Origin of the sequence: Devosia sp. XK-2 (assembly GCF_037113415.1) — a bacterium.
Classification (GTDB): Bacteria; Pseudomonadota; Alphaproteobacteria; order Rhizobiales; family Devosiaceae; genus Devosia.
The window spans coordinates 111901-342586 of sequence record NZ_CP146608.1 but is presented as its reverse complement, the minus strand read 5'-3'; the positions used below and the strand labels follow the sequence as shown (position 1 = coordinate 342586).

The following is a 230686-nucleotide window of genomic DNA, read 5'->3' as shown; positions in this document are numbered from 1 at the left end:
CAAAGAGCCCGATCGGCAAAGGCATGAATTCGGTCTTGGAGTTGAAGGTCAGCGCGAAGATGAATTGCTGGGCGTAGGCGCCGATAAAGGTCATGATGGCAACGACCACGATGCCCGGCATGGCCAGCGGCAGGATGACCCGGCGCAGGGTATAAAGACGGCTGGCGCCATCGACCCAGGCGGCCTCGTCGAGCTCGCGGGGAATGCGCATCATATAGGTGCGCAACAGCCACACGGAGGACGGGATGAGGAAAGCGGCGCCCGGCACGATCATGGCCCAATAGGTATTGAGCAGGCCAAGGGTACGCATCAGCCGGAACAGCGGGATGAGCAGCACGGCGCCCGAGAACATGTTGACCGCGAGGAACGCGCCCAGCATCAGCCCGGCGCCGGTGAAGTTGAAGCGGGCAAAGGCATAGGCGGCGGGCACGACAATGACGACGACAATGAGCGTCACCACGGTCGAGATGAAGAAGGAATTGAAGATGTGCATGCCCAGGGCCGGCACCGAGACCCACATATTGACATAGGCATCGAAGGACCAGTTTTTGGGGATGAAGCTATAGGGCGTGGAAAAGAGCTGCGCCAAAGGCTTCAATGACACCAGGAAGCCTTCGATGAACGGCGCCAGGACGAAGAACAGGAAGATCGCGATACCGACATAGAGCCCGACCACCTCGAGCAGACTATAGCGGTCGATCATCGGTCGGGCGGCGGACCAGAGCCCGCGGCGGGGCTTGACGCTGGCCTTGCTGTCGGCGGCAGCCACTTCGGTGGAACGGGCGACGTCGCTCATTTGGCTTCTCCCTGCTGGAGCTTGCGGACCGCGCGGAAGTAGACGATGCAGAAAGCCGTCACGAAGAGCGAGATGACCACGGCGCGCGCGGCGCCTTCGCCATATTTCCGGGAGCCCATGGCGGTCTTGTAGGTGTCGATAATCATGGTGGTGGTCGAGCCGGACGGGCCGCCCTGGGTCAGGATCCAGATGATATCGAAAGAATTGAAGGTGGCGATGAGCGAGAGCAGGCTCATGGTGATGATGGCGGGCACCATCAAAGGCACGGTGATGCGGCGGAAGCGATAGAAGCGGCCTGCACCATCGGTCCAGGCGGCTTCATGCAGATCGCGCGGGATCGATTGCATGGCGGCCAGGAAATAGATGGTGACCATGGGCACGCCGATCCACACATCGGTGACAATGGTGGCCCAGAAGGCGGTATTGCCATAGGCCAGCCAGGCAATGGGGCCATCGGTGATGCCGAAATTCTGCAACAGGCCCGAGATCATGCCGAACTGGCCATTATACATCCAGCCCCACATGAAAATGCCGATGGCCATGGGCACGATCCAGGGCGGCATGGTGAGAATGCGGAACAGCGCCTGGCCGGGAATTGCCGCATTGAGCAGGACTGCGCCGCACATGCCGATGACCATTTTCATGGAGACCGAAAAGAAGGTCCAGATGAAGGTGCGGATGATGACTTCGGTGAAATTGCCGGCACCGAAAATGCGCTGGTAATTGGCCCAGCCGACAAAATCGTAATCCTGACGCAGCGACGCATTGGTGAAGCTGAGCACGATCGTGTCGAACAGCGGGTAAGCCACGATCGTCAGGATATAGATCAATGCCGGTGCCAGCAGGGCGAGGGCGAAGAGGGTGGCGCTTCTGGTGCTGGTCATCGGCGTGTCTCCTCAGCGTCCCTTGCCCAGGGCAGCATCGAAGCGCTGCCAGATGGGGGTCATGTCGATCACCGACTTGGTGCGCATGGCCTCGTCCATCGAGAGAGCCAGGAGCCCCGCCTCCAGCGCGTCGGTCACCGAGACCGGCAGAGGCACACCATCGATCATATGCTTGAGGATGTCCTCGGCCATCTGCTCGTCAGCGCCGTAATGCTGGCTGAGCTCGGAGACCTGATAGGTCTTGTCCTCAAGCCGCTCGGAGGTGCGGCTGTCGGTGACCTTGAAATAATTACGGATGAAATCGCCTTCCGCCATGCCCTTAGCGCCGATCACCGCGAAACGACGGAAGTCGTCAGGCACGTTCATATTGGTGTGGAAGGTCAGCGCCGCGCCGTTCTCATATTGCACGAGGGCGGACTGAAAATCGATGATATCGCCGTCGCTGTCGAAGACCTTGTCCGAGCCCATCCAACCCGAAGGCTTGCGGTGATAGACAGTGAGATCGTTGGCGCCGGCATCCTGGGGAGCATTTTCCGGAGTGAAGCTCTTGCGGCCGCCAAAGCTGGCCACGAAGCGCGGGCGGCAACCCATGACGCCATTGTAAAGGTCGAGATCGTGGCAGCATTTTTCGAGCATGAAACTGCCCGAATATTGCTGGTAGCGCCGCCAGTCGCGCATGAAAAAGGCGCCGTGATAGGGCGGGATGGTCTCTGAGGCCTCGATGGAGGCAATATCGCCCAACCGACCCTCGGCCTGAGCCTTGCGCAGATCGACATAAAGCGGGGCATAGCGCAGGACCAGCCCAACCATGACATTGTCCGAGCCGTATTTGCCGATCAGTTCGGCCAGCGCCATGGTGTCCTCTACCGAGGTCACAACCGGCTTTTCGGCAAAGATCTTCATGCCGCGTTCAAGGCCAATGCGAATATGCTCGAGATGCAGGTGATTGGGCGAGCCGACCATGAGCAGATCGAGGTTCCCTTCGTCGATCATCTGCTCGAGGCTGTCATATTGAGAACCGACGGAAACGCCATGCTCGGCAGTATAGGGCAAACCGGCCGGTGCCGGGTCGACATAGCCCACAATCTCGAAATCGTCGCGCGCCGCGGAAAAGACCCGCGCCAGATATCCCAGACGATAGCCGAGGCCGATAATGCCTACCCGCATACCTTGACGTTCCCTTTTTTATCAACCCGCCGATCTCTTGCGGATCGGTGCCGTTTGTGTAAACGATTTTCAAGACTAGGCGCCTTGCCAACACAATGTCAACACACATTCGACGCCAATACAATACCAATTTAAGCCACCCACGCGCTTTGCCCAAACCAGCACCGTATTGCTGCATTTCTAGGCATCTCAGGCGTCAAAATGCGCGTCATGGGTGTGGACAAATGGCAAGGGAACGCGCACCATGTCGCAATTGGTATCCATGTGGCCTCTTTCATGAGACTGCATGTGTATGTCGTGCGTGAAAATTTGAAACAGAAATGGCGGACGTGCGTCAGCGCGCCGGCAGCCAGCAAGAGACCGAGATGAGCCTTTCGACCAATCCCTTTCCCAATGATGCCGACCGCTCGGCAATCTGGACCATGCTGGTGCCGCGCGACATCAAGGCCTTTGTCAATGCCGACTGGTCGATGGTGGAAGAGGATTTCGTCGCCGATGACTTCATGGGCATCAATGGCAATAAGGACGACAATCCCGATGGCTGGACGATCAGCTTCCCTACCCTCGCAGACTATCGCGATGAGTGGCTGCGCCAGGCCCATGAGGGGCAGAAGGTGGTTTATGCCGAAGATCAAGAGGCCGGCATTCACCGCGCGACGAGCCTGACCGAAATCGAGATCACTGGCGAACGCGCCATTGCCCACAAGAAGTTCAATGGCGAGATTGCCCTGGCCGATGGCGGCAAGGATGTCCTCAATTGGCAGACGCTCTATTTCTGCCGCAAGGTTTCCGGGCAATGGAAGCTGACGGGGTTCGTGGGATATTTGCCTTATCCGATGCCCAAGCAGGACTAATTTCTAAACCACCGTGCCGCCCTCGGACCTGATCCGAGGGTCATTGGCGACGCGGTGGATGTCTCAACTGGTCCTCGGGTCAGGCCCGAGGACGGAAGGGTGGGAGTGGAAGTCACGCTGGCCTGTCTCCTTCTCCTCAGAGGAAGGAATTGGAGGACCGCCAAGGATTGCGCCTCTGAAGCACCCCACCCCAACCCTCCCCATCAAGGGGAGGGAGCCGCGTCGTGCCGCCGGGTAGGCCGGTGGCCATCACAATCGAGCAGTTTCATGTCTCTCCTTTCCCCCCAACGCCTCGTGATGCTGGTCTTCTTTCTACAGCCAGTGGCTTTCGGTTCGTGGTTGCCGCGCATTCCGGAAATTCAGGCTGCCATGGGCCTTGGCCCGGCGGGGTTAGCCATTGCGCTGCTTGGTCTGCCGGTCGGCACACTGCTGACCCTGCCCTTCGCCGGGCCGCTGGTGGGGCGGATCGGCGCGCGCACGGCCATTCTCACCGGCTTTGTGTTTTACTCCATCGCTGCCAGCCTGCCGGTTCTGGCGCCCGATCCGGTGCTGCTCTTCATCGCGCTGATGCTGGCGGGTTCGGCCATTTCCTTTGTGGAGCTGGGGCTGAATGTGGAGGCAGATCTGGTGGAGAAATCCACCGGACGGCTGATCATGAACACCTCGCATGGCTGCTGGTCGCTCGGCATTATGGCGGGCAGCCTGATCGGCTCGGGATTTGCCGCGGCCGGCGTGGCGCCGGGCGTTGCCGTGCCACTCCTGGCTTTTATCGTCTTGCCGGTCGCGCTCGCCGCCGCCTGGGCGCTGCCCGCGCTCAACGACCATGAGCAAGCCGACAATGGGCAGGCCAAACGTTCAGCCTGGTCGCTGCCCGGCCCGGCGCTGATCGGGGTGTGCCTGTTCGTCTTCGGCATCACCATGACCGAGGGCGCCATGGCAGACTGGTCGGCCATTTTCCTGCGCGACGCACTCGGCGCCGAAGGCGGGCTGGTCGGGCTGGGCTATTCCGTCTTTGCCTTCATGGTGGCCGCCGGTCGGTTCGGCGGCGACTTTCTCAAGCAGCGGCTGGGCAGCGTCAACACGGCGCGGCTCTGTGGCACGCTGGCCGTGGCCGGCGCGGTGCTGCTGTTCATTGCCCCCAGCGTCGAGATGGCCCTTATCGGCTTTGGCACCATTGGTATTGGCGTTTCCGTGGGCTTCCCGCTGGCGGTGACGGCCGCAGCCGGGATCGGCGACCGCGCTGCCTCGGCCAATGTGGCCGTACTCTCCTTCGTGGCGCTGACGGGCTTTCTCATCGGGCCGCCGCTGATCGGCTTTGTGGCCGAGCATAGCGATATCCGGCTCGGGGTCGCCTGCGTCATCCCCATGCTGGTGGTCAGCCTGTTCCTCACCGGAAGGCTCACGCCGCGGCCGGTGCGCACCAATCACAATATCGAAGCCGAAGTCCCTGGAGTTCTCTAGTGAAAATCGCCGTTGCCGGACTGCACACCGAATGCAGCACCTATAATCCCGTCCTCGCCCGCGAAGCCGATTTTCGCGTGCTGCGCGGCCCCTCCATGCTCAAGGATCAATATTTCGATTTCCTGACGCATTTTCCGGCCGAGTTCGTGACCATTCTGCATGCCCGCGCCATTGCCGGCGGGCCGGTGGAACGGGCTCTTTATGAACGCTGGAAGAGCGAAATTCTCGATGGGCTCAAGGCGGCAATGCCGCTCGACGGGGTTTATCTGGCCATGCATGGCGCCATGCATGTCGAAGGCATGTTCGATGCCGAGGGCGATTTCATCAGCGCGGTGCGCGAGGTGGTTGGCCCCGACGTGCTGATTTCAGCAAGCTATGACCTTCATGGCAATATTTCCCAGCGCATTATCGACGTGCTGGACATGTTCTCCACCTATCGCACCGCGCCCCATATCGATGTGCCCGACACCATGCGCCGGGCCGTGACCATGCTGGTGCGGGCGCTCAAGACCGGCGTGAAGCCGGTTCTGGCCTGGGCGCCGGTGCCGGTGCTGCTGCCGGGCGAGCGCACCTCGACGCAGGATGAGCCAGCCAGGAGCTTTTATGCGCAGATCCATAAAGTCGAAGAACCGAGCGGCATCTGGGATGCCAGCTTCCAGGTTGGCTATGTCTGGGCCGACGAGCCGCGCGCCACAGCTTGTGCGGTGGTGACGGGTACGGACCGGGTTGCCATAGAGAAAGCCGCCGCGCATCTGGCGCAAAATTATTGGGACATTCGGGACGGCTTCGTTTTCGGCATGGAGACCGGCTCGATTGCCGAATGCGTGGATCGGGCCGTTGCCAGCACAACCCACCCGGTGGTGCTCGCCGAATCGGGGGACAACCCCACCGGTGGCGGCGTGGGCGACCGCGCTGAGGTCTTGGCCGAATTGATCGCCAAGGGGGCGACGGGCGTCGTTTTTGCGGGTATCGCCGACAAGGCGGCGACCGATGCGACCTATGCAGCTGGCGTGGGCGCGCGGGTGAAGCTGCATATCGGGGCGAATCTTGATCCGTCGAGCATACCGGTCGATGCGGAGGCCGAGGTGATGTTCTTGCTCGCAACAGACGATGTGCGCTTGCGTGAGGCGGTGGTGCGCATTGGCGGCATTGACCTGGTGCTGACGGCGCGGCGGCGTCCCTTCCACAATATCGCGGATTTTACCAAGCTCGGGCTCGACCCGAAAGCCGCAAAGATCATCGCGGTGAAATCGGGCTATCTCTCGCCCGAACTGGGACCCATCGCCAATCCGGGCATCATGGCACTTTCTCCTGGCGTGGTGGACCAGTTCGTGGAGCGGACCGAGCGCAAGCACACGCCGCGGCCAAGCTATCCGTTCGATCGGGATTTTGCGTTTGTGCCGCAGGTGAAGTGGTCGAAACGGGCGGGGTAAATCTGCCGAACGCCTTTTGCCTTGCGTTAGGCAAGCCAGCCCTTAGCGTTTGCCGCAACCGCATCGCCCCATTAGTCCTAAATTCGAGCTTTGGCGAAGGGGGCGACGATGTGGGGAAGCCTGGTCTTTTTGATCCTTGGTACGATCGGCCTGTTTCTAGCAGCTCAGGGTCTCCTGTCTGGTCACGTACGGGAGCTCGGCCGTCACGCGTCTGGCTATATAAGCCAGACGGCCCAACCCTTCGTGTTCTTTTTGACCGTTACTGCGTGCTTGATTTTCGGCCTTTTTTTCTTTGCCCTATCAGTTTTCATGTATTGGGCCGGCAAAAAGACAAAAGAGGCTGAACGGCGTTTCTTCCGGCAAAGGGCGCTACTGGAAGTCAAAAAGGACTGAGCTGAAACCACCCTTCCCACCCGCCACCCTTTCGTTTAAGCACCAAACGAAAGGGAGAGCGCATATATGACCCCCACAATGCGGCAGGCGAAGATTGTCGAGTTGGCACGCCAGCAGGGGGAGGTCAGCGTCGAAGAGCTGGTATTGGCCTTTGACGTCACGCCGCAAACCATTCGCAAGGACCTCAACATTCTGTGCGACCGGGGCGCGCTCAAGCGCACCCATGGCGGGGCCATGCACCCCTCGGGCGTGGAAAATGTCGAATATGAAGCGCGGCGGCAGATCGCACCGACCGAAAAGCGCGCAATCGGCCGGGCGGCAGCGGCACTAATTCCCGACAATGCGTCGCTCTTTATCAATATCGGCACCACCACCGAGGCGGTGAGCCAGGCGCTGGCCGACCATCGCGGGCTCATGGTCATTACCAACAATATCAATGTCGCCAATCACCTGCGTGTCGTGCCCTCGGTGGAGGTGGTGATTGCCGGCGGCGTCGTGCGGCCCAGCGACGGGGGCATTGTGGGCGAGGCCGCGGTCGATTTCATCCGGCAGTTCAAGGTGGATTTTGCCGTGATCGGGGTTTCCGCCATCGACCCGGACGGGGCGCTGCTCGATTTTGATTATCGCGAGGTGAAGGTGGCGCAGGCGATCATGGCCAATGCGCGCCATGTCATTCTGGTAGCGGACCAGACCAAGTTCACCCGCACCGCCCCGGTGCGGATCGGGCATGTGAGCCAGGCCCATAGCTTTATCACCGATGCCTGCCCGCTCGATTCCATCCGGCAGGTCTGCGCGGAAAGCGGCACTCGCCTCATCGAGACGAGCGCCAGCTAATCAGCCGCGGAACGTGTTCTCTGCGATGGAGGCGGGTTTCATCTCGATGGAAAAGCCCGGGCTTTCCGGCGGCATATAGGCGGCGCCCTGGATGACGCAGGGATCGAGGAAGTGCTCGTGCAAGTGGTCGACAAATTCGATCACCCTGCCCTCTTTCTCCCCCGAGACCGCCAGATAGTCGATCATAGAAAGGTGCTGCACATATTCGCAAAGGCCCACGCCGCCAGCATGGGGCCAAACCGGCTTGCCATATTTGGCGGCCATCAGCAGCACGGAAAGCACCTCGTTCAGGCCGCCAATGCGGCAGGCGTCGATCTGCACCACGTCAATGGCGTCGCGGGTGATGAACTGCTTGAAGAGAATACGGTTCTGGCACATTTCGCCGGTGGCAACCTTGACCGGGGCGATGGCCTCGCGGATTTTCCGGTGGCCTTCGACGTCGTCGGGGCTGGTCGGCTCCTCGATGAAATAGGGGTTGAAGCGCTTGAGCTGGTTCACCCAATCAATGGCCTGATCGACCTCCCAGACCTGGTTGGCATCGATCATCAGATAGCGGTCGGGGCCCATGATGGCGCGGACGATTTCGAGGCGGCGAATATCGTCGTCGAGGTCGCGCCCCACCTTCATCTTGATATGGGTAAAGCCGCTTTCCACCGCCTCTTTGGCCAGGCGCGTCAGCTTCTCATTGGAATAGCCCAGCCAGCCTGCCGAGGTGGTGTAGCAGGGATAGCCTTCGGCGCGCAGCTTGGCGATGCGCTCGGCTTTGCCTGCCTCGGCCTTGCGGAAGATGGCCAGCGCCTCGGCGGGGGTAATGGCGTCGGTCAGATAACGGAAATCGATGATCGAAACGAGCTGTTCGGGGCTCATTTCGCTGACATAGAGCCAGACAGGCTTATTGGCTCGCTTGGCCAGGAGGTCCCAGACCGCATTGACCACGGCGCCGGTCGCCAGGTGCATGGCGCCCTTGTCCGGACCGATCCAGCGGAGCTGGCTATCGCCGGTCATGTGGCGCCAGAAGCGGCCGGGATCGGCTTCGATCCAGTCAAGATCGAGGCCGGTGACGCGATCTGTCAGGGCCTTGATTGCGGCCACGACCACTTCATTGCCGCGACCAATGGTGAAGGTCAGGCCATGCCCCTCCAGCGCGCTGTCGGTGCCCAGCACCACATAGGCGGCCGAATAATCGGGATCGGGGTTCATGGCATCCGACCCATCGAGCGACTGGGAGGTTGGGAAGCGGAGGTCGTGGGTGGTGAGAGAGATGATTTTTGTCATTTTCTGCATCTGATTTGGCAATTGCACAGGCACGTATCGGCTCCAGCGCCCCCTCGCCCCTCAGGGGAGAGGGTTGGGGTGAGGGGTGAAAGCCCATCGCATTGAACGCGGCGCTGAACCCCTCATCCGGCCCTGCGGGCCACCTTCTCCCCTCAGGGGAGAAGAAAAGCAGGCCGGCCTCAGCGGAAGGGCGACATGACCTAAGCCGTCCAGCCGCCGTCGATGATGTGAACCTGGCCAGTGGTGTAGGTGGCGCCGGCCAGATAGACGGCCAGGTCCGCCACCTCTTCGGGGCGGGCAATACGGCCGATAGGCTGGCGGGCAATAAAGGCTTTGCGGGCGCCCTCAAAATCCCCCGTGGCCTTCCAGCGCTCGTGGAGGCTGGGGCTATCAACGGTTCCGGGGCAAATGGCGTTCACGCGAATATTGGACGTGGTGTAGTCGGCAGCGATGGATTTGGTGAGGCCCACCACGGCGGCCTTGGAAATGGTATAGGCGGCACGGTTGGGCACGCCTTTTATGGATGAGGCAACCGTGGCCATATTGATGATGGCGCCGTCTTTGCGCTCCAGCATTTGCGGGAGAACCGCGCGTATGGTGCGGATCTGCGCCCTGACATTGAGATCGAGCGCGAAGTCGAGATCACTGTCGCTCATTTCGAGCAGGGTGCCATTATGGACGACACCGGCGCAGTTAAAGAGCACGTCGATTTGACCGATCTCGGCCACCGCCTCCCGGACGGCAGGGTCGGAAAGCACATCAAGGCGCCGCGTCGTGACATTGGGTGTGCCATCAAGCTCTGAAAGCAGCGCCTCATTAATGTCAGTGGCGATCACGCGAGCGCCGGCCCGAGCAAAAGCTTCGGCCGAAGCGCGGCCGATGCCTTGGGCAGCGGCGGTGATAAGCACAATCTTTCCGGAAAGGTCAGTCATGGTTGGTCCTGAACAAAGTTGGGCCGGGCGGCCGTTGGGAGAACCGCCCGACCCGGAGGAAATCAATCGTAAAGGACAGCGGCGATCTTGGGATCGTCCATATTGTCCTTGTTGTAATAGTAGAAGCCGGTGTCGATGATCGGGGGCAGTTCTTCGCCCTTGAGCGCGCTCACAGCCGCCTGCACGGTCTGGTAGCCGATGCCCACCGGATTCTGGGTGATGGCGCCGGCGATCACACCGCTTTCGATGAAGGCCTTCTGAGCGGCGCCGGAGTCATAGCCAATGACCACGATATCGCTACCCAGTTCCTGCTTGCCATTGGCAACGCCCAGGACCGAGCCCTCATTGGCACCGAAAATGCCCTTGAGATCGGGATTGGCCAAGAGGATCGACTTGGTGATTTCGGTCGACTGCAATTGGTCGCCGCCACCATATTGGACCGAAACGATCTCAATATTGGGATAGGCTTCCTTGACGCGGTTGGAGAAACCTTCCACCCGATCGATGCCGGTGCGGCTGGTCTGGTCGTGGGCCACAATGGCCACTTTGCCTTCGCCGCCGATCAGTTCGGCCATGACGTCGGCCGCCAGCGCGGCAGCAGCCACGTTGTCGGTGGTGGCGGTGGTGAGCGGAATGTCGCTATCAACGCCACTATCGAAGGCGATGACCGGAATGCCGGCATCCTGGGCCTGCTGGAGCAATGGCGTCGCAGCCTGGCTGTCAAGGGCGGCAAAGCCGATGGCATCGGGCTTGCGGGACAGGGCCGCGGCCAGCATGTCCATCTGGCGGTCGACCTGGCTTTCGGTTTCCGGACCTTCGAAGGTGACGGTTACGCCCAGATCGGCGGCGGCCTGATCGGCACCTGCCTTCACGGCCTGCCAGAACTGGTGCTGGAAGCCCTTGGAGATCAGTGCGATATCATATTGTTCCTGAGCCATGACGGGGCCGCTGGCGGCCAACATGGCCATGGCGCTGAGCGCGCCGAGCAGGGTACGGCGATTGAGCATGGTAATCCTCCCACATGCTACTGAGATCGTTGCGGGCATTTGGACGTGCCTCTTATTGGCGCGGATGCGCGGTGGATGATCGGCGCCTAAAGTTTGCGGCGCCGCAGTATATCGGCATAGACGGCCAGGATGATGATGGTGCCGGTGACAACCGTCTGCCATTCCTGAGCCACTGAAAGAATGCGCAGGCCATTGGCCAGCACGGAAATGATGAGCGCGCCGATCAAGGTGCCAAGCACGGTGCCGCGTCCGCCCGAAAGCGAGGTGCCGCCGATAACCACGGCCGCGATGGCGTCGAGCTCATAGCCCTGGCCGAGGGCGGGCTGGGCCGAATTGAGCCGGCTGGCAATGAGCAGGCCCGCGACCCCACAAATGGAGCCGGCAGTGGCATAGACGGCGATCTTCCAGCGATCGACATTGACGCCGGAGAGGCGCACCGCCTCTTCGTTGGAACCGAGCGCGAAAGTGTAGCGGCCCAGCGCGGTCTTCCCCAAAATGAAGGCGGCAAGGATTGCCACGGCAAACAGGATCAACACGCCATTGGGAATGGGCAGGCCCGGCACGATTGTGCCCAGAACCGAGCCCAGGGAAATCTGGCTGAAGCCGGGGGTGTCGTTGAAATAGATGGGCCGGGTGCCCGAGATGACCAGCGACAGACCCTTGAGGATCAGCATCATGCCCAAAGTGGCAATGAAGGGCGGCACTTTGAGTTTGGCAATGACAGTGCCCGAGATGAGGCCACTGGTGGTGCCGGCCAGAATGGCGCCGAGAATACCCAGCGGCAGGGGCAGCCCCCAATAGGTCAGGACCACACCGGCGATCACCGCGCAGAAAGTCATGAGCGTGCCCACGCTGAGGTCGATACCGCCGGTAATGATGACCAGTGTTGCGGCGATGGCGAGCACGCCATTGACCGACGTGGCCTGCAGGATGGCCAGGATATTCTGGGTCTGCATAAAGTTGGGCGAGGCCAGAGAGAACACAACGACCAGCGCCATCAACCCCGAAAAGGCGAGCAGGCGATGGAATGCGCCGGTGATGCGAATACCGGATTTTTGCGCGGGCGCGGCAGTATCAGTCATTGGTGTCCTCCGGTCGTGGGCGCGGTGTCCGCCCATTCTTGGCCTCTGCCCTCTGCGGGGCATGGCATGCGATAAATGTTGGCGTCTGAATCTTGGCCAGAATGGTCTTAGCCGGCATGGCGCAACTCCTCATCGGGCACCATGGCCGCCTCACGCATGGTGGCCAGGTGCATGATTTCTTCCTGGCTGGCGCCACCGGGCAGAACGCCGGTCAAGCGCCCCTCGCACATCACCGCGATGCGGTGCGAGAGCCTGAGGATTTCAGGCAGTTCCGAGGAGATGACGATGATGGCCTTGCCCTGAGCCGCCAGATTGTTGAGGAGCTTGTAGATTTCCGATTTGGCGCCCACGTCGATGCCGCGGGTCGGCTCGTCGAAGATCAGGATATCGCAATCGCGCAGCAGCCATTTGGCGATGACCACCTTTTGCTGGTTGCCGCCTGAGAGCAGGCGCGCTTCCTGGGTATCGCTCGGGGTCTTGATGGTGAGCTGGCGGATATAGTCCTTGGCCGCCGTTTCCATGCCCGCTTCATTGAGTACACCAACAGGACCGGTGAAGCGATCAAGGCTGGCCAGGGCGATATTGTTGCGGACATCGAGACCAGTGGCGAGGCCGAAAAGTTTGCGATCTTCGGAGAGATAGCCAATGCCCTTGGCTACGGCGTCGCGGGGAGTGGCGATATCGACGCGCTGGCCATGCACCCAGACCTCGCCGCTATCGCGGCGATCGGCCCCGAAAATGGCGCGCGCCACTTCGGTGCGCCCCGCGCCCATCAGGCCGGCAAAGCCGAGAATTTCACCCTGGCGCACCGAAAAGCTCACATCCCGGATTTCCCGGCCGCGATTGAGACCCTTGACCTCAAGCGCCAGGGGCTGGTTGCTGGTATCGGGAATGACCAGGGTGTCATTTGTCAGGGTACGCCCCACCATCATGGAAATGATGGTCTCGATAGGCGTGTCGGCTGCCGGAACGGTGCCGACATATTCGCCATCGCGCATGATGGTGACACGATCCGAGATCCGTTTGATCTCATCCATCTTGTGGGAAATGTAGACAATGCCGACACCCTCGGCCTTGAGCCGATTGATGATGGCAAAGAGCTCGGCAATCTCAGCGTCGTTCAAGGCCGCCGTCGGCTCGTCCATGATCAGGACCTTGGAGCGGTAGGACAGGGCCTTGGCGATTTCGACCATTTGCTGTTTGGCAATGGTCAGGCTCTCGACCGGCACGGTGGGTTCGAGATTGAGGTTCATCGAGGCGAAGATGGCCGCCGCATCGCGATTGAGCTGACCTTCATCGAGAAGGCCGAAGCGGCGCGGCTCGCGGCCGATAAAGATGTTTTGCGCAGCGGTCAGGTCCCGCATCAGGGCCAGTTCCTGATGAATGATGGAAATGCCGGCGTCCTGGGCCTCGCGTGGTGAGGTGATCTCCACCGGGCGTCCGTCCAGCTTCACCTCGCCGCCATCGCGGGCATAAACGCCGGACAGCACCTTCATCAGGGTGGACTTGCCCGCGCCATTCTCGCCCATCAGGGCATGTACTTCGCCGGGCAGCAATTCGAACTGCGCCTGGCTGAGCGCGCGGACGCCGGGAAACGACTTGTCGATATTGCGCATCTCGACCAGCGGCACGGTCCTTGTCACCGCTTCGGGCGTCGATCCCAGCATATATGCAACCTCCCTGAGCCTGGCCCGGCTTGCTTGCGGGCTCTTGGCATGAGTAGAGCTAATGGCAAGCCAGTCAAGCTGTCAAGTGGTCAGACCAGTAGACAGGCAATGCCAGTGTGGTTATGAGTGGGCGAGGGGAAAATCATGAAGCTACAGGCCGTATCCAACCGCAAACTTTATATCCAGATCGCCGACCAGATCCGTGAGCAGATCGAAGCCGGGGCGGCCAAGCCGGGCCGGCAGTTGCCGTCCGAGCGGGATCTGGCCTTGAGCCTTGGCGTGTCGCGCCCCACGGTGCGGGAGGCCTTGATCGCGCTCGAAGTGGCGGGCCTGGTGGAAGTGCGCGTGGGTGTGGGCGCCTTTGTGCGCCAACGCGACGGGTCTGCTTTGGGGTTGCCCGAACTCAGCGCCTCGCCGCTTGAAGTCATGGCCGTGCGTCGCTTGCTCGAACCGGAAGCAGCGGCTCTGGCCAGCCAGCACATTTCCCCTGAAGGCACGGCCCGGCTTCGCGAAACGCTCAAGACGATGCGGGCTGAAACCGTGCACGACAAATGGTCATCGGAGAGCGATCAAGTCATGCATATGACATTGGCCGATGCCTGCCAGAATACGGTATTGCGCGAAACCATCGAGGCCTTGTGGAACGCCCGCAGCGACGAAGTCGACAGGCGTTTCCACCAGCATCTGGCCGATCTCAGGCAGGTCCGGGACCACATTCTGGCAGATCATGAGGCGATCGTCGCTTCGGTGGTCAGCGGCAATGCAGAGGGTGCCCGCAAGGCCATGGCACAGCATCTCGAATTTGTCGCCAATGCCATGCTGGAGACATGGGAATAAAACGCTGATGGCGAAGGCGATTTCGCAATCGCTACAGAACTGCCTTCAGGGCAATTACACGGTCGCGACTGGTTCGGCGACGCGTCGGGCTGACAAAGCCGAGCCGGGCCGCAGGCGCAGAATCGATATGAATTGGTTCCCCGCAGGCGCCGTGGAGCGCCGCCAAGGGCGCTGCCGCGAGGACTGCTGGCGCTGTTTCCGCTGTAACCCCAGAGCCCGCCATGATGGTGATCCGACCATCGGCCAAATCATGCGCCAGAGCGAGATCGGCAATACCTTCGGGCGCCGTGCGGGCCCGCCCGGCGGTGAGGATGGTATCAAAGCCCAGCGCAATGGCCTGGTCGATAGCTTCGGCGAGGTCGGGCACCAGGTCAAAGGCGCGGTGCAAGGTTTTTGGCATCTCGCCAGCCGCGTCGACCAACCGCTCCAGCATGGCAAGATCGAGCCGCCCATCGGGGAGGCTGGCGCCGAGAACCACGCCTTCGAGCCCGGACTGACGCACGGCATCAATGTCCCCCAACATGGCCTCGAGATCACGCGGGCCAAAGACGAAGTCGCCCCCGCGCGGACGGATCATGGCCCGCACCGGCACTGGGACACCGGCAGCCAGCGCCATCAGCCCGGGCATGGGCGTGAGCCCGCCCAGTTCGAGCACCGAACATAGTTCGACGCGGTCGGCTCCACCCTCAATGGCAGCAGCGAGGCCATCAGCATCGTCCACGCAGATTTCCAACAGGGTCATGCCACGCCCTCCGACCAGGCCAGGCCCGCCGCGCCGATCAGGCCCGCATCCACCGTCAGATGCGCCGGGACGACAAGCGGCCGGTCAATCTTGCGCAGGATACGCTTGCGCACCGCACTATCAAGCCGGGCGACGAGGTCATGCGCATTGCCCAGCCCACCGCCGACCGGAATGATGTCGGGGCCGATGATATTGACGGTCAATGCCAGAGGTATGCTCACCAGTTCCACATAGATATCCACGGTTTGCGTAGCGGCGGGATCGCCCGCCTGCCAAGCGGTAACGATGTCGGTGCTGGGCCGGTCGAGACCGTGCAGCAGCTTATGCAGGCGCTCGATGCCACGGGCGCCGCCTATCGTGTCGACACAGCCCGCTTGGCCGCAGCCACAGGGGAAATGGGGGATATCGAAGGGCGGCACGCTGACCTTTGTGGCGACGGCTGTGCCATGGCCCCATTCGCCCGAGAGCCCGCCCCCGCCCCGGAACAGCCGGCCATCGGCGACGATGCCGCCACCCACGCCGGTTCCCAGAATGGCGCCAAAGACCACGCGATGGCCGCGCCCGGCGCCGGCAAAGGCTTCGGCCAGCGCAAAGCAATCGGCATCATTGGCGACCAAGACCTTGCGCCCCAGAATGGCGCCGAGATCGCCCGCGAGGTCGCGGCCATCGATGCAGGGAATATTGGCAACCGTGGTCCGGCCGGTTTCAGGATCGACCACACCGGTCACGGAAATGGCGATCGGGCTGCCCGCGGAGGCGCCTCCCTTGTCGATCAGCCCGGCAATGGCATTGGCGAAGGCCTCGAAATCGTCGCGCGGGGTGGGCACGCGCCCCAGCGCCTCTATCGCGTCAGGGCCTGACGCGATGGCGCCCTTGATGGTGGTTCCGCCGATATCGAAACAGGTGATCATATGCCGGGCCCTTTTTGCCCGGCATTTAGTCCGGTTGCGCCGGCGCGATCAAGCACCGGCACCACTCTCTTTGCGGATCGGGCAGGTCTAGAGTTCGGGCGCCACCAGGTCCGCGATAGTATCGGGCAGGACCAGTTCGGCGCCGGTCACAGCCTGCAATTCGGCGACACTCATCGTGGGCAGCTTTTCGCGCAGCACGAAGCGTTCATTCTCGATGTCGAGAACCGCCAGGCTGGTATAGACGCGGGTGACGCAGCCAACCCCGGTCAGCGGCAAGGTGCAGCGCTTGACCAGTTTGGGCTTGCCTTCCTTGGTGACGTGATCGGTAATGACGGCGACGCGCTTGGCGCCATGCACCAGGTCCATGGCCCCGCCAACAGCCGGCACGCCCTTGGGGCCGGTCGACCAATTGGCCAGATCGCCATTTTCGGCCACTTCATAAGTGCCCAGGATCGCCACATCCAGATGCCCACCGCGCACCATGGCAAAGCTGTCGGCATGATGGAAGAAGGCCGCGCCGGGGCGCAGGGTAATCGCCTTCTTGCCGGCATTGATGAGGTCCCAATCCTCCTCACCCTCGGCGGGTGCCTCGCCAAAATTGAGGACACCGTTTTCGGTGTGGAAGATGGCCTGTTTGCCCGGCGGCTGGAACTTGGCCACCATTTCGGGAAAGCCGATGCCCAGATTGACATAGGCACCATCCTCGATGTCCTGCGCGGCGCGCCAGGCGATCTGGGCGTTGGAAAGCTTGCTGGTCATGCGTAGGCCACTCCCTGGCGCATCAGCGCTTCTTCCTGTTTGGGGTCGCTGACCTCGACAAGGACATCGACGAAGATGCCGGGGGTCACCACATGTTCAGGATCGATCTCGCCGGGCTGAACGATTTTGGTCGCCTGCACGATGGTCCTGGCCGCCGCGGCGGCCATGAGCGGCGAGAAGTTTCGCGCCGCCTTGCGAAAAGTGAGATTGCCCAGCGTATCGGCCAGTTCGGCCTTGAGAAGCGCCACATCGGCCTTGAGCCAGCGCTCCTGCACATAATGCTTGCCATCGAATTCGGCGACCGGCTTGCCCTTGGCGACATCGGTGCCATAGCTGGCCGGGGTATAGAAGGCGGGGATACCGGCGCCACCGGCGCGGATGCGTTCGGCCAGGGTGCCCTGCGGCACCAGTTCCAGGCCGATTTCGCCGGCCAGGTATTTCTCGGTAAAGGCGCGCGGATCGGCGGAGCGCGGAAACGAGCAGATCATCTTGGCGACCATGCCGGCATCGATCATCGCCGCAATGCCGATGCGGCCATTGCCGGCATTATTGTTGACGACTGTCAGATTCTTCGGGCTGCCACTGGCCTTGTAGCGGTCGATCAGCGCATGAATGAGCTCAATCGGCGCGCCCGAGCCGCCAAAGCCGCCCACCATCACCACCATGCCATCGTCAATGCCGGCCACGGCCGTGGCGAGATCGGGCAACGTCTTGTCCATTTGGCTATTCCCTTCCCGAGACTGGGGCACGGGCCTCTAATGACATTGTGCGGTCCGCAACGGAAATGAAATGCAGAGCTCGCTCCATATCCCACAGGTTATTGTGTGAGTGCATATTGGGGCCAAGGGACCAGTATTTCGGTCTTTTCAATAACCGGATGCACTAGTCGAACCGCAATTGCCCGAGCAAATCATCGGCCAGGCGCAGGCTCGCGCCGGCCGCGACCAGCATGGGCGGAAGGCTCAACCATTCCAGCGTCCAGGCGGCGCCGGAGCGTTCGTTCTCATGCACCAGGGCCTGAGCCAGAGTGCCGGACAAGCCAGCATTGTAGCGCGCCAGGGCCACCAGAACCTCGGCATTGACCGGGTTGGACTTGTGGGCCATGGCAGAGGAACCGCCGCCACCCGCGAGCCGGACGGCGCCAACTTCATTTTGCGCCAGAAGCGCCACATCCGTGCCGATCTTGCCAATAGAGCCGGTGATCAGGGCCAGGAGGTTGCCAAGAGCCACAATGGGATCGCGCTGGGCCTGCCAGGGCGTCGCCAGCCCCAGGTCCAGACGCTTGGCCATGGCCGCGGCAATGGCATCGCCGTGCCCCTCGAAACTGCCGCGATCGCCCACCGGCCCGCCGAGCTGAATGACCAGCAGGCTCCGCCGCATGGCGCTGAGGGCGCGCAGGTGGCGCTGCAGCGGCTCGGCCCAAGAGGTAAATTTCGCGCCCCATGTGGTGGGCAGCGCCACCTGCATGCGGGTATGCGCCATGAGCTCGTCGTTCCCGTGGGCGGCGCCGAGCGACGTGAGGCTGTCGATTAGCGCCGCCAGGCGGGTCTCGTAAATATCGAAGATACGAGCAAGTTGCAGCATCAGTGCTGTGTCGATGACATCCTGGCTGGTGGCGCCTTTGTGTAGGGCCGTGCGGTGGGGCTCAGCGACCCGGCCGCGCAATTGTTTCACCAATGCCGGCACGACGACGCCGTCCCGCGCCATGCCGGCTTCGAGCCCGCGCCAGTCTGGCTCATAGCCATCCAGCGCCAATGCGACCGCGTTCGCCGCCGCCTCAGTAATGAAACCGGTTTCGGCGCTGGCCTCGGCCAATGCCCGCTCGAAAGCCAGCATGGCCGTGAGCTGGGCCGCGTCGGACAGCAGGGCTTCGACTTCCGGATCACCGGCGAGGGCGGAAAGGAGGGTCATGGGTTTAGATTAGCCTTGCTGCGTTGCGCTTCGCCACCCCCATCGGCCTCCTCCTGAAGAAAGGGGCGCAGGCGCACGGCGTTCGAGTTCATCGTCACCCTCCCCCTTGAGGGGAGGGCAAGCAGAGCTTAGGTCCGAAAGGACCTTAGCGGCGCTGGGGTGGAGGTGTCGCGGCTGCGATACGCATCGGCACCTGTCCGAAGCGCTGACACCCCCACCCTAGTTTCGCTAGCGTGCTGCGCACCCAGCTTCACTACCCTCCCCTCAAGGGGGAGGGTGATAAGGAGCCGAGCGTCCAGGAAGTCAGGGCGTCCCCTCACATATCGAAAAACACGGTTTCCTTGTCGCCCTGCAGATGGATGTCGAGCCTATAGGTCGACCCGTCACGCCGGGCGATCAGCGTCTCGCGGCGGCGCTTGTCCATGATTTTGTTGAGCACGAAATCGGTGGCATTGGCCTCGGCTTCGTCCTCGAAATAGAGCCGGGTCTGCAGGCCGATATTAATGCCGCGAGCCACGATCCAGAGCGCGATATGCGGCGCCATGGGCTTGCCATCGGGGCCGGGCACGGGGCCGGGTTTGATGGTTTCAAACACGGCCTCGCCGGCTTCGCTCAGCGCCTGGCGCCCCCAGCCGGTAAAGGCCGGGACAGCATTGGAACCGGGGGCGGTGGCAACGGCGAAATTGCCGCCGGCATCGGCCTGCCAGATTTCCACCACGCCGTCGGCAAGGGGGACGCCAGCGCCATCGAAAACGCGGATCACGACATCGATCCGCTCGCCTTGGACCGCGCCATTGATCATGGTCTTACCCAGATCGGCCTGGATCACCCCGGTAATGCCGCAGAAATTGGGCGTCATGCCGATATGGACATAGGGCCCAGCAGTCTGGGACGGCGTTTCCTTCAGGGTCGGGGTGGGATGCAGCATCAGTTCCCCTCCAGCTTGTTTTCAAACATGGTCGAGCGGCGCCCGCGCAGCACGATATCGAAGCGATAGCACAGGGCATCCATGGGGGTGGTATTGAGGCGGTCGAGCCGGGCAATGAGCTGGTCGATGGCGGCCTTGTCGGGAATGGTCGAGACGATAGGACACTGCCAGATCATCGGGTCGCCCTCGAAATACATCTGGGTGATCAGGCGCTGCGCAAAGGCATGGCCGAAGACCGAGAAATGAATATGGGCCGGACGCCAGTCATTGCCATTATTGGGCCAGGGATAGGCGCCGGGCTTGATGGTGCGGAAGTGGTAAAAGCCGTTTTCATCGGTAATCGAGCGCCCAAAGCCACCAAAATTGGGATCGAGCGCCGCCAGATAGCCTTCCTTTTTGTGACGATAGCGGCCGCCGGCATTGGCCTGCCAATATTCGACCAGCGTATTGGGCACGGGGCGGGCATTTTCGTCCAGCACCTGACCATAAACAATCATCCGCTGGCCGATGGCGTCGGTGCCATCCTGGCTGAAATTGCGGATCAGATCATTATCGAGCGGGCCCAGCTTTTCGTGGCCGAAGGTGGGGCCGGTCATTTCCGACCTGGTGGGCCCCAGAGCCAGCAGGCTATGCCTGGGCGCGCGGAAGGTAGTGGATTTATATCCGGGCGTATCAGCGGGTGGATGCCAGTCGCGGTCGCGCTGGAACAACATGCCGTCGGCGCCGGGCAGAATGATACCGCTCATTGCGCTGCCTCCTGGCGTTTGGCCAATTCGTGTTTGGCAATCTTATAGGCGCTGTTGGCCGCCGGCACACCGGCATAGACCGCCACATGGAGCAACAGTTCCCTGATATCCTCTTGGCTGGCACCGGTATTGACCGTAGCGCGAACATGCATGGCGAATTCCTCCTCATGCCCCAGCCCGGCCAGCAGGGCCAGGGTGATCATCGACCGTTCCCGCTTGCTCAGCCCCGGCCGTGACCAGACCGAGCCCCAGGCGCCCTCCGTAATGAAGGTCTGGAAAGCGTCATCGAACCCGGTCGTTGACGCATTGGCCTTGTCGACATGACCGTCACCCAGTACCGCGCGTCGGGTCGCCATGCCGCGATCGAACAATGACGTCTCAGCCATGGTCGGCCTCCTTAAGAAAATTCTGGATCAATCCGGCCAATTGGCCCGGCTGTTCAATGGACGGGATGTGGCCGGCGCCATGTAGAATTTCGAGATGAGAGCCGGGAATGGCGGTGCAATTGCGCACCAGCTCGACCGGCGCGGCCTGATCGGCGTCTCCGGCAACGACCAGGGTCGGCGCGCGAATCTGGCCGATTTCGGCGCTAAGATCGGTGTCGCGCAAGGTCGCGCAGGTTCGCGCATAGCCCTGGGGATCGGTGCGCAGGAAGAGGTTGCGCCAGCCGGCCAGTTCGTCCGGGCGAGCAGCGCGGAATGCGGGGCTGAACCAGCGCTCCATGACGGGATCGGCCAGGGGAACCATGCCCCTGCTGCCCACCACAGCGATCCGGTCGGCCCACATGGCGGCATCCCCCATGCGCGGGGCAGTGCAGCACAGCACCAGGCCGGCGACCCGCTCAGGTGCGCGCAGCGCCAAACCCTGGGCGATCAGCCCACCTATGGAGACGCCGACAAAAACCGCCCGGGCGATACCGGCGTGATCGAGCAGGCCGGCCAGGTCTGCCATATGGTCGTCGAGGCCATAATCGCCCTCCGGCGCATCGCTGAGCCCATGCCCGCGCTTGTCATAGGAGAGGCAAAGATAGCGGGTGCTGAAGGCCTCGATCACCGCATCCCAGATACGCGCATCGGTGCCGAGGGAATTGATGAAGACCAAGGCCGGCGCGCCGGCCGGCCCCGCCAGACGGTAATGCAGCAAGGTTCCGTTGATACGAACAAAAGACATGGCTTCCTCTTGGCGCTGATTTAAGGGACTGCCAAGACGCCTGTAAAATGATATGTCCGTCTCAACCCATAACTTCAGGATTATCGCTCAGGAAAGATAGCCCGACATTTTGGGATCAAAACCGCAATTGGCATAACCGGGAATGTAATGTCACAGCGCATCATCGACCCTCGAATCCGCCTCCGGCACATTGCCTGCTTTCTGGAAGTGGCCCGGCTCCGCTCCATGGCCGGCGCAGCCGATGCGCTCAATATCAGCCAGCCGGCAGCCACCAAGACCATTCAGGAGCTGGAGGCTCTGCTGGGCGGGCAATTGTTCGACCGCAGCCGGCGTCGCCTGGTGCTGACCGCCTTCGGCGAGGTGTTTTTCCGCTATGCCTCGACCAGCATTGCCGCGCTGCGCCAGGGAATAGACGCCGCCCGCGGCACCCATGACACCGCCATGGTCCGGGTGGGGGCGCTGCCGACCGTATCGGCCCGCATGCTGCCCCATGCGGTGCAGGCCTTTACCAGGGAGAATGCGGGCATCACCACGCGCATCATTACCGGCCCAAACGGTTTTTTGCTGTCCCTGCTTCGCACGGGCGATGTGGACCTGGTCATTGGCCGCATGGCCGAGCCAAATGCCATGGTGGGGCTGAGCTTTGAACATCTCTATTCCGAGCGCGTGGTGCTGGCCGTGCGCCCCGGGCACCCGGTTCTGAACGAACCCGAATTCAACCTGCGGCTGATCGAAGATTATCAAACGCTGATGCCGACCCCCGATTCGGTGATCAGGCCCGTGGTCGAGCGCATTCTGCTCGCCCATGGCGTCACCCGCCTGCGCGACGAGATCGAGACGGTTTCCAACGCCTTTGGCCGCTCTTATGTGCGCCAGACCGACGCCATCTGGATCATTTCCGAAGGCGTGGTCGCCGACGATATGGCCGATGGTTCGCTGACGACATTGCCGGTGGATATGGATGAAACATTGGGACCGGTGGGCTTTACCACCCGCACCGACACCCCCACATCGCTGGCCACTGCCGGCCTGATGCAGTCGGTGCGCAAGGTGGCCGAAGGCCTCCGATTGGCCGGCCACTAAGGCATTTGGAGCGAAAGCGGCAAGGATTTTGCGGCTCAAAAGCGCGGCAAAAAGGCCCTAGCGCTGCCGCATGCGCTCGCGCAGCCGAGCGGGCGGCAAGCCGAACATGCGGCTGATAAAGCGCGAAAAATAGCCCGGATCGTCATAGCCGAGTTCGGCGCCGATCTGCTTGATCGAGAGCGTCGAAAACAAGAGGTGGCGCCGCGCCTCATTGGCCAGGCGTTGTTCGATCACCGCCAGTGCCGAACATCCCAACCGTTCGCGACACAGGCGGTTGAGATGGGTATGGCTGATGCCCACGGCATCTGCATATTCGGTCACGCGCCGGGACTGCCGATAGCGTTGTTCGACTAGGTCGCGAAAACGCGTCATCAATTGCGCGCCGCGCCCGCTGTCTCCGGCCGGGGCGGCGTCGGGCCCCGCGCGTCGCAAGGCAATCATCAACAGCGTCAGGTGCGCGCGCATGGCCACATCGTGCCCCGGCCCGGGCCGGTCCGCCTCGGCGATCAGCCGGCCGAGCGCAGCGGCAACCTCCTCGCTATCGCGCGGCATCACCCCGGCATCGGGCCTGGGCAGGCCCAGCCCGACAATATCGCGCTCCATCAATGTCACCACGACCCCGCGCACATCGGTGCTGAAGACGTAGCCATGCACCGCGCCCGCCGGCACCAGCACCACATTGCCGGGCAGAAGCTCATGGACATCCCCGTCCAGGGTCATCTCGGCCAGCCCATCGGTGAGATGGAGCAGTTGAAAGAACTGCTCATGGCGATGCGGCGCTATGCGATAATCGTGCAGACGGCTGCGGGCCTGAATGGTTTCCCAATGCAGCCAGTCCTGCCGGGCCTCACCGTCGGTTTCGCCATAAAGAGCGTAAGTGGGGATCGAGTTCACGTTCAGATAGTACAACAGTTTGCCTTCTCTGTCCATTCACACGGCGGGCCACCGGGCGCAAGATGGCGGTAAATGGAGGAGCTAATGCGCACGCAAATCGCCATTATCGGCGCGGGGCCGGCTGGCCTGATGCTGGGCCGCCTGCTGGATCTGGCGGGAATCGACAACGTCATTCTCGAACGCAAGAGCGCCGATTATGTGCTCGGGCGCATTCGCGCGGGCGTGCTCGAACAGGGCTCGGTGGACCTGATGGAACGGGCCCAGGTGGCTGAGCGGTTGAAGGCGGAAGGCCTGGTCCATCACGGCACCGACTTGTCATTCGACGGGGACAGGTTGCGGATCGACTTTACCGGCCTTGTGGGCCGCCAGGTCACCGTCTACGGGCAGACCGAGGTGACGCGCGACCTGATGGCGGCCCGGCAGGGCCAGGTCATCTATGAGGCCGAGGATGTGGCGCTGCACGATTTCGACGGCAAGCCCTGGGTCAGCTGGGTCAAGAACGGCACGACCCATCGGCTCGACTGCGACTACATTGCCGGTTGCGACGGCTATCACGGGATCAGCCGGGCCAGCGTGCCGGCCGATGCGCTGACCACGTTCGAACGCATCTATCCCTTTGGCTGGCTTGGCGTTCTCGTCGACAAGCCGCCGGTAGCGCATGAATTGATCTATGCCCATCACGAGCGCGGTTTCGCCCTGTGCTCGCAACGCTCGATGACGCGCAGCCGATATTATGTGCAGGTGCCGACCGAGGAGAAGGTCGAGAACTGGAGCGATGAGCGCTTCTGGGACGAGTTGCGCCAGCGGCTCAATGCGGAAACTGCCGAGGCGCTGCAGACCGGCCCCTCGATCGAAAAATCCATCGCGCCGCTCAGAAGTTTCGTGGCCGAGCCCTTGCGTTTCGACCGGCTGTTCCTGGCAGGCGACGCGGCCCATATTGTGCCGCCGACAGGGGCAAAGGGGCTGAACCTGGCTATGAGCGATGTGGGCATGCTGGCCGATGCCTTTATCGAGCTTTATGCCGAAAAATCGGTGGCAGGCATCGACAATTATTCCCTGCGCGCACTCTCCCGCATCTGGAAGGCCGAGCGGTTTAGCTGGTGGATGACCAGCCTCTTGCACACCTTCCCTGAAACGGGCCCGTTCGGACGGCGCATTCAGCGCGCGGAATTTGACTATCTGGGCAGTTCGCGCGCCGCCCAGCAGGTGCTTGCCGAAAATTATGTGGGGCTGCCGAGCTAGAGCGTGTCCGATTTGATCGGAATCGGCGTTTCCTGCGCCTCCCTCCCCCTTGAGGGGAGGGAAAGAGGGTGGGGGTGGCCTTGCGGGCGACGATGGACCCTACCCCCAGCCCCTCCCTTCAAGGGCGAGGGGAGCCGCCAGCCTCTCGTTTCGATCAGAAACTGACAGAGCTCAGGAGCATCCCGCCCTCTCCCCAAAAACAGCAAGGGCCCGGCCAGCAAGCTGGCCGGGCCCTTGTTTATGTTCAGATCGTCTAATTTACATCTCGGCGGCGACAGCGGCCTTGGCGGCATCATATAGCGCGCGGCCATCGATGCCCTGGGCTTCCATGTCGGCGAACCACTTTTCGATGGTCGGCTGGGCCGCATCGATCCAGCGCTGGGTTTCGGTTTCGTCGAGCTGGACGACATTGTTGCCGGCATTGACCGCGATGGAGAGGCCGGTGGCATCGCCATTGTCCATGACGCGACCGAACTGACGGGAAATCTCGAGGCCGGAATTGGCATCGATGATGGCCTTCAGATCGTCGGGCAGGTTGTTATAGCTGTCCATGTTCATCACGAAGCCGAAGGTCTGGGTATAAAGACCGTTCTGGCTGGTAAAGCCGGTATGGTTCTTGACCAGTTCAGCCACGCGCAGCGATGGTGTCACTTCCCAGGGAATGGTAGTGGCGTCGATCACGCCTTTGGACAGGGCCTCAGTCACCTGCGGCACGGGCATGCCGACCGGCTCGGCGCCGAGATTGGCCAACATGTCCGAAATGATGCGCGAGCCGCCACGCACCTTCATGCCCTTGAGGTCTTCCAGGCTGGTGATCGGGTTCTTGGAATGGAACAGACCCGGACCATGGGTGTGCAGGGCAATGACGTGAACACCGGCAAACTCTTCGGCGGAATTGGCCATGACGTAATTGTAGAAAGCAGCCGAGCCGGCTTCGCCATTCGGGGTCATGAAGGGCAGCTCGAACACTTCCGATTTAGGGAAGCGGCCGGGTGTGTAGCCGAGCACGGTCCAGATAATGTCGACCACGCCGTCCTTGGCCTGGTCATAGAGCTCCGGCGGCGCGCCGCCCAGCTGCATGGCCGGATAAAGTTCGAATTTGATGCGACCGTCGGACTCCTCGGAGACCTTCTGCGCCCAGGGCTCGATGGCCTGGGCAGGAATGGTGGCCTGGGCCGGCAGCATCTGGTGAATACGCAGGGTCACTTCCTGCGCCAAGGCGCTTGTCGACATGGCGGCCGCCGCCAGCGCGGTTGCCAGTACCAAACTGAGCTTCATTTTAGTCCTCCCTAAGCGACATAATTGTCGTATTTGAATCCATCGTGCAGGACCCGCAATTGCCGCGCTAGGCCATCATGGCCGATAGCCCACGTCAATCACGGCACGACCACCGTTGAGGCGTGACACGCAGGAGCACATTTTGTGCCCTTCTGCCTTTTCCTCTGCACCCAGAAAAACGTCACGATGGTCAATTTCCGAACCAGCTTCCAGCACCGAGACGGCGCAGAGGCCGCACTCGCCGCGCTGGCAGTCATAGATCATGTCGACGCCGGCCCCGACCAGCGCCTCGAGCAGGGTCTGATCGGGGGGCACCGAGACCGAGATATCGCGATTGAGCACGTCTACGGTGAAGGTCTGCTCGGCGAACAGGCCACTGTCACCAAAAACCTCATAGCGCAGGCGGCTGATCGGCCGGCCGGCTGCAGCCCAGGCGGCCTTGGCCGCTTCGAGCATGCCGATCGGGCCGCAAAGATAGCATTCGGCATCGGCCGGAAGCGCCGCGAATTCAGCATCGAGATCGATATGCTGGCCTTGCGAATTGTCGCACAGGGTCAGCCGGTCGCCCAGATGGTCGTGCAATTCATCGACAAAGGCCATAAGCCCACGGGACCGGGCGGCATAGACCATGCGCAGCGAGGCGCCACGCGCGGCCAGGGCGCGCGCCATGCCGTAAATGGGGGTAATGCCTATGCCACCGGCCAGCAGCAGATAATGGCCGGCCCGCCAATTCAGCTCGAACCGGTTTTCGGGCAATGTCAGGCGAACCGCCTGGCCCTGCTCCAACCCCCACATGAAGCGCGAGCCGCCGCGGCTCTGGGGATGCAGCTTGACCGCCACCGCGATATGGCCGGACGCCGCCGGCAAGACGGTATAGGTCCGGTTCGTGGTTCCGCCATTGATCGACACCCGGAAATTGCTGTGCGACCCCGGATCAAAGGACGGCACCTGCCCCTCCACTGCGAAGTCGATGCGCCGCACATCCTCGGCGACCTGTCTGATCGCGGCAACCTTGGCATCGCGCCATTCCACTCGGTTCCGCATGGCCTAGCCCACCACCAGAGAGAGCGCCGGAACGCGGCCGATCAGGCTGCGGTCGTGATCCAGAACATGTTCGAGATTTTGCCGCGCCAGCCTGGCATGTTCCCGCGCCAGCGCCTCGGCGCGGGACCCTTCACGTTGCTCGATGGCATCTACCATGGCGTGGTGTTGCGCCTGGGCGCCGTAAAGCGAACGGCGAAAGGCGGGCACATCGGACTGTTTCTCAAGAAAAGCGCTGGGCGAGGCGAAGGGCATGCTGGTGATCCGTTCGATCTCGCGCCGGATGGTGCGGCTTGCCAGGCCCCATAGCACTTCGTGAAAGCGGGCATTGAGTTCGACATAGCGGTCAAAATCCATGTCCCCGACATTGCCCCGCAGAGCCAGGTCGAGGGCCTGGAGCAGGCCGTGCAGTTCCCGCATATCCGAGGCGTCGACCCCGCGTTCGGCGGCAAGACGCAGCGCTGTGCCCTCCAGAACACCGCGCAATTCTATCGCATCGATGACATCTTCGCGGCCGAAGCTGCGCACGGCATAGCCGCCCGAGGGGATGACCTCGACCAGGCCTTCCTGGCCCAATTGCGCGAGCGCGGCCCGCAGGGGCGTGCGCGAAATGCCCAGCCGCTCGGACAACGTCACCTCCGAAAGGCGCACGCCCGCCCCGATTTCGCCCGAGACGATCAGGTCACGCACGCCCATCAGGGCACGCTGGGATTGCCGGGCGCGTTCCGAGGTCCCGATCATTCTGCGGCCTCCAGCATGGCGGTTTCCTCGGCGACCATGCGGTCGATCAGGCGCCGTGCCCACATCGAGCCGGCATCTATGTTCAGATTGTAGATGACATGGTCTGGATTGGCGTCGATGGCCTTCTGCTGGGCTTCCAGAATGCGCTCATCTTCGCGGAAGATGGACGAAACGCCTTCGCGCAGATCGTGGGTGCGGGCCTGTTCGTCGATCTTGTAATTGCGGGCAAAGGCCCAGAAATAGTGGCAGGTCTTGTCCGTCTCGGGCGTCATGGTGTTAAGCACGAAGCCATTGACACCCTGGCTCCGGTCGCCCTGGGGGGCGCCGGTGCCGGTCAGGGCCACGCCCACATCGATGGCAATGGTGGAGGGCGCCTGGAAATTGATGATCTGCCAGCGATCCACATTGCCGGGCTTTCCAAGCTGACCGCGCCAGAAAGGCGGCGCATCGATATCGATCATCCAACGGGTAATGGTGGCCGTGGTGTCGCTGTGGGTGGCTTCAAAGGGTGCTTCGGCCACCGCGCGATTGCCGATGGAAGAGCCATGGACATAGGTTTCGTGCGTCAGATCCATAAGGTTGTCGACGACGAGCCGATAGTCGCAATTGGCGTGGATATATTTGCCATCCGCGGCCCATTGCGGATCATCATTCCAATGCAGATCGGGGACCAGTGCCGGATCGGCCAATGCAGGATCGCCCATCCAGACCCAGATGAAACGGTGACGCTCGACCAGCGGATAGGATTTCACGCAAGCCGATGGATTGATGGTGTCTTGCGACGGCATGTATACACAACGGCCGGAATCGTCGAATTCCAGACCGTGATAACCGCAGATCACATTGTCCCCATGGAGCTCGCCCATGGACAGCGGCAGGAGCCGGTGCCAGCAGGCATCGGCCAGAGCCACGGCCGTTCCATCCTGCTTTCTATACAGGACAACCGGCTTGTTGCAGATGGTGCGCGGGAAAAGCGCACGCTTGACCTCCACATCCCAGGCAGCGGCGTACCAGGCATTCATGGGAAAGGCTGGCGCAGACATCGTTCTCTCCTCCTCCGTCCTTTGATGCACCAGAATGAACCACGTTGTATACAATTTGCAAGCACCAATTGCGGCGCTCGATACTTGTACGGGCCGGCGAACCGGCCCGTTTGACGCTAATAGAGCATCCAGACCAGCCATAGCGTGATGGGCGGAAAGGCGACCAGGATGGCGGTGCGGATCATGTCGCTGGCCACGAATGGCAGGACCCCGCGATAGGTTTGCGACAGGCGCGTGTCGCGCGCCATGGAATTGATGATGAACAGGTTCATCCCCACCGGTGGAGTGATCAGACCAACCTCGACCACGATCAGCACGATAATGCCGAACCAGATGCCGAACTCGTCCGGGGTCAGGCCGAAATCGAGCGCCGACATCATGGGATAGATGATCGGCACGGTCAGCAGGATCATGGACAGGGAGTCCATGACGCAGCCCATGACCAGATAGAAGATCAGGACCAGCACCATGACCACCCATGGGTTAAAGCCCTGCTCACCCACCCAGGCGGCCATGACCTGCGGCACCTGTGACAACGCCAGGAAGCCATTGAGCGCCGCCGCGCCCAGCACGATCAGAAAGATCATGGCGGTGGATGCGGCCGTGGCCAGGCAGGCATCCAGCACCGCCTTGCGATTGAGGCTGCGCGCTGCCAGGGCAATGGCGAAAGTGCCCGCCGCGCCCACTGCCGCCGCCTCGGTGGGGGTGAATATGCCGGCATAGATGCCACCGATGACCAGGAGGAAAACCACCAGCACCGGCCAGGTCTTGGCCAGTTCACGGAAACGCTCGCTATAGGGCAGGCGCTCGCGAACGCCACCCGAGCCGGGCACCATGCGCACATAGAGCATGATGACGATAATGTATCCAATTGCCGCCAGGATGCCGGGCACAAAGGCGCCCATGAACAATTTGGCGATGTTCTGCTCGGTCAGGACGGCAAAAAGCACCAGAATAATCGACGGCGGGATCAGAATACCCAGCGTACCGCCGGCCGCCACCGTGCCGGTGGAGAGGGCGCCGGAATAGCCGTACTTTTTCAGTTCGGGCAGAGCCACCTGCCCCATTGTGGCGGCTGTTGCCAGCGAGGAGCCGCAAATGGCGCCAAAGCCGGCGCTGGCGCCGATGGCAGCCATGGCCACCCCGCCCTTGCGATGCCCCAGCCAGGCCGCCGCGGCATTGAACAAGCCCGCCGACAAGCCGCCCAGGGTGGCGAACTGTCCCATGAGCAGGAAAAGCGGCACCACCGAGAGCGAATAGGAGGCATAGGTCGAATAGGTCAGGTTCTTGAACTGGGCGGAGACGGGATTGAAGCTGCCCGTGACCAGCCAACTGCCGAAAATGCCGACACCGAGCATGGCGATGCCGATGGGCACGCGGAGAAAGATGAGAATAAGAACGGCCGGCAGGCCGAGAAAGCCGAGCGTCAGGGCGGTCATATTTCAGCCCCCGCCTGCCGGGCTTCGGATTCGCCCCGAACAGCATGGCCCAGGGAGCGCCCCAGCACATAGACCGCCACGATGACCAGAACCACCGCGCCGATGAAACCCAGGACATAGGCCCAGCTCAGCGGAAAGCGCAGCAGAAGCGTGGTTTCCTTATAGGCGAATTTGTCCATCATGCCGAAATAGAGACGCCAGGCGATAAACGCTGCGGCCGCCAGCATCATGATGTCGGTAATGACCAGGATCCATCTGTTGACGGCGGCGCCGAAGCTGTCGGTCACCAGGGAGACCAGCGCATGACTGCGGGTCAGATGCGCCCATGGCATGAAGGCGAAGACCGCAAAACCCATGCCGATCGACACCAATTCGTAATCGCCCGTTATGGGCCGCAGGCCCGCTGACAGCAAGGCGCGGCCAATAACGCTGATCACGATCATGCCGACCATGGCCATCAGAACCAGACCGCCGGCGATGGCCAGTGACCTTGCCAGCCCCACCACAAAGCGTCCCAATAAGGACTCGTCTCTAAACACGCAGGCCTCCCCTACCTATAGCGGCGATTTAAGGCGTAGAGCCATTGCAAGTAAAATGACAAATGCCGGTCGCCTCATAACTTCCAAATTATACAATTCCGCGATTTGCCCGCAAAAACCAGCCGAAATCCCCCGTGACCAATAACCGTAACGCATGAATCGGGACGCATGGGAGCGTCCGGCGCCATCTTTGCACGGCCAGAGAGCCCCTATATGAACAGCCTGCTTGTCTTCCCCACCAATGCCGGTAGGCTTGCATAGTGATGACACCACGCAAGACAGATATGGCCGAACCATCAAACGCCGACATGCGCACAGACGCCACGACATCGATTGTCGGCTATCGGCTGCGTCGCGCGCAGCTCCGGGTTTTTCAGAAGTTTCTTGCGGTTTTCGAGGCCCTGAAATTGCGGCCGGCCGAATATTCCGTGCTGGTGCTGATCGATGACAATCCGGGCCGCAAGCAGACCGAGATTGCCGAAGTGCTAGGCATCAAGCGCGCCAATTTCGTCACCCTGGTGCACGGGCTGGAGGAGCGGGGCCTGGTGGAGCGCATTCCCTCGCTTGAGGACAAGCGGGCCAATGCCCTGCATTTGACGACAGCGGGGCAGCGGTTTCTGGCAGATGCCCAGGCCCGGCATGCGGCTTTGGAGGCAGAGATTGTCGACCGCCTTGGCGGGACAGAGGCCCGTGCACAATTGCTGGCGCTGCTCGACCGGCTCATCTAGGGCGTTTCATCGTTTCGATGAAGCGCCGAAACGGCTCTTGCCGCCTAGGTTCTCGCATTTCCGGCCCTCGGGTCGAGGCCCGAGGCGCAGAACCGTGGCCGCTTTCGCTGGAAACGCTTACAGCGGCGGCGCGCCCAACCTGACCGAACCGGCATCGCAGGGGCTGCGCTGGCAAACCCCAGCGCAGCCCCTGCCCCCATGGCCCGCCGCTCTTGTTATTCTATTGTCACGTTTCCAGACCTCAGGCCGGCGCCCGAGGCGCAGGACCATTGCCGTCCGTGCCAGAAACGATTTAGCAACTGATCTGCACCTCGCCATAGCCGGCCAGCCAGGCCGCATTGGCCGAGCGAACGGTCAGCGTACAATTGGTGCCGTCCAGATTGACGGATCGGCCGACATAGGCCGAGTCCCCGTTCGCAAAAGAAATCTTTTGCTGACCAACCTCTGTCACAGCCACCCAGCTACTGGTGCCGCAAACCGGAAAGATATCGCCGGCCGCCACCAGGAAGGGGCTGTTCTGCGACACACAATTGTCCGGGGTCTTGGAGGTCGTGGGCTGCGGCGCCGGCGCGGGCGCAGGCTCCGGCTCAGGGGCCACAACGACGGCCGGCCCAACCAGGCCATTGAGCTGATATTCTTCCAATCTCGATAGCCGCTGCTCGAGCGCGTCGACGGTGCGTTCGGGCGTGGCCGACAGGTCGGCCAGGTCCTTTGCCAGCTTTTCCTCCAGGCCGACCAGACGGGTTTCGAGCGCCTTGAGCGTGGCATTGACCTCCGTCATGGACGTCGCGGTGGTCATATATTGCCGGCCATAGAGCTCCAGGCTCAATTTCAGCTGCGCGATTTCGGCGGCCGATTTCTGTTGGCTGTCTTGCGTTTCAACATAGAGCCATGCCGCCGCGCCAATGGCGACAATGGCGAGCAGGCTGGTCGCAAGCAAAGGGAGGGGGGAACGCCCTGATTCTTGCACGGCTAAGCCTCCGAGCAAGGCTTTGGTCCGCCTTGCGCGGGCGCGACAGGCGAGAGTTCGAGATTATGGTCCCGGCGCCGTTCGGCAGCTCGCATTTGCATTTCTTCCCTTTCTTGGGAGGTCCTGGCGTTGTGTGTGGACGACATCCGGTCGCCCCCGCGCCGTTGCTGGCGCGAGGGCGATCCTCGCTGGGAGGTATTAATAAACGTAGATCGTCACGCGGTTGAAGCTGCTCGCGACCGCAAAGGCATTGCGCGGGCTATAGCCGGCCCGGCTCAGAGCCGAGGAGATGGCAGGCGCGGTCATGAGCGAGGTCTGCAGGACACCCAGCTTGGGATGGCTGGACAGGGTCGCTGCCAACTGGCGCCGCTGGGGATCGCACAGCTTGATCGGGAACACCTGTACGTCGCCGGCACCATGCCAGTTCGACACTTCCCTGCTGGTCACCGGCGTGCGGTTGAACAGGGCGAGCGCCGCCTGAGGATCGGCACCAACGCAGCGCAGGGCGCCGGCATTGGCGGCAGAAGACGAGCCGCCGGAGCCGCCACCGCCGCCGGGAGCGCCTGGGCCACCAGGACCGCCCGGACCACCGGGGCCGCCAGGACCACCCGGGCCACCCGGTCCGCCGGGGCCGCCCGGACCACCATTGGTGCCGCAATTGAGAAGGCAGACGTCTGCATCGATCAGGCCCGAACTGCCACCGACGCCGACGCTGGCGGTGGCAGTGCCGCCGAGCAGGCTAGCGTTCGCATCGACCAGGCCCGAGCTGCCGCCGACACCGACGCTGGCATTGGCGGTGTCACCGAGCAGGCCGGCATCAACGCCAAGCAGCCCGCTGTCGCCGCCGCTGCTGACATTGGCATTGGCCAGGCCGCCGACATTGGCATCAAGCACATTGCCGCCGCCGCCGCCCAGACCAACATTGACAAGACCGCTGTCGCCGGCATCGCCCGAGCCGACCGTTATCAATGCGCCGCTGTCGCTTCCTCCTATGAGCCCCAAAAGAGATTGCGCCGACGCGGGGGGCGCCAACATCAAGGCAGTGACCAAAGCCCCTGCGAGTATTGGGAGAGTCGGTTTCATTGTCTGGCCTCCAGTTGACCTTTTACTTTTACGCGGAGGCACATCCATTGATTAAAGCCGGCAATTGGCTTTGAGAATCTGCGCCACCGAAAACAAGGCTAGGTGTCGATGGCAGCGGGTCACCAGTAACAAACGGTATCGTCGGGGTTCACAGCGGCCGTAGGGGGGATGGCCGGAGGCCGTTTCGGGCACCATCCCCCCAGGCTGCAAGCGACCTGGACGCTTGGCCTGGATGTCGGATTGCCGGGCGCGCTATTGGGCCCTCAAAGGGTGGCCTCACCGTCCTCGCGATCAAGCCAATAGGAGCGGAGCTTGTTCCGGACCGTGCGCAGCGACACGCCAAGCATCCTGGCCGTTCGGGTCCTGTTTCCACCGCAGTGCCGCAGGGTCTGCAGGATAACGTGCCGCTCGATATCCTGCAGGGTCTGGCCGACCAGGCTTTTGGCTGCGTTACTCGCCCTGACCGGCATGTCTGCCTGAGCCTGGCCGCTGAAATGGCCCATGATATGGTCAATGAGCCGGTCGTCGCTGGCCGTGATAATGGTTGTATCGCAGGCGCCCGCGGTCTCGATAAAAACAAGCTGCCCGGTTTGTTCGTCCACGGCCACCATGGCCTTGCCGCCAATCAGCAAGCGCGGCGTATTATCGGCTTCAACAAGGACAAAATCGGGCGCATCGCCAGGAAAAGCGGGATCTTCAAACAGATGCACCAGCTCGGAGCGGAGCTGGGAAAGCCGGACACGTTGCAGCGACAGGGGCGGCGCCGGGCTACGTATCTGCTTGCCGAAAGTGGGCGCCCGCTGCCTGAATGCCGGAGCCGCATTGGCCGGGCGACGCCCAAAGACACGTGCTTCAGGATGTGGCCCATAGGAGCCGAATAGGGACAGCTTTTCAGCCACGGGCAAATGCCTCCTTGCAGTTGTCGAGCCCGCGCCATCCAATGCCAGAACGGCATGGAAGCGGCGCAGGTGTACTGCAGGGTGCAGACTAAATAGCCCTCAGCATACGTTACAGCCGGTTATGAACGGGCGTCATGACGTTTCAGCGGCGCTTAAATCGCGCGCATCCAAATCATTCCGGACAGTTCGACTGCAGAATATGAACAATAGCGGCGACGACACTCCACAGGCGTCCTATCGCACTCTATTTTAACGATTTTCCTGTGCATCCAGGGCCAGATGTAACGGTAACGCACTCGACGCAACGCCCGCATCCTGACAGTTCTTTAGGTATGTTTCCACAATCGATGCGCCCGAATTCAGGTGCGAAAGCACCGGAAAATGCCTGCATATCGGCCGTTTTCGACCGCTTTTTTACTATGGAAGCAATTTTCTTATTATTAATATGGAATTCTCATGAATTTGAGAACGCGCGATACACGGGGGAGAACCGATCTATTTACCGCGTAGCAAACACTTTTTTGATACAGCACTGCCAAAGAAAACGTGCAACCCGGAGCGTCTACACCAAATGTTCTGACATACGCCGAAGCGGCGGACGCGGCAACACACCCTGAATCGATCGCGGTGTACGATAAGGGGCGAGAATGAAATATTCGAAACATAAGACAGAATTTCGAGACGACATTCTTGAGGCCCTCGATAGAATTTGTGCTTCGGAGTACTTTTCCGAGGCAGAGCAGATCAAACGGTTCCTGCGCTATGTCGTGGATGAAGCGCTGGCCGGTCGCGCCGAACGAATCAAGTCCTATTCGGTGGCGGTAGAGGCGCTGGGGAAAGATACCGATTTCGATCCCACCCAGGATCCGATCGTGCGCATTACGGCCAATCGTTTGCGCAGCGCGCTGGCCAAATATTACAACGAATCAAAAGACCCGCATCGGGTCGTGATCCGGTTGCCCAAAGGGCATTACTATCCTGAATTCGACTTTAGCGAGCCGCATGACGAATTGCCGGCAGCCGCTCCCCCGGCCGCGCCGCTAGTGCCAGTAGCGGCCGAACCGCTGCGCCGATGGCGCCTGCCCACGGCCGTTCTGGCTGGCGTCATTCTCACCATCGCCATGCTCGCCTTATGGTCCCGGCTCTCGGCAGCGGATGCAAAGGCCGGCATTGGACAGGTATGGATCGTCGTTCAGGAACTGGAGACCGGCGCCAGCACCGATAGCGATTTCGCGCGCATATTAGGCGACCAGATCATCGCGCAGATGACGCGCTATGATGGTGTGCGCATCATCGATGCGGGCCGCGCACCCAATCAGCAGCGATCCGTCGACCAGACATCGGGCGATGGCTGGACCGATCAGCACGTGTTCTCGCTGGCGACCTATGTCCGCCTGGACGATGGCTGGGCTTCGGTCAGATGGTATCTGACCGATATGCAGACCAATCAGGTCATGTGGGCATCGGACCGCACGGTCGGCCTCGAATCAGGCGATGGCGCGGCCGCGATCGTGCAAGCCATTGCCGCCGATCTGCTGGGGCTGGAAGGCGCCATACCGGTCATATTGGACCGAACGCAGCAGGGCGGCCTCGAGGAGGACAGCACCTGCATTGCCAGAGCGCAGCGCAATGCGTTTTCGGACGATATCATGCTGCTCAACGACGTTGCCGGTTGCCTGGAGCGGGTGGTGCGCAACCACCCCAAGAATGGACATGCCTGGGCGTTGATGAGCCTGGCGCTCCAAAGGCAAGCGCGTTTCGCCGCCTCGAAGGGCGAGGATTCCGAGATCTTCCGGCAGCGACTGCAGCAGGCCGCGCAGACGGCGAGCCTGCTTTCGCCCGAAACATTCTTTCCACATCTGGCGCAAATGGCGGCCGCCTATGATGCGGGACAGGTCACGGCGCTGGAAAATCTCGCGGACAGAATGCTGCTGCGCTATAGCGGCGACGCCCGCCTGAAAGTGCTGATCGGCAAGGCCTTTGTCTCCCTGGGACGTCCGGAGCGTGGCCTGCCGTTAATCGAAACGGGATTGCAGCAAATCCCCTCGCTCGGTTCCCAAGGCTATATCATGCTGGCATTGGAGCGCTATGCCGCCGGCGACCTGGAAGCGGCCCTGGCCTATCTCAATAGCCAATCGCTGCCCAAGGACTATCGCTACTGGCTGATGAAGGCCGTAATCTATGCCGGTGCGAACCAGAGGGAGCCGGCCTTGCAGGCCTGGAATGCGCTTCTAGCGGTCAAGCCGGGCTACGACAAGAACGTGTGCAACGATCTGCGCCAAGCCAATATCCACTACACCTATTTCAACCGGATTGTTGCCGATCTGGGCAAGATCGTGGACGATCTTCCCGAGACAGCCTGCCGGGTGATGGCCCCGCAATCGGCCCTGCTGCAGCCCGATGCCGAGCAGCCGGCCGCCGCGACGCTGAACTAGTAGGGCGCCCGGCTTAGCCCACCTGCTCGCGGTCGAGGGCCCTGCAGCGCTCCATAATTGCCTCGGCCTGGTCGGGCACGCCCTGCTCGATGGCGGCGGTCAGGGTGATGAACAGGGCCGTGGAGCGCTGCCGATAGTCCGTGCCGGTCATGGCCGCATCGCGGGTGAGCGCCAGAGCCAGGGTCAACTCGACAACGCCGATGACCGAACGGAGCAGCGGGTCGCGGGCGCTTTCGGCGATCACGCCATGCACTTCGAGGCAAGCCAGGCCGAACTGTTCCAGGCTGTCGTCGGCCGTTTCCATCTGGTGGCACCAATATTTGAGCAGGCGGACATGCTCGGCCGTGCGCTGGCTGGCGGCGAGCCGAACCATCGGCCCTTCCAGGGCATGGCGGACGCGGAACAGGCTCGCATAAAGATCGGGGTCGGGCGGCGCGTTGAAATGCCAGGCCAGGACCAGCGGGTCGAAGAAGTTCCAGCGGCTGCGGGGCGAAACGCGGGTTCCGACCTTTGGGCGCGCCTCGACCAGGCCCTTGGCCTCCAACGTCTTGAGCGCCTCGCGCAGCACGGTGCGCGACACACCATAGGTTTCCATCATCGCCGCGTCGCTGGCCAGAACCGAGCCGACGGCGAACTCACCGGTGACGATTGCGTGACCGATCTCGTTAATGACGAAGGTGTGGAAATTGCGCGCCGCCCGGCGGCCGGAGAGCGAGCGGATCAGGCCGCCAGTTTCGATCATGACAGCGCTTTCCGAGCTCCCTCGGCCAGGCGATCAGCTTTGGGCGCCGGATTTACGCAGCACATCTATGACGCTTTCTCTCCTTGGGCCGAGGCCGCGAAAATCAGCCTCTGGAGCACGATGAACAGGAACAGCAATGCACCGATGACGATCTTGGTCCACCAGCTCGAGAGCGTCCCGTCGAAGATGATATAGGTCTGCACCAGACCCAGAAGCATCACCCCGATAAACGTGCCCAGCACAAAACCATAACCGCCGGTGAGCAGCGTGCCCCCGATGACTACCGCACTGATCGCGTCGAGTTCGACCCCCACAGCGGCGAGTGGATAACCCGCGGAAGTATAAAGGGAGAAGACGATTCCCGCCAAGGCGGCAAGCACGGAGGACAGCATATAGACGCCAATTGTGGTACGGGCGACAGGAACGCCCATCAGCGAGGCCGAGGTCTGGTTGCCGCCCAGAGCATAGACATAGGAGCCGAAACGGGTGCGGTGGGCCACCAGCGCGCCAATAATGAACACGGCGACCATCAGCAGGCCGATGAAGCTGAGCCTGCCGCCACCGGGCAGGCGGATGATGAGATCGGAAATCCAGTCGTAGAAATCGTGGTCGATGGGCACCGAATCCTGGGTGAGGACGGAAGCGCCGCCCCGGGCCAGGAACATGCCGGCCAGGGTAACGATGAAGGCGGGCACCTGCAGATAGTGGATGGCCAGGCCCATAATGCCGCCAAAGCTGGCAGCGATGGCCAGGGCCAGAGCGAAGGCGGCCAGCGGATGCCAGCCGGCCCAGGTGATGAGCACGGCAATCAGCACACCGGTAAAGCCGATGACGGCGCCGACCGAGAGATCGATGCCGCCGGAAATGATGACAAAGGTCATGCCGACGGCGGTAATGCCGAGAAAGGCATTGTCGGTGAGGAAATTGCCCAGCACCCGCGTCGAGAACATGGAGGGGAACTGCATGACCGCCAGCGCATAGGCAATGGCGAAGATAACCGCAGTGGCGACCAGGGGGCGAAGGCTACGGCTCATTTCCTGGCCTCCCGGGCCGGACGGCGCAAGGGGACGATGTGCGTTGCCAGCGGCGATTGGATGATGAGCACGATGAAGATCAGCGCGGCCTTGACGATGAGATTGAACTCGGGCGGGAAGCCGGAGACCAGAATGCCGGTATTCATGGCCTGGATGATAATGGCGCCGACCACGGCCAGGGGCACCGAGAAGCGTCCGCCGAGCAGGGAGGTACCGCCGATGACCACGGCGAGAATGGCGTCGAGCTCCAGCCAGAGCCCGGCATTATTGACATCGGCGCCCCGGATATCGCCGGCCACGATGATGCCGGCAATGGCGGCGCAGAGCCCGGACAGGCCATAGACATAGAGCAGCAGCATGCGGCTGCGGATACCGGCCAGGCTCGCGGCGGCGCGATTGACCCCGACTGCCTCGATAAACAGACCCAGCGCCGTCTTGCGCACCAGAAGCGTCACCACAATGAGCAGCGCTATGGCGATGACCGCGGCCATGGGCAGACCCAGGAACGAGCCGGTGCCGATAAAGATCAGCACGGGGTCGGTGAAGGTCACGATGAAGCCTTCGGTGATAAGCTGGGCAATGCCGCGCCCGGCCACCATCAGCACCAGCGTTGCCACGATGGGCTGGATGTCGAGCACAGCGACGAGAAAACCGTTCCAGAGGCCACAGGCTATGCCCACCGCAAGGGCGGCCACAACCGCCACCGGCGCGGGATAACCGGCGACTACCAGGGTCGCGGCAACCGCGCCGGCCATGGCCATGACCGCGCCCACGGACAGGTCAACGCCCTTGGTGGCGATGACGCCCACCATGCCAATGGCGAGGATAGCAACCGGGGCGCCGCGATTGAGCACATCGATCAGGCTGCCGAACAAGCGCCCGTCCTGCCAGGTGACGCGGAAGAAATTAGGGAATAGCAGCCAGTTGATCAGCAGCACACCGGCCAGCGCGATCAATTGCGGGTTGGCCAGACGGGAAAGGAAACGCCGCATCATGCCGGCTCCTCGTCACGATGATTGGCGATCGCCTGCACGATGACGCCCGGATTGATGTTTTCGCCATTGAGTTCGGCCACCATTTCCCGGTCGCGCATGACCACGATGCGCGAGGAATAGGCGACGACTTCGTCCAGTTCGGATGAGATGACCACCAGCGCCAGCCCTTCGTCGCGCAGCCGGTTGATGGTGCGCACGATTTCGGCATGGGCGCCGACATCGATGCCCCGCGTCGGCTCGTCCAGAATGAGAAAGGCCGGATCGGTGGCCAGCCAGCGCGAGAGGATGACCTTTTGCTGGTTGCCGCCCGACAAAAGCTTGATCGGCATGTCGAGCGAGGCCGCGCGGATATCCATGGACTCACCGAACCGGCCGGCGATTTCCAATTGTTCGTCGCGGTTGAGCGCGCTGAACCAGCCGAGCTTGCCCTGCAGGGCGATAATGATGTTTTCGCGCACCGAAAGATCGCCGAAAATGCCCTCGGCCTTGCGATCTTCGGGGCAGAAGCCGAAACCATGGGCGATGGCATCGGTGGGTCGAGCAATGGATGTCTTGTTGCCGGCGAGCGCAACGTCCCCCTCGTCGGCCGCATCGGCACCGAACATGATCCGGGCCATTTCCGTTCGTCCCGAGCCGAGCAGGCCGGCCACGCCAATGACCTCGCCCTTATGGATGGTCAGATTGAACGGATGCACGCTGCGTTTGCGGCCATAACCGGCAAAATCGAGCAGAACTTCGCCCTTGGGGCGGGCATCCTCGACGCCCGTGGCGCCGGAAAAGGCGATGTCCTTGCCCAGCATCAACCGCACAACATCGGTGCGGGACATGTCGTTAAGCGAACGGGTTTCGACCAGCTTGCCATTGCGCAGAATGGTCACGCGATCGGCCAGGGCGAAAACCTGATCGAGAAAATGGGTGATGAAGACCACGGCAAGGCCGCGCGCCTTGAGATCGCGAATGATCTCGAACAGGCGTTCAACTTCATTGCGGTCGAGGCTCGCCGTGGGCTCGTCGAGAATGAGCACCTTGCCCGAGAGCTGCACGGCGCGGGCGATGGCCACGATCTGCTGAACCGCGACCGAATAGGCGCCCAATTCGCTCGAAGGATCGATGTCGAGCCCGTAGCGCTTGAGAATATCGCGCGATTCCCGCTCCATGCGGCGACGATCGACCAGGCCGAAACGGGTCGGCTGGTGACCGAGAAACAGATTTTCGGCGACGGAGCGATTGGGCAGGAGATTGACCTCCTGATAGACCGTGCCGATGCCGTGGGACTGGGCCTGCTGGGGATTGTCCAGATGAACCGGCATCCCCTCGACCAGCACTTCGCCGCCATCGGGCCGATAGGCGCCGGTCAGGATTTTGATCAGGGTGGATTTGCCGGCGCCGTTTTCGCCCAGCAATGCATGCACTTCGCCGGCCCGCAGGCCAAAATCGACCGCATCCAGCGCCACGTGATTGCCGAATATCTTGACGATGCCGCGCGCTTCGAGCGCGTAGTCGGTTTCGGTCATAGCGTCCCCCAAGCCCTACGGAGATCATTTGTACGGCTCCCAATCACAAAATGTCACCCCGGCGAAAGCCGGGGCCCATCTTGAGATTTCAGGATGGATCCCGGCTCAAGGCCGGGATGACACCGTGGTTGACTATGGGGCTTAATAGCCTAGGCCCTTGCGGCGTTCGTATTCACCTTCCGGATCGTCAGCGGCGGTATAGAGCTTGGATTCGGTGATGATGAACTTTTCCGGCATGGTGCCATCGGCCCAATAGGCGGCCAGGGCGTCGAAGGCGGGGCCGGCCATGTTGGGGGTCAACTCGACCGTGGCATTGGCTTCGCCGGCCGCAATGGCGGTGAAGATATCGGGCACGGCGTCGATGGAGACGACAAGGATATCCTCGCCGGGGCTCAGGCCCGCATCCTTGATCGCCTGGATGGCGCCCACGGCCATGTCGTCATTATGGGCATAGACCGCGCAGATATCGGCGCCGCCATTGGACGATTTGAGGAAGGCTTCCATCACCTCCTTGCCCTTGGAGCGGGTGAAGTCACCGGTCTGGCTCTGGGTGATGGTGATATTGGATGCCGAGGCAATGCCTTCTTCAAAGCCCTGCTTGCGGTTGATGGCCGGGCTCGATCCGACCGTGCCCTGCAATTCAACGACATTGCAGTCTTCGCCGGCCACCTCGTTGACCAGCCATTCACCGGCCACGCGGCCCTCGAGCACCTGATCGGAGGCCACCGAGGTGAGATACAGGTCCTCGGGCGCATCAATGCCGCGGTCGAGCAGGATGACCGGAATTTCGGCTTCCTTGGCTTCGGTCAGCACGTCTTCCCAGCCGGTGGCAACCACGGGCGCGACCAGGATCGCGTCCACGCCCTGGGCGATGAAGCCGCGAATAGCCTTGATCTGGTTTTCCTGCTTTTGCTGGGCGTCAGCGAATTTGAGATCGACACCGCGTTCTTCGGCCTGCTGCTTGGTCACGGACGTTTCGGCCGCGCGCCAGCCCGATTCCGAACCGATCTGCGAGAAACCGATGACCTTGCCGGAGATATCCTGCGCCAGGGCGGTCGAAGACAAGGCGGTAGCGAGGCCTGCCGCAAGGGCAAGCTTGGTTATGATGCTCACAATGAAATCCTCCCAATGTCCGCCCGGCGTCTTGGCTTCGAGCGGTGAGGCCACGCTACATAAAGTACTATTATATGTAAAGTGCCTGCGAGGTGGAGATGCTCAAGCCGCGGTTCAGCACCGGTCGGCAGCGCGCGCTCGCAGACAGAAACGGCGCTTTGCCGGCTTGAATCCGCAGCTCCTGCGCACGGATGGTAGCTTCACCAGGCGCGAGCGGATCGGCCGTCAGTGGGGAATAGCGCGGATTGACCAGCGCCGGATTGTCGAGCCGCCGGGCGCCTATTGCTCCAGAAGCAGTTCGGAGGCGTCGAGGACGGCGGCCACGGCGGGATCGTCGTCGCCCAGCATGGCGGCGACACGCTCCAGCGACGCGATGAGCATGGATTGCTCCCAATCCTGGAGCGCGGAGAACTGCTCATGAAAATGGGCATGGGCACCCTCGGGCGCGATGGCGAGCACCTTGTGTCCGGCGGCCGTCAGCGACAGCAATACCTGCCGCCTGTCCTTTTCACCACGCCGCCTCTGGATCATGCCCAGGCTTTCGAGCTTTTGCAGCAGGGCCGAGGTCGTCGCCTGGGAAATGCCCATCTTGCCGGCCACATAGCCGGCCGTCTGTTCCTGCCCATTGTCGAGCATCTGCATGAATATGAGCTGAGACGGGGTAAGCCCGGTCTCGCGCATGAGCTGTTTTGAATTGAGTTCGGTCCGGCGCAGAATCTTGCGCATCGCAGTCAGCGCCAGCTTGGTTCGATCTTCCACGGCCACATCCTAGAACAGATCAGCTCATACTACATCCCGGCGTCCCGGAACCCAAGTTTGGAATGTGACAGCATATTGACATTAATTCGTGATATCGAAACGATTCCGCTCGAAGCTACCGGCATTGTGGATATTGCGACTGCGGACTTATAGGAAATTTTGCGTCGCAACACTCTGAAAAACAATGACAATGTCGGCAATCTGGTCAGCAGTCCGGAACACGCCAGCAATTCAAGGGTTGTGCATTTAGTTTTTACGAACTAAGTAATTGCGCATGATTTATGGCAATACAGTGCTCCACGACGCCGACGCCCTCCGTCGGAGCGCCGTTCGGACCCCTAAGGCCAGCATTCGCGCACCGCGCGGCACCGACGGCGCGGCAATCTGGGCCCTGATCCGGGCGCAACCTTCGCTCGATGACAATTCGCTCTACTGCAACCTGCTGCAGGCGACCCATTTTGCTCCAACCTGCGCCCTGGCGGAGCAGGATGACAAAGTTGTCGGTTGGGTCTCGGCCTATATCCCGCCCGAGCAGCCGGACACGCTGTTTGTCTGGCAGGTTTGCGTGGATCGGGCCGCCCGGGGCCAGGGGCTGGGGCGCAGGCTGATTGCCGATGTGCTGTCGCGCCCTGCCTGCCGCCATGTGAGCATGCTGGAATGCACCATCACCGATGACAACGAGCCGTCCTGGTCTTTGTTCAGGTCGATTGCCCGGCGTCTGGGCGCGCAATTGCAGCAGGCCGAACACTTCCTGCGCGATGCGCATTTCGCCGGCCAGCACGACAGCGAATTCGCCGTTCGCATCGGCCCTTTCGATCCCGGTCGGTTCACCCGCCTGACCGGCCAATGATCGCCTAGCTCTTTTTTCGACCGCAGCTCTTCAGGAGACATTCCGTGACCATTCAAGCCTCGATCACGCCCCTCAATACGTTTGAGCGCGTCGAAAGCCGCGTGCGCTCCTATTCGCGCAGCTTTCCCAAAGTGTTCGACCGTGCCCTTGGCGCGACCATTTACGACACCCAGGACCGCGCTTTCATCGACTTTCTGGCAGGCTGCTCGACGCTCAATTACGGGCATAACGACCCGGACCTGAAATCGGCGCTGATCGAATATATCTCCAATGACGGCATCGCGCATGGCCTGGACATGTTCACCGATGCCAAGGAACATTTTCTCTCGACTTTCGAGCGGCTGATCCTGCGCCCGCGCGGCATGACGCATCAGCTCCAGTTTACGGGCCCGACCGGCGCCAATGCCGTGGAAGCAGCGATGAAGCTGGCCCGCAAGGTGACCGGCCGCACCAATGTCATCGCCTTTACCAATGGCTTTCATGGCGTAACGCTGGGTGCCCTGGCGGCAACGGGCAATGGCAAGCATCGCGGTGGCGCGTCCATACCGCTCGCCGGCGTCACCCGCGCCGCCTATGATGGCTATCACGGGCCGGACATCGACACGGCCGACCTGCTCGACCGTCAGCTTAGCGATCCGTCGAGCGGCGTGGATGCGCCCGCGGCGATCATCGTGGAAACTGTGCAGGGCGAAGGTGGGCTCAATGCTGCCTCCCCCGAATGGCTGCGCCGGATCGAGGCCATTGCCAAAAAGCATGGCGCCCTGTTCATCGTTGACGACATCCAGGCCGGTTGCGGCCGCACCGGTGGCTTCTTCTCCTTCGATGGCCTGGGGCTCTCGCCCGATATCGTCACCATGGCCAAGTCGCTTTCCGGTATGGGCCTGCCGCTTGCCGTTACCCTGATCAAGCCCGAGCACGACATCTGGAAGCCGGCCGAGCATAACGGCACCTTCCGCGGCAATAATCATGCCTTCGTCACCGCCGCTGCGGCCCTCGAGAAATTCTGGTCCGACGATACGTTCATCAACGGGGTCCAGGAGAAGGCCCGCTATCTCGGCGAGCGCCTCGCCGCCATTGCCGACACGCATGGCCTGGTCACCAAGGGCCGCGGCATGATGGTCGGCATCGATGCCGGTTCGGGCGAAAATGCGGCCGCCATCTGCAAGGCCTGCTTTGCCAAGGGCCTGATCATCGAGACCTCGGGCAGCTTTGACGAGGTTGTTAAAGTCCTGTGCCCACTCACTATTTCCCTCGACCAGCTCACCGCCGGCCTCGACATCATGGAATCCGCCTTCGACGCGGTCCTGGGCACGCGCCGCGCGGCCGCCGAATAAGGACTTTCAGCAATGATCGTACGCGACCTCGAATCCGCCCGCCTGGGCGACCGCCTCGTCAATTCCAATGGCTGGGATAGCACCCGCCTGCTGCTGGCCGGCGACGGGATGGGCTTTTCCTTCCACATTACCCGCATCCATGCGGGCACCAGCCATGTGTTTCATTACAAACACCATTTTGAGAGCGTCTATTGCATCTCGGGTGAAGGCTCGATCGAGGAATTGGACACCGGCACGGTGCACCAGATCCGTCCGGGCGTGATGTATGGGCTCAACCTCAATGACAAGCATCGCCTGACCGCCAGGAGCGAGATGGTGATGGCGTGCTGCTTCAACCCGCCGGTAACCGGCCAGGAAGTGCACCGCGAGGACGGCTCCTACGCTCCGGCTCCCGAAGACGCCTGAGCGTCTTCACAACATACCAACTGAAAGGCGACACCCTGTGACCCAGTCAGCTTTCGACACCGCCAATCACGACGACTACCCGACGCGTCTGCCCGCTGAAAAGTGGCAGGCGCGCAAGGACCCCGTGGTCTGGGGCAAGTGGAGCCCGGAAGCGCCGCTGACGCGCGCGCAAACCGAGAGCTTCGAGAAAAACGGCTATCTGATCCTCAAGGATGTCTTTTCGCCGGCCGAAGTGGCCGCGCTGCAGAAGGAATCCGCCCATATGCGCTCGGGCGAGGCAAAAATCGCCGAGGATAATGTCATTACCGAACCGGGTTCGGACGAGGTGCGCACGGTCTTCCGCCTCGATGAGGAAAATGCGCTTTTTGCGCGCCTCGCCAGCGACCGCCGCATTGCCGGCGCCGTCAGCTTCCTGCTTGATGACGAGGTCTATCTCCATCAGTCGCGCCTGAACTATAAGCCGGGCTTCACAGGTAAGGAATTCTATTGGCACTCGGATTTCGAGACCTGGCACGCCGAGGACGGCATGCCGCGCATGCGTGCCATTTCGGCCTCAATCCTGCTCACCGACAATGATGCGCTCAACGGCCCGCTGATGCTGATGCCGGGCACGCACAAGAACTTCATCGCCTGTGCCGGCGAGACCCCCGAGGACAACCACAAGACCTCGCTCAAGAAGCAGGAAATCGGTGTGCCCTCGCACGAGGCGCTGACCAAGATGGCCAGGGAACACGGCATCGACTATGCCTCGGGCAAGGCCGGGACCGTGGTGCTGTTCGACTGCAATACGATGCATGGCTCGAACGGCAATATTACGCCCTTCCCGCGCTCGAACGCGTTCTTCGTCTACAATGCCTGGTCCAACCGGGTGGTGCAGCCCTTCGCTGCCAAGAACCCTCGCCCGGCGTTCCTGAGCTCGCGCGCCCCCAAGGGCCCGATCAACATCGAGACCGGCAAGATCGGCTGAGGCCGGTTTTGAAACCCTCACAACCAAAACAATGGCTCCGCTCCCTGACCAGGGAGCGGTCGGAGACTTCATGACTATCGAAAGCCCGCGCCATACCGTCGAGAAGATCGGCGGCACCTCGATGTCCCGCACCAAGGAACTGCTCGAAACCGTGTTGATCGGCGATCGAAGCGGTGCCGAGCTCTACAACCGCATCTTCGTGGTTTCGGCCTATGCGGGGATGACCGATGACCTGCTCGAACACAAGAAATCGGGCAAGCCGGGGGTCTATGCCCTGTTTGCCAGCGCCGAGAGCGGTTGGGGCTGGGGTGACGAGCTCAGCGCCGTGGCCGAGAAGATGTTTTCCCATAATGAGCGCATCTTTGCCGACGAAGGTGCGCGGCAATCGGCCAATCGCTTTGCGCGCGAGCGCATCGAAGGCGTCCGCTCCTGTCTCATCGACCTGCAACGCCTCTGCTCGTTCGGTCACTTTCAGCTTGGGCAGCACCTTCTTACGGTACGCGAAATGCTGGCCTCACTGGGCGAGGCGCATTCGGCCTTCAACACCGCCCTGCTGCTCAATCTCAATGGCGTCAGGGCACGGATGATCGATCTCACCGGCTGGCGCGACGAGGGGCAGTACACGCTAGACGAAGCCATTGAGCGCGCGCTGGCCGATGTCGATCTCAGCACCGAATTGCCGATCGTGACCGGCTACGCCCAGTGCAGCGAAGCGCTGATGGGCACCTATGACCGGGGCTATTCGGAGGTGACACTGTCGCGGCTGACGGTCGTGACCAGAGCGCGCGAGGCGATCATCCACAAGGAGTTCCACCTCTCGAGCGCCGATCCGCGGCTGGTATCGCCCGAGGCCGTGCGTGTCATCGGCGAGACCAATTACGACGTGGCCGACCAGCTCTCCAATATGGGAATGGAAGCCATCCATCCTCGGGCCGCCAAGAGCCTCCGGCAAGCTGGCATTCCGCTGCGGGTGAAGAACGCGTTCGAGCCCGAGCATCCCGGCACGGTCATCCGCTCCGACCTGGCGGCGCAGTCGCCACAGGTCGAGATCGTGACCGGTCTCAGACAAGTCTATGCCTTCGAGTTCTACGACCAGGACATGGTCGGGGTGAAGGGCTATGACGCCGAGATCTTGGAGGCGCTGAAACGCCACAAGGTCTGGATCATCGCCAAGACCTCCAATGCCAATACCATCACCCATTATCTCAAGGGCTCGATGAAGGCGATCAAGCGGGTCGAGGCGGACCTGTCCACGGCCTTCCCTACCGCCGACATTTCGCTTCGCAAGATCGCGCTGGTTTCGGCCATTGGCCGGGACCTCCGATCCCCCAAAGTGCTGACTCAGGCCATTCAGGCCCTTTCGGCCGCGGGCATCGAACCGCTGGGCATGCACGACCTGTTGCGCAAGGTCGACCTGCAGGTCCTGGTCGAACCCGATCAATTCGAAGCCACTATCGCGGCCCTGCACAAGGGCCTGATCGAAGACTGGGCAACCGCGCCGCAGCAAAAACTGCACGCGGCCGCCTGATCCACGGCCGGCTGCGGGATGGGCAGCAGCCGGTTTCAAACGCCCCAAGACACAGAAATGAGGAGAACACACATGACCAAATTCGGAAAAGCCGCAGTCATGGCGCTGTCCGCCATCGCTGCTTCGGCTCTGGCTTCCACCGCCGTCAGCGCTGCCACGCTAGAAGAGATCCAGGAAAGCGGGTCGATCCGCATCGCCGTGGCCAATGAAATTCCTTACGGCTATGTCGATCCCAGCGGCGAGGCCAAGGGTGCCGGCCCGGATGTGGCCAAGGCCATTATGGACAAGCTGGGCGTTGAGAATATCGAGTGGGTCACCACCAATTTCTCCTCGCTGATCCCGGGATTGCAGGCCGACCGCTTCGACATGGTGGCCGCCGAAATGGCGATCCTGCCTGACCGCTGCCAGCAGGTGCTCTTTTCCGAGCCGAACACCTCCTATGGCGAGGGCCTTCTGGTGGCCGCCGGCAATCCCAAGGATATCCATGCCTATTCGGATTTTGCCGACAATCCCGACCTCAAGGTCGCCATCATGGCAGGCGCCGACCAGCTCGAAATGATGCAGAAGCTGGGCGTGGACGAAGCCAATCTCGTCACTATCGCGGCCAATGCCGATGCCATTTCGACCGTTTCGACCGGCCGGGCCGACGCCTATGCGGCCACCAGCCTCACCGCCAGCGGCCTTGCCGATCAGAATGACGGCGTGGAAGTGGCCGGTGAGTTCACCGACCCGGTGATCGACGGCGAGGAAGTGCGCAGCTGGGGCGGTTTCACCTTTGCCTCGGGCAATGAGGACCTGCGCGACGCCGTGAACGAGGCCCTTGCCGAATACAAGCAGACCGAGGACTGGTCCGAGACCCTTCTGGGTTACGGCTTCACCCAGTCCGATGTCGACGGATCGGGCCAGCGCACCACCGAAGAGCTCTGCGCCGCCGAATAAACCGGCGTCACAGGCCGATTTCTGGGCGGGTGCTGCAGCGCCCGCCCTCGGCGCGTTTCAACCATTGCACGGAAGCTGACACATGCACTGGACCGAATATCTCCCGCCCCTGATGCAGGGGGCCTGGGTGACAATACAGCTAACGGTCTATTCGACCGTCCTGGGGGCCATACTGGCCTTCGCGTTCGGCATCGGCAAGATTTCGTCCAACTGGGCCATCAAGGGGGTTTCGGTCGCCTATATCGAGGTGTTTCGCGGAACGTCCCTGCTGGTGCAGTTGTTCTGGCTCTATTTCGCCCTGCCCATTGCCGGCATGGCCATCGGGATTGACCTGAGGCTGCCGCCCGTGGTTGCCGGCGTCCTGGCGCTGGGGCTCAATATCGGCGCCTATGGCGCCGAGGTCGTGCGCGGCGCCATTGAGGCGGTGCACAAGGACCAGCACGAGGCAGCGCGGGCGCTGAACTTCACGCCGCGCCAGACCCTTTGGACTGTGACCATTCCGCAGGCCGTGCCGGAAATGATGCCATCCTTCGGCAATCTGGCAGTGCAGAACCTGAAGGACACCGCGCTGGTGTCGCTGATCAGCCTGGGAGACCTGACCTTCCGCGCCGAGCAGATCCGCAATTTCACCCAGGACAGCACGACGATCTATTCGATGCTGCTCTTGACCTATTTCGGCATGGCGCTGGTGCTGACCGTCATCATGCGGGGCCTGGAGGCCTATGTGAGCCGCTGGCGCACGGCAGGGAGCTGACCCATGCTATTTGGATATGAATGGGACCTTTCCAGTCCCCTCGCCTTTGCCCTGTCCATCCTGCCGATCCTGCTGACCGGCATGGTAGTGACCATCCAGGCCACGGTGCTGGGCTTCTGCGTCGCCCTGGTGCTGGGGCTGATCTGGGCCGTCCTGAAATCGGCACCCTCGCGCCTCATCGCCTGGCCGGCGCGGGTGGTGACCGAATTCATCCGCGACACGCCTCTGCTGGTACAGCTTTTCTTTCTCTACTACGTGCTGCCCGAATACGGCATTGTCCTGCCGGCCTTTTTGACCGGCGCCCTGGCGCTGGGCATCCAGTACAGCGCCTATACCTCAGAGGTCTATCGGGCCGGGCTCGAGGCCGTCGGGACCGATCAACGCGAAGCGGCACGCGCGCTGAACTTTTCGGCCACCCATACCTTTACCCATGTGGTGGTGCCGCAGGCGATCCCGCGCATCATCCCCGCCATGGGCAATTATCTCGTCTCGATCATGAAGGACGTGCCGGTGCTCTCGGTCGTGACCGTGCTCGAAATGCTCAATGTCGCCAAGATCGTGGGCGACCGGACCTTCGATTATCTCGTGCCGCTCTCCATGGTCGGCGCGCTCTATCTGATCATGACATTGGTGGCCTCGGCCGGCGTGCGCCTGCTCGACACCTGGCTGCCCAAGCAGGGGATTCCCTTGAAATGAGTGACGAACCGATCATCAAATTCGATAAGGTGGTGAAGCGCTTCGGCGATCTCACCGTGCTCAACGAGCTCGATTTCGAGGTCAGGAAGGGCGAGAAAGTGTCGATCATCGGGCCCTCGGGCTCGGGCAAGTCGACCGTGCTGCGCATTCTGATGACGCTTGAAGGCATTAATGGCGGGGTTGTGACCGTGAACGGCGAGCCCCTCTGGCACGAAAAGGGCCCGGATGGCTCGCTCAAGCCGGCCAGCGAGGCGCATCTGCACAAGATGCGCGCCCAGCTCGGCATGGTGTTCCAGCAGTTCAACCTGTTCCCGCATATGACGGTGCTGCGCAATATTACCGAGGCGCCGGTTAAGGTGCTGGGCCTGTCCAAACAGGAAGCCCGGGCGCGTGCGGAAGACCTGCTCGAACTGGTGGGCCTCGCCGATCAGGCGCAGAAATATCCGCACCAGCTCTCGGGCGGCCAGCAACAGCGTGTAGGCATTGCCCGGGCCCTGGCCATGCGGCCCAATATCCTGCTCTTTGACGAGCCGACCTCGGCGCTCGACCCCGAGCTTGTGGGGGAAGTGCTCAACGTGATCGGCAAGCTGGCCCATGAGCATGACTTGACCATGTTGCTGGTAACTCACGAAATGCGCTTTGCCCGCGAAATCTCGGACCGTGTCTGCTTTTTCGATCAGGGCCGGATTCGCGAGGAAGGCGCGCCCGAAGAGCTGTTCACCGATCCCAGCGAGGAGCGCACCCGCGAATTCCTGCAGGCGGTGCTCGATTAGCCCGGCACCCCAGTCGGGCAGTGTGTGTGGGAGGTAAAGGCCGATTTTACGCTTTCGCCTCTTCACACCTCCATAGGACAGGAGCCAATCGCCGTGAACGCCATTGCCAAGCCAGCGCCGATATTGGCCGCGTTCTCGATCCTGTTGAGCGTGGCCTTCCTGATCATGGGCAATGGCCTGCAATTGATGCTGCTACCGATCCGCGGCGGCATCGAAGGTTTCAGCGCCTTTCAGCTCGGCCTGCTCGGTTCAGGCTATTTCTTCGGCTTTGTGCTCGGCTGCACCTTCACCCCCTCGATGATCATGCGGGTTGGCCATATCCGCACCTTTGCCGCCCTGGTTGCGATCGCCTCGGCGTCGGCGCTTGGCTATCCCATGGCCGTCGATGCCAGCGTATGGGTCATCTTGCGCATGATTACCGGTTTCTGCCTGGCGGGGCTCTACCTGGTGGTCGAAAGCTGGCTCAATGACCAGGCAACCAATGAAACGCGCGGCGCCCTGATCTCGACCTATGTGACGGTGAACTTTACCGTCATCACCATTGGCCAGATGATGGTCACGCTGTTCCAGCCCTCCTCCTTCATCCTGTTTTCCATCGCCTCGGTTCTGGTCTCGCTTGCCGCCGTTCCGATCGCCCTGACCCGCTCGAGCCAGCCACCGCCGATTACCGTTGTCCGTTTCCGACCGATGCGGATGTTTCGCCTCTCGCCGACGGGCACAATAGCGATCTTCCTCATCGGTCTGGCGACCGGTTCGTTCTGGGCCCTGGCGCCTGCCTATGCCAATATTGTGAGCGGCAATATCGGGGATGCGGCCTGGTTCATGAGCGCCGCCGTCATTGGCGGTGCGCTGGCGCAGGTGCCGGCCGGCAGGCTTTCCGACCGGATAGACCGACGCAAGGTTCTTATCGGTCTGGCATTGATTTGCGCCGCGGTGGGCGCCGCGCTTTGGCTGACGGCCGAGACCAGTCTTGTCTGGTTTGCCCTGGGCGGTGCTTTCGGGGCAGGCCTGCTGCCTGCCTATGCCATTGCCGCCGCGCATGTCTTCGACTTTGCCGATCGCGCCGACTATGTCGAAATCTCTGCCGGCCTGCTGCTCCTCAACGGGATCGGATCGACCATAGGGCCGATTCTGTCCTCGGCCACCATCGAACTATTGGGCCAGCCTGGCTTCTTCCTGGCCAATGCCCTGATCCAGATCGCGCTGATCGGCTATGTCAGCTTCCGGCTCAGCCGCCGCGAAGGCCTACCCACCGAGGAAAAACAGACCTTCGACCTTGGCACCAGCGCCCCCGTGGCAGTCGTCGGCGACGAAAACGCGGTTCAGCTCAGCGATCTGGTCGTCACCGAGCCAAACTGAATGGGCCCGGCTTTTCCGCACAGAAGCGAGACAAATCTGTCTTTTCCGGGCCAGCACAAATGATAGACGTCAGCGTTCGCGCCATGCCTTGGTAGGCGTCGCGTCCCGGTCCTGCGCGCCGATATGGATGACCCGGGCCTTGCGATGCACGCAATTCAGGCCCGGGCCACCACTATTGATCGGGCATCAACCGCCCTTTTGCCTTGGCGCGGCCTGCCGCCTAGAGCATTTCACCGCTTCGTTGAAACGCTCTAGAAGTGGAACGCTGCACCGATTGTCGCGCGGGCGGCATTGAAGAGCCGGGTGCCCCCGAAATTGCCTTCGCCGGTAAGCTGGCCACGGACCGTCAGTTGATCAGCAACGGCGAACTCCACGCCACCGCCGAACTGATAAAGGTTCACGCTATTGCCACCGCTGGTATACGAGCCGACACCGGCCAGCGCATAGACCAGCACCGGGTCCGTCACCAGCCAGCCGGCGCGCGCATTGGCAAAAAGATCGACGCCGTTTCCGGCATTGTTCCAGGTGTAATCGGCGGTGGCTTCGACACCGAGGAGCAGCGAATCCGTGGCCAGGTAGTTAAAACCCACCACCCCGCCGAGTACGGCGAATGAAGCCAGGCGATACTGCTCCCCGCCGGCATGCACGCCGATGTAAAAGCCATTCCAGTCAAAGCCTCCGGCTTCGTAGATTGGCTGGGGCGTCACTGGCACGTAGAGGTCAGCAGCAATCGACGAGATGCTAGACAGCAGCAAGGCAGTTGTAACGGTAACGGCGCGGATCATGATATTCCCCCAACTCAAAATGAATGCGCCATAAAGAAATTATTAGCCTTAACGCCCGGTGAATTTCTTCGCCGAGAGACAGAAAATCTCGTGATATGACAAACATTCACGAGGCTAAGACACATCTGTCGCGACTTGTGCATCAGGCGACCAGGTTAATCCATGGACCATAGCCAGGGCAGGTAAGCCGTTGCCGACCGGCACTGGGAGCATGCGACACAACAAATTCGGTACTGGCGAAATCGCGTCGGGTAGCGTTTCAGAACCGGGCCGTAACCGATAGCTGCAGCTTCCAGTCCCCGGTCTTGGTTGTGTCAGTGTCCATCAGCGCTACGCCGGTAAAAGCATTGGCCGAGAAGGTCTCACCGATTGACAGATCGAGACCCGCCCCCAGGCTGCCTAGCGTCGTGCTGTTCTTGCTGGCCTGGTCAATACCCGTTCCGATATCCGCAAAGATGTAAGGAGAGATGTTGCTTGCAGGTAGGTCTTGCAAATCACCTGTAAGCGGGATGGTCGGCAAGCGCAATTCATTGCGCCAGAGCACGCCGCTGTCGACGCTGGCATCGTCGTGGTCGTAGCCACGAACGGCAAAGCGTCCACCTAGAGACAGCCGTTCTGTATCCGGCAGGGCTTGACCGGCCAGCGTTCCGGACAAAGTGCTGATCCAGGCCAATCTCCCCGGCAGTGGCGTTGTCCTGCTGATATCGAATGCAAGATAGGCATAGCTCGCGTCATTGACCCGCCCGTTCGAGAACGATTGCCAGCTGGCGTTATTATTGCCCTGGAGCACGCCGCCGGGATTGGCCTTGAGGCGCAAGTCGAGAACGGTTTGCCCCCAGGGATCGGCAAGGCGATGATTCCAGCCCAGGACCAGCTGGAACAGATCCGCGTCGCCCTTGGCGACCGGAATATTGCTGAAGTAGGTCGCGCGCTGGAGATGCTTGAATTCAACGCCGCCATAGATATCGCCCCAATACCGGCCCGGAAGCAGGTTCGAAACCGCCGAGCGATAGATGACGGGCAGTTCAAGCGTGGTGTTTTCAAAAGCGATGAACGCGTTGGGCTCGCTGCGCGTCATCACGATCGTGGGCGCAATCTCCAGGCTTTGCCGCGGCAATGTGGGGATCGTCAGTCGCCCGGCATGGCTGACATAGAGGGGAAACTCTCCCGCCTGCGGCACGATGATGCCTGGATTGCGCCAGATGTCATCGCTTGTGGTCAATTGATAGGAGCCCCAGGGGCCGTCCGGCACCGGCAGCCCGGCAGCCAAACCCAGGAAAAAGCGATCGCGGCCCGTATCCTCAGAGCCGGAATTGGACCAACCAGCGGAGACCTGCCAGGGCCTGCTGGTGACGATATTGACATTGAGATCGCTGAGCGCCGTGGTCTCGCCGGGGCGGAACACGCCTTCTGCCTGCAGATAGGGCGAGCGGCTCAACCAGTTCAGGTCTTCTTCGAGAGCCCGCGCATCGATGCGCTCGCCCCTGGCGATCCTGAGGGCGGAAACGACATCCAGCGCATGGTCCGGATCGACCCCTGAAACCGCCACATCGCCGGCGCTAAACTCGATGACGCGGATCTGCAAAACGCCGCCGGTCACCTCTTGCGGTGGCAGTGTCACGGAAACGAAGGGATAGCCCGCCTGCCTGTAAACCCGCGCAATGGCCGCCTGGGCCTCACCCGCCAACGCCAATGATAATGGTTGGTCCAGCAGGGGCAACAAGGCGGCCTGAAGCGTTGGCGCATCAATTCCACGTGGCGAACCGCTAATGCCCCTGGGGGGCGCCGCCGCTACAGCCTCGTCGAGCCCGATCAGATGGATTCCCACCAGATCGACCCCGAGCGGGGTGTCGTCGGCCGCGCCAAACGTTTGCGCCTCGATATCCAGAGAGACCGGATCGGCGGCGTCGCGCGCGGGTAAATTGCGCTCAAGAGCTGTCTGCGCACTGATCTCGGCCGGCGCGATCAATGCGCCAGCGAGGACAACGGCAGCAATAGCCCGGCTTGGGACGAGCCTGCTCATTCGGCCTCCGCGCGCAGATACTCTCCGTAGCGGACATTGCAGGGATAGGTGGCGGGCATCTGCTCGTCGCCGATGACGCCAGGATCGCATTCCGGCGATCCATCTCCCGACGTGGCCGCGTCCATGAGCCGGTTCCGCTCAAGATCAACATTGGGTGGACTGACTGGTGACACAATCATCAGCGTGCCGGGGGCGAATGAAATGTCATAGCCGAACTGGTTCGAATAGAGCCCGTCCAGGGTTAGATCGGCACCGCTATAGCGGCCGATTTCGGCACCGGATGCGCGATAGAGGGGTGAACCGAAGATCAGTGAGGAATCGAGACCTGCAGGATCATAGATCAGCGTGCCGACATCGGTGCTCGTCGCACTGCCGTCATAGATCTTGGCAACATCCCCTCCCGTTATCGTCAGGCCGGTCATGAAGCTGCGCAGCAGCGGCGCTGTATAACCCTCGTAAATGCGCCAGATCGCGCCCGTGCCGCCCTTGTCATCGACATCGAAGCCGTGGCCGGTAAAGATCGAGAGCTGCTTCATCTCGGCGCTGGTCGCGCCATCGACATTGCTGATGGTACCCAGGCCGGCATTGCCGACAGCGCTCGCCTGGCCGCTTGTTTCGACATCCCAGACGCTGTTGGTGATGCTCGTGGTCGCCGCCTGCATGGCGCCGACAAGGCCGCCTGCGGTGGCGCCGGTCACCGCGCCGGTGGCGTAGGTGGTCTGAATATCTACAAATCGATCAGCATAGCCGACGACGCCCCCGGCATAGCCGCTGCCTCCCGTGGCGGTCACGGTGCCGGACGAATAGGCGTCGGCAATCCCGACGCTGGAAGCGCCCATGCCAACCAGGCCGCCAGCCGATGTTCCCCGCACATTTCCGGCGTTGAAGGCGTTGGATATTTCAAGGCCGCCTGACGCGTAGCCCACCAGCCCGCCGGCCAAGTCGTTGCTGGTGACCGCTACGGTGGAATAGCTGTCCCTGATCGTCACATCGTCATACGTGGAGCCGACGAGGCCGCCTGCATAGGAACCACCATCGACGGTTCCCGTCGCGCTTGAATTGACGATCGTGAGATGTTCGTTGGCGTCGCCGAACAGTCCGCCAGTCCGTCCGAATGCTCCCCCAGAAACCGCCACATCGGCATGAACATTGCTGACCGTGGATTGGCCGCGGACACCGTCGAAATTGCCCGCGGCCGATCCGGCGACGCCGCCCGCCGTGGTTCCGGTCACCGAGCCGCTGACACGTATATTGGTAAGATTGTGTGCTGCCTGGGTGCCCCAGCTTTGCTCCGCAAACAGAATTCCGGCGGTGCTCCCGGTCACATCGGCATTGGTGACATTCAGGTCCTTGATTTCCACGTCCGGTGCGTCACTGACAGCCCTGTCGCTCCAATAAGAGATAAGGCCGGCAGAACTGCCCGGGCGGTCGATGAAGAGGCCGTCAATGGTGTGTCCGTTTCCGTCCAGACTTCCGCCCAGGTTTACGGGCGCGAACCCGGCGCCGCCATTCCAGTTGACGGTCGCCGAGGCATCGATATCGCTGACAAGCTGATAATTCACGCCGTAGTCGGCTGAATCATTGCTTCGTGCATCCCGAACCGTCATGCCTTGCAGGCCATAGAGATCGAAGAGCTGATAGGCGTTTGCAATCGTCCCGTCGCCCGCGCGCGCGCGGATGAAGGTGGCATTGGCGGAACTTGCCAGGTTGAAATCATCGGCCGAGAAGGCCGGCAGGGTCGTTCCGACCTGCTCCCAGGTGCCCCTGTTCAGTCTGAAGCTGCCGATATCGACGGTGCCCGCAGTACCCGTCGATATCGTGCCGACATCGTCGCTGCTGCCATTGCCCCATGCCGCAAGCGTCATCGCGCCATTCTTGCCGTCGATGGCGGCGTTGAGCGCGATATCGTCGTCGGAGGTCAGCGTCAGCGTGCCGGTGCCATTCCAGATAATGCCGCTGTTGAGCAGGATCGAACCGGCATTGGTCGACCTCAATGCACGGTCGGCATCGATCGAGAAGGCGCCACCGCTGGTCAGCGACAAGTCTCCGCCCGACGTCAGGTCCTGATCCAGCAGGTAATCCGTCGCCGCCTCGACATAGAGCCCGTAGCCATTGGTCGTAAGTTGCGTCGCGCTTGCGTCGATGAAGTCGAGATCGGTATCACTATAGCTGCCCAGCGTTGTGGAAAGGTCCGCCACGGTACCCGACAGGGATGCCGAGCCAGTGACGAGGTTGAGCGACGTGCCATACATATCGAGCCCGGCAATCCCCGTGCCCGAGACGCTGTCACCAAAGGCTGCCGCTTGCGTGCTTTCGCCGTCGAGAAAAGCCAGCGCGCCGGACGGATCGATGGAGCCGGACGGGGTCAGGATGTAATAATAGCCATTCGCCCCCGTGCTTGCGGTTCCAAGCAGATTGCCGCCAGAGATCGCGCCGATACCTGCGCCAGACCAGGCCGTGTTGCCCGCATCGGTATAGACCGTGCCGGAAATCGCCTCAGGCGCTGTTGCATATTCCCAGTTGAAATAGGGATAGAGTCCGCTGCCAGTTCCCCAAATGCCGCTATCCAGAGAGACGCCGTCCAAGGCCAGCGTGCCCTGCATTTCCGATGTCGCCAGGCCGTTCGTATTGGTCACCGTCGGCGTAGAGAAACCCGAATAGCCAATCGCCTCACTTTGCCCGGTCGTATCCGTGTCCCAGGTCGAGTCGGTTATGGATACGCTGTTATCAGCGGCTTGGCCGACCAGCGCACCCACGTCGCCTTCGGCCTCCACCAGCCCGGTCACAAAGGCGTTCTCAATGACCGTGTTTCTGTCGGCCTGACCCACAAGACCGCCAGCGGAAGCACCATTGGTGCCGAGTACCTGCCCGGCGAAATAGGAATTGCTGATCGCAATGTCCTCGGCTTCACCAACCAGTCCGCCGGCCTCTCTGAAGGCGCCATCAGCGATAACTGTCGCCGTCGAATAGGAGTTTTCTATCCTGTTATTGTCGTCGTCGACGGTTCCCACCAATCCGCCGACGTTCCCTCCGCTAATGGTCCCTTTTGAGCTGGAATTCGATATAGTCAGGCCTTCTCTCATGATGCTGACCAGACCGCCAGCGGCACCGCCTCCATTCGTTGTCGTAACGGATACATCGGCATGCACATTGGTCATGATCGACTGATCAATGCCACCGTGATACCTGGCCACTACGCCTGAACCCCAGCTATTCGCCTGGACGGTGCCACTGACAGCGACATTCGACATATTGTGAGCCTCGGCACCACCTGTGTCGCCGACCAGGATCGCTACCTGGCTGTCGCCAGTGACGGTCGCATTGGTGATTGTGAGATCCTTTATTTCCAGCGCTCGTCCGGAGGTAAAATAGTTGTCTTCCCAGTAGCTTACGAGGGCAACATTGCTTTGGGACGGCCGGTTGATATAAAGCCCGTCAATCCCATGTCCGTTTCCATCCAGGCTTCCGCGCAGACCGACAGGCGCGAAACCGGCGCCACCATTCCAGGACGACGTCGCTGATGCGTCGATGTCGTTGGCGAGTTCATAGTAAAGACTGACATCGCCAGACCTGCGGCCGCGCCAGTCATTGGTGGTGATCCCTTGCAAGCCATAGATGTCAAACAGCGCATAGGGATCTGTATAGGTACCATCTCCGCCCAAGGCGCGGATGAAGGTGCCGAATCTAACATCCATACCGTTTGCGGAAAAATCTGGCAGGCCGGCACCGACCTGCTCCCAGACACCCCGGTTGAGCGTAAAATTGCCGACATCGACCGCACCGCCAGCGCCCGTCGAGATCGTGCCGACCGCGTCTGTGCTGCTGTTACCGTAGGCGAGAAGCGTCAATCCGCCGTTCTGACCATTGATGGCCGCGTTGATGGCGATGTTGTTATAGGCGTTGAGAGTCAGCGTATTGGCGCTGGTCCAGCTTATGCCTGAATCGATGATAATGTCGCCGTCGCCCGCACTCTGATTGCCTGGCCCACTGGCCGTGGAGTCGGTCGTCTGAAGCGAGACATTGGTGCTGGCCAGATTAGTCGAGATCGTCGCTGCAGCAGCAGCATCCACCGTCAGGGTGATGGGGTCGATCAGCCATTCGCCCGCCATGCCGCCCACAGAGGACGTGTCCACCGAGATCCCAGCATAGTTGATGGTGCCGGCAGAGGAGGTCTCGACAAATCCGCCCACGCCGCCCGCGCCGCCGCGTGCCCCGAATGTACCACCGACATCGGCCGTCTCATCGGCATAAAGCACGATATTGCCGCCGGCCCCGTCAGCTCCCACCGCCGAGGCATCGAAGCGGCCGTTGGCGTTGATCGTGCCGCCAGTCAACAGGATGTCGCCGCCATCTGACACTGCATCTGCGGGTGTCTCGCGGCGCGCTTCAAACGTGCCTGTCGCCTCGACGTGACCATCCGCGCCGGCTGTCAGGAATATCCGCCCGCCGGAGGTGCTGGCGCCTGTCGCTTTGACCACATCGTCCGTGTTTCCCGCCAAGGCATAGACATTGCCGCCATTGGCGCGGATTTCGGCGCTGGCAGCCGTTATCGTGCCGGCATTGGTCGCGGAGGTATCGGAGCCGCCGATTTCCACCGACAGGAGGCCGTCGGCATCGGCCGTATCCTTGAGCAAAATCTGATAGCCTGCGGCCAGACCAGCCATGCCGTTGGGGGCATCGAGCGTGCCGATATTGGCCACTTCGCGAGCGATAAGGGCAATATCGCCCTGTGCGGAGCGGATGGTTCCGGCATTGACCACGCCAGCGGTGCTGGTGCCCGAGAACGTCATGCTGCCGCCATCGAGGAAGTCGGCATCCGAAAGGTCGTGGGTCGAGGCAACAAAGGAACCGCCGGTTTCGACCACGCCGTCTGTCCCAACGACCACGCCGGATGGATTGACCAGAAAAACGCTACCTGTAGCGCTCAGGCCGCCATTGATCAGGCTGGGGATGTTGCCGGTCACGCGGTTAAGCGTTCCGCCGGACCCATTGTTGAAATGGACCTGGTTGCCTGCGCCGATGGAAAATTCACCCCAGTTTATGATGCCTGCTTGCGAGATCTGGTTGATCTCCATCGTTTGGCTATCGGCAGTGATTGTGCCGCTACCGGCAACGAATTGACCGTCTGAGGGGAGAATGTCCTGCGCCCAGGCCAACGGCACCAGCGCCGTGCTCATCAACAGAGATGCGGCAAGCAGGCGAGACGTACGCATGGTCCTGTGCGTCATCTCCCTGTCTCTGCCCATCTGCAATCGGCCGGGCTTCAAGCCTGCTACCAGCATCCTCACACGTCTCCCAAGCGCGCGGCTCGACATGCACGCATGTCGTCCTGGCCCTCGGGATACAGTCGGTTTTGAGGGCGTTCCACCTACCAATTCTGACCGATTCTGACGAAAACTGACGAAGCACTGCCTTCGGACCAATATTACCAGCGCAAATTCACCTGCCGCCGAAAGCAACGGTGCTGCCAAGGCTTGCACAGACCGTCAGGCTGGGCGATCACTGAGGCATGCTCGATCTCAAGACGCTGCTGGTGCTGGAATTCTGCATAACCGCCTTATTGGCGATTGCCTGGATTCTGATCTGGATGGCCTGGCGGCATCTCTACCAGCTCAAGTTCCTCGCGGCCGGATTCACCGCCATCGCCCTTGGTTTGCTGCTGCTGCTAGAGCGCGGGCCCGACCCGGCCTTGTGGCGGATCGTGACCGACAACCTTGTTCTCAAGATCGGCCTGGTCCTGCTGGCTGACGGCGTTGCACGCTTCCTCGGCCGGCCCAGTTTCATTAAAATTGGGATCGTGTTTCTTGCCTTGCACATCCTCTTCTGGACACTGGCGGTCGTCTATGTGCCGGCCGATCTCGCCTTGCGCATTCACCTGTCCACAGCATTCACCGTGGTCATGATGGGGCTTCTGGCGCGCTCGGTTTATCTCAGCCACACGCAGTCGCGGTTCCTGCGCTGGATCACCATTGGTCTTTTGGCCGAATATGCCGGGGCCAGCCTGCTCCAGAGCTTGTTTGTCTATTGGGTGCCGGCGACTGTCGAAAACGGTCCGATCCTGAGCAACGTGAACGCCTGGTACTTCTTCCAAGGCACTTTGTTCATCACCGCGCTTTTCATCTGCCTGTTGTGCATGGTCAGCATGCGTCTTTTTGCCGATCTGCAGGACCGCAATACAGCTCTTGCCAATGAGGTTGCCGAGCGGCGGAGGCTGGAAGTCGAGCTCTCTGCCAGCCTCGATGCGGAGCGCGCTGCCCGCGAGGAGCAGAACCTGCTCATGCATATGGTCAGCCATGAATTCCGCACCCCGCTGGCGGCGATCCGCTACGCGCGGGACATGATCGAGGCCGTCCTTGAGCGGCCGCCCCAAACGGTCGCAAAACGCCTGGTCGGGATCGATCAGTCTATCGAACGCATGACCATGTTGATCGATCGTTTCCTGGCCGGGCAGAAGCAGGAGGAGGGCATCCTCGAATCCGAAGAGCTCGATATCGCCAAGCTGATGGAGAGTGTCACGCAGCCGTTCATCTTGACCGGCCAGGAGGGGCAGTTACGTTTTGGCAATGTCGAACAGGTGCGTGGCTATTGGGGCGATCCGGAAATGCTCGGGACTGTGCTGATCAACCTTATCGACAACGCTCTGAAATATTCCTTCGATGATTCACCGGTCGAGATTGCCGTCTTTGAACGCAAGAATATCCTTGTTTTTCAAGTCTCTGACCGGGGCATTGGCGTGCCCGAGGCAGATCGCGGACATCTCGGCCGCCGCTATTTCAGAGCGTCCAATGCCCGCGGCAGGACAGGCACAGGGCTGGGTCTGCACGCCTGCCGCAAACTTCTGGGCTATCACAACGGAACCCTATCCCTCTCGCCGCGACCCGGCGGGGGCACCGTCGCCATCGCCCGACTGCCCTTTCCCGGACCACGGCCTGGGGAAATGGTGGGCCACCAGATGGAGGAACAGGTTTGAGCCGCATCTACATCGTGGAAGACGAGGATAGTCTGCGCGTTGACCTGGTGGACTATATGAACTTGCAGGGCCTTGACGCGCTCGGGCTGGCCAGCGCTTCCGAGTTGCGCGAGGCGCTCGACGGTGGCACGGCCCCTGACGTCGTCATCCTGGATGTGTCATTGCCTGACGGGAACGGCTTCGCGCTTGCCGAGGAAATTCGCGCGCAGAACGGCTGCGGCATTATCATGCTGACCGCGCACGGCGGCGCGGAAAACCGCGTCCGCGGCTTCGAAAGCGGCGCTGACATCTATCTGGTCAAGCATACCAGTCTGCGAGAAATAGCGGCTGCCATTCACAGCCTCTTGCGTAGACTGAAAACGGTGCCTGCCCCTGACGAGGCGTCGGCGGAGGAGTGGATTTTTGACAGTGTCTCCTGGAAACTGATTGCGCCAACCGGTCAGACGATCCGGCTAACGGCGACGGAAAACGCATTTATCGGCGCGCTCGTCACCAATTTCGGCAAGCCGTGCACGCGCGAGGCACTCACGCGCATTCTCTCCAAACGGCAAACCCAGTTTGACAACCGCCACCTGGATGCGGTTGTCAGCAGGCTGCGCCGGAAGCTGGAAGAGAAGGCCAGTCTGGTTTCACCGATCCGGGCCGTTTACGGCGTCGGATATACCTTTAGCGGCCCTGTCCGAATGAAAGAGAACCTTTCGCCCTGATCAGATACCGAACCGTATTCCCGGTCTTCGTATGGCCAAGAAGGATCGGCGCGGAGGCCACCGGTCGCCTTGTAGATGGGCGAGGCCTTGGTACGCGGACACGCGAAGGGTAACCCTTGTCCCCCGTCTGTTGCTGCCCATATCGCCGATTGAAGGCGCGGACTCGCCTCAAGTTTCGGTCACAAGGCCAGCCATCCGCCTATCCCTCAAGGCTAAGAAGGCGCATGGCCCGGGCCAGCAGGTCCTTGCTGGGGCCAAGGGGGATGGCTTCGATCCCGACAAAGCCGGTATATCCGGCTTGGACAAGCCAATTCAGCTCGATTACCCAATCGACCGTTCCCGTGCCGAATTCGTGCCGACCCGGCACGTCTGCGACCTGCACATGGCCGACCAGATCCATATTGGTTGCAACTGCCCAACCCAGCGGCTCGGCATTGAGGATGGCGTGATAGCGATCATAAAGGAAGGCAACGTCCGGGCGACCGAGCTGGCGGAGCAGATCAAGCGCGGTTTTTGAATCCCGGACCAAGGCATTGGGTCCCTCGACCTGCCGGTTTACGACTTCGAGCAGCAGCGTCAAACCCGAGCCTGCAATCGCTGTCGCCGCTGCCTCCAGGGTCTCCATCAGGCAATCGCGCTGGATGGCCTCGTCAACGTCCGCGAGCCGGTCGCCTGGCAGCGCCACCAGATTGGGCGTACCCAATGTGATGGCGGCCTCGGCAGCACGTTGCACCCGATCAATGAATTGGCCGCGCGCTGCCGTATCGCCAAGCTGGCATTTGTCCCGCCAATCCTCCACGCAGAGGGTATGCAGCGTCGTCCCGGTGTCGCGCAGGGCGTCGCGCAGGTCCGGCAGCGGCTTGGTCCACCAGTCCCAGATTTCGACGGCCCTGAAACCGCTTGCCGCAGCGGCGCGAACCCTTGCAGGAAAATCCGCATGGTCTTCGGTGAAGGCGGTTTCGATGCAGGCACTGAACGCGATCATGCGCGGTAGCGCGATACGACGGCCAGGCCCTCGCGCAGTGCCGCGACGGGATCGGCCGCGACATCAAGTTCGATCAAGGCGATATCTCTGCCTGGCGTGCATGCATTGGCAGCGGCCCAGCCGGCCCAGTCAATCACGCCCTTGCCGAAGTCGGCCATGTAGCGCTGCTGCTGCTCATAAATGGTTGCGTCGATGACCAGGTGCCCCTCGATGGGACCAAGCGCGTCTTTCCAATGCGCCAGGGCGATGCGTTGGCGGTGACGTTCGGCGACCTGCACCGGATCGCCGCCGCCCAAGGCGATGTGGCAGGAATCCGGACAGAGCCAGACATAGCGCGGGTCGGTCAGCGCCATGAGCAGGTCGATGTCGCGTTCATACCAGAGCGTGCTGTTGGACTCGGTGTGCAGCGCGAGCTTAATCCCCTTCTGGCCGATCGCGTCGCCCACAGCATGGGCAATGTCGGCCATGGCCTGCATATAGCGACCGTCGATAAAGACAGATGGCTGTTCGCCGAAGGTCTTGCGCATTGGCAGGCCGCAGACGAGGATTTCGGCGCCGAGTTCGGCAAGAAAATCGGCACGGCGTTCTGCATCGGCGACGATGGCGGGCAGGTCTGCGTCGCCATCCCATTTCGGACCATCGGCGACAAAGGCGCTGACGACGCTGACGCCTGACGCATCCAGCGCCGACTTGAAGGCAGCCACGCTGCCAAAGGCGCGAAGGGCGTTGTCGATGCTGCCCGGTCCAAATGTCAGTTCAAGTCCGGTGACCCCTGTGCCGGATAGTGTTGCCAGCACTTTGTCCCAGAACGGGCGGGGGTTCGCCGCTCCCCAGGCGAGCACATCGTCAAAGGTGCTCAGACCCCAGAATGCCGGATCGTAGAAGGTGATGATGTCGGTTGCGACCGTGAACGGCATGAGAAATCCTTGCTGAGCCCAAGGCTCGGTATGACGGGGCTATTTGATGCCGGTGCCGGCAATGCCCTGGACGAAATATTTCTGCAGGAAAAGGAAGAGGATCAGCACCGGCAGGAGAACGACGATCGCCCCGGCGAGCAGCAATCCGTAATCGGTGGATCTGGCGCCCTGCGAGGCGACGGCAAGGCCGACCGGCAGGGTATAGGTGTCCTGGTTCTGAGCCACGATCAGGGGCCAGAGGAAATAGTTCCAGGAATTGAGAAAGGTAATGATCGCGACGGTCGCGATGGCGGGCCCGACCAGAGGCAGGAAGATGCGAAAGAAGATGGTGATTTCACCGGCTCCGTCGAGCCGTGCGGCTTCAAGCAATTCGTCGGGTACGGAGTCGGCGAACTGGCGCATTATGAAGACACCGATGGGCATGACCGCGATCGGCAGCACCACGGCCACCAATGTGTTGACCAGCCCCATCTGCACGATGATGAAGAACTGGGGCACGAACAGCGCGATATAGGGCACCATCATTGCCGCCAGCACGCAGCCGAAAACCAGCTTGTGGCCGGGGAATTCGAGCTTGGCCATGGCATAGCCTGCCATTGTGGCAAACAGCACGTTGGTCAGTACGGTGGCCGCAGACACGATCAGCGAATTGACCATATAGCGGCCGAACATACGTTCAGCGAACAGGGTCACGAAATTGCTGACATTGGTGAAGCTCTGCGGCAACCAGGCGCCCGGCGCAGCCAAGATCTCCGCCTGGGACTTGAAGGCACCGAACAGCACCCAGACGAAAGGCAGCAACGCGACGATCGCCCCCAGGGTCAGAAGTCCATAGAGGAAAGTGGTCAGAACGGGATGAGGCTTGTTGATCATCGTGCCCTCAGCCAGCGCAGTTGCACAATGCCCAGAACCACAACAATAGCCAGCATGACATAGGACCCGGCCATGGCCGGCGCGATATTGCCCTGGCCGAACTGCTCATAGACCCAGAGTGCGACCGATTTGGTGGAACTGAGCGGCCCGCCCTTGGTGAGCAGGTAGGGTTCATCGAAAATATTCATGAATGACACGGTCATCAGGACGGTGACGAGCAGTGTTGCCGGCTTGAGCAATGGCAGGGTTATGGCGGTAAACCGCCGCCAGGTGGACGCGCCATCGATCATGGCGGCTTCGTAGACGTCTTCCGGGATAGCCTGCAGGCCGGCCAGAAACAGCACCATGCAAGTGCCCACATTACGCCATACCGCCAGCATGATCACGGTAGGCATGGCCATTTTCGGATCACCCAGCCAGTTGATCCCGGTGACACCGAGCGAGCCAAGCATGGAATTGACCGGACCGCTGAGGGTGAAGGCATATTGCCAGATCACGGCGGCGGCCACGATATTGGTGATCACGGGCAGGTAAAAGGCCGCGCGATAGGTGGACCGCAGCTTGGTAATGCCATTGTTGAGCCCGATGGCCAGAGCCAGGCCAATCGCCATTGTCAAAGGCACGCCGACAATTACGAAGAGCGCAGTCGTCCAGACCGACTTAAGAAATCCAGCATTGGTCAATACCCGGACAAAGGTGTCGAGGAAGACAAAATCGACCTCGAGCGGACGCCTGATATCGGCAACGCCGATATCGGTGAAACTGTAGATCAGAGCCAGTATCGCCGGCACTGCGGTGAAAACGACGAAGATCGTCATGAATGGCGCGATGAAGAGCCATGCGGTCGTCGCCCGCATGTGGCGGGGCTCGGACATCAGGGATGCGATCCGGGACAAGGCTAAGCTCCAGGCTGGGCGGACGGCCAGATTTGGCCCCAGGCTCAAAGAGCCCGGGGCCGGGGGGACATCAGTTGCCCAGGCCGACGCCTTCGGCAAACATCTGCACGTCGTCGAGCACATCCTGGGCGCTGGCCTGACCACGGGCCACCAGTTCCATCTGCTGACCGAGATAGGTGCCAACCTGCGGCCAGGTAGAAACCTGCGGGATATCCACTGCCGTCAGCAGGGCCTCGCGCTCAGCATCGAGCAAGGGGTTGGAGGCGATTGCCGGATCGTCCCAGGCGGCCTTAACGGCGGGGAGCGAGCCGAAGTACTTGTACCAGGCGATCTGGGTTTCCGGCTGCGTCATATAGCTGATCAGTTTCCAGGCGGCGTCCGGATTGCCGGCATCTTCGAGCACGGCAAGGCTACCCGAACCCAGGGCCGAGAAACTGCCCGCAGGACCTGCAGGGACCAATGCGGTGGCCAGATGGTCCTTGATCCATTCAGCGCCATTGGCATCCACCAGGAACTGCTCCAGCCAGGGGCCATTGTCCTTGGCCGCGATCTGACCTGAGGTAAACCAAGGCACGGTATCGAGGAATTTCGGACCATCGGCAGAGGCGTACCCTTCCGCAATCAGCGATCCCCAGTATTCGAGCGCAGCGACATTTTCAGGGCTATTGATAGTCCAGGCTGAACCATCCGCGCTGATGAAGGCGCCGCCATTCTGGTGGACGAATTCATTCAGACTTTGGGCATTGTAAATGTCGTAGCCAACATCGAGCGAAATCGGCCATTCAACGCCCTGCTCCTTCATGGCTGCAGCGAATGTCTTGAGCTCGTCCCAGGTCTTGGGCGCCTCAAGGCCAGCGGCTTCCGCAAGGTCCTTCCGGTATTGGAACATGGTGGCGTAGGCATCCATCGGGACACCGTAGGCCACCCCATCCTTGACGGTGGATTTGTAGACATTGATGAAGAAGTCTTCGGGGTCGAACAGGCCTTCAGGCACTTCGGCAAAAGCGCCCGTGGCCAGAAGCCCTGCCTGACTCTGGGAGTAGAGGCGCACTACGTCCGGCACAGTGCCCGCGGCAATGGCCGTGAGCAGCTTGGTATCAAACTGGTCGGACGGAATCTGCGTGACCTCGATTTTGAGCTCGGGGTTAGCAGCTTCGAAGTCTGCGAGGAAAGCTGGCAATTTCTCGGCTTCGGCACCGCCGATCCAGATCTGCAGGGTGCCGGTCGCTGGCGTGTCCATCGCGCTTTGGCCATTCGCCTGAGCGGTTAGGGCTGTGGCAGCCAACAGAACAGCTGCTGGAAGAAGATGTTTCATAGCGGTCGGTCCTCCGGGATTGACCAGTGAATGACAACATTCTGGGCCCTTCCGAACGCGGCTTCCCTCCAGCACCGGTCGGACCATTTTTGTTTGGCAATCGATTGCCAACGCGATAGTCATGGCATATGCTGATTTGGTGCGCAAGAGTGATCACTGCCTCAAAATTGGGCGAATCGGAAATGTCGTGAAGGCGCAGGGGGATAGCATGGCCAAAAATGATGAGCGTTCACCCGGGCCATCAATTGCCGATGTTGCCCGGGAAGCAGGTGTCGCCACCTCGACCGTAAGCCGGGCCCTGACCAAACCGGGGCGCATTGCCGAGCCGACGCGCCTCAAGGTAGAGGCGGCCGCCCGCAAGCTTGGCTATACCGTCAACCAGACGGCGCGGAGCCTGCGGATGGGGCAGACCCGCACCGTCATGATCGTCCTGCCCGAAGCTCTCTATATCGGCGCTTCTCAGACGGTGATGGAGGGCCTTGAATCGGTGGCCAAGACATTGACCGAGCGCGGCTATCATCTGCTGATCGCCAATGTGTCGCGCGAAGCATGGACCGACGAACACATCATCACAACGGCTCTGGGAGGCACCATATGCGGGGTGATCCTGATGGCCTCACTGCCGCCCAGGGCCGCCGCATTGACATTGGCTGATGCCGGCCTGCCCGTGGTTTCATTGCATTTCGACCAGAGCGACGACGGCATTCCCAGCGTCGTCAGCAATGACTACGCGGCCATCTCCGAGGCGGTTCGGACCCTGCTGGCAATGGGGCATCGCCGCTTTGCCTATATTGGCGGCCGGGCTGGCAATTATCACGAAGGGCAGCGCTCGAGGGGTGTATCGGAAACGCTCACCCTTGCTGGCGTGCCCGCTGAAAGTCTGCAGATCTTTCCCGGCGACTTCAACTTTGGCGGTGGCGCAAAGGCAGCTCAGGACTATCTGGAGATCGCTCCCGATCGTCGCGCCAGTGCTGTGATCTGCGCCAATGACGACACAGCGATCGGCTTTATCAAGACGGTGCGCGATGCCGGCCTGGATGTGCCTTCTGATGTGTCTGTCATCGGCTTCGACGACGCGCCGGTGGGCGCCTATATGGTCCCGAGTCTCTCCACCATCCAGCAATCCACGACCGGTCTGGGCCAGCAGGCCGCCGACCTTCTGATCCGCATGGTCGAGGGTGAGGCCGTGGCGGCCGATGAGCGTATCGAGGTGGCCTGCCAATTGATCCTGCGCCAGAGCGTGCGAAAGATCGAACCATGAGCCTGACGGAAAAACCAAGCCTGCGGGGCCGCGCAATTGTAGGCGATTTCTTTCATGCGCCGACGCGCGACCGCCTTGAGGTCTTGACCGACACGCTGATCGCGGTGGACGAGGCTGGAACGATAACGGCAGTTTTGGGTCCTGATGCCGCGGGTCGTGCCGCTGCGGAAGCCGATCTGGGTAGCAATATCCTGCGATTGCCGCGGGGCAACTACGGCCTGCCCGGCATGGTGGATTTGCACGTGCACGCACCACAATATCCGCAACTGGGGCTGGCGCTCGACGCGCCGCTGGCCGAATGGCTCGACACCTACACATTCCCGCTCGAGGCGCGCTATGCCGATCTCGACTTTGCCGCCCCGCGCTACCGGGCGCTGGTCGAGGACCTCTTGGCCCAGGGCACCACGACCGTTGTCTATTTTGCCACCCAGCATGTAGATGCCACCAAGCTATTGGCCGATCTTTGCCTCGAACTTGGGCAGCGCGCGCTGGTGGGCAAGGTAGCCATGGACGACCCTGCCACCTGTCCGGAGGACTATCGGGATGCCGATGCCGTGGCGGCCGTGTCCGGCACACGCGCGGTGATCGACTATATCCGGGCCCACCCTGACAATGCCGAGGCACGCGTTCTGCCCGTTGTGACACCGCGGTTCACGCCGTCCTGCACGCCCGAGGCTCTATCCGGGCTTGGCGCATTGGCTGCCGAGCATGCGTGCCATATCCAGACCCATTGCTCGGAAAGCGACTGGGCGCATGGTCATGCCCTCAATCGTTTCGGCAAAAGCGATGCGGAGGCTCTAGACGACTTCGGCCTTCTGACGCGCCATACAGTCCTCGCTCATTCGAACTTTCTGTCCGGCGACGACATGGATCGTGTCGCCGGGCGCGGCGCGGGCGTCGCCCATTGCGCACTCTCCAACATCTACTTTGCCAACAGCGTCTTTCCGCTGCGCAAGGCGCTTGAGCGGCAGGTGCGGGTCGGGCTGGGCACCGATATTTCGGGCGGGCCGTCCGCTTCCATGTTCGAGGCCTGCCTGACGACCGTGCGCGCGTCGCGTCTGTTGGAAGATGGTGTGGATCCAGACCTGCCGGCAGAGCGCCGTGGCAGAGCCGGTTCAGCCATTGATTTGGTCACGGCCTTTCACCTGGCCACGGCGGGCGGGGCTGACGTGCTCGACCTGCCGGTCGGTCGACTGCAACCAGGCTGCCGCTTCGATCTGGTTCAGATCGATACGAGGGCGCGGAATGGCGGCATTCGCCTGTTCGATATCACCAGACCCGAGGCGATCTTTGAAAAGATCATCCATGGTACGACGCGGGCCAATATCGCCGCGGTCTGGGTGGATGGACACCAGGTCGTCGCGCCCCCACCAGACGATCTCGGACGGCACTAGCCCGGTCCCCGGACACATCCTCAGCAACGAACCCTTGGAGCCATTATGTCGGACACAATTTACGATGCCTTGATCGTTGGGTCAGGTGCGTCCGGCATGTTCGCAGCCCAGGAGCTGACCGCGCGGGGCCTTCGTGTGTTGCAGCTCGAGGCCGGTCCGAAAATCGGTGTGGACGACTTTAATCCGTCCTCGGTGCCCCGTCAGAGTGACATTAATCTCTGGCAGCGCGCCAAGGCCTTTATGGGCGGCCAGGGCATTCAGGCACGGGCAGCCTTTTTCGACGCGCGGCAACGCCACCTCTTCGTCAATGACCGGCAATCGCCCTATACGACACCCCCCGACGCCCCCTTTGTGTGGATCCGCAGCCGCCAGGCCGGCGGTCGCACCCATGTGTTCGGCCGCATGCTTCTGCGCTGGACCGATGATGATTTCAAGGTTCACAGCCGCACCGGCCGGGGCGTGGATTGGCCAATCGGCTATGACGAGCTCGTGCCCTATTACGAAGAAGTGGAGCGCACACTCGGTCTCTATGGCGAGGACGACCATGTCCCCACCTTGCCCGACAGCGTCTATGCACACCGCGCGCAGATGACGGCGGCAGAACGGCAATTCAAGCAGGACGTCGAGGGCCAGTGGCCCGATCGCAAGATCGTCACCTGGCGCTATATCGGGCCGGAACCAACGCGCGTGCTTCGTCCCATGCGCGAGGCCCTGGCCAGCGGCCGCCTCGAGCTTCGCTACAACAGCATTGTGAGCCGGGTCCTCACCGACGAAGCCGGGCGACAGGCTACGGGCGTTGAAGTCATCGATCGCCTCACACGCCAGAAGAGCACCATTCATGCCCGTTCCGTGGTGCTTTGCGCCTCGCCGATCGAAACGATCCGTTTGATGCTCAATTCGGCCACGCCGCAGCATCCGGCAGGTCTGGGCAACCGCTCGGGCACGCTGGGGCGCTATTTCGTTGATCAATTGCCCTGCGTGGTGGCCGGAACCTATGAGCGGGCCAAGGGCTGGGGCACGGCAGACAGCGCGCCGGCCGATCCCTTCTACGGCCCCTCGGGGGGGATCTATATGCCACGCTTCCTCGGCCCGGACGGGCAGAAGGCGGGTTCGGACTTTGCCTTCCAGGGCAGTATCGGCCGCTACGCCGCCCCGCCGGATGCCGATGCCCGCTTCAGTTTTTTCGGCTATGGCGCCATGGATGCGGACCCGGACAACCGCATTAGTCTCGATCCCAAACGGCGCGACGCCTGGGGCATTCCGGTACCGCATATCCGCTGCAAGATCGGCGCGCATGACACCGAGAGGCTCAAGGCGCAGATCAGCGCCATCGTCGAGACCATTGAGGGCGCAGGCGGTCACATTGACTATGTCGGCTCACCCCTGGGCCTTGAGGAAAAGGGGCGCGGCGCCTATCCGGACGCGGACCCGTTCAGCCGCTTTGTTTTTCGAAAAATGTTCCCGCGCACCATGGTCATGGGGGCTGCCATCCACGAGGCTGGCGGCGCACGCATGGGTGACGATGCCAGCACGTCAGTTCTCAATGGGTGGAACCAGAGCTGGGACCTGCCTAACCTATTGGTGACCGATGCCAGCGCGTTTGCCGGCAGCGGCGTCTCCGGAACCACACTGACCATCATGGCCATGACGGTAAGGGCCTGTCGTCGTCTGGCGTCACGACTGAAAAGCGAACCGGCATAGGGCCTCTCCGGACCGCTAGCGTGCGGCGCGGGCTTATTTGCTTCCCTGACGGACTTGCGTTCTAGCCTGTCTTGGGGAGCAATGCCGGCTGGCAACGCTCTTGAAATTACCGTCGCGTCCGAATCTCGCGGAGTGGGCCTGGCGCGGCTTGCACTTCTGCGCCAGGCCTGAAGGTCAGGGCTACTTGCCCAGCGATGTCATCAGGGTGTCGACAATGTCATTGCCGGCACGCTCGCGCACCATATCGACTACGCCGGTGGTCTTTTCCTGGAACTGGGCCAGTTCTTCGGACGACAGGTCAACAATGGTCATATGGGTTTCCAGTTCGGCGCGCTGGCTGTCCTGCAATTCGGCCTGGACGTCCCACTGGAATTTAGTGGCAATGTCGAAGCTTTCGTCGACGGCCTGCTGCAGGTCCTGCGGCAGCCCATTGTACCATTCCAGACTTACGGCGTTCACGTTGGCGAGCAGGATGTGGTTGGTGTTGATCAGGTATTTCTGCACTTCATAGAAGCGCTGGCTCAGAATGTGCCCATAGGGGTTCTCCTGCGCGTCCACCACGCCCTGCTGCAGGGCACCATAGAGTTCGGTGAAGGCGATCGGCGTAGGCGATGCCCCCAGGTCGCGCCAGATGGCGATGTGGATAGGGTTTTCCTGCACACGGACGCGCAGCCCGGCGGCGGCGATGTCGGCGGGGCTATGCACCTCGGTGTCTTTGGTGGTCAAATTGCGGAAGCCACCATCCATGATGCCCATGAATTTGAGGCCCTTGGCCTCCATGGCCGCACTGATTGCCTCGGCCAGCGGACCTTCGTTCAACAGTGTGTAGCGAGCGTCCTTGTCGGCCGGCATGACATAGGGAATGTCAAACACCGCCAGCTCGGGCACGAACTGCACAGCGGCCGAGCTCGACATCGGGGCGAACTGGATGTCACCGAAGATCGCGGCCTCCATGGTTTCGCGGTCGCCACCCAGCGCACCACCACCCTGGTCGACCACGTCGATGCGCCCATTGCTGCGCTGCTCGATCTCGGTCTCCAGTCGGTTGAACGCCTGATAGATCGGGTGCTTGGTGTCCGACAGCGTGTGCGCCATGATCATGGTGTAGTCCTGCGCCATGGACGGCGTCGTGACCATGAGTGCCGACAGCAGGCCGGCGCTGGTCAGGATAGTGGAAATACGCAAGGTCTCTCTCCCCTTTTTGGTTTGCTTTTGAGTTGGATGTGTCGGGCTAGAACATCGAGGGCAGCCACAGCGCGACGGCTGGGATGTAGGTGACGATGGCCAGACCAATGATCAGCAAGGTCAGCGGGATCGGCAGCCCCTTGCAGATTTCGACCAGACCCAGCCTGGTCAGCTGGGTGGCAATGAAGATATTTGCGCCCACCGGTGGGGTGACGAAGCCAATGGCCAGGTTAACGGTCATGACGATGCCAAAGTGGATCGGGTCGACGCCGTAGAGCAGCATGACCGGCAGCAGGATCGGCGTTAGCACGATAATGGCCGCGAGTGTCTCCATGACCATGCCGACCAGCAGCAGGATCGCATTGACCAGCAGCAACAGCATCAGTGGTTCGTGCACGATGGTGGAGACGAAATCGCCCAGCATGACAGGCACGCCCAGCAAGTTGAGCACGCGCCCGAGCGCCGCCCCAGTGCCGGTGATGATCAGAATGGGGGCGATGGTCAGGGCCGTACGACCCACGACGCGGATAAGCTCGGGAAAGGTCAGTTCCCGAAAGACAAAGAGCGACACGAAGGCGCTATAGGCCACCGCAATCGCCGCGGCCTCGGTGGGCGTGAACACGCCGCTATAGATGCCACCCAGCACCACCACCGGCGCCAACAAGGCCCAGAAACTGCTGCGAATGGCCTGGCCGAACGGCACATCGCCAGCCGTGGTGCGGATGCGGTCCTTGTGGCGGGTGCCATACCAGAAGGCGTAGGCCATCAGCAGACCGCCAATGGCCATGGCCGGACCGATGCCGGCCAGGAAGAGCTCGCTGACCGAGACATTGGCGGCCATGCCATAGATGATCATGGGAATGGACGGGGGCACGATCACCCCCAGGGTGCCTGAGGTGACAACCAGCACCGTCGAGAAGCGCTTGTCATAGCCGTTGGCGGTCAGAAGCGGGATGGCCATGGCGCCGATGGCCGCCACCGTTGCCGGTGACGATCCCGAGATCGCGCCAAACAACATGCAGGCCGCCACGGTCGAAATAGCGAGGCCGCCGTTCAGGCGCCCCAGAAGCGCATCGGCGAAGTTGAACAACCGGCGGGCCAGCCCGCCTGCGGTCATGATGTCACCGGCGACCATGAACAGCGGCACCGCCAGCAACGGGAAGGAATCGAGTGCCGTAACGATGGTCCGGACTACCTGACTAGGATTGACCGGCGCGCCCAGCCAACCGGGCACAAAAGAGGCCAGGCCGATGGCAATGGCGATCGGGATCGTCAGGAACAGCAGGATAATGAAGGAACCCAGGGCAAGCGCGGGATACATCAGCGGCCAGCCTCTTTTTGCAGTTCAGACGGGACGGGAGCGATCTCGGCCGTTTCAGGTTCGGGCGGGACAAGTCCGTAGCGCAATTGCAGGTAAATCTGCTGGATAGCCCGCAGGATTGAAGCCGCGGCTCCGACCGGTAGCGCCAGATAGACCCACCAGATCGGGATTTCGAGCGATGGCGAGAGCTGGTTCATCTGCTGCACGCGCTGCACGAAGGGCAGTGAATAGACGATGATGACGACGCCGAACACGATAATGCCGGTCATCGAGATCAGCCGAAACAGGCCGACAGAACGCGGCCCGAACAGGATCGGAGCGAAGTCCACGACGATATGCCGGGACTCACGAACGGCCAGGCTGGTACCGATCATCGTGCACCATACCAGGAGGTACCGCGCCAGCTCTTCGGCCCAGACCAGTGGGCTATTGATGACGTAGCGCATGAAAACCTGCAGCACCAACACCACCGAAATGGTGACCAGGATGGCGGTGAGCAGATATTTTTCGCTCTTTTGGTCGATGAATGTCAGAACCGGCATGGTTGGGCCTCGATCGCTCAGAGCAGGTTGCGGGGTGTGCGCCCGTCAAGCGCATCGATCACGGCTTGGGCCGTGAGCACACCGATGCCGGTATAGGTTTCATAGGTCTCTGCCGCCGTATGGGGCGTGGTGACAATGCCGGCCGTGTGGAACAGCGGATTGGTCGGGTCGCTCGGCTCGCGCTCGTAAACATCGATTGCCGCGCCACGCAGCTTGCCGCTATCCAGCGCTGCCTTGAGAGCGACCTCATCCACGAGTGCCCCGCGGGCTGTATTGATGAAATAGGCGCCGTCCTTCATGCGGGCGAAGCTGGCGCTGTTCATGAAATGACGCGTCTCGGGCAGGCTTGGCAGCATGGTGCAGACTATGTCCGACCGTGCCAGCAAGCGCTCGGCATTCACCAGCTCCACATTCAGCGCTGCCGCGGCTTCCGCATTGGGGAACTTGTCATAGGCAATCACGGTGACGTCGAAGCCGCTGAGCTTTTTGGCGATTTTCTGGGCGATATTGCCAAAACCCAGAATCCCGACGGTGCGCCCTACCAGCTCCTCGCCGACGAAACGATCCCAGCCCCCTTGGCGGGTCGAAGTGTGCAGATCGGGGATACCGCGCATGGCGGCGATGATCAGCCCGATGGTCAATTCCGCCACGGCATTGGCATTGCCGCCCGCCGCATTGGTGACCTTGATCCCCCGGGCCCGAGCCGCCTCGATGTCGATATTGTCCACGCCCACCCCGAAGCGTGAAATCACCTTGAGTTGCGGCGCCAGCGCGAACACAGCCTCGTTCCAGCTGTCAACACCGGCCACGACCGCATCCACCGCTCCGACGCGCTCCGAGAGTTCTTCAAAAGTCATCGGGCGGCCAAAATCGTTCTCGATCACCTGGCAGTCATGCGCTTCGAGAAGCGCTTTGCCCTCGCGGCAGAGGCGCGAATAGTTCGTGGCGGTTACCAATACGGTGCGGGTCAACGTGATGTCCTCAAGCGGTTTGGGGCAAGCCGGATGCCGGTCCGGCCTGCTCGAGTTCAATCGAGACCGATCAGCTGCTTGCAGCGCGCGGCCAGGCTTTGCATCTGCGTCACCGTGGTGGGAAAGTGCAGGGCGTCATAGCCGCCGATGGGTCGGCTGCGGCAGATGCGGCTCTCAAAGGTGCCGATCTGTTTGTGGTAGTCCTTGGCGTTGACCGGATAGTCGAGATATTCCGACAGCGCGCCCAGCGTCAGGATTTCCGAGAGCACGGCCGCCTTGTCCGGAGCCTTGCTCCAATTCTCGACCAGCCAGACATAGAGCGCTGGATGGAAATTGGCCATCACGCCCGAATAGCCATGTCCGCCGGCCTTGAGCGTATCGAGCAGGGTTTGGGCATTGGCATTGAGCAGGTGCAGGCGGCTGCCTTCGATAAGCTTGATGCGGCGCCGGATGGTCTCGATATTGCAGCAGGTATCCTTGATGAAAGTGAAGCGGTCCGATTTTGCGCACCACTCTACCGCCGCGTCGGACAGCAAGCGCTTGTATGGGTAAGGGCATTCATAGACGCCCATGGTGGTTGGGGCCGGCACCGCCTCCGTCAGGCGCTTGAGCCAGTCGAGTGCCATCTCGTCGGATTGATCGGCGGTCGCCAGCCGATTGGAAATCAGGATGACGCTGTCCACGCCGGTATCGGCAATGGCGGCGACCTGTTCGACCTGGCGGGTAAAAGTGTCGGCCGTGTGGCCCGATGCCACAACGGGGACACGTCCATCGGCATAGTCAACGATGAAGCGGGTCAGCTCCACCGACTCCGTGTCGGACAGAAAGAACATCTCACTCGATTGGCAATTGGCGAACAAGCCGTGCACGCCATTGGCGATGTACCAGTCGATCAGTCGCTCCAGCGACCGCCAGTCGATTTCCAGATTGTCCCGGAAGGGCGTCAGCATCACCGGCCAGATGCCGGAGTGACGGTCGAGTTCAGCAGCAGTAGCGGTCAACAGGTCATACCTTCTTTGCGTCAAAACCGGCGCGGAGACCATCACGACCGCTCTCACCGGAGCGTGGTTCACTCAGAGCCGAGGGCGTGCGCAATCGCGCCCGGAAATGAGCCCTGATGTCGAGATTTCTCCTCACCTGCTAAACCTGCTCACACAAGTTAGCAAAGGACCTTTAGCGAAATTGAGGCCTCAGGACAAGGGGGTGCGGGTCTGGTCCCGCCTGCGGTGGAAATCCGCCGTTCCGGACCCGCCACATCTGTTGCCAAGGACTTGTCTGGCCAATACAAATTTGTCCGGATGCGCTCGGTGCGAGGCCGGTGATCCTGGCAGCCACCAATGGAGAAAACCGCCGTTTCATGGCCAAGACGATCAAGGAAATTGCGCGCGATACCGGTTATTCACGCACCACCGTCACGCTGGTGATCAATGGCAAGGCCGATGACTACCGCATCAGTCCCAAGGCCCGCGCAATCATCGAGGCCTATATCGCCGAACACGGCTATCGCTACAATCAGGCGGCACGCAGCCTCAAACTGGCCCGTAGCCACACAGTGGGGCTCATCGTTCCCGACATCGCCAATGCCTTCTTTGCCCGTCTGGCCGCAGCGCTTGAACGGCATTGCCGGGAACGAGGTTTTGTCCTGGTCACCACGTCCACCGGTGAAAGCCCCGAAGCCGAGCGCATGGCGCTAGAGAATTTCCTCGCGCGTGGCGTCGACGGCGTCATTCTCACTCCTTGCGAGCCGCGGCGCAGCTTGCCGGCGCTCGGGCGCAAGACAGAAATGCCGATTGTCCAGATCGACCGAAGGTTTGAGGGCGATGACGGTTTCGTCGTCACCAGCAACCATTTTGCCAGTGCCGAGACACTGACCCAACAGATCATCGCCGCTGGCGCCAGCGAGATCACCTTCCTCACGGGCAGTCCCGCCAATCCAACCACGCTGCAGCGTATCCGCGGTTTCGAGAGCACGACGGCCCAACTGCCAAACGCTGCCGCCCGCTTCACAGTGCGCTCCTCGGATCAGGACACTGAGGAGGGTGGCCATGCTCTCGTGGAGGGCCTGTTCGATGCGCGCGACACCCTGCCGGATGGCATGATTTTTGGCTCGCTGCTGATCTTCCACGGAGCCATGCGCGCCATCCGCGGCCGCCTCGGTGCCATACCTGCAGACCTCATCGCAGGCACCTTTGCTCATTCCGCCATCATAGAATATCTGCCCAATCGGGTATTCGTCGTCCAACAGGATGAGCCCTTGTTGGCCCAAAAGGCCTTTGAGGCCCTTGCTCAACTCATGCGCAAGGAAAGGCCGAACAGGCAGGTCATCTATGTTGAGACCAATCTGGTCGCTTACCGAGCTTCAGGCGCCTAAAAATATCCCTGCGACCATCGCGCCAAAAGACTGGTTGCCCTTGACCTTGCGAAAGCACCGAAACGGAAGCCGGCAGCATCACCGGGGTTGCCCGGTCTTCTTACTCTCAGCAGCTCTCGCCTCCCCCGCCCCGTTGCCGTCGCCTGGACCAACTCAGTAGACTGGCAACTTTCAGGAAAGCGCGATTGCCACCTGGGTCGCGGGAACGGGGGCACGCAGAGCTTAGGAATGGCGGAAAGAATGGGATTCTCACCCTTTTTTTTGCCTTAAGCCATTGTCCCGTCGAGATTAGCCGTGGTCGCGAGCCCAAAGCTGCAATTTGGCGAAGAAGTCGGAGAAGGTGAGGCGATTGTCGATCTGCGTATAGACGCGGATCGGCGGCAATCTCGTCTCAACCATGCCATAGCTGCCGTCATCACGAATGACGGGCCGGGGCTGCAAGACATAGAAGCTCGATGCAGGGTCAGCCTCAAACGCCGATTGCAGCGCGGTCAGCGTCACCAGAGGGCTGTCGCCCATGGCATAGGTTTCTCCGATATTGAACCCGATCTTGCCGGTCCGCTCCATAACTGCCTCGATCGACTTCTGCAGGTATGCTCCTAGCGTTCCCTGCGTGCCAACAGACGCGATCAGCTCGGCATAGCTCAGAAGCACCTGCCGATAGGCATTTCGCGGCACCTGCCAGATGGCCATGCCAGAGGCAAAAACGACCTGAGCCGCGGCAATGTCGATGCGTAGATTATATTCCGGCCCATTCGCGCCGGGCGGTGGCGGAGCCAGTTCGGGATATTCCGGTCCGCCGATCCAAACCAAAGTCATGCGCTCGGCAATTGTGGGATCGATGAGAAGGGCCGAAGCGAGATCGGTCAGCCCGGCACCCGCCGCATAAAAGAGCGGTAGGTCCGTATCGGTGCGCCGCGCCTCGGCGATGATGGCGCGCGCTGCCGGCGTATCTCGCGGCGTCGCGCGATCCACGATCGCCTTTTCGGCGCCGCGATGGATAGTGAAATGTTCTTCTACCCCCATCGTGGCGAGCAACTTGCGCAGTACTTTTTCGGCATTGCTCGCCTGGTGCTCAGTAGCATCCCAGGGGTCGCCCACGGACAAGTGGGAGGGGACAAAGAAGGATATCTCGACCGTGGGCGATAGCAGGTGATGCGCCGTCTGAACCAGATCATCCGGGTCACCGGAATAATCATTGTCGATGATGACGCGAGCGCGAGGCTTGACGAGTGGCCAGTTGAGCAGATTGGCCATGGTCAGCTTTGCGCCGGGCGAATGCGAATGGCCAGGTGCGAACGGCCTGGCAGTTCTACGGCAAAGGCGGCATCCGGCTTGCGCGGACGAATATGGGCCCCGTGACGGGTCGGGTGGTTTTCCGGCGCGGGCACGATCTTTGCCGGTTCGACAGTCATGGCCCAGGTGTCGATCAGGTCGGCCTCATAGGCAAGATCATCCTGCGGCAGGCCGCTGGCCCAGATCACGGGCTGATGTTCGCCGAAATAGATGATGGTCGTAGCGCCATCCTTGGCACCGGAAATGCGGTTCCAAGGGAAGCGCATTTCCGGGTCGATGGGTTCAAATCCGGTGCGAACGCTTTCCTCCATGATCTGCCGGAGGAAGCCGATGCGCTTCCAGGCCTCGCCATGCAGCTCGCCGCCCTTGGCCCACCAGATCAGGTCATCGGGGTTGCTATAGGTCTCGCCGTGGCCGGCATAGCCACCGCGCATGGTCGTGATCCAGAAGCGGTGCACCAGTTCTTCGGCCGAGATATTGCCCCAGGACTGGATGATGTTGCCCTCATATTCGGGCTCGTCATTGACCACGGGCTTGCCATAGGCGTCGCGCCATTCGGTGGTGCGCTTCACATCCCAGTTCTGGATGCAGGCATGGGTGACCCAGGCTTTCCGGTGATCGTAATTGGCTTCCGGATCGCCATTGTGGATCGAGCGCAAATGCCCATAGGGATCGTTTTCCTCGATGATGTGGAAGTAGCGATCCCATTGATGCATCGGCTTGGTGTCGAGCAGGAAGTCATATTCATTGGCCAGCGACCACCAGACATTGTGATAGGCCGCGAGGCGTGCCGTGAGATACGCGAAGAAACGATAGTCCTGCGCCTCGCTCATCTCGCAATAGCCCCATCGGTCATAGGGGTGCAGCATGATGATGTCGGCCTGGATGCCGATATCGCCCAGCGCCTTCACCTGATTTTCGAAATGCCGGAAACTTTCGGGATTGGGGCGGTCAAAATCGAGATTGCCATCCGCGTCGCGCTGATAGACGTCGTGCAGCGGCTCGTTGATGTTGTAGGGATAGTCCTTGGGAAAAACGCCCATACGCAGCTTGTTGAACCGCGCCTTTTTAAGCGTCTGCAGCGTTTTGTCCTGCTCACCCAGCGGTTGATGCGTCCAAGCGTAACAGGTGGTACCAAAACTGAGGAAAGGCGTTCCATCAGCATGGGCGAAGTGGTAGCGGTTGGCGACCTGCACCGGCCCGTGATTGCCGGGCCGTGGAGCGGTCACCGCCAGGCGGCCGCTCTGACCGTTGAGATCAGAAGAGTTTGAGCGCGTCTCATAGGTCCACTCACCCTGGTTGTCAGGCATGAAGCGGAGCTTGTACGTCCCTTCCCCGTCATAAAATCCTGGGATGCGAACGGCGCGGCCATTCTGCCTGAAGGTTGCCTCCAGCGTTACGTCGAGGAAGGGATTACCCTCTGCGGGCCCCCGCAACGAGACCTCGAACATGTCCCATTGTGCAATCACGGTCACGGTCAATCTCCTCAGCCCTCGACGCGCTTGAACAGCATGGCCAGGTAGGGCTTGGGTTCAAAATGCAGCACATCACCGCGCTGCACGCTGTCGGACAGTTTTGTCTCTGTCATGTTCCAGGTGTCGATCAGAGTGGCGGAATAGCGCTCATCGGGCGGCACGGCGACGGTCAGTTCGCGGGGCTGATTTTCGCCCATATAGGTGAGGTAATAGCGATGCGGCTGTCCCGCGGTAGCCCACCAGGCTTGAACGCGCGACCAACCCTCTTCACCTTGAGGGCTCGCGAATAGTTGCTGGAGCACGACATGGTCGAGCCCGCCAGCCATCTGGATACGATAGGCACCAGTCGACTTGACCGGATCCAGACCCTCGTCCGGCCCGTCTTCGAGAATGCGTCTGAGGAAGGCGATGCGCTCAACGCTCTCGCCGATCAGCTTGCCACCCTTGGCCCACCACAGGGTCTCGCTGTCATTGTAGTAGGTCTCGCCATGGGTGACGTAGCCGCCATTGACGGTACCGTCCCAGAAACGGCGGACCATTTTTTGCGGCGTGATATTGCCCCATAGCTCGGAAATATCGCCCTCGTAGCAACATTCATCGATCGAGACGGGCTTGCCGTATTTCTCACGCCACAGAGCCGAATTGCTCGCCGCAGAGCGCTGGATACTCGAATGGGTAATGCGCGGGTGGTTGTGGTCGTAGAACGCAAAGCAGTTGTGAACACTCAGCAGGTGACCAAAGGGATCATTGTCCGAAACGATGTGGATGAACCGATCCCAGTCGGCCAGTGTCTTGCTCGGCATGAGGTCATATTCATTGGCCATCGACCACCACACATTGGGCAGCGCCGACAGCCGGGCGGTCAGATATTTGAGATAGGCGTCATCCTGAGCCGGGGACATGCGGGAAAAGCCCCAACGGTCATAGGGATGGAAAATGATCAGATCGGCCTCGACGCCGATTTCGGCGAGCTGGTTGATCCGCATTTCGAGATGCCGGAAATAGTCGGGTTCGAAGCGCTCGAAATCGAACTCCCAGCCACCATTGCCACCGTTGAAGCTGCCGTCCCAAGCGCTGGTGCCCTGCTTGATCAGGGGGAAGGGATAGCGGTCCGGCTCGTTCTGGTTGTAGCGGTAGTGCTTGGGAAAGACACACATGCGGATTTTGGTGAAGGGCGCTTCGGCCAGCGTCGCCAAAGTCTGCTGCTCGACCGCTTCGCCTTGCAGGTTCCAGACATAGGCCGTGGTGCCAATATTGATGTAGCGTGTGCCGTCAGCATAGCGGAAATGATGGCGGTTGGAGACCCGCACCGGCCCGTGATGACCCGGCTTTGCCGCGCCCACCTCAAAGCTGCCCTGGGCGCCATCCAGTTCTGGAGCGTTGCTGATCGTGACATAGCTCCACGTGCCCGCCTCGTCGGGCAAGAGGCGGAACTTGTATTGTCCGTTGCCATCGTAAAAGCCATTAACCCGGACTTCGCGCTCGCCGTGCCGAAAGATGGCGCGCAGCTGGACATCGTGGAACGGATTGCCACTGCTTGGTCCCTCAAGGGTGAGTTCATAGGTGGCCCAAACAGAGGCCGCACCCGTGGCGTGTGCTGACTTGGTCATCGCTCAAATTCCGCTTTTGAAAAGGTTTAGCTGGCAGCGCGCAGACGCGGACGCCAGCGGCTGGTGGTCGTTGGAATGGAGCCGAGCAGCAGGCGGGTATAGTCGTGCTGCGGATCGGACATGACTTTGCGCGCCGGGCCGAACTCGACCACGCGGCCTTTGTTCATCACCGCCACATAGTCGGAAATGTAATAGGCCGTGGCCAGGTCATGGGTGATATAGACAAAGCTTCGTCCGGCATCGTCGCGCAGGCGCTTGAACAGGTTGATGATGATCATGCGGCGCGACGCATCGATCATGCTGACCGGTTCGTCGGCAATGATCAGCTTGGGATCGGGAATGAGGGCCCGCGCCACCGAGATGCGCTGCAATTCGCCGCCCGAGAATTGGGCGCTATATTTACCGCTGACCTCTTCATAGTTGAGCCCAACATTTTTGAGCGCCGCAGCCACCGCATTTTCGGCCCGGATGGTGTCCATGCCGGCAACACGGCGCGCCGTTTCATGCAGATAGACATCAACCGGACGATAGCGGCTGAAGGCTTCGAACGGGTTCTGGAAGATGGGTTGGACCAACCCCAGAAAGTCCTTGCGCGAGGGGATGGCGCCTTGCCCCGCCACAACCTCGTCATAGACGATGGCGCGTCCGCTGGTTGGTGTTTCGAGCCGCAGCAGCGTCTTGGCGAGCGTGGTCTTGCCCGAGCCGGATTCGCCAACAACGGCAATAACCACTGGCTTGTCGCTTTCCACCGTGATGTTGACGTCGTTGAGGGCCCGAACCGACTTGGAACGCATGAAGCCGCCGAGGCGGTAAACCTTGTTCAGGCTCTCGGTCTTGAGAATGAAGGTCATGCTGAAGCTCCCTCGTTCTGGCGGGCGGGCTGGGCCACGAAATGTCCCGGCTTAACCTCGATGAGGGTTGGTTCAACCCGATAGGCACGATCGCCGCTGGCCCCGGCCTGGCTTGCCAGAACCCCGCGCATGCTGTCGTCACCAATGGTGGGCAGGCTATCAATCAGCATCTTGGTGTAAGGGTGCTGGGGGTCGGCAAAGACGCTGTCGGTATCGCCATATTCGACGACACGGCCGGCATACATAATCAGCATTTTGTGGGTGACCTGATAATGCACGCCCATGTCATGCGAGACCACCAGAATGGTGTTGCCCATTTCCTCCTGCAGCTCCATGAGCAGCATGAGGATGTCTTTCTGCACCACCACATCGAGCGCCGTAGTCGGCTCGTCGGCAATGATCAGCTCAGGCTGGAAAAAGGTGGCAAGCGCGATCATCATGCGCTGGCGCATGCCGCCTGACAGCTGGTGCGGATAGGAATCCATGGCTTCCTGCGGCAGGCCGAGCTTGCCAATGTAGGCCCGCGCTTGTTCCAGCACGCGGCTCTTGTTGCTGTCGGTTCCAGGAAAGTCGATGAACTGTTCACGGATCTTGATGACCGGATTGAGCGAGTTCATCGAGGATTGCGGCACGTAGGAAATGGACTTGAACCATTCCTTGCGGACATTGTCGGCCGTCACCGGTTTCCCGTCGCCTCCCTTGAGGCCATATTCGATACTACCGCGCGAAATGTGCATGGGCGACTGGATATCCCCATAGATCGCCTTCATCAGGGTGGACTTTCCGGAACCGGACTCGCCGGCAATGCCGACGACGCAATTGTCGGGAATGGTCAATGAGACCCCATCGACGGCGTCGATAGTCCGCGTGCCAATACGATAGCTGATCTTGAGATCATTGAGCCGGATCATGCGACACCCCGCTTGCTGGCAAAGGCCTGATTGAAGCCGGTTGAGGTCAGGAACAGGCCCAGGAACAGGGCAACGGTGGCAATGATCGGGGCCACGATCCACACGTAGTTGCCGGTAAAGAGCGCGTTGTAATTGAGTGCCCAGAAGATGATGGAGCCTAGCGTCGGCACTTCCACCTTGGACAATCCGATCACCGCCAGCGTGGCCTCGGTATTGATGGCGAAGAGCACGGTGTTGATGAAGGCCACCAGCATATAGCTGGTCACATAGGGGAAGACCTCGCGCAGCAGCACATCAAACGTATTGGCGCCCGAGAACTTGGCCATATTGATGAATTCGCGTTCGCGCAGGGTCAGCGCCATGGACCGCACAGTGCGCGCACCCCAGGCCCAGCCAAAAATCATGATGATCACGCCCACTGTCAGAAAGTTCGAATTGCCGCGAATGACGGCCCCGAGGATGATCAGGATGGGCAGCAGCGGAATGGTGATGAAACTATCGACGAACAGCATGACCACCCGCTCGAAATTACCGCCGATATAGCCCGCGCTAAGCCCAATTGTCGTGGCAATAACGGTGACGCCGAGCCCCACCAGAATGCCCAGGGTCAGCGAATTGCGTACCGCAAAGACCAGGAACCAGAAAATATCCTGTCCGATCGCATTGGTGCCCAGCGGATGTTCGAAAGACATGGGCAGGTTCTTGAGATAAGTCGCCTGCACGGAGGGGTCGACAGTGTTGAAAAGCGGCAGGACGAAACTGCCAACACCCATGATCAGGATGATTGCCAGGCCAATCGCCAGTCGCGGATTGAGGAGCCACAACAGAGCGTCACGGCGACGCGCTGCGGTTGGAGTGGATGTCGCAGCCTCGGGGGCCGTAGCAGTGCTCGCGCTCATTTGTGACGGATCCGGGGGTCGATAAGGGGATAGATGAGGTCGATGATGAGGCCGGCGGTGGCGACGGCGATAATCGAGATGGTGATGGCGCCATAGAGCACGTTGTAGTCGCCGCTCGACGCGGCCGTGCGCATGATCAGGCCTACGCCGGGATAGGAGAACAGCATCTCGGTCAGCAGCGCGCCATTGAAGATCGTGCCCAGCGACAGCGCCAGCGCGGTCACCTGCGGCAGCATGGCATTGCGGAACACATAGCGCAGCATGCGCGTGCCATTCGATGTACCCTTGAGGCGGGCATAGGTGACATAGGGCTCCTCTGTGGTGGAGACGGCCAGCGCCTTCATCGAGAGGATGTTCCAGCCAAACCCGGCCAGGATCAGGGTGATGGCGGGTAGTAGCGAATTGTAGATGATCATGCCGAATTTTTGCGGCGTCATCTCCCCCACCGGGAAGCTAGGCGATAACGGGAAGATGGGGATCACATAGCTCAGCATCAGGATCACCGTCACCGCCAGGATGTAATAGGGGATCGGATAGAGCAGGATGCCGACAATCTCGAGCACGCTGGCGGCGCGCTTGGTGTGAAAATACCCCGCCACCAGGCCCACCAGATTGCCCAGAATCCACGCGATAGTGGTGGAGCAGAGCAGCAGGCCCAAAGTGTAGGGTACCGCGCCAAAGATGATCTGCGAGACCGGTTGTGGATAGAAGGAGAAGGACGGGCCAAAGTCGAAGCGCAAGACGACGCGTTCGAGATAGGACACATACTGGGTGAACAGATCCCCCTTCAGGCCATAGAGCACCTCAAGATTTTCGCGCAGACTGGCAATGGCCTCCGCGGTGAGCGCACCAGAAGCGCGCGCCTGGATCTGCCCGATATATCCGTCGATCGGATTGGTCGGCATTAGTCGAGGCAGGAAGAACGTGATGGTCAGGCCGATAAACAGCACCACGAGGTAGAGGCCGACGCGTTTGGCCACATACTGCAGCACACCGATCATCGCATTTCACCCTTGAAGTTGGAGTGTGCGGGGCGGCACGTGGGCGCCGCCCCAACTGGACTTTGGCTCGAGCTTATTCCTTGCCGGTCGGCTCGATGTTCAGCAGTGTCTTCTTGAACGAGCTCCACCAGGTGTAGGGCGCGGCGTAGAAGTTGGACTGCTTGGGGAAGTTGGTCCAATAGGTATTGTTGGTCGGGATCGTGGTCGGAATATTCATCAGATTGATGAGCTGCATGCCTTCCGTCAGCTTCATCGCGATCTCCCGACCATTCTCCACGAAGGGCTCGGAACCGATCTCCATGGTCTTGCTGTCCGCAACGATCTTGAAGATTTCTGGATCGGTGACGCGGATATAGTTGCCCTGGATCGCGGTGTTGGAGTCCGCCGGCTGGTTATAGGCCTCGGCATCGGAGAACGAGGCCCAGCTATTGAACCAGTTGGAGTTGTAGGTACACGAGCTTGACCAGTTCACCATCAGGTCGAGGCGGGCATTGGTGTTCTGCACCGTAGCAAACTCACCATTGTCGACCTGACGCGCATTGACGTTGAACCCGGCCTTGCGCCAGCTATCGGCGATCGAAAAACCGGTCCGCTGCATGACCTTGTTCCAGTCACCCGGAATGACAAAGTCGAGCATCCATGGCGAACCATCGGGCTTGGTATAGAAGCCGTCCGAACCCTTGGTGATCCCCACCGAAGCCAGCAGGCTCTCGGCTTCGACCGGATCATATTTCCACCAGCCTGCACCAAAGCTTTGCTTGACCGCATCCCCGGTCGGAATCTCGGATTCAGGCGTACCCTGGGCCTGCAGCTTTTCGATCAGTTCCGCGCCAAAATTCGGATTGAACGGCTTGTAGCCGTCTTCAAGCGTCAGATTGTTGAGGAAGTCATCCAGCGGCTCGTAGAAGACCGGCGAGGTGATCGGTGTGTCGGCCATGGGCAGGGCCGATGCCTTGAACTGGCCACTGACCGCACTGATGCCGACGGTCTGCATGTCGATGCTCAAGGCCAGCGCCCAGCGCACCGCCGCCTCGTCATACGGCGCCTTCAACTGATTGAAATAGATGCCGTAGGAGCAGGCATCATTCATATCGTGATAGGGCAAAGTCGGCGAAAAGGTCTCGATGGCCGGGTTACGCGACTTGGCAGCAGCGATCGAATCCGGGCTCATGAACGTATCGACGTCATACTGGTTCTGAACGAAGGCCAGGGCGCGGGTCTCTTCGGCGCCAAAGTCCTTGTAGAGAACGTATTTCGCCTTGGGTTCGCCGGAATTGCCCCAACCAGAGCGCTCCCAGTCCTCGCGCAGTTCCCAAAGCTGCCAGAAGCCGTTGGGATCGAATTCCTTGATCTTGTAGGGCCCGAGGGTAACGGCGGGTGCGTTCTTGAAGGTGACGACGTCGTCGCCAAGCGGTTCAAAGACGTGCTTGGGCACCGGCACGAAGAGCGAGCCCCAGGTATAAACGCCCATCACAGTCTGGAAGTCATAGGCAGGCGACTGCGTCTCGATATCGAGCGTATAGTCGTCGACCTTTTTCCAGCTGCCTTCCTTGATGTAGTTCACGGTACGGGCGACGAAGGTCAGCTTGTCCTTGTATTTGAAGGACGTGTCGAGCGTATAGATCAGGTCGTCGACGGTGAACTCGACACCGTCACTCCAATAGACGCCCGGACGAATCTTGATGCGGAACTGAGTGTGCTCGTCATTGAGCACTTCGACCGGACCGGCGGCCAGCTCGGGATAGGATTCACCGGTTGCGGTATCCATTTCCCAAAGGAAGCTCCAACCCAATTCGCGGAAACCACGCCAGATGGCGTATTGATTGAGCGGGTTCTGCGCATCAGGGTTTGACGCCTTGCCGTCAAAGGTCTGCACGATCAGTGTTTCGTTTCGTGGCGTGCCCACGTCGGTCATAGTCTGCGCGAAGGCAGTCGTTGTTATCAAGGCACCCAACATGGACGCCATCAAAGTACGGCCAAACCGAACCATTTTTCCCTCCTACACCGGTCGCCGCGCAATGGCCGGCCGACCCTCGATAGACGAGGCAAATGGGAAAAATGGGCGTGCTTTCAGGCTCACGCCCAAGCCCACGCTCAGGCACGACTTAAGCAATTCACAAACGTCCAAATCCTCCCAACTGCTCTCGCAGCGGTCGCAAGCTCGTATTGCTACTTTCGATTTCTTGCGATTTCTAACGATTAGGTGTGAGTGGAATTGTTGTCAATGCACTTTTCAACGACAATGAGAGGCAGGTGACTAAATTCGCGCAAGCTAGCGCGCCACAATCACGTCAACACCGCGCCTTTCAAATTCCGCTCGATCCTTGTCCGATATCCCCTCATCGGTAATCAGCGTGTGGACCATCTCCACCCCGCCCAGCGCAGAGAAGGATACCCGCCCAATCTTGGTGGAATCTGCGAGCAGATAGACATGTGACGCCGCCTTCACCATGGCGCGCTTGACATAAATGTCCCCGATAGCGGGATAAGTCAGCCCGACATCGAACGAGACGCCGGCCGTCGCCAGGAAGAGCTTTTGGGCATAGATGCCGACAAAGAACTCGACCGACTTTTCTCCGCTCAACGAGAGAGTTGGCGCTTTGAACTGCCCGGCCGGCATATGTACCGTATTGGTCGGACTCGCGCCCAGTATGAGCGCGATATTCAGGGCATTGGTGATTATATTAAGCTCTTGCCGAGACTTAATATTTTCCGCGAATTGCGTGGTCGTGGTGCCAGAATCGATAATCAGCGTGTCATGGTCGGACACCAATGCAGCCGCGGCCTCACCTATGGCGCGCTTCTTGTCCATATTCTGCACATGCTGCAGCGACATGGACTGCACCTGCTGCGGAATCGAGCGCAGATAGGCGCCACCATGCTCGCGGGTAATATAGCCGTCCGCGTCCAGACGCTCGAGATCCTGCCGGATAGTCGCCTCCGAGACCGCGAAGGCACTGGAGAGGTCGCGCACCCGCGCACTCCCCTCTTCCTGTAGCCATTCCAGGATGCGCATACGCCTCGGCTCCGCCAGCAATTGCGGCTGACCAGCAGCACCCTCAATCGCCCCACGACGCCGTGAACCCCTCGTCTTCTGCATATTTGCTCCACTCAGCACAGCTGTCGGTCAACCCAATCCGCGGCCAACCCAGACCAAAGACATAGTGCCTCCCCAAAGGATTGTCGTCAAAAAATGCGCCACACCCGAAACCTGTCAGCGCAGCAAAACGCAGAAATCGCAAATTTTCCTTATTGCACGAAAGCAAATCGCACTGTAGCACTGCATACGATAAGGGAGGCGGCTCACCTGCATTGGGAACCAGCACCCCTGTGAACCGGCTCGCCAGGACCGCGAAAACGCGGCCTGACAGTATAAACGCGGCCTGGGAGGTAGAATTGTCTTCGCCCGCATCGAATTTGCGCAATGACCTTGTCGCAGAAATCCGGACACGCGCCCTCTGGATTCGGCGGCGCAGCTTTCAGATGGTCTATGAGGCTCAACAGGGCCATCCCGGCGGCGATTTTAGCGCCGCCGACATTCTGGCCACGCTCTATTTCGGCGTTATGCGCTACGATCCGGCGAATGCGCGCGACCCTGGCCGGGATCGCTTCGTGATGAGCAAAGGCCATTGCACAGGCGCCTTCTACGCGGTTCTCGCCGCCGCAGGATATTTCCCTGAGGCGGACCTCAAGACCTATATGAAGCCGCAATCCCTGCTCAATGGCCACCCCAACAGGAATTATCTGCCAGGCGTGGAGACCAATACCGGGCCGCTCGGCCACGGCCTGCCGGTTGCGACCGGCATTGCCATTGCCGGGCAGATCGATAACGCGGATTTCCGTACCTTTGTTCTTACCGGCGACGGCGAACTCCAGGAAGGCAGCAATTGGGAAGCAGCGCTGACGGCAGGCCATCGTAAGCTCGAAAACCTGACCCTCATCATCGATCGCAACCGCCTGCAGCAAGGCGCGCGCACTGAAGACACCGCCTCGCTCGACCCGCTCGATGACAAATGGCGCGCCTTCGGCTGGCACGTTGAAGTCGTCGATGGTCATGACCACCAGCAATTGCTTGATGTGCTGACGACTTCGCCCAAAGGTCGTGGCAAGCCGCTTTGCATTGTCGCCAACACCTTCAAGGGCAAGGGCGTCAGCTTCATGCATGACAATGTCGCCTGGCATCATGGCGTGCCCAACAAGGAGCAATATGAACAAGCCATGCGGGAATTGGTCTGATGAGCGCTGCCGCCCCTTCCAAAAGCGGACTGTTTGACTGCCGAGACAGCTTTGCCACCACCATTGAGGCCCTGGCCGAAGCCGATCCGCGCATTGTCACAGTTGTCAGCGACAGCGTCGGCTCGTCCAAGCTCGGCGGCTTCCGCACTAAATTTCCTGACCGCATGGTCAATGTGGGCATTGCCGAACAGACCCTGGTCGCCGTTGGCGCAGGTCTGGCCAATGGTGGCAAAGTGCCCTTTGTCTCGGCGGCCTCGTGCTTTATCACCGGCAGGGCGCTGGAGCAGGTCAAGGCCGACATCGCCTATTCCAATGTCAATGTGAAACTGATTGGCCAATCCTCCGGCGTCGCCTATGGCGAACTGGGACCGACCCATCACTCCATTGAAGATCTCGCATGGCTCCGGCTTTTCAATAATATGAAGCTGATTGTTCCGGCCGATCCCTGGCAAACCGCCGAGGCTATCAAGGCTGCGGCGGTCTATGAGGGTCCGGTTTTTGTCCGCGTCAGCCGCATGGCCGTCCCTGTCCTTGAGCGCCCTGAAGGGGCCGTCTTCGAAATCGGCAAGGCCGAGACCCTGATTCAGGGCACCGACGCGACGATCATCGCCAATGGCACAATGGTGCATCGCGCCATCGCTGCTGCCAAAGCGCTGTCCGCCGAAGGCGTTGCTGCGCGCGTCGTCAATATGGCCACCGTCAATCCGCTTGACGAGGCCGCCATTGCCGCCGCCGCGGAGACTGGCGCCATTGTCACCGTGGAGGAACATTCCGTGCGCGGCGGGTTGGGCGGCGCTGTCGCCGAAATGGTGTCCACCACCAATCCAGTTCCGATGCGCATACTTGGGTTTCCCGGCTTTGTGCCAACCGGCTCGGCTGAATGGCTGTTTGATCACTTTGGGCTTAACGAGACCGGCATTGCCGAGGCCGTCCGCCAGACCATCGCGCGCAAAAAATGACCAGCGAGCTGATTCTCGCCATCGATCAGGGCACCACCAACACCAAGGCTCTCCTGGTGGACGCCTCAGGCCGCGTATGTCATCAGGCTTCCGTGCCCAATGTCGTCACCTATCCCCAACCCGGATGGGCTGAGCAATCTGCAACCGCGCTGATCGACGGGGTCAAAACGGTCATTGCTGAGGTCGTCGCCAAGGCCGGCGACGCCCGGGTCGCCGGTATCGGCATTTCCAACCAGCGCGAGTCGATCCTTGTCTGGGACGCAGCATCGGGTGAACCCATCGGCCCCGTTGTCATCTGGCAATGTCGCCGTTCCGCCCCCAAATGCGACGCCCTGCGCAATGATGGTCACGCCGACACGATCGAGGCCAAGACGGGCCTGGCGCTCGACCCTCTCTTTCCCGCCGCCAAAATCGCCTGGTTGCTCGACAATGTCCCCGGCGCCCGCATGCGGGCCCAAAAGGGCGAACTCCGCGCTGGCACAGTCGACAGCTGGCTGCTCTGGAGCCTGACCGGCGGAGGCGTTCACGCCACGGACCACTCAAATGCCTCACGCACTCAGCTCTTCAATACCGAGACGCTGAGTTGGGATGCCGATCTCTGCGCCCTGTTCGACGTGCCCCAAACCATGCTGGCTGAGGTTAAGTCCTCCGATACACGGTTTGGCGTTACGGCAGCCGGCGCTACGTCCCTCCCTGCTGGCACACCGATCCTCGCCATGATCGGGGATTCTCACGCCGCGCTTTTCGGCCATGGCGTCCGCACGCCCGGTACGGTCAAGGCCACCTACGGCACCGGCACGTCGCTCTTGGCGCTGACGCCAGAGCGTGTGCGCTCGACCCATGGCCTGTCTTCGACCATCGCCTGGAGCCAACAGGGCATGGTGCAACACGCGCTTGAAGGCAATATTTCTGTCTCAGGTCAAACGGCAGCCTTCGCCGCCGAGTTGTTGGGATTGTCCGACGCAGCCGCCCTTTCGGCGCTCGCTGAAACTGTTACGGACAGCAATGGTGTTGCTTTCGTACCTGCCCTTGTCGGCCTGGGCGCCCCCTATTGGCGAGCCGATGCTCGCGGCACAATCACTGGCCTCTCGCTCGGCACCAAGCCAGCCCATCTGGCGCGCGCTGCGCTCGAAGCCATCGCCTTTCAGGTGAGCGATGTCTATGCCGCCATGGAGGCGGACATGGCTTCGCCGCTCGGTGAATTACGGGCCGATGGTGGTGCCTCGAGAAATCCGTTCATCATGGGGTTCCAGGCTGGCATTCTGGGCCGCCCGGTCGTCACCGCAGCAGCCGCCGAGGTCAGCGCTCTGGGTGCCGCCGCGCTCGCATTTTCCTCGCTCGGCATCACTATGCCGGGCGTCCCCGCCGCCGACCACTTTACGCCGACAATGCCTGAATCCATGCGCAAAACGCATCTCCAGCGCTGGCAGTCCGCTGTGACCCAGACGCTCGCAACAGATCAATAGACTTCTGGAGGAACCCCATGACAACCCCACGCTTCGGTGCTGGCATCTGGCACTTTGCCACCTATCTCGACCGCTACGCGACCGACGGCTACGGCACGCCGCGCAACATCATCGAAGCCATCGATCTGGCCGGTCAGGTTAAGGACCTCTCCGTCGTCGATCTCAACTGGCCCTATTTCGGCGGCGAGTTCTCGGATATTCAGATCAAGGAAGCGTTGGATCGCAACAAGCTTGGCGTCATCGGCATTACGCCCGAAATCTACACCCGCGATTTCATCAAGGGCGCCTTCACCAATCCCGATGCCGGCATTCGCCGCAAGGCCCATGAACTGATCACTGCGGCCTGCGACGTTGTCCGCTTCCATGGGGCCGATTACGTTAAGCTTTGGCCCGGCCAGGACGGATGGGACTATCCCTTCCAGGTTGACTATTCGACGCAGTGGCAGCGTTCGCTCGATGGCGTCGGCCAGCTCGCGAGCGAAAACCCCGACCTCAAATTTGTCATCGAATACAAGCCGCGTGAGCCGCGGGTGCGCATGAGCTTTGGCTCGGTTGCCCGCACCATTCTGGGCATAGAAAAGATCGGCCTGCCCAATGTCGGCATCCTGCTCGATTTTGGCCACGCCATCATGGGTGGCGAGTCCGCCGCTGACTCGGCCCAGCTCGCCATCGACCACGGCCGCCTCTTCGGCATGGACGTCAATGACAACTATCGCTCCTGGGACGATGATCTCGTCGCGGGCAGCCTCCATCCAATTGAACTCTTCGAGTTCTTCTATGTGCTCAAGAAGAACAAGTGGGAGGGCGTGTGGCAGCTCGACCAGTTCCCCTTCCGCGAAGACTCCGTTGCCACGGCCACCCACGCCATCGACTTCCTCAAGGCCGCTGCCAAGGGCCTTGATGCGCTAGACATCGATGCCCTCCAGGAGGCTCAGAGCCGCCACGACGCCATCGGCGCCCTCAAGATCGCCCAGAAGGCCCTCTTCGGAGCCATGTAGGCGAACACTCGGGCGGGTTCGACAGTGAATCCGCCTGATCCCATCCAGGCCTTCCCCGGCCGAGTTTCACCCAAGATCGCTAGCGGCTGGTACTGCGACGCGTCACAAGGCGCGGCGGGACGACGAAATGTTCGACCTCGCTGCGCCCCTTGATCCGCTCAATAAGAAGTCGTGTGGCTTGCAAGCCTAGCAGCTCTCCCGACTGATCAATGCTCGACAAGCTGTTCTGCGCAAAATCGCAATACATCGTGTTGTCATAGCCAGCGATCCCGACATCCTCGGGGATGCGGAGCCCGAGTTCCGTAGCGACGCTGATGACCTCAAGGGCGATAAAGTCCGTCCAACAGAAAATCGCGTCCGGGGGATTGGCGGATTGCAGCAGGCGCCGCGCCATGATCTGCACGTCGCGCAAGGTCTGGGGCGCATGAATGATGTTGATGGCACCACCCAAACCGGCCTCCACCATGCCACGTCGATAGCCCAATTCGCGCTCGGCCAGAATAGTTGAGGTGGTGCTCAGCAGGCTGATCATGGCGATACGCCTGTAGCCCGCGGCCACCATCTGCCGGACGACAAGCAGCCCACCTTGCTGATCATTGTTATTGACCGTGTCGAAACTGGTTACCTCGGGCTCGTGGTGCCCAACGGTCACCAGAGGCTTTCGTTGCGCGATGGCGCCCAGATTCGACCGGTCCTCGGTGGCTCCGATCAGAATGATTCCGTCCATCTGGCGGTCGATGAGCGACTCCACCATGGCCATTTCGCCGGCCGGATTGCCCTGGCTAATACCGATCATCGCGCGGTACTGGGTGCGCTCCAACGCATTGTTCACTCCGGTCATGACATCGGCGAAAAAGGGATTGCGGATATCGGGCAGGACGAGGCCGATCGTATAGGTCTGCCCCCTCATACCTCTGGCGGCCGCCAGAGGGCGGTAACCCAGCTTGTCCATCGAGGCGCGAACCTTGGCCCTGAGTGTTTCCGAGACGCCATAAGCGTCACGCAGCACCTTGGACACGGCGGCGACGGAAACGCCAGCGTCTTCGGCCACTTCGCGGATCGTTACGCGGCCGCTGCGAGTTTCTCCGTTCTTCTGCGCCATGATTTTTCTTCCCCATGCAAGGCCCTGATATCCCGAGCAGAATTGCCCTTGCTCGGGCTTCGAGCCATTGGCGCGCACCCTAACGCAAGAAACCCTATTGCCAAATGATGAAAAACGTAGAACGATACACGTAGAACATTCTACAAGATCGCGACAGCGACAGATTTGCGGGAGGATCGGCGTGAACGACGCAGTGGCACTTCATATCCAGGATTCGAAGCCGGCCCGGCTCAACTGGACCGCGTCAATGGTGCGTCCGCTGGCCGATCAGGGTGTGGGCACACCGGCGAGCTTTGTGGCCAAGTCCTTTTCGCTCACGTCAGTAGGCGGCAGCGAGGTGCTGCATATCAGCGCCCTGGGTCTCTATCGCGCCTTCATCAATGGCCAGCGCGTCGGCAATGACCTGTTGACGCCCGGTTGGACCTGTTACGACCAGCGCCTCAGCTACCAGAGCTACCATGTCGGCTCCCTGCTGCGCGGCGGCGAGAACCGTATCGAAATCTGGCTGGCCGATGGCTGGCTGCGCTCGCAGATGATGTGGGGTGAAGCGCCGATCTTCAACGCCTGGGGCGACAAGATTGCCGCCATTGCCGAACTCCGCGCTGCGCCCGGCAGCGACGCGACGCTGCTGGTCACCGATGCCAGCTGGGAAAGCGGCGAACTGCCGGTGCGCAAGTCCGGCATCTATTTCGGCGAAGTGTTCGACGCGCGCATTCCCCCGGTGGTCAGTGCCGGTACCGAAGTCCTGCCCTTCGACATCGACGTGCTGGTGCCACACGAAACCACGCCGCCGCGAGAGCTCGAGCCGCTCTCCGTGCAAAAGTCGTGGACCGACTTCGAGGGCCGAACGGTCTACGATTTCGGCCAGAATGCCGGGGGGAATGTCGCCCTGACTGTTGAGGGCGAGGCCGGCGCGCGCATCGTGGTCGAGCATGGCGAAGTGCTCGATCAGGACGGCCAGTTCTACAATGGCAACTACCGCACCGCGGCCGCGCGCATTGAATACGTGCTCTCGGGCCAGGGCGAGGAGCGCTACCGCCCGTATTTCACCTTCCAAGGCTATCGCTATGTCCGCGTGACCATCGAGGGCAAGGCGAGGCTCATCGACATCGTCTCGGTGCCGATATCCTCGGTCACCGAGGTCAAGGCCAGCTTCACCTCCGCCAATCCGCTGGTGGACAGGCTGTTCCTCAATACGCTCTGGAGCCAGCGGGCCAATTTCATCGAAGTGCCGACCGATTGCCCGCAGCGCGACGAGCGCCTGGGCTGGACCGGCGATGCGCAGGTCTTTGCCGGCACCGCCTGCTACCTTGCCGATGCGCAAGGCTTTTTCCGCAAATGGGTGCGCGATCTTATGGTCGATCAACGCGAGGATGGGGCCGTTCCTCATGTCTGCCCCGACCCGACACGGCTCAATCCCAAGGACTATCCAGGCTTTTACGGTTCGACCGGCTGGGGCGATGCCATCTGGATGGTACCCTGGCAGATGTATCTGCACTATGGCGACACGGCCATCCTCAAGGAAGTCCTGCCCTCCATGGTCAAGTGGGTCGACTTCGTCTGGTCGATCAGCAATGGCCCGATTGTCAAACCACCCCGCGCCTGGGGAGGCCGCGGCTTCTCCTTTGGCGACTGGCTGCAGCCGGGCGGGCCGAGCGCCAAGCCATTGCCGACCATCGGCGACGACGCCGCGGCAACGCTTTATCTCTACATCGCCTCCAACCAGGTCGCGGAGATTGCCCGCATCGTGGGCGAAGCAGAAACTGCCAGACGGCTTGCCGACATGGCCGCACAGGTGAAAACCGCCTTCGGGCACGAATTCATCACCCCGTCCGGGCGCCTCGCCTATGACGACCAGACCTCCTATGCGCTGGCCTTCCTGCACGACCTCATTCCCGAGAACAAGCGGGAGGCGGCCAAGGGCTATTTCAAGAACGCCATAAGGCGCACTGACGGGCGCATCGGCACCGGCTTCATCGGCACCCCTGCCCTGCTTCCGGCGCTGGTCAAGATCGGCGAGGCAGGGCTTGCCGCCGAGGTCTTCCTGCAGGAAGAGGTTCCCGGCTGGCTCTACCAGGTCAAGATGGGCGCCACCACCATCTGGGAACGCTGGGACGCGATTCAGCCCGATGGCTCGATCTACAATCCGCAGATGAATTCCTACAATCACTATGCCTATGGCGCCGTCTGCCAATGGCTGCTGGAAGGCGTCGCCGGCTTCCGCCCTGACGCCAAAGACCCGAGCTTTGCCACGGTGATCTTCGAACCGGTCATCGTCCCCGATCTGTCGCCGGTCAAGGCGCATCACGACAGCCCGAAGGGCCGCATCGAGGCCGCGTGGACGGTCGATGGCGACGTCGTGCGCTATAGCTTCACCATTCCGGCATCCGCCAAGGGGCGCCTGGTTCTCAAGTCAGACTATCGCAATCCCGAACTCGACGGAAAGCCGGTTTCGGACACGCTCGATGGCATCGCCCCTGGCGAGCACATCCTGACATTTATCTATTCGGCGCCCGCCCGCACCTTCGAGCGCGGCCCGAGCATCAATGCCCGCACGCCCTAGGGGAGAGGGTGTCGTGCACAACCGGCCTGCATGGTGCAGGCCCTTTGGGAGGAAGACCATGACCAAGACTACTCGCAGGACCGCATTGGGCGCGTTTAGCGCCACCCTGCTGACTTTGACCGCCCTGTCCGGCACCGCCTTTGCACAACAGACCACGCTGACACTGCTGATTGACAACGCACCCAACACCGTTGCCAGCGCGGAAGCCGTGGTCGCGGACTTCGAAGCCGCCAATCCCGACATCAATATCGAGATTGAGACCCGTCCCGGTGGCGGCGAAGGCGACAATATCGTCAAGACGCGTCTCGCCACGCAGACCATGGCCGACGTCTTCCTCTACAATTCCGGCTCGCTGTTCCAGGCCATCAACCCGGCCCAGTTCCTGGTCGACCTCACCAACGAGCCCTGGCAGGACGATGTCCAGAACAGCTTCAAGCAGGTGGTGACGGCGCCCGACGGCACCGTTCGCGGCGCGCCGTTCGGCGCGGCCATGGGCGGCGGCATATTCTACAACAAGCCCATCTATGAAGAGCTCGGCCTGTCCGCTCCGAAGACCTGGGACGAGTTCATGGCCAATAACGAGGCCATCAAGGCTGCTGGCAAGGTCGCCGTGATCCAGACCTATGGCGCCACCTGGACCAGCCAGCTCTTCGTGCTGGCCGACTTCTACAATGTCTCGGCGAAGGACTCGAGCTTTGCCAGCCGCTATACGGCCGGCGAAGCCAAGTTCGCCACCGATCCCGCGGCCCTGCGCGGCTTCGAAAAGCTGCAGTCTGTCTATGAAGGCGGCTACCTGAACGAGGACTTTGGCGCCGCCACTTATGAAGACGGCGTGCGCATGATCGCCACCGGCGAAGGCGCACACTATCCGATGCTGACCTTTGCCACCGGCGCCATGGCAGAAGGCTTTCCGGACAATATCGAAGATGTCGGTTTCTTCGCCCAGCCCGGCGACGATGCCGCGCTCAATGGCCTGACCGTGTGGATGCCGGCCGGCATTTACATCCCGCAGACAACCTCCAACCTCGATGCTGCCAAGAAGTTCGTGGCCTTCGTGGCGAGCACTGCCGGCTGTGATGCCCAGACCCGCGCCGGTGGTGCAACAGGACCCTACCTCATCAATGGCTGCAGCCTGCCAGAGGATGTGCCGCCTGCCGTGTCCGATCTCCTGCCCTACTTCGCCGAGGGCGGCCAGAACGGCCCGGCGCTTGAGTTCCTCTCCCCCATCAAGGGTCCGGCGCTCGAGCAGATCACGGTGGAAGTCGGCTCGGGCATTCGTTCTGCTGCCGACGGCGCAGCGCTCTATGACGAAGACGTGCGCAAGCAGGCCCAGCAGCTTGGTCTTCCCGGCTGGTAACCGATAGGCGCATGATGCAGTCTCGGGCGCCGACTGCGCCCGGGACTGCTCTTGGCAAGATCGAGGAGGATTGGCCAATGGCCGCAATTTCCGAGGCGGGCGTCGCGACGGCGCCGCGGCCAGTAGCTGCGCGCAAGCGCCGCTCACCCTATCCGATGTGGTTCTTCATGCCCGCGGCAGTGATCTATGCCGGGCTGTTCCTGTTCCCGACCTTCTCGTCGGCCTGGTTCAGCCTGACGCGATGGAACCTCTTCAGCTCCTCCTTCATCGGGCTCGACAATTTCGCGCAGTTCTTCCGCGAACCCTTCCTCATTCAGGGTCTCACCAATACGGTGATCTTCGCCGTCACCACGTCCGGCCTCAAGGTCGTGCTCGGCCTGGCCCTCGCCGTGCTGCTCACCTCGCCGCGCGTCTGGCGCGACTGGCTGCGCTCGGTGGTGTTCTTCCCGGTCCTCGTCTCGACCGTAGGCGTCGGCATCACCTTCACCGTCTTCATGCATCCCACCCAGGGCCTCATCAACGAGGCCCTGGCGCTGATCGGCATCAAGGGGCCGGGCTGGCTCACCGATCCGAAACTAGCACTTCTATCGGTCGCCTTCGTCGATGTCTGGCGTGGCGTAGGTCTCGCCACTGTCATCTACATTGCCGGCATCGTCTCCATCCCCAGGGACTATTACGAGGCCGCGCGCATCGACGGATCGACGCCCTGGCAGAGCTTCCTCTATGTCACGTTGCCGCTCTGTCGTCCGGCTACCGTGACCGTCATTACCCTCAGTTTCATCGGCGGGTTGCGGACCTTTGACCTCGTCTGGGCCATGACGCGCGGCGGACCGGGCTTTTCGTCCGACACGATCGCCTCGGTCATCTACAAGCAGTACCAGGCCGGCTTCTATGGCCTTTCCACGGCCGGCAATGTGGTACTGTTCATCCTCATCGCGGTGCTGGTCATCCCGCTGACCATGTTCCTCAATCGCCGGGAGGGTCACGAATGAGCATCCTGCGCCGCCATTGGCTCAACGCCGTCGCCCTCGTGGTCTCCACTTTGGTGTTCCTGGTCCCCTTCGCCTTCATCATCCTGACCTCGGTCAAGTCCAAGCAGGAGGCTGCCCTTCTCGATTTCACCTGGCCCACGAGCTTTCATCTCTGGGACAACATGGTCGAGGTCGTCACCACGCGGAACTGGATGCTGGTGACTGCCTTCATCAACTCGACCATCCTGACTGTGGCCAGCGTCACCTTGCTTGTGATCTTCTCGGCAATGGTCGGTTTCGTGCTGCAACGCCGCAAGACGCGCTGGAACGGTGTGATCAATTTCCTCATCCTGGCCGGACTGATGATGCCGCCCGCCGTCGTTCCCACTATCTGGCTGCTGCAGTCCATCGGGCTCTTCGCCAAGCTGCATGGGCTGGTGCTGATCGAGGTGGCCTATGGCCTCTCCTTCTCGATCCTGCTCTACCGCGCCTTCATCGCCACCATTCCGCGCGAGCTCGATGAAGCGGCGATCATCGATGGCGCGCGGCCGCTCGACATCTTCTTCCGGGTCATCCTGCCACTGCTCTGGCCCGTCACCGTCACCAATATCGTGGTGCAATCGGTGGCGATCTTCAACGACTTCACCAACCCGCTCTACTATCTGCCGGGCAATGCCAATGCGACCGTGCAGCTGACGCTCTACAATTTCCAGAGCCAGTACAACACGTCCTACAATCTCTTGTTCACCAACATCCTGCTCATCACCATCCCGCCGTTGCTCGTCTTCCTGTTCTTCAACCGGCAGATCGTGGCCGGCATGACGGCCGGCGCTGTGAAGGGCTGAGCAATGACCAATTCCAGGGAGACCCATCATGGCCGGTCTTGAACTCAAAAAGCTCCGCAAGAGCTATGGCAATGTCGAGGTCATCAAGGGCGTCGACCTGTCGGTCGACCATGGCGAATTCGTAGTCTTCGTCGGCCCCTCGGGCTGCGGCAAGTCCACGCTGCTGCGCATGATCGCGGGCCTCGAAGAGATCAGCAGCGGTGACCTCGTCATCGGCGACCGGGTCGTCAACGACGTCGAGCCGCGCGATCGCGGCATCGCCATGGTATTCCAGTCCTATGCGCTTTACCCGCATATGAGCGTCTATGACAATGTCGGCTTTGGCCTTAAACTGGCGCGAACGCCCAAGGAAGAGCGCGACCGCAAGATCCGCGAAGCCGCACGCATCCTGCAGATGGAACATCTGCTCGAGCGCAAGCCGAGCCAGCTCTCGGGCGGCCAGCGCCAGCGCGTCGCCATTGGCCGCGCCATAGTCCGTCAACCTGAAGTCTTCCTCTTCGACGAGCCGCTTTCCAATCTCGACGCGGCGCTGCGGGTCGACATGCGCATGGAAATTGCCAAGCTGCACAATGATCTTGGCGCCACCATGATCTATGTGACCCATGACCAAGTCGAAGCCATGACCCTGGCCGACAAAATCGTCGTGCTCGATGGCGGCGTGGTGCAGCAGGTGGGCTCGCCCATCGAACTCTACCAGCGCCCGGCCAATCTCTTCGTGGCAGGCTTTATCGGCTCGCCAAAAATGAACTTCGTCGATGTCAGTGTCGATAAGGTAGCCGACGACACGATCACGGTCAGCGGCGCTGACGTTGTCAGCGTGCCAGTCTTCATGCCCGGTGGCCAGCTCCGTCCTGGCGACAAGTTGACTTTGGGCGTTCGGCCCCACGATCTGACCGTGGCAACCTCGGGCGCCATTGTCGGGCGCGTGCTCATGGTTGAACGCCTTGGCAACGAAACTATCGTCAACCTCGAACTGCCCTCCGGCGCCACCTGGCTGGCTGTTCTCGATGGCGATCAGGACCTCAAGCGCGGCGAAAGCCTCGCTCTCAAGGTAGAGCCTGCCAGGGCCTTGTTGTTTGACACCGCGGGCCAGGCGCTGATGACCCACACCTCTGGCAAGCAGCCAGTCACCCTCACACCCCACTAACCTCGGCCATTTCGGGACCTCTCTTTATGTCAGTTGGGCCAGCGTACAGCTCAACCTAGTCGTGGAGGAATTGGCACGCGATGCAGCCACGGTGAGCCCACGCAGCGCTGCACACCGTAGTCCCTCTGGCGGCACTTGAGGCTGAGCGGAGGCCGGCAGGCTCGTAATGAGCGAAGCGGACAAGGCCATTAACAACGGCAATTTCATGAGTACTTCCTCCCTCCGAGCAGGTCAGCAACCTGCGGTCAGGGAAATACTCCCCGTGCGGAGGACGACGGTCTAATGAAAAGGTCAGCGACAGCCATAATGGGTGGGTTATGTTGCGTATGCCGACTAAGGGCAAATGGGCATACTGTCATTGCGCTTGCGTCAAAGCTTCGCTGCCAAGCGATTGTCTGCTGAATGGCCAACGAGGCCGGCATAGACCTCACCAAGCGCCATAAGTTCATCGTGACGCCCAGTTTCTACCACCCTACCATTTTCCAGCACCACGATCCGGTCGGCACTGCGCACGGTCGAAAGGCGATGAGCGATCGAGATGATCGTTCGTCCTTTCACCGAAGATAGCGCCTTGGTCATCGCCTGCTCGGTCCTAGCGTCGAGCGCACTCGTCGCCTCGTCGAGCAGCAGCACCGGTGTTTTGCGAAGGAAGGTGCGTGCAAGCGCCAGCCGCTGCTTCTCCCCGCCTGAAAAGCGGAATCCCCGCTCTCCGACAATGGTCGCATAGCCATCCGGCAAAGACGCAATAAGATCATGGATCTGGGCAGCACGCGCCGCGGCTTCCAGATCGTCCTGTGACGCATCAGGTTTGGCAAACCGAAGATTGTCGGCGACGGACGCATGCAGCAGGAAGGGTTCTTGGGAGACGACGCCAAGCACATCCGCCAATTGCTGGAATGTCAGATCGCGCACGTCGATGCCGTCAAAACAGATCGCTCCTTCGTCCACGTCGATCAGACGCGCTAGCAGATAGCCAAGCGTCGTCTTGCCGGCGCCAGTTGCGCCCACGATTGCGACGCGCGAGCCTGCAGGAATATCGACCGAAACGTCGCTCAGGGTGGGTTCGGCATCCTTGTCGTATGAATAGCTGACACCCGTGATCTGGACGGCACCAGTGAAGACATTGTTGTGCAAGGTTGCGGGCCTGACCGGCTCGGTCAATTCGACCGGTGTGTCCAGATATTGGAAGATCCTTGTGAACAGGGCGCGGGTCGAGCGGATCCGGACACCGGCATCGAGAAGCTCCTCGAGCGGCCAGAGCAGCTGCTCCTGCAGCGCGATCAGGGCGACGAGGGTGCCAATGGTGACGGGCACCCCGCCGTTGATCAGCAGCCCCCCTAGCAACAGTGTCAGGGCAGGCATCACCCCCAGAAACACCAGGATCAACGACCATTGCCATTCGCCCGCGGTGTGCGCTTTTTCCTCCAGATGCGCCAATTCCCGCGAGTCTTTCCTGAACCTGTGCCCAAGATAGCCCGTCCGACCCATGGTTCGAGCAAGGATGATCCCCGGCACGGACAGCATTTCCAGCACAGAGGAGGAAAGCTCGCTCGTTCGGGTCTGTTGTTCGTGGGTCGCCTCCTCGCGCTTTTGTCCAACCCTGTGGCTGACCCAAAGGGCGAAAGGCACCAGCACGAAGGAGAAGAGCGCCAGCCGCCAGTCTAGCAGGATCATGGCAATCGTTGTCATCGCGACGGTGCCGATATTGCGCGCCAGTTCCGTGGCTGTGGCGGTGACGATCGATTGCAGCCCGCCAATATCGTTCGCTATACGCGATTGGATGTCGCCGGACCGTGTTCGGACGAAAAAGCCAATCGAAAGCGCCTGCAGATGGCTGTAAATTCTGACCCGCAAGTCATGCAGAATGGCGTGACCAATCCGCGATGACAGCAGGGTCTGGCCTACATTGATAATCGCTACGACGACTGCGGCCGCAATCATGCCGCCGGCAAGCCAGGCCAAAAGCGCCAAATTGCCGGTCGGCAACGCGTCGTCGATGACCGCGCGCAGCAGGAAAGGCGCAACCAGCCCGACCCCTGAGCCTACAACAATGAGCAGCAGGGTTGCGGCAAACTGTAGGCGATACGGTTGGAAGAGGGCCAACACTCGGCTGACGGACACGTGCTTTCCGGCAAGCGTTTCGTAGTCGTCCTCGTGGTCCGGGCTATTTGCAGTCATCGGTCGCTCTTGGTCTGGCTGGTCGCGTGGATCGCGGACGTTCCACCGGGATGTGCAGAACCAATCGAGATTGTGTGGAGATCGCGTGCAGGGGCTACAGCCCCGCGGTCATCGGTGAGGTGCCAAGCACGCGGAACAGCTGTACTTCGTTCAGCAACTGCTCAAGCCTTACGGCGGTGATGGCTGCCTGGGCGCTGCGCCGGCGTTCCTGCGCGTCCAGCCAGATGCGCAGGGCGATTTCGCCTGCACGGTAGCGTCTCTCGGTGAGGGCCTCCGCCTCCTGAGCGGCAGCCAGAGACTGACCAACCAAAGCCATCTTCTCACTTAGTCTGGTGCGAGCCGACAGGGCGATCCCGACATCGTTGAAGGCAGATAGAAGTGTGCGTCGGAAGCTGAGCACCGCCTCCTCATATTGCAGCTCAGACACACGCACCGCGAGCTGGCCCTCGCGGAAATTCAGGAAGGGAAGCAGCAGGCCGCTGCCTAAGGTCGCAATCGGGTTGCTCAGCAGGTTCGAGAGATCGGCGCTGCTGCTGCCGAGTTTCCCGGTGAGTGTCAGTTGCGGATAAAGGCTGGACCGAGCTGCATCGACGCCCTTGAGCGTGCCACGCAATCGCAACTCCGCCGCTCTCAAATCCGGTCTATTGGCGAGCAGATCCGCGGGCAGGCCCGTGGCAACCCTTATCGGTGTGCGGGACGGTAGCGCGGTCGGCTCCGCTACCGGGCTCGGTTGGCCGTCGAGAAGCACAGCAAGCGTGCCACGCAGGGCGTCGCGCGCTTGCAGCAGATCAGAAAGGCTGGCCTGCTGGGCGGCAAGAGTTTGTGCGATCTCGTTCGTGTCCAACCGTGATACGTCACCAAGCTTGGCTTGGCTGATCACCAGCTCCTGCATCTGCTTCACGCTCGCCAGGCTCTTCCGGGCTTGGACAATCTGCTGGTTGGCCGCGCCCAAGCGCCAGTACGTCTCGATGACCGAGGCGACAACTGTCATTCTCGCGGCCTCGACATCATCCTTGCTGGCGAGCGCCTCAAGTTTGCCTGCCGCTTGTTGGACGGAAAGCCGGCCCCAGAGATCGACCTCATAGGAGGCTCCTACCGCGACCGAATGAGACTGCGTCAAGAAGCCCTCGGTGGCGGATGTCGAAGTGCTGATCGATCCTGATAGCTTGGGCCAGAGGACCGAACCCGCCTGCTCGGCTTGTAGCGCGGCCCGCTTGGCGCGGAGTGCGGCGCTGGCTATGTCGGTATTGGCGGTAAGCGCGGTTGCAACCACGATATTGATCTCGGCACTTCCGAAGGCGGTCCACCAATCCTGTTGGGCGACGCGCGGCTGTGTTGCGGCCGTTTGCCAGCCTGGCGCGGGCGGAAGTGCCGGCCGGACATATGGTGTGCCGAGCGCGGTGCATCCGCAAAGGATGATCAAGGACGCAGCGGCAAGGGCGGAATGACGAAGGAACATGTCAGTCTCTAGAAAGGGCATCGACGGGGTCGAGGCGCGCTGCGTTGCGGGCGGGAAAGAAGCCGAACGTCAGGCCAACCAGCGTTGCCGCTGCACAGGCCAGCACGATCGACTGGATAGAAAAGACCATGGGAAAGTCACCACCCTGATGGCCGAACAATAGGCCGGCCGTTAGGGCCAGGCCGACACCGGCGGCCGCACCCGCCATGCAGATCACAGTTGCCTCCACCAGAAACTGCAGCATGATGTCCGACTGCCGGGCACCTACGGCCATGCGCAGGCCGATTTCCTTGGTGCGCTCGGTGACCGAGACCAGCATGATATTCATCACCCCAATACCGCCGACCAGTAGAGCAATGGCAGCGACAGCAGTGATCAGCGATGTCATGGTCCGAGAGGTCTTCTCGATGGCCTTCCGCATCTGGTCGTTGTTGAAGATAAAGAAGTCCTTGGTGCCGTGCCGCTCTTGCAACATGCGGTCGATGGCCCGTTCGGCCTGCGCAGAGTCCACCTTGTCGGCGAGCTTGACAATAAGCTGGTCAAGGCGGTTGGAGCCGGAAATCCTCGCCGCGACGCTGGTATAGGGCATGAATATCTCGAGGTTCTGGCCGCCTCCTGGGGTTTGCGCCGCAATGCCGATAATTGTTACCGGCACGCGACCGACCATAATGCTCTGCCCAAGCGGGTTCTCGGAGCCGAAAAGCCGCCGGGCCGTGTTGCGGTCGATCACCGCATCGGTGGCGAGCTGCTCCACAGCGGCCACATCGAACATGCGGCCCTCTTCCAGTTTGCGACCGCGAACGGCAAGGTGGTCGGCGCCCACGCCATTGACGCTGACGTTCACCGCCTTGTTGAGGTAACGGGCGCGTGCCGATGATGCGACCATAGGCGAAACGGCGCTGACATAAGGCTGGGCCATGAGTGCCTGGGCGTCGCCGACACTGAGCGATCGGATAGTCGCAGACGCCTCGTCGCCCCAGTCACGACCCGGATAGATCTCGATCGTGCTGGCGCCCAGTTCCTCCATCTGCGTCAGGACCCGCTGTTGCGAACCGTCGCCCAGCGCGACCACCGCCACGACCGCGGCAATACCAATGACTATTCCAAGCATGGTCAGCGCGGCGCGGAGGGGCTGTGCCGCCATGGAGCGGAGAGCCATCGCTGCGGCATTGGCTACCGACTGCCGCAGACTGGCCATTGACGTCACATGCGACACCTCGTCGTCGCGTTGGTAGGGTTGGGGCGATGCGAAAGCATTGGTTCTGCGGTCCGCAACGATCCGCCCCTGACGGATTTCGATCACCCTGCCCGCCTGCTCGGCGACCGCCATGTCATGGGTGACGATGATAACCGTATGGCCGTCCGCGTGGAGCTCCTTGAGGATCTCCATCACCGCTTCGCCACTCCGGGCATCGAGGGCTCCCGTGGGTTCATCCGCCAGGATGATCTCACCGCCATTCATCAGGGCGCGGGCAATGGAGACGCGCTGCTGCTGGCCGCCAGAGAGCTTGTTGGGCTGATAGTTCAGGCGCTCCTTAAGGCCCAGGCGGGACAGGAGCACCTCCGAGCGCTTGCGCCGCGCCGAGGACTGGGTACCAGCATAGATGGCGGGAACTTCGACATTGCCCGCGGCCGTGAGGTTGCTCATCAGGTGATAGCGCTGGAAGATGAAACCAAAACGCCGACGCCTAAGACGGGCCAGTTCGTCCTGGGAAAGGGTCGACACCTCCTGTCCAGCCAGGCGAAATACACCGCCGTCGGGACGATCGAGGCAACCTAGAATGTTCATTAGCGTCGATTTGCCTGAACCGCTGGCGCCTACAATGGCAATCATTTCGCCGGCCTCTATCGACAGATCGACGCCATCAAGCGCGGTGACGGTTTCTCCGCCCAAATGAAAGGTCCGGGTCAGTCCGACGATCTCAATCAGGGGCGCGGTCATGCCGGCTCTCCCATAAACGTTGGATCGGCGGTGGGAGCAGCCTCGCCCAAGGGCAAAATGACCTGATCCCCTAAATTGAGCCCATCGATCACCTGGGCATTGGTCTTGTCGTTGAGACCGATCCTGACCAGGGTTTCGCGCGGCCCCTCGTCGGTCAGCACCTCGACGCGGTATTGCCCGTCGGCCTCGCTGGTGCCGAGCGCCGAGGACAGCACTGCGGGCACATCGCTCGCCCGCCCGGTGACCAGATGGACTTGTGCGGTCATCAAGGGCCGTAACCTGCCCTCGACATTGTCCACCTTGAACAAGCCGTTGAAATAGACGGCGGCTCCCTGGGCCGCGTCGGACTGGCTCAACAGCGTTTGCGGTGCTGGGTTGATGACATCGAGTTGGGCCGAGTAGCGGGTGCGCTCGTCGCCCAGAAGCGTAAACCAGACTTCCTGGCCCACTTTGACCTTGCCAATCTCGGCCTCCGAAATCTGAACCTTGACGGACATGACATCGAGTTGGGCGACGACAACGACCGTCGGTGCGGCCTGGCTGGAATTGAGGGTTTGACCCTGTTTGGTCGCGATAGCGATGATTGTCCCGTCGATAGGGGCCACGACCTTGGTATAGGCCAGATTGGTTTGGGCGATTTCTACCTCGATCTTGCTGCGCTCGATTTGCGCATCCAGCGCCGCCACATCGGCGACGGCTGTTCGAAAGGCCGCTTCGGCCGCTTCAAATTTGGCCCGGGATGTCGCATTGGCGTCAAGCAGCGCCTGTTGTCGATCATAGTCTGACTGTACCTGCTTCAAACCGGCGGCGCGCGCGTCCCGCTGCGCCCTGGCAAGCGCCAGGTTGGCCTCGGCCAGTCGCAAGGCGCTCTGCTGGGGCAGCGAGTCGATTTCAGCGACGAGTTGGCCTGCTTTGACCTGCTGGCCAAGGACGACGTGCAGAGCCTTTATCTGGCCCGATACCTGCGCCCCCACATTGACCATCTGGGCCGGTTCCAGAACCCCATTGACGACAATGGCTTCTTCGATATCCCGCGCCACCACCTCGGTGGTCAGGGGAACGGCCTCGTCTGCGCCTGGCCAATAAGGGGCCCCCAAAGCAACGTAGCTCCCCGCCAGAACCGTGGCGCCCAGCGCCCCGAATAAGAGCTTGCGCCAACTGGTGGCACGTCCACGCTCAGTCATATGTGCCTCTTGAGTTATTTGTAGCGGCGTGCGAGGCGGCCTCGCCCGAACCATTTCGGCAGCATCAGGTGCGATGGATGGGTCCAGACTGGATGCAGACTTCGTGCAGATTTGGTGGACGTGAAGCTGCCGGTGTTGACGCCGGGGCTTTCCATTTGGTCTCGTGAAGGCCTGAACCAGGTGAGGCAATGGACAATCAGCTCGTACTACTGATCGAGGACGATCCCGAGATCGTGCGTATCCTGCAGGCCTATTTCGAGCGAGACGGATTCCGCACGATTGCCGCGGGGGATGCCGAAACAGGACTGGCGCACCACCAGCGTCTGCGACCTGACCTGGTCGTACTCGACATCAAGCTGCCCAGGATGGACGGCTACGACGTGCTTGCCGCCATCCGTAGAGTCGCCGATACGCCGGTCATCATGGTCACCGCTTTGGCCGAGGATCTCGACAAGCTCCAGGCCTTGCGCCTGGGGGCGGACGACTATGTCGTCAAGCCATTCAACCCGCTTGAAGTGGTCGCAAGGGCCAGGGCGATCCTACGGCGCAGCCTGGGACACCAGAACCCGGCGGTCACGCGGATTGGGCCCCTGACGATCGATGCCGACGCGCATATTGCTACGGTGGATAGTGGCGCCGGCGCGCAAGTGCTCGCACTGACGCGCACGGAGTTTCGCCTGCTCAGCCATATGGCACGGGCACCCAATAGGGTCTTCGACCGCGGCGAATTGGTGGATGCCTGCCTGCCCGAGGGTGAGGCCCTCGATCGCACCGTGGACAGCCATGTCAGCAACCTACGGCGCAAACTGGCCAAGGCCGGCGCAGAAGGTCTGCTTTCCGGGGTCAGAGGTGTGGGCTATCGGCTGGGACTGCCGCATGAGTAGGCTGTCCAGTGCCGGGTGGCCGGTCATCGTCGCGGCAAGCCTATTGGCCGTTGCTGTTGCAACGCTGTCCATAATGGGCTTGTCACCTTACTACGATGTCATCTTCACCCTCTGGCCGAACCTGCCTGATGCAGAAGGCAGCTTGACTTGGCTCGATCTGGGCTATCTGGCGCTGGCCATGATACTGGCCGTGCCCGCAGCAGCGGCTTTCGGCTGGTGGCTCTCCAGCCGCATGGTGCGACCGCTGCTGGATGTGGCGCGCGCGGCTCGGGCCATTGCCGACGGCGACCTGACGGCCCGCGCCAATACCAAGGCGGGCGGGTTTTGGGAAACCCAACACCTGATCGGCGACTTCAATTCCATGGCCGAACGACTAGAGCGGGGCGAGGCTGATCGCACTTATTCGAACTCGGCCATTGCCCACGAGCTGCGAACCCCGCTGACGATTTTGAAGGGACGCCTGCAGGGCATCTCGGACGGCGTCTTCAGCTTGACGCCTGAGATGCTCGACACGCTGATCGCACAAGTCGACGGTCTTGCACTGATCGTTGAAGACCTGCGCACAATCGGTCTCTTCAACGCTGATCGGCTGCGTCTCAATTGCGTTGAGTTCGATCTGGCGGAGATTGTGCGGGGCGCTGTAGGTGTGGTTTCGGTGGAACTGGAGGATGCCGGGATGCTGTTGGACCTGCACCTCCACCCTATAGTGGTCAACGCCGATCCCGATCGCATCCGCCAGGCCGTAATTGCGCTTCTGAACAATGCGATGCGCTACGCTCCTGGCACACGTCTTGCCATCGAAATCGTGGCGGACGGCGATATGGCGGTGCTCCGCTGCACGGACCATGGACCGGGACTCCCGGCCGGGGCCGATGAGCGCGTATTCGATCCCTTCTGGCGCGCCGACGAGTCTCGCGGACGTGTGGCTGGCGGCAGTGGGCTGGGTCTCGCCGTGGTCAAGGCGATCGCAGTCTCGCATGGCGGATCCGTATCGGCCTCCAATTGCGCGGACGGCGGAGCCAGCTTCACGCTTCTGCTTCCCAGGTAGCACCTGCGCGCCAGACTTGGCTACCGTCACCGCACGGCTTGAGAGACGGCCGCATAGAGCATAACGACCCGCATATGATCGGCTCGGCCCCGACGACGGTGAAGCGTAGGGGCTCTTCACAGACGACATGCAGATCATGCTCAAGCGCTGCCCTGCAAATAGCGAAGTGCGTGTTGTTGGGCGTAGCGGAAGATGCCCGGTCGGCAACATTGAGCCCCGTGCGGCCATAACCGCCCATCAGGCCAAGCGCGAAATTGTCGGTGACCTTGGTATCAGCACCCATGACGAAACCGCCGATGGAGCGCTCCAGCGCAGCGGCATTGCCGTCGCCGTTGAGGTGACCCCAGGCGCCGAAACCCTGCGCCCACACGGCATTTGCCTCCTGCGCCTCTTGGGTAGCCTTATCAACATCCCTGCAACAAGCTGGACAAGAGGCCTTTGCAGAATGGCAAGCGGCGATTGTTGGCCATGTTTTGTCAATTGTCGCGCAAAAGGCGGCCCATACCGCGCGGCAGCTTTCCGGGAGATCGCCAATTTGGCCCATGGGCCGTATCTCCCTTGAATTAACGCTGTATAGGTAAAGGCGTGAATCTCTCCCAAGAGAGCATCATAGCTCCGGCACACCATATCCTCGCATTGGCGCGACACAAGGTGCCGTCAATCGCTCAGAAGCTTATCCCGAACGTCGTCCCTACCGCATGGCGCTGGCCGCTGCTGCTGAACTGGCCGTCATAGTGGAGCGACAGATTAGCGCTCTCCGAGAAGTCGAGGGTCAATCCGGCCTCGAGCAGCAGCGCATCCGAGGATGGGGCATTGCCGGCGACCGTAAACGGCGTGCCGCCGGCAAAGCTGTTGCTGGTGGTGGGCGTGCCGCCAAAGCCATGCCGCCAGCCGATGCCGCCCGAAAGGGTGGCCAGCGTGGTGTCGAGCGCGATCCGGTGTTCGGCGCGGATGCCCAGTTCGGTGACGGCGACACCGTGACTGGTCGGGACGACGGTTAGGGCTGCGCTGCCGCCGGTTTCGGTGAAGCCCTGGGTCATGGCGTGGGCCATGCCCAGCCGTGCGTAGGGGGTGACGGCGCTGGCGCCCATATCGAATGTGGTGTTGATCTCGGCAAAGGCCGAGAGCGTGTCGGCGCCATAATCGGCAGTCAGCGTCTGGTTGAGCGCCCCAACGGCGATGTCGCGGGTCGAGGAGACGAGGCTATGGGTCCATGCCGTGCCAAAGGCCAGTCCGATGTGGTCGCCATTCCAGCCGCCATAGGCGCCGAGGGACAGATCGGTGCTTAAGAGACGCGTCTCACGATCGGGAATGGAGGTCCATGTTCGGCCCATTCCGGCAAAGCCGCCGACCAGCCACTCGTCATAAAACAAATCCCCGCCCAGCAGCAGGCCGCCGCTGGCGGCATCGAAGCCGGCGGCATTGCCGTTGCTTTCGTAGCGGGCATGGCTGCTGAAGGGCGCGGCCCAGGCATTGCCGGTATTCGGTTCGGCATCGTCCGGCACCGGTGCATAACCGAGCGCCCCGGCCCGCCCCAGGGCGGCAAAGGCCTGCTCTACCCGGTCGAGCACATGCATGCCGGTGGCGATACTATTGCCCGACATCTGCCCCAGCCCAGTGGCAAAGCCCTCCCCGGACAGATCGTCCAGCCCTGGTCCGGCCTGGGCGTTGGAAAGGTTGAGGACAGCGTCATAAACATCATTGCCCGCGCCGAGCCCGAAGGCGGCATTGCCGGTGGCGCATTGGTTGATGCTCATGCCGGAAAGGCAGAAGCTGTCGCCGGCAGACGTAGCAAGGCCGGAGACGAGATAGTAGTTGGTCGCGTCGAAATCGCGGATGAAGTCGAGATAGGCGAAATCGTCGGTGATGGTCTGGTCGCCGTTGACCGTCAGCCCCCCGGCAGCGACGAGGACGGTATAGCGCTTGCCAGCCTCGTAACCGGACGAGCCGTCCTCGCCCGGTGTTTCCGGCTTCACATGGATCAATGCGCCATTCTCGAAGGTGGCGGTGCCGCCGCCAAGCACGTCGACAACATCGTTATGCGTGCCGGGAGTGTCGCCACCCCCCTTGATTTCCACTTCATAGGCCGCCCCGGCATTGAGCCTCCAATCGCCGGTGACCGTCAGCATGCCGATGGAATTGCCGGGCGCCACCGTGCTGCCCGATTGCGCAGTCACGCCGCCCACCGTGCCGCTACCACCCAGCGTGCCGCCAGTCAGAGCCACATGGGAATTGGCAATCGAGCCGTTCACCACCAGCAGTCCATCGCTGATCGTGGTGTTCCCGCCATAGGTATGCGCACCTAAAAGCGTGGTGGTGCCGCTGCCGCGCTGATTGACCGAAAGCAAAGAATTGCCCTCGATCGGCACCGAGAGGGTAAAATGGTCGGTCTGGTTGAAATTGACAGCGCCGCCGTTTCCTGGATACCCGAAAAGCTCAATGCTGCCAGCATTCAACGTGCCTGCCAGGGTCGGAGCGGAAAGGTCATATGCGCCGAAGTTCAGCGTGCCGGTGCTGAGTGGCCCCTCGCCCAGCATCACTGTGCCGATGCCGCCGAGCACCGCGACCGTGCCGCCATTGCTCAGCGTCATGGAACCGTCCCCCCCGCCGCCGACGAATATCTGCCCAGCGTCAAGCCTGGAGCCGGCGCCGTCCACGATGAGGCTTCCCGAAGCACCGAGGATATTCCCGATAAAGACGCTATCGACGACGTTCATCCGGCCGCCCGCGTCGATGCTCAATTCGCCCTGCGTCGTGTCACCAACAAGCAGATGGTGGGTTACCGACCATCTGGCATTCGTGCCGCCGACATTGACCACGCCTGTGCCGCCATAACCGATACGAGACAGATGGCTCGTCACGCTGCTGTCCGCGCCGATGGACAGAGTTCCTGTCTGCCCCGAAACGGTGCCAACCTTCATCTCGCTCAGGGCGTGAGAGATGCTGCCACCGTCCACCTCGAGAACGCCATTCTCGACAATTGTGCCCCCAGAATAGCTATTGTCGCCCGCCAGACTCAGTGTGCCGGTACCGAACTTGGTCAGGCTGCCGGTGCCGGACAACCCGGCAATGGCACGAACATCATAGCCGTTGCTGTCGATGAAGGCGCCGCCTGCCTCAATGGTGAGATAGAGTCCAGGAGCAGCGGACAAAAAATTGGAGATGCTGGACCTCGCCCGCAAGATGCCGCCATCAAAGGTGAGCATGCTGCCCGATCGTTGCACAGAAACTCTAATTGCTTCCAATACGCCGCGCGCGCCTGCGGTGCCACCAATGACAATCTGGCCCGATGCGCCGGGATCAAGGCCTAAAATGGTTGCCCGGCCCCTAACCAATCCGCCATCGCTAATCGCCAGGGTGCCGTTGCTCCCACCCCCAACAACGATGGCCTGACCGCTTTGTAAACGTGACCCGTTGCCTGTAACGACAACGTCTCCCTCGTCATTGTAGCCCACCCAGATCTCTGAAGTCGTCTCGACGCTACCCCCTTCCTCGATCCTCAAAGTGCCCGGGCCAGAACGACCAATATATAGAACGTTGTCGGTGGACCACGCCGATGATGGGGAGAGATCAGGGAGAACGTCACCGGTAATCGTCACCGACTGGGCGAGGGCCGTTTGGGACAGGCAGGGCAGAACCAGGCTTGTGCCCAAGGCCGTACCAGCGGCGCAAAGAGCGATCCTCCGCTTCCAGGCTGGGATCGAATTACTTGCCGCGCGCAGGAATCGTCGCATTTACACTGCCGCCTCGCCGCCGGCGCGTAGAATAAAAAAGTCGGCAAATCATATGGATAGGACACGCGCTGTCGATTGGCGCAGCGTGCCAATTCATTGTCGCAGCGTGTCTTGCGCGATAGGGTTTCGAAAATATCAGCGCGGACGCGCACGCTCCGCCACTTCACCCGGGCTGATGCCGAAGCGGGCGCGGAAAGCCCTATGGAAGTTGGACGGATCGGTGAACCCGCAGCGTAGAGCCAACCGCGCGGTGGCCGTACGCCCGCCATCGCTGGAAATAAGCTGCATCACCCGGCGCAGCCGCTCTTCCCTGATCACCGGCTCGATGGCCAGTTCCCGCTCCCGAAACACCCGGTAAAGCGTCGAGCGTGAACAATTCACTGCCCGCGCTATTGAAGTCGGATCGAGGCCCGGATCGCCGATATGCTGCCGGATATGGCTCATGGCGGCGGCGAACAGAGCGGCATGGCTGCCGGGATGCGCCTGCCCGACCCCACTGCCCAGTATGTGCCCGACCAGGTCGATGGTCTGTCCCAGCATAAAGGCCCGTGAAGGCAGGTCCAGCACCGGCAGGCTGGTGGCCATAAGGGCAAGTTGACTATGCAGCGCCCCCGCCAGCGGCGACCCATTCAGCAGGCGCGCAATCTCGGCCCCGGATAGCTGTGTGCCGTCAAGCTGATCGCGCTGCAGCGACAGGTGCAGCCCCTCATGCTCAGACCAGTCGAATGCAAAGGGCCTGGCGGCATCCGCCACAAAGATCGCCCCGGCGTCGGCATTGGTGCGCACATCCTCGTCGTCCAGGCCACGCCGCTGTCCCCTCAGCACCAGACCGATATCGAGTGTCTCGTCACCGTCGGCGCCGATATGTTGACGAGCTCTGGCACCCGACACTCCACCCGAACGATAAGCGGTAAAGCGCGCCGTTGGGCTGAAGACAGTAAATCCCTTCGCCGCAAAGCCCGCTGCCTCGGGCATGCTGTCCACGTCGAAGCCGTAATAGGCATATTCACGCCAGAAGGCGAAACGGTCGCTTTCCGGAAGTCCCGCCGTCGACATCTCGACAAGCAGCGCCGCCGGCGCAGCGCCATGTTCTGGGGCCCAGCGCTCACGGTCCGGCGCCCAGGCCCACAGGTCGCTCGTCCAATCGAAGCGCACTGGGACGGTCTCGTCTGTGGGGTCGAATGGCACGGCCGCAACACCAATAGAGTATCTTTGATTCCGCACGCCGAAGCGCGCAGCGCCATCTTGGGGGCCATCAGGGCGATACAGCAAGGGCGAAGTGCCCGGGGGCTCACGTCTTCGACAGAGGCCAATCAATTAATGCCGGTGACAAGCGAGGGGCTGTCGATCCACCACCTGACCGTCGCCATCCGGCCGGGCCTCTCCTCGCGGGACTGCGTCCTCAATCTGCGCCGCATGGCAAACGCCCGCCAGAAGCCCGACGAAGCCAATACGACTGTGCCTCTCGAACACCTGGCATTGACTGAATTGGTCTCGGCCTGGGCTTTCGAGACGCTGGCGAACCCGAGCGATCCAGGACGTTCATGACATTGTCGATCACCGCGCTCAATGTGTCGCGGGCACCGGCGGGAGCCCCGCGCCACGCAGTACCGCAAATGCATCCTCGAGAACGAATATCAAAGCCCAGGCCCGCTGTCGGGCCACCCGCATATTGCCTATGCGCAACGATCTGCGGATGTCCGAGTGTCCGAGGCGATCGGTCAAGTCCGTCGGCACCGGCTTGCGGAACCAATAGACCGGACCTCGCCGGTGAACCAAGGATGCGATGGACTTATGCAAGGAACAAGCACTCCCGTCGGATGTGACGGGATGCTGCGACAGAATCCGTACTTTGAATCGGACTCTACTCCAGCAATTTCAATGGCTTGGGAATGGCGGAGAGAAAGGGATTCGAACCCTTGAGACGGTTCCCCGCCTACACACTTTCCAGGCGTGCGCCTTCGACCACTCGGCCACCTCTCCGCATCGCTTGTTGCCCGGTCTGGAAAGGCCGGGATAGCGGGTCCCTGGGGGCCGCTGCGAGCGAGGCGCAATATACTCATCATCTTTTGCGGCGCAAGGGATCACTTTGGCGCCTCCCCGATTGTTTTTTTGCCCACCAATAGCCAGGTAAGGCTCGAGCGCCCATCTTGTGGGTTGGGGCGCTGCGTGGCACAAGACAATTGTGCCTGGCCATGGAAGGAACCTGGGCCGGTTCGGTTCGAACAAGCCAGGCGCGAGGAATGTGGATGCGGCTTGTCTTGAGAGTGTTGGGCACCTGGCTGATTGGCCTGGCGCTGATTTTTCTTGTCGTGGATGGCACCAAGTCATTGGCCGCCAATGCCCTGGTTTTTACCAGCCTGGGTGATGCCTGGACGCAATTGCATTCGCCAAGTCTGGATGCCGTCAGCGGCTTTTTCGCAAGCCGCTTCTTTGCCGATCTGCTTGATGCGGCCATGCGGGCCGTGCTGACCTATCCGGCCTTTGCCGTTCTGGGCGTGCCCGGCATCGTTCTGGCGCTGATGGGGCGCCGTCCGCGCCGGGAACGCTTCGTGCATCAGGAGCAGATCTGATCGGGCGTAACCATAACAGGGTCGCCACCGAATAGAGGGCTGAAAGGAGCAAGTCATGTTCTTCCGTCAAAAGCCGACCACCATTCCAAGCGCTAATGAAGCGCTGCCGGGCCGCAGCGAGCAGATGCCCGTGGCGCCCGACCACTTCGTCAATGGCACAGCGCTCAAGGGGCCCTATCCCGAAGGCGCCGAAACCGTTTATTTCGGCCTTGGCTGTTTCTGGGGCGCCGAACGCCTGTTCTGGCAATTGCCTGGCGTCATCGTGACAGCGGTGGGCTATCAGGGCGGGCATACACCCAATCCCAGCTATGAGGAGGTCTGCTCGGGCCGTACCGGCCATACCGAGGCGGTCAAGGTGGTCTATGACCCGGCAAAGATCAGCCTTGAAACCCTGCTCAAGACGTTCTGGGAGGAGCACGACCCCACCCAGGGCATGCGACAGGGCAATGATGTGGGCACGCAATATCGTTCGGCCATCTATACGACCACGCCGGAACAGGCGGAGATCGTTGCGAAGAGTCGGGTCGCGTACCAGCAGGCGCTCGATGCGCGCGGACTGGGTCCCATCACTACCGAAATCGCAAAAGCGGGGCCGTTCTACTTTGCCGAGACCTATCACCAGCAATATCTGGCCAAAAATCCCAATGGCTATTGCGGGCTGGCAGGGACGGGCGTGAGCTGCCCGATCGGCACGGGGGTTGCCGCGGCATAGCGCCAGTGCCTTTGGCAAAGAATTGAGGCGCCCCGTCCCGACGGGGCGCTTTTTTGTTGGCCGCGAACACTAGAGCATGACGGCATAGATTTTGAGCGGACCGTCGAGCGACACATCCTTTAGCCAGCCGGGCGGGGTCCCGGCCGCCAGCAGGCTCAGCAGACTGTCCGGTTCATTGAGCCCCTGCCCGCGCATTTCGGGCATTTCAGGGCAGGTAACCAGCAAACCCAGCCCGCGTTCGGTGGCAATATCGCGCGCCTCGGCCGCCGGCCGGTTGAAGAACCGGAACGTGTCCAGAATACCCGCCTCATTGCGGTGATAGGGCGCGGACACCACGGCATGGGGTGTTTCGAGCAGGATATGCGATCCCAGATCGATCGGACTCATCACCCGCTCAGGCGGCATAGCGCGCAGATCGGCAAAGGCCGTGCTGGCCAGGCAGGACATTTTACTGGCCCGCGCCTGGCTGATGGCCTGCGCCTGTCCCCCGGGCAGCAGGTTGACAGTGCTGACCACCAACAGGTTCAGAACAATGCCGGAAAAGACCAGCCACGCGCCAATCAGGCCGATGGCCGGCATCAGGCTCCGGCGCGCCAGATAGGCTTGCCGGGCCTTTACGATCAGCCAGGCAGCGGCGGGAATGGTGGGCAGTATGGCGAGCCGGGCCCCGCGTATCTGGGCGAGCATGATCAGCGTGGTGCAGGCCAGAAAAACCAGAAGGGTCAGCCAGGCCAGGCGCCTATGCGGCTCCCGCCAGAGAGCCAGCGCTGCGGCGGCCAGCCCCAGAAAGACCGGGGCGCCGACCGTTACGGCATAGGCGGGCAGATCGACCAGGGACAGATGCCAGGGTTTGGCCTCGACAATGGCGGCAATCCAGTTTTCCTGCAGCCAGGGATCGAGCTCTCCATAGGGGCCGCCAAGGCATTGCGGATAGACCAACGCGACAATGGTGGCGCAGAGGCATGCCAGGCCACCGAGCAACGCCAGGCGCCAGAGGGCATGGCGCGGTGGCGGCAATAGCGAAACGCCGACAAAGGCCAGCCCCACCAAAAGGCCTGCGAGCACATAGGCGGGCGAAATCATGTCGCAGGCCGCTTCCAGCCAGCGCGCCGGCTGTCGTGTGAGCATCAGCATCAGGACAAGGCCGCCGCCCAGGGCCAGGCCAAAGCGTGCCAGGTTGCGGGCACGGCCGGGATTGACGACATAGCTGAGGCCAAAAGCCAGGCTTGCGGCAATCAATACTGGCGCGGCTTCCAGCGCGATCGACAACGCTGCGGCGGCGCAAAGTCCCGCTATCCAGGCGGCAATGGGTCGACGCAGGGCGACCAGGCTGGCCAGCAGGGTCGCCATGGTCAAAAGGATGATGACATTGTGGTGGTCGACACGCCCCGGGGCGAATTCGGCCAGCACAGCCGGACTGAGAATGGGCAGGACCAGTCCGGGCAGCAGACCGGCGCGTCCGACCAGTTCGAGCGTCGTTCGGGTGCTGAGCCAGAGCAGCACGGCCAGCAGCAGCAGGGGCCAGGCCGTGCCGGTGATCAATTGCGCAATGGCCGGATCGGCGAAGCGGCCGGCGAACCAAAGCAGCGCGGCCAGCGGCAGGTCGACAAGCCGCGACCAGTGCAGTTCCGCCCCGAAAGGGGTATTGAGCCGATGCTGCACATGGTCGTACCAACCCTGACCGTTCAGAAAATCGGACACGACCACCATGCGCATGGCATCGTCGGTATCGAGAAACAGGGGTACGTCCGGGCCCTGGGTCAGGCTGCGCCAGGCCAGCGTGGCAGCGACAAGCGCCCAGATGCCGATAAGCCAAAGCCAGTCCCGGCGACCCAATGCAAATGTCGGCTGGTCTGGCATTTGTCTTTCTCACGCTATGGCCCGGGCCAGAGCATGACTGACCAGGCGTTAATGGCCGGTGCAGCTAGAATGCGCGCGGAACAGAAAAGGGGGTATCGTGTACCAATTAGAGGAGGAGATGCCCCATGAATGACGGTTCCAAACTCGGCGCCATCGGCCAGATTGCCCGCACCGTCCGCGACGTCGCGGCAGCCAAGCACTGGTATGGCGATGTGCTCGGTCTGCCGCTGCTGCTCGAGGCCGAGGGCATGGCCTTTTTCGATGTCGGCGGGGTTCGGCTCTATCTGCAGCAAAGCGAGCCGGCCGGCGCCGAATCGATCCTTTATTTTCGCGTGCCCGACATTGCGGCCGCGCATTTGGCCCTCATGGATCGGGGCGTACATTTCCTTCAGCCACCCCATCGGGTGCATCAGCACGCCGATGGCACCGAGGAATGGATCGCCTTTTTTGCCGATCCAGAGGATCGCCCTCTGGCGCTCATCGCGCAGGTGCGGCCCAGCTAAGCGGCGCCGAAAAGGCATTGTCCGCTAACCTCTTGCCAACCATTGCCGGGTCAGAATGGCGATGGACGCAGGGTCTGCTTGTTGGACACACAAACGAATACGATCTGGACTTTGCCGGAGATCGATCCGGTCAAGGCACTGGCGCCTATCCGGCGCCTGGTGTGGCTTGCCTGTTTATGCGCACTTGTCGCCGGCGGTGTTCTGGTCCTGTCTGCTCTGCATATCATGGAAACCACCGACGAGCTGTCCCTGGCCAGGGAGCGGGCGCGGGTCGCACAGATCGCGGACATTGTCGTGTCTCTGCAGGCAAGCGAGGCGGATGCCGAACTTGCGCGCCTCGGTGCCATGGCGGGCCTGCGGGACCTGGCCCTGTCATCGCGTCCGCTTTCGGGCGAGGGCCGGCAATCGATGCCGCTTTTATCCGGGCCATTGGGCGGTCAGTTTCTGACATGGACCGCAGATCGGCCCGGCGTGCTCCTGTTCCAGCGCCATGCGCCGCTCCGGGTGCCCTTGATGCTTGTGCTGATCGGCAGCGTTCTGGGTTGCCTGGTGGCCATGCTGCGTCATGTGCGCCGAATCGAGCAGCAGCGCGCCGCGGCGCAGCGCCAGGCGTTGCGCGATCATTTGACCGGCCTGCCCAATCGCCTGGCACTGGACAAGGTCATGACCCAGCTGGCCGCCGAGCAGCGGCATTTCTCGGTTCTGGCGCTCGATCTCGACCGGTTCAAACCGATCAACGACCTGTTCGGGCACCATGCCGGTGACCAGGCCCTGGTTGAAATGGCTGCGCGTTTATCGGCGCAATTGCGCGCGGGCGAGTTTCTCGCGCGTGTCGGCGGCGATGAATTCGTAGCCATTGTGCATCGCGGACAGCAGCATGCGGACCTCGCCGCCTTCGCCGAGGACTGCATCGCCGCAAGCGCCGCGCCATTGGCCTCGGTGGGGTTCAACGTTACGGTCGGCATGAGCCTGGGCATTGTCGTGGACGGGCTCGAACATCCCGCGCCAACCCTGCTCAAACAGGCCGACAGGGCCCTTTATGAAGCCAAGCGCCGACAGGGCAGCACCTTCTGTTTTGCCGGTGGCAGCCGGCCGGCCGAACAATCGGGCGACAAGCCAGAGGGGTGGGCGCCGGCTCTGCCCCCTGCCCCCGTGGCATGGGTCGAAACGGCCTGATCTCCCGCGCTAGCTCTTAGGCGATCCGTTCGGCCTGGGCCTGGGCGTCAGGCCGTGCATGAAAAGCTGTTCGAGATAGCGCGCCGCGTCTTCAAAGCGCCCTTCGCCATTGCGACCCTTGCCCAAAACGGCCCGCACCTGCACATCGAAATCGGCATAGTGCTGGGTGGTTGCCCAGATCGAAAAGATCAGGTGATAAGGGTCGGTCCGGGCCAGCCGCCCCTGATCCATCCAGCTCGTGAGTATCTTGGCCTTCTCATCGACCAGCGCCTTGAGGTCCACCTCGATCATCTCGTTGATGCGCGGCGCGCCCTGCAGCATCTCATTGGCAAATAGCCGGCTCTCGCGCGGAAAATCGCGCGCCATTTCCAGCTTGCGGCGAATATAGGAGCGTATTTCGGCGAAAGGATCGCCGTCCTCGTTCATTTCGCGCAAAGGCGCCAGCCAGGTGTCGAGCAGTTCGGCGATCAGCCGGCGGTGAATCTCTTCCTTGCGTGGGAAATAATAGAGCAGGTTGGGTTTACTCATCCCCGCCACTTCGGCGATCTGGTCGATGGTGGAGCCGCGAAATCCGTGCACCGAAAACACTTCCAGCGCCGCCTCCAGGATGATGTCCTGCTTTTCCTTCTGGATGCGGGTCAGCGGACGCGGGCGCGTGGGCGGATGGGTTGCAGCTGCCTTGGCGTCGGCCTTGTGCTGGCGCTTCGCGCTCACCTGCCGTTGCTCGGCGGCTTTCACTTTTTTTGCTGCCATTTTCGCCTTGCGGGAATGTGTAGGGATGCTAACATTTTTCCAACTGGTCAAAATTTCCGGGGTTCGGGCGTCCACGTCAAGACCCAAATGAAGACCAGGCCAGTTTCAATGGGAGCGGGAATTCGTGTCCACTTCGTCCAATGTTGCGCCGAACGACCTCAGCGCGTTCTGGATGCCCTTTACGGCAAACCGCCAGTTCAAGAAATCGCCGCGCATGTTCGTGGCAGCCAAGGATATGCACTATACCACGGCTGATGGCCGTCAGGTACTTGATGGCACGGCTGGGCTCTGGTGCGTCAATGCCGGCCATGCCCGTCCCAAAATCGTCGAGGCCATCGCCAAGCAGGCCGCCGAGCTCGACTATGCACCGGCCTTCCAGATGGGTCATCCCAAGGCGTTCGAGCTGGCCAACCGACTGGTCGATCTTGCTCCTGATGGGCTTGATCATGTGCTGTTCACCAATTCGGGCTCTGAATCGGTTGAAACCGCGCTCAAAGTGGCCCTGGCCTATCACCGGGTGAAGGGCGAGGGCTCGCGCACCCGCCTGATCGGTCGCGAGCGCGCCTATCATGGCGTCAATTTTGGTGGCATTTCCGTGGGTGGCATCGTCACCAACCGCAAGATGTTCGGCACCCTGCTGACAGGCGTCGACCACATGCCGCACACCCATAATCTCAAGCAGAATGCCTTTTCGCGCGGTCTGCCCGAACATGGGGCGGACCTTGCTGATGAATTGGAACGGATCGTGACCCTCCACGATGCCTCCACCATTGCGGCCGTCATTGTCGAGCCGGTGGCCGGCTCCACCGGCGTGCTCATTCCGCCGCCGGGCTATCTCAAGCGCCTGCGCGAGATCACCAGGAAGCACGGCATTCTGCTGATATTCGATGAGGTCATCACCGGCTATGGACGCCTCGGCACGCCCTTTGGCGCCGACTACTTCGACGTGGTGCCCGATATCATGGTCACCGCCAAGGGCCTGACCAATGGTGTCATCCCTATGGGTGCGGTCATGGTGTCGGCTGAAATCCACGACACGTTCATGCAGGGCCCGGAACATCTGATCGAGTTCTTCCACGGCTATACCTATTCGGGCAATCCGGTCGCCTCGGCGGCGGCGCTGGCAACGCTCGAAACCTATAAGGAAGAAGGCCTGCTGACGCGCGGGGCGGAGCTGGCGAAAGTCTGGGAGGATGGCCTGCACTCCCTCAAGGGCCTGCCCCATGTCATCGACATCCGCAATATCGGCCTGGTCGGCGCCATCGAGCTCGAGCCAATTGCCGGGCAGCCGACCAAGCGCGCGTTTTCGGCCTTCCTCAAGGCCTATGAACAGGGCCTTCTGATCCGCACCACAGGCGACATCATTGCGCTCTCCCCGCCCCTGATCATTTCGGAGAGCCAGATCGGCGAAATCGTCTCCACCCTTTCGGGCATCCTCAAAACGCTTGAGTAGAATGGAACAGGAATTCTATACCCGCAGATATAGAATGAGTGTTCCCAAACTGGAGGGGAAACCCTGATGCACGTCATCGAAAATGCCGTTGCCGGCAAGCGCTATGTCTCGTCCTCGACCCGCCGTGTCCCGGTCTTCAATCCGGCCACCGGCGAGCAGAGCGCCGAGCTGCCGCTGTCGACCATGGCCGAGCTCAATGCCGCGGTTGAAAACGCCAGGCAAGCGCAGGTCGCCTGGGGCAATACCACGCCCATGAAGCGCGCCCGCGTCATGTTCAAGTTCAAGGCGCTGCTCGATCAATATGCCGACGATCTGGCCCGTGAGATTTCGCGCGAACATGGCAAGGTGCATGACGATGCCCTGGGCGAAGTGGCCCGCGGCATTGACTGCGTCGACTTTGCCTGCGGCATTCCACAGCTTCTGAAGGGCGAATTCTCACGCAATGTGGGCCCGAGCATCGACAGCTATTCGGACCGGCAGCCGCTCGGCGTGGTTGCCGGCATTACCCCGTTCAACTTCCCGGCCATGGTGCCGATGTGGATGTATCCGGCGGCCATTGCCTGCGGCAATGCCTTCATCCTCAAGCCTTCCGAGCGCGATCCCTCCGCCTCCATGCTGGCCTGGAACCTCTTTATGGAAGCCGGCCTTCCCGAGGGCATTCTCAATGTCGTTCATGGCGACAAGGAAATGGTCGACGGCATTCTCGACCATCCCGACATCAAGGCGGTCAGCTTTGTTGGCTCCACCCCGATCGCTGAATATGTCTATCAGCGCGGCGTCAACGCCGGTAAGCGCATGCAGGCCCTTGGCGGCGCCAAGAACCACATGGTCATCATGCCTGATGCCGATCTGGACCAGGCTGCCGATGCGTTGATGGGCGCCGGTTATGGCTCAGCCGGCGAACGCTGCATGGCGATTTCCGTGGCTGTTCCGGTGGGCAAGGAAACAGCCGATGCGCTGGTTGCCAAATTGAAGCCGCGCGTCGAAGCGCTCAAGATCGGCCCGGCCACCGACAGGGATGCCGAAATGGGTCCGGTGGTCACCAAGATGCACCGTGACAAGGTCCTGGGCTATATCGACTCTGGTGTCGAAGAAGGCGCAGACCTCGTCGTGGATGGCCGCGGTTTCTCGCTCCAGGGTTATGAGAACGGCTATTTCGTCGGCGGGACCCTGTTCGACAATGTCGAGCCCAATATGAAAATCTACAAGGAAGAGATTTTCGGGCCCGTCCTGTCGGTCGTCCGCCGCGACAGCTTCAAGGATGCGGTCGATCTCATCCATGGCCATGAATATGCCAATGGCACGGCCATCTTCACCCGCGACGGCGATGCCGCGCGCGAATTTGCTGACAAGATCGAAGTGGGCATGGTGGGCATCAATGTGCCGATCCCGGTGCCGGTGGCCTACCATTCCTTCGGCGGCTGGAAGCGCTCGCTGTTCGGCGATCATTCCATCTATGGACCTGAAGGCGTGCATTTCTACACTCGCCTCAAAACGGTGACGACCCGCTGGCCAGCAGGCATCAAGGGCGGCGCCGAATTCAGCTTCCCGAGCGTGAAATAGATGCGGCTCTCGCTCGAGATCAGCCCGCCCGGAGCGGAACCAGACAGCAATGGCGACACCGATAGCACTCTTGTGGAAATTTATCTGGACGCCGCCGGACGGGACGAACTTGTGCGCGAGCTTCTCGCTATGAACTGGGTCGACGGTGCCCAAAGCAACGAGCACTTTCACCTCTACTCTGAAAAGTGGGGCGGATACGGTTTGACGGAGGAACGGCGTGTGCCGGGAAATCTGATCTGTCGTGGCCTCAAAGTCTACTTGCGGCCAGACGACGAACCGCTCTGGTCGCCCGACCAAACGTAGGAAAACATCATGACCTCTCCCGGCGAAAACCTTCGGATCAATGGCGACCGGCTCTGGGAGAGCCTGATGGAAATGGCCAAGATTGGCCCCGGCATTGCCGGCGGCAATAATCGCCAGACCCTCACTGACAGCGACAAGCAGGGCCGCGAACTCTTCGCCAAATGGTGCGAAGATGCGGGCATGACCCTTGGCGTGGATGAAATGGGCACCATGTTCGCCCGTCGCGAGGGTGAGGACCCGAGCCTTGATCCGGTCTATGTCGGCAGCCATCTCGATACCCAGCCCACGGGCGGTAAATATGATGGCGTGTTAGGCGTTTTGGGTGGGCTCGAGCTGATCCGCACGCTCAACGACCTTGGCATCAAGACCCGACGCCCTATCGTTGTCACCAATTGGACCAATGAGGAGGGCACCCGCTTTGCTCCGGCCATGCTGGCCTCGGGCGTCTTTGCCGGCATGCATACCCAGGACTGGGCCTATGATCGTCTCGATGCGGAGGGCAAGCGCTTTGGCGACGAGCTTGAGCGTATTGGCTGGAAAGGTCCGGAAAAGGTTGGTGCGCGCAAAATTCACGCCATGTTCGAACTCCATATCGAGCAGGGTCCGATCCTTGAAGCCGAAGGCAAGGATATCGGTGTCGTCACTCATGGGCAGGGCCTGTGGTGGCTTGAAGTGACCCTGACCGGCAAGGAGGCCCATACCGGCTCGACGCCGATGAATATGCGCGTCAATGCCGGGCTCGGCATGGCGCGCGTGACCGAGGCGGTGCATCGCATCGCCATGGCCCATCAGCCCAATGCCGTGGGAGCGATTGGTCAGGCCAATGTCTACCCCAATTCGCGCAATGTCATTCCGGGCAAAGCGGTCTTCACCATCGACATCCGCTCGCCCGAACTCGACAAGCTCACCTCCATGCGCGAGCAGATCGAGGCCGAAGCAGCAAAAATCGCCGAGGAACTGGGCCTGGGTCTCACCATCGAGCCCACCGGCCATTTCGATCCCGTCACCTTCGACGAAAACTGCGTCAAGGCCGTCCGCGACGCCGCCGAACGGCTGGGCTACAGCCACCGCAACATCGTCTCGGGCGCCGGCCACGACGCCTGCTGGATCAACCGCGTCGCACCAACCGCCATGGTCATGTGCCCATGCGTCGATGGCCTCAGCCACAACGAGGCTGAGGACATTTCCAAGGAATGGGCAACGGCAGGGGCCGATGTTCTGTTCCACGCTGTGGTCGAGACGGCGGGGGTGGTGGAGTGATAAAGCGGGCAGCTGAAGTCGCGCAGCGACACCTCTCCCTTTGGGGGAGAGGTCGGCCCGAAGGGGCGGGTGAGGGGGCCTAATGAGCACACTCAAAACCCGGTTTGCGGCGCAGGCGGCCAAGATCCTGCGATCCAATATGTCGGACGCGGAGCGAAAGCTTTGGCGCTTGCTGCGCAATCGGCAGTTTCGTGGGCTCAAATTCGTCCGACAGCTGCCGGTTGGACCCTACATCGCTGATTTTGCCTGTCGCGAAGCAGATCTGATCATCGAGGTCGATGGCGGGCAACATGCGCAGAACAAGCGTGACGCCGTTCGCACGATCGAACTTGAAAGTTATGGTTTCGCTGTGATCCGCTTTTGGAACAGGGATGTCCTGACCAATATCGATGGCGTCTTTGCCGTCCTATCCGAGCACATAGAAAAGGCCCCCTCACCCGGACTTCGCTTCGCGAAGCCCGACCTCTCCCCCAAAGGGAGAGGTGAAGAGCGGCCGGGGAAACAAGGGAACGCATCATGAGCACAGTCATCAAGAACGGCACTATTGTGACCGCCGATCTCAGCTACGAAGCCGACGTCAAGATCGAAGGCGATGTCATCGCCGAGATCGGCAAGAATCTTTCCGGCGACGAGGTGCTGGACGCCAGCGGATGTCTCATCATGCCCGGCGGCATCGACCCGCATACCCATCTCGAAATGCCCTTTATGGGCACCTATTCGGCCGACGACTTTGAAAGCGGCACGCGCGCGGCGCTGGCTGGCGGCACCACCATGGTGGTTGATTTCTGCCTGCCCAATCCGAACCAGAGCCTGCTTGAGGCGCTCCAGATGTGGGACAACAAGTCCGGCAAGGCCTCGACCGACTATTCCTTCCACATGGCCATTACCTGGTGGGGCGAGCAGGTCTTCAATGAAATGGCCCAGGTGGTTGATCGGGGCATCACCTCGTTCAAGCATTTCATGGCCTATAAGGGCGCGCTCATGGTCAATGACGATGAGATGTTCGCCTCGTTCCAGCGCTGCGCCGCGCTCGGCGCCCTGCCGCTGGTCCATGCCGAAAATGGCGATGTCGTCGCCGCCATGACCGCCAAACTCCTGGCCGAGGGCAATAATGGCCCGGAGGCTCACGCCTATTCCCGCCCGCCCGAAGTCGAGGGCGAAGCGACCAATCGGGCCATCATGCTGGCCGATATGGCCGGCGTGCCGCTTTATGTCGTCCACACCTCCTGCGAACAGGCGCATGAAGCCATTCGCCGCGCCCGCCAGAAGGGCATGCGCGTTTATGGCGAGCCGCTGGTGCAACATCTGACGCTGGATGAAAGCGAATATTTCAATCCCGATTGGGACCATGCCGCCCGCCGCGTCATGTCCCCGCCCTTCCGCAACAAGCAGCATCAGGATTCGCTCTGGGCGGGCCTACAGTCTGGCTCGCTCTCCTGCGTGGCGACGGACCATTGTGCCTTCACCACCGAGCAGAAGCGTTTCGGCATCGGCAATTTCGCGAAAATCCCCAATGGGACGGGCGGCCTCGAAGATCGTCTCCCGGTGCTCTGGACCGCCGGGGTCAATACGGGTCGCCTGACGCCCAATGAGTTCGTCGCCGTCACCTCAACCAATATTGCCAAGATCCTCAACATGTACCCCAAAAAGGGTGCGGTCATGGTCGGCGCCGATGCCGATCTCGTGGTCTGGGACCCGAAGCGGAAAAAGACCATTTCGGCCAAAAGCCAGCAATCGGTCATCGACTACAACGTGTTCGAAGGGTTCGAGGTCACGGGCCTGCCGCGTTTCGTTCTGAGCCGCGGCAAGGTCTCCATCGTTGAAAGCGAAGTGAAGGCCGAGCCGGGCCATGGCAAGTTCGTCGCCCGCGAGGCGAAAAACCCTGTGAACCGTGCGCTTAGCCAGTGGAAGGACATCGTCGCGCCCCGCAAAGTGGAGCGGACGGGTATTCCGGCGACGGGGGTTTGATGGACTTGGTTCGGTTGATGCAGAGGCTCCCCTCCCCATGAGTGTCGTCTCCGCCCAAAATCTCGGTCTGACCTTCCCTACCGGCGATGGTGATGTTGTCGCCCTCAGCGACGTCAATCTCACCATCGAGAAGGGTGATTTTGTCTCCTTCATTGGCCCTTCGGGCTGCGGCAAGACCACGTTCCTGCGCACCATTGCCGATCTCGAAAGACCGACTTCAGGGACGCTCAGCGTCAACGGCATGAGCCCGGAAGAGGCGCGCAAGGCGCGGGCCTATGGCTATGTGTTCCAGGCGGCCGCGCTCTATCCCTGGCGCACCATCGAAAAGAACATCGCCCTGCCGCTTGAGATCATGGGACATTCGGCCCGCGAGCAGGCCGAGCGCATCCAGCGCACCATGGAGCTGGTGAACCTTTCCGGCTTTGAAAAGAAATATCCATGGCAGCTGTCCGGCGGCATGCAGCAGCGCGCCTCCATCGCGCGGGCGCTCAGCTTCGATGCCGATCTATTGCTGATGGACGAGCCCTTTGGGGCACTGGACGAAATCGTCCGCGACCACCTCAATTCCGAGCTTTTGAAACTCTGGGACAGAACGCAGAAGACGATTTGCTTCGTCACCCATTCCATTCCCGAGGCGGTCTATCTCTCGACCAAAATCGTGGTCATGTCGCCGCGCCCTGGCCGGGTTACCGATATTATTGAATCGACCCTACCCAGGGAGCGCCCCCTCGATATCCGCGAAACGCCGGAATTTCTGGCCATAGCCGCACGCGTCCGCGAGGGCCTGCGGGCCGGGCATAGCTATGACGAGGGGGCGGTTTAGTGATGGTGTGGGATGCCGGTATCACCTCTCCCCTGAGGGGAGAGGACGCCGCGCAGCGGCGGGTGAGGAGTTCAGTGCCGCCGGGGAGCAAGGGTGATTTGACACACTCTGAACCCCTCACCCCAACCCCCTCCCCTCAGGGGAGAGCGGGCGTATCGTACTCGAGGACAGCAAGATGACCCGCATCCTCCCCGTCCTCATCGCTATGCTGACGCTCCTTACCGCACCTGTTCGCGCGCAACAGGCCGATAGCGGCCTCGACAAGCAGAGCGATGGCCGGTTCACCGGCCTGGTCGTCGTTACCGATGATCTGAACTGGTACGAAATGTTCTCGCGGCCAGAGGTCCCGCAGTTCTCCGGAAAATCCCATTTTGCTCCCGGTGACTGGGGTTCGATAGCGATCATCTTCAGCAATGCCGAACCGCAAGATGGGCACGCCGAAATTCGCTGCAATATCGAGGCCTTTGATCCGTCCGGCACAAAGCAGGTAGCGATGAATGAGGTCTGCTACGCCGGCCCCTATCGCGGACCGAATATCCTGCACCCGGCCCTTATTGACCTTCGTTTCGGCATAACGGCCGAGGATCCGCCTGGCCCAGCTGGCTTCAGAGTCACTCTACGCGATGCCCATTCCGATAGAGAAGTGGCGCTTGAAGTGGGATTCACCCAAGGCGCCAAGCCATGACCCGCATCCTCCCCGTCCTCACCATTCTCCTCGCCATCATCGCCATCTGGTATGCGGCTGCCATTGTCATGAACGCGCCCTGGCAGGAACGACTCAATGCCCGGGCCGATCTGGTCGATGTGCCCTTTACTGAGTTTGCCCAACAGACCTGGGCGCAGGACAAGCCAGTCCTGCCCGCGCCGCATCAGGTCATTTCCGAAATCTGGAACGCCACGGTGGCGCTCGACATCAACTCCAAGCGTTCGCTCGCCTATCACGGCTGGATCACTCTTTCGGCGACGCTGCTGGGCTTTGCCTTCGGCACCACGCTGGGCGTGCTGCTGGCGGTGGCCATCATCCATAATGACGCCTCAGACCGCTCGCTCATGCCCTGGATCGTCGCCAGCCAGACCATTCCCATTCTCGCCGTTGCGCCCATGGTGGTGGTGGGTCTGGGTTCGGTCGGCATGACCGGCCTTGTTCCCAAGGCGCTGATCTCGATGTATCTGAGCTTCTTCCCGGTCGTGGTCGGCATGGTCAAGGGCCTGCGCTCGCCCGAGGGCATTCAGCTCGACCTGATGCGCACCTATGACGCCAACCCCTGGCAGGTGTTCTGGAAATTGCGCTGGCCTGCCGCCATGCCATTTCTGTTCGCGTCCATGAAGGTGGGCATTGCCATTTCGCTGATCGGGGCGGTCGTAGCCGAACTCTCCAACGCCTCGGGCGGAGGCCTCGGCGTGCGGCTGCTCACGGGCTCCTATAATGGTCAGACCGTCCAAATCTGGGCGGCCCTCTTTATCGCGGCGGGCCTTGCTGCGGTTCTGGTCGCCATTGTCGGCAGCGCCGAAAAATGGGTCAATGCGCGCATGGGGGCCAGGGCATGAGCCGGACGCTTTCAAGCCTGCAGCTCTATCTTGCCCTCATTGCCGGTGGCGCCGGCATGATTGGTTTCATCGCCTGTCTGCCGACGCTGGACTCCTCGCCGATCATGGCGAGCTATTTTGTCCTGGCAGGCCTCTCACTCCTCCGTCTGGCTATGCCGTTCAGCCTTTGGCTCGATGGCCTGTTGGCCGCTTTTGGCGCTGCTGCGCTATTAATGTCGCTGACGCCGGATGCGACCCTGCCCTTGCATTTCTGGCTGGCCCTGTTTGCGGCCTGGGCCTTCGCCTGGCTCTTTGTGGAGCGGCTTTCAAGTGCAATTCGGGCCGGGGATTTGCCGGAAACCGGCACGGGTCTGGTGATCCCGGTGGTTTTTGGCCTCGCCCTTCTGGTCATGTGGGAGGTGGTGACCCGCGGCGCCAATGTGCCACCGGTCCTGTTGCCACCACCCTCGGCCATCTGGGCGCGCCTCACCAGCGAAGTGCCCACGCTCTGGGCCGATTTCGTCCAGACCTTCATCAAATCGGTGTTGCCGGGCTATGCCATTGGCTGTCTCGCCGGGCTCATCGTCGCCATCGCGGTCGACCGCTCCCCATTCCTCAAGGCCGGGGTCATGCCCATCGGCAATTTCATGTCTGCCTTGCCCATTATCGGCATCGCCCCGATCATGGTCATGTGGTTTGGCTTCGACTGGCAAAGCAAGGCCGCGGTCGTTGTCGCCATGACCTTCTTTCCCATGCTGGTCAACACGGTGGCGGGGCTCAATGCCGCCTCGACCATCGAGCGCGACCTCATGCACACCTATGCCGCCTCCTATTGGCAAACCCTTATGAAGCTCAGGCTCCCCGCTGCGGGCCCCTTCATATTCAACGCCCTCAAGATCAACTCGACTCTGGCCTTGATCGGCGCAATCGTAGCGGAATTCTTCGGAACGCCCGTAGTGGGAATGGGCTTCCGGATTTCGACCGGGGTGGGGCGTCTCGCCATCGACCTGGTCTGGGCGGAGATCGCTGTTGCTGCGGTCGCGGGGTCCGCCTTCTATGCAGGTGTAGCCCTCATCGAGAGGGGCGTCACCTTCTGGCATCCGTCTGTCCGTGGTGGACGGGCGTAACAGGGAAAAGGGAACGAGAATGAAGAAGATTATTACCGGCATGCTGGCTGGCGCTCTGGCGCTCTCGGCCGCGCCGGCCGCCATGGCCGCCGATGCGCTGACCCTACAGTTGAAGTGGGTCACCCAGGCGCAGTTCGCTGGCTATCTGGTTGCCGAAAGCAAGGGTTTTTACGACGAGGAAGACCTGGACGTCACCATCCTGCCCGGTGGCCCCAATATTGCCCCGGAACAGGTGATTGCCGGCGGTGGCGCCGATATCATCGTCACCTGGATGGCTGCCGGCATGGCTGCCCGTGAATCGGGTGTGCCATTGGTCAATATTGCCCAGCCCTTCAAGCGTTCGGGCCTGATGATGATCTGCCCGGAAGAGACCGGCATCAAGGAAGTTGCCGACTTCCCCGGTCACACGCTGGGCGTCTGGTTCTTCGGCAATGAATATCCATTCTTTGCCTGGATGAACAAGGAAGGCATTCCGACCGATGGATCGGAAGGCGGCGTCACCGTTCTGCAGCAGAGCTTTGACATTCAGCCCATGATCCAGGGCCAGGCCGACTGCATCTCGGTCATGACCTATAATGAATATGGTCAGGCACTCGATGCCGGTTACGGCCCGGATAATCTGACCATTTTCAACTATACCGATATGGGCAATGACCTGCTCGAGGACGGTCTCTATGTCATGGAGGATACCTTGTCCGATCCGGCCAAGGTCGACGCTTATACCCGCTTTGTGAAGGCCTCGATGAAGGGCTGGGCCTATGCCCTGGAAAACCCGGAAGAAGCCGCCGAAATCGTGGTCGAAATGGACGATACCGGTGCCGCCGAATATGAGCACCAGCTCTATATGGTGGGCGAGGTTTCCAAGCTGGTCGACGCCACTGACCCGGCCCTCAACATGGACACTTACGATCGTACCGTGCAGGCCCTACTCGACCAGGAGATCATCAAAGCAACGCCGGAAGGCGCTTACACCTCGGTGGTCACCGACGCGCTGAAGTAAGCGGCATCAACCCGCTGACGGAACGGGCGGTGCGCAGGCGCCGCCCGTTTGCTTTGCGCTTTGGTGGTGCTGGCCCGGCCTAGCGAAAGACTGGTGGGCGTTTTTCGAGAAAGGCCCGCAGCCCCTCTTCGGCATCCGGGCCCGTCTGGCTCAATGCCGCGGTCAGGCTTTCAGCATAAAGCCCGGCTTCGGGCGGCATCGTGCCGATCTGGGCGATGGCCTGAATGATGAAGCCATTGATGGTCGGCGAATTCTTGGCAATGCGCTCGGCCAGCTCAAACGCTTTTTCGAGCGCCTGGCCCTCGGGCACCACGTGATGGGCAAGCCCCAGCCGCTCGCCCTCAATGCCGGAATAGGTTCGGCCCGTCAGCATCATTTCGGTCAGGCGATCGGGACCGATCAGGCGGGAGATGCGCACAGAGCCGCCGCCACCGACAAAGATGCCGCGCAGTCCTTCGGGCATCTGGAAGCGCACCGTCTCTTCGGCGACACGCACATGGCAGGCGGCGCCGAATTCGAGCCCACCGCCCATGACCGCGCCGCTCATGGCGGCAATCACCGGCACCTGCGATTGAGCAATCCGCGCCATGACCCGGTGCCAATTGCGCGAATGGGCCATCACTTCCAGGGGTTCACGCGCCACATGTTGCGAAAGGTCCAGACCAGAGGAGAAATGCCCGCCATTGCCCGAAACCACAATGGCGCGCGTCTCGGACGGCACCGCTGAGAAAAAGTCATCAAGCGCCGCCACGAGGTCATCGTTAAGGGCATTGCGCTTATCGGGACGGTTGAGCGTCAAATGGCTGATGGCGCCTTTCTGCTCGACGATCAGCACCTGATCCTGGCTCATGGATTTTTCCTTTTTTCGATTCAGGTGTTCTGGCCCAGAAGCGCACGGACCTCGTCCGGCAACGGCGCCGAACGGATGGAACCATCCTCGCCGCGCACAACCCAGACGCGCTTTTCATGGGCCTCGATGGCAAGCTCGCCGTGCTTGAAGAGGCTGTGTTTCACCGCAAAGCTCGAGCGGCCGAGGTCGGTGATTTCGCTTCTGATCTCGACCACGTCGCCAAAGCTCGACGGGCGGATGAAGCGGGCGCCGGTATCGACCATAGGGATGCCGGCAATGCCGTAATGGGCCAGCCAGTTGCGCTTATGCATGGCAAAGGCCGCCGAGAGCATGGCCGCCGTGGCATTGTCGAAGAAGCGGAAATAATTGGGATAATAGACAATGCCGGCCGGATCGCAGTCACCGAACTGGATCTCCACCCGCGTGATATTGGTGAACATCGCGGCTCCTATTTGGGCTGCATGCGCAGCGCACCGTCCAGCCGCACCACTTCGCCATTGAGATAGTCATTGCCGACCATGGCCATGACCAGATCGGCGAATTCGGATGGTTTGCCCAGGCGCGGTGGGTTGGGAATGGCAGCGGCCAGCCCGTCCTGGGTTTCCTGTGGCAGGCCTTCGAGCAGGGGCGTCAGGAACAGGCCGGGCGCAATGGCGAGGACGCGAATGCCGAAACGCGCAAATTCGCGCGCCGCCGGCAGGGTCAGCGACACGATCCCACCCTTGGATGCAGCATAGGCGGCCTGGCCGATCTGGCCTTCGAAAGCGGCCACCGATGCCGTCGAAATGATGACGCCGCGCTGTCCATTGTCATCGGCTTCGGCCAGCGACATGGCATGGGCGCAAAGCCGCATCATGTTGAAGCTGCCGACGAGATTGACATTGATGACCTTGGAAAAGGCGTCGAGTGCCATCGGGCCATCGCGGCCGACAATGCGTCCGGCAGTACCGATGCCGGCGCAATTAACGAGCACGGAGGGCGCTCCCAGCGCGGTCACCGCCGCCGACACGGCAGCTTCGGCGCTGGCTGCATCGGCCACATCGAGGGCGAAGAACCGGCCGCCAAGCTCGGCGGCAATGACCTCGCCCTTGGCCGCGTCGCGGTCAAAAATGCCGAGTTTGGCACCGGACGCCGCCAGCGCCCGTGCCGTGGCGGCACCAAGCCCGGAGGCACCACCGGTAACGAAGGCTGTCCTGCCTGCAATATCCATCACACGGCCTCCGGATTTTCGATGAGGAGGGCAATGCCCTGCCCGCCGCCGATACAGGCCGAGGCAATGCCATAGCGGGTGCCGGAACGCCTCAGTTCATTGGCCAAGGTCAGCCCGAGACGAATGCCGGTAACACCGAGCGGATGGCCGATGGCAATGGCGCCGCCATTGACGTTGAGCTTGTCTTCATCAAGCCCCAATTCATCCACGCAGGCCAGAATTTGCGCGCCGAAGGCTTCGTTGATCTCGATGCGATCGATCTGGTCGAACTTCATGCCTGCCACTTCGAGCACGGCGCGAATGGCGGGGGCTGGACCGATGCCCATGATCTGGGGCGGCACGCCGACAGCGGCACTGGCAAGAATGCGGGCCAGTGGCTTATGGCCATTGGCCTTGGCATAGGCGCCCGACGCCACGAGGACGGCCCCTGCCCCATCGACAATGGCCGACGAATTGCCGCCGGTCTGCACACCACCAAAAGCCGGACGAAGCTTAGCCAGCACCTCATAGGGCGAGGGACGGATATGGCTATCGGTGTCGACGCTCTCGACGCCGCGCGGCAGCTTGATACCACGCTTGTCGAGCGTGTCGATCTCGAAGGTCTCGCTGATCACCGGCACGATTTCCTCGGCCAAAATGCCAGCATCCCGCGCGGCAATGGCGCGGTTGAAGCTGCGCTCGGCGAACCGGTCCACCCGCTCGCGGGGGATGTTGTACTGTTTGGCCAGGTTCTCGGCGGTGTCGCCCATATTGACACAACCGGCCGGGTCATAGAGCGCTTCCCAGAGGAAGTCCTTGAACTCCACCTGGCCCATGGCAAAGCCATTGCGATGGGTATAGGCGGCGATGGGATTGCGGCTCATGGATTCGCAGCCAGCGGCCAGGGTCAGATCGACCCGTCCGAGCGAGACCGAATCCGCCGCCTGGGCGATGACCTCGATACCAGTGCCGCAGATGCGCTGCACCAGATGCGCCGGCGCCTCGATGGGTGCACCGGCATAAAGGCCGATATGGCGCGGCGTGACATAGGCATCGAACGAGGCCTGGGCCATGGAGCCGGCTATGGTGTGGCCGATATCGGCGGCCTTGACGCCTGTCTTTTCAATCGCCGCGCGCGCCGCCTTGATGCCCAGGTCAATCGGTGAAATCGCGCTGAGCGCCCCGCGATAATCCACGAAGGGGGTCCGGGCGCCGCCCAGCAGCCAGGCGTCATCGAAGGTGAGGCGAAGGCCTTTGCTCATGTTCAGGCGCCTTTCCGGGGCAGAATGAAAATTTCGGGGCCGGGCTCGTCCGCGTAAAGGCTCGCCGCCAGGTCGGCGCGGTGGGCGCGCACGGCGCGCTGGTTGATCGAGCCCTTGTCGGTGACCTCGCCCTTGTCGATATCGGGCAAGTCGGCCATGACCAATGCCCGCGCCACATGGTTGGAACTGCCGGTGGACCTTTGCGCCAGATCGTTCAGGCTCTCGGCGAAAAGCTGGCGAACCGAGGGGTGGCTAATGATGGTGCTGGCATCGGCATCTGCCGGCAGGCCGGCATGCCGCGCACAAGCCACCAGATCGGGGAAAATCATGGCGCCGATGAAATTGTCGTCGGCGCCGGTGAGTACCACGTCGCGGATCAGTGGCGCGCAAGCGCCAATCACGGCGGCCCGCACCGAGGCAAAATTGACCCAGGTCCCGGTCGAGAGTTTGAAATCCTCGGTCACGCGTCCGTCAAACACGAAACCCTTGCCCAGATCATCCGGGTCAGCCTGACGCACCGCGTCGCCAATGCAGTAAAAGCCCTCCTCGTCAAAAGCGGCGGCGGTCTTTTCGGCATCGCGCCAATAGCCCGGCGTGACATTGGGGCCCTTCATGCGCAATTCAGTCTTGTCGCCATTGGGCACGAGCTTGATGCTCATGCCCGCCGCGGGCAGGCCGATATGCCCGGCCTCTTCGACCGGCCATGTCGTGGTGAAGGCAAAAGGCGCCGTTTCGGTCGAACCATAGCCGGTGATGATCATGACGCGTTGACCGAGCTCGGTCTTGGCGGCTCGATCCAGCCCATCAAAGACATGCTGGGACAAGGAGGCCCCCGCATATTGAAGAATTTTTACGCGGGCAAAGAGATTGCGGCGGATTTCGGGGTGCTCGTCAAAGGCCGCGACGAGAAATTCATAGGCCTTGGGCACATTGGTGAAAAAGGTCGGCTGCACCATGCCGAGATTTTCCAGCGTGCGCCCGAAACGCGCTGGGGTCGGCTGGCCATCGTCGATATAGAAGCTGCCGCCGTTGTAGATGGCGATGCCGGTATTATGGCTGCCTCCGGCCACGTGGTTCCATGGCATCCAGTCGAGCAGAACCGGCGGCTCATCGGCGAGAAAGGCCAACGCCTGACGGATCATCTGCTGGTTGCAGGCCATCATGCGATTGGTGGTGATGACGCCCTTGGGCAGGCCGGTCGAGCCCGAGGTGAACAGCACTTTGGCAATCGTGTCGGGCGTGATGGCGTCATGCGCCTGGGCCACGGCCGGCGTGACCGGGGTCTGCAGCAGATCGTCGAACAGGCCGACCTTGCGTCCGGCAATGGGATTGGTCCGAACGACAAGCGGGATGTCGCCGGCAAAGACAGCATCGATGGCCGGGGCAAAGCGGGCACCATCGCTGGCATAGATCATGCCCGGGGTGAGAAGGCCGGCAATGTGCCGCAGCTTGCCGAAATCGGTCGAGATCAGGGAATAGGCCGGCGAAATCGGGGCATAGGGGATGCCCACCCAAATCGCCGCCATGCCGAGCAGGAAATGTTCGATCTCATTGCCCGAAAGCACGATCAGCGGCCGCTCAGCCGACAGGCCGGCATCGAGCAGCGCCTGCGCCAGCGGCGGGATGCGGGCCATGACCTGGGCGTAGCTCAATTCCCGCCAGCCGGCGTCTTCCCGGTCGGCGATCAGAATGGCGTCCGGCGTCTTTTGCGCCCAGCTCTCCAGCGCATCGACAATGGCGCGCGGATAGGAGCCCAGGGCCTCTACCGAGCGAATAATGGTGGTGCCATCGGCGCGCGGCTCGGCCGTCGCTGCCATGCTTCCCAGCCGCACCGGGCGGATCGGGATCGACTGATAACCCATGAGACTCCTCCTCACGGATTTAGTTATGTAGCATAATTAAATTCGATGCAAGGGGGCATGGCCATGGCTCCGCTTTGGCGATCGGACGCATGGCAGCCCGCGCTGCCCCATTAGGGAACGGCGCGGGGCTGACCTCGGGGGCTCGCCCGATCCTATTGTTCGTGAAAGGCGCGGGCCATGCTGTCAAGAACCGGCTTGATCAGATAATCGAGGAAGGTGCGCTCGCGGGTGCGCACCAGCACCTCGGCGGGCATGCCAGGGGTGGGCGAAAAGCCGGGAATGCGGGCGATCTGGTCCGAAGGAATGGTCACCCGCGCCAGATAGACGTCGCGATGCATGCCCTGGGCGTCCGATATCGTGTCGGCCGAGATATATTGCACCTCGCCATCCAGGACGGGCGTCGTGCGCTGGTTGAGGGCGGTCAGCCGGATATTGGCAGCCTGGCCCTCCTTGACCTCGTCGATTTGCATACGCGGAATTTTGACCTCGACGATAAGCGGCACATCGGCCGGCAGGATCTCGAAAATGGGCAGGCCGCTTTCCACCACACCGCCGGTGGTGTGGTAATACATGCGCACAATAGTTCCCGCTACGGGCGAGGAAATCGTGGTGCGATTGAGAATGTTCTGGGCCTGACGCGTCTGCTCCCTGAGTGCTTCGAGCTCTGCCTCGACAGTCTGCATTTCATCGAGCGCTGCCTGCCGTGCGGCGTCGCGGGCCTGGATGATTTCACCAGAAAATTTTTCGAGTTGGGTATTGGCCTCCTGCACCTCGGACTCGAGCCGCGAAATATCGCCCTCGGCATCGAAAACGGCACGCTCGGCCGTGCGGACCGAGGACTGGGCCACCACGCCCTTTTCGCTCAATTCGCGCATGGCGGCGAGATCCTCGCGCAACAGGGCCAATTGGCTATGCATGGATTCGATCTGCGCCTGGCGGCCACTGATGCGGAATTGCAGGGCCGCCACATTCTGCTCGATCAGCCGGGTCTCGTTGAGCAGTTTGTCCCGCGCGGCCTTGAAATTGGTGCGCTGGCTTTCGACCACCGCGGCAATATCGGGATTGGCCATATGGTCCTTGACCGTATCGGGCGGCACATATTCGTCCAGCTCCAGCGCTTCGGCATTCAGCCGGGCGCGGATCGCCTCGAGACGAATGACGCGCAATTGCAATTGCTTGGTGGAGGCATTGGCTGCGGTTTCATCGAGCAGCAACAGGCTTTGCCCGGCAATCACCTTGTCGCCCTCGCGCACCAGCAGGTCCTTGATGATGCCACCTTCGAGATGCTGCACGATCTTGTTTTCGCCGGTGGCGACAAAGCTGCCCTGGGCGATGACCGCCGCCGACAAAGGCGCGGTCGCCGACCAGGTGCCGAAGCCCCCGAAGGCCAGGGCAACGAGCAGGACGCCGAGCCAGACCTGCTTGCCGATCGATCGCGGCACGCCGCTATACCATTCCAGGCTGTGCAGTTCTCCGGCTGCCGACATGGTCTAGTTCCCCCCACCAGGCTTTGGCGCGTTGATCCCGGCGGGATTGGTTCCCGCCTTTGCGGTCAGCGCGGCCATGACTTCGGAGCGCGTGCCGAACATGGAGACCGAGCCATTGTTGAGCACCAATATCTTGTCGACCACATTGAGCAGGGCCGGTCGCTGGGTAATGGTCACCACCGTGATCTTCTGCTTTTTGGCATGTTCGAGCGCCCGGGCCAGGGCCGCTTCCCCTTGCGAATCCAGATTGGAATTAGGTTCGTCCAGCACCACCAGCTTGGGATTGCCGAAAAAGGCGCGCGCCAGTGCAATGCGCTGTTTCTGGCCGCCCGAAAGCGGGGCGCCATCGCCCGCGACATAGGTTTCATAGCCCTGCGACAGGCTGGCAATCAGCTCGTGCACATCGGCCAGAACCGCTGCCTCGTAGATGTCCCGGTCGCTGACATCTTCGCGCATGCGCGCAATATTGGCCTTGATGGTGCCGGGAAAGAGCTGCACGTCCTGAGGCAGATAGCCGATATTTTCGCCGAACTGGCGCTGGTCCCAATTGCGCAGATCCATCAGGTCCAGCCGCACTGAGCCCGATGTGGGCAGGATGGATCCAACCAGCATCTTGCCCAGCGTGGTCTTGCCCGAGCCCGAATTGCCGATGACGGCCAGCGATTCCCCGGGCTGCAGCGAGAAGGAGATGCCGTTGAGCAGCACCTTCTTGTTGGGCGGCGGCACGAATAATATCCGTTCGACATCCAGTCGCCCCTTGGGTTCGGGCAGGAGCAGCCGTTCGAAATTGAAGGGCGAAGATTGCAGCAGCCCCTTGATGCGGCCATAGGAAGCGCGGAATTGCGAAAACCCGCTCCAGCCCTCAATGGCCCCCTCGATCGGGGTCAGCGCCCGGGCCGCGATGATGGAGCCGGCAATGACCATGCCGCCGGTAATTTCACCCTGGATGGCCAGATAGGCCCCCCAGCCCAGCATGGTGATCTGGGTCAAGAGGCGCACGCCCTTGGATATGCTGGACATGATGATATTGCGGTCCTGGGCCTTGACCTGGGCCTTGAGCGAACCGGCCGTGTCCCGTCCCCAGATGCGCACCACTTCCGGTATCATGGCCAGGGCGTTGATGATCTGGGAATTGCGGGACATGAAGTCGAGATGCAGCGTGGCCCGGCTCAGGAAATTATTGGCGTCGGTGAAGGATCGCGCGGTCAGCCGCTGGTTGATCATGGCAATCGCGATAAGGCAGATCGCCGCGCCAATCACCACCAGGCCCAATTGCGGATGGATCAGAAACACCGCAACGACAAAGAGCGGCGCCATGGGTGCATCGAGAAAGGACAATAGCGTCCCCGATACGATGAAACTGCGCAATTGCTGCAGGTCGCCAAGAACCTGATAGTCCCGGCCATTGCTGTGCAGCGATGCGCGGGCCGCGGCGCTGAGAATGGGCGATCCCAGTTGCACGGCCACCTCCACGGCGGTCCGCATGAGAATGAAGCGCCGGACGGCGTCCAGGATCGCCTGCAACAGCACCGCCCCGACAACGGCGGCGGTCAACATGATCAGGGTATCCATCGAGCGGCTGGTCAGCACCCGATCCGAAATCTGGAAAAGGTAGATGGGAATGGCCAGGACCAGGATATTGATGAAGACGGTGAAGGCCATGACGATGGACAGGTTGGCGCGCACCGCCGCCATGCCGCTGGCCAGGCTCTGTGTGAAATTGGGCTGCGCGGCACGTTTGTGAAATCCGCCGCTACCGCCACCGCCACCACCATTGCCGGAACCGCGCGAGCCCTCGCCCCCGCCATGGCCCGAGCCCGACCTGGCGGTCGATTTGAGCGGCCCGCGATCCCCTTCAAGAACCGGCGGTATGCGATCGCGGGGCTTGTCGGCGTCCGGCTCGCGGAATTGACGCTGCGGCTGTTCGGCATGCGTAGCGGCATCCCCTTCCGGCCGCCCAAAATGCTGTGGCTCGGGGTCGGGCGCTTGCGAGGGCGGTGCCTGCTGGGGCGCCGGTCCCGGCGTCTCGGGCGCATCGTCCGCCCCCGGCCGCAGGGCCGATTGCGGCGCGGACGGGGCCGCAGGGCGCGGTTCGGCGGGTACCGACTCCACGGCCCACTGTGCCTTGTTGTCTTCCCCCGATTGGGTCGAGGGGGTGTAGCCACGAGCCAATTCGTCCAGCTCGGCGGCAGCCAGATGGATGTCGTCCATGATCCGATCCATCCGGTCGGTGCGCGTCTGATTGGCGCTGCGCAATTGACGCCCCAGCGCCTCATGATCAGTGCGGCTCTGGTGCTCGAAAGTCATGTGCTGGATCCGGGGAATGATTTAAGCGAGGACAGACTGCATGAGGTCGACCGGCGCTGCATCATGGGTGAGATCGCCATGAGCATAGTCGGGCGCGTCGGCCAGGATTTCGGCATGGTCCAGGAAGGCCACGACTTCGGTAACCAGTGCGTCGTCTTCGTCCTGGTCCTGGGCCTGGAGAATTTCGGCCTGGATCAGGACGGCATCGGAATAGTGGTTGCCGCCCACTTCGATCGTGTCACCGAAAGTGTCGTAGTCCTTGATGGCCGCGATATTGACCAAGGCGTTCGAGCCGGTGTCGATATCCCATTCCGTTGCCGGCTGCCCGTCGAGAAAGGCCTTTTTCTGCAAGGCGACGAAGTCGGCATCGCCCAGAACATTGGTCTGCTCGATATAGCGCAGATCATAGATGCTGCCCGAGACGTAAAGGACGCGCGGAATGGCTATACCCTCGAAATCCTCGGCAGCGTAAAGGCTCGACGGCATGTTCTTGTTGCCATTGGCCAGGCTGTCCATCGCGCCTTTATAATGATCGGAAATGCCCTGCTGCACGTCGGTCGCGCCAACATTGTGGATCGAGGCCTGGTTCCAGAGCAGGTTATTGCCGGTATTCAGGCTTCCCGGGGCGCCATGACCGTCGCCACCGCCGCCGAGCATGGCGATGGTGTCATTGTCGTAAAGGATGTTGGTCTGAACAATGATGTTGGCGTCATAGACATTGCCGCCGACCAGGATCAGATCATAGAGCGAGCCGATATTGGCAAAGCTGACGCCATTAAAGCCGACATTCTCGCCGCTGGTTACCACCGCATTGGTGCCGGCCGCGGTCAATACCCCCACATCCTGGTCGGACATGAAGGTGAGCTGCTTCATCCATTCAAGAAAGACGATGTCGCCGGCAATACAGGTAATCTGCCAGTTCTCAGGCATGACCCCGGGATTGGCCTGGGCGGCATCCCCGGCCGCATCGAACGTTTCCTGGACGAAGCTTGCGACATTGACGGCATTGGTGCCACCGGACAGGGCCAGAAGCGGAAAGTCCGGGCTGATATCGTCCATATCGCAATAGGCATTGGTCTGGATGATGGCGTCGAGCTGGTGGAAATCTCCACCGACGACGAAATGCGTGCCGACCAGGCCGCCATTGAGCACTGAGGCCTGGTTGAGAAGAAAATTGCCGCCGCTGTTATAGGTCACCGATCCGTCGATATCGTCGCCCAGGATTTCGATATGCGCCTCATGCCCGCCGGAGACCTTGGTGGTGCCGGCCGGCAATGGGTCCTCCGCCTCTTCCTGCAGGTGCTTGGGCAGGGCCTGGGAGAGATCGGGGGCCTCCTCGACCATCTGGCCGTTCGCATAGGTCCCGGTCAGGGTCTCGAGTGTTTCAAACTGGGTGTCCGGATTGGTCTGATACGCCAGGGTGGTGGCGTCGACCGCATCCATGACCAGGGGTGCATCGCTATAGCTTGCAATTGCAGGGCCTGAATGCATCGGGCCGAGGACAGCACTGCTGGCGGCCTGGAGGCCGATCAGGCCCGAACCGGCGCCCGAATGATAAACGAGCGGCGCGTCCAGCGTGCCCATGACGAAAACGTCGTCGTCGGAGAGGCTGATGGTCTGCCAGAGCACAGCAATAACAGAACCGGGCTCGGTGCCGATCAGGGGCAGCACGACATCGCCGGGTGCGGCGGGCCATTGCGCCAGGGGTTTGTCGATATCGGGGTGGGCGAAGGCGGGCGGTGCAGCCAAGGCGACATGGGCAGGACCAAAAGGGGCTTCGCCGCGGATGGGAAAATCGGGGGGCGCATAAAAGACGCCGGGCTCATAGGCTCCCAGGGCATAGGCCTGGAGCATGTCGACCGATTTCTGCTGCATTGCCGGCGCCTCGGGCGCGGCTTGCGCTGCGTGATCCACCTGCTCGAGCTCGAGGCGGATTTTCATATCCTCCACCGCGATCTCGAAATAGCCGAGAAAGTGAACGACGATTTCTGAAATTGGGTCGCTTGGAAAAAACACTGGGGATACCTCCTACTCGCCAATCCGCATCCCGACGAACCAGCGGAAGTAAGATGATCTGCGCGGCGGGGCGCTGCCGCGCAGATCCACTACAAGCGTTGGGGGCGCTCGTTATGCGTCGTCGTTGCCGGCGTCGTTGTACATGTGGTTGTTGCCACCAACGACCGTCGCATCGACAGCGTTTTGCTGCAGGTTGGCACCGAGCACGACTTCCATGTTGAAGGCGGTACCCGTGACATGGGCGCTGCCGTCAGCGTGGTTGCTGCTCGAGGAATCGTCGCCAGCGCTGGAGCTCAGGCTGTTGCCATTGGCATCGGCATCGTCCGCGTAGGCATAGGCATTGAAGATGCCGCCGCCGTTGTTTTGCTGGACATTGTCGAGGTGGTCGTTGTCGACGATATCGGCCACCTGGCTGATAGCGAAGCCGGTGTCACCACCACCGCCCGAGAAGGCGCCATTGAAGACGTTCTCGAAGTTGACGTCATCACCGGGGTCGAATTCGAGCGAACCGCTATTGATGAACAGGTTGTCCATGGTGGCGGTGCCGATATCGAGGTCGGCAAAGTCGTCATCGGAGTTGAACGATCCCGTAGCATCGTCGTCCGAGCTGTTGAACGAATCCTCGATGTCCACATCCACGTCCACATCGGCGTCAATGTCGGTGGAGGCGTCGGTATTGGTCGAGTTGTCGTTCATCGACCCGTTGACCGAATTGTTCGAGTTGTCGTTCTGCGAACCATTGATCGACTTGTCGTTGGCGACATCCTCGATATCGGCGTCCACGTCCACATCGGTCGAATTGTCGTTGTAGGAATTGGTGTTGCCAGTGTCCTCAACGTCCACTTCGATGTCATCGATCGTGGTGGAATTGTCGGTCGAGTTGTCGTTCATCGATCCGTTGACTGAATTGTCGTTCAACGAATCGTCCATGGCGAAGGCCAGGGATTGGTCACGATTGTCAGAATTGTCGTTGTAGGAATTGGTGTTGCCAGTGTCCTCAACGTCAATATCGGCATCCACATCGGTGGAATTATCGTTATAGGAGTTGGAGTTGGCCGAATCTTCCACATCCACATCAACGTCGGCATCCACATCGGTGGAATTGTCGTTGTAAGAGTTGGAATTTCCGGAGTCTTCGACGTCCACCTCGATGTCATCAACCGTGGTCGAATTGTCGGTTGAGTTGTCGTTGAAGGAATCTTCGGGTTCGAAGTCGTCGAAGTTGACGGAGTTGTCGGTGGCTCCGCCATTATTGTTGAAGTCGTCAGCCATAATTACTCTCCTCAGTGACATAAATGGCTGAGCAGACCAGGACCCCCTCTCATCTCGGTTGGAGGCATATCTGGCAGCTCATGACTGGAAGGGCATACGCGAGATACGCGGACCACCGGTGCCGGACGCAAAAACTGATCAGCACGCTCAAAGCCCAGGACTCAATTACCCAACGCGAAACACGCAAATGTGCATCGCGGAGCCAAGTATTGCTTGAAGAGACAGGAAGTATAGCGACCACTTCAGGCTAGGCGGAACGGGTCGGTCTTAATCTTATCGATTTAGAACAACTTTGAGGGGCGCTTTGGGACTAGATCGTTTCCAATCCCCTCTTAGGGGGAGAAAACGCGCGTGCGGCTCAATCGAATGATCGGTTTCTGCCTGACAGAGGGGCTTGCGGCTCAATCTTTTGAATTAATCTTGCCGCGGAATGAATCACGATAGAGTCACGCCCCGGGTGTTAACGTTTTATCAACCTTGGGAGCGGTCGTGCCAGGCCCATTCATCGGCATGATGGACAGTAATCGCCAGGGAGGGGAGTGGTAAAGTGCGTGAAAACCTCTATGACGGTCTGCGCAGTCCGCGCCAGGCCAAAGATCGGTCTTCGAATTCCGACAAAGTTCGGCTGGTGTTTGTTGCCCCACAGCAGGCCATATACCAATGTCTGTGCAGCGCCCTGCAGGACCATTTCTGGGACGCGGACGTTTTTCTTGTCGATCGCATAGACGAGGGCGGCGAACCCGACAACGATGTGGGGCTGGTGTTGCTCGGCGCGGGCGCCCGTTCGATCGATCCGGTCCTGATTGATCGATGCAGAAGGCGATTTCCGCGGGCGGCCATTGCCGTGGCGGTCGACAATGGCCTGCCGGTTGTCGACCAGCAATTGATCGTTCAGCGCGAGATTCAGGGCGTTTTGCCCACCACCCTGCCTTTGGATGTCTGGTTTGCGCTGATGCGGCTGGTCATGGCCGGGGGAGAATATCTGCCCCCTGCAGTGCCGCTGGCCAACCAGCCGCCCGAACCGGTCCACCAACAGGACGTGACGGCCGGCCGTGCGCCGCCGCCCGGCGTGCAGCCCCTGGTGACCAGCACGCTCCCGCGTCGCGGCGAGAGCAACGGGGATGAGGCGGGACACGGCCTGGATGCATTGACGACCCGCGAGCGCGAGATCCTGACCCTGGTTTCAGAGGGCTACCAGAACAAGCTGATTGCCGACCGCATGGCGCTGTCCGAGCATACGGTCAAAGCGCATGTGCATAATCTGATCGCCAAGCTGCGCGTCACCAACCGCACACAGGCTGCCGCCTATTTGCACGAGCACCAGTTGGACAGAAGCGCCATGGACAATGGGCAGGGCGAGCGACGACGAGCCGCTTCCCCGGGCTGAAGCCAATGCCGAGCCTGGACAAAGTGCTCCAGCAGGTCGGGCAGTTGAACTATGTCTGGACCAATACGGAAAGCCTGTTCATCTACCTGATCGCGCATCTGGCCGGGACGTCGAAAGACGCCGCCATCATCATCTTTCTCACGCTCAACACGACCCGGGCGCGGCTGGACCTGCTCGACAGGCTGGCCAAATTGCCGGCAACGCCGCCGGCCACCCGCGCGGCGGTTCTGGATTTGACCGAACGGCTGAAAAAAGAAGCCAAAGTCCGGAACAAATATAATCATTGCATCTATTCATTCGACTCCAATGGCGAATTGAGCGGGACCCAATTGATGCGCATTGTCGAGTTTGACGACGCGTTGAAATATGGAAAAGTAGAAGCGCTCGATGAGGCGGAGTTCAAAAGGGTCCAGGATGCGATCAGCGCCATAACGGCGGTCAACAAGGATATGTGGGCCTTTTTCGCGGCCAGCGGCATCGAGCCATGAGGGTCTAGGGCGCCAACACATATCCGTGAGCGCATCTGGTCAGAGCAATATCTTCTATAACCCAATATCCGATTAGGGTAGCGTAAGTAGTTCCAGTATAATCATTTTGAGTAACAAAGGGACGGAGGGCGCAGATGGGTACTCAAGCGCCGCACCATGTAACCATCAAACTGCTCGGAACCTGTTGTCTGCTCGTTGATGGCGACCTGGTCCGGGGTGTACCCGCGAGCTTTTTTCGTCTCGCCGCTTATCTGATCCTGTCCACCCCCGAGCAAGTACAGCCGCGCAGCCGCCTGGCCGCCCTATTGTGGCCCAATGCGGAGGATGGCAAGGCCGCGGCCAATCTGCGCCAGTCCGTGGCTCGCATCCGGCATATCCAGGAAGAGCATGGCTTTCGCCTGATCCAGGCCAATATTTCGACCCTGCACCTGGCACCCGGCGCCGACATTTACTGCGACCTGATCGAAATGGCCCGCCACATGGCCGGGGAGATCAGGCTGACGCCGCTGCAATTGTGCAAGATCTATGGTGGCGAGCTGCTCGCCGATCAGGATACCAGCAGCGAGGAATTCGAAGACTGGCTCTCCTCGCGCCGCGACGAGCTGCTCACCCAGGCCGTCGATGGCATTGCCGATGGAATCCGGCCTGACATAGACCTGACCCAGGCGGAACGCTCCACCTGCGCGCGCCGCCTGCTCGAGCTCGATCCATATCGGGAAGATGCCCTTTGCGTGCTGATGGAAGAGGCGGCAGAGCGGCGCCACTATGTCCGGGTCAGCGAACTTTATGCCTCGATGCGCTCGGTGCTCGCCGATGATCTGGGGGTCGAGCCGAGCCCGGAAACCCGGGCGCTCTACAATAGCCTGATGGAGCCGGTCCGCTAGAGCGCACCCCTTAAGGCTGACATTGCATCGCTCTGTCCCCCTTGAGGGTTAGAATGGCCCGGCGATCAGGCAAAGGCGGTCAGGATGGCGCCATGCATGGGCTTGGCCCGCCAGTCCCGATCATAGGGCAGACCGCGATTGGCCGCGCTCCGCTGGGTGCGCAGCCAGGAATGGCTGTCGTTCAGCCCCCAGGTGCTGACGCCCAGCACATTGTTGAACTGCAGGACAATATCGAGATAACGACGGGTTTCGTCGGCCACCAGGGAGTCGCGCCGCTCGATGGAGAGGCCGGTATTGGCCTCGGCGACGTCGAGTTCGGTAATGGCCACTTTGAGCCCCATATTGCCGATATCGCGCATGAGGCCATAAATGCCATCGGCATAGACCTTGCCCTTGCGCAGGTCGAGATGCGCCTGCAGGCCCACGGTGTCGACCGGCACGCCGCGCGAGCGCAAGCGTTCGAGCAGGCGCAGGAGCGTCAGGCGGCGCTGCCCCTCATAGCTGCTGTTATATTCCAGCCCATATTCGTTGATGACCAGGCGTGCGCGTGGCGCGCGGGCGCGGGCCGTTTCAAATGCGCGCTGGATATAGCTCTCGCCAAAGGCCTTGTAGAACTGGTTTTGCCGCAGGCCATTGCCGCCATGCTCGGGCTCAATGGGTTCGTTGACCACGTCCCATTCGCGCACCTGATTGCCATAGCGCCCGATAACCTTGGAGAAGTGATCCTCGATCAGTGTCCAGTCCCGGCTGGAGGCCAACGCCGCGGCGGCCCAGCGCGGCAGGCTTTTGTGCCAGAGCAAGGTGTGGCCGCGCATGGCCAGCCCGTTGCGGGCGGCAAAGCTGGCAAGCTGATCCATCTCGCTGAAATTATAGGCGCGGCCCGGCGCCAAGGAATCCCATTTCATGGCCCATTCGGGGGTGATGATCGAGCAGTCGCGCACCACATTGGAGCGGAAACGGCTATCGCCCAGAGCGGCGCTCTGGATCGCTGCCCCGAAATAAAGACCGCGATTGGATGCGGCCGAGCGCAACGCGCGGGCCGATGGCGACGCGGCGGGCTGGGCCTGGCCCGCGGCCGAGCGGTCGGGCGCCGTTATGGAGCCTGTCTCGGTCCGATCGACGCGCGCGCAGCCGGCCAATTGCCCAAAAACCAGCGCTGCCGCTGCGCCCGCAATCAGATTTCGACGCTTCACCTCTGCCTCCCCGAATCGACCAGTGACCAACCCTGCTGCGTTAAAAAATGAAGCAAGGACCTGATCGGGGCAATTAGTCAGAACTGTCTAGATCGTTGTATTAATGGCAACAATTTAAATGAAAGGTTAGTGTACGCTGAGACAGAGCCATCTGGTGTGGGAGTATTTCTGCATAAAGCTTTGTGGTACGGCAATTTTGTTAGTGGTGAGTCGAGATGCGCAAGATATCACAAGTAATATTTGCAAGACCATTGGGAATAACTACTGTCCTAGTCTTGCTTACAACCCTGCCAGCGGCAGCAGAGTCACTGGTCATCGTGTCCATAGCCGGAGAGGCCTATGACGGCCCGCCAAGCTTTGATCTGCTGATCAATGACAAGGTGATCGGCAGCGGCACGCTGAACAAGGCGATCCGGACCGAGGCCGAGGGCCGCCTGTTCACCAAGCCGCGCCCCAATTCCTTCCTCGAGCAGTTTTCCTTCACCGTTCCGGACAATCTGTTGACGCCCGATGCCGAGGTCGGCCTGGTGCTCACCAATGATAAATATGTGCGCAAGGACGGCATGGGTGAAGATGGCGTCTTGGATCGCAATCTGTTCGTCGATTACGTCCGGGTCAACGATGTGGAAGTGACCTCGGCCGACATGGTGCTGATCCACGATGGCGACGTGGTCCACTACAATTACCAGGCCGGATTGCTGCCGATCTATGAAGGTGGATATCGCGCCGTGGCACGGCCGCCCGAAGGCGGTTGGCTCTCTGGTACGGTCGCCAAGGTCGGGCAGGCGGTTATCCCCCTGCCCCTGCCCAGACCCGGGGATCTGACGCTGGGCGTCGGCCTGGTGCAAGAATGAGCCGGCATCATAAAGCGACCGGGCCGGTGCGTCAGACGCGCACCGGCCACGGGACAGCTATACCCAAATCCATCTGCGTCACCGGCGGCGCCGGCTTTCTCGGATCGCATCTGTGCACCCGCCTGATCCAGGCTGGCCACCGGGTGACTTGTCTGGACAATTTTCACACCGGGCGCCCCGCCAATGTGGCGCCCCTGGCGCGCAGCAACCGGTTCGAGCTGGTCGAACATGATGTGATCGATCCCATTCCCGATCACCTGCCCGCCTTTGACGAGATATACAATCTGGCCTGTCCCGCCTCTCCGGTACATTACCAGAGCGATCCGGTACGCACGGCGCTGATCTGCGCGGAAGGGGCAGCCAATGTGCTGCATCGCGCCGAAAGGGACGGGGCGCGTGTCATGCATGCCTCGACCTCCGAGGTCTATGGCGACCCGGAGATCCACCCCCAGCGCGAGGATTATTGCGGCAATGTCAACACGGTGGGGCCGCGCTCCTGCTATGACGAAGGCAAACGCTTTGCCGAAACCCTGTTCACCGACTTCGCCCGCCAGAACGGGATCGTGGTCAAGATCGTGCGCATCTTCAACACCTATGGCCCGCGCATGCAGCCCGATGACGGGCGGGTGGTGTCCAATTTCATCCTCCAGGCGCTGCGCGGCGAAGATATCACCGTCTATGGCGAGGGCCTGCAGACACGGTCCTTCTGTTATGTCGATGATCTCATCGAAGGCTTTGTGCGCCTCATGGCGTCTGGCCCGGAAGTCAATGGGCCGGTCAATATCGGCAATCCAGCCGAAATCACGGTGGGTGAACTGGCCCGGATCGTCATCGAGATGACCGGCTCGCGCTCCCGGATCGTGCATCGCCCCCTGCCCGTGGACGATCCGCGCCGGCGGCGTCCCGACATTACCCGCGCCACCACTCTGCTCGGCTGGGCGCCGCGCATGCCGCTGGCAGAGGGGCTGGAGAAAACCATCCGCTATTTCGCCGGCCTGGACGCAGCCATCGCGGTCCCCAGCGGTCATCCGCCGGCCTTTGCGACGGTCGCTCGCGGCGAGCCTCTAGCCTCGATCTAGTTTCAGTAACGTTCAGAGTACAAAGCCATGCGTCTCATCATTATCGGTTCAGGATATGTCGGTTTGGTATCGGGCGCATGCCTGGCGGAGTTGGGACACCACGTCTTGTGCGTGGACAATGATGCCAGCAAGATCGAGCAATTGCAGGCCGGGCGCATCCCAATCTACGAGCCGCAGCTCGCCGAGTTGATCAGCGCCAATGTCGCTGCCGGCCGGCTTGGCTTTGCCAATCGGCTGCCCAGCCTGGGCAAGGAGGTGCATGCCGTCATGGTCGCGGTGGGCACACCGCCCCAGGCCAATGGTGGCGCCGATCTCAGCGCTATATTCGCGGTGGCCCGGGAGGTCGCGGCCAAATCGACCCACCCGCAAATGCTGGTCATCAAGTCAACAGTGCCCGTGGGCACGGGCGACCGTGTGCAGGCGCTGATGCAGCAAGCACGGCCGGACCTGCGGTTCTGCGTCATCTCCAATCCCGAATTCCTGCGGGAAGGCTCGGCCATTGGCGATTTCATGCATCCGGACCGGATCATCGTCGGGGCCGGAGACGAAACGGCACGCAATACGCTCCGGGCACTTTACGCGCCACTGGAACAGGCCGGAACACCGGTGGTCTGCATGGGGCGGCGGGAGGCCGAACTGGTCAAATGCGCCGCCAATGCGTTCCTCGCCACCAAGATCGCCTTCATCAATGAATGCGCCGATCTATGCGAAGCAGTGGGCGCCAATGTCGAAGACGTTGCTCATGGCATGGGGCTGGACACCCGCATTGGCGAGGCCTTTCTGCAGGCCGGACCGGGCTATGGCGGCTCCTGTTTTCCCAAGGACACGACGGCGCTTTTGGCCATTGCCCAGGAGCATGGCGTCAGTCTGCGCCTGGTGGAAACCGTCATCGCCGCCAATGACGCGCGCAAGCGGGCCATGGGCCGCCGGGTTGCGCGCGCCCTGCATGGGGAACTGTCCGGCCGGGTGGTGGCCATTTTAGGCCTGACCTTCAAGCCCAATACCGACGATCTGCGGGATTCTCCCTCCCTGGCCCTGATCGAAACGCTGCTCCATGCCGGCGCGCAGGTCCGGGTATTCGATCCCCAGGGCATGGCGCGCGCGCGCATCCGCCTGGAAGGCGTGCATTTCGCCGAGACGCCTTATCTCTGCGCCGAGGGAGCCGACTGCACGGTTCTGGCCACGCATTGGCCTGAATTTGCCAGGTTGGACCCGGACCGCCTGGCTGGTCTGGTGCGCAACAAGGTGCTTGTCGACCTGCGCAATTTTCTCGAGCCGCGGCGCTTCCTCGACGCCGGCTTCTCGGTTCACGGCATCGGCCGGCCCGTCCGGCATCCGCGCCGGCAGAGCATTGTGCCGCTCCCCCGATATGGTGCGGCTCGTCCGGTCACACCTACCCGCATGAACGGTGTCTCACCGCTGGCAAAGCCTGTCCTACAGGATGGGGCGACGCGCTAGCGACCGGCAATGATGGGGGGAAGCATGGCCAGCCATACCATTTCACTGTTCCTCATCAGCGGCTTTTGCGCCGTGCAGGTCGCCTATGCGCTCTCCCAATTGCTGGACCTTTATTTCTTCACCCGGCCGGTCAACTGGGTGAACCCGGCCGAAGCCCGGAAGCTGCCGGAAAAGGACTACCCCTATATCGTGCTGTTCTATCCCGTCCTGCGCGAGCTCGAATCGACCATGCGCACCACCTTTTTGAGCCTTGGGCAGCTCGACTATCCCAGGGACAAATATAGCGTGGTGGCCATTCCCAATGCCGATGACGCCTTCACCGTCCGCTCGCTCAGGCGCCTGCAAAAAGAATTTCCCTTCCTCCAGATCATCGAGGTGCCCCCCACCTCGCACAAATCCTGGCTGGTGGTGTGGAAGGCCTGGGACCGGTGCAAGAAGGCCTATTGGTGGCATGAGGGCAAGTTCGCCCGGAAGCGCAATCTGCCTCCAAAGAAGACGCGGCAGCTCATCTACGCTTTCTACCAGATCGCCGAGCGGGTCATGGGCAGCCAGGATTTCCTGGTCAACTACATAGACGCCGATAGCTGCCCGCCCAGCGACCACTTCCTGGCCGCGGCGGCCGGCATGCAGCATTATGACGTGCTGCAGGCCCAGAACATTGCCGGCAATCTCAATGCCAGCTGGGCGGCCAGCTGGCACGCTTTTGACCATATGGCCTGGGATGGCTCGAAATATCCCCATCTCTCAGCCAATGGCAAACATCCCTATTGGGTCTTGGGCAAGGGCCTGTTCTTCCGCGCATCGGACCTGATCGCACTGGGTGGTTTCCATCCCTGGCTGACCATCGAAGACCCCGAAGTGGGCATGCGCTTCTGGACCAATGGCAAAAAGCTTGGGGTGATCGAAAACCCCTTGATCGAGGAAGTGCCGCTGACTTTTGCCCATGGCATTACCCAGCGCAAACGCTGGGTCGCCGGCTTCTTCCAGAGCCTGACCTATCCGCTCCAGGCCATGGGCATGCCCTGGCCCGCGCGGATCAAGGCCTGGTTCAATTTCCTGCCCTGCCTGTCCCTGTCGCTCAATTCGGTGGGCATCCCCCTGGGGCTCTGGGCTAGTTGGTCGGCCTGGAGCGGCAATAATATCCTGCCCGACTGGGCCATTGTGCTCTCGCTGGTCAATCTGGGCGCTTTCGGCCTTTCGATGGGTGCGCTCTATATCCGCACCTGGCGCCGCTCCGCACTGGTGCTGCCCAGCCGCAGGGACCGCATCCGCTATCTGTTGCGGGTCAATCCGGTCTTCATCATGGGCTGGTGGCTGATCTGGCTGATCCCGCTCTGGATCGGGTTCCGCATGTTCCTGCGCAATGAGGGGCTGGTGTGGGAGCGCACTGAAAAGACCGATGCCAACCATGATCTGGTGCGCGTAGCGCGCGGGCGATCGGGCGCGGCCCTGCCCGCCGGTGCCCCCGCTTTGCCGACCATCAGGGCTGGTGCGGAGCAAAGCTCATGACGCGCGTTCGGACAGGTAAGGAGTAAGATTATGTCCAGGGGTCACGTTCTGGTCACGGGGGGCGCCGGCTTTATCGGCTCGCATCTGGTGGATTTGCTGCTGGCGCGCGGATTCGAGGTCACGGTGCTCGATTGCCTGCTCGAGCAGGTCCATGGCGATGCCGAGCGCGACGCGGAAGGCTGGCCGGTCTATCTCAACCCCGCAGCCCGGCGCATCAGGGGCAATATCCTCGATGACGGCGTCTTTGAAAGCGCGCTCTCCGGCATTACCCATCTGGCTCATCTCGCCGCCTCGGTCGGGGTGGGGCAGAGCATGACCAATATTGTCGATTACACGCGCAACAATACCATGGCCGCCGCCATCATGCTCGAAGTGCTCTCGCGCAGCGATCACGGCGTCAAGCGCATGGCCGTTGCCTCGTCCATGTCGATCTATGGCGAGGGGCAATATATCGAGGCATCGAGCGGCAGGCCGGTGACGCCCTCCATGCGCGACCATGCCCAATTGAAGGCGCATCAATGGGAGCTGATGCAAGCGGACGAGACGCTGGTGCCGGTGCCCACCGGCGAAGACAAGCTTCTCCAGCCCGCCTCAATCTATGCGGTCAACAAGCGCGACCACGAGGAAATGTTTCTCTCGGTCGGGCGGGCCCTGCAGATTCCCACCGTGGCCTTGCGCCTGTTCAACGCCTATGGTTCGCGTCAGGCGCTGAGCAATCCCTATACCGGGGTCGCCGCCATCTTCATTTCGCGCCTGCTCAACGACCAGTCCCCCATCATTTTCGAGGATGGCGAGCAGAAGCGCGATTTCGTGCATGTGCTGGACGTGGCCAATGCCTTTGCCAGCGTGCTCGATAGCGATCTTGAGGTCTGGGAGGCCTGCAATGTGGGCAGCGGGGAGGCCCGCACCGTCAATGAGATCGCCACGACCCTGGCCCGGCTTTTGCGCAGGAATATCGCGCCCACCATTCTCAACCAATATCGCGTTGGTGATATCCGCCATTGCTTTGCCGATACATCCAAGCTCGAGCGCCTGTTCGGCATCCGCCCGCAACAGGATTTCGAAACCGGCATGGCGCAATTGATCGAATGGGTGCAGACGGTCAACCGTCCGCAGGACCGCTCGCAGCAATCGCTGGCCGAACTGGCGCGCAGCAAATTGGTGGTCTGACGGGCCTCAACCCAGCCTCGGCCCGGCCGCCAGGATCGCCCGCCATTGCGTCCCACCATGGTCCGACTGCAAGCACGCGGCGGCCAGGGCGCCATCTATAATGGGGCGCGACACCGCCTGGCCGGGTAGGTTTTCGGCCAGCGTTTCGAAAATCAGCGGATGCAAGGTCAGCACGCCACCGATAAAAGCCATCGGCTTTGTGCCCGCCCGGGCCTGCAGGGCGCCGGCCAAAGCCGCCAGTTCCACGCCCGCCTCCCGCAAAATGGCGCATGCGGTGGCGTCGCCCCGCTCGGCTGCCCTGGCGACGCCCACGGCCAGCGTCCCGACGCGGCCGCGGTCCCCGGCATAGACATATTGGCGAACATGATGCCAGTCCGCCCCGCCCACCAGCGCAAATATCTCATCGGCCAGAACCTGCATGACCGCAAAGGACCCGTTGCGGTCGAGCGTGCGATAGAGCCGGTCGAGCGCTTGCAAGGCAATCCAGCTGCCCGAACCGGCATCGTCGATGAGAATGCCCCGCCCGCCGACGCGCACCACATCGCCATTGGCGCCGACATGAATGCCGATCGAGCCGGTACCGGCTGAAACCAGGTGCCCCTCGCCCGGTTGAAAATGGGCGGCATAGGCCAGGATGATGTCTTCCATGAGCAGGACCGCCTCGCGCGGCAGCCCCAATGCCGCCAGGGCAAGGCCGGCAATATCCTCGGCTGCCGCAGCGCCGAAACCGGTCAGCCCGGCCGAAAGACTATCGGCACGCAGACCCGCGCTCTTCAGCGCTTCGGCTAGCTGGGCAAACACCGCTGCCAGACGGGCGCGCTCTGCCGAATTGAAGACATGGGCGGTGGCGCCGCCAACGCTGCCGCGCGCCAGCACCGCGCCCGAGGCGTCACAGGCGACCCAGCGGCTGGCCGTGCCGCCGACATCGAGACCCAGATGTGCCCCGATCACCTGGGCACGCCCTCTTGTACAAACATGCGGGTAATTTCGCGCGGATTGGTGATCATGGTGCCCACGACAACAGCATGCGCCCCGGCCGCAAAGCCCTGCGCGACACGTTCGGGATTATTGTAGCGCCCTTCGGCCACGATCGGAATATCGAGCCGGGACGCCAGGGCCTCAAGCAGCGCCAGGTCCGGCTCTTTGGGCTTGGGCCCGGTGGCCTCGGTATAGCCCGAGAGTGTCGTGGCGACATAATCAGCGCCCCAATCGGCGGCCTTGAGGCCCTCGTCCAGGGTTGAGATATCGGCAAAGACCTCGGCGCCGATCTCCTCCTTGATGCGGCGGATGAGCACGCTGGGATGTTCGCCGCGGCGCGGCCGCTCGGTGCAGTCGAGCGCCACGATGGCGGCCCCCGCCGCAACAATGGCAGCCGCGGCAGAAAAATCGGGGGTGATATAGACCGAGTAGTCATCGGAAAACACTTTATGGATGCCAATGACCGGCAGGCCAGCCGCCATGACTGCTGCGATATCGGCCGGACCATTGGCGCGGATGCCCACGGCGCCGCCGTCGCGTGCGGCCAGGGCCATGGCGCCCATGAATTGGGGACCGTGCAGAGGATTATCCGCCCGCGCCTGGCAGGAAACGATAAGCCCTCGCGGCAGCTTCATTTGACTGCCCCCGAGGTCATGCCGGCGATGAACTGGCGCGAGAGCAGGATATAGATGAGGATGATCGGCGCCGCCGACAGGGTCAGGCCCGAGAACAGTACGCCCCAATCGGTGGTATATTCGCCCATGAAAGTGGTGAGGCCCTGCGGCAGGGTCTTGAGGTCATCGTTCTGGATGAAGACCAGCGGGAAGAAAAAGTCGTTCCAGATGGGTACGACATTCTGGATGCCGGCAATCACCATGGCCGGGCGCACCAAAGGCAGCATGATCGACCACATGATCCGTGCTTCGGAGGCACCATCCATGCGGGCGGCGTCTTCCAGTTCATTGGGCAGGGTGCGGATGAAACCGGTCATGATGAAGACCGTCGTGGGCAGGCCCATGGCGGTATAGACAAAGATCAGCGAGAGCTGATTGTTGAGGATGGAGAGATCCCGCATCAGCATGAAGAGCGGGATGATGGCCAGTTTCAGCGGCAGCGTCAGGCCGGCCAGGAAAAACATCAGGATGAAATTGGCGCCGGTAAAGGCATAGCGGCCAATCGCATAGGCAGCCATGGTGCCCAAAGTCAGGATCAGCACCATGGAGGCGCCGGTGACCACGAAGGAATTGAGCAGGTAGCGCAGGAAATTGGTCTGGGTCCAGATTTTCACGAAATTCCCGATCTGAGTGATGTCGGGAAGGCCGAAGGGTGAAGCGAAGATTTGCGGCGTCGTCTTGAAGGCCGAAAAGACCATGATGACGATGGGCGCCAGCATGAGAACGGTGTTGGCGATCAAAATGATCTGCAAAAGCCCGTCGCGGCCCAGCGTGCCCATCAACCCCTTGCGATCATAATAGGTGGAGCCGGCGGCGCTCATATCTGGATCTCCCGGGCGCGCAGCCGCATGGTTATGACCGTGGCGATGACGGCAATGAACAGGAAGATCAAGACGGCCAGCGCACTGCCGAGCCCGAAATCCTGCTGACCGGCCGAGACATTGCCGAAAGCGGTGCGATAGAAATAGAGCCCCAGCACGTCGGTCGAGCCGAAGGGCGATCCATCCAGTCCACCCATGATGTAAGGCAGCTCAAACCAGTTGAAGGCGCCCACAAAGAGCAGCGTGAAGACGATGGTGGCGCTGGGCGCCACAAGCGGCCAGACGATCTTGGTGATCTTGACCCACTCGCTTTCAGTTTCCATGCGCACGGCATCGAGGATTTCGCTCGGAATGCGCTGCATGCCAGCAAGGAAAACCAGGGTGGGGAAACCCACCATATGCCAGGCCTGGGCGGCAATAATGCTCCAAAGCGCGGTGCCGCTCTGGCCCAGCCAGGGTTGGGCCAGCCCGCCCAGGCCAATGCCTTTGAGGGTGATATTCACCACCCCGAAGAGCGGGTGATAGAAGAGCTTGAAGAGATAGGCGACGATGATGGTCGAGAGCACCACGGGCAGAAACACTGCAATACGGTGGAAGCGCGCGCCGGGCAGCTCGCGCCAGAGCGCATAGGCCAGGATGAAGCCGAGCCCGTTCTGCAGCACCATGAGGGCGAAAAAGACAATGATATTGTTCTTGAAGGCATTGAGCGTCCAGCTCCGATAGGGCTCGACGAACAATACCGTGTGGAAGTTTTCCAGCCCCACGAAATCGAGGCGCTTCAAGCCCTGCCAGTCGAAGAAGGCATAGGCGAAGGCCGAAACGATCGGATAGACGATGAACAGCGCCACAAAGCATAGTGGCGGCACAATCAACGCCGTAATCCAGAGGCCGCGTCCTGTCATCCGAAGTTTGGGCATCTATCTTTCGCCTTTGGCGTCAGGTTGTCGTCGGCCTGCAATGACGGATCATCTAGCCGAAACGTGCGTGGCCCTTCGCCTCCCTCCCCCTTGAGGGGAGGGACCGAGGGTGGGGGTTCCGGCCTTACCGCCAGCGCGACTGGCAGTAGGAAGCCGTTGACGGTCTTGAACCCTCACCCCTGACCCCTCCTCGCAAGGGGGAGGGGGACGCATGAGCGTTGATATGCTTCCCAGCAGAGAGGGCGGGGGTGGCAGGGACAGCCACCCCCAAGGCGAAGGGAGATCGCCTTATTTCTGGAACGGCTCGTACCATGCGGCTAGGCCCGTCGTGAGCACTTCACCAATGGCCTCGGGCGTGGTTTCGCCGGCAAAGAGCTTTTGCATTTCGCCCTGGATCAGCACCGAGCCCGAGGGCTCGCCATAACGGAAATGGGCCAGCATCAGATAGGGGATCGAATGCTGGTTCAGCTCGGCCACTTCGCCCAGAAGCGGGTTATCGAAGGTGACGCCCGGCACGGTCGAAATATTGTTGAGCGTATTGGCGAAGGCCTGGCCGAATTCCTGGCTGGCCAGGTAATTAACGAAGGTCAGCGCTGCGTCCTTGTTCGGCGTAGCGGCATTGACCGCATAGCCACCATCGAAATAGACGGCGACCAGCTTTTCATCTTCAGCAGTTTCCCCGGGCGCGGCGAACATGCCCAGTTCGATATCGGGATTCTGGTTTTTGAAATTGGCCAGCTCGTACGAGCCACCGATGAACATGCCGGCCAAGCCCGAAGCAAAGAGCTGCTGGGCGGACGGGTAGTCAAGACCGATAAAGCCATCGGGGAAATAGTCGGCGGCGACATCGGCCACGGCAGCAAGAGCCGAGGTGAAGCGCTCGTCGGTGAAGTCGGTTTCACCGGCGATCAAGTCTTCATAGAAGTCCTTGCCCATGAGCGATGAGCCGAGGCCAAAGGTGACGGTCTCGTTCTGCCAGGCGGTGGCGGTGCCATTAGCGAAGGGGATGACGCCAGCATCCTTGAGTGACTGGCTGAGGGCCTCGAGATCGGCCCAGCTCTGCGGCTCTTCGAGACCATTGGCGTCGAAAATAGCCTTATTATAGATGACGAACTGGGTCTGGCTGGCAAAGGGCACGGCATAGATCTGGCCGTCCGAGCGCATGCTTTCCGCCGCCAGCGAGGCGGCGGAGAAATCGGCCAGGGCCGGCACGGTTTCAGTGGTCAGCGGCTCAAGATAACCGGCCGAGGCCACATTCTCGAGGCCGCCATAGGCGCGCACCATGGCCAGGTCCGGACCGGTGCCGCCGGCCAGGGCTGTGGACAGAATGGTGTTGTAATTGGTGGCTTCGAAGGTTTCGAAGGTCACCGTGATACCGGGATTAGCGGCTTCGAAGGTTTCGATGAACTGCTCATAGGCAGCCTTGTCTTCCTGGCGCCAGCTCCACAGGGTCAGGTCCTGGGCAAAAGCCGGAGCTGCAATGAGTACGGCGCTCAGTGCCGTCCCGATGCGGATCAGATTGGTCTTCATGGAGTTCCCTCTCCTTGCGAGTTCTCTTTGGTGGTCTTGTCCCGGCGCCATCAGGGCGTCAGCCGCCGGCCATCCTCGGCGGAAAAGTAATGCGCGGCGCCCGGCTCGACCGTTACGGTCACCGTTTCGTCCGGCGCGAAAAGATCATTGGGCGTGGTGCGGGCCGAAAGCAGCGTGCCATCGGCGAGCCGCGCATAGACATAGGCGTTGTCGCCCAGATATTCGGTATATACGACCTGAGCCGAGAGCCCCTCGCCCGCGCCACGGGCCAGGTGCACGGCATCGGGCCGCAGGCCCAACTTGAGGTTCTGCGCCTCGGGCAATGCACCCGTGATCACGGCACCGCCATTGGCCACGGCGAGACGGTCCCCGTCGCGGCTGACATCGACCAGCGTCATGCGGGGCGAGCCAATGAAGGTGGCCACAAAGGTATTGGCCGGCGTCTCATAGAGTTCGCGCGGCGAGCCGACCTGTTCGATCCGGCCATTGTTCATCACCACGATCTTGTCGGCCAGGGTCATGGCCTCGACCTGATCATGGGTCACGTAAATCATCGTGCCGCCAATCTCGCGATGCAGCCGCGCAATTTCGAGGCGGACTTCACTGCGCAGCGCCGCATCGAGATTGGAGAGCGGTTCGTCGAGCAAAAAGACATCGGGCTTGCGCACCAGCGCCCGGCCGATAGCCACGCGCTGGCGCTGGCCGCCGGACAATTCGCGCGGCCGGCGCTTGAGCAATTCATCGAGCCGCAGCATGCGCGCTGCATCGGCGATGCGCTTTTCGACCTCGGCCTTGTCCAGGCCCATCAGCCGCGCGCCGAAGGCCATGTTTTCATAGACGTCCATATGCGGATAAAGCGCATAGGACTGGAACACCATGGCAATGCCCCGGCGCGAGGGCGCCACATCGTTCATGCGAGTACCGTTGAGGACGAATTCGCCGTCGCTGATCGGGTCGAGGCCGGCAATCAGGCGCAACAGGGTGGATTTGCCACAGCCCGAGGGGCCGACAAAAACCACGAATTCGCGGTCACCGATCTCGAGGTCGATGCCATGCAGAACCTCGGTTTCGCGAAAGCGCTTCTTGATGCCGCGAAGCGATAGTTGAGCCAATTGCTCTCTCCGTCCGTCCCCGCGCGCAGCGGCGTTCCCCAAGCGGGCCATCGACCCGCAGTTTTGGAATACTAAATTCCAATTTTTGTTTCTGTCAAGAATATCCAATTACACGACCTGCGAGCGCAAATCGGTGAAAAAGCCGCCTATGGGCTATTCATCCGTCATTCATCAAGCGGGTCCTGGAGGGGCTCCCGGCTATCAGGCCTTGAGGACCGTCACCGCCGTTTCGGAATTATGGATGAAGTCATGCGCGTCCGCCTGGCGGCGGATCATCAGGATGAAGAGCATGTCCATCAGCATCAATTGCGCGTCGCGCGAGGTGATCGCCGAGGAGCGCACCCGCTCTTCGTCGGCGAAGGTAAACAGGTGAATATCGGCTAGGTCCAGCAATGGATTGGGCTGCAATCCTGTCATTGAGATCACCGTGGCGCCGCGCTGTTTGGCCACTTCGGCGATGCGCAGCGTTTCCAGGCTGCGGCCGGAATGGGAAAGCGCGAATAGCACATCAGCCTCATTGAGCGCCGAGGCATTGGAAATCTGGATATGGCTGTCGCTGTCGATCAGCGCCATGCGCCCCAGCTTCAAAAGCTTATAGGAAAAATCCTTGGCCACCAGCGAGGAGGCACCAACGCCGGCAAGCTGGATTTTGCGGGCATTGACCAGGGAGTCCAGCGCCAGATCGATGGTCTGTTCGTTATTGGCGGCCAGGGTCTCGCGCATCGAGAGCAGCTTGGAGCCGATCAGCTTTTGCAGGATGGTGACATAGCTGTCGCTGGCATCGATCGAGCCGTGAATGATGCCGCCGGGTGCGTGCCATTCCAGCGCCTTGGCCTTGTTCACGGCGAGCTTGAGTTGCTGGTAGCCGGCATAGCCCAGCTTCTGGCTGAATTTGACCACGCTGGACTGGCTGCGGCCGGTGGCCTCGGCAAGCGCCGCCGAGGAGAGGGTGAGCATCTGCTCGGGGTGGTCGATAATGAACTGGGCGATCTGGCGATCGGCCTGGGTCATGGTGTCGAGCTTGGCGCTCAGGACTTTCAATATCGACATCTATGTTCCCGTGCCGCCGGCCCACCCGCCTCATATGTTCGAGGACTAAAGCCGACCCCCTCCAAATTGCAACATGCTTCTACCCACCCCCGCCGGCATGCCACCGGCCATGCCCCAAGCGTGGCATGAAATATGGAATACAATATTCCGGATTGCGTTGACAGTCGGAATATTCGCTTCTAGCATCCGGTCGGAACTTGAGCATAGGCATAATGGCAAAAACCACCCTCATGGCCGAGCTGGAACAGCTCGTTTCCGAAGCCCGCAATCCTCGCACGATGCAGATCGACCTGATGTCGTCGGCGGAGATTGTCGCAGCAATGAACACGGAGGATACGCTAGTCGCGCAAGCCGTGAATAAGATTCTGCCCGAGGTTGCCGCCACCGTTGACTGCATTGTGGAGGCCTTCAAGGCCGGAGGCCGGCTCATCTATATGGGCGCTGGCACAAGCGGGCGACTGGGGGTGCTTGACGCGTCGGAGTGTCCGCCGACCTTCGGCGTCCCCGAAGGCATGGTGGTCGGCCTGATCGCCGGCGGCGACCGGGCCCTGCGCCACCCGATCGAGGGAGCCGAAGATTCGCGCGAGGAGGGTCGAAACGACCTCGTAAAGGTCAATCTTGCGGCCCGGGACGTCGTGGTCGGCATCGCCGTCAGCGGCCGGACCCCCTACGTGATTGGTGGGCTCGACTATGCAAAGAGCGTTGGAGCCGTTGCCGTGGCCCTCTCCTGCAATCCAGATTCCGCCATCGCCAAAATGGCCGATATCGCCATTTCGCCGCTGGTCGGCCCGGAGGCCCTGACGGGCTCGACGCGGCTTAAATCGGGCACGGCGCAAAAGCTGGTGCTCAACATGCTGACCACGGCCAGTATGATCCGCATCGGCAAGTCCTATGAGAACCTCATGGTCGATCTGTCGGTCAGCAATGAAAAGCTGGCCGCGCGCGCCACACGCATTCTGATCGAGGTCGCCGATTGTTCGGCGGAAGAGGCCGAAGGCTTTCTTGCCGCCAGCAATAACAATGTGAAGCTGGCCATTCTCATGGCGCTGACGGGCATGGATGCGGCGGAGGGTGAAATAGCCTTGCGCGATGCTGATGGCTTCCTGCGGCGGGCCGCGGCCCAGCGCCAGCCCCGCGCGGCCGGATAAGCAAACGCCATGGATCTGCTGGTCAATCTCTATAGCCGGAAGATGGACGCGCTCGGTGAACGGGCCAGGGCGGTGTCCGCCACCATCCGCGTCGCCCTGCCCCCTGAGCAGCACATCATCAAGGATTGGGTGCGAGAGCACTTTTCCGAATATTGGGTCAGCGAAGTCAGCGTGGCCATGGCACACCAGCCGCCGGGCTGCCTGATTGCCATTGTTGACGGGCAGTTGGTCGGCTTTGCCTGTTATGACGCGACGGCACGCGGCTTTTTCGGACCCACCGGCGTTTCGGCGGACCAGCGCGGAAAGGGCCTTGGTCTGACGCTGTTCTATCACACACTGATGACCATGAAGGCGCAGGGCTATGCCTATGCCATTGTCGGCTCGGCCGGGCCGGTGGACTTTTACGTCAATGCGGCCGGCGCCATGCCGATCCCGTCCGACCAGGAAGACATCTATCAGGGCCTATTGCGCATCCTGTCGCGGCCCGAGGACAAATCATAATGCCGTCTACGCCACTCGCACTTTTCGTCGGCATGCCAGGGCTTGAGCTCTCGCCATCCGAGATTGCCTTCTTCCGGGAAACCAATCCATTCGGCCTGTTCCTCTTCAAACGCAATCTGGACAATCCCGCGCAGATCAAGCGACTGGTCGCGCAATTCAAGGAGGCGGTCGGACGCGAGGACGCGCCGGTCTATATCGACCAGGAAGGCGGCCGCGTGCAGCGCCTCGACAATGGCAATTGGCCGTTGTTCCGCGCGCTGGGCGAATTCGGCGCTCTGGCGCGCAAGGAGCTTGAGGCGGGAAAGCATGCGCTCCGGCTCTCGACCTTGGCCATGGGCACTATGCTCAGCGATCTGAGCCTGGGCAGCGGCACGACCCCGGTGGTCGACCTCGCCCGCCCCGGCACCCATAATGTCATCGGCAACCGCTCGTTCGGCGACGATCCCGACCTGGTCATTGCACTGGGCCAGGTGGTGGTGGATGCCATGCTCGAAGTGGGGTCGATGCCCATCTTCAAGCACATTCCCGGCTACGGACGGGTCAATGTTGACCCGCATTTCGACTGCCCGGTGGTCGATGCCAGTGTCGAAGACATGACGGGCAGCGATTTCAGGCCGTTCGTGGCGCTCAAGGATGCGCCCTGGGCGATGGTTGCGCATCTCATTTTCACGCAGATCGACAAGGACCGACCTGCCTCGGTGTCGCCCGCGGTCTGCGAGATGATCCGACGCGAGCTCGGCTTTGATGGTGTGATTATTACCGACTGCCTCACCATGGAGGCGCTTTCAGGCACATGGCCGGAGCGAGTGCGCGCTGCGCTCGACGCCGGCTACGACATTGCCCTGCACAGCCAGGGCGATCTGACCGCCAGTGAGGCGGCGGCCAAGGCGGCACGACCGCTGACGCAGGACAGCCTCGCCCGCATCGCGCGCGCCGAAGCCCGGCTCGGGACGCATCGCCACGACGTGCAGGCGCTGCATGCCGAGGTCGAGGGGATTTTCAGGGAGAATGGCTTCGCCTGAGGGCGGGCCTCTTAGCAAGGAGAGACTTTCACAATGACCAAGACATCGTGGATCACAGCCGTGTCCGTGCTGGGCCTAATGGCTGCGGCACCGACACAGGCCCAAGACAGCGGCAATGTTCTGACGTTGGTGTCCGAGCAGACCACCACCTTCGTGCGCAATTTCAACCCGTTCGGCCAAACCTCGGCGCGCTATACGACGCTCGATTTCATGTATGAGCCGCTGGTGGTGTTCAACCGCCTCAAGGGCAATGAACCCCATTTCCGCCTGGCGGAAAGTTTTGAGCTAGCCGACGATCTCAAGTCCATCACCTTCGTCCTGCGTGAAGGCCTGAAATGGTCGGATGGCGAGGCCCTGACGGCCGACGATGTGACCTTTACCTATGACTACATCGCCAAATTCCCGGCGCTTGATTTCATCTCTGTGGGTGCACAGCTCGAGAGCGTGGAAAAGGTCGATGATCGCACGGTCACCTTCCATCTCAAGGAAGCCAATTCGCTGATCGCCAATACCATTGTGGGCATGCCGATTATTCCCGAGCATGTCTGGGCCGAGATTGAAGACCCCGTCACATTTGCCAATGAAGAGCCGGTGGGGTCGGGTCCGATGACCGAGATCACCCGTTTCACCCCGCAGGTCTATGAGCAGTGCCGCAACCCGCATTATTGGGACGCGGACAATCTCAAGGTCGACTGCCTGCGCATGCCGCAGCTTGCCGACAATCCGCAGGTGCTGTCCGCCCTGGCCGATGGCACGCTGGATTGGGCCACCAGCTTCATTCCCGATATCGACAACACCTTTGTCGCCAAGGACCCCGAGCACCACAAATACTGGTTCACTCCGTCGAGCCTGGTCTCGTTCCAGGTCAGCATGGTCACCCCGGACGAGAACAATCGCAAGGCGTTCAATGATGTGAACTTCCGCCGTGCGCTCTCGATGCTGATCGACCGACAGACCATTGTGGATATTGCCGGCTATGGCTACCCGCTGGTCAATGACGACCCGGCATCCCTGGGCGAACTCTACGCCTCCTTCGCCAATCCCGAGGCCGATGCAGAATATGGCCAATATGGCCAGTTCGACCTAGAGGCCGGCACGGCACTGCTCGATGAGAGCGGCTATGTCGACGCCGATGGCGACGGGTTCCGCGACAACCCCGATGGCACCCCGATCGCTATCGACATCATGGTGCCCAATGGCTGGACCGACTGGATCGATGCGGTGCAGATCGCCATGGAAAGCCTCAGTGAAGCCGGGCTCAATGTGAAGATGAGCACCCCGGAAGCGGCGGTGTGGACCTCGGGCCTGATCGCGGGCGACTACTCGATGACGCTCAATGCCCTGGCATCGGCGGCCAATCCCTATTTCCCCTATATCCGCTCGTTCAACCCGAACGATTTCGGCAAGTCGCGCTTCACCGCGCCGCATTGGGAAAATGAAGAGCTCAGCGCTTTGCTGGCCGAATACACCCAGATCAAGGACCCGGCGGAAGCCAAGGCCGTGATGGACCAGGCCCAGATGATCGTGGCCGAGAACATGCCGATCATCCCGGTCTATAACAGCCCGAGCTTTTACGAATACAATACCAGCCGCTTCACGGGCTGGGCGGACGCGGACAACCCGAAATATTCCCCGGTCGTCTCCAACGCCAACCCGGCCCGTCTCCTACAGCTGCTCGATCTCGATCCGGTCGAGTAAGGGCAAATCGGGGTAAGGCGCCTGCGGCTTCTCCCCGCCCCACCCTCTATCCCTCCCCTCAAGGGGAGGGAGGCACAAGACCGGATGCCTATGTTCATCGTGTTCCTCCCGCGTGTGGGGGGATCAAGGGTGGGGGGCGGCCCCGGCCTTCGCGGTACTCTGAAAGGAACACATCACCATGGCCTTTTTGCTGCGGCGACTGGCGTTCTATCTGGCGGCGTTTCTGGTTGCCGCGACCATCAATTTCTTCCTGCCCAGGCTGATGCCCGGCGATCCGATCCAGATCATGTTCGCCAGCGCTGGCTCGGAACTGAGCCTTGAAAACCTCAACGCGCTCAAGCTGACTTTCGGCTTTATCGACGCGCCGCTGCATGAACAGTATCTGGCTTATCTACAAAGCGTCTTCACCGGCGATCTCGGACGCTCGATCAAATATTTCCCGCTGCCCGTCACCGAACTGCTGGGCCGCGCGCTGATCTGGACCCTGGGCCTGATGGGCATTGCCACGCTTGTCAGTTTCACCCTTGGGAGCCTGCTCGGCGTCTTTGCCGCTTGGCGCCGCGGACGACTGGTCGACTCGGTCATTTCTTTGAGTGCCATTTTTTCGAGTTCGGTGCCTGCCGTCGTGGTGTCACTCATCATGCTGTTCGTCTTCGGCTATACGCTGGGCTGGTTCCCCAATGGCTATGCCGCCGATCCACTGATCGATCCGGCCTGGAGCTGGGAATACATTTCGAGCGTCATCTATCACGGCACCCTGCCCATGCTGACGCTGGTCTTCGTGTTGATGGGCGGCTTTGCCGTCACCATGCGCAACAATATGATCAACCTTCTGGGCGAGGACTATATCGTCATGGCCCGCGCCAAGGGCCTCAGCGACAATCATGTCATGCTCTGGTATGCGGCCCGCAATGCGCTGCTGCCCACCGTATCGAGCCTGGCCATTGCCATTGGCACGGTGCTGGGCGGCTCGCTGGTGACCGAGGTGGTGTTCAACTATCCCGGGCTCGGCAATACGCTCTATCAGGCCATCATTGCGCGCGATTATCCGGTCATCCAGGGGCAATTGCTGATCATGACCGCTGCCATGCTGGTCTCCAATTTTGTCGTTGATCTGAGCTACGTGCTGCTCGATCCGCGTCTCAAAAGGGCCTGAGGCGATGAAGCTTTTCTCCCAACTTCTGCATAACAAGAAGGCTATGACGGGCTGCGTCATCCTCGCCATAATCGTGTTGGTCGCGATCTTCGCGCCGCTCCTGACCGAGTATAGCCCGGTCAAGCGCGTCGGCCGGCCGCACCAGGCGCCAAGCTGGGACCATTGGCTGGGCACGACACGGCTAGGCCATGATGTCTTCGCGCGCCTCGTCTATGGCGCGCGCGTGTCGCTGGCTGTGGGCTTTGGGGCGGGCCTTCTTATCACCGTCATCGGCACGGTGCTGGGCATCATTGCCGGCTATAAGGGCGGGGTGGTCGACGAAGTCATCAACTTCTTCACCAATATGGTGCTGGTGGTGCCCAACCTGCCGCTGCTGCTGGTGCTGGCGGCCTTTATCGGCCAGGCAAGCCCGCTGGTCATTGCCATCATTCTGGGGCTCACCTCCTGGGCCTGGGGCGTGCGCGTGACCCGTTCGGAGACGCTGTCCATCCGCCAGCGCGATTTCGTCAAGAGCGCGGAAATGCTAGGCGAGCCGGGCTGGCGCATCATGCTGTTCGAAATTTTCCCCAACCTCATTTCCATTGTCGGCATCAATTTCATTGGTTCGGTGATCTTCGCGGTCATCACCGAGGCAACACTGGAATTCTTAGGCCTTGGGGATCCCAATACGGTGTCCTGGGGCATCATGCTCTACAATGCGCAAAACGCGGCGGCCCTGGCTGTCGGCGCCTGGTGGGATATCCTGGCGCCCTGCTTCGCCCTGGCCTTCCTGGGGCTAGGGCTGGCGCTCATTAATTTTGCCATCGACGAGATCGCCAATCCGCGCCTGCGCACTGGCGGCATGCTCAATCGCTGGACCCGCATGGTGCGGCTCGGGGAGGGCAAGCTATGAGCGGGCCGGTTCTGTCCATCCGCAGTCTCGATATCGACTATGTGGGCGCCGAAGCCGATTTTCACGCCGTCAAGAATGTCAGCTTCGACATTGCGCCGGGTGAGTTCTTTGGGCTGGCCGGGGAATCGGGTTGCGGCAAGTCGACCATTGCCTTTGCCATTTCGCGGCTGCACCGGCCGCCGGCGCTGATCCGCACGGGCAGCCAGATTATTGTCAATGGCCGCAATGTCCTGGAACTCGATGACGAAGCGCTGCGCAAGTTCCGCTGGCGAGAAGTGGCCATGGTGTTCCAGAGCGCCATGAATTCGCTCAATCCGGTGCTAACCATCGAGCGGCAGTTTTTTGATGTCCTTAAAGCCCATGGCCGGATTAGCCGCGCCGAGGCCCGGGCGCGGGCCTCGGAACTCCTTAAGCTGGTCGATATTGCACCAGAGCGACTGGACTCCTATCCGCATCAATGCTCGGGCGGCATGCGGCAGCGCATCGTCATCGCCATCTGCCTGGCGCTCAAACCCAAGCTGCTGATCATGGACGAACCGACCACGGCGCTTGACGTGGTGGTGCAGCGCGAAATCCTGCAGCGCATCGACGTGCTGCGGCGCCAGCTTGGCTTTTCGGCGCTGTTCATCACCCATGATCTGGGGCTGATGGTGCAGGTCAGCGACCGCATCGGCATCATGCTCGACGGCGAACTGGTCGAGGTTAATGACGCCCAGACCATCTATCGCCAGCCCCAGCACGCCTATACCAAACGCCTCTGGGCCTCGATGCCCAAGCTCCATGGCGAACAGACCCGTCTGGAGATCGCGCCATGAATGACATGATCAGTGAACCCATTCTCGCCCTCGATACTGTTTCGAAGGTCTTCGGCCGGGCCGACAAGCCGGTCTATGCGGCCCGTTCGGTGAGTTTTGCGCTGCATCCCGGGCGCACGCTGGCCCTGGTCGGCGAGTCCGGCTCGGGTAAGACCACGGCGGCGCGTCTGATCATGCGCGAATACGCACCCGATGAAGGCCGGTTGCTGTTCAAGGGCGCGCCGTTGGGCAAGGCCGATGCGCGCACCCTCAAGGCCTATCGCTCGGCCGTGCAAATGGTATTCCAGGACCCGTTCGCAGCGCTCAATCCGACCCATACGATCCGCTATCATCTCGAGCGCCCGCTGCGCCTGCATCAGCCGGCGCTCGACAAGGGCCAGCGCCAGACGGCCATCGAGGTCCTGCTCAAGCGCGTAAGACTCGATCCGGGGCAGATGATGAGCAAGTTTCCTCATGAACTGTCCGGCGGCCAACGCCAGCGCATTTCCATAGCCCGAGCGCTGGCCGTGAACCCAGAGGTCATTGTCGCGGATGAGCCGACCTCGATGCTCGACGTTTCGGTGCGCCAGGGCATTCTCAATCTGCTCAACGACATGAAAACCGAGCTGCGCCTGGCCCTGCTCTACATCACCCACGACATTGCCACCGCACGCTATGTCGCCGACGACATCATGGTCATGTATGCCGGACAGATCGTGGAATGGGGCGCGGTCGACAAGGTGCTCGACGATCCGCGCCATCCCTATACGCGGCTTCTCCTCTCAGCCGTGCCTGATCCGGACCGGCGCTTCGATGATGTGCGCTTTGCCGACGAGCTGGGCCGGATCGACGAGATCCGCGCCCAGTCAGCCCTGCCGCAGACCCAAATCAGCCAGGTCGGCGAGAATCATTTCTTCCGTCCCATACCGGCCTGAGCCAAATCATGACGACCCAGCTTGCTGCCGCCATTGAGCGTTTTCCGATTGCCGGCAATTTCACCATTGCGCGCGGTAGCAAGAATGAGGCCGTTGTGGTCAGCGTCCGGCTGGAACGGAATGGCGAGGTCGGATTTGGGGAATGCGTGCCCTATGCGCGCTATGGCGAAACGCCGGAAGCCACGCTGGCCGCCATTCAGGCCCTGGCACCTGCAATTGCCTCGGGCATGACGCGGCATGACTTGCAGCAGGCCTTGCCACCCGGCGCCGCGCGCAATGCGCTCGATTGCGCCTTCTGGGATCTGGAGGCCAGGCTGGCCGGCAAGTCTGTTGCGACATTGGCCGGCCTCACCCTGCCCAAGCGCATCGAGACGGCCGTTACCATTAGCCTGGGTTCACCCGATGCCATGGCCGATGCGGCGGCCAAAGCATCGCATCTGCCGCTGCTCAAGATCAAACTCGGCGCCCCGGGCGATGCCGAACGGCTGGGTGCTGTTCGCGCGGCCGCACCCAATGCCCGTCTCATCATCGATGCCAATGAAGGCTGGCATACCGACGACCTGCCGGTCCTGTTCGACATTTGCCGCCATTGCCGTGTCGAATTGATTGAGCAGCCCCTGCCCGCCGGGTCCGACGCCGCTTTGGCGGGCCTCAAACGGCCCGTACCCGTCTGCGCCGATGAAAGCGTCCATGCCCTTGACGGCCTTGAACACCTCGTCGGGCGCTATGACGCAATCAATATCAAGCTCGACAAGACCGGCGGCTTGACCGAGGCGCTCGCTGTCGCCAGGCGCGCCGAAGAATTGGGGCTTTCCATTATGGTGGGCTGCATGGTCAGCACTTCGCTCTCCATGCTGCCGACGCGGTTGCTGGCGGCGCGGGCGCGCTGGGTCGACCTCGATGGCCCGCTGCTCCTCGCCCAGGACCGGACCGGTGGGTTGACCTATAGCGGAGGTATGATTGAGACCGGTGCGTCGCCGCTCTGGGGCAGCTGATTACTTCGGATGCGTTACGTCCCGCGTGCGCTTGAGCGCGTCCACCGTCTGCTCATAGCGCTGGCTGGCGACGCCGAGAAACAGGCAATCGACGATGGCCAATTGTGCAATGCGGCTGACCATGGCCCCGGCGCGCAGCCGGCTTTCGCGTGCCCGGCTGACCAATTGCTCGTCTGCGGCGAGGGCCAGGGGCGATTGCGGCGATCCCGTCAGGGCAACGGTCATAGCGCCGGCCTCGCGTGCGATTTCGAGAAAGCGCACCGTATCGGCCGTGGTGCCGGAATGCGAAAACCCGAGCGCGACCGTGCCGGGTGGCGATAGCAGGGCCGCTGTCCAGGCTTCGTGCGGGTCGGCCAGAAGAAAGGCATTACGGCCAATGCGGAAGAGCTTGTGATGTAGATCCTGGGCGACGAACTGGCTGGCGCCGATGCCAAAAAGCAGGATGCGCTCGGCCTCGTCGACCGCCGCCACCACCCGCTCAAGGGCGCCATAGTCGAGGCCGGACACAGTCTCGTCGATGGCCAGAATTTCGAGCGAGGCCACTTTTGAAGCCATTTCCTGGAGGGTATCGGACCGGGCGATTTCCGCCCCCAGGATCAGGTCCGTGCCGAATTGAGCGGCTTCCTTGCCCAGTTCGGTGGCGAGCGACATGCGCAATTGCGCATAGCCTGAGAGCCCCAATGCCCGGCAAAACCGGACCACGGAGGCGACCGAGGTGCCGCAGCTATCGGCCAGCTCGGAAATGGTCTGGTCGAGCACAATGCGGGGCTGGTCGCGAATGACCGCGGCTACCCGCTGCATTGCGGGCGTGAACTTGTCGCCCGAAGCCTCGATCGTCGATTGTATGCCCAAAAGCGCTCCCCTTTCGGCCCGCTTTACCCGTGACGGGGCCGCAAATCGGCGCGACCCTATCCGAACCGGTTCCGTTCGCCCATTGAAACAAAAGTTCAGAGACAACATCAACCATGAAAATTATTGACAGCCTGGACCGGGAGTTCATAGGTTCAGATTAAGAGGTTGGTGCGAAAGGGCCTGCGCCAGCAAGGGTACGGCCAGGCCGCTGACGACCTCGGCACGGGCCCCGCAAACGGAGCCGGCTCAACAATGAGGGAACATCCATGATCCAGTTTTCACCCAAAAAGCTCCTTGCCGGCCTGGCAGTCGCAACGGCCCTGACATCGATTTCGTCCGCGCTGCAGGTTCAGGCCGCGGAACTGCGCATGGCCTGGTCGCAGGACGCCACCGGCCTAGATCCGCACAAGCAGACGGCCTTCTCCTCGCTGCGCCTGCTCGAGCTCATCTATGAGCCGCTGGTGCGCCTTGATGCCGATCTCAATGTGGTACCGGCCATCGCCACGAGCTGGGAATTTGCCGATGACGCGAAGACGCTAACCTTCTCGCTCGATCCCAATGCCAAATTCTCCAACGGTGAGACGGTGACCTCGGCCGACGTCAAGGCGTCATTCGAGCGCCTGCTCGACGAGGAAACCTCGGCGGCCGCCCGTTCGAACTTCCTCTCGATCGAAAGCATCGACACGCCGGACGAGGCCACCGTCGTCTTCAATCTTTCGACCGCCGATGTGCCGATCCTGGTCGCCATGGCCACGATCAATGCCGCGGTGGTGCCGGCCTCGGAAATCGAGGCTGGCACGATCGGTACCGAAGCCGTTGGTTCGGGTCCCTTCGTGCTCGAAAGTTGGGAGCCCAATGCACGCGAAGTGCTGAGCGCCAACGACAATTGGGCCGGTGGCGATCTTGCCATTGATGGCATCACAATTTCGGTTCTGCCCGACGAAATGGCGATCCTGGCTTCGCTGCGCGCTGGCCAGACCGACTTTGCCCTGCTCAACGATCCGCTGGTGGCAACCCTGGTGCCCATGGAGGCCAATCTCGAGCTCAATCGCGTCGGCGTGCTGGCCTATAATGTCCTGCAGCTCAATCCCTCGCGTCCGCCTATGGACAATCTCAAGGTGCGCCAGGCCATGAGCTGTGCCATCGACCGCCAGGCCATTATCGATGCGGCGCTGGCCGGGGAAGGCAAGGTGACCGGCCCCTTGACCATGCCTGCCTTTGCGCAGGATCCGGCAAACCTGTTCTGCTATGAACAGGACCTGGAAAAGGCCAAGGCGCTGATGGCGGAGTCGGGCGTTGACGGCTTCTCGGCCAAGGTGATCGCTGCTACTGGCGAGCCGCCGGTCGCCGCCTCCGAAGCGCAGGTGCTGCAGGCCCAGCTGGCCGAAATCGGTGTCGAACTCGAAATCGAGATGATGGAACTCAATGTCTATGTCGATGCCTGGCTCAAGGGCGATTTCGACATGGCCGTGGCCCAGAATGGCGGCCGCCCGGACCCCTATCCGATGTATAACCGCTACTTCACCAAGGAAGGCAATCTCGCCCACGTTTCCAACTTCCCCGATGACGAATTGGATAGCCTGATGAAGCAGGGGCAGGCCGAGACCGATCCGGCCAAGCGGGTGGAAATTTTCCAGGCCTTCGAAAGCCGCCTGGCCGAGCAGTCGCCCTGGCTGTGGCTCTCGACCGGCTATAGCTATACGGCCCAGCTCAAGAGCGTTTCCGGCTTCGAACCCTCGCCGACTGGCACGCTGTTCGGCCTGGTCAATGTTTCGGTAGAGTAAGCCTGGCAATGTCGGGACCGGCCATGTTTGGCCGGTCCTCTCAAGTGGATCACGTCCCATGAGTTATGTGGTTCAGCGCTTGCTGACCTTCCCGCTGATCCTTCTCGGCGTTTCCATTCTGGTTTTTGTCGCCATAAGGCTGGTGCCGGGCGATGCCATCACCGCCATGCTGGGAACCGAAGCGGGCCTTTTGACCCCGGCGCAAAGGGATGCGCTGGCCGCCTATTTCGGCATCGACCAACCCGTCTGGGCGCAATATCTGCGCTGGCTGACCGGCCTGTTCCAGGGCGATCTCGGGATTTCCTCGATCTATGGCAAACCGGTGCTGACCGTGATCCTCGAGCGCTTCCCGCTCACCCTACAGCTTTCGCTGATGTCCATGGTAATCGCGCTCAGCATCGGCGTGCCGCTGGGCGTCCTAGCCGCTTCACGCAACGAACGGCCCAGCGACCTTGTCGTGCGCGTTCTGGCCATGCTGGGCCAGTCGACGCCCAATTTTGTCGTGGGCATTCTCATCATCTATGTGCTGTCGGTGTTTTTCGGCTTCGTGCCGGCCATGGGCACGTTCACGCCGCTTTTTGTCGATCCCCTAGCCAGTTTCGGGCAATTGATCTTCCCAGCCGTTACGCTGGGCTTTGCCTTTGCCGCCTCGGTGACGCGTATTTCGCGCTCGGCCATGCTCGACGTCTTGAGCGACGATTATGTTCGCACCGCCCGGTCCAAGGGCGCGAGGCCGATGAGCGTGATCTGGCACCATGCGCTGCCCAACGCACTCATTCCGGTGGTGACGCTGTCGGGCGTCGAATTCGGCTATCTGCTCGGCGGTGCCGTCATCGTCGAACAAATCTTCGCCCTGCCCGGTCTGGGACGGCTCGTGCTCGATGCCATCACCCAGCGCGACTATGCGCTGGTGCAGGGCACGGTGCTGTTCATTGCCTTTAACTTCCTTGTGGTGAACCTGCTCGTGGACCTCGCCTATGTCGCCCTTGACCCGCGCATCCGGATCGGGAGGCGCTGATGGGCAAATTGCTGTCATCGCTGTTCCACCACCCCTCTGGGCGCATTGGCCTCCTCATCATCGGGCTTTATCTCATCGCGGCCATTATGGGCACGCTGGGCCTCACCCCGCATGATCCGTTGAAACTCTTCGCCATCGACCGGCTGAAGCCGCCCAGCCAGACCTATTGGTTCGGCACGGACCTTCTGGGCCGCGATGCCCTGAGCCGCCTGATGGTGGGTATAAGGCAATCGATGTTGATCGCCTTTGCCTCGGTGGCCATCGCCACTCTGGCTGGCACCGTTATCGGCCTCCTCTCAGCCTGGTGGGGCGGCATCTGGGATGGCATCTTCATGCGGGTCATGGATGTGCTGCTAGCCTTCCCGGCGATCCTTCTAGCCCTCCTGATCATTGCCATTGTCGGCCCCGGCACCATGACCAGCGTGGCCGCCATCGCCATTGTCTACACGCCCATCTTTGCGCGCGTGGTGCGCGGCCCGGCGCTCTCGCTCAAGCAGCGCGATTTCGTCGATGCCGCTCGCACCTTTGGCAGCTCGCAATTCTATGTGCTGACCCGGCATTTGCTGCTGAACCTGGTGGCGCCGCTGGCCGTACAGGTCACGCTCGCCCTGGCCTGGGCGCTGCTTACCGAAGCAGGTCTTTCCTTCCTGGGTCTGGGCACGCAGCCGCCGACGCCCTCGTTGGGCCTGATGCTGGCAGAAAGCCGCAACCTCATGCAGCACGCGCCCTGGCTGATGGCCTTTCCGGCGCTGACCATCATGCTGGGTATTCTCGGCTTCAACCTGACCGGTGACGCGCTCAGGGATATTCTCGACCCGCGTACCCAGAGGAGGGAAGCATGACCGAACTGCTTTCCGTCCGCGATCTCAGGGTCAGCTTCGGCCGGGACCCAGAGGCCAATGAAGTGGTCAGGGGTGTCAGCTTCGACCTAGCCGCCGGCGAGACGCTCGCCATTGTCGGGGAAAGCGGTTCGGGCAAGTCCGTCACGGCGCTTTCGGTCAACCGCCTCGTCGATTTCGGTGGCGGGCGCATTACCGGTGGCGCGATCCACCTCACCCGTTCCGATGGAACTGCGCTCGATGTCGCGAAGGCGAACGAAAAGACCATGCTGGGCATTCGGGGCCGCGATATCGGCATGATCTTTCAGGAACCCATGACCTCGCTCAACCCGGTGCACACCGTGGGCGCACAGATTGAGGAGGCGTTCCGTCTCTCCAAAGGGCTAACCGGGACGCAGGCGCATTCCGCAACTCTCGATGTACTGGCCCGGGTCCGCATTCCCGATGCGCATTCGCGCCTCGGCTATTACCCGCACCAGCTTTCGGGCGGCATGCGACAACGTATCATGATCGCCATGGCCCTGGCCGCCAGCCCGCGCCTGCTTATAGCCGACGAGCCGACGACCGCCCTCGATGTCACCGTGCAGGCCCAGATCATGGGCCTTTTGGCCGAGCTGCGCGAAGAGACCGGCATGGCGATGATTTTCATCACCCATGATATCGGGCTTGTTGCCGGCATCGCCGACCGCATCATGGTCATGCAGAATGGGCTGGCGGTCGAACAGGGCGCGGCCGATGCCATATTGGATGATCCCCAGCACGACTATACCAGGCACCTTTTGCGGGCTGTGCCGCATTTCACGTCTGGTAAGGCGGTGCGCAATGACAGCACGCGATCGGTTGCGCACGATCCCATCGTTTCGGTTGACGATCTGGTAGTGCGCTTCCCGGTGGGACGGGCCTGGTTGAAGCCCAAGGGTGCCATCCATGCGGTGGACGGCGTCAGCTTCGACCTTGTGCCGGGCGAGACCTTGGCCATTGTGGGCGAGAGCGGCTGCGGCAAGTCGACGACCGCCCGCGCCCTTTTGGGCCTCAACAGTCGCACGCGCGGCGCCGTTACGATTGGCTCGGGTCATTCCGGTCGTCCGGTTCAGATGGTGTTCCAGGACCCCTTCGCCTCGCTCAATCCGCGCCTTAATGTGGAGGCGCTGCTGGCCGAACCCGCCCTCGCAAATGGACAGCGGCGCAACGACAAGCTGCGCAAGCGCATGGCCTTCCTGCTCGACCGCGTCGGCCTGCCAGCGGATGCGCTGTCCCGCTATCCGCATCAATTTTCGGGTGGACAGCGCCAACGTCTCTGCATCGCCCGGGCGCTAATGCTCAATCCCGATGTGGTGGTGCTGGATGAGGCAGTGTCGGCGCTCGACGTGTCGGTCCAGGCCAAAGTGCTCGACCTCTTGATCGATCTGCAGCGCGAATTTGGCCTGGCCTATCTGTTCATCTCCCATGATATGGCCGTCGTCGAACGCATTGCCCATCGCGTCGCGGTAATGTTTGCCGGCCAGATCGTTGAAATGGGCGAGGCGCACGCCGTGCTCTCCGATCCACAGCACAGCTATACCAAGCGCCTGATTGCCGCCGTTCCGGCCATTGAGCGGCGCCGGCAAAGGTTTGCCGTCGATATGACGCAGGTCCCTTCGTTGGTCCGGCCGCCCGGCTATGAGCCACCCGCGTCGCGTTGGCGCGAGGCTGGCAAGGATCACCGTGTCCGCATAGAGGAAACGTCATGAGCCGTGTCAACTCGCAACTGGATCGCGCCTTTGCACCCCTGGCCGCCGCGATCGAAACCGGCCTTATTCCGGGCGGCGTGCTGGGCGTGGTCGACCGGAACGGCAATCGCGCCACCCGGGCCATGGGTCTGGCCCAGACCGTGCCCATAAGCCGGCCGATGCGGGAGGATACCTGGTTCGATCTGGCATCGCTCACCAAGGTGCTGTTCACCACCGAACGCGTGTTGGCGCTGGCCGATGCGGACTGCATCGATCTCGATGCGCCGCTAACCAGCGTCATGCCGGACTACCGACATTACAATCTCGACAATTGGGAGCGGAAGGTCACGTTCCGCCAGTGCCTCGGCCACCAAACGCCCTACCCGGCCGTTTTCCCGCTCTATACCTATGGCCGCGACCCGGACCTACTGCGCACCTTCCTCTTGCAGCATGAGTTTCCAGCCGGTCCTGCCGTCTATTCGGATATCAACTTCATCCTGCTCGGCCTCGCGCTCGAGCGGCTCGAAGGCAAATGGATTCGCGAGCAGGATCCGGGACAGGGCTTTGCCTGGTCGGCCGATCCGAATAGTGCTGCGGCCACCGAAGATTGCTATTGGCGCCACCGCGTGCTGGTGGGCGAAGTGCATGACGACAATTGTTCGGCGCTGCAAGGCGCGGGCCATGCGGGCCTGTTTGGCACGGTGACCAGCGTGCTCGATTTCGCCGAAGATAAGCTCAAGACCGCCGGCTCCGATGCTCTGATCCGCACCCCAATCTCGGCGCGCCGCACGCATGGCTGGGAGCGTCCCTTTGAAGGCTGGTCAGGTGGCGAACGTTGTTCGAGCCAGACCATTGGCCATACCGGATTTACCGGCACCGGGCTGTGGATCGATTTCACCCGCGGCCATGCCTGGACGCTTTTGACCAACCGCGTACACCCCACCCGCCATTTCGACAGCGGCATTATCCCGCTGCGCCGCGCCGTGGGCGATGCCATCAATGCAGAATAGGGAGATTGTCATGGAGCCGATCTGGGCCGTTGGACTGATGACGGGCACTGTGCTCGACGGCAATATCGACGTGGCGCTGCTACGCACCGACGGCGAAACCATCGAAGAGTTCGGTGCCTATACGCTAGCGCCCTACCCGCAATCGATCCGCGACCTGCTCGAACAAACCCTGGCGCAGGCGCGTAAGTGGAATTTTGAGGGCCCGGAGCCTGCCATTTTCGCAGAAGCCGAGGATGCACTGACCCGCGCCCAGTCGGCCGCAGTGCTCGACCTCGTGGCTCAGGCCGGCCTCAAGCCCGAGGACATTGGCATTATCGGTTTCCACGGCCAGTCGGTTCTGCATCGCGCGCCGCAACCGGGCCGCATCGGCGCCACCCGGCAGCTCGGCAATGGCGCACTCATGCATGCCCTGACCGGTATCAGAGTTGCTTACGATTTCCGCTCAGCCGATGTGCAGGCCGGCGGCCAAGGTGCGCCCTTGGCCGCGCTCTATCATCAGGCATTGCTCAGGAAGGTCGGGGCCACTGATGGCAAGACCGCCGTTCTCAATCTTGGCGGGGTCGCCAATGTCACCTTCTGGGATGGTACCGACACGCTGATCGCCTTCGATACCGGCCCGGCCAATGCGCCGATCAATGACTTCATCAAAGCGCACGGTCTTGGCGATATGGACCGGAATGGCGAAATGGCCCTGCGCGGCAAGGTCGATGAAGAGCGCCTCGCCCGCCTTCTGACCCATCGCTATCTCTCCGCCCCCTATCCGAAATCGCTCGACCGCTTCGACTTCCTCTCCACCATGGCCGATGGCCTGAGCGTCGAAGACGGCGCAGCGACGCTGACGGCCTTCACGACGGGAGCTGTGGGAAAAGCGCTCGACCTCCTTCCGCAACGCCCCGAAAAGCTGGTGGTCTGCGGTGGCGGGCGGCATAATCCGGCCGTCATGGCCATGCTCGGCACCCGCGCCGCTGTCGAAGCCGTTCCGGCCGAAGCCGTCGGCTGGCGTGGCGACGCGATCGAAGCGGAATGCTTTGCCTTCCTCGCCGTCCGCGTCATGCGCAGCCTGCCGATCAGCTTTCCCACCACCACCGGGGCGCCATATCCCCTGACCGGTGGTCTATTGGCAGCCTGAGCCATGCGCGCGCCCACCCTGGAAGTGACGGACACCCCGGACCAGGAGGACCTTGAGGCCATCGGCTCAGCTCTGGCTGCATTCAACCAGGCCGATGTCGGCCCGGCCGAGCGCAAGGCCCTGGCTGTTCTGGTGCGCGACGGTAAAGGGCTGATCGTTGCCGGCATATCGGGCTATACCGCCTGGGGCTGGCTCTATGTGCAATGGCTGTTCGTAGCTGAGAGCCACCGCGGCCAGGGCCTTGCCGGCCAGATGCTGGCTGCCGCGGAGGCCGAGGCCATCAGGCGCGGCTGCCGCGGCGCCTATATCGACACGTTCAACCCACAGGCCCTGAATGTTTATGAAAGGGCAGGCTATCGGGTCTTTGGCGCGCTGCCCGACTTCCCCAAGGGCCGCAGCCGCAGCTTTCTCTCCAAGACGCTTTAGTTCGTCCGCCGGCTTACGGCCGCTGGAAGGCGGCGCTTCGCCACTACTGGAGCGAGGGCCTGCGCCGTATCCCCAATCTGCACTTCGATATCCTCGGCGCCTATGAAGGTGTGGATTGTCTGACCATCAACTTCGTTAATCAGGAGGGCCGGGTGGCCAATGAGGTGTTGATCTTCGAGCAAGACCTGATCGTGCAAGGTTTTGCGACCCACATGACACCCGCTACGGCGCCGACGTTCAGGCCGTGACCAGGCGCTCGGGGGCCGGGGCGCCGGGCCGTACCTACGATCAGCGGGAATTTTTCCTCTCGGTCAGGCGTTGGGGAGGCGCAGGCTGGCGCGCAGGCCGCCGCCGGCTCGGTTTTCGAGCATAAGCGATCCGCCATTGCTCTCGGCCAGCGCCTTGACGATGGCAAGGCCGAGGCCAGCGCCACCCGTCCGGCGCCCGCGCGACGGTTCCAGCCGCTCGAAGGGCTGAGCGAGCCGTTCGGCCAAGGCAAAGGGAATGCCGGGACCGTCATCGTCGACCGTCAAAAGCACGCCATCGGCCTCACCAAGCTCCACCCTGGCGCTTTTGCCATAGCGGATCGCATTGTCGATCAGGTTGCCCAGCATGCGGCGGAAAGCGAGCGGCGGACATCGGCAGAGGAGAGGCCCGTGGCCTGCGAGAAGGGCCACAGGCTCACCCACTTCGCGCCGGAGACGGATGTAATCCTCGACCTCAGACCGGATGTCTATGACCGGTATGGGCTGTTCGTTTCTGACATCGTCGCGCGCGAATAGGAGCACATCGTCGAGAAGTTGCTCCATTTCGGTGAGGTCGTGGATGGCCTTGGCGCGTTGCTCAGCATCCTCGATGAAATCGGCCCGTAGCCGCAAACGGGTGAGATAGGTTCGCAGGTCGTGCGCAATAGCGGCAAGTGCGCGGGTTCGATCGGCGACGAGACCCCCAATCCGGTGCTTCATAGCGTTGAAGGCCACCGCCAATTCCTTGAGTTCGCTGGCGCCGGCTGCGATCACATCCGGCGCGGCGATGTCCTCGCGAAGGGCATGGGTGGCGGCCACAAGCCGGGAAACGGGCCGGACCACCTGCCAGGTCAGGATGAGCAGGATTGCCAGCAGAACCGCTACGACGACGGCTGCAATGGCCATATAGCGCGATGCGATGGTGCGCAGGATCACCGGCTCTCGCGCAATGGCCAGAGCCTGGCCGGTTCGCAGCTCAACGAACAGCATGAACGGAGCTTGCAACGCGTCGCCGGTAGGCCCACTATCGCTCGTCTCGACGCGGAAACGCCGGCCCCCGAACGCGCCAGTGGACCGTATGAGCCGGCTCTCAACTCCAGCACCGGACAGGAGACCGGGTTCCTGCGGGCCGTCAGCCGGGAATGCTGGAAGGAGCCTGACCGCCACCGCCCCGTTGTTGACGGCTGCGATGACCGCATCCCTCTGATCGGGCGCTACCGCCTCGAGTGCGCGCACGATCTCCAAGACCTCGGCAGGGTCAACCAGGCGGAACGCCATTGGCCGGTCGTCCGGCCAGAGCACGGCCGCCACGATGGCGGCCTGCAGGACCAAAGCACCGAGAAGAAATAGTGCTGCGATGCGGAACACAAGGCCGTTGAGGAGCCGACGCATATTCAGCGTTCCGCCTCCTCGACCTGCGGCGCGAAAAGATAACCGCCGCCGCGTACCGTCCGGATCATTCCCGGGCTCTTGGCATTGTCGCCGAGTTTACGTCGCAGGCGGCTCAACTGCACGTCGATCGTGCGATCATAGGGATTGGCGTCCCGCCCTCGGGTCCAATCGAGCAGTTGGTCCCGGGTGAGCACCCTTTGGGGACGGGCAAGCAGGGCGATGAGCAGATCGAACTCGCCACCTGTCAGTTCGACCGGATTTTTCTGGTGGTCCTCTAATTGGCGCGAGCCGGCATCGAGCGTCCATCCGGCAAAGCGGTAGACCCGGCCGGCCATGGCAGCCGGCCGATGGGCCGAGCGTGTCCGGCGCAGGATGGCCCGCACGCGGGCGACCAGCTCGCGGGGGTTGAACGGCTTGGGTAGATAGTCGTCGGCGCCAAGCTCCAGCCCGACGATCCGGTCGACATCATCGCCCTTTGCGGTCACCATCAGCACCGGCACCGGAAGGTCGCCGGCCTGGAGCCGCCGGCAGATGGACAGTCCGTCTTCGCCCTCCAGCATCAGGTCGAGCACTACCAGATCGACACGGCGCCGGCCGAGCAGCCGGTCGAGATCAACCGCGCCCTCGCAGGCGCCAACCTCAAATCCCTCGCGCGTGAGCAGGTTGCTGACCAGCGCGCGGATCTCGGGATCGTCCTCCACAACGGCGATGTAGCTGCGTTCGATCATGCATGGCCTATTCTCGTTGGCCGATAGAATCTGGTGTCGGATGCGGTCGAGGCAAGCCCTGAATGGCCGCGTTACACTTTGTTGCAATCGGAAACACGCCGGTCGTCGCCGAGCTGCAGGACTTGTGTAGGTCAGTGGTCTCTACCCACACAGAGGTCCAGGGGATGCCAAAGCCGACCATCAAGATTGTTGCACTCGCGGCTGCGACCGGCCTGTTAGCGGCCTTGGTCCACGCTGCCTTGGCTCAGGAGCGAGACATTACGCGTCTGGTGATGCGCGCCGATCTCAACGCGGACGGCCGTGTCACGCGGCAGGAATTCGCCGAGGCGCGCGCACGGCTCTTCACACGACTTGACCGCAACCGCGACCATTACCTCTCCTCCGAAGACGCTACTGGATGGCCCTTCGCCTGGCGCAAAACGGACGAACGCCTCAGGCACCTAATGGCGTCGCTTGACCTGGATCAGGATGGGCGTGTGAGCCGGGACGAGTTTGTCGCCGGCCGCGACGACCTCTTCGCCTTGGCTGACAGCAATGGGGACGACATGATCGATCATCGCGAGCTTGCGGTAATGCAAGGTGCGGCGACAATCCGACGACAACCATGATCCGTGGCGCCTAGCTCTTAGCGCTCGGTTCTTGCGCGCGGATCGACCGCGAAAGCGGCTTGTACGGCATCTTCGTCACCCGGTCCCGCTTCCCGCTGATCGCGCTGCAGCTCGAGAGGGCGCGGCAGGCGGTGATCGACACCTGTCAGCGATGGGATCTGTCGCGCGCGCCCTTGCGACCGCTACACTTCGTTACAATGCGCTCATCTTCGGTTTTCGCAGATGCGCAATCCTTCCCCCGCTCAACAGGGAGATCACCATGAAAGCAAAGCAGCTTCTACTCGCCGTCGCCGCGCTCGCCATCTCGGCGACCACCGCCATGGCCAATCCAGGAGCCACTACCGCAGCGGTCAACATGCGTAGCGGGCCGGGAACCCAGTATCAGGTCATCGTGGCAATCCCGGCCAGCCAGCCGGTGACCATCATCGGCTGCATATCGGGCTCGCCCTGGTGCGACATTGTCTGGGCCGATCGTCGCGGTTGGGTCTCGGCGAACTACATCTACTACTATACTACGCCTGCGACCCCGGTTCCGGTCACCACGGTCTACCAGCGCTTGCCGGCAGCCGCCCCATGGGTCGATGCGCGTCGCGACGCTCGCGTCGAATATAGGGTACAGCGGCGCTGGGATCGTTGGCTGGGTGGTCAATAGCGGGGCACCTCAAGCCGGCTGGCGGACGGGCGGCAACTTTGGCCTACCCCAATTGCAGCCATTTGGCGGCTTCCATCGCATAGGGCGTGAACAGGGAATCCCTGATGAACGCAATGCGCCGGTCCCGCCACGCCACCTCGACATAATGGCTGGGCTTTTCCGACGCTTGCCGCATATCGAAAACGAGCATGACCAGGCGTCCGTCAATGGCGCCGGCGCTGAACCGCCAATGCGGCGCTTCCGCATATCTGGCGAAATAGGGTTCGATCTTGTCTCGCCCGCGCAGCTCAAGCCTGGCGACAAGATCGAGCCGGACATCGTCCGCCAGCATTCGCCGCACGGCATCAAAATTGCCAGCACGAAACATGGTGACGAATTCGTGCAGGCGCCGCCGCTCATCCTCGGACATCGGGGGCACGTGCGCGTCTTCCAGGTTGTCCGCCAATGTCCGTAACGCGGCCCGACCGCGCTGCAGGGCGGACTTGGCCGCCGCCGCGCTGCAGCCCGCAATAGCGGCAATCTCATCGGTCGAATGACCCAGGACGTCTTTCAGGATGACAGCGGCCCGCTGGAGTTCGGGAAGACGCAGGAACGTGCGGAAACTGTAGGACATGACTTCCGGTGCCGTCGCTCTCTCCTCGATCTGCAATTGCTCAGTCAGTTCAAGATGATTGCGCCGCGACCGCATCCTGAGAAAATCGAGACAGACATTGTGGGCGACGCGGAAGAGCCACGCCGCATGGTTCTCGACCGCCGCACCCGCCGCATGCGCTTTCAGCGCCCGGATGAGCACATCTTGAACCACATCCTCACCATCGATGGTGGAGCCGGTCATGCGCGCGCAATAGCGGTGAAGGGCCGGTCTATGATCGGTGAGCAGTCGACCGAACTCGACTTCGTTCATCCCATATCCACTCCCACCGGTCCCTGGTCCTTCATCAGCGCATAGGCTACCCCGGAACGGTATTGCGGGTCGCACAGAATGTCGGCAACCTGCGCGCCCACTTCGTGGGGCTGCAATGCCGGGCCGTATCGCTTGAGCAGATAGTCCTCGACGCCGATGCCTTCGAGGCCGGCATAGGCCGAAGCGACGGCACGTCCCAGCTCGGTTCCCGCCATCAATTGGGACGGAAGCAGAACCTGAAAATGGATGCCGAGGTTACGCTCGCGCGACACGGCATTGGCGCTGTGGGCCATGAACCAGAGCATGCGCTTGGCGCCGACATAGCCGCCGGAGAGGCGCAGACTTTCAGGCGGGATATACGGCACGCCCAGAACCATTGCTGCACCACTGGACATGATGAGGACCCGGGATCCCGGGAGCATTGGGGTCTTCAACGCCGCCTGAACGCCGAGGAGGCCAATGCGCACATCTGTGTTCCAAATGACGGAAAATGCCTCGAATGACAGTGTGTCGATCGCCCCCATAGGCAGGCGCGCGCCGGCATTCAGGATGAGTACGGATGGGCGGAGTGCCACAATCGCGTCATCTATCAGACCTGCGTCCGTGGCGTCTCCGGCGATGACGCTGGCCCCTAGACCGACCATGTCGCGGAGCCGATCGTGGTCCCGGCCGATCACGGCTACCGCCGCTCCACGGCAAAGCAATTCCTCTGCCATGGCTCGCCCGAGGCCAGTACTGCCGCCGACGACCAGAACTGACATCTTGTCTCGCATCAGTTCATACCTCCGCATCTATCGCGTTGCGTGCATCGGTTGGAACGAGATGACCAAGAACCGACTCAAAGGACGCCAGCGCACGAACCTTGTTGAGAGAGGCCTGCATCCGCGGATCGGCCCTCATCGCTTCGACATGGGCTGCCGACTGCCACTGCGAGGAGATCACTACGGAGTGTCCGTCTTCACTGACCAGGAGTGCGCTCTCTCTCCACCCCGGGAGTTGCTTGACGACCGCTTCGATATTCTCGCTTAGAAGCGAAATGAGCTCATTGTGATGAGCCGAGGCGACCTTGAGCAGGTTGATAAGTGTCAGTCCGGTCGACGGTCTGGTGGTCGTGTGCATGGTAGTCTCCATGTGATGACATCCGAACATCTGCGACGGTCCAGCAGGACACGTCATTGCAATGACGACCCGACAGACCAAAACGGATCGCGCCTGACGAAATTTCATCACATGGTGGGTCTGGTTCATCGGAGGGAGAGCGAAGAGTCCCCCGGAATGACCATTCGTCTTGCATCCGTCGCCAGGAAGAACAAGGATCAAAAAAGTTCTGGCCTCATGGACCCGGCCAGCTTGCACCAGGCCGAATGGTCAGATGGGAGATGTCGTGACGCTGGACGAATTCCGACAAGGCCTCGATCCAGGTCTACTTGCCGCCGTGGATACACTCAGGGAGATCATTCTTGCCGCCGATGGTAATCTGACAGAGAGCATCAAGTGGAACGCACCCAGTTTTGCTAAGGACGGCGCAGACCGGATCACGCTGGGGCTGGAGCGTCGGGGCGGCGTTCGGCTCGTCCTGCACCGCGGCGCCAAGGTCCAAAATGCGGAGGGCTTCACCTTCGCCGATCCTGAGGGGCTTGCCAGATGGTCGGCGCCGGATCGTGGCATTGCCGTCTTCGCAGACAAGGCCGCGGTAGAGCATCAACGACAGGCACTGTTGGATCTATGCCGACGATGGCTAGCACTGGGCTAGTCGTTCCCCGACCAGCCCGAAGGCCGATTGGCCGCCTCCCGGCGATAGGCGCGTGGCGAACGCCCCATTATGCGCGAAAACGCGACGCTGAAGGCAGCTTCCGACTCATATCCGACCGCAAAAGCAATGGTACCGATGGGCTGATCGGTCCGCTTCAACCGCTCACTGGCGACCAGCATGCGCCATCGCGAGAGATAGCTCACCGGCGAGATCCCGACGACATCCATGAACCGCGCCGCAAAGGCTGAACGGGACATGGCGGCCTCCTGCGCCAGGTCCGATACGGTCCACCGACGCGTCAGGTCGGCGTGCATGGCCCGCACGGCCGGCCCGATCCGCCGATCCGCAAGCGCCTTCATCCAGCCCGGCGTGTGTGGGTCGCTTCGGCTCAGGTGCAGGCGCAGCACCTGGACGAGCATGACCTGGGCGAGCAGATTGGACATTAATTGCGCACCGGCTTCGCGCGCGGCAACTTCCAGGGCCAACTGGTCCAATGCCCAGCGCAGGACCCGGGACTGGGCAGTGTCGGATCGGGTGTGCACGACAGGAGGAAGGCCGCGAAAGAAGAGGCGGGCATATTCCTCCTCGAAGGAGAAGCGCCCGCCAATCAGGAAAAAGTCTCCGCCGCCATTGACCTGTGCGATCCCGTCTGTCGCCGCCGCATAGATCGGGCCGGCATCTATCGGCTCCTGGTCGAGGGCGCTCGCCAGCACGAATGGCAGCGGCTGCGTCAGCAGGAAACAGTCGCCCCGCGACAGCGCGATGGGCTCGCCCTCTCCGACCCGAAGCCAGCATGAGCCCCTGAGCACGGCATTGAACTTGATCCCGTCGGGCGGACCAAAGGTCATGGCCCAGGGACCCGCCGCGTCCAGGCCAGCGCTGATCCAGCTCTTGGGCCGGAGCAATGCCAAAGCTTCGGAGAGCGGATCTGAGACCATGTTGGACGATCGCAAAAGAAATCAAGCGCAAGGGATATGGATCGTACACTCTTCGGTCAATATGACCAAGGTGGCACATGCGTAGACGCCATAGGGAGAAAGACGATGAGCGACAGGCAGCATCCCATCGGATCAGGGTTTGACAAGCGTTCGACCGCCGAAGACGTCCTTGCGGGGATTGACCTCGGCGGAAAGGTGGCCCTGGTCACTGGCGGCTATTCAGGACTGGGCCTGGAGACCGTAAAAGCGCTTTCGCGCGCCGGAGCCAGTATCATCGTACCCGCACGCCGCCCCGAGGTAGCGCGGCGCGCCCTCGCGGGCGTCACCAATGTCGATATTCTGCCCATGGACCTGGCAGACCTGGATAGCGTACGCTCCGCCGCGCAAGAGATTGCCATGACCGGTCGACGGATCCACATGGCGATTTTGGATGCGGGTATCATGGCCTGCCCCGAGACCCGGGTCGGCCCGGGCTGGGAGGCCCAATTCGCCGTCAACCATCTTGGCCATTATGTGCTGATCAATCGCATCTGGAGCGCGTTCTCGGACGCTGCCCGCGTCGTCTCGGTTTCTTCCGGCGGCCATGGGATAACGGGCATGCGCTGGAATGATATTCACTTTGAGACCGGATACGACAAATGGCAGGCCTATGGTCAGTCCAAGACCGCCAACGTCCTTTTCGCGGTCAAGCTGGACGAATTGGGCCGCGACGCCGGTATTAGGAGCTATTCGCTGCATCCCGGTGCAATTCTGACACCCCTTCAAAGGCATCTCGGCAAAGAGGAGATGGTGGCCGCCGGCTGGATCGACACAGACGGCAATCTCGCAGATTCGACCTTCAAGACGCCGGAACAGGGGGCAGCCACCCAGGTCTGGGCCGCGACTAATCCTCGCCTCAACGTGATCGGTGGCGTCTACTGTGAGGACTGCGACATCGCACCGGTTTCCCGCGCGGATGGCGAACCGGGCGTCAAACCCCATGCCATAGACACCGAGGAGGCCACCAGGCTTTGGGCATATTCGGCAAAACTTACCGAGGAAAACGCCCTTGGTTGACAAGCGCCATTGGCAAGGTCTGGCCAAGGGCGGGCGGAAATGGGTAGGAAGCAACCAATACAGGGGCGCACTCGCCGTCTGACGAAAATGGAGCACCCCCGCCCCCATCTTGCCTTCGGAGGGCAGCGCTCTATCCAGCTGAGCTACGGGTGCAGGCCGGAATCGGGCTGTTGCCCGGTGGAACGGGCGCAAACTAGTCGAAGGCCTGCGTCTGCGCAACCAGGCAAATGCAAGCGTTTGACAGATTAGGTCATTCGTCCTATTTATTAGGCCAGTCGACCTAAATCCTGCGAGCCGGGGTCCTGGGCTGGCTTGATGAACGATGTGTGAACAGAGAGGCCCGAAATGCGCGGTGCCGAGACGAAAGCCGAGATTGTCGCCGAGGCGGACCGGCTGTTTTATCAGGGCGGGTTCGAGCACACATCGTTTGCCGATATCGCGGCGGCGGTGAACATTGCCCGCGGCAATTTCTACTATCACTTCAAAAGCAAGGACGAGATCCTGGCGGCGGTGATCGACCGGCGGTTGGCGGAGCGCAAGGCCCTGCTGGCGCAGTGGAGCGCGGACAATCCGAACCCGCGCGCCCGCCTTTCGGCCTTTGTGCGCATTCTGGAAGTCAATGGCGACAAGATCATGCGCTATGGCTGCCCGATCGGATCGCTGGCCACGGAATTGAGCAAGCTCATGCATGAGGCGCGGGGGCCGGCCGTGGCGCTGTTCGACCTGTTCCGCGACTGGCTGGCCGAACAATTTGCCGCCCTGGGCTGCGCTGATGCCGAGGCTCCGGCGCTGCATCTATTGATGCGCAGCCAGGGTGTGGCGGTGCTCTATACCGCCTATCGCGACCCGGAATTCGTCGCCCGGGAAATGGCGGCCATGGAAGACTGGATCGATGCGGTGACCGCAAAGGCCGCTGCTGCCAAGCCCTGACAGGAGGAGAATGATCATGTTCATGGTGCTGCTCAAGCCGCTGCCGGGCGGCGCCCGCCCCGGCGACCTCGTGGCCGGACACAAGGCCTGGCTGGAACAGGGGCTCGCGGACGGTATCTTCTGGCTCTGGGGCAGTCTCAAGCCGGATGGTGGCGGGGCGATCCTGGCGCATGGGCTGGACCGGGCGGCTCTGGACCGGCGCGTCGCGGCGGACCCTTTTGTCAGCGGCGGCGTGGTGCAGCCGGAAATTATCGAAATTGCGCCGGCCCGCGCCGCAGCCGGACTGGATTTTCTTTTGGAGACAGCATGAGCCTGTTTGAAGCGCCCGATGGCCTACCGCGTTGCCGCTGGTGCGGTGGGGCGCCCGAATTTGTGCCCTATCACGATCATGAGTGGGGCTTTCCGGTGGGCGACGACCAGCGATTGTTCGAGAAGCTCAGCCTTGAAGGCTTCCAGTCTGGCCTGAGCTGGCGGACGATTTTGAACAAGCGCGAGGCCTTTCGCGCCGGCTTTGCCGATTTCGAGATCGACAAGGTCGCCGCCTTTACCGAAAAGGACATGGACCGGCTGCTGGCCGACAAGGGCATTGTGCGCCACAGGGGCAAGATCGAAGCGGTGATCAACAATGCGGCGCGGGCGCAGGAGCTGATCGCCGAGGCCGGGTCCATCGCCGCCTTTGTCTGGCGCTATGAGGCCAAAAGCCCGGCCCCGCCGCAAAGCCAGACGACATCGCCTGAATCGATTGCTCTGTCCAAGGCGCTCAAAAAGCGCGGCTGGAAATTTGTCGGCCCCACCACGGTCTTTGCCTTCATGCAGGCCATGGGCCTGGTCAATGACCACGCCGAGGGATGCGTGAGCCGGGTAAAGGCGGCGGAAATGCGGGAGGGGTTTGTGGTGCCGGGGTGAGGTGGTGTTCTGTGGAAAGAAGGGGTCTGCTAGCGACCCCATACCAGTCAAACCGGGATTCGAGGATTGTGTCCAAAACCTGCCAGGACGATGGCTCTGCCATGCTCCCGCCAAGATCATTTAGAATAAATTTACACCAAAATGTCCAAAGTTACAATCGCGGCAAGTGATGATATGAAGCCAGAAGCCAGCAAAAACAGATCTAATTTCCGCTCCGGATCAAACAATGCTCGCAAGAATTTGGCTCTTTTGTCGACCCTCTGATCCTTCGGCAACCTGCTTATCTCAATTGGGCTGTCAAATCCAACGCCAGACCGCTTGGCCACGCGATAGATTGCGGTAATACTGGCCGCTAAACCCAAAGAGAATACGAGAAACAATATTTCACTCAAAGTCGAGTTCTCCCTCACGGCATGGGGTAGGCCCTGACGTTCTCAAAATGCCGCAGCCCATGAATTAATCGCAGATACTCGGAGTTGCCATAGCCTGTTTGCCGAGTCTGCATCTGTGGGTTTTCAGCCAGAACTCGACAGTCCCCTACCCACCCCTTTCCCGCCGATGACCAACGCTGTTCCTTGGCCCCTCGCCACCGCCTGCCTTGCCCATTGCGGGCGAGTAGAGGGTGACGACCGATATTTAACTCCGCGATGACCGGACGAACGATCAGCACAAGCTGACACCATCAGCTGGTCCCTGAGTGCGATGCACCCCCTCCCAACTTCGCTACGGCCTGACGGCCAAGCGCCGTTACCTCCCCCTGAAGAAGGGGGGGGGGAGAGGTTTTGACGCGGCACCTTTGTGAAACCTGTACCGATGTGTTTCCGCCCTATCTGGGGCGGATCGGGTGAGGGGTATCGAGACAAAAATCCCCGCCGTGGCGGGGATTGGTACTGCTCAATTGCGCGGGGCCAACGGGCACCTGGTGATGACCACCGCCTGTCACCCCGGCCCACGGGTCGCTTCGCGCCCGAGGATAAACTCCAGCCGGGGCCTAGCCTGATATATATCCGCGCTCTCTGTGGGTTCGGCCAATCGGAGATCGGCCCCGGGTCAAGCCCGGGGTGACAGCGTTGCGTTGTGCGAGAGTTGTCAAAGCCGCTACCCGCCATTCGCGCGTAGCGCTCATGGCCTGCTTGCCTCGCAAGGCTCCACCGGAGCCTTTCATCCGCTGCGCGGAACGGGTGACTACCCGCCATTCGAGCATAGCTCTCATGGCCTGCTTGCCTCGCAAGGCTCCACCGGAGCCTTGCGTCTTTCTTCGAAAGACCGGCTACGCAGCCTTAACGACCTCAACCAGTTCGACGTCGAAGACCAGGTCCTTGCCGGCGAGGGGGTGGTTGGCGTCGACGGTGACAGATTGGTCGTCCACGCCCACAACGGTGATGGGCAGCATGCCGCCATCGGCGGTGCGGGCCTGGAGCTGGGTGCCCACTTCGAGCGCAATGCCCTCGGGCACCTTGGCGCGGTCGAGCTGCTGGATGGCATCGTCGCGGCGCGGGCCATAGGCCTCGTCGACGGGGATGGTGACGGTGCTCTTGGCGCCGGTTTCCATGCCGGTCACATGGGCCTCGAGCCCCTTGATCACCTGGCCCTGGCCAAGGGTGAACTCCAGCGGCGCCCGGCCTTCGGAAGTATCGAACTGGGTACCGTCGGTCAGGCGGCCGGAGTAGTGAATGCGCACGGTGTCGCCGGTAGTGGCAGTGGTCATGGGACGAGCCTTTCAGATTTTGTCTGACCCTCGCTCGTGAGGGCTCTTGTGGTCAGTCGCGCAAAGTGCCGCTCGGCAACAATGAGGCGAAGCGGCAGAACGGTCAGGCATGGACCGCGAACGCACGACGGCGAAGCCCAAGTCTAAGGCCTTGAGCGGGGATGTAAAGTTTTGCGCCGCAATCCCGGCCAGACCGGCCTTGGGGCCGCTCACACTTGCGCCCCGGTCGCATTTCCGCCATCAAGCCGCCGTGTTTGCCGCGTAGCGGGCGGAAGAGAGGGACAGGTTTGGCATATAGAGGTAGAGCCATGACGGCGCGGCCGCTTTCCATTGCAGGTTCCCTGGCCATGGCGCTGGTGCTGGCCGGCTGTTCCATGGCCGGCATCAAGCCCATGCCCGGCAATAAATCGGCGACGGCCGCCATTGCCAGCTTTGCCCCTGTCGAAGCCACGCCCGCCGGCCATGTGCCCAAGGCCGCCAATGTGCCCCCCGCGGCGGGCGCAATGCTGCTCGGCTATGCCGGCTCGGAGCGCGGGGCGCTCGATGGGCTGATTGCGCATTATGCAAGCCAATATGACGTACCCGAACATCTGGTGCGGCGGGTGATCGTGCGCGAAAGCGGCTATAATCCGGCGGCGCGCAACGGGCCGTATTACGGGCTGATGCAGATATCGCACGCTACGGCGCGCGGCATGGGCTATCGCGGCGAGGCGTCCGGCCTGCTCGATGCGGAAACCAATCTGCGCTATGCGGTGCGCTACCTGGCTGGCGCTTATATGACAGCGGGCGGCAATGACGATCGCGCGGTGCAGTTTTATGCCCGCGGCTATTATTACGACGCCAAGCGGCTGGGCCTATTGGAAAAAAGCGGGCTGCGCTAGATTTCCGTCGTCGGCGCCAGCACCTGGGCCAGGCACCCGCTCAATTCGGCCTCGTGGAAAGGCTTTTTGAGCTGGATGAAATCGTGGCCGGCCGCGTCGGGCACTTCGTCATAGCCGGTCGCCAGGAGGATGGGCAGGCCGGGCCGCAAGCGGCGCGCGGCGCTGGCCAGTTCGATGCCATTCATGCCGGGCATGGCATAATCGGTGATGAGCGCGGAAATATCGATCTCCGCCTGCATAAGGGCGAGAGCCTGGCTGCCGGAAAAGGCGCCCAGGGCCGTGTGTCCCAATTCGATCAGGACATCGACCATATTCAATGCAATCAAGGCATCGTCATCCACCACGAGAATGGTGGCGCCGTGGCCCTTGGGCGGGCTGGTTTGCACGAATGTGTCCTTTCGGCCGCGGGTGACCGCCGCGACAGGCGAGCCGCCCTCCGCGCGATCCAGATCGCCTAGCCTATGAAAGTGGCCAAGGTTGGTCCATGGGGATTTTTCCGCGTGAGACTGCTGACATATCCGGTCAGAAATGGGTGCCATCCTGGCGCCTGAGGCGATAGAGTCGCCGCCGACCGCTATAAGGGAATCGCCAAATGCATCTGCTGCTCGTCGATGGCTCGGGCTATATTTTCCGCGCCTTCCACGCCCTGCCCCCCCTGAGCCGCAAGTCCGACGGACTGCCGGTGGGCTGTGTGCAGGGGTTCTGCAACATGCTCTACAAGCTCACCCAGGACATGGATGGCGATGACGCGCCCACCCATATGGCGGTGATTTTCGACGCCAAGGGCAAGACCTTCCGCGACGATATCTATCCCCAATACAAGGCCCAGCGCCCGCCCGCGCCCGAAGAGCTGGTGCCGCAATTTCCCCTCACCCGCTCGGCCACGCGCGCCTTTTCCATTCCCTCGATCGAAATGGAGGGCTGGGAGGCCGACGACATCATGGCCACCTATGCGGTGATGGCGCGCGATGCGGGCTACAAGGTCACCATTGCCTCCTCGGACAAGGACCTGATGCAATTGGTGGAGCCCGATGGCTCGATCCGCCTGCTCGACACTATTCCCCGCCCCGGCCAGCCGCCGCTGAGGTGGATCGGGCCCGATGAGGTGATGACCAAGTTCGGGGTGACGCCGGACAAGGTGATCGATGTGCAGGCGCTGTGCGGCGACAGTGTCGACAATGTGCCGGGCGTGCCGGGCATCGGCGTCAAAACGGCGGCCGAGCTGATCAACACCTATGGCGATCTTGAAACCCTGCTGTCGCGGGCCGAGGAAATCAAGCAGCCGGCGCGGCGGCAGAAGCTGATCGAGAATGCCGATCTGGCGCGTGTTTCCAAGCAATTGGTGACGCTGGAGCAGAAGGTGCCGGTCGAGATCGCCCTCGATGGGCTGATCCGCCAGCCGATGAGCCCTTCGGCGCTGTTCCCGTTTTTGAAGGCGATGGAATTTGCCACCATCACCAAGCGGCTGGCGACGCTGCTTGAGGCCAATCCGGACGAATTCGAGGCCGATCCGGACCTCGCGGCCAATAAGGAAAGCCCGGTGCCCGGGGCGCCGCAGAAATCGACCTCGCTTTCGGTGGCCAAGGCCAAGCTTGCGGCCAATATGGTGCCCGGCTCCGGCCCGGCCCGTCATGCCGCCGAGGAGCATCAGCGCGTCAAAGCCATCCCGGTCAATTACGACGCCTATGAGATCGTGACGACGCCGGAGCAGCTCGAGGCCTGGATTGCTAAAATCGCCGACAAGGGCCATGTGGCGGTGGATACCGAAACCACCGGGCTCGACCCGCAAATGGCCGATCTGGTCGGCGTGTGCCTCTCCACCGAAATGGGTGAGGGCTGCTATATTCCGGTGGGCCACCAGAAGCCGGGCGACCTGCTCGGTGGCGGGGGCCTCGTCGAGGGGCAGTTGCCCATCGGCTTCGTGCTCGAAGCCTTGAAGCGCGTGCTGCAGGACCCTGCCATTCTCAAGATCGGCCAGAATGTCAAATATGACATGGAGGTGCTGGAGCGCTATGGCGTCACCATGGCGCCGATCGACGACACCATGCTCATTTCCTATGCGCTGGATGGCCCGCGCTATAATGGCATGGATGTGCTGGCCGACCATTGGCTCGATCACAAGACCATCACCTATTCAGAGCTCGCCGGCACCGGCAAGAACCAGAAGAGCTTCGACCAGCTCGAAATCGCCCAGGCGGCCCGCTATGCCGCCGAGGATGCCGATATAACCCTTCGGCTCTGGCATGTGCTGAAACCGCGCCTGGCCGCGGAAAACGCCACCGCGCTTTATGAAACCATCGAGCGGCCACTGGCGCCGGTTCTGGCGCGGATGGAAGCGCGCGGCATAACGGTTGACCGGCAAATTCTGGCCCGGCTTTCAGGCGATTTCGCCCAGCGCGCGGCAGCGTTCGAGGCTGAGGCGCATGAACTGGCCGGGCAGACATTCAACCTTGGCTCGCCCAAGCAGCTTGGCGAAATCCTATTCGACAAGATGGGGCTTGAAGGCGGCACCAAGACCAAGACCGGCGCCTGGTCGACCGGGGCCGATGTGCTCGAGGACCTGGCCGCCAAGGGCATTCCGCTGGCCCGCACTATTGTCGACTGGCGCCAGCTGACCAAGCTCAAGGGCACCTATACCGATGCCCTGCCCACCTATATCAATCCGCGCACCGGGCGGGTGCACACCTCCTATTCGCAGGCTTCGGTCTTGACCGGGCGGCTCTCGTCCAACGATCCGAACCTGCAAAATATTCCGGTGCGCACCGAGGATGGACGCAAAATTCGCTCGGCCTTTGTTGCACCCGAAGGCAAGACCCTGATTTCGGCGGACTATAGCCAGATCGAATTGCGCGTCCTGGCCCATATTGCCGATATCCAGGCGCTCAAGGATGCGTTCGAGGAGGGGCTGGACATTCACGCCATGACGGCGAGCGAAATGTTCAATGTGCCGGTGGAAGGCATGCCGAGCGATGTGCGCCGCCGCGCCAAGGCGATCAATTTCGGCATCATCTACGGCATTTCCGCCTTTGGCCTCGCCAATCAACTGGGCATCGAGCGCAGCGTGGCCGGGGACTATATCAAGACCTATTTCGAGCGCTTCCCGGGCATCAAGGACTATATGGACGCCCAGAAGGTGAAGGTGAAAGCCGATGGGCATGTGATGACCATTTTCGGCCGCAAGATCCAGTTCCCCAATGCCAATTCGGGCAATCCGAGCGAACGCGCCTTTGTCGAACGCGCCTCGATCAACGCCCCCATCCAGGGCTCAGCCGCCGACATCATCCGCCGCGCCATGATCCGCATGGAGCCTGAGCTGAAAAAGGCCGGCGTCGAGGCCGACATGCTGCTGCAGGTGCATGACGAATTGATTTTTGAGGTGCCGGAAGGGACGGAGGATCAGGCCATTCCGGTGATCAGACAAGTGATGGAAGGCGCGGCGGAGCCAGCGGTGCGGCTGACGGTGCCGATCCACGTGGATGCGCATGCGGCCAAGAACTGGGATGAGGCGCACTGATGATACGATCCAAAAACCGAAAGCTGCAGGTATTTGTCTCGAGCACGTTCACCGACCTACGAGACGAGCGACAGGCAGCGGTGGAAGCAATTCTAAAATCAGGCCACATACCGGCAGGGATGGAGCTGTTTACTTCCGGCGACCAATCGCAAATGGATGTGATCAAAAAATGGATAGATGAAAGCGATGTATACTTGTTGATACTGGGAGGAAGATACGGCTCAATTGAGGATTCAACACAAATTAGCTATACAGAGCTTGAATATAATTATGCACTAGACAAAAATGTTCCGCTATTTTCGTTAGTTCTGAGCGAAAGATGGGTAGAGGAAAAGGTCAAACTTCAGGGCCTGAGCATGACTGAAGGTGTAGCGCCACTTAAACTAAAGGCGTTTCGAGAAAAGGTTCTGACAAAACTCTCTGCGTTCGTCGATGATGAGAAGGACATCAAGCTTTCGGTATATGAAAGCCTAGCTGACTTCGCCGACGACGCTCGGGTCATAGGGTGGGTGCGCGCTGACACCGCCGGAGATATTACAAAGCTTAACACGGAAATTTCTGCGCTTCGTGAGGAAAACTCAGCGCTACAAAAGAGGTTAGAAGAAGTTAATGGAGAAAAAATCAATTCCAGTTCCAAAGCCATGGAAGAACAAGATGCTATTCTTAAGAAAATACTTTCTAGCATAAAATTGACCGTTCCCGCCGAGGCGGCGGGAGGTAAAAGTTTTGATACTAATGCCTATAAATGCGCTTATGACAATCGAGACGCGATCATAACCGGCGTATTCAACGAATACGGAATGCATGAAGGCGCCAGATTTCTATACTTCACCCTTTTGCCAAAGTTGCAAGCGCATGGGTTAGCTGACAATGAAAGAATTCCAGGCAAACCATACAGACGTTACTTCCTCAACAAAGAAGGTCAAAGTTTTTTTGCGCGGGAAGAGCGGAGACGATTGCTGGCAGAGGAAACGTCGGTCGAATTACTAGGCAAGTCCGTAGATGACGAACAAAAGCCCGCAACAAGAAAACGCACCAAAACTCCTAAGGTGTCCTAAAGGCAGATTTTGGGACACCGTGAGACGTGGTTAAACCGTGGCATCTGCAAAATAGGAAGGTTTTCGATTGCTAAGCATTGGTGAATTCGATTGCTCCCTCCTCAGTGTCTTGATGACGAACAAGGTTCGCCAAGACCGCCAATGGCGACGCGCACGCGCTCAAGCTACCCCATCACCACACCATTGGTGAATCGCAGCACGCGATCATCGCGTGGCTCCAAGTTTGTCTTCGGCCGCTCGCCGCTTTTGCAGACGAAGTCGACCTAATAGCGTCGATGGGAGCCTCCGTCGCCAGTGGATTCCTGCTTCCGTTCGGGTGCGGTTTGCTCGCGGCGGAGTTGGCGGGCGAAAGTAACGGGATCGTCCATGGGGGCTCCTACCCTCTGATCGTAGCACCGGGCAGTAGGAAGAACACGCCCATCCGGCCTCCCCTGAAGGAGGGAGCAGCACATTGAGCGCAATACTGCAGCAGGCTCCCACCTCGTCAACACCCACCGGCTGTCACCCCGGACCTGACCCGAGGCCCAGCCTGAGATGGGGCCGCGCGCGCAGAACGCTCGGCAGGGTGCAGATGGCGAGACCTCACGATGGGCCCCGGCTTTCGCCGGGGTGACAGCCGGGGTTGTGCGCGAGATCAGTGGTAACAAGAAGAATACCCCCACCCAACCTCCGCCTGATAGGGGGAGGAGTAGATTGAGCGCTTTACGGGTTTTGGTGCCCATAAGGGGTATCCGCGTATCGTGCTCGCCCCCAATTTGCGCTCGATCAAGCTCCCAGGCCCGGTCGGGGCTAGAGTGAATCGACAGTCTGAGGAGCGCGTCATGCTGCACTATGCCATTTCCGCCCGCCGGATCGACGCCCATGGCAGTATCAGCGGGGTGCGGGAGGCGCAGGTGAGCCTCGACACCTCGCTCGAGGGACGCGAGGATGCGCTTAACCCGGTGGAGCTGCTGCTTTCGGCCCTGGCCGCCTGCATGATCAAGGGGGTGGAGCGCGCCGCGCCGATGCTTGGCTTTGACTTTTCGGGGGTCGAGGTGCGCCTCGAAGCCGAGCGGCAGGACAGCCCGCCCATGATCACCGCCATAACCTATGAGCTGATCGTGGACAGCCCGGAACCCGACAGGCGGCTCGAGCTGCTGCACACCAATGTGCGCAGATATGGCACCATTTCCAATACGCTGGCGGCATCGACCAGCCTTGGCGGTTCGATCCGGCGAGCCTGAACCGGCCATAGCCAATGATCGGCGGGCAAGGGCCCGCCCTTGCCTGGCTCCGGCCGTGACCCCACATTGACCCGACGGACCGGAGGGAGACGATCATGCGTTATGCAGTGCTGGGAACAGGCATGGTGGGGCAGGCGCTGGCGCGGAAGCTGCGGGCGCTGGGCCATGAGGTGGCCATGGGGGCGCGGGAGATGGGCAATGAGAAGGCCCGGGCCTTTGCCGCAGAAACCGGTGGAGAGGCGATGGATTTTGCCCGGGCGGCGCGTTTTGGCGATGTGGTGATCAATGCCACGAGCGGCGCCCATGCGCTTGAGGCGCTGAACCAGGCTGGGGCGGAGAACCTTGCGGGCAAGGTGCTGATCGACATTTCCAATGCGCTGGATTTTTCGCAGAAGCCGCCGGTGCTCTCGCTGGCCAATACGGACAGCCTGGGCGAGGCCATCCAGCGGGCCTTTCCCGAGGCGCTTGTGGTCAAGACGCTCTGTACGGTCAATGCCAATGTCATGGTCGATCCGGCGCGCCTGCCGGGCGAGCATGTCATTTTTCTTTCGGGCAATGATGCCGATGCCAAAAAGAGCGTGCGCGAGATGCTGGCCGGTTTCGGCTGGCGGGAAATCATCGATCTGGGGCCTATCGAGAGCGCCCGCGCCCAGGAAATGATGATGCCGATGTGGCTGCGGCTCTGGGGGCATTTGGGGACGCTGGACTTTAACTGGATGCTGACCCGCCGGAGCGATTGAGCCGCCAGGTTGGGCCGGGGCCGATTTCGGGTTAGGATCGATCAACGGAACGAGGGGAGGACGAGCCATGACCGGCAGCCACGGCGCCATGATCGCCAAATTCCTTGCCGCGCAGGACCAGATCTATCCCACGGCGCTGCACGAATTGCGCGCCGGGCGGAAACAGACCCATTGGATGTGGTTCATTTTCCCCCAGCTTGCCGGGCTGGGGCAGAGCGAAACCTCGAAACGTTATGCCCTGCATGACCTGGCAGAGGCGCAGGCCTATGCGGCGCACCCGATTTTGGGGGCGCGGCTGGACGAATGCACCGAGGCGGTGCTGCTGCATGCGCCCGGTGGGGTGGCGCCGCGCGATCTCAAAAGCGTTTTCGGCGCGCCGGACGACAGGAAGTTCATTTCCTCCATGACGCTGTTTGCCCGGGCCCTGCCCGAGCATCGCCTGTTCCGCGCTGCGCTCAGCGCTTTCAATGGCGGCCATGAGGATGGACGGACCGTGGCGCTCCTCGGCTCGTGAACGCCGCGCCGGTCACAATGGGCAACCCCATGGCCCCTGCCTCCGTTGGGTTTCATAGACCCCGGCACGAGGAGGATATGGGCCATGCAACAGAGCAATCACCAGACCCGCGGCACTGAAAAGACCGGTCAGGGTCCCCGCACGCGCGAGCAGCAAAAGGCAATCATCGAGGGACGGGTGAAGACCCGGGGCGCCCCGGTGGATCCGCATGAAACCCCGATCAGCGAAAAGCGCGAAGCGGCGACCCCGCCGCCGAAATTTTACGACAATTCCACGGGAGACCGCACCATCAAGCGCGGCAATACGCAGGAAGACACGCATCATAAAAGGCGGGCCGAATAGGCAAAGCCGCCATCTGTTTCGGCGCTAGACTGACCCGCCCGGGAGGCGGGGTTTTTCGTCAGCCGGGCAAGGCCGGATCGGGCTGGACGGGCGGTAGCTGGGTCTGCATGGACGGGTCTCCTGGTCCTTCAAGGACCAACCCGGCGCCGGGCGATCAGTTCCGCAAGACCGATACCTGGCGCCCGATCCCGCCGGGCGGAATGGCGAGCCGCACCGTTACGGTCGCCGCCGCCACCAATTGGGGCGCCCGCTCGGCCCATTCCACCAGCACGATGGCAGCGGGATCATCGAGCAGGCCCAGCTCGTCCATTTCGGTGGCGTCGGCCAGCCGGTAGAGATCGGCATGCAGCACCGGCGCAAGGGGCGTGTCATAGGGCTGGAGCAGCGCAAAGGTCGGGGACGGCACATCCAGCGCCGGATCGCCGGCCAGGGCACGAATGATGGCGCGGGCCATGGCGGTCTTGCCGGCCCCCAGATCGCCCTCGAGGCTGACGATATCCCCGGGCTTCAATGTCGCGGCAAGCTCGGCGCCGAAACGGGCGGTGGCGTCATCGTCGGGGAGGAAGGTTTTGGTCGGCAAGTCCATTGGCTCCTGCGCCTCCCTCCCCTCGAGGGGGAGGGACAGAGGGTGGGGCGGAGCAACGAGCGCGGCGCTCCGGGTTCACCCCACCCAGCTACGCTACGGCCAAATGGCCTAGCTGCGCTACCCTCCCCCTCAAGGGGAGGGAGGCAGAACACCGCGTTTTACTCCGCCACGCCGGCCATGGCGCTGTCGAGCGGCAGGTTGACGATGATGCGGCTGCCCTTGGGTTCGCGCCGTTCGGCCGAAATGGTGCCGCCATGCATATTGACGAAGGTGCGCACGATGGAAAGGCCCAGCCCCGCGCCGCGCTGGCGGCCACCGGCGGATGGGGTATCGAGCCGGGTCAGGATGGCCGATTTCATTTCGTCGGTGAGGCCGGGGCCCTCATCCTCGATCACAAAGAGCATGCGGTCGCCGCGATGGCTGGCAGAAAGGCGGATTTCGCCGCCCGGCGGGGAGAAGCGCGCCGCATTGGAGAGGAGATTATAGAGTACCTGCACAATGCGGGTGCCATCGGCCACAAAGAGGGGCAGGTCCGGCTCGATATCGACGACCAGATGCGGGGCTTGGGCCGAGACCTCGGGGAAGGTGGCGGTGATGCCGGCGCGGGCCTTATCGATGAGCGCGGTGACATCGAGCGGCTCGGGATTGAGCTCGGCAATGCCTGCGTCGACCGAGGCGAGATCGAGAATATTGTCGATGAGCACGCCCAGGGTCACCGAGGAGGCGCGGATATAATCGATATATTCACGCTGCCGCTCATTGAGGCTGCCGCTTTCCATGCCCGAGAGCAGATCGGCAAAGCCGATAATATTGGTCAGCGGCGAGCGCAGCTCATAGGAGACGTTTTCAACGAAAGCGTCCTTGAGGCGGTCGGCGGCGACCAGGGCGTCGTTGCGCTCCTTGAGCACCTTGGAGTAGCTCGCGCTTTCGGTGACATCGAGGAAGGTCATCATGGTCTGCCCGTCGGGCAGGCGGGTGATGGCATAGTCGATCAGCCGGTTGTCCGAGCGGGTGATGCGGCCATTGCGGTCGGTGCGGGTGGGATTGAGATCGATAATGGTGCGTTTAAGGTCGCGCCAGATGGTGGCCCCGTCTTCGGGGATGGCCCGGCCACTGGCCTCGGCCAATTGATCGATATGAGGATTATTGCCCAGCTCGTTCATGGGCAGTTTCCACAGCTTGGAAAGCTGCGGATTGGAGAGGGTCAGCCGCCCATTGGTGCCGAACACCGCCACGGCCTCATTAAGGGCCATGATGGTTTCGCGCAGCACATTGGTGAAGGCCTTATTGGTGCTTTCCAGCTCCAGCCGCTCGGTCAGGTCTTCAAAGACATAGATGACGCCGCCATTGGGGCCGGCGGGGGCGGAAATGACCTTGATGGTGCGCCCGTCGGGCAGGTGCCAGGGATCGGCCTCGAAGGGTTCCTGGCGGTTGTAGCTTTCCAGGTGCTTGGCGCGCCAAGTGTGATAGTCGACCTGGCTGGGCAGCATGCCCTCGGTCCTGAGCTTGTCGAGAATGGCGCGTTCATCCAGACCCAGGGTGAGGAATTTGGGATCGAGATTCCAGAGATTGGCATAGGCCGCGTTGAACTGGGTCAGTTCGCGCCTGGCATTGAAAATGGCGATGGGTGTGCCCAGGGCATCGATAATGCCGCCGATATGATTAAGGCCGAGATCGCCGGGCGGCAAGGACGGGACCAATGCAGCCTCAGGCCGGAGATAGCCGGCGCGGCCGCCGGGCACCGGGAAATCCACCAGTTCGAAGCGGCCCTGACCGCCGAAATCGAGCGCCCGTTGAACCGGCGCCGGATCGGCATGGCAGGCTTTGAGGTGCTGGGCCAATTGGCCGGCATCGAGCAGTTCGGCAGGGCTGGACTCGGTGCCAGCGCGGCCCAGGCTGGCCGCCAGGCTCATATAGGCGGGGTTGGCATAGACGAGGCGGTCAGCTTCGTCGCGCAAAAAGGCCGGCTTGGTCAGAAGCGCCAGAATGGCGCGGGCGCCCGCCTGATCGCTATCCGGCATTTTGGGGGGCTGGACGGCATTTTCGTCGGGCTGACTGAAGGCCGGTCTGAGGCGCAGCGCCACGGCGCCGCCCATGACCCAGCCATTGGCGCGCACCAGGCGGCCATCGAGCGTATCCAGGCTGGTGACGAAGGCATGGCCATGCAGGCGCAAATCCTCGACCAGGCTGGTCAGCCGATTGGTTTCGGCCGCGCCCAGCCAGGAATGGAAATTGAGCACGCTTTGCGGCTGCCGTCCCGGCGGCAGCACGGCGCCGGCCTGGCCCAGAATGCGCGGCGCCTCATGGCCCTGCCAGAGCACGGTCAATTCGCGGGTGCCGGCGATCAGATTTTCATATTCGTCGACCAGGGCGCGCAGATCGGCAATCTGCTCGGCGGCGCGGCGGCGGGCGGCGCGGCTATCGGTTAAAAGCGTGCGCACCAGCGCCATGGACAAAAGGGCGAAACCACCGGCACCAATGGCCACCGCAAAAGGAGCAATGCCGCCCAGATTTGCCGGAACAAAACCCTGTGCCAGAGCGGGGACAGCCGTGACCAGAGCGATGGGCGCGGCACAAAGACCCGCGAATCCCAATTGTTTCCGGAAACGATCCGGCGTCATACCTGCCCTCTTTCGCTTTGACTGCGATGCCAACCCGGCCGGACGGCCGGTACGCCTCAACTGAGATAGGCTGCCGACGCAGAACCAAAGCGGTTCCGGCTGCCCCCAAAAAACGGTTTGCGTGCCCCCGCAACCCGAATCACTCAGACCATAGCGGGCAGGCGAATCGTGCAAAAGAGTCTTGATGGCTGTGCGTTGCGGGCAAAGCGCAAGGAAAGGGCTTGACCCGTGAACGAAACAGAAACCTTTCGAAAAAGTAAAAGCCCGGGACAATGCCCGGGCTTTTTTGCCGGTTCAGAGAGCTCTGGAACGGCTCAATAGCGATATTCGCCCGACTTGAACGGACCTTGGACCGGCACGCCGATATAGTCGGCCTGTTTCTGGGTCAGCTTGGTCAGCTTGGCGCCCAGCTTGGCCAGGTGCAGTTCGGCGACCTTTTCGTCGAGATGCTTGGGCAGAACATGCACCTTCTTCTCGATGCTCTTGCCATTGGTCCACAGCTCGATCTGGGCCAGGGTCTGGTTGGAGAAGGACGCCGACATGACAAAGCTGGGGTGTCCCGTGGCATTGCCCAGATTGACCAGACGGCCCTCCGACAGGAGGATCAGGCGCTTGCCATTGGGCTGCTCGATCATATCGACCTGCGGCTTGACATTGGTCCACTTGAAATTCCTCAGGCCCAGAACGTCGATCTCATTGTCGAAATGGCCGATATTGCACACGATCGCCATGTCCTTGAGATTGCGCATGTCATCGACCATGAGCACATCACGATTGCCGGTGGCGGTGACCACGATGTCGGCGCGGTGGGCGGCCTCGGCGAGGGTGACGACCTCAAACCCTTCCATGGCGGCCTGCAGGGCGCAGATGGGGTCGACTTCGGTCACCAGCACGCGGGCGCCGGCGCCACGCAGGCTTTCGGCCGAACCCTTGCCCACATCGCCATAGCCACAGACGATGGCGACCTTGCCGGCCAGCATGACATCGGTGCCGCGGCGGATGGCGTCGACCAGCGATTCACGCGTGCCGTATTTATTGTCGAATTTGGACTTGGTGACCGAGTCATTGACGTTGATGGCGGGGAAAGGCAGCTCGCCCCTGGCGTGGAGCTGATAGAGCCGCATCACGCCCGTGGTGGTTTCTTCCGACACGCCCTGAATATTGGCGCGGATGGTCGAATAGAAATTGGGGTGGGTGGCGAGGCGCTTCTTGATGGTGGCAAAGAAGATTTCTTCTTCCTCATTGCCTGGCTTGTCGAGAATGGAGGGATCGCTCTCGGCCTTGGCGCCGGTCAGCACCAGCATGGTGGCGTCGCCGCCATCGTCAAGAATGAGATTGGGCGTGCCGCCATCGCCCCATTCCATCATGCGGTCGGTGAAGGCCCAGTATTCTTCCAGCGTTTCGCCCTTATGGGCAAAGACCGGGATGCCGGCGGCGGCAATGGCCGCAGCGGCATGGTCCTGGGTCGAAAAGATATTGCACGACACCCAGCGCACATCGGCGCCCAGCGCCACCAGCGTTTCGATGAGCACAGCGGTCTGGATGGTCATATGCAGCGAGCCGGCAATGCGCGCGCCCTTCAAGGGCTGGGCGGCGGCATATTCCTCGCGAATGGCCATCAGGCCCGGCATTTCGATTTCGGCGATGCTGATTTCCTTGCGGCCGTAATCGGCCAGGGAAATGTCTTTGACCGCGTAGTCGGTCGGGCTCTTGGTCATGGGATAGCTCCGCGCAAAGGGATTTCGTTGCCCTTCCTATACGGGAGCGGGTGTTACCGATCAATGACGGATATAAAGATTTGTTTATATCCCAGTCACCGCGTGACCCTGATCCGCCCCCTGCCGCGCCGGAAGGGCATGGCGGCAAAGCGGACAAGACCGGAGAGGGCCAGGTAACCTAGGATGAACCCGGTCCCGGCATAGAGAATGCCTTCCATGGTGACCGGGACAGCCGGCTGGTAGTTTTCGAGCGTGCGGCGGCCGATATCGGTGTCGAGATAGGCGGGCAGGGATTGCAGGCGCTCGACCGGCCCGGCGCCCTCGATCTCGGCCAGAGTTGAGGAAAGCATATCGTAGCGCTGGAACGTCGCCGACATGGACGTGCCGCGCCCAGCGAGAAAATCGTCATTGGAGGCATTGTAGCGCTCGAGCGCCGTTGCTCGGTCCAGCCCGCCCTCGGCTGCGGCCCGGTCGAATTCCTCGGTGATGACACGCAACTCGTCGACGGCCCCACCCAGGCGCTGGGTATATTGCTGGGCATATTCGGGGAATTGGCTGAGCGTGGTGGCAAGTGCCAGGCCGCCAATGCCGGCTATGAAGCGTCTCATGCGTCTCCGCCCTGAAATCGTCCGTGATGAAAACGGACAGGTGACAGCAAAAGCTCCAAGTTCAGTTCACCGCCCGGTATTATTCCCCATCGCCTCCCTCCCCCTTGTGGGGAGTGATCGAGGGTGGGGGTGGGTAACAGGCGCGGCAACAGAAATCCGCAAGGTAAGGGCCCAGAGGAACCCGCTGGCGGAAATGGTGGTCCTAAGCCCCGATCCCGTCCACGTCCTCATCGAACCCGTTATTGACCAGTTCGACAATGGCTTCGAGCGCTTCGCGGGCCTGTTTGCCGGAGGCCTGGACCAGAATGGTCGAGCCAGGTCCGGCGCCCAGCATCATCAGCCCCATGATGGAATTGCCTGCCACCGAGGTGCCGTCCTTGACCACGGCGATATTGGCGTCGAAACACTCGGCCGTGCGCACAAAGCGCGCCGAGGCGCGGGCGTGCAGGCCCTTGGTGTTCACAATGGTCAATTGCTGGGCGACGGCCCGGTCGGCATCCATCAGATCAGCTACCCAGGATGGAATTGGCGACAGTAATATATTTCTTGCCCGCTTCCTGCGCCATGGCCACCGCTTCTTCCATGGTCATTTCGCCGCGAATGCGCCCGAGCTTGACCAGCATGGGCAGGTTAACCCCGGCGATCACTTCCACCTTGCGGTTCTGCATGACGGAAATAGCCAGGTTAGAGGGCGTGCCACCGAACATGTCGGTGAGAATGATGACGCCATCGCCGCTATCGGCGCGATCGAGCGCGGCCAGAATATCGTCCCGTCGGCTCTCGGCATTGTCTTCGGGGCCAATGGCGATGGTTTCCACATGTTCCTGCGGTCCGACCACATGCTCCATCGCCAGCTTGAACTCATCGGCCAGCGCGCCGTGGGTCACCAGAACCAATCCTATCATGCACTTTCCCCAAACGGCTGCCGCAGCCGAAAAAGCCGGTCGCGACAGCTCTTGAGCCCCCCATTTGCCGGGGTGCCTGGTGCCACCCCGCAAACGGCGCACAGTCTTGTCCCCAACGGATATGGTTGCAAGGGATAATTTGTCACGTCGGACTGTGTTGAACAGCTTGCGCAACCGCTTCGACCACCAGGAGGGTCTGGTGGCCCAGGCCGATCAGCCCGGCCTGCGGCACGGGCGCGCGGGGCAGGGTGTGGCCGAGCAATTCGGTCTGGAGGTCTTCCTCCTCCACCATGCGGGTCATTTCCGGCACCAGGTCGATCACCAGATGCAATTGCGCCCGGTCGCGATGGGGCCGGGTGACAATGCCGCGGCCGCGCAATTCGATCAGCCCGGCCAGTTGCGGGGGCGCCAGCATGACCAGCCCATTGCCCTCCTGAGCAATATCGACCCTGTCGTCGGCGACCAGGAAGGCAGCCTGCCCGCGCCCCTCCCAGCGATCGAGCAGCGCCAGGGACAACACCGATTTGCCGGCGCCCGAGGGCCCCCGCAGCAATATCCCCACATCCCCCAGAACGAGACCCGTTCCATGCATATTGTTTGGCTTGTTCATGCCGCAAAGTCTATTTGCGGGCCCGTGGCAGCACAATTGTAAAAATGGCGCCGGAGCGGTCGATGCGGTTCTGGGCGCGGATCCGGCCCTTATGGGCATCCACGATCTGCTTGGAGATCGAGAGACCCAAGCCCGAATGATTGCCGAAGCTCTCGGCCTCGGGGCGATCGGTATAGAAGCGCTGGAAGATGCGGCCGGCATCGCCGGTAATGCCCGGCCCCTCATCGGTCACGGTCACGGTGATCGCCTCGCCCTCGGTCGAGACGGCCACGGTGACCTTGCCACCGGGCGGGGAGAAGGACACCGCATTGTCGATCAGATTGGCAAAGACCTGAGCCAGCCGGCTCTCATGGCCATTGACCATGGTGGAACCGCGGCCCACGCGCTTGCCCATAACCACCTCGACATCGCGACCGGCCGCCACATCGGTCTGGATGGCAACCATGGCCTCGGCCAGTTTTTCGATATCGACGCGATCGGCACTTTCGCGGGCCAGTTCGGCGTCGAGCCGGCTGGCGCTGGAAATATCGGTGATCAGCCGGTCGAGGCGTTTGACGTCATGCTGGATGATATTGGTCAGGCGCTCGCGATCCTCTGCCTTCTTGGCCAGAGGCAGGGTCTCCACTGCCGAGCGCAGGGAGGTCAGCGGGTTCTTGAGTTCATGGGCCACATCGGCGGCGAAACGCTCGATGGCCTCGATGCGATTATAGAGCGCGTCGGTCATGCGCCGCAGGGCCCCGGACAGATGGCCGATTTCGTCGGGGCGGTCGCTGAGGTCGGGAATTTCAGCGCGAGCATTGCCGGCGGTCTGAACCCGCTCGGCGGCGGCGGAGAGCCGGCGCATCGGGCCGGCAATGGTTCCGGCCAGGAGCAGGGAGAGCACGATCTGCACGCCTGCTGCAATGCCGGCAATGCGCAGGATGCTCCAGCGCTCCTGGGCCACGACCGAATCGATGTCGCCCGGTTCGGTGGAGAGCAGGATGGCCCCGACAATGGCGCGCAGGCGCTGCACCGGCACGGCCACCGAAACGACGAGCTGGTTCTGGGCATCGACGCGCACGAAATCGGCCGGGGCACCGGCGAGGGCCGATGCCACTTCGGGATAGCGGATGCCTTCGTCGGCCTCATATTCCTGATAGGTGGGATAATTGCCGCCCGGGGCCCATGAAATCAGCGCGTTCCACCAATCCATCAGGAAGAAACTGCCCGATTTGGACGTATCGATGGCCTGCCGCAGGACCTCGCCGCGCGCATAGATGTTTTCGCTGTCCAGGATCAAGAGACCCTGCCCGTCATAGATGCGGGCCCGGGTGCGGGTGGGGGTGATGAGATTGCGCAGCAAAGGGGCGACGCGCTCGGGATTGATGGGAAATTCCAGGGTAGGATCGTAATAGGAAAAGGGCGAGAACGACCCACTCTGGGCGCCAAGCAGCCGGTCGGGATCGACCGAGATGATGTCGCTATCCACCGTTGCCGAGGCAGCAATGGCGGCCGAGATGATTTCGCCCTGCACGCGCAGCGATTGCACGCGCGCATCGATCAGGCCGTCGCGCCATTGGTTGAGATAGAGAATGCCGACCACCAGAACCAGCAGACCGGCCATGTTGAGCACGACGATGCGGCGGGTGAGGCTCGAAAAGATGGTGAAATCGAGAAAGCGCCTCAAGCCTTCGAAAAGCTTGAGCACCGGCATCAGGAGCAGACGCCATCCCCGGCGGCCGGAACGCTCGGCGTTCTCGTCCGAAGCGGAGCCCCGATGGCGCCCCGTTTCAGTTGCATGCGGATCGTCGAGCGTGGCCACGTGGGTCCTTATTGCTCCTTGAAGCGATAACCGACACCGTAGAGCGTTTCGATCATTTCGAAGTCGTCGTCGGTCGCCTTGAACTTCTTGCGCAACCGCTTGATGTGGCTATCGATGGTGCGATCATCGACATAGACCTGATCGTCATAGGCCGCATCCATCAGGGCATTGCGCGACTTGACCACGCCGGGCCGCAGCGCCAAGGCCTGCAGGATCAGGAATTCGGTGACGGTCAGGGTCACGCGCTGGCCTTTCCAGGTGCAGGTGTGGCGTTCCTCGTCCATGACCAGGGCGCCGCGCTCGATCAGCGCCTTGCCCGGCGTCGGTTCGGCCGAGCCACCGGTGGCCGCCGCATCGCGCGGAGCGGAGCGGCGCAGGATGGCCTTGACGCGTTCGACCAGCAGGCGCTGGCTGAAGGGCTTGGTGATGAAATCGTCGGCGCCCATTTTGAGGCCGAACAATTCATCGATTTCCTCGTCCTTGGAGGTGAGGAAGATGACCGGCACATCGGATTTCTGCCTGAGCCGCCGCAGCAATTCCATGCCGTCCATGCGCGGCATCTTGATGTCGAGAATGGCCAGATCCGGCTTGTCGGTCGTCAGCCCCTCGAGCCCCGAGGCGCCGTCGGTATAGGTGGCGACCGAATAGCCTTCCGCTTCCAGGGTCAGGGAAACGGAGGTGAGGATATTGCGGTCATCGTCCACCAGGGCGATCTTTGGCATTGGCTGCCTTTCTTCTCATGACGCTAGAGGGTCGCCTGCACATGAAGCAGGGTACCGCTCTGGCTGTGTTACGGTCGCATCGGCCGTTGCGGAATACCGTTTCCTTGTTTGTGCACGATGCTCCAGCTCAATTCCTGACGCAAGTTGCTAGCCATTGCGCCGCTCGAGCGACTTTGCAGGCGACAATTACGTATTAAATAAGGCGCGCACCTGCTTTGTGCCAGTCTTGCGCATGTCTTTCCCGGCCATCCGACTTCCGTCGTACGACCGATTTCGGGATGGCTGGCCTTATCATGGCGGCTCTATTTTGCTCTCCAGAACGCCCACCGGACGGGTTGGGCGGTCGCGTGGAGAGTTTAAAAACATGCCCGGCTTCGATCACACCCAGCTCCGCACCAGCATTGCGGAAAAGGCCGCATCGCTGAACGAGAACGCCATAGCGCCCGCACTGGTTGCCGCGGCCATCGGCCAGGGCGGCGCCCGGCTGACGGCCGACGGTGCGCTGGTGGTGGAAACGGGGGCCTTTACCGGCCGTTCTCCCAAGGACAAGTTCATCGTTCGGGACAGCCTGACGGAAAGCCGCGTGTGGTGGGACAATTCGGGCGCCATGAACCCGGACAAATTCGCCGTGCTGCTCGAGGACGTCACCGCGCATCTGGCCGGACAGTCGCTTTTCCGTCAGGACCTGCTGGCCGGGGCCGATCCGGCGCATCAATATGAGGTCACGGTGCTGACCCCCAGCGCCTGGCATGCCCTGTTCATCCGCAATCTGCTGATCCGCCGGGGCGAGGATATTGCGCAATCGCCCAGTGCCACGCCGGTGACCATTGTGCACGCGCCCCTGTTCCAGGCCGATCCGGCCCGGCACGGCTGCCGCACCGACACGGTTATCGCCCTGGATATGACGCGCAATATCGTGATCATTGCCGGCACGCGCTATGCGGGCGAAATCAAGAAAAGCGTGTTCTCGCTGTTCAATTTCCACGCCCCCGACCAAGGCGTCCTGCCCATGCATTGCTCGGCCAATCTGGGGCCTGAGGGCGAGGCCGCCTTGTTTTTCGGGCTTTCGGGCACCGGCAAGACCACGCTCTCCAACGATCCCAATCGCCCGCTGATCGGGGACGATGAGCATGGCTGGAGCGATAATGGCGTCTTCAATCTCGAAGGCGGATGCTATGCCAAGACGGTCAATCTCTCGCAAAAGGCGGAACCGGAAATCTTTGCGGCAACGCGCCGCTTCGGCACCGTGCTGGAAAATGTGGTGCTGGATGCGGCCAATGTGCCGGTCTTTACCGATGTCTCGCTGACTGAGAATACCCGCGCGGCCTATCCCATCGACGTCCTGCCCTCGATTGCCAGGGGCAGTGTCGGCGGCACGCCCAAGACCGTGGTATTCCTGACTGCCGATGCCTTCGGTGTCCTGCCGCCATTGGCGCGGCTGTCGCCGGACCAGGCCGTCTACCACTTCCTTTCGGGCTATACGGCCAAAGTGGCTGGCACCGAGCGCGGTGTTACCGAGCCGCAGGCAACTTTTTCGGCCTGTTTCGGTGCCCCCTTCATGCCGCTGCACCCCACTGTCTACGGTCAGATGTTGGCCGAGCGGCTGCATAAGAGCGGCGCCCAGGCCTGGTTGCTCAATACCGGCTGGATTGGCGGCGCCTATGGGGTGGGCAAGCGCATCGATATCGCCTCGACCCGGCAGCTTCTCACTGCTGCGCTTAACGGTGAGTTGGACAATACCGAAATGCGCTTTGACCCGCTGTTCGGTTTTGAGGTGCCCGTCAGTGTACCGGGCGTCGAGGATCGCCTGCTCGACCCGCGCCAATGCTGGGCCGATGGCGATGCCTATGACGCGCAGGCCGCCAAACTGGTTGCCCTGTTCCGGAAGAACTTTGAAAAATTTGGCCCCGAAGCCAATGCCGATGCCGGCCCAAGGCTGCAGATGGCGGCGGAATAGCCGTTCCGCCAGGCACGCAAACAACAAGGGCGCCAATGGCGCCCTTTTTCATGACCATCAATCTGGCGTCTCATCAGGGGGCGTAGAAAATGTGGCTATCTACGGCCGCCACGCGGCTGAAGGTATTGGCCCAGGAGGGATGCACGGCGGTGGTGTGATAATAAAGCGCGGAGTCCGGCAGGATGCCGATTTCATCGCCCAGCGCATATTCGGCATAGACCTTTTTGGCCAGGTCCTGCGAACGGGCCCAGGCGCGACGTTCGCCCGGCGTATCGTCGCGGCCGTCGCAGGCAAAGGTGAACTGGCAGCGATAGCGGCCCTTTTCGGCATTCTGATAGATAACGCCGCAGAGCGAGCCGGGGAATTTGGCAGACCGGGCGCGGTTGACGATGATATTGGCCACCGCCAATTGCCCCGTCGCGGTTTCGCCGCGCGCTTCGTGATAGATTGCCTGGGCCAGGCATTCGCGCTCGCTATTGGCCGCTTCGACCCGCTTGGCGGTCGGCTGATAGCCATTCTGGATATAGCTGGCGAGCAGATCGGACGACACCGAGGGGACCGGGCGCGGCGGCGTGGGCTCGGTGAAGCTGGCGATAGCCGAGAGGGCAGTGTTGCCGCCGGCCAGCGAGCCGCGGCTGATATAGCCCATCAAGAGATCGCTGGTCAGTTCGGGTTGCGGACCGGCAAGCGTGACGTCGACGGCGCGCAGGGCCTGCTGGCGCTTGACGTAATTGGCGAGCAGGGCCGGCGTCAGGGGTTGCTGCCCCGGGGCCAGCGGCAGGGCCGTGGCGCCCAGCGCGGGCTGCTGGCGAATGGCGCTGATCTCGTCGGGCATGGCCTGGGGGAAATCGAGCGTCTGGGCATGGGCAGGCGAGAGGGTGACGAACAGAACCAGGGCGGCAGCGCCAAGCGCCAATGCAGGCGAAAGGGCACGCACAAATTTCTGCTGCCAGCCAGGTTGCATGCCCCGTCCTTACCCCTGAGCCCGTCCAGTCCTTCCGGCGGGCCTTCTCGATTGGAACCCACGACTGGGTTCCTGCACTTCCCGGCCGGCACACTAGACAAGGCGGCGGCGGGAGGGAAGTCGAAATTTACGAGCGGTTAACCATAAATCTTAGCGACTTAAGGCAGAGTTAACGGCCATGAAAGCCAAGGGAAAGCCCTGATTTTGATGAGTTTTCGGCGTGCTGAACGTGGCCTTACCCGCTTGGATAAAGCTTTATCGATTTACGACAATGGTTAATTTTCGTTCAGACCTGTTGCGGCTCAGTCGCGGTCGAAGGCGGCCATATGCACATGAACCAGGCTTTCCATGATGGAAATGCCCAGGGCGTGGATGGCGTCATTGGGGCCGACAAGGTCGGGCACCATGACAGTCTGCATGCCTGCGGCATGGGCTGCGCGGACGCCGGAATGGCTGTCTTCGAGCGCCAGGCATCGGGTCGGATCGACGCCCAACCGGCCGGCGGCGGTCAGATAGGGCTCCGGGTGCGGCTTGGGATTGACCACATCGTCCCGCGTCACCACGGTTTCGAACAGATCCAGCAGCCCGGCAGCACGCAGATGGTGCTCGGCATGGGGGTTGCGCGAGGAAGTGGCAACCGCCGTCGGGATACCGCGGACCCGCAATTCGGTGATGAATTCGCGCGCGCCTTGCTTCACCGGTACGCCGGCATGGCTGCGCTCGCGCATGGTGACGCGGCATTTCTCGTCGAACATGGCATAGGGAAAGGCCACGCCATAGGCTTCGATGAGCAGTCGATTGGTGGTTTCGTGGCTTGAGCCCACCATGGAGCGGTGCACATCGTCGGTCATTTCGAAGCCGAGCTCGGTGCAGACATCGAAGACAATGTCGCGGAACACCGCCTCAGTATCGAGCAGGGTGCCATCCATGTCGAAAATGGCGGCTTCGAAAGGCGCCAGGCGGATGACGGCGGGGGCGGCGAGTGGGGCAGAGGTCATTTTTCCCTCTATAGGCCGATTTGACGACAATCGCCAGACAGCCATTTGCAGATCGGGCTTGCAGCGATCACGCGGCGGGGGACGAACGAAACGGGCTCTGATAGCGTTGGGCCGATATGACCCGATTTGCCCCATCCAAAGCCCATGCAGAGCTTGGCGACGCCTTTTTCGATGCCGTTGCGCCGGCCGATTTCCCGCAAACGATCCTGCGCCATCGCGACCAGCGTTGGGCAAAGCGGGTCGGGCTGGATGATTTAAGCGACGCCCAGTGGCTCAAGCATTTTGGCCGTTTCGCGCCCCTGCCCGGTTCCTTGGAAACCCCACTGGCGCTGCGCTATCACGGCCATCAATTCCGCTCCTATAATCCCGAACTGGGTGACGGGCGCGGGTTCTTGTTCGCGCAATGCGTGGACCCGGCTGATGGGCGGCTGCTCGACTTTGGCACCAAGGGCTCGGGCAAGACGCCCTGGTCGCGGGGCGGAGACGGGCGGCTGACGCTTAAGGGCGGGGTGCGCGAAGTGCTGGCCACCGAAATGCTCGAGGCGCTGGGCGTTTACACCTCCAAGAGCTTTTCACTGGTCGAAACCGGCGAGCAGCTTTATCGCGGCGATGAGCCCTCCCCGACCCGCTCATCGGTGCTGACCCGGCTCAGCCACAGCCATATCCGCATCGGCACCTTCCAGCGGCTGGCCTATCTCGAGGACAATGCCAATCTCGGGCGCCTCGTCGATCATTGTGTCGCGCATTATTATCCGGCGCTGTCCGGGGCCGAGGACAAGGCCGTGGCCCTGCTTGAAGCGGTGGTGGCAAAGGTCGCCCGGCTGGGTGCGCAATGGATTGCCGCCGGGTTTGTGCATGGGGTGCTCAATACCGACAATATCAATATAACCGGCGAGAGCTTCGACTATGGGCCCTGGCGCTTCCTGCCCGCCTATGATCCTGCCTTTACCGCCGCCTATTTCGACGAGACCGGGCTTTATGCCTTTGGCCGCCAGCCCGATACGCTGGCCTGGAACCTGACCCGGCTGGCCGAATGCCTGGTGCCTTTGTCGTCTATCGAAAAGCTCGAACCGGCGCTCAACACGGTCTGGCCGGTGTTTCGCGAGGAACTGCCCCGTCAGATCCTGCACCGACTGGGCCTTCAACCGCGCGACGTGGAGCAGGACGGCGCCTTCGTTACCGCCCTTTTCGGCTTTCTCGCCGAGAGCAAGGCGCCTTACGATCAGTTCTTTTTCGACTGGCGCGGCGGCGTGCTGAGCGCGGCGCGGGCGGCGAAAGGCCCCTCCGCCGATCACTATGCCAGCAGGGCCTTCCGGCCTGTGGCCGATCTCATGGAAGCCTATGGGCCGAAGGGTGATGTCAGTCTCGACCATGCCTATTTCGCGCGCGAGAAGCCACGCACCATGCTGATCGACGAGGTCGAGGCCATCTGGGCCCCGATTGCCGAGGCGGACGACTGGAGCCTGTTCGAAAATGCGCTTTCGGAAATTGCCCAGATGCGCGATGCATACGGCATAAAGCCATAGGGATCAGGAGGAGACGGCATGCCCCTTTACGCGCTCGACGGCGTTGCGCCGAAGATTGACGAGACTGTCGGCTGGATCGCACCGACCGCCGTCCTGGTGGGGGATGTTCATGTCGGTCCGGAGGCCGGCATCTGGTTTGGCGTGGTGGCGCGGGGCGATATCGAGCCCATCAGGATCGGTGCCCGCTCCAATGTGCAGGAAAACTGCGTGCTGCATACCGATAGCGGCTTTCCGCTGACCATCGGGGCCAATGTCACCATTGGCCATGGAGCGATCGTGCATGGCTGCACCATTGGCGACAATTCGCTGATCGGCATGGGCGCCACCGTGCTCAACGGCGCCGTCATCGGGGAAAACTGCCTGATCGGCGCCAATGCGCTGGTGACCGAGGGCAAGGTGATCCCCGACAATTCGCTGGTCATGGGTGCCCCGGCCAAGGTGGTGCGGGAAATCGATGCGGCGGGCGTTGCAGCGCTGACCGCCTCGGCGGACCGCTATGTGAAGAACGCCAAGCGCTTTGCCAATGGGATGAAACCGGTGTCGGGGCATGGCCCGGATTTCGAACCGGCATAAAGACGTCCAACGCCGCTCAGGCCTTGGCGCCTCGGCCCTCACCGGGGTGGGTGGATGAACACCGGCATATCGCCCTGCGCCTCCCTCCCCTTGATGGGGAGGGAATGAGGGCGGGGTGACTCTGGCAAACTCAGATCCATGCTTTCTTCTGCACAGACGCGGGCCATCACCCCACCCTAGCTGCGCCAGGACGCTGCGCGTCAGGCTGCGCTACCCTCCCCATCAAGGGGAGGGAGGCGATGAACAATGATTTCGTAGTTGTCACCCCTCCGCAGATCACCCGATCTCATAAGGCACCACGCTTCTCCTATCAGCCGGCACGGAGATCGCCGCGGCCATGGGTGGCACCGAGCGCTGCGGACAGTTGCGGCGTTCGCAGATGCGGCAGGAAATGCCGATGGGGTCGAACGGGGCTTTGGTGAGGTCGAGATCGTCTGCATAGACCAGCCGCCCGGCATGGGTGATTTCGCAGCCCAAGGCATAGGCATAGCGCCGGGTGACCCCGCGATAACCGCCAAGGCGCTTTTCGTGGCTCCAGGCGAGACACAGATATTGCTTGCCGTCCGGGGTTTCGGCCAATTGCCGGATGATCTGGCCATGCGCTTCAAAGGCGCGGTGCACATTCCACAAAGGACAGGCGCCACCGAAACGGGCAAATTGCAGGGCCGTCGCCGAATGACGCTTGGTGATAGTGCCCGCAGCATCCACACGAGCGAAGAAAAAGGGGACGCCTCTTTCGCGCGGCCTTTGCATGGTCGAGAGGCGATGGGCCACCTGTTCGAGACTGGCGCCGAATATTCGCGCCAATTCCTCAATGTCAAAACGATAGTCGGCCGCTGCTTCAAGGAAGGCCCCATAAGGCATATGCAGGGCGCCGGCGAAGTAATTGCTGAGGCCCATGCGGGCGATCGACTTAGCCTCTGGTGCCTGGAAATTGGCCACGTCCAGCAGGCTCTCCAGCAGATCCGCCTGTTCGAGCCCACACAGCATTGTGGCGATCTGGAAGAACTGGCTCGAGGGTTCGAGATGGGCATTGACCCAGAGCGCGCGGCCCTGACGGTCGAATTCAATCATGCGGTCGCCGCTTGGCGGAGCGGCCAGATGCACCGCGATCCCATGCCGCTCGGCGCAATAGGCCATCAATCGCCGAAGCCGGTCCGGCCCGATCTCGCCCAGTTCGCCCGCCAATTGCTCGGCAGCCCGATCGAGCGGGTCGATATAATTGTCGGCATAGTGGAAGAAGTCGCGCACTTCCTCATAGGCGGTCTGCACAGTGGATTGCGGGTCGCGGGCCAGGGCCGCGTCCATGCCGGCAAGAGTTTCATTGGTCTTGCGATAGGCGCCGTAAAGCGCCAGGACGGCGCGGGCCATGTCCGGCGCGCTGGTGGCGACGGTTTTGAGTTCCTGCAGGTTCGGCACCGCCTCGCCAAAGACCGGGTCGGCCAGGGCCTCGCGCAGATCGACCACCAAGCGATCCGAAGCGTCCGAGGTGAGGCTCGAAAGGTCGAGATTGAAGCTTTCGGCCAATGCCACCATGACCGAGGCGGTCAATGGCCGCTGATTGGCTTCGAGCTGATTGACATAGGAGGCGGAGATGTCGAGCCGGGTGGCCAGCTCGGCCTGGGTCAGGCGATGTTGTGCCCTCAGGGCCCGCAAACGCGCACCGGCAAAGACCTTTTTGGGCGCCAAATCCACAACTCCACAAAATTACAAAGGTGAACCTGTGTGATTGTAGCAGGCTTGCCTTTTCCTGTCTTGGGCCTGACCCATTCTGCCTATATGGTCCGGCCCAAATTTCCGAATGGAGAGCAGAGATGAAAATCCACGACGTACGCACCTATAAATCGGCCGAACATTTGCCGCGCGAGGACCAGCTTGCCTGGAAGCTCGCCGCCGTGGCGACCGACCCGGTGCCGGTCGAGGATGATGTCATCGAGATGATCGGCAATCGCATTATCGACAATGCCGCCGTTGCCGCTGCCTCGATTGCCCGCGGCCCAATCCGCTCGGCCCGTGCCCAGGCGCTGGGGCACAAATCCGAAAAGGGCGCGCCGGTTTTCGGCCTTGCCAATGATACGCTGGTTTCGCCTGAATGGGCCGCCTGGGCCAATGGCGTGGCCGTGCGCGAGCTCGATTTCCACGACACGTTCCTGGCTGCCGATTACAGCCATCCGGGCGACAATATCCCGCCAATTCTGGCCGTGGCACAGGCCAAGGGGCTCGATGGTGCAGCCTTGGTGCGCGGTCTTGCTGCCGGCTATGAAATCCAGGTCGATCTGGTCAAAGGCATTTGCCTTCATGAACACAAGATCGACCATATCGCCCATCTCGGCCCCTCGGCGGCCGGTGGCATTGGCGCCCTGCTCGGTCTTTCCACCGAAGTGACCTATCAGGCCATTCAGCAGGCGCTGCATACCACCACCACCACGCGCCAGTCGCGCAAGGGCGAAATCTCGACCTGGAAGGCCTATGCCCCGGCCTTTGCCGGCAAGATGGCCATCGAGGCGGTCGACCGCGCCATGCGCGGGGAAGGCGCGCCCTCCCCGGCCTATGAAGGGGAAGACGGGTTCATCGCCTATCTCCTGTCCGGCCCCACAGCACTCTACCATGTGCCGCTGCCGGAAAAGGGCGAGCCCAAGCGCGCCATTCTCGATACCTATACCAAGGAATATTCGGCCGAGTATCAGAGCCAGGCGCTGATCGATCTGGCCCGCCGCATGGGACCCAAGATCGGCGATCTCACCAAGGTCAAATCGATCCTGATCAAGACCAGCCATCACACCCATTACGTGATCGGCACCGGCGCCAATGATCCGCAGAAGATGGACCCCAAGGCCAGCCGCGAAACGCTCGATCACTCGATCATGTATATCTTCGCCGTGGCGCTCGAAGATGGCGGCTGGCACCATGTGAAGAGCTATGCCCCCGAGCGCGCCCAGCGGCCCGAAACCGTGGCGCTCTGGCACAAGATCACCACCGAAGAAGACCCGATCTGGACCCAGCGCTATCACGCCAAGGGCGAGGACATGGCCTATGGCGGCCAGGTGATCGTCACCATGGAAGACGGCACCGTCATCACCGATGAACTGGGCGTTGCCGACGCGCACCCCAATGGCGCCCGCCCCTTCAAGCGCGCCAACTATATCGAAAAATTCCGTACCCTGGCCGAAGGCATTGTCTCGCGCGAGGAGCAGGACCGCTTCCTGGCTCTGGTCGAACGCCTGCCGACGCTGACCGCTGCCGAGGTCAAGGCGCTCAATTTCGTGGTTTCGCCGGACCAGCTTGGTCCCGAGGCTCCCGCGGGGATTTTCTAAAGGAGGCGCAGATGACCGAAGTACCAGGCTTCAAGCCCAAGAAATCGGTTGCCCTGTCGGGCGTCACCGCCGGCAATACCGCGCTTTGCACCGTCGGCCGCACCGGCAATGACCTGCATTATCGCGGCTATGACATTCTCGACCTGGCCGAAACCAGTGAGTTCGAGGAGGTGGCGCACCTGCTCGTCCACGGCACCCTGCCCACGCGGGCGCAGCTGACCGCCTATAAGGCGCGGCTGAAATCCATGCGTGGCCTGCCTTTGGCGGTGCGGGCGGCGCTCGAAGCCCTGCCTGCGGCGGCGCACCCGATGGATGTGATGCGCACCGGTGTCTCGGTGCTCGGCTGCACCCTGCCCGAGAGCCATGATCACAATGCGCCTGACGCCCGGGCCATTGCCGACAGGCTGATGGCGTCGCTGGGGTCCATGCTGCTCTATTGGTACCATTTCGCCCATAATGGCCGCCGCGTCGAGGTCGAAACCGACGATGACAGCATTGGCGGGCATTTCCTGACCCTGCTTCATGGCAAGCGCCCGGATGAGGATTGGGTGCGGGCCATGCACACTTCACTCATCCTTTATGCCGAGCACGAATTCAACGCCTCGACCTTTGCCGCCCGCGTCATCGCGGGCACCGGGTCGGACATGTATTCGTCCATTGCCGGGGCCATTGGCGCGCTGCGCGGCCCCAAGCATGGCGGCGCCAATGAAGTCGCCTTCCAGATCCAGGAGCGCTACGCCTCGCCCGATGAGGCGGAGGCCGATATCCGCGAACGCGTGGCCAATAAGGAAGTCATCATCGGCTTCGGTCACCCGGTTTATACGGTGTCGGACCCGCGCAATGTCGTCATCAAGCGCGTCGCCAAAAGCCTTGCCGACAAGGCAGGGGCCGGCCGCCAATATGCAATTGCCGAGCGCATCGAGAGCGTCATGATGAACGCCAAGAAGATGTTTCCGAACCTGGATTGGTTCAGCGCCGTCTCCTACAATCTGATGGGCGTTCCCACCGCCATGTTCACGCCGCTCTTCGTCATTGCCCGCACATCGGGCTGGTCGGCGCATGTGATCGAGCAGCGGCAGGACGGCAAAATCATCCGCCCATCGGCCAATTATACCGGGCCCGAAGACCTGTCATTCGTGCCGCTCAAGGATCGCAAGGAGGCCTAAGGCCCATGCCCTATCTCGTTTCCGCCGACCTGCCCCGCGAAACTGCCGGCAGCCGATTTCGCGCCCTGCTTGACCGCAAGCAGATCCTGCAGCTTCCCGGCGCCCATAATGGCCATGCCGCCATTCAGGCGAAAAATGCCGGTTTTGAGGGGCTCTATCTTTCGGGCGCGGCCATGACCGCCTCGATGGGATTGCCGGATCTCGGCGTCATTACCGTGGACGAGGTGGCCTTTTTCATCCGCCAGATTGCCCGCGCTTCAGGCCTGCCGCTGCTGGTCGATGGCGATACTGGCTATGGCGAGGCGCTCAATGTGATGCATATGGTGCGCACCTTCGAGGAAGCGGGCGCCGGTGCAGTGCATCTCGAAGACCAGTTGCTGCCCAAGAAATGCGGGCATCTCAATGACAAGAAACTGGCCGACGCCCATGACATGGCCGCCAAGGTGGCCGCGGCCGCCAGGGCGCGCCGGGACATGGTGATTATCGCCCGCACCGATGCGGCGGCCAGCGAGGGGCTGGATGGTGCCGTGGCCCGCGCCAAGCTCTATATCGAGGCCGGGGCCGATGCGATTTTCCCTGAAGCCTTGACCAGCGTGGACATGTTCCGTGACTTCGCCAAGGCCATGCCGGGGGTCAAGCTTCTGGCCAACATGACCGAATTCGGCCGCACGCCCTATCAGACCGCAAGCGAATTCGAGGCCCTGGGCTATTCCATGGTCATCTGGCCGGTCTCCTCGCTGCGCGTGGCTAACAAGGCGCAGGAAAAGCTCTACGCCACCATCAAGCGCGATGGCGGCACCAAGGCGATGCTGGACGAGATGCAGACCCGCCAGGAGCTCTATGACGTGATCGGCCTGCATGACTATGAGGCGCTCGACGCCTCGATCATCAAGACCGTGGTGCCCTAAGGCCTTGGCCGTTTCGTTGAAACGCTGAAAACCGTCGCCACTTTTGCTGGAAGTGCTCTAATGCCGAGGTGTTTACGCATCCTTTACCAAGCCGGGAAATGCCCGGCGTGGTAAGCATCCCGTCAAGTTTCCCCGCCTAGTCTTGGCCGCTGGACGCAGAAGGCGTCAGGGGGCTTTTTCAGGCAGCGGAATGAACGAGGGACGGACAGCAGAACATCGCGGCGATTGGCGCCGGACCATGGCCATTCCGGTCCTGCTCGCGCTTGCCGCAATGCTGGTTGCGGCCCTGCTTGTCGACCGGCAGAACCAGCAATTGGCCGAAGAGCGCCAAAGAGCCGATGCGCTCAATCAGATTTCGGTGATCCGCGCCAAGCTCGAGGGGCATATTGCGAGCAATATCCAGCTCATCAAGGGCCTGGTTGCGGTCATTTCGACCGAGCCGGACATGGATCAGGCGCGCTATGACGAATTGGTCGGCAAGGTCTTCGAGGAAGACAGCCAATTGCGTTCGGTGGCGGCAGCGCCCGATCTGGTCATCCGCATGACCTATCCGCGCGCCGGGAACGAGGCCGCACTTGGTCTCGATTATCGGCACGTTCCGGCGCAATGGCCGGCGGTGCGCACGGTGCTCGAAACCGGCCAGCTCAACATTGCCGGTCCTGTCGATCTGGTGCAGGGCGGCCAGGGTTTCGTGGGACGTTTCCCGGTCTTTACCGGCTCGGGCCCGGACCGGCAGTTCTGGGGCCTGGTCTCGGCGGTGGTCGATGTCGACCAGCTCTATATCGATAGCGGCCTGGTCGACCCCGCTCTGAACCTGGATATTTCGGTCACCGGCCATGACGGCCTGGGCGGGGCCGGCGAGCGGTTTTACGGACCCGATCTGGGTCAGGACGATCCGGTCATTGCCGATGTGATCCTGCCGTCGGGCAGTTGGCAGATCGCCGCGGTGCCCAAAGCGGGCTGGGGGGCCGATCCGTTCACGACCTGGACCCTGCGCGGCATGATCCTTCTGGCCGGCATGCTGATCCTGTTTCCCATCTTCGTCACCAGCCGCATGGTCCGTGAGCGGCACGATCATATCCGCGAGCTGGGCGAGCGCGAGGTGGAACTGGCGCGCCTGACCCGGCGCCTCAACCTGGCCCTGGCGGTGTCCAAGGTCGGTGTGTGGGAACTGGATACATCCACCGACAAAGAGACCTGGGACAACCGCAATAATGAGCTTTTCGGCCTGCCGCTCGATGGCGGGCCGCGCACCCATGGGGATTGGCAACGGGCCGTCCATCCCGAGGATCGCGAGCGGGCCGAGAACACCTACCGCACCATGATCCGGTCGGGCTATTACGAAACCGATTACCGGGTGCTGCTGCCCGATGGCGAAATCCGCTATATCCGCTCCGTGGGCATGCTTCACAGCGAGCCGGGGCAACCGGACAAGGTCGTCGGGGTCAATTGGGACGTGACCCGGGACGTCGAACTCAATGAGGATCTCCGCCGCGCCAAGAGCCAGGCCGATGCGCGCAATAGCGAGTTGGAGACGGCCCGCATCCGGATCGAGCATAATGCCCTGCATGACAGCCTGACGGGGCTGCCGAACCGGCGCTATCTGGATGAGGTTCTCAAGCGCCACGCGGCCGATGGCTATCATGGCAGCGGCTCGATCGCGCTACTGCATATTGACCTCGACCGTTTCAAGCAGATCAACGATACGCTGGGGCATGCGGCGGGCGATGCCATGCTGGTTCATGCCAGCAAGGTGTTGCGGGCCAATTGCCGGGAGACCGATTTTGTGGCGCGCATCGGGGGCGACGAATTCGTCATCGTCTCCACCGCCGGCCCCAATGATGGACGCCTGCGCCTGATCGCTGACCGGATCGTGCGTGAAATGAGCCGTCCGGCCCAGCATGAGGGACATGAAATCCGCTTCGGCGTCAGTATCGGCGTGGCCGTGTCCCGGTCGGCCTATATCAATGTCGATCAATTGCTGGTCAATGCCGATATCGCGCTCTATCGCGCCAAGGCGCTGGGCCGGAACCGGCACGAATTTTTCACCGACGCCTTGCAGGCCGAGGTGGTGCGCACCAAGCGGGTGGCCGACGAAATCCTCACGGGCCTGGATAATGACGCGTTTTTCGCCGTCTATCAGCCTCAGTTCGACGCCCAGACGCTGGAGCTGACCGGGGTCGAGGCGCTGGCGCGCTGGCGGCATGCCGATGGCACGATCAAGACGCCGGACCAGTTCATGGATGTGGCCGAAGAACTCAATGTCGTGGCCCAGATCGACAAGCTCATCCTGGACAAGGCCCTGGCCGATCTCAAGCGCTGGGATGCCAAAGGCCTGCGCGTCCCGCGCGTCTCGGTCAATGTCTCGCTGCGCCGCCTGACCGATGAAGACCTGGTCAACGGGCTCAGGGCCCTGTCGCTGCCGCCCGGGCGCCTGGCCTTCGAATTGGTCGAGAGCATCTATCTGGACGAAAGCGACGGAATCGTTGCCTGGAATATCGACCAGATCAAGGAGCTTGGCATCGATGTCGAGATCGATGATTTCGGCACGGGCTATGCCTCGATCGTTTCCCTGCAGAAACTGCATCCGCGCCGGCTCAAGATCGACCGGCAATTGATCAATCCCATTCTGGATGAACCCGCGCAGCGCCAATTGGTGGCCTCGATCGTGGATATCGGCAAATCCATGGATATCGAGATCGTCGCCGAGGGCGTGGAAACCATGGACCATGCCGAAATCCTCAAGCATCTGGGCTGCGAGGTGCTGCAGGGCTATGCCCTGGCCAGGCCTATGGCGCGGGACGACCTGGAAAAATTCCTGCGCAAGGGGCAGCAGAAGCGGGTCGGGTGAGGCGGGGCCCCAAGGCCCCACCCATAGCGTCAGTCGACCAGGAAATAGGTGATGGTGGTGACCACGCGCACCTTTTTGTCGATCTGCTTTTCCGGCCGGTCATTGGGAATTTCGACGGCCGGCAGGATTTCGAAAACACCCTGATTGGCGGTCTGGATATCGCCCACCTGAGCCCCGGATTCGGCGGCGAATTGTTCGGCGGTTTCCTTGGCGCGCTGGGTGGCTTCGGTCAGCATTTCGCCCTTGAGGTCATTGATGCCGGTGAACACGAAGCTGGCCCCCGCGCTATAGGCGTCGGAGGAAAAGACCACGCCCTGGCGCAGGAGATCGGCCACCGAGCGGCTGGCATCGGCCAGGTCCTGCACCCGGTCGGTGGTGACCAGCATGTCCTCGGTCAAGACAAAGCGATATTCGTCATTCATGGACGAGGCGCTGTAGCCGGCGGCCCGATCCTCCACCAGCACGTTCTGCACCTGGATTTCGGTGTCGGCAAAGCCGCGATCGGCCAGGAAGGCGCGCACCGAGGCTTCCGAGGTTTCAAGGCTGGCCCGTGCCGCCTCCAGGGTTGGGCCCGTGGCCACGAAGCGGATGGGCCAGAAGCCCAGATTGGCCTCGACCGCGCGTTCGCTCAACCCCTTGACCGTGACCACGCGCAAAGGCTGGCGGCTTTCCACCAGCGAGCTGCCGACAAACCAGCCGGCCAGCGCAATTCCTGCCGCGAGAAAAACTGCGGCAACAATCCCCACGATTTTCATGCTAGGTCCCTCTTCCAATGTCCCCGATGGGCAGTTGAGCGCCGTGAAAATGGCGCGACCATGGCATAGAAGGAGGCGGCTGAATGGCGCATGAACAGAGCAAATTCGGACTGGGTGTCGTGGGCGCCGGCATGGCGGCAAAACCCCATGCGCTGGCCCTTAATGCGCTCAAGGACCGGATCGATGTGCGCGGCGTCTGGCGGCGCAACCGGGACGAGCTCGATCGGTTCTGCGCCGAATATGGCTTCCCCGCCGCGCAAAGCTATGAGGCGCTGCTGGCCGACCCGGCGGTGGACGCCATTCTGGTGCTGACCCCGCCCAATGCGCGCCAGGACATAGTCGCGGCCGCTGCAAAGGCGGGAAAGCATGTGCTGATGGAAAAGCCGGTGGAGCGTTCCACCGAGGCCGCCGAGCGGATCGTGGCCGCGTGCGAAGATGCGGGGGTCACGCTGGGCATCATCTTCCAGCACCGCTTCCGCGCGGCGTCCAGGGCGCTGGCCGAAAAGGTCGCTTCGGGCGAGATGGGCGCGCTGCAGGCGGTGCATCTGGTCGTGCCCTGGTGGCGGCCGCAAAAGGGTTATTACGACCAGCCCGGCCGCGGCAGCTTCGCCCAGGATGGTGGCGGGGTACTGATCACCCAGGCCATCCATTCGCTCGACCTGATGCTGAGCCTGACCGGCCCGGTCAGGGCGGTGACGGCGCTATCGGCGACCACAGGCCTGCACCGGATGGAGACCGAGGATTTCGTGGCCGGGGGCATGGAATTTGCCAATGGCGCGGTGGGGGGTCTCATGGCCACCACTGCCAATTTCCCCGGCGGGGCGGAGAGCCTGACGCTCAATTTCGATCACGCCAGCGCCACCCTGACCGGCGGCAATCTGACCCTTAACTGGCTTGAAGGGCGCAATGAGACCATTGGCGAGGCGTCCAATTCGGGCGGCGGGGCCGATCCCATGGCCTTCCCGTTCGACTGGCACATGGCCCAGATTGCCGAATTTGCCGAAGCGGTTCAGGCCGGACGGCCGCCGGTTTCCACCGGCCGCACGGCGCTCGATGTGCATAGACTGATCGACGCGCTGATCCGCTCGGGCAAGGAGGGGCGGCGCGTCGCGGTTTAGAGCGTGTCAGACTTGATCGGGATCGGCGGTTCCTGCGCCTCCCTCCCCCTTGAGGGGAGGGAATGAGGGTGGGGGTGGTTTGTGGGTCATTGATGGACCCCCACCCCCGGCCCCTCCCCTCAAGGGGGAGGGGAGGGGCAAGCCTCTCGTTCCAGCCAGAACATGACAGAGCCTAGGCGGCTGCCTTTTTCCTGGCGATGCGGGCCCGGATGCTCTCCACATCGGCTCTGGGCGTCGCGGCAAACAGGGTCCTGGTATAGTCGTGTTGCGGATCGGCAAAGACCGCTTCACGGCTGCCATGTTCGACCACATCGCCGAAATACATGACCATGACCTCATCGGCGATATAGCGCACCACCGAAAGGTCGTGGCTGATAAAGACATAGGTGAGGTTGAACTCGTCCTGCAGGTCCTTGAGCAGATTGAGGATCTGCGCCTGGACCGAAAGATCCAGCGCCGAGACCGGCTCGTCGAGCACCAGGAAGCTGGGATTGAGCATCAGCGCCCGGGCAATGGCGATGCGTTGGCGCTGCCCGCCCGAGAACATGTGCGGATAGCGATTGAAATGCTCGGGCCCCAGGCCAACCTTGGTCAGCATGGCCATGGCCTTGTCGCGCCGCTCGGCACCGGACATGTCGGTATTGAGCAAGAGCGGCTCGGCCAAGACATCGCCGATCTTCTGACGCGGATTGAGCGAGCCATAGGGATTCTGGAAGACGATCTGCACCTTCTGGCGCAATTGTCGCGTCACATTGGCCGCGCTGGCCGGCAGGCCATCGATGAAAATGTCCCCCGATGTGGGCTGATCGATCAGCGTAATCATCCGCGCCAGGGTGGATTTGCCACAGCCGCTTTCGCCCACCACGGCCAGGGTCTTGCCCTTTTCGAGGGTGAAATTGACGCCCTTTACAGCGTGCAGAACCTTGGCCGGGCGTAGAAAGCCGCCGCCGGTCACATAGTCACGCGTGAGATTGCGGACTTCGAGGACAGGTGTGCTCATCGGCTCACTCCGGGTGCGGCTTCAAACAGCATGTCTGACACGGTCGGCAGGCGATCGCCCACCGCATTTTCCGGCAGGGCCGAGAGCAGCGCGCGCGTATAGTTCGATCGCGGGTTTTCAAACAGGGAGAGCACATCGGCCTCCTCCATCTTGTGCCCCTTATATTGCACGATCACCCGGTCGGCGGTTTCGGCCACCACGCCCATATCGTGGGTGATCATGATCAGCGCCATGCCGGTTTCGGCCTGCAGCCGCACCAGGAGATCAAGAATCTGCTTCTGGATGGTCACGTCGAGCGCTGTGGTTGGCTCGTCGGCAATGAGCAGTTTGGGATTGCAGGCCAGGGCCATGGCAATCATCACGCGCTGACATTGGCCGCCGCTCATCTGGTGGGGGAAGGACGAGAGCTTGCCACCAGCCTCGCGAATGCCCACCAGTTCGAGCAGTTCTATGGCCCGATCGCGTGCCGCACGTCCCTTAAGGCCCAGATGCCGGTCGAGTACTTCGCCGATCTGGAAGCCGACGGTGAAACAGGGATTGAGGCTGGCAATGGGCTCCTGGAAAATCATGGCAATGTCCTTGCCGATGATGGTGCGGCGCTCGGCTTCGGACATGGTGAGCAGGTCACGGCCCTCGAACCGCATGACGTCGGCCGTTACCGTGGCCGTATCGGGCAAGAGGCCCATCGTGGCCAGCATGGCCACCGACTTGCCGGAGCCCGATTCTCCCACAATGGCCAGGACCTCGCGGGCGTCCACGGAAATGTCGATGCCGTCGACGGCCTTGAACAGGCCCACCGAAGTGTCGAAAGCGACCGTCAGGTTTTTGATCTCAAGCAGGGACATGGGTCAGCTCCTCTTGAGCTTGGGATCGAGCGCGTCGCGCAGCCCGTCCCCGATCAGGTTGATGGCCAGAACCGTGATCAGGATGGCCAGGCCTGGAAAGGTCACGACCCAGGGGGCCTTGATGATGAATTCGCGGGCCGATGCCAGCATGGTGCCCCATTCGGGCGTCGGTGGCTGCGCGCCCATGCCCAGAAAGCCCAGCGCGGCGGCCTCCAGAATGGCGTTGGAGAAGCTCAATGTGGCCTGCACGATCAGCGGACCGAGGCAATTGGGCAGGATGGTGATGAGCATGAGGCGGATATGGCCGGCGCCGGACAATTTGGCGGCGGTCACATATTCACGGTTTTTCTCGGCCATGACGGCGGCGCGCACCAGGCGGGCAAAGTGGGGCTGCAGCACCAGGGCAATGGCGATCATGGCGTTGAACAGGCCCGGCCCCAGAATGGCCACCAGAACCAGGGCCAGCAGTAGTGGCGGAAAGGCCAGGATGATGTCCATGACGCGCATGATGACGACATCGACCCAGCCGCGGAAATAGCCCGCCAAGACGCCCAGGACGACACCGACGATCAGCGCCCCCACCACGACGAAAAAGCCGATAAAAAGCGAATAGCGCGCGCCATGGACGAGGCGCGAAACGATATCGCGACCCACCGGATCGGTGCCCAAAAGGAAGCGGGGATCGGCCCCCTCCATCCAGATCGGCGGCTTGAGCAACGCATCGCGGAACTGCGCCTCTGGCGCGTAGGGCGCAATGAGCGGCGCGAAAATGGCGACCAGCAGCAGGATGGAAAATACGGTGAGGCCGATGACGGCGCCCCGATTGACCGAGAAATAGTACCAGAATTCACGCAGCGCCGAGATCGGCTTGGCGCTTTGGGTGGCTGTTTGATTGACTGTCATATTATTGCACCCGGATGCGCGGGTTGATCAGGGCATAAAGCAGGTCGACCAGCAGGTTCACTGCCATGACGATGAGCGCGATGATCAAAAGACCGGATTGCACCACCACATAGTCGCGCTTGGAAATGGAATCGATCATCCACTTGCCGATGCCGGGCCAGGTAAAGATCGTTTCGGTCAGGATAGCGCCGCCCAGCAGCAGGCCCACCTGCAGGCCGATCGTGGTGACCACCGGGATCAGCGCATTCCTGAGGGCATGCACGTTGATCACCCGGCCGGGCGGCATGCCCTTGGCGCGAGCCGTGCGCACATAATCTTCGCCCAGAACCTCAAGCATAGCGGAGCGGGTCTGGCGGGCGATGACGGCCAGCGGGATGGTGCCCAGCACAATTGCCGGCAAGATCAGGTGACGCAGGGCCGAAACAAAGGCCGCCCAATTGCCATAGAGCAGGGTGTCGATGAGCATGAAGCCGGTAATGGGCCGCAAAAAGAACGTCAGGGCGATGCGCCCCGAGACCGGCGTCCAGCCCAGATAGCCGGAGAAAAATATGATGAGCAGCAGGCCCCACCAGAAGATAGGCATGGAATAGCCGGTCAGCGCCACGCCCATGGTAAGCTGGTCGAACCAGGAGCCGCGCTTGACGGCGGCAAAGATGCCGGCGGGAATACCGATGGCGACGGCCAGGAGCATGGCCACCAGGGCAAGTTCGATCGTGGCTGGAAACAGGGTCATGAATTCGTTGATGACCGGGCGTTTGGTGGCTAGCGAAATGCCGAAATCGCCCTGCAGCACCGAGCCGAGATAATTGAAATATTGCTGCCAGATGGGCAGGTTGAAGCCAAACTGCTCCTTGAGGATCTCATAGCGTTCCGGCGACACGCCATGTTGCCCGGCCATGGCCAGGATGGGGTCACCCGGCAGGACGCGGACAAAGGCAAAGGCGCATATGGATATGCCAATGATGGTTGGCACCAGCAGCGCCAGCTT

Annotated in this window: 203 protein-coding genes, 1 tRNA gene and 3 pseudogenes (2 of these 207 running past the window's edge); 98 read left to right on the top strand and 109 right to left on the bottom strand. The window is 61.7% G+C overall.

Annotation, left to right across the window (positions count from 1 at the left end):
• The 3 genes from V8Z65_RS01635 to V8Z65_RS01625 all read right to left on the bottom strand — a co-directional run.
• Positions 1 to 703, bottom strand: the 5' portion of a protein-coding gene (locus V8Z65_RS01635) for a carbohydrate ABC transporter permease (protein ID WP_338724095.1). Its footprint begins 140 nt before the window's first position; only the first 703 of its 843 coding nucleotides appear in the window; it begins with the start codon at positions 701 to 703; the stop codon falls past the left edge of the window.
• Between the two features lie 89 nt (positions 704 to 792).
• A complete protein-coding gene (locus tag V8Z65_RS01630; RefSeq protein ID WP_338722107.1) occupies positions 793 to 1680 on the bottom strand; it encodes a sugar ABC transporter permease in 888 nt (295 codons plus the stop codon).
• A gap of 12 nt (positions 1681 to 1692) precedes the next feature.
• Positions 1693 to 2847 (bottom strand): Gfo/Idh/MocA family oxidoreductase, encoded by a 1155-nt coding sequence (locus V8Z65_RS01625; protein WP_338722106.1) that lies wholly within the window; start codon positions 2845 to 2847, stop codon positions 1693 to 1695.
• 320 nt (positions 2848 to 3167) lie between these two features.
• Here V8Z65_RS01625 and V8Z65_RS01620 point away from each other — a divergent pair, with 320 nt between their 5' ends.
• The 4 genes from V8Z65_RS01620 to V8Z65_RS01605 all read left to right on the top strand — a co-directional run bounded on the left by V8Z65_RS01620 (position 3168) and on the right by V8Z65_RS01605 (position 7822).
• Positions 3168 to 3701, top strand: coding sequence for a hypothetical protein (locus V8Z65_RS01620; protein WP_338722104.1), 534 nt, complete (start codon positions 3168 to 3170; stop codon positions 3699 to 3701).
• 267 nt (positions 3702 to 3968) lie between these two features.
• The gene (locus V8Z65_RS01615) at positions 3969 to 5162 is read left to right on the top strand and encodes an MFS transporter (RefSeq protein ID WP_338722103.1); all 1194 of its coding nucleotides are present in this window, start codon (positions 3969 to 3971) and stop codon (positions 5160 to 5162) included.
• Positions 5162 to 6595 carry a M81 family metallopeptidase gene (locus V8Z65_RS01610; protein ID WP_338722102.1) on the top strand — a complete coding sequence of 478 codons (1434 nt, stop codon included), beginning with the start codon at positions 5162 to 5164 and terminating at the stop codon, positions 6593 to 6595. The genes V8Z65_RS01615 and V8Z65_RS01610 overlap by 1 nt, the downstream gene beginning before the upstream one ends.
• Before the next feature lie 459 nt (positions 6596 to 7054).
• On the top strand, positions 7055 to 7822 hold the full coding sequence (locus V8Z65_RS01605; protein ID WP_338722101.1) for a DeoR/GlpR family DNA-binding transcription regulator: 768 nt from the start codon (positions 7055 to 7057) through the stop codon (positions 7820 to 7822).
• Here the strand turns inward: V8Z65_RS01605 and V8Z65_RS01600 are convergent, their stop codons facing one another.
• The 5 genes from V8Z65_RS01600 to V8Z65_RS01580 all read right to left on the bottom strand — a co-directional run bounded on the left by V8Z65_RS01600 (position 7823) and on the right by V8Z65_RS01580 (position 13785).
• On the bottom strand, positions 7823 to 9097 hold the full coding sequence (locus tag V8Z65_RS01600) for an L-fuconate dehydratase (protein WP_338722099.1): 1275 nt from the start codon (positions 9095 to 9097) through the stop codon (positions 7823 to 7825).
• A 200-nt stretch (positions 9098 to 9297) separates the two neighbouring features.
• Positions 9298 to 10029 carry an SDR family oxidoreductase gene (locus tag V8Z65_RS01595; RefSeq protein ID WP_338722098.1) on the bottom strand — a complete coding sequence of 244 codons (732 nt, stop codon included), beginning with the start codon at positions 10027 to 10029 and terminating at the stop codon, positions 9298 to 9300.
• A 62-nt stretch (positions 10030 to 10091) separates the two neighbouring features.
• Positions 10092 to 11036: an ABC transporter substrate-binding protein gene (locus V8Z65_RS01590; RefSeq protein ID WP_338722097.1), complete on the bottom strand. Its 945-nt coding sequence runs from the start codon at positions 11034 to 11036 to the stop codon at positions 10092 to 10094.
• An 86-nt stretch (positions 11037 to 11122) separates the two neighbouring features.
• Positions 11123 to 12118, bottom strand: a complete 996-nt coding sequence (locus V8Z65_RS01585; protein WP_338722096.1) for an ABC transporter permease — start codon at positions 12116 to 12118, stop codon at positions 11123 to 11125.
• Between the two features lie 107 nt (positions 12119 to 12225).
• A complete protein-coding gene (locus tag V8Z65_RS01580) occupies positions 12226 to 13785 on the bottom strand; it encodes a sugar ABC transporter ATP-binding protein (protein WP_338722095.1) in 1560 nt (519 codons plus the stop codon).
• Positions 13786 to 13929: 144 nt separating this feature from the next.
• Between V8Z65_RS01580 and V8Z65_RS01575 the strand changes: the two genes are divergently transcribed.
• The gene (locus tag V8Z65_RS01575) at positions 13930 to 14622 is read left to right on the top strand and encodes a FadR/GntR family transcriptional regulator (protein ID WP_338722094.1); all 693 of its coding nucleotides are present in this window, start codon (positions 13930 to 13932) and stop codon (positions 14620 to 14622) included.
• Positions 14623 to 14653: 31 nt separating this feature from the next.
• Here V8Z65_RS01575 and V8Z65_RS01570 read toward each other — a convergent pair whose 3' ends face one another.
• The 9 genes from V8Z65_RS01570 to pcaD all read right to left on the bottom strand — a co-directional run bounded on the left by V8Z65_RS01570 (position 14654) and on the right by pcaD (position 21789).
• Entirely contained in the window at positions 14654 to 15364 is a 711-nt protein-coding gene (locus tag V8Z65_RS01570; RefSeq protein ID WP_338722092.1) for a copper homeostasis protein CutC, read from the bottom strand.
• Entirely contained in the window at positions 15361 to 16275 is a 915-nt protein-coding gene (locus tag V8Z65_RS01565; RefSeq protein ID WP_338722090.1) for an ROK family protein, read from the bottom strand. Before V8Z65_RS01565 ends, V8Z65_RS01570 begins: the two co-directional genes overlap by 4 nt.
• A gap of 87 nt (positions 16276 to 16362) precedes the next feature.
• Complete coding sequence (locus V8Z65_RS01560; protein WP_338722089.1) at positions 16363 to 17034, bottom strand: 3-oxoacid CoA-transferase subunit B; 672 nt, start codon at positions 17032 to 17034, stop codon at positions 16363 to 16365.
• Positions 17031 to 17753, bottom strand: a complete 723-nt coding sequence (locus V8Z65_RS01555) for a 3-oxoacid CoA-transferase subunit A (protein WP_338722088.1) — start codon at positions 17751 to 17753, stop codon at positions 17031 to 17033. Before V8Z65_RS01555 ends, V8Z65_RS01560 begins: the two co-directional genes overlap by 4 nt.
• A 163-nt stretch (positions 17754 to 17916) precedes the next feature.
• Positions 17917 to 18945 (bottom strand): 3-carboxy-cis,cis-muconate cycloisomerase, encoded by a 1029-nt coding sequence (locus tag V8Z65_RS01550; RefSeq protein WP_338722087.1) that lies wholly within the window; start codon positions 18943 to 18945, stop codon positions 17917 to 17919.
• 316 nt (positions 18946 to 19261) lie between these two features.
• Positions 19262 to 19873, bottom strand: coding sequence for a protocatechuate 3,4-dioxygenase subunit alpha (gene pcaG, locus V8Z65_RS01545; RefSeq protein WP_338722086.1), 612 nt, complete (start codon positions 19871 to 19873; stop codon positions 19262 to 19264).
• Positions 19873 to 20619: a protocatechuate 3,4-dioxygenase subunit beta gene (gene pcaH, locus V8Z65_RS01540; RefSeq protein WP_338722085.1), complete on the bottom strand. Its 747-nt coding sequence runs from the start codon at positions 20617 to 20619 to the stop codon at positions 19873 to 19875. The genes pcaG and pcaH overlap by 1 nt, the downstream gene beginning before the upstream one ends.
• Positions 20616 to 21005, bottom strand: coding sequence for a 4-carboxymuconolactone decarboxylase (gene pcaC / locus V8Z65_RS01535; RefSeq protein WP_338722084.1), 390 nt, complete (start codon positions 21003 to 21005; stop codon positions 20616 to 20618). Before pcaC ends, pcaH begins: the two co-directional genes overlap by 4 nt.
• Entirely contained in the window at positions 20998 to 21789 is a 792-nt protein-coding gene (gene pcaD / locus V8Z65_RS01530) for a 3-oxoadipate enol-lactonase (protein ID WP_338722083.1), read from the bottom strand. The genes pcaC and pcaD overlap by 8 nt, the downstream gene beginning before the upstream one ends.
• 147 nt (positions 21790 to 21936) lie before the next feature.
• Between pcaD and pcaQ the strand changes: the two genes are divergently transcribed.
• Complete coding sequence (pcaQ, locus tag V8Z65_RS01525; protein WP_338722082.1) at positions 21937 to 22872, top strand: pca operon transcription factor PcaQ; 936 nt, start codon at positions 21937 to 21939, stop codon at positions 22870 to 22872.
• A 57-nt stretch (positions 22873 to 22929) separates the two neighbouring features.
• Here pcaQ and V8Z65_RS01520 read toward each other — a convergent pair whose 3' ends face one another.
• Positions 22930 to 23781, bottom strand: coding sequence for a helix-turn-helix domain-containing protein (locus tag V8Z65_RS01520; RefSeq protein ID WP_338722081.1), 852 nt, complete (start codon positions 23779 to 23781; stop codon positions 22930 to 22932).
• Between the two features lie 69 nt (positions 23782 to 23850).
• On the opposite strand from V8Z65_RS01520, the gene pobA reads away from it, so the two are divergent.
• A complete protein-coding gene (gene pobA, locus V8Z65_RS01515; protein WP_338722080.1) occupies positions 23851 to 25008 on the top strand; it encodes a 4-hydroxybenzoate 3-monooxygenase in 1158 nt (385 codons plus the stop codon).
• A gap of 258 nt (positions 25009 to 25266) precedes the next feature.
• Here the strand turns inward: pobA and V8Z65_RS01510 are convergent, their stop codons facing one another.
• The 6 genes from V8Z65_RS01510 to V8Z65_RS01485 all read right to left on the bottom strand — a co-directional run bounded on the left by V8Z65_RS01510 (position 25267) and on the right by V8Z65_RS01485 (position 31089).
• Positions 25267 to 26286: a TRAP transporter substrate-binding protein gene (locus V8Z65_RS01510; RefSeq protein ID WP_338722079.1), complete on the bottom strand. Its 1020-nt coding sequence runs from the start codon at positions 26284 to 26286 to the stop codon at positions 25267 to 25269.
• A 75-nt stretch (positions 26287 to 26361) separates the two neighbouring features.
• Positions 26362 to 27330, bottom strand: a complete 969-nt coding sequence (locus V8Z65_RS01505) for a PDR/VanB family oxidoreductase (protein WP_338722077.1) — start codon at positions 27328 to 27330, stop codon at positions 26362 to 26364.
• A 3-nt stretch (positions 27331 to 27333) separates the two neighbouring features.
• Positions 27334 to 28068, bottom strand: coding sequence for a GntR family transcriptional regulator (locus V8Z65_RS01500; protein WP_338722075.1), 735 nt, complete (start codon positions 28066 to 28068; stop codon positions 27334 to 27336).
• Entirely contained in the window at positions 28065 to 29111 is a 1047-nt protein-coding gene (locus tag V8Z65_RS01495; RefSeq protein WP_338722073.1) for an aromatic ring-hydroxylating dioxygenase subunit alpha, read from the bottom strand. Before V8Z65_RS01495 ends, V8Z65_RS01500 begins: the two co-directional genes overlap by 4 nt.
• A 116-nt stretch (positions 29112 to 29227) precedes the next feature.
• Entirely contained in the window at positions 29228 to 30550 is a 1323-nt protein-coding gene (locus V8Z65_RS01490) for a TRAP transporter large permease (protein WP_338722072.1), read from the bottom strand.
• Positions 30547 to 31089, bottom strand: a complete 543-nt coding sequence (locus V8Z65_RS01485) for a TRAP transporter small permease (RefSeq protein ID WP_338722071.1) — start codon at positions 31087 to 31089, stop codon at positions 30547 to 30549. Before V8Z65_RS01485 ends, V8Z65_RS01490 begins: the two co-directional genes overlap by 4 nt.
• 284 nt (positions 31090 to 31373) lie before the next feature.
• Here V8Z65_RS01485 and V8Z65_RS01480 point away from each other — a divergent pair, with 284 nt between their 5' ends.
• Positions 31374 to 31817 carry a MarR family transcriptional regulator gene (locus V8Z65_RS01480; protein ID WP_338722070.1) on the top strand — a complete coding sequence of 148 codons (444 nt, stop codon included), beginning with the start codon at positions 31374 to 31376 and terminating at the stop codon, positions 31815 to 31817.
• A 292-nt stretch (positions 31818 to 32109) separates the two neighbouring features.
• Here the strand turns inward: V8Z65_RS01480 and V8Z65_RS01475 are convergent, their stop codons facing one another.
• From V8Z65_RS01475 to V8Z65_RS01465, 3 genes and pseudogenes are all read right to left on the bottom strand, one after another.
• Positions 32110 to 32757 carry a hypothetical protein gene (locus V8Z65_RS01475; protein WP_338722069.1) on the bottom strand — a complete coding sequence of 216 codons (648 nt, stop codon included), beginning with the start codon at positions 32755 to 32757 and terminating at the stop codon, positions 32110 to 32112.
• Between the two features lie 228 nt (positions 32758 to 32985).
• Complete coding sequence (locus V8Z65_RS01470; protein WP_338722067.1) at positions 32986 to 33756, bottom strand: hypothetical protein; 771 nt, start codon at positions 33754 to 33756, stop codon at positions 32986 to 32988.
• Positions 33757 to 34178: 422 nt separating this feature from the next.
• Positions 34179 to 34313, bottom strand: a pseudogene (locus V8Z65_RS01465) (helix-turn-helix domain-containing protein); the annotation flags it as partial.
• A 1103-nt stretch (positions 34314 to 35416) separates the two neighbouring features.
• Here V8Z65_RS01465 and V8Z65_RS01460 point away from each other — a divergent pair.
• Positions 35417 to 37204, top strand: coding sequence for a hypothetical protein (locus V8Z65_RS01460; RefSeq protein ID WP_338722066.1), 1788 nt, complete (start codon positions 35417 to 35419; stop codon positions 37202 to 37204).
• A gap of 13 nt (positions 37205 to 37217) precedes the next feature.
• On the opposite strand, the gene V8Z65_RS01455 is transcribed toward V8Z65_RS01460, so the two are convergent.
• The 6 genes from V8Z65_RS01455 to V8Z65_RS01430 all read right to left on the bottom strand — a co-directional run bounded on the left by V8Z65_RS01455 (position 37218) and on the right by V8Z65_RS01430 (position 43361).
• Positions 37218 to 37946, bottom strand: coding sequence for a FadR/GntR family transcriptional regulator (locus V8Z65_RS01455; protein ID WP_338722065.1), 729 nt, complete (start codon positions 37944 to 37946; stop codon positions 37218 to 37220).
• A gap of 65 nt (positions 37947 to 38011) precedes the next feature.
• The gene (yjfF, locus tag V8Z65_RS01450) at positions 38012 to 38980 is read right to left on the bottom strand and encodes a galactofuranose ABC transporter, permease protein YjfF (RefSeq protein ID WP_338722064.1); all 969 of its coding nucleotides are present in this window, start codon (positions 38978 to 38980) and stop codon (positions 38012 to 38014) included.
• Positions 38977 to 39975: an ABC transporter permease gene (locus V8Z65_RS01445; RefSeq protein ID WP_338722063.1), complete on the bottom strand. Its 999-nt coding sequence runs from the start codon at positions 39973 to 39975 to the stop codon at positions 38977 to 38979. The genes yjfF and V8Z65_RS01445 overlap by 4 nt, the downstream gene beginning before the upstream one ends.
• Positions 39972 to 41489, bottom strand: coding sequence for a sugar ABC transporter ATP-binding protein (locus V8Z65_RS01440; protein ID WP_338722062.1), 1518 nt, complete (start codon positions 41487 to 41489; stop codon positions 39972 to 39974). The genes V8Z65_RS01445 and V8Z65_RS01440 overlap by 4 nt, the downstream gene beginning before the upstream one ends.
• A gap of 141 nt (positions 41490 to 41630) precedes the next feature.
• Positions 41631 to 42602 carry a galactofuranose ABC transporter, galactofuranose-binding protein YtfQ gene (ytfQ, locus tag V8Z65_RS01435; protein WP_338722060.1) on the bottom strand — a complete coding sequence of 324 codons (972 nt, stop codon included), beginning with the start codon at positions 42600 to 42602 and terminating at the stop codon, positions 41631 to 41633.
• A 279-nt stretch (positions 42603 to 42881) separates the two neighbouring features.
• Positions 42882 to 43361 (bottom strand): MarR family winged helix-turn-helix transcriptional regulator, encoded by a 480-nt coding sequence (locus V8Z65_RS01430; protein ID WP_338722059.1) that lies wholly within the window; start codon positions 43359 to 43361, stop codon positions 42882 to 42884.
• Positions 43362 to 43635: 274 nt separating this feature from the next.
• Between V8Z65_RS01430 and ectA the strand changes: the two genes are divergently transcribed.
• The 10 genes from ectA (at position 43636) to V8Z65_RS01380 (ending at position 52966) form a co-directional block, all read left to right on the top strand.
• A complete protein-coding gene (gene ectA, locus V8Z65_RS01425; RefSeq protein ID WP_338722057.1) occupies positions 43636 to 44211 on the top strand; it encodes a diaminobutyrate acetyltransferase in 576 nt (191 codons plus the stop codon).
• A 44-nt stretch (positions 44212 to 44255) separates the two neighbouring features.
• The gene (ectB, locus tag V8Z65_RS01420) at positions 44256 to 45545 is read left to right on the top strand and encodes a diaminobutyrate--2-oxoglutarate transaminase (RefSeq protein ID WP_338722055.1); all 1290 of its coding nucleotides are present in this window, start codon (positions 44256 to 44258) and stop codon (positions 45543 to 45545) included.
• Positions 45546 to 45557: 12 nt separating this feature from the next.
• Complete coding sequence (locus tag V8Z65_RS01415; protein ID WP_338722054.1) at positions 45558 to 45950, top strand: ectoine synthase; 393 nt, start codon at positions 45558 to 45560, stop codon at positions 45948 to 45950.
• 37 nt (positions 45951 to 45987) lie between these two features.
• Positions 45988 to 46917 carry an ectoine hydroxylase gene (thpD, locus tag V8Z65_RS01410; protein WP_338722053.1) on the top strand — a complete coding sequence of 310 codons (930 nt, stop codon included), beginning with the start codon at positions 45988 to 45990 and terminating at the stop codon, positions 46915 to 46917.
• A 70-nt stretch (positions 46918 to 46987) separates the two neighbouring features.
• Positions 46988 to 48445, top strand: coding sequence for an aspartate kinase (locus tag V8Z65_RS01405; protein WP_338722052.1), 1458 nt, complete (start codon positions 46988 to 46990; stop codon positions 48443 to 48445).
• Positions 48446 to 48517: 72 nt separating this feature from the next.
• Positions 48518 to 49384, top strand: a complete 867-nt coding sequence (ehuB, locus tag V8Z65_RS01400) for an ectoine/hydroxyectoine ABC transporter substrate-binding protein EhuB (RefSeq protein WP_338722050.1) — start codon at positions 48518 to 48520, stop codon at positions 49382 to 49384.
• Between the two features lie 82 nt (positions 49385 to 49466).
• Entirely contained in the window at positions 49467 to 50138 is a 672-nt protein-coding gene (gene ehuC / locus V8Z65_RS01395; protein ID WP_338722048.1) for an ectoine/hydroxyectoine ABC transporter permease subunit EhuC, read from the top strand.
• 3 nt (positions 50139 to 50141) lie between these two features.
• Positions 50142 to 50834, top strand: a complete 693-nt coding sequence (gene ehuD / locus V8Z65_RS01390; protein WP_338722047.1) for an ectoine/hydroxyectoine ABC transporter permease subunit EhuD — start codon at positions 50142 to 50144, stop codon at positions 50832 to 50834.
• Positions 50831 to 51607, top strand: coding sequence for an ectoine/hydroxyectoine ABC transporter ATP-binding protein EhuA (gene ehuA / locus V8Z65_RS01385; protein WP_338722046.1), 777 nt, complete (start codon positions 50831 to 50833; stop codon positions 51605 to 51607). Before ehuD ends, ehuA begins: the two co-directional genes overlap by 4 nt.
• 93 nt (positions 51608 to 51700) lie before the next feature.
• Positions 51701 to 52966, top strand: a complete 1266-nt coding sequence (locus V8Z65_RS01380; RefSeq protein ID WP_338722044.1) for an MFS transporter — start codon at positions 51701 to 51703, stop codon at positions 52964 to 52966.
• A gap of 251 nt (positions 52967 to 53217) precedes the next feature.
• Here V8Z65_RS01380 and V8Z65_RS01375 read toward each other — a convergent pair whose 3' ends face one another.
• From V8Z65_RS01375 to V8Z65_RS01365, 3 genes are all read right to left on the bottom strand, one after another.
• Positions 53218 to 53751, bottom strand: coding sequence for a hypothetical protein (locus V8Z65_RS01375; protein ID WP_338722043.1), 534 nt, complete (start codon positions 53749 to 53751; stop codon positions 53218 to 53220).
• Between the two features lie 259 nt (positions 53752 to 54010).
• A complete protein-coding gene (locus V8Z65_RS01370) occupies positions 54011 to 55774 on the bottom strand; it encodes a ShlB/FhaC/HecB family hemolysin secretion/activation protein (protein ID WP_338722042.1) in 1764 nt (587 codons plus the stop codon).
• Complete coding sequence (locus tag V8Z65_RS01365; protein ID WP_338722041.1) at positions 55771 to 60987, bottom strand: filamentous hemagglutinin N-terminal domain-containing protein; 5217 nt, start codon at positions 60985 to 60987, stop codon at positions 55771 to 55773. The genes V8Z65_RS01370 and V8Z65_RS01365 overlap by 4 nt, the downstream gene beginning before the upstream one ends.
• Positions 60988 to 61283: 296 nt before the next feature.
• Between V8Z65_RS01365 and V8Z65_RS01360 the strand changes: the two genes are divergently transcribed.
• Entirely contained in the window at positions 61284 to 62744 is a 1461-nt protein-coding gene (locus V8Z65_RS01360) for a HAMP domain-containing sensor histidine kinase (RefSeq protein ID WP_338722040.1), read from the top strand.
• 14 nt (positions 62745 to 62758) lie between these two features.
• Complete coding sequence (locus V8Z65_RS01355) at positions 62759 to 63451, top strand: response regulator transcription factor (RefSeq protein ID WP_338722039.1); 693 nt, start codon at positions 62759 to 62761, stop codon at positions 63449 to 63451.
• Positions 63452 to 63650: 199 nt separating this feature from the next.
• On the opposite strand, the gene V8Z65_RS01350 is transcribed toward V8Z65_RS01355, so the two are convergent.
• The 5 genes from V8Z65_RS01350 to V8Z65_RS01330 form a co-directional block, all read right to left on the bottom strand.
• Positions 63651 to 64436, bottom strand: a complete 786-nt coding sequence (locus tag V8Z65_RS01350; RefSeq protein WP_338722037.1) for a TIM barrel protein — start codon at positions 64434 to 64436, stop codon at positions 63651 to 63653.
• The gene (locus V8Z65_RS01345) at positions 64433 to 65353 is read right to left on the bottom strand and encodes a sugar phosphate isomerase/epimerase (RefSeq protein WP_338722036.1); all 921 of its coding nucleotides are present in this window, start codon (positions 65351 to 65353) and stop codon (positions 64433 to 64435) included. Before V8Z65_RS01345 ends, V8Z65_RS01350 begins: the two co-directional genes overlap by 4 nt.
• A gap of 39 nt (positions 65354 to 65392) precedes the next feature.
• Positions 65393 to 66226, bottom strand: coding sequence for a carbohydrate ABC transporter permease (locus V8Z65_RS01340; RefSeq protein ID WP_338722034.1), 834 nt, complete (start codon positions 66224 to 66226; stop codon positions 65393 to 65395).
• Complete coding sequence (locus tag V8Z65_RS01335; RefSeq protein WP_338722033.1) at positions 66223 to 67101, bottom strand: sugar ABC transporter permease; 879 nt, start codon at positions 67099 to 67101, stop codon at positions 66223 to 66225. The genes V8Z65_RS01340 and V8Z65_RS01335 overlap by 4 nt, the downstream gene beginning before the upstream one ends.
• A 91-nt stretch (positions 67102 to 67192) precedes the next feature.
• A complete protein-coding gene (locus tag V8Z65_RS01330) occupies positions 67193 to 68362 on the bottom strand; it encodes an extracellular solute-binding protein (protein WP_338722032.1) in 1170 nt (389 codons plus the stop codon).
• A gap of 283 nt (positions 68363 to 68645) precedes the next feature.
• On the opposite strand from V8Z65_RS01330, the gene V8Z65_RS01325 reads away from it, so the two are divergent.
• Genes V8Z65_RS01325 through V8Z65_RS01315 form a run of 3 tightly spaced genes read left to right on the top strand, consistent with a single transcriptional unit; the run spans position 68646 to position 72793 of the window.
• Positions 68646 to 69698: a LacI family DNA-binding transcriptional regulator gene (locus tag V8Z65_RS01325; RefSeq protein ID WP_338722031.1), complete on the top strand. Its 1053-nt coding sequence runs from the start codon at positions 68646 to 68648 to the stop codon at positions 69696 to 69698.
• Positions 69695 to 71092, top strand: a complete 1398-nt coding sequence (gene guaD / locus V8Z65_RS01320; RefSeq protein WP_338722030.1) for a guanine deaminase — start codon at positions 69695 to 69697, stop codon at positions 71090 to 71092. The genes V8Z65_RS01325 and guaD overlap by 4 nt, the downstream gene beginning before the upstream one ends.
• 45 nt (positions 71093 to 71137) lie before the next feature.
• Entirely contained in the window at positions 71138 to 72793 is a 1656-nt protein-coding gene (locus tag V8Z65_RS01315; RefSeq protein ID WP_338722029.1) for a GMC family oxidoreductase, read from the top strand.
• A 180-nt stretch (positions 72794 to 72973) separates the two neighbouring features.
• Here V8Z65_RS01315 and V8Z65_RS01310 read toward each other — a convergent pair whose 3' ends face one another.
• Genes V8Z65_RS01310 through V8Z65_RS01290 form a run of 5 tightly spaced genes read right to left on the bottom strand, consistent with a single transcriptional unit; the run spans position 72974 to position 77813 of the window.
• Positions 72974 to 73978 (bottom strand): TRAP transporter substrate-binding protein, encoded by a 1005-nt coding sequence (locus tag V8Z65_RS01310; protein ID WP_338722028.1) that lies wholly within the window; start codon positions 73976 to 73978, stop codon positions 72974 to 72976.
• Between the two features lie 46 nt (positions 73979 to 74024).
• Positions 74025 to 75299, bottom strand: a complete 1275-nt coding sequence (locus V8Z65_RS01305) for a TRAP transporter large permease (protein ID WP_338722027.1) — start codon at positions 75297 to 75299, stop codon at positions 74025 to 74027.
• Positions 75299 to 75841 (bottom strand): TRAP transporter small permease, encoded by a 543-nt coding sequence (locus V8Z65_RS01300; RefSeq protein ID WP_338722025.1) that lies wholly within the window; start codon positions 75839 to 75841, stop codon positions 75299 to 75301. Before V8Z65_RS01300 ends, V8Z65_RS01305 begins: the two co-directional genes overlap by 1 nt.
• Before the next feature lie 17 nt (positions 75842 to 75858).
• Positions 75859 to 76812, bottom strand: coding sequence for a phosphoglycerate dehydrogenase (locus V8Z65_RS01295; RefSeq protein WP_338722024.1), 954 nt, complete (start codon positions 76810 to 76812; stop codon positions 75859 to 75861).
• A gap of 56 nt (positions 76813 to 76868) precedes the next feature.
• Positions 76869 to 77813 (bottom strand): dihydrodipicolinate synthase family protein, encoded by a 945-nt coding sequence (locus tag V8Z65_RS01290; RefSeq protein ID WP_338722023.1) that lies wholly within the window; start codon positions 77811 to 77813, stop codon positions 76869 to 76871.
• Positions 77814 to 78169: 356 nt separating this feature from the next.
• Between V8Z65_RS01290 and V8Z65_RS01285 the strand changes: the two genes are divergently transcribed.
• Positions 78170 to 79183 carry a substrate-binding domain-containing protein gene (locus tag V8Z65_RS01285; RefSeq protein ID WP_338722022.1) on the top strand — a complete coding sequence of 338 codons (1014 nt, stop codon included), beginning with the start codon at positions 78170 to 78172 and terminating at the stop codon, positions 79181 to 79183.
• Between the two features lie 288 nt (positions 79184 to 79471).
• Here the strand turns inward: V8Z65_RS01285 and V8Z65_RS01280 are convergent, their stop codons facing one another.
• The 9 genes from V8Z65_RS01280 to V8Z65_RS01240 form a co-directional block, all read right to left on the bottom strand.
• Entirely contained in the window at positions 79472 to 80440 is a 969-nt protein-coding gene (locus V8Z65_RS01280; protein ID WP_338722021.1) for a nucleoside hydrolase, read from the bottom strand.
• A 2-nt stretch (positions 80441 to 80442) separates the two neighbouring features.
• Positions 80443 to 81960: a DUF5060 domain-containing protein gene (locus tag V8Z65_RS01275; protein WP_338722020.1), complete on the bottom strand. Its 1518-nt coding sequence runs from the start codon at positions 81958 to 81960 to the stop codon at positions 80443 to 80445.
• A 5-nt stretch (positions 81961 to 81965) separates the two neighbouring features.
• Positions 81966 to 83564 carry a DUF5060 domain-containing protein gene (locus V8Z65_RS01270; protein WP_338722018.1) on the bottom strand — a complete coding sequence of 533 codons (1599 nt, stop codon included), beginning with the start codon at positions 83562 to 83564 and terminating at the stop codon, positions 81966 to 81968.
• A 26-nt stretch (positions 83565 to 83590) separates the two neighbouring features.
• Entirely contained in the window at positions 83591 to 84415 is an 825-nt protein-coding gene (locus tag V8Z65_RS01265; RefSeq protein ID WP_338722016.1) for an ABC transporter ATP-binding protein, read from the bottom strand.
• Positions 84412 to 85326, bottom strand: coding sequence for an ABC transporter ATP-binding protein (locus V8Z65_RS01260; RefSeq protein ID WP_338722015.1), 915 nt, complete (start codon positions 85324 to 85326; stop codon positions 84412 to 84414). The genes V8Z65_RS01265 and V8Z65_RS01260 overlap by 4 nt, the downstream gene beginning before the upstream one ends.
• Positions 85323 to 86225 (bottom strand): ABC transporter permease, encoded by a 903-nt coding sequence (locus tag V8Z65_RS01255; protein WP_338722014.1) that lies wholly within the window; start codon positions 86223 to 86225, stop codon positions 85323 to 85325. The genes V8Z65_RS01260 and V8Z65_RS01255 overlap by 4 nt, the downstream gene beginning before the upstream one ends.
• The gene (locus V8Z65_RS01250) at positions 86222 to 87226 is read right to left on the bottom strand and encodes an ABC transporter permease (protein WP_338722013.1); all 1005 of its coding nucleotides are present in this window, start codon (positions 87224 to 87226) and stop codon (positions 86222 to 86224) included. The genes V8Z65_RS01255 and V8Z65_RS01250 overlap by 4 nt, the downstream gene beginning before the upstream one ends.
• A 73-nt stretch (positions 87227 to 87299) precedes the next feature.
• Positions 87300 to 89141: an ABC transporter substrate-binding protein gene (locus V8Z65_RS01245; protein WP_338722012.1), complete on the bottom strand. Its 1842-nt coding sequence runs from the start codon at positions 89139 to 89141 to the stop codon at positions 87300 to 87302.
• 357 nt (positions 89142 to 89498) lie between these two features.
• A complete protein-coding gene (locus tag V8Z65_RS01240) occupies positions 89499 to 90326 on the bottom strand; it encodes a DeoR/GlpR family DNA-binding transcription regulator (RefSeq protein ID WP_338722011.1) in 828 nt (275 codons plus the stop codon).
• Between the two features lie 317 nt (positions 90327 to 90643).
• On the opposite strand from V8Z65_RS01240, the gene V8Z65_RS01235 reads away from it, so the two are divergent.
• From V8Z65_RS01235 to V8Z65_RS01220, 4 genes are read left to right on the top strand one after another with little or no spacing between them, the layout of a single operon-like run.
• Positions 90644 to 91462 (top strand): transketolase, encoded by an 819-nt coding sequence (locus V8Z65_RS01235; protein WP_338724094.1) that lies wholly within the window; start codon positions 90644 to 90646, stop codon positions 91460 to 91462.
• Positions 91462 to 92421 carry a transketolase C-terminal domain-containing protein gene (locus V8Z65_RS01230; protein WP_338722009.1) on the top strand — a complete coding sequence of 320 codons (960 nt, stop codon included), beginning with the start codon at positions 91462 to 91464 and terminating at the stop codon, positions 92419 to 92421. The genes V8Z65_RS01235 and V8Z65_RS01230 overlap by 1 nt, the downstream gene beginning before the upstream one ends.
• Positions 92418 to 93887 (top strand): FGGY family carbohydrate kinase, encoded by a 1470-nt coding sequence (locus tag V8Z65_RS01225; RefSeq protein WP_338722008.1) that lies wholly within the window; start codon positions 92418 to 92420, stop codon positions 93885 to 93887. Before V8Z65_RS01230 ends, V8Z65_RS01225 begins: the two co-directional genes overlap by 4 nt.
• Positions 93888 to 93904: 17 nt before the next feature.
• Positions 93905 to 94885 carry a TIM barrel protein gene (locus V8Z65_RS01220; protein WP_338722007.1) on the top strand — a complete coding sequence of 327 codons (981 nt, stop codon included), beginning with the start codon at positions 93905 to 93907 and terminating at the stop codon, positions 94883 to 94885.
• A 79-nt stretch (positions 94886 to 94964) separates the two neighbouring features.
• Here the strand turns inward: V8Z65_RS01220 and V8Z65_RS01215 are convergent, their stop codons facing one another.
• The gene (locus V8Z65_RS01215; protein ID WP_338722006.1) at positions 94965 to 95987 is read right to left on the bottom strand and encodes a LacI family DNA-binding transcriptional regulator; all 1023 of its coding nucleotides are present in this window, start codon (positions 95985 to 95987) and stop codon (positions 94965 to 94967) included.
• A gap of 247 nt (positions 95988 to 96234) precedes the next feature.
• Here V8Z65_RS01215 and V8Z65_RS01210 point away from each other — a divergent pair, with 247 nt between their 5' ends.
• From V8Z65_RS01210 to ugpC (V8Z65_RS01190), 5 genes are all read left to right on the top strand, one after another.
• Positions 96235 to 98550 carry a family 78 glycoside hydrolase catalytic domain gene (locus V8Z65_RS01210; RefSeq protein WP_338724093.1) on the top strand — a complete coding sequence of 772 codons (2316 nt, stop codon included), beginning with the start codon at positions 96235 to 96237 and terminating at the stop codon, positions 98548 to 98550.
• Between the two features lie 58 nt (positions 98551 to 98608).
• Positions 98609 to 99907 (top strand): extracellular solute-binding protein, encoded by a 1299-nt coding sequence (locus tag V8Z65_RS01205; protein ID WP_338722005.1) that lies wholly within the window; start codon positions 98609 to 98611, stop codon positions 99905 to 99907.
• Between the two features lie 77 nt (positions 99908 to 99984).
• Entirely contained in the window at positions 99985 to 100899 is a 915-nt protein-coding gene (locus V8Z65_RS01200) for a sugar ABC transporter permease (protein WP_338722003.1), read from the top strand.
• The gene (locus tag V8Z65_RS01195) at positions 100896 to 101723 is read left to right on the top strand and encodes a carbohydrate ABC transporter permease (RefSeq protein ID WP_338722001.1); all 828 of its coding nucleotides are present in this window, start codon (positions 100896 to 100898) and stop codon (positions 101721 to 101723) included. The genes V8Z65_RS01200 and V8Z65_RS01195 overlap by 4 nt, the downstream gene beginning before the upstream one ends.
• Positions 101724 to 101751: 28 nt before the next feature.
• Positions 101752 to 102870 (top strand): sn-glycerol-3-phosphate ABC transporter ATP-binding protein UgpC, encoded by a 1119-nt coding sequence (ugpC, locus tag V8Z65_RS01190; RefSeq protein ID WP_338722000.1) that lies wholly within the window; start codon positions 101752 to 101754, stop codon positions 102868 to 102870.
• A 369-nt stretch (positions 102871 to 103239) separates the two neighbouring features.
• Here ugpC (V8Z65_RS01190) and V8Z65_RS01185 read toward each other — a convergent pair whose 3' ends face one another.
• The 4 genes from V8Z65_RS01185 to V8Z65_RS01170 all read right to left on the bottom strand — a co-directional run bounded on the left by V8Z65_RS01185 (position 103240) and on the right by V8Z65_RS01170 (position 109633).
• Entirely contained in the window at positions 103240 to 105048 is a 1809-nt protein-coding gene (locus V8Z65_RS01185) for an ABC transporter ATP-binding protein (protein ID WP_338721998.1), read from the bottom strand.
• 94 nt (positions 105049 to 105142) lie between these two features.
• Positions 105143 to 106507, bottom strand: a complete 1365-nt coding sequence (locus V8Z65_RS01180) for an efflux transporter outer membrane subunit (protein ID WP_338721997.1) — start codon at positions 106505 to 106507, stop codon at positions 105143 to 105145.
• Position 106508: 1 nt separating this feature from the next.
• Positions 106509 to 108449: a MacB family efflux pump subunit gene (locus tag V8Z65_RS01175; RefSeq protein WP_338721996.1), complete on the bottom strand. Its 1941-nt coding sequence runs from the start codon at positions 108447 to 108449 to the stop codon at positions 106509 to 106511.
• Positions 108446 to 109633, bottom strand: coding sequence for an efflux RND transporter periplasmic adaptor subunit (locus tag V8Z65_RS01170; protein WP_338721995.1), 1188 nt, complete (start codon positions 109631 to 109633; stop codon positions 108446 to 108448). Before V8Z65_RS01170 ends, V8Z65_RS01175 begins: the two co-directional genes overlap by 4 nt.
• A 188-nt stretch (positions 109634 to 109821) precedes the next feature.
• Between V8Z65_RS01170 and V8Z65_RS01165 the strand changes: the two genes are divergently transcribed.
• Positions 109822 to 110517, top strand: a complete 696-nt coding sequence (locus tag V8Z65_RS01165; protein WP_338721994.1) for a response regulator — start codon at positions 109822 to 109824, stop codon at positions 110515 to 110517.
• Positions 110510 to 111565 carry a HAMP domain-containing sensor histidine kinase gene (locus tag V8Z65_RS01160; RefSeq protein ID WP_338721993.1) on the top strand — a complete coding sequence of 352 codons (1056 nt, stop codon included), beginning with the start codon at positions 110510 to 110512 and terminating at the stop codon, positions 111563 to 111565. Before V8Z65_RS01165 ends, V8Z65_RS01160 begins: the two co-directional genes overlap by 8 nt.
• Before the next feature lie 76 nt (positions 111566 to 111641).
• Here V8Z65_RS01160 and V8Z65_RS01155 read toward each other — a convergent pair.
• The 3 genes and pseudogenes from V8Z65_RS01155 to V8Z65_RS01145 form a co-directional block, all read right to left on the bottom strand.
• Positions 111642 to 112109: pseudogene (locus V8Z65_RS01155) on the bottom strand (autotransporter domain-containing protein); the annotation flags it as partial.
• Positions 112110 to 112230: 121 nt separating this feature from the next.
• Entirely contained in the window at positions 112231 to 114771 is a 2541-nt protein-coding gene (locus tag V8Z65_RS01150) for an autotransporter domain-containing protein (RefSeq protein ID WP_338721992.1), read from the bottom strand.
• A 663-nt stretch (positions 114772 to 115434) separates the two neighbouring features.
• Positions 115435 to 116487: a helix-turn-helix domain-containing protein gene (locus V8Z65_RS01145; RefSeq protein WP_338721991.1), complete on the bottom strand. Its 1053-nt coding sequence runs from the start codon at positions 116485 to 116487 to the stop codon at positions 115435 to 115437.
• Between the two features lie 132 nt (positions 116488 to 116619).
• Here V8Z65_RS01145 and V8Z65_RS01140 point away from each other — a divergent pair, with 132 nt between their 5' ends.
• Positions 116620 to 116847, top strand: coding sequence for a hypothetical protein (locus V8Z65_RS01140; protein ID WP_338721990.1), 228 nt, complete (start codon positions 116620 to 116622; stop codon positions 116845 to 116847).
• A gap of 345 nt (positions 116848 to 117192) precedes the next feature.
• On the opposite strand, the gene V8Z65_RS01135 is transcribed toward V8Z65_RS01140, so the two are convergent.
• Positions 117193 to 117282 (bottom strand) — tRNA-Ser (locus tag V8Z65_RS01135).
• 266 nt (positions 117283 to 117548) lie between these two features.
• On the opposite strand from V8Z65_RS01135, the gene V8Z65_RS01130 reads away from it, so the two are divergent.
• Entirely contained in the window at positions 117549 to 117872 is a 324-nt protein-coding gene (locus tag V8Z65_RS01130) for a hypothetical protein (RefSeq protein WP_338721989.1), read from the top strand.
• 55 nt (positions 117873 to 117927) lie between these two features.
• Positions 117928 to 118584, top strand: a complete 657-nt coding sequence (gene msrA / locus V8Z65_RS01125; protein ID WP_338721987.1) for a peptide-methionine (S)-S-oxide reductase MsrA — start codon at positions 117928 to 117930, stop codon at positions 118582 to 118584.
• A gap of 69 nt (positions 118585 to 118653) precedes the next feature.
• Here the strand turns inward: msrA and V8Z65_RS01120 are convergent, their stop codons facing one another.
• Positions 118654 to 120444 (bottom strand): hypothetical protein, encoded by a 1791-nt coding sequence (locus tag V8Z65_RS01120; RefSeq protein WP_338721986.1) that lies wholly within the window; start codon positions 120442 to 120444, stop codon positions 118654 to 118656.
• Between the two features lie 125 nt (positions 120445 to 120569).
• Here V8Z65_RS01120 and V8Z65_RS01115 point away from each other — a divergent pair, with 125 nt between their 5' ends.
• Both V8Z65_RS01115 and V8Z65_RS01110 read left to right on the top strand, forming a co-directional pair.
• A complete protein-coding gene (locus V8Z65_RS01115; protein WP_338721984.1) occupies positions 120570 to 120947 on the top strand; it encodes a VOC family protein in 378 nt (125 codons plus the stop codon).
• A gap of 81 nt (positions 120948 to 121028) precedes the next feature.
• The gene (locus V8Z65_RS01110) at positions 121029 to 122123 is read left to right on the top strand and encodes a GGDEF domain-containing protein (RefSeq protein WP_338721983.1); all 1095 of its coding nucleotides are present in this window, start codon (positions 121029 to 121031) and stop codon (positions 122121 to 122123) included.
• A 9-nt stretch (positions 122124 to 122132) separates the two neighbouring features.
• Here V8Z65_RS01110 and V8Z65_RS01105 read toward each other — a convergent pair whose 3' ends face one another.
• Complete coding sequence (locus V8Z65_RS01105; protein WP_338721981.1) at positions 122133 to 122876, bottom strand: TetR family transcriptional regulator C-terminal domain-containing protein; 744 nt, start codon at positions 122874 to 122876, stop codon at positions 122133 to 122135.
• 172 nt (positions 122877 to 123048) lie between these two features.
• Between V8Z65_RS01105 and V8Z65_RS01100 the strand changes: the two genes are divergently transcribed.
• The 11 genes from V8Z65_RS01100 to V8Z65_RS01050 all read left to right on the top strand — a co-directional run bounded on the left by V8Z65_RS01100 (position 123049) and on the right by V8Z65_RS01050 (position 133900).
• Positions 123049 to 124329 carry an aspartate aminotransferase family protein gene (locus V8Z65_RS01100; RefSeq protein WP_338724092.1) on the top strand — a complete coding sequence of 427 codons (1281 nt, stop codon included), beginning with the start codon at positions 123049 to 123051 and terminating at the stop codon, positions 124327 to 124329.
• A 66-nt stretch (positions 124330 to 124395) separates the two neighbouring features.
• On the top strand, positions 124396 to 125892 hold the full coding sequence (locus V8Z65_RS01095; RefSeq protein WP_338721979.1) for a CoA-acylating methylmalonate-semialdehyde dehydrogenase: 1497 nt from the start codon (positions 124396 to 124398) through the stop codon (positions 125890 to 125892).
• On the top strand, positions 125893 to 126195 hold the full coding sequence (locus V8Z65_RS01090) for a hypothetical protein (protein ID WP_338721978.1): 303 nt from the start codon (positions 125893 to 125895) through the stop codon (positions 126193 to 126195). It abuts the gene before it with no gap.
• 9 nt (positions 126196 to 126204) lie between these two features.
• Positions 126205 to 127455, top strand: a complete 1251-nt coding sequence (locus V8Z65_RS01085) for a Zn-dependent hydrolase (protein ID WP_338721977.1) — start codon at positions 126205 to 126207, stop codon at positions 127453 to 127455.
• Between the two features lie 82 nt (positions 127456 to 127537).
• The gene (locus tag V8Z65_RS01080) at positions 127538 to 127975 is read left to right on the top strand and encodes a DUF559 domain-containing protein (RefSeq protein ID WP_338721976.1); all 438 of its coding nucleotides are present in this window, start codon (positions 127538 to 127540) and stop codon (positions 127973 to 127975) included.
• On the top strand, positions 127972 to 129423 hold the full coding sequence (gene hydA, locus V8Z65_RS01075) for a dihydropyrimidinase (RefSeq protein ID WP_338721975.1): 1452 nt from the start codon (positions 127972 to 127974) through the stop codon (positions 129421 to 129423). The genes V8Z65_RS01080 and hydA overlap by 4 nt, the downstream gene beginning before the upstream one ends.
• A 37-nt stretch (positions 129424 to 129460) precedes the next feature.
• Positions 129461 to 130246, top strand: a complete 786-nt coding sequence (locus tag V8Z65_RS01070) for an ABC transporter ATP-binding protein (RefSeq protein WP_338721973.1) — start codon at positions 129461 to 129463, stop codon at positions 130244 to 130246.
• Between the two features lie 175 nt (positions 130247 to 130421).
• A complete protein-coding gene (locus tag V8Z65_RS01065; RefSeq protein WP_338721972.1) occupies positions 130422 to 130931 on the top strand; it encodes a hypothetical protein in 510 nt (169 codons plus the stop codon).
• A complete protein-coding gene (locus V8Z65_RS01060) occupies positions 130928 to 131794 on the top strand; it encodes an ABC transporter permease (protein WP_338721971.1) in 867 nt (288 codons plus the stop codon). The genes V8Z65_RS01065 and V8Z65_RS01060 overlap by 4 nt, the downstream gene beginning before the upstream one ends.
• Positions 131791 to 132900, top strand: coding sequence for an ABC transporter permease (locus V8Z65_RS01055; RefSeq protein ID WP_338721970.1), 1110 nt, complete (start codon positions 131791 to 131793; stop codon positions 132898 to 132900). Before V8Z65_RS01060 ends, V8Z65_RS01055 begins: the two co-directional genes overlap by 4 nt.
• A 19-nt stretch (positions 132901 to 132919) precedes the next feature.
• Positions 132920 to 133900 carry an ABC transporter substrate-binding protein gene (locus tag V8Z65_RS01050; protein WP_338721969.1) on the top strand — a complete coding sequence of 327 codons (981 nt, stop codon included), beginning with the start codon at positions 132920 to 132922 and terminating at the stop codon, positions 133898 to 133900.
• A gap of 79 nt (positions 133901 to 133979) precedes the next feature.
• On the opposite strand, the gene V8Z65_RS01045 is transcribed toward V8Z65_RS01050, so the two are convergent.
• From V8Z65_RS01045 to V8Z65_RS01005, 9 genes are all read right to left on the bottom strand, one after another.
• On the bottom strand, positions 133980 to 134750 hold the full coding sequence (locus tag V8Z65_RS01045) for a crotonase/enoyl-CoA hydratase family protein (RefSeq protein WP_338721968.1): 771 nt from the start codon (positions 134748 to 134750) through the stop codon (positions 133980 to 133982).
• Positions 134751 to 134770: 20 nt separating this feature from the next.
• Positions 134771 to 135190, bottom strand: coding sequence for a thioesterase family protein (locus tag V8Z65_RS01040; RefSeq protein WP_338721966.1), 420 nt, complete (start codon positions 135188 to 135190; stop codon positions 134771 to 134773).
• Between the two features lie 8 nt (positions 135191 to 135198).
• A complete protein-coding gene (locus tag V8Z65_RS01035; protein WP_338721964.1) occupies positions 135199 to 135960 on the bottom strand; it encodes an SDR family NAD(P)-dependent oxidoreductase in 762 nt (253 codons plus the stop codon).
• A complete protein-coding gene (locus V8Z65_RS01030; protein ID WP_338721963.1) occupies positions 135960 to 137201 on the bottom strand; it encodes a thiolase family protein in 1242 nt (413 codons plus the stop codon). The genes V8Z65_RS01035 and V8Z65_RS01030 overlap by 1 nt, the downstream gene beginning before the upstream one ends.
• Before the next feature lie 2 nt (positions 137202 to 137203).
• Entirely contained in the window at positions 137204 to 139063 is a 1860-nt protein-coding gene (locus tag V8Z65_RS01025; protein WP_338721961.1) for a feruloyl-CoA synthase, read from the bottom strand.
• A gap of 152 nt (positions 139064 to 139215) precedes the next feature.
• The gene (locus tag V8Z65_RS01020; protein WP_338721960.1) at positions 139216 to 140550 is read right to left on the bottom strand and encodes an HlyD family type I secretion periplasmic adaptor subunit; all 1335 of its coding nucleotides are present in this window, start codon (positions 140548 to 140550) and stop codon (positions 139216 to 139218) included.
• A 3-nt stretch (positions 140551 to 140553) separates the two neighbouring features.
• Positions 140554 to 142857, bottom strand: a complete 2304-nt coding sequence (locus tag V8Z65_RS01015; RefSeq protein ID WP_338721959.1) for a type I secretion system permease/ATPase — start codon at positions 142855 to 142857, stop codon at positions 140554 to 140556.
• Positions 142858 to 142878: 21 nt separating this feature from the next.
• Positions 142879 to 144873 carry a hypothetical protein gene (locus V8Z65_RS01010; protein ID WP_338721958.1) on the bottom strand — a complete coding sequence of 665 codons (1995 nt, stop codon included), beginning with the start codon at positions 144871 to 144873 and terminating at the stop codon, positions 142879 to 142881.
• Between the two features lie 111 nt (positions 144874 to 144984).
• Positions 144985 to 146145, bottom strand: coding sequence for a hypothetical protein (locus V8Z65_RS01005; RefSeq protein WP_338721957.1), 1161 nt, complete (start codon positions 146143 to 146145; stop codon positions 144985 to 144987).
• A gap of 547 nt (positions 146146 to 146692) precedes the next feature.
• On the opposite strand from V8Z65_RS01005, the gene V8Z65_RS01000 reads away from it, so the two are divergent.
• From V8Z65_RS01000 to V8Z65_RS00990, 3 genes are all read left to right on the top strand, one after another.
• Positions 146693 to 147532 (top strand): response regulator transcription factor, encoded by an 840-nt coding sequence (locus V8Z65_RS01000; protein WP_338721955.1) that lies wholly within the window; start codon positions 146693 to 146695, stop codon positions 147530 to 147532.
• Between the two features lie 5 nt (positions 147533 to 147537).
• A complete protein-coding gene (locus V8Z65_RS00995) occupies positions 147538 to 148020 on the top strand; it encodes a hypothetical protein (protein WP_338721953.1) in 483 nt (160 codons plus the stop codon).
• Positions 148021 to 148154: 134 nt separating this feature from the next.
• The gene (locus V8Z65_RS00990) at positions 148155 to 148904 is read left to right on the top strand and encodes a BTAD domain-containing putative transcriptional regulator (protein WP_338721952.1); all 750 of its coding nucleotides are present in this window, start codon (positions 148155 to 148157) and stop codon (positions 148902 to 148904) included.
• Positions 148905 to 148969: 65 nt separating this feature from the next.
• Here V8Z65_RS00990 and V8Z65_RS00985 read toward each other — a convergent pair whose 3' ends face one another.
• Positions 148970 to 150097, bottom strand: coding sequence for an endo-1,4-beta-xylanase (locus V8Z65_RS00985; RefSeq protein ID WP_338721951.1), 1128 nt, complete (start codon positions 150095 to 150097; stop codon positions 148970 to 148972).
• A 275-nt stretch (positions 150098 to 150372) separates the two neighbouring features.
• On the opposite strand from V8Z65_RS00985, the gene V8Z65_RS00980 reads away from it, so the two are divergent.
• The 5 genes from V8Z65_RS00980 to V8Z65_RS00960 are packed head-to-tail and all read left to right on the top strand — an operon-like array spanning position 150373 to position 156167.
• On the top strand, positions 150373 to 150951 hold the full coding sequence (locus V8Z65_RS00980) for a carbohydrate-binding domain-containing protein (RefSeq protein WP_338721950.1): 579 nt from the start codon (positions 150373 to 150375) through the stop codon (positions 150949 to 150951).
• Positions 150948 to 152030: a UDP-glucuronic acid decarboxylase family protein gene (locus V8Z65_RS00975; protein WP_338721949.1), complete on the top strand. Its 1083-nt coding sequence runs from the start codon at positions 150948 to 150950 to the stop codon at positions 152028 to 152030. Before V8Z65_RS00980 ends, V8Z65_RS00975 begins: the two co-directional genes overlap by 4 nt.
• A 27-nt stretch (positions 152031 to 152057) precedes the next feature.
• Entirely contained in the window at positions 152058 to 153488 is a 1431-nt protein-coding gene (locus V8Z65_RS00970; RefSeq protein WP_338721948.1) for a UDP-glucose/GDP-mannose dehydrogenase family protein, read from the top strand.
• 24 nt (positions 153489 to 153512) lie between these two features.
• On the top strand, positions 153513 to 154997 hold the full coding sequence (locus tag V8Z65_RS00965; RefSeq protein ID WP_338721946.1) for a glycosyltransferase family 2 protein: 1485 nt from the start codon (positions 153513 to 153515) through the stop codon (positions 154995 to 154997).
• Positions 154998 to 155027: 30 nt separating this feature from the next.
• Positions 155028 to 156167, top strand: coding sequence for an NAD-dependent epimerase/dehydratase family protein (locus V8Z65_RS00960; RefSeq protein WP_338721944.1), 1140 nt, complete (start codon positions 155028 to 155030; stop codon positions 156165 to 156167).
• Between the two features lie 6 nt (positions 156168 to 156173).
• Here V8Z65_RS00960 and V8Z65_RS00955 read toward each other — a convergent pair whose 3' ends face one another.
• From V8Z65_RS00955 to V8Z65_RS00925, 7 genes are all read right to left on the bottom strand, one after another.
• The gene (locus V8Z65_RS00955) at positions 156174 to 157118 is read right to left on the bottom strand and encodes a BadF/BadG/BcrA/BcrD ATPase family protein (RefSeq protein ID WP_338721942.1); all 945 of its coding nucleotides are present in this window, start codon (positions 157116 to 157118) and stop codon (positions 156174 to 156176) included.
• On the bottom strand, positions 157115 to 157780 hold the full coding sequence (locus V8Z65_RS00950; RefSeq protein ID WP_338721941.1) for an N-acetylmannosamine-6-phosphate 2-epimerase: 666 nt from the start codon (positions 157778 to 157780) through the stop codon (positions 157115 to 157117). The genes V8Z65_RS00955 and V8Z65_RS00950 overlap by 4 nt, the downstream gene beginning before the upstream one ends.
• Positions 157777 to 158640, bottom strand: a complete 864-nt coding sequence (locus tag V8Z65_RS00945) for a carbohydrate ABC transporter permease (RefSeq protein ID WP_338721940.1) — start codon at positions 158638 to 158640, stop codon at positions 157777 to 157779. The genes V8Z65_RS00950 and V8Z65_RS00945 overlap by 4 nt, the downstream gene beginning before the upstream one ends.
• Entirely contained in the window at positions 158637 to 159557 is a 921-nt protein-coding gene (locus V8Z65_RS00940; protein WP_338721939.1) for a sugar ABC transporter permease, read from the bottom strand. The genes V8Z65_RS00945 and V8Z65_RS00940 overlap by 4 nt, the downstream gene beginning before the upstream one ends.
• 288 nt (positions 159558 to 159845) lie before the next feature.
• Positions 159846 to 161087, bottom strand: a complete 1242-nt coding sequence (locus tag V8Z65_RS00935) for an extracellular solute-binding protein (RefSeq protein ID WP_338721937.1) — start codon at positions 161085 to 161087, stop codon at positions 159846 to 159848.
• 50 nt (positions 161088 to 161137) lie between these two features.
• Entirely contained in the window at positions 161138 to 162199 is a 1062-nt protein-coding gene (gene ugpC / locus V8Z65_RS00930; protein WP_338721935.1) for a sn-glycerol-3-phosphate ABC transporter ATP-binding protein UgpC, read from the bottom strand.
• A 201-nt stretch (positions 162200 to 162400) separates the two neighbouring features.
• On the bottom strand, positions 162401 to 163249 hold the full coding sequence (locus tag V8Z65_RS00925) for a MurR/RpiR family transcriptional regulator (protein ID WP_338721934.1): 849 nt from the start codon (positions 163247 to 163249) through the stop codon (positions 162401 to 162403).
• A gap of 212 nt (positions 163250 to 163461) precedes the next feature.
• Here V8Z65_RS00925 and murQ point away from each other — a divergent pair, with 212 nt between their 5' ends.
• From murQ to dgcA, 9 genes are all read left to right on the top strand, one after another.
• Positions 163462 to 164397, top strand: coding sequence for an N-acetylmuramic acid 6-phosphate etherase (gene murQ, locus V8Z65_RS00920; RefSeq protein ID WP_338721932.1), 936 nt, complete (start codon positions 163462 to 163464; stop codon positions 164395 to 164397).
• 9 nt (positions 164398 to 164406) lie between these two features.
• Positions 164407 to 164898: a GNAT family N-acetyltransferase gene (locus V8Z65_RS00915; protein WP_338721931.1), complete on the top strand. Its 492-nt coding sequence runs from the start codon at positions 164407 to 164409 to the stop codon at positions 164896 to 164898.
• Entirely contained in the window at positions 164898 to 165920 is a 1023-nt protein-coding gene (locus V8Z65_RS00910) for a glycoside hydrolase family 3 N-terminal domain-containing protein (RefSeq protein WP_338721930.1), read from the top strand. Before V8Z65_RS00915 ends, V8Z65_RS00910 begins: the two co-directional genes overlap by 1 nt.
• Before the next feature lie 33 nt (positions 165921 to 165953).
• On the top strand, positions 165954 to 167618 hold the full coding sequence (locus V8Z65_RS00905) for an ABC transporter substrate-binding protein (RefSeq protein WP_338721929.1): 1665 nt from the start codon (positions 165954 to 165956) through the stop codon (positions 167616 to 167618).
• 178 nt (positions 167619 to 167796) lie between these two features.
• Positions 167797 to 168774 (top strand): ABC transporter permease, encoded by a 978-nt coding sequence (locus V8Z65_RS00900; RefSeq protein ID WP_338721928.1) that lies wholly within the window; start codon positions 167797 to 167799, stop codon positions 168772 to 168774.
• A gap of 4 nt (positions 168775 to 168778) precedes the next feature.
• The gene (locus V8Z65_RS00895; protein ID WP_338721927.1) at positions 168779 to 169666 is read left to right on the top strand and encodes an ABC transporter permease; all 888 of its coding nucleotides are present in this window, start codon (positions 168779 to 168781) and stop codon (positions 169664 to 169666) included.
• Positions 169663 to 170481 (top strand): ABC transporter ATP-binding protein, encoded by an 819-nt coding sequence (locus tag V8Z65_RS00890; protein WP_338721925.1) that lies wholly within the window; start codon positions 169663 to 169665, stop codon positions 170479 to 170481. The genes V8Z65_RS00895 and V8Z65_RS00890 overlap by 4 nt, the downstream gene beginning before the upstream one ends.
• A gap of 8 nt (positions 170482 to 170489) precedes the next feature.
• The gene (locus V8Z65_RS00885) at positions 170490 to 171395 is read left to right on the top strand and encodes an ABC transporter ATP-binding protein (RefSeq protein ID WP_338724091.1); all 906 of its coding nucleotides are present in this window, start codon (positions 170490 to 170492) and stop codon (positions 171393 to 171395) included.
• An 8-nt stretch (positions 171396 to 171403) separates the two neighbouring features.
• Positions 171404 to 172390, top strand: a complete 987-nt coding sequence (gene dgcA / locus V8Z65_RS00880) for an N-acetyl-D-Glu racemase DgcA (protein ID WP_338721924.1) — start codon at positions 171404 to 171406, stop codon at positions 172388 to 172390.
• Here dgcA and V8Z65_RS00875 read toward each other — a convergent pair whose 3' ends face one another.
• A complete protein-coding gene (locus tag V8Z65_RS00875; RefSeq protein WP_338721923.1) occupies positions 172391 to 173242 on the bottom strand; it encodes a MurR/RpiR family transcriptional regulator in 852 nt (283 codons plus the stop codon).
• Between the two features lie 266 nt (positions 173243 to 173508).
• Between V8Z65_RS00875 and V8Z65_RS00870 the strand changes: the two genes are divergently transcribed.
• From V8Z65_RS00870 to V8Z65_RS00840, 7 genes are read left to right on the top strand one after another with little or no spacing between them, the layout of a single operon-like run.
• Positions 173509 to 175026, top strand: coding sequence for an ABC transporter substrate-binding protein (locus V8Z65_RS00870; RefSeq protein ID WP_338721922.1), 1518 nt, complete (start codon positions 173509 to 173511; stop codon positions 175024 to 175026).
• Positions 175027 to 175084: 58 nt separating this feature from the next.
• Positions 175085 to 176044, top strand: a complete 960-nt coding sequence (locus tag V8Z65_RS00865; RefSeq protein WP_338721920.1) for an ABC transporter permease — start codon at positions 175085 to 175087, stop codon at positions 176042 to 176044.
• On the top strand, positions 176044 to 176886 hold the full coding sequence (locus V8Z65_RS00860) for an ABC transporter permease (protein ID WP_338721919.1): 843 nt from the start codon (positions 176044 to 176046) through the stop codon (positions 176884 to 176886). The genes V8Z65_RS00865 and V8Z65_RS00860 overlap by 1 nt, the downstream gene beginning before the upstream one ends.
• Positions 176883 to 178613, top strand: a complete 1731-nt coding sequence (locus V8Z65_RS00855; RefSeq protein ID WP_338721918.1) for an ABC transporter ATP-binding protein — start codon at positions 176883 to 176885, stop codon at positions 178611 to 178613. The genes V8Z65_RS00860 and V8Z65_RS00855 overlap by 4 nt, the downstream gene beginning before the upstream one ends.
• Positions 178610 to 179602: a serine hydrolase domain-containing protein gene (locus V8Z65_RS00850; RefSeq protein WP_338721917.1), complete on the top strand. Its 993-nt coding sequence runs from the start codon at positions 178610 to 178612 to the stop codon at positions 179600 to 179602. Before V8Z65_RS00855 ends, V8Z65_RS00850 begins: the two co-directional genes overlap by 4 nt.
• Before the next feature lie 10 nt (positions 179603 to 179612).
• Positions 179613 to 180731, top strand: coding sequence for an anhydro-N-acetylmuramic acid kinase (locus V8Z65_RS00845; protein WP_338724089.1), 1119 nt, complete (start codon positions 179613 to 179615; stop codon positions 180729 to 180731).
• A gap of 3 nt (positions 180732 to 180734) precedes the next feature.
• Complete coding sequence (locus tag V8Z65_RS00840; RefSeq protein ID WP_338721916.1) at positions 180735 to 181157, top strand: GNAT family N-acetyltransferase; 423 nt, start codon at positions 180735 to 180737, stop codon at positions 181155 to 181157.
• Positions 181158 to 181468: 311 nt separating this feature from the next.
• On the opposite strand, the gene V8Z65_RS00835 is transcribed toward V8Z65_RS00840, so the two are convergent.
• Together V8Z65_RS00835 and V8Z65_RS00830 are read right to left on the bottom strand one after the other, a co-directional pair.
• Complete coding sequence (locus tag V8Z65_RS00835) at positions 181469 to 182794, bottom strand: ATP-binding protein (protein WP_338721915.1); 1326 nt, start codon at positions 182792 to 182794, stop codon at positions 181469 to 181471.
• Between the two features lie 2 nt (positions 182795 to 182796).
• A complete protein-coding gene (locus V8Z65_RS00830) occupies positions 182797 to 183522 on the bottom strand; it encodes a response regulator (protein ID WP_338721913.1) in 726 nt (241 codons plus the stop codon).
• 62 nt (positions 183523 to 183584) lie between these two features.
• Between V8Z65_RS00830 and V8Z65_RS00825 the strand changes: the two genes are divergently transcribed.
• Positions 183585 to 184130 carry an EF-hand domain-containing protein gene (locus tag V8Z65_RS00825; protein ID WP_338721911.1) on the top strand — a complete coding sequence of 182 codons (546 nt, stop codon included), beginning with the start codon at positions 183585 to 183587 and terminating at the stop codon, positions 184128 to 184130.
• A 259-nt stretch (positions 184131 to 184389) separates the two neighbouring features.
• On the top strand, positions 184390 to 184782 hold the full coding sequence (locus V8Z65_RS00820; protein ID WP_338721910.1) for an SH3 domain-containing protein: 393 nt from the start codon (positions 184390 to 184392) through the stop codon (positions 184780 to 184782).
• Positions 184783 to 184825: 43 nt separating this feature from the next.
• On the opposite strand, the gene V8Z65_RS00815 is transcribed toward V8Z65_RS00820, so the two are convergent.
• The 3 genes from V8Z65_RS00815 to V8Z65_RS00805 are packed head-to-tail and all read right to left on the bottom strand — an operon-like array spanning position 184826 to position 186805.
• Positions 184826 to 185686 carry a sigma-70 family RNA polymerase sigma factor gene (locus V8Z65_RS00815; RefSeq protein WP_338721909.1) on the bottom strand — a complete coding sequence of 287 codons (861 nt, stop codon included), beginning with the start codon at positions 185684 to 185686 and terminating at the stop codon, positions 184826 to 184828.
• A complete protein-coding gene (locus tag V8Z65_RS00810; RefSeq protein WP_338721908.1) occupies positions 185683 to 186459 on the bottom strand; it encodes an SDR family oxidoreductase in 777 nt (258 codons plus the stop codon). Before V8Z65_RS00810 ends, V8Z65_RS00815 begins: the two co-directional genes overlap by 4 nt.
• Before the next feature lie 4 nt (positions 186460 to 186463).
• Positions 186464 to 186805 (bottom strand): antibiotic biosynthesis monooxygenase, encoded by a 342-nt coding sequence (locus tag V8Z65_RS00805; protein ID WP_338721907.1) that lies wholly within the window; start codon positions 186803 to 186805, stop codon positions 186464 to 186466.
• 265 nt (positions 186806 to 187070) lie between these two features.
• Between V8Z65_RS00805 and V8Z65_RS00800 the strand changes: the two genes are divergently transcribed.
• Positions 187071 to 187439, top strand: coding sequence for a DUF1801 domain-containing protein (locus V8Z65_RS00800; RefSeq protein ID WP_338721906.1), 369 nt, complete (start codon positions 187071 to 187073; stop codon positions 187437 to 187439).
• On the opposite strand, the gene V8Z65_RS00795 is transcribed toward V8Z65_RS00800, so the two are convergent.
• A complete protein-coding gene (locus tag V8Z65_RS00795; RefSeq protein ID WP_338721905.1) occupies positions 187436 to 188377 on the bottom strand; it encodes an AraC family transcriptional regulator in 942 nt (313 codons plus the stop codon). The genes V8Z65_RS00800 and V8Z65_RS00795 overlap by 4 nt on opposite strands.
• 105 nt (positions 188378 to 188482) lie before the next feature.
• Between V8Z65_RS00795 and V8Z65_RS00790 the strand changes: the two genes are divergently transcribed.
• The 4 genes from V8Z65_RS00790 (at position 188483) to V8Z65_RS00775 (ending at position 191269) form a co-directional block, all read left to right on the top strand.
• Positions 188483 to 189433, top strand: a complete 951-nt coding sequence (locus V8Z65_RS00790; protein ID WP_338721903.1) for an SDR family NAD(P)-dependent oxidoreductase — start codon at positions 188483 to 188485, stop codon at positions 189431 to 189433.
• A 345-nt stretch (positions 189434 to 189778) separates the two neighbouring features.
• Entirely contained in the window at positions 189779 to 190363 is a 585-nt protein-coding gene (locus V8Z65_RS00785; protein ID WP_338721902.1) for a TetR/AcrR family transcriptional regulator, read from the top strand.
• A gap of 16 nt (positions 190364 to 190379) precedes the next feature.
• The gene (locus V8Z65_RS00780) at positions 190380 to 190673 is read left to right on the top strand and encodes a hypothetical protein (protein ID WP_338721900.1); all 294 of its coding nucleotides are present in this window, start codon (positions 190380 to 190382) and stop codon (positions 190671 to 190673) included.
• The gene (locus tag V8Z65_RS00775) at positions 190670 to 191269 is read left to right on the top strand and encodes a DNA-3-methyladenine glycosylase I (protein ID WP_338721898.1); all 600 of its coding nucleotides are present in this window, start codon (positions 190670 to 190672) and stop codon (positions 191267 to 191269) included. Before V8Z65_RS00780 ends, V8Z65_RS00775 begins: the two co-directional genes overlap by 4 nt.
• A 1270-nt stretch (positions 191270 to 192539) precedes the next feature.
• Here the strand turns inward: V8Z65_RS00775 and V8Z65_RS00770 are convergent.
• A complete protein-coding gene (locus V8Z65_RS00770; protein WP_338721897.1) occupies positions 192540 to 192977 on the bottom strand; it encodes a peptidylprolyl isomerase in 438 nt (145 codons plus the stop codon).
• A 539-nt stretch (positions 192978 to 193516) separates the two neighbouring features.
• Here V8Z65_RS00770 and V8Z65_RS00765 point away from each other — a divergent pair.
• A pseudogene (locus V8Z65_RS00765) lies at positions 193517 to 193858 on the top strand (lytic transglycosylase domain-containing protein); the annotation flags it as partial.
• Here the strand turns inward: V8Z65_RS00765 and V8Z65_RS00760 are convergent.
• Entirely contained in the window at positions 193855 to 194244 is a 390-nt protein-coding gene (locus V8Z65_RS00760; RefSeq protein ID WP_338721895.1) for a response regulator, read from the bottom strand. The pseudogene V8Z65_RS00765 and the gene V8Z65_RS00760 overlap by 4 nt on opposite strands.
• Positions 194245 to 194450: 206 nt before the next feature.
• Here V8Z65_RS00760 and polA point away from each other — a divergent pair, with 206 nt between their 5' ends.
• The 6 genes from polA (at position 194451) to V8Z65_RS00730 (ending at position 201249) form a co-directional block, all read left to right on the top strand.
• Positions 194451 to 197372: a DNA polymerase I gene (gene polA / locus V8Z65_RS00755; protein WP_338721894.1), complete on the top strand. Its 2922-nt coding sequence runs from the start codon at positions 194451 to 194453 to the stop codon at positions 197370 to 197372.
• Positions 197372 to 198430, top strand: coding sequence for a DUF4062 domain-containing protein (locus V8Z65_RS00750; RefSeq protein ID WP_338721893.1), 1059 nt, complete (start codon positions 197372 to 197374; stop codon positions 198428 to 198430). The genes polA and V8Z65_RS00750 overlap by 1 nt, the downstream gene beginning before the upstream one ends.
• A gap of 821 nt (positions 198431 to 199251) precedes the next feature.
• Positions 199252 to 199653: an OsmC family protein gene (locus tag V8Z65_RS00745; protein WP_338721891.1), complete on the top strand. Its 402-nt coding sequence runs from the start codon at positions 199252 to 199254 to the stop codon at positions 199651 to 199653.
• 95 nt (positions 199654 to 199748) lie between these two features.
• On the top strand, positions 199749 to 200393 hold the full coding sequence (locus V8Z65_RS00740; RefSeq protein ID WP_338721890.1) for an NAD(P)-binding domain-containing protein: 645 nt from the start codon (positions 199749 to 199751) through the stop codon (positions 200391 to 200393).
• Between the two features lie 67 nt (positions 200394 to 200460).
• Positions 200461 to 200907 carry a DUF1810 domain-containing protein gene (locus V8Z65_RS00735; protein ID WP_338721888.1) on the top strand — a complete coding sequence of 149 codons (447 nt, stop codon included), beginning with the start codon at positions 200461 to 200463 and terminating at the stop codon, positions 200905 to 200907.
• Positions 200908 to 200991: 84 nt separating this feature from the next.
• Positions 200992 to 201249 (top strand): hypothetical protein, encoded by a 258-nt coding sequence (locus V8Z65_RS00730; RefSeq protein ID WP_338721887.1) that lies wholly within the window; start codon positions 200992 to 200994, stop codon positions 201247 to 201249.
• Positions 201250 to 201403: 154 nt separating this feature from the next.
• Here the strand turns inward: V8Z65_RS00730 and tsaE are convergent, their stop codons facing one another.
• The 9 genes from tsaE to V8Z65_RS00685 all read right to left on the bottom strand — a co-directional run bounded on the left by tsaE (position 201404) and on the right by V8Z65_RS00685 (position 210820).
• On the bottom strand, positions 201404 to 201829 hold the full coding sequence (gene tsaE / locus V8Z65_RS00725; protein WP_338721885.1) for a tRNA (adenosine(37)-N6)-threonylcarbamoyltransferase complex ATPase subunit type 1 TsaE: 426 nt from the start codon (positions 201827 to 201829) through the stop codon (positions 201404 to 201406).
• A gap of 164 nt (positions 201830 to 201993) precedes the next feature.
• A complete protein-coding gene (locus V8Z65_RS00720; protein WP_338721883.1) occupies positions 201994 to 204456 on the bottom strand; it encodes an ATP-binding protein in 2463 nt (820 codons plus the stop codon).
• 314 nt (positions 204457 to 204770) lie between these two features.
• Positions 204771 to 206174 (bottom strand): adenosylhomocysteinase, encoded by a 1404-nt coding sequence (gene ahcY / locus V8Z65_RS00715; protein ID WP_338721881.1) that lies wholly within the window; start codon positions 206172 to 206174, stop codon positions 204771 to 204773.
• Between the two features lie 95 nt (positions 206175 to 206269).
• Positions 206270 to 206782: a DUF2937 family protein gene (locus V8Z65_RS00710; RefSeq protein WP_338721880.1), complete on the bottom strand. Its 513-nt coding sequence runs from the start codon at positions 206780 to 206782 to the stop codon at positions 206270 to 206272.
• 202 nt (positions 206783 to 206984) lie between these two features.
• Positions 206985 to 207284: an HPr family phosphocarrier protein gene (locus tag V8Z65_RS00705; protein ID WP_338721879.1), complete on the bottom strand. Its 300-nt coding sequence runs from the start codon at positions 207282 to 207284 to the stop codon at positions 206985 to 206987.
• Between the two features lie 4 nt (positions 207285 to 207288).
• Positions 207289 to 207687 (bottom strand): PTS sugar transporter subunit IIA, encoded by a 399-nt coding sequence (locus V8Z65_RS00700; protein WP_338721878.1) that lies wholly within the window; start codon positions 207685 to 207687, stop codon positions 207289 to 207291.
• A 142-nt stretch (positions 207688 to 207829) separates the two neighbouring features.
• A complete protein-coding gene (locus V8Z65_RS00695) occupies positions 207830 to 208297 on the bottom strand; it encodes an HPr kinase/phosphatase C-terminal domain-containing protein (RefSeq protein ID WP_338721877.1) in 468 nt (155 codons plus the stop codon).
• 10 nt (positions 208298 to 208307) lie between these two features.
• Positions 208308 to 210098 (bottom strand): sensor histidine kinase, encoded by a 1791-nt coding sequence (locus V8Z65_RS00690; protein ID WP_338721876.1) that lies wholly within the window; start codon positions 210096 to 210098, stop codon positions 208308 to 208310.
• Between the two features lie 8 nt (positions 210099 to 210106).
• Positions 210107 to 210820 carry a response regulator transcription factor gene (locus tag V8Z65_RS00685; protein WP_338721875.1) on the bottom strand — a complete coding sequence of 238 codons (714 nt, stop codon included), beginning with the start codon at positions 210818 to 210820 and terminating at the stop codon, positions 210107 to 210109.
• A 364-nt stretch (positions 210821 to 211184) separates the two neighbouring features.
• Here V8Z65_RS00685 and pckA point away from each other — a divergent pair, with 364 nt between their 5' ends.
• Positions 211185 to 212777: a phosphoenolpyruvate carboxykinase (ATP) gene (gene pckA / locus V8Z65_RS00680; RefSeq protein ID WP_338721874.1), complete on the top strand. Its 1593-nt coding sequence runs from the start codon at positions 211185 to 211187 to the stop codon at positions 212775 to 212777.
• 73 nt (positions 212778 to 212850) lie between these two features.
• Here the strand turns inward: pckA and V8Z65_RS00675 are convergent, their stop codons facing one another.
• Positions 212851 to 213741 carry a cell wall hydrolase gene (locus V8Z65_RS00675; protein WP_338721873.1) on the bottom strand — a complete coding sequence of 297 codons (891 nt, stop codon included), beginning with the start codon at positions 213739 to 213741 and terminating at the stop codon, positions 212851 to 212853.
• Positions 213742 to 214043: 302 nt separating this feature from the next.
• Positions 214044 to 214739, bottom strand: a complete 696-nt coding sequence (locus V8Z65_RS00670) for an HAD family phosphatase (protein WP_338721871.1) — start codon at positions 214737 to 214739, stop codon at positions 214044 to 214046.
• 116 nt (positions 214740 to 214855) lie between these two features.
• Here V8Z65_RS00670 and V8Z65_RS00665 point away from each other — a divergent pair, with 116 nt between their 5' ends.
• Together V8Z65_RS00665 and V8Z65_RS00660 are read left to right on the top strand one after the other, a co-directional pair.
• The gene (locus V8Z65_RS00665; RefSeq protein WP_338721870.1) at positions 214856 to 216265 is read left to right on the top strand and encodes a YdiU family protein; all 1410 of its coding nucleotides are present in this window, start codon (positions 214856 to 214858) and stop codon (positions 216263 to 216265) included.
• An 18-nt stretch (positions 216266 to 216283) separates the two neighbouring features.
• The gene (locus tag V8Z65_RS00660; protein ID WP_338721869.1) at positions 216284 to 216838 is read left to right on the top strand and encodes a gamma carbonic anhydrase family protein; all 555 of its coding nucleotides are present in this window, start codon (positions 216284 to 216286) and stop codon (positions 216836 to 216838) included.
• 276 nt (positions 216839 to 217114) lie between these two features.
• Here the strand turns inward: V8Z65_RS00660 and V8Z65_RS00655 are convergent, their stop codons facing one another.
• Positions 217115 to 218533 (bottom strand): short-chain fatty acyl-CoA regulator family protein, encoded by a 1419-nt coding sequence (locus V8Z65_RS00655; RefSeq protein ID WP_338721868.1) that lies wholly within the window; start codon positions 218531 to 218533, stop codon positions 217115 to 217117.
• Between the two features lie 119 nt (positions 218534 to 218652).
• Here V8Z65_RS00655 and V8Z65_RS00650 point away from each other — a divergent pair, with 119 nt between their 5' ends.
• The 4 genes from V8Z65_RS00650 to V8Z65_RS00635 all read left to right on the top strand — a co-directional run bounded on the left by V8Z65_RS00650 (position 218653) and on the right by V8Z65_RS00635 (position 225077).
• On the top strand, positions 218653 to 220152 hold the full coding sequence (locus V8Z65_RS00650) for an MmgE/PrpD family protein (RefSeq protein WP_338721867.1): 1500 nt from the start codon (positions 218653 to 218655) through the stop codon (positions 220150 to 220152).
• An 11-nt stretch (positions 220153 to 220163) separates the two neighbouring features.
• Positions 220164 to 221318, top strand: a complete 1155-nt coding sequence (gene prpC / locus V8Z65_RS00645; RefSeq protein ID WP_338721866.1) for a 2-methylcitrate synthase — start codon at positions 220164 to 220166, stop codon at positions 221316 to 221318.
• Positions 221319 to 221323: 5 nt separating this feature from the next.
• On the top strand, positions 221324 to 222226 hold the full coding sequence (gene prpB / locus V8Z65_RS00640; RefSeq protein ID WP_338721865.1) for a methylisocitrate lyase: 903 nt from the start codon (positions 221324 to 221326) through the stop codon (positions 222224 to 222226).
• Between the two features lie 190 nt (positions 222227 to 222416).
• Entirely contained in the window at positions 222417 to 225077 is a 2661-nt protein-coding gene (locus V8Z65_RS00635) for an EAL domain-containing protein (protein WP_338721864.1), read from the top strand.
• 29 nt (positions 225078 to 225106) lie between these two features.
• Here V8Z65_RS00635 and V8Z65_RS00630 read toward each other — a convergent pair whose 3' ends face one another.
• Entirely contained in the window at positions 225107 to 225832 is a 726-nt protein-coding gene (locus V8Z65_RS00630) for an SIMPL domain-containing protein (RefSeq protein ID WP_338721863.1), read from the bottom strand.
• An 83-nt stretch (positions 225833 to 225915) separates the two neighbouring features.
• On the opposite strand from V8Z65_RS00630, the gene V8Z65_RS00625 reads away from it, so the two are divergent.
• On the top strand, positions 225916 to 226950 hold the full coding sequence (locus V8Z65_RS00625; protein WP_338721861.1) for a Gfo/Idh/MocA family oxidoreductase: 1035 nt from the start codon (positions 225916 to 225918) through the stop codon (positions 226948 to 226950).
• Positions 226951 to 227122: 172 nt separating this feature from the next.
• Here V8Z65_RS00625 and V8Z65_RS00620 read toward each other — a convergent pair whose 3' ends face one another.
• The 4 genes in view from V8Z65_RS00620 to V8Z65_RS00605 are tightly spaced (at most 3 nt apart) and all read right to left on the bottom strand, a layout consistent with a single transcriptional unit that may run on beyond the window.
• Positions 227123 to 227950 carry a dipeptide ABC transporter ATP-binding protein gene (locus V8Z65_RS00620; protein ID WP_338721860.1) on the bottom strand — a complete coding sequence of 276 codons (828 nt, stop codon included), beginning with the start codon at positions 227948 to 227950 and terminating at the stop codon, positions 227123 to 227125.
• Positions 227947 to 228795, bottom strand: coding sequence for an ABC transporter ATP-binding protein (locus V8Z65_RS00615; RefSeq protein ID WP_338721859.1), 849 nt, complete (start codon positions 228793 to 228795; stop codon positions 227947 to 227949). Before V8Z65_RS00615 ends, V8Z65_RS00620 begins: the two co-directional genes overlap by 4 nt.
• Positions 228796 to 228798: 3 nt before the next feature.
• Entirely contained in the window at positions 228799 to 229698 is a 900-nt protein-coding gene (locus V8Z65_RS00610; RefSeq protein ID WP_338721858.1) for an ABC transporter permease subunit, read from the bottom strand.
• A gap of 1 nt (position 229699) precedes the next feature.
• On the bottom strand, positions 229700 to 230686 hold the 3' portion of the coding sequence (locus V8Z65_RS00605; RefSeq protein ID WP_338724088.1) for an ABC transporter permease subunit. The gene runs 21 nt beyond the window's last position; only the last 987 of its 1008 coding nucleotides appear in the window; its start codon lies off the right edge, out of view; its stop codon occupies positions 229700 to 229702.

Excerpts from the sequence above, each read along its gene's own strand:
- V8Z65_RS01630 (WP_338722107.1), bottom strand. The coding sequence starts at position 1,680 with ATGACCAGCACCAGAAGCGCCACCCTCTTCGCCCTCGCCCTGCTGGCA.
- V8Z65_RS01625 (WP_338722106.1), bottom strand. The coding sequence starts at position 2,847 with ATGCGGGTAGGCATTATCGGCCTCGGCTATCGTCTGGGATATCTGGCG.
- V8Z65_RS01620 (WP_338722104.1), top strand. The coding sequence starts at position 3,168 with ATGGCGGACGTGCGTCAGCGCGCCGGCAGCCAGCAAGAGACCGAGATG.
- V8Z65_RS01615 (WP_338722103.1), top strand. The coding sequence starts at position 3,969 with ATGTCTCTCCTTTCCCCCCAACGCCTCGTGATGCTGGTCTTCTTTCTA.
- V8Z65_RS01605 (WP_338722101.1), top strand. The coding sequence starts at position 7,055 with ATGACCCCCACAATGCGGCAGGCGAAGATTGTCGAGTTGGCACGCCAG.
- V8Z65_RS01600 (WP_338722099.1), bottom strand. The coding sequence starts at position 9,097 with ATGACAAAAATCATCTCTCTCACCACCCACGACCTCCGCTTCCCAACC.
- V8Z65_RS01595 (WP_338722098.1), bottom strand. The coding sequence starts at position 10,029 with ATGACTGACCTTTCCGGAAAGATTGTGCTTATCACCGCCGCTGCCCAA.
- V8Z65_RS01590 (WP_338722097.1), bottom strand. The coding sequence starts at position 11,036 with ATGCTCAATCGCCGTACCCTGCTCGGCGCGCTCAGCGCCATGGCCATG.
- V8Z65_RS01585 (WP_338722096.1), bottom strand. The coding sequence starts at position 12,118 with ATGACTGATACTGCCGCGCCCGCGCAAAAATCCGGTATTCGCATCACC.
- V8Z65_RS01580 (WP_338722095.1), bottom strand. The coding sequence starts at position 13,785 with ATGCTGGGATCGACGCCCGAAGCGGTGACAAGGACCGTGCCGCTGGTC.
- V8Z65_RS01575 (WP_338722094.1), top strand. The coding sequence starts at position 13,930 with ATGAAGCTACAGGCCGTATCCAACCGCAAACTTTATATCCAGATCGCC.
- V8Z65_RS01570 (WP_338722092.1), bottom strand. The coding sequence starts at position 15,364 with ATGACCCTGTTGGAAATCTGCGTGGACGATGCTGATGGCCTCGCTGCT.
- V8Z65_RS01565 (WP_338722090.1), bottom strand. The coding sequence starts at position 16,275 with ATGATCACCTGTTTCGATATCGGCGGAACCACCATCAAGGGCGCCATC.
- V8Z65_RS01560 (WP_338722089.1), bottom strand. The coding sequence starts at position 17,034 with ATGACCAGCAAGCTTTCCAACGCCCAGATCGCCTGGCGCGCCGCGCAG.
- V8Z65_RS01555 (WP_338722088.1), bottom strand. The coding sequence starts at position 17,753 with ATGGACAAGACGTTGCCCGATCTCGCCACGGCCGTGGCCGGCATTGAC.
- V8Z65_RS01550 (WP_338722087.1), bottom strand. The coding sequence starts at position 18,945 with ATGACCCTCCTTTCCGCCCTCGCCGGTGATCCGGAAGTCGAAGCCCTG.
- pcaG (WP_338722086.1), bottom strand. The coding sequence starts at position 19,873 with ATGCTGCATCCCACCCCGACCCTGAAGGAAACGCCGTCCCAGACTGCT.
- pcaH (WP_338722085.1), bottom strand. The coding sequence starts at position 20,619 with ATGAGCGGTATCATTCTGCCCGGCGCCGACGGCATGTTGTTCCAGCGC.
- pcaC (WP_338722084.1), bottom strand. The coding sequence starts at position 21,005 with ATGGCTGAGACGTCATTGTTCGATCGCGGCATGGCGACCCGACGCGCG.
- pcaD (WP_338722083.1), bottom strand. The coding sequence starts at position 21,789 with ATGTCTTTTGTTCGTATCAACGGAACCTTGCTGCATTACCGTCTGGCG.
- pcaQ (WP_338722082.1), top strand. The coding sequence starts at position 21,937 with ATGTCACAGCGCATCATCGACCCTCGAATCCGCCTCCGGCACATTGCC.
- pobA (WP_338722080.1), top strand. The coding sequence starts at position 23,851 with ATGCGCACGCAAATCGCCATTATCGGCGCGGGGCCGGCTGGCCTGATG.
- V8Z65_RS01510 (WP_338722079.1), bottom strand. The coding sequence starts at position 26,286 with ATGAAGCTCAGTTTGGTACTGGCAACCGCGCTGGCGGCGGCCGCCATG.
- V8Z65_RS01505 (WP_338722077.1), bottom strand. The coding sequence starts at position 27,330 with ATGCGGAACCGAGTGGAATGGCGCGATGCCAAGGTTGCCGCGATCAGA.
- V8Z65_RS01500 (WP_338722075.1), bottom strand. The coding sequence starts at position 28,068 with ATGATCGGGACCTCGGAACGCGCCCGGCAATCCCAGCGTGCCCTGATG.
- V8Z65_RS01495 (WP_338722073.1), bottom strand. The coding sequence starts at position 29,111 with ATGTCTGCGCCAGCCTTTCCCATGAATGCCTGGTACGCCGCTGCCTGG.
- V8Z65_RS01490 (WP_338722072.1), bottom strand. The coding sequence starts at position 30,550 with ATGACCGCCCTGACGCTCGGCTTTCTCGGCCTGCCGGCCGTTCTTATT.
- V8Z65_RS01480 (WP_338722070.1), top strand. The coding sequence starts at position 31,374 with ATGGCCGAACCATCAAACGCCGACATGCGCACAGACGCCACGACATCG.
- V8Z65_RS01460 (WP_338722066.1), top strand. The coding sequence starts at position 35,417 with ATGAAATATTCGAAACATAAGACAGAATTTCGAGACGACATTCTTGAG.
- V8Z65_RS01455 (WP_338722065.1), bottom strand. The coding sequence starts at position 37,946 with ATGATCGAAACTGGCGGCCTGATCCGCTCGCTCTCCGGCCGCCGGGCG.
- yjfF (WP_338722064.1), bottom strand. The coding sequence starts at position 38,980 with ATGAGCCGTAGCCTTCGCCCCCTGGTCGCCACTGCGGTTATCTTCGCC.
- V8Z65_RS01445 (WP_338722063.1), bottom strand. The coding sequence starts at position 39,975 with ATGATGCGGCGTTTCCTTTCCCGTCTGGCCAACCCGCAATTGATCGCG.
- V8Z65_RS01440 (WP_338722062.1), bottom strand. The coding sequence starts at position 41,489 with ATGACCGAAACCGACTACGCGCTCGAAGCGCGCGGCATCGTCAAGATA.
- ectA (WP_338722057.1), top strand. The coding sequence starts at position 43,636 with ATGATTTATGGCAATACAGTGCTCCACGACGCCGACGCCCTCCGTCGG.
- V8Z65_RS01415 (WP_338722054.1), top strand. The coding sequence starts at position 45,558 with ATGATCGTACGCGACCTCGAATCCGCCCGCCTGGGCGACCGCCTCGTC.
- V8Z65_RS01405 (WP_338722052.1), top strand. The coding sequence starts at position 46,988 with ATGACTATCGAAAGCCCGCGCCATACCGTCGAGAAGATCGGCGGCACC.
- ehuB (WP_338722050.1), top strand. The coding sequence starts at position 48,518 with ATGACCAAATTCGGAAAAGCCGCAGTCATGGCGCTGTCCGCCATCGCT.
- ehuC (WP_338722048.1), top strand. The coding sequence starts at position 49,467 with ATGCACTGGACCGAATATCTCCCGCCCCTGATGCAGGGGGCCTGGGTG.
- ehuD (WP_338722047.1), top strand. The coding sequence starts at position 50,142 with ATGCTATTTGGATATGAATGGGACCTTTCCAGTCCCCTCGCCTTTGCC.
- ehuA (WP_338722046.1), top strand. The coding sequence starts at position 50,831 with ATGAGTGACGAACCGATCATCAAATTCGATAAGGTGGTGAAGCGCTTC.
- V8Z65_RS01375 (WP_338722043.1), bottom strand. The coding sequence starts at position 53,751 with ATGATCCGCGCCGTTACCGTTACAACTGCCTTGCTGCTGTCTAGCATC.
- V8Z65_RS01370 (WP_338722042.1), bottom strand. The coding sequence starts at position 55,774 with ATGAGCAGGCTCGTCCCAAGCCGGGCTATTGCTGCCGTTGTCCTCGCT.
- V8Z65_RS01365 (WP_338722041.1), bottom strand. The coding sequence starts at position 60,987 with ATGCGTACGTCTCGCCTGCTTGCCGCATCTCTGTTGATGAGCACGGCG.
- V8Z65_RS01360 (WP_338722040.1), top strand. The coding sequence starts at position 61,284 with ATGCTCGATCTCAAGACGCTGCTGGTGCTGGAATTCTGCATAACCGCC.
- V8Z65_RS01350 (WP_338722037.1), bottom strand. The coding sequence starts at position 64,436 with ATGATCGCGTTCAGTGCCTGCATCGAAACCGCCTTCACCGAAGACCAT.
- V8Z65_RS01345 (WP_338722036.1), bottom strand. The coding sequence starts at position 65,353 with ATGCCGTTCACGGTCGCAACCGACATCATCACCTTCTACGATCCGGCA.
- V8Z65_RS01340 (WP_338722034.1), bottom strand. The coding sequence starts at position 66,226 with ATGATCAACAAGCCTCATCCCGTTCTGACCACTTTCCTCTATGGACTT.
- V8Z65_RS01335 (WP_338722033.1), bottom strand. The coding sequence starts at position 67,101 with ATGTCCGAGCCCCGCCACATGCGGGCGACGACCGCATGGCTCTTCATC.
- V8Z65_RS01330 (WP_338722032.1), bottom strand. The coding sequence starts at position 68,362 with ATGGACACGCCAGCGACCGGCACCCTGCAGATCTGGATCGGCGGTGCC.
- V8Z65_RS01325 (WP_338722031.1), top strand. The coding sequence starts at position 68,646 with ATGGCCAAAAATGATGAGCGTTCACCCGGGCCATCAATTGCCGATGTT.
- guaD (WP_338722030.1), top strand. The coding sequence starts at position 69,695 with ATGAGCCTGACGGAAAAACCAAGCCTGCGGGGCCGCGCAATTGTAGGC.
- V8Z65_RS01315 (WP_338722029.1), top strand. The coding sequence starts at position 71,138 with ATGTCGGACACAATTTACGATGCCTTGATCGTTGGGTCAGGTGCGTCC.
- V8Z65_RS01305 (WP_338722027.1), bottom strand. The coding sequence starts at position 75,299 with ATGTATCCCGCGCTTGCCCTGGGTTCCTTCATTATCCTGCTGTTCCTG.
- V8Z65_RS01300 (WP_338722025.1), bottom strand. The coding sequence starts at position 75,841 with ATGCCGGTTCTGACATTCATCGACCAAAAGAGCGAAAAATATCTGCTC.
- V8Z65_RS01285 (WP_338722022.1), top strand. The coding sequence starts at position 78,170 with ATGGCCAAGACGATCAAGGAAATTGCGCGCGATACCGGTTATTCACGC.
- V8Z65_RS01280 (WP_338722021.1), bottom strand. The coding sequence starts at position 80,440 with ATGGCCAATCTGCTCAACTGGCCACTCGTCAAGCCTCGCGCTCGCGTC.
- V8Z65_RS01270 (WP_338722018.1), bottom strand. The coding sequence starts at position 83,564 with ATGACCAAGTCAGCACACGCCACGGGTGCGGCCTCTGTTTGGGCCACC.
- V8Z65_RS01265 (WP_338722016.1), bottom strand. The coding sequence starts at position 84,415 with ATGACCTTCATTCTCAAGACCGAGAGCCTGAACAAGGTTTACCGCCTC.
- V8Z65_RS01260 (WP_338722015.1), bottom strand. The coding sequence starts at position 85,326 with ATGATCCGGCTCAATGATCTCAAGATCAGCTATCGTATTGGCACGCGG.
- V8Z65_RS01255 (WP_338722014.1), bottom strand. The coding sequence starts at position 86,225 with ATGAGCGCGAGCACTGCTACGGCCCCCGAGGCTGCGACATCCACTCCA.
- V8Z65_RS01250 (WP_338722013.1), bottom strand. The coding sequence starts at position 87,226 with ATGATCGGTGTGCTGCAGTATGTGGCCAAACGCGTCGGCCTCTACCTC.
- V8Z65_RS01245 (WP_338722012.1), bottom strand. The coding sequence starts at position 89,141 with ATGACCGACGTGGGCACGCCACGAAACGAAACACTGATCGTGCAGACC.
- V8Z65_RS01240 (WP_338722011.1), bottom strand. The coding sequence starts at position 90,326 with ATGCAGAAGACGAGGGGTTCACGGCGTCGTGGGGCGATTGAGGGTGCT.
- V8Z65_RS01230 (WP_338722009.1), top strand. The coding sequence starts at position 91,462 with ATGAGCGCTGCCGCCCCTTCCAAAAGCGGACTGTTTGACTGCCGAGAC.
- V8Z65_RS01225 (WP_338722008.1), top strand. The coding sequence starts at position 92,418 with ATGACCAGCGAGCTGATTCTCGCCATCGATCAGGGCACCACCAACACC.
- V8Z65_RS01220 (WP_338722007.1), top strand. The coding sequence starts at position 93,905 with ATGACAACCCCACGCTTCGGTGCTGGCATCTGGCACTTTGCCACCTAT.
- V8Z65_RS01215 (WP_338722006.1), bottom strand. The coding sequence starts at position 95,987 with ATGGCGCAGAAGAACGGAGAAACTCGCAGCGGCCGCGTAACGATCCGC.
- V8Z65_RS01210 (WP_338724093.1), top strand. The coding sequence starts at position 96,235 with ATGGTGCGTCCGCTGGCCGATCAGGGTGTGGGCACACCGGCGAGCTTT.
- V8Z65_RS01205 (WP_338722005.1), top strand. The coding sequence starts at position 98,609 with ATGACCAAGACTACTCGCAGGACCGCATTGGGCGCGTTTAGCGCCACC.
- V8Z65_RS01200 (WP_338722003.1), top strand. The coding sequence starts at position 99,985 with ATGGCCGCAATTTCCGAGGCGGGCGTCGCGACGGCGCCGCGGCCAGTA.
- V8Z65_RS01195 (WP_338722001.1), top strand. The coding sequence starts at position 100,896 with ATGAGCATCCTGCGCCGCCATTGGCTCAACGCCGTCGCCCTCGTGGTC.
- ugpC (WP_338722000.1), top strand. The coding sequence starts at position 101,752 with ATGGCCGGTCTTGAACTCAAAAAGCTCCGCAAGAGCTATGGCAATGTC.
- V8Z65_RS01185 (WP_338721998.1), bottom strand. The coding sequence starts at position 105,048 with ATGACTGCAAATAGCCCGGACCACGAGGACGACTACGAAACGCTTGCC.
- V8Z65_RS01180 (WP_338721997.1), bottom strand. The coding sequence starts at position 106,507 with ATGTTCCTTCGTCATTCCGCCCTTGCCGCTGCGTCCTTGATCATCCTT.
- V8Z65_RS01175 (WP_338721996.1), bottom strand. The coding sequence starts at position 108,449 with ATGACCGCGCCCCTGATTGAGATCGTCGGACTGACCCGGACCTTTCAT.
- V8Z65_RS01170 (WP_338721995.1), bottom strand. The coding sequence starts at position 109,633 with ATGACTGAGCGTGGACGTGCCACCAGTTGGCGCAAGCTCTTATTCGGG.
- V8Z65_RS01165 (WP_338721994.1), top strand. The coding sequence starts at position 109,822 with ATGGACAATCAGCTCGTACTACTGATCGAGGACGATCCCGAGATCGTG.
- V8Z65_RS01160 (WP_338721993.1), top strand. The coding sequence starts at position 110,510 with ATGAGTAGGCTGTCCAGTGCCGGGTGGCCGGTCATCGTCGCGGCAAGC.
- V8Z65_RS01150 (WP_338721992.1), bottom strand. The coding sequence starts at position 114,771 with ATGCTCACCTTTGATGGCGGCATCTTGCGGGCGAGGTCCAGCATCTCC.
- V8Z65_RS01140 (WP_338721990.1), top strand. The coding sequence starts at position 116,620 with ATGCCGGTGACAAGCGAGGGGCTGTCGATCCACCACCTGACCGTCGCC.
- V8Z65_RS01130 (WP_338721989.1), top strand. The coding sequence starts at position 117,549 with ATGCGGCTTGTCTTGAGAGTGTTGGGCACCTGGCTGATTGGCCTGGCG.
- msrA (WP_338721987.1), top strand. The coding sequence starts at position 117,928 with ATGTTCTTCCGTCAAAAGCCGACCACCATTCCAAGCGCTAATGAAGCG.
- V8Z65_RS01120 (WP_338721986.1), bottom strand. The coding sequence starts at position 120,444 with ATGCCAGACCAGCCGACATTTGCATTGGGTCGCCGGGACTGGCTTTGG.
- V8Z65_RS01115 (WP_338721984.1), top strand. The coding sequence starts at position 120,570 with ATGAATGACGGTTCCAAACTCGGCGCCATCGGCCAGATTGCCCGCACC.
- V8Z65_RS01105 (WP_338721981.1), bottom strand. The coding sequence starts at position 122,876 with ATGGCAGCAAAAAAAGTGAAAGCCGCCGAGCAACGGCAGGTGAGCGCG.
- V8Z65_RS01100 (WP_338724092.1), top strand. The coding sequence starts at position 123,049 with ATGCCCTTTACGGCAAACCGCCAGTTCAAGAAATCGCCGCGCATGTTC.
- V8Z65_RS01095 (WP_338721979.1), top strand. The coding sequence starts at position 124,396 with ATGCACGTCATCGAAAATGCCGTTGCCGGCAAGCGCTATGTCTCGTCC.
- V8Z65_RS01090 (WP_338721978.1), top strand. The coding sequence starts at position 125,893 with ATGCGGCTCTCGCTCGAGATCAGCCCGCCCGGAGCGGAACCAGACAGC.
- V8Z65_RS01085 (WP_338721977.1), top strand. The coding sequence starts at position 126,205 with ATGACCTCTCCCGGCGAAAACCTTCGGATCAATGGCGACCGGCTCTGG.
- V8Z65_RS01080 (WP_338721976.1), top strand. The coding sequence starts at position 127,538 with ATGAGCACACTCAAAACCCGGTTTGCGGCGCAGGCGGCCAAGATCCTG.
- hydA (WP_338721975.1), top strand. The coding sequence starts at position 127,972 with ATGAGCACAGTCATCAAGAACGGCACTATTGTGACCGCCGATCTCAGC.
- V8Z65_RS01070 (WP_338721973.1), top strand. The coding sequence starts at position 129,461 with ATGAGTGTCGTCTCCGCCCAAAATCTCGGTCTGACCTTCCCTACCGGC.
- V8Z65_RS01065 (WP_338721972.1), top strand. The coding sequence starts at position 130,422 with ATGACCCGCATCCTCCCCGTCCTCATCGCTATGCTGACGCTCCTTACC.
- V8Z65_RS01060 (WP_338721971.1), top strand. The coding sequence starts at position 130,928 with ATGACCCGCATCCTCCCCGTCCTCACCATTCTCCTCGCCATCATCGCC.
- V8Z65_RS01055 (WP_338721970.1), top strand. The coding sequence starts at position 131,791 with ATGAGCCGGACGCTTTCAAGCCTGCAGCTCTATCTTGCCCTCATTGCC.
- V8Z65_RS01050 (WP_338721969.1), top strand. The coding sequence starts at position 132,920 with ATGAAGAAGATTATTACCGGCATGCTGGCTGGCGCTCTGGCGCTCTCG.
- V8Z65_RS01045 (WP_338721968.1), bottom strand. The coding sequence starts at position 134,750 with ATGAGCCAGGATCAGGTGCTGATCGTCGAGCAGAAAGGCGCCATCAGC.
- V8Z65_RS01040 (WP_338721966.1), bottom strand. The coding sequence starts at position 135,190 with ATGTTCACCAATATCACGCGGGTGGAGATCCAGTTCGGTGACTGCGAT.
- V8Z65_RS01035 (WP_338721964.1), bottom strand. The coding sequence starts at position 135,960 with ATGGATATTGCAGGCAGGACAGCCTTCGTTACCGGTGGTGCCTCCGGG.
- V8Z65_RS01030 (WP_338721963.1), bottom strand. The coding sequence starts at position 137,201 with ATGAGCAAAGGCCTTCGCCTCACCTTCGATGACGCCTGGCTGCTGGGC.
- V8Z65_RS01025 (WP_338721961.1), bottom strand. The coding sequence starts at position 139,063 with ATGGGTTATCAGTCGATCCCGATCCGCCCGGTGCGGCTGGGAAGCATG.
- V8Z65_RS01020 (WP_338721960.1), bottom strand. The coding sequence starts at position 140,550 with ATGTCGGCAGCCGGAGAACTGCACAGCCTGGAATGGTATAGCGGCGTG.
- V8Z65_RS01015 (WP_338721959.1), bottom strand. The coding sequence starts at position 142,857 with ATGACTTTCGAGCACCAGAGCCGCACTGATCATGAGGCGCTGGGGCGT.
- V8Z65_RS01005 (WP_338721957.1), bottom strand. The coding sequence starts at position 146,145 with ATGGCTGACGACTTCAACAATAATGGCGGAGCCACCGACAACTCCGTC.
- V8Z65_RS00995 (WP_338721953.1), top strand. The coding sequence starts at position 147,538 with ATGCCGAGCCTGGACAAAGTGCTCCAGCAGGTCGGGCAGTTGAACTAT.
- V8Z65_RS00990 (WP_338721952.1), top strand. The coding sequence starts at position 148,155 with ATGGGTACTCAAGCGCCGCACCATGTAACCATCAAACTGCTCGGAACC.
- V8Z65_RS00975 (WP_338721949.1), top strand. The coding sequence starts at position 150,948 with ATGAGCCGGCATCATAAAGCGACCGGGCCGGTGCGTCAGACGCGCACC.
- V8Z65_RS00970 (WP_338721948.1), top strand. The coding sequence starts at position 152,058 with ATGCGTCTCATCATTATCGGTTCAGGATATGTCGGTTTGGTATCGGGC.
- V8Z65_RS00965 (WP_338721946.1), top strand. The coding sequence starts at position 153,513 with ATGGCCAGCCATACCATTTCACTGTTCCTCATCAGCGGCTTTTGCGCC.
- V8Z65_RS00960 (WP_338721944.1), top strand. The coding sequence starts at position 155,028 with ATGTCCAGGGGTCACGTTCTGGTCACGGGGGGCGCCGGCTTTATCGGC.
- V8Z65_RS00950 (WP_338721941.1), bottom strand. The coding sequence starts at position 157,780 with ATGAAGCTGCCGCGAGGGCTTATCGTTTCCTGCCAGGCGCGGGCGGAT.
- V8Z65_RS00945 (WP_338721940.1), bottom strand. The coding sequence starts at position 158,640 with ATGAGCGCCGCCGGCTCCACCTATTATGATCGCAAGGGGTTGATGGGC.
- V8Z65_RS00940 (WP_338721939.1), bottom strand. The coding sequence starts at position 159,557 with ATGCCCAAACTTCGGATGACAGGACGCGGCCTCTGGATTACGGCGTTG.
- V8Z65_RS00935 (WP_338721937.1), bottom strand. The coding sequence starts at position 161,087 with ATGAAGACCAATCTGATCCGCATCGGGACGGCACTGAGCGCCGTACTC.
- V8Z65_RS00925 (WP_338721934.1), bottom strand. The coding sequence starts at position 163,249 with ATGTCGATATTGAAAGTCCTGAGCGCCAAGCTCGACACCATGACCCAG.
- murQ (WP_338721932.1), top strand. The coding sequence starts at position 163,462 with ATGGCAAAAACCACCCTCATGGCCGAGCTGGAACAGCTCGTTTCCGAA.
- V8Z65_RS00915 (WP_338721931.1), top strand. The coding sequence starts at position 164,407 with ATGGATCTGCTGGTCAATCTCTATAGCCGGAAGATGGACGCGCTCGGT.
- V8Z65_RS00910 (WP_338721930.1), top strand. The coding sequence starts at position 164,898 with ATGCCGTCTACGCCACTCGCACTTTTCGTCGGCATGCCAGGGCTTGAG.
- V8Z65_RS00905 (WP_338721929.1), top strand. The coding sequence starts at position 165,954 with ATGACCAAGACATCGTGGATCACAGCCGTGTCCGTGCTGGGCCTAATG.
- V8Z65_RS00900 (WP_338721928.1), top strand. The coding sequence starts at position 167,797 with ATGGCCTTTTTGCTGCGGCGACTGGCGTTCTATCTGGCGGCGTTTCTG.
- V8Z65_RS00895 (WP_338721927.1), top strand. The coding sequence starts at position 168,779 with ATGAAGCTTTTCTCCCAACTTCTGCATAACAAGAAGGCTATGACGGGC.
- V8Z65_RS00890 (WP_338721925.1), top strand. The coding sequence starts at position 169,663 with ATGAGCGGGCCGGTTCTGTCCATCCGCAGTCTCGATATCGACTATGTG.
- dgcA (WP_338721924.1), top strand. The coding sequence starts at position 171,404 with ATGACGACCCAGCTTGCTGCCGCCATTGAGCGTTTTCCGATTGCCGGC.
- V8Z65_RS00870 (WP_338721922.1), top strand. The coding sequence starts at position 173,509 with ATGATCCAGTTTTCACCCAAAAAGCTCCTTGCCGGCCTGGCAGTCGCA.
- V8Z65_RS00865 (WP_338721920.1), top strand. The coding sequence starts at position 175,085 with ATGAGTTATGTGGTTCAGCGCTTGCTGACCTTCCCGCTGATCCTTCTC.
- V8Z65_RS00860 (WP_338721919.1), top strand. The coding sequence starts at position 176,044 with ATGGGCAAATTGCTGTCATCGCTGTTCCACCACCCCTCTGGGCGCATT.
- V8Z65_RS00855 (WP_338721918.1), top strand. The coding sequence starts at position 176,883 with ATGACCGAACTGCTTTCCGTCCGCGATCTCAGGGTCAGCTTCGGCCGG.
- V8Z65_RS00850 (WP_338721917.1), top strand. The coding sequence starts at position 178,610 with ATGAGCCGTGTCAACTCGCAACTGGATCGCGCCTTTGCACCCCTGGCC.
- V8Z65_RS00845 (WP_338724089.1), top strand. The coding sequence starts at position 179,613 with ATGGAGCCGATCTGGGCCGTTGGACTGATGACGGGCACTGTGCTCGAC.
- V8Z65_RS00840 (WP_338721916.1), top strand. The coding sequence starts at position 180,735 with ATGCGCGCGCCCACCCTGGAAGTGACGGACACCCCGGACCAGGAGGAC.
- V8Z65_RS00835 (WP_338721915.1), bottom strand. The coding sequence starts at position 182,794 with ATGCGTCGGCTCCTCAACGGCCTTGTGTTCCGCATCGCAGCACTATTT.
- V8Z65_RS00830 (WP_338721913.1), bottom strand. The coding sequence starts at position 183,522 with ATGATCGAACGCAGCTACATCGCCGTTGTGGAGGACGATCCCGAGATC.
- V8Z65_RS00825 (WP_338721911.1), top strand. The coding sequence starts at position 183,585 with ATGGCCGCGTTACACTTTGTTGCAATCGGAAACACGCCGGTCGTCGCC.
- V8Z65_RS00820 (WP_338721910.1), top strand. The coding sequence starts at position 184,390 with ATGAAAGCAAAGCAGCTTCTACTCGCCGTCGCCGCGCTCGCCATCTCG.
- V8Z65_RS00815 (WP_338721909.1), bottom strand. The coding sequence starts at position 185,686 with ATGAACGAAGTCGAGTTCGGTCGACTGCTCACCGATCATAGACCGGCC.
- V8Z65_RS00810 (WP_338721908.1), bottom strand. The coding sequence starts at position 186,459 with ATGCGAGACAAGATGTCAGTTCTGGTCGTCGGCGGCAGTACTGGCCTC.
- V8Z65_RS00805 (WP_338721907.1), bottom strand. The coding sequence starts at position 186,805 with ATGCACACGACCACCAGACCGTCGACCGGACTGACACTTATCAACCTG.
- V8Z65_RS00795 (WP_338721905.1), bottom strand. The coding sequence starts at position 188,377 with ATGGTCTCAGATCCGCTCTCCGAAGCTTTGGCATTGCTCCGGCCCAAG.
- V8Z65_RS00790 (WP_338721903.1), top strand. The coding sequence starts at position 188,483 with ATGAGCGACAGGCAGCATCCCATCGGATCAGGGTTTGACAAGCGTTCG.
- V8Z65_RS00785 (WP_338721902.1), top strand. The coding sequence starts at position 189,779 with ATGCGCGGTGCCGAGACGAAAGCCGAGATTGTCGCCGAGGCGGACCGG.
- V8Z65_RS00780 (WP_338721900.1), top strand. The coding sequence starts at position 190,380 with ATGTTCATGGTGCTGCTCAAGCCGCTGCCGGGCGGCGCCCGCCCCGGC.
- V8Z65_RS00775 (WP_338721898.1), top strand. The coding sequence starts at position 190,670 with ATGAGCCTGTTTGAAGCGCCCGATGGCCTACCGCGTTGCCGCTGGTGC.
- V8Z65_RS00770 (WP_338721897.1), bottom strand. The coding sequence starts at position 192,977 with ATGACCACTGCCACTACCGGCGACACCGTGCGCATTCACTACTCCGGC.
- polA (WP_338721894.1), top strand. The coding sequence starts at position 194,451 with ATGCATCTGCTGCTCGTCGATGGCTCGGGCTATATTTTCCGCGCCTTC.
- V8Z65_RS00750 (WP_338721893.1), top strand. The coding sequence starts at position 197,372 with ATGATACGATCCAAAAACCGAAAGCTGCAGGTATTTGTCTCGAGCACG.
- V8Z65_RS00745 (WP_338721891.1), top strand. The coding sequence starts at position 199,252 with ATGCTGCACTATGCCATTTCCGCCCGCCGGATCGACGCCCATGGCAGT.
- V8Z65_RS00740 (WP_338721890.1), top strand. The coding sequence starts at position 199,749 with ATGCGTTATGCAGTGCTGGGAACAGGCATGGTGGGGCAGGCGCTGGCG.
- V8Z65_RS00735 (WP_338721888.1), top strand. The coding sequence starts at position 200,461 with ATGACCGGCAGCCACGGCGCCATGATCGCCAAATTCCTTGCCGCGCAG.
- V8Z65_RS00730 (WP_338721887.1), top strand. The coding sequence starts at position 200,992 with ATGCAACAGAGCAATCACCAGACCCGCGGCACTGAAAAGACCGGTCAG.
- V8Z65_RS00720 (WP_338721883.1), bottom strand. The coding sequence starts at position 204,456 with ATGACGCCGGATCGTTTCCGGAAACAATTGGGATTCGCGGGTCTTTGT.
- ahcY (WP_338721881.1), bottom strand. The coding sequence starts at position 206,174 with ATGACCAAGAGCCCGACCGACTACGCGGTCAAAGACATTTCCCTGGCC.
- V8Z65_RS00710 (WP_338721880.1), bottom strand. The coding sequence starts at position 206,782 with ATGAGACGCTTCATAGCCGGCATTGGCGGCCTGGCACTTGCCACCACG.
- V8Z65_RS00705 (WP_338721879.1), bottom strand. The coding sequence starts at position 207,284 with ATGGATGCCGACCGGGCCGTCGCCCAGCAATTGACCATTGTGAACACC.
- V8Z65_RS00700 (WP_338721878.1), bottom strand. The coding sequence starts at position 207,687 with ATGATAGGATTGGTTCTGGTGACCCACGGCGCGCTGGCCGATGAGTTC.
- V8Z65_RS00695 (WP_338721877.1), bottom strand. The coding sequence starts at position 208,297 with ATGAACAAGCCAAACAATATGCATGGAACGGGTCTCGTTCTGGGGGAT.
- V8Z65_RS00685 (WP_338721875.1), bottom strand. The coding sequence starts at position 210,820 with ATGCCAAAGATCGCCCTGGTGGACGATGACCGCAATATCCTCACCTCC.
- pckA (WP_338721874.1), top strand. The coding sequence starts at position 211,185 with ATGCCCGGCTTCGATCACACCCAGCTCCGCACCAGCATTGCGGAAAAG.
- V8Z65_RS00675 (WP_338721873.1), bottom strand. The coding sequence starts at position 213,741 with ATGCAACCTGGCTGGCAGCAGAAATTTGTGCGTGCCCTTTCGCCTGCA.
- V8Z65_RS00670 (WP_338721871.1), bottom strand. The coding sequence starts at position 214,739 with ATGACCTCTGCCCCACTCGCCGCCCCCGCCGTCATCCGCCTGGCGCCT.
- V8Z65_RS00665 (WP_338721870.1), top strand. The coding sequence starts at position 214,856 with ATGACCCGATTTGCCCCATCCAAAGCCCATGCAGAGCTTGGCGACGCC.
- V8Z65_RS00660 (WP_338721869.1), top strand. The coding sequence starts at position 216,284 with ATGCCCCTTTACGCGCTCGACGGCGTTGCGCCGAAGATTGACGAGACT.
- V8Z65_RS00650 (WP_338721867.1), top strand. The coding sequence starts at position 218,653 with ATGAAAATCCACGACGTACGCACCTATAAATCGGCCGAACATTTGCCG.
- prpC (WP_338721866.1), top strand. The coding sequence starts at position 220,164 with ATGACCGAAGTACCAGGCTTCAAGCCCAAGAAATCGGTTGCCCTGTCG.
- prpB (WP_338721865.1), top strand. The coding sequence starts at position 221,324 with ATGCCCTATCTCGTTTCCGCCGACCTGCCCCGCGAAACTGCCGGCAGC.
- V8Z65_RS00635 (WP_338721864.1), top strand. The coding sequence starts at position 222,417 with ATGAACGAGGGACGGACAGCAGAACATCGCGGCGATTGGCGCCGGACC.
- V8Z65_RS00630 (WP_338721863.1), bottom strand. The coding sequence starts at position 225,832 with ATGAAAATCGTGGGGATTGTTGCCGCAGTTTTTCTCGCGGCAGGAATT.
- V8Z65_RS00625 (WP_338721861.1), top strand. The coding sequence starts at position 225,916 with ATGGCGCATGAACAGAGCAAATTCGGACTGGGTGTCGTGGGCGCCGGC.
- V8Z65_RS00620 (WP_338721860.1), bottom strand. The coding sequence starts at position 227,950 with ATGAGCACACCTGTCCTCGAAGTCCGCAATCTCACGCGTGACTATGTG.
- V8Z65_RS00615 (WP_338721859.1), bottom strand. The coding sequence starts at position 228,795 with ATGTCCCTGCTTGAGATCAAAAACCTGACGGTCGCTTTCGACACTTCG.
- V8Z65_RS00610 (WP_338721858.1), bottom strand. The coding sequence starts at position 229,698 with ATGACAGTCAATCAAACAGCCACCCAAAGCGCCAAGCCGATCTCGGCG.